Below are 228466 nucleotides of genomic sequence, written 5' to 3' on the forward strand. Positions count from 1 at the left end.
CGGGGAGGACGCAGAAAACGGAGATTTTTGCCATCTGCTCGCGCTGCCCCCAAGACTGCCGCAGCATGCAAAGCGGGGCCCCTAGAGCGGAAAAGAACTGCGTTATCGACCGCTCACTCATTGTCTCTTCTCCATTCGTAGGAAATGCGCAGATTTCTCCAAAGACGTTTCGCGTCCGTGAGCGCCAACAGCCAAATAGCTGGGCTTGCTGCGCAAGCTTGAGGAGGAGTTTATAGACGTGGCGTGCGCCAGCCTTTCATTTGGCGACAGCGTTTTTTCATTTCATGACAGCCCATAACCTTCGATCTGACATTGCACATAGCGTTGTTTGAGTCAGTTTTTGCGTGGTGGTCATGCCACTCTCCAGACCTACCAATATGTCGTCAGTGGTTTGCAAATTCGCGGATGGGGTTTGAGAGTACGAAATCCTGACGGACTATCTATATTGGGTCGATTCTGTTGCCCTTCGCGACCGGCAAGAAACCACACAGCGGTCATTGGTTGCCTGGAGGACAGTAGTTAGTCAGCGTTACTCAAGTGGACGGCGACCGGCAACTACCATAAAGAGGAAGACGATCGGCTATAGGGAGAGCGATTCTCCGAAAACCAGCCTTGTTTTACAGTCTATTTCGGGATGTGTTTGGACAGGGTCGCCTTAAGCGCTTCGGTGACAAGAGCAATCAGAATTGGCTGGGAACTCGCCTGCATATCTCTACCAATTTCGGATTGCTGTTCTTTCACTTTTCCCGCTTATTTTGCAATCGGCCAAAACGGTCATCCGTGCGTGTCGTCCAACGACGAAGCAAGTCAGCGCGCTTTGTGCAACATCCATTTATCCCCTCTACGACTGAATCTACGATTGAACAGATAATGATGCGGTCATTTGCGCGTGACACACCGCCAGAATTTCATCGGCCAGCGCCGAGTCGTCAGGACAGGCGCGCGATAACATGATCGCGCCGACCGCGCGCGCCAGCAGGTCGATCATTTTCACCCTCGCCTCACCCGGCGCCGCATCCGGCCCGGTCGGGTATTTTTCGCCGAGCGTTTGCAACGTGCGCTCGATGCCTTCAGCGAATGCCGACTTCAAATCGCCTGACTGACGCGCCGCGTCACCGCACAACGCCGCCATGGTGCAACCCGTGGCGCGCCCGTCGCGATGATCCCTGGACACATACACATCGATGAAATCCTTCACGCTCAATGCTTCGGCGCTGGCCAGTGACTGCGCAAGACTGTTGGCCGAGGCTTCGGCCATCAGGTCAGCCTTCGAACCGAAATGTTTATAGAAACCGCCGTGGGTGAAACCGGCGGCGGCCATCAGGTCGGCCACGCCGACACCGTCAAAACCGCGCTCGCGAAACACGACTGAGGCCGTTTCGACGATGTGCTCCCGATTTGCCTGGGCCTGGGCCTTGGACACTCGCATGTTCGATACCTCGCTACCGCTGGAAATTCATCACCTGATGATACATAGATGTTGACCATAATCAAAACCATTGACAGTTTAGATTTCGATCATCATCCTAAATGCCAGCCATTTGAAATTCACCAACGGGCACGGAACACACACCCATGAGCGACCAGAATCTGTTTACCCCTTACACGCTTGGCGCCCTGACGCTGTCGAACCGCGTGGTTCTCGCTCCACTGACGCGCAATCGCGCAGGCAAAGGCTTTGTGCCGAGTGAATTTGCTGCTGCCTATTACAGCCAGCGGGCCAGCGCGGGTTTGCTGATTTCCGAAGCCTCGCAGATATCCCAGCAGGGACAGGGCTATCAGGACACCCCGGGCATTTACACGCAGTCGCAGATAGAGGGATGGCGCAAGGTGACCGATGCCGTGCACGCCAAGGGCGGGAGAATTTTCCTGCAGCTGTGGCATGTGGGCCGTGTTTCCCACGTGGATCTGCAACAGCAAGGCGCGGCGCCGGTAGCCCCTTCCGCGCTTCGTCCCGCGACCAAGGTGTTCGTCAACAATCGCTTCGAGGACGTTTCCGAGCCGCGAGCGCTGGAGACTGACGAACTGCCGGGCATCGTCAACGATTTCCGCCAAGCGGCGGCAAACGCCATTGCGGCAGGCTTCAACGGCGTGGAAATCCACGGTGCAAACGGCTATTTGCTGGATCAGTTCATTAAGGACGGCGCCAACCTGCGTACTGATGCCTACGGCGGCTCGATCGCAAACCGTGCGCGTCTGCTGCTGGAAGTGACGGCTGCCGTGGCCGCCGAGATTGGTGCTGATCGCACGGGCATTCGCCTTTCGCCTGTCTCTCCGGCCAATGGTGTATCGAGCAGTGATCCACAGGCTCAGTTCGATTACATCGTCGATCAACTCAATGCTCTGGACATCGTTTATCTGCACGTCGTCGAAGGCGCGACCGGTGGGCCACGCGACGTGGCGCCCTTTGATTTCGACGCCTTGCGCCAACGCTTCAAGAACACCTACATCGCCAACAACGGCTATGACCTGGACCTGGCCACGGCACGCCTTACGCATGACAAGGCCGACCTGATCGCCTTTGGCCGCCCTTTTATCGGCAACCCTGATCTGGTGGAGCGGCTCAAGAACGGTGCGCCACTGTCCGCCTTCGACCCCTCCACGCTCTACGGCGGCGGTGCGGCGGGATACATCGACTACCCGACGCTTGCCGAATCAAGCGCTGCCGCGAACCAGGCACAAGCTGATCGGGCCTGATTTCGATCGTGCATCCATCCCCATTCATGTTCCCGAAAAAAGAGCTGACATCATGACGACTCACCCTACCGTTCTCATCACTGGCGCTTCCACCGGCATCGGCGCGGTTTACGCCGAGCGTTTCGCCCAACGCGGGCATGATCTGGTGTTGGTCGCCCGCGACCACTCGCGCCTGGAAACGCTCGCCGCAAAGTTGCGTGGCGAACACAACGTCGCCATTGAAGTGCTTCAGGCCGACCTGACTCAACTCAGCGACCTGCACACCGTCGAAGCGCGCCTGCGGGATGACGGGCGCATCGGCATCCTCGTCAACAATGCCGGCGCCGCACAGTCCGGCAACTTTATCGAGCAGAGCACCGACAGCGTTGCGCAACTGGTGGCCCTCAACACCACTGCGCTGGTGCGGCTCGCCAGCGCCATCGCGCCACGCCTGGCCAAAGCAGGTGAAGGCGCCATCATCAACATCGGTTCGGTGGTGGGTCTGGCGCCTGAGTTTGGCATGTCGGTCTATGGGGCGACCAAGGCGTTTGTGCTGTTCCTGTCCCAAGGCCTAAGCCTGGAACTTTCGCCTCAGGGTGTTTATGTGCAAGCCGTACTGCCCGCTGCTACCCGCACGGAGATTTGGGACCGCGCCGGTATCGACATCAACACCTTGAGCGAAATCATGGAAGTGGGTGATCTGGTCGATGCCGCACTGGTTGGCTTCGACCGTCGCGAACCGGTGACCATTCCTCCGCTGCATGAAGGCGAGCGCTGGGATGCCCTGCAAACCGCACGTCAGGGTCTTTTGTCGCAGATCAGGCAGTCCGCCGTGGCGCAACGCTATTTGACTCAAGCCTGACCCATGTCGAGCAGGTCGGCCTCGCCCCGCAATCGGACGGAATAAACATGACTGTTTTGGCTAGAAGCAATCATCCAGGTTCGCAGTCGTTATTTATCAACGCGGCGAACCAGTCGGTTCTGGTAGGCGGGATCCCCTTCGCCTATCGTGACCTGGGACCCAGGACGGAGGTCCCGCTGGTCATGTTCAACCATTGGGGGGCAGTGTTGGATAACTTTGACCCCAGGATCATCGACGGTCTGGCAAAAAACCGGCGTGTCATCACCACCGATTACCGCGGTATCGGTGGCTCGGGTGGCGCCGCGCCATTGACCGTCGGTGAAATGGCTGACGATGCAATCGGCCTGATTCGGGCGTTGGGTTTGGACAAGGTTGACCTGCTCGGCTTTTCACTCGGCGGCTTCGTCGCTCAAGACATCGCCCTGAAAGCTCCCGAGCGCGTGCGCAAATTGATCCTCACCGGAACCGGACCGGCTGGCGGCACAGGCATCGACAACGTCGGCTCGGTGACCTGGCCGTTAATGATCAAGGGGCTGCTGACGCTACGAGATCCCAAGTTCTACCTGTTCTTTACCACCGCGGCCAACGGCCAACGTGCCGCGTCCGAGTATTTGCAACGTTTGAAAGAGCGCCGGCAAGACCGGGACAAAGGCCCGACACCCCGCGCGTTTTTACGGCAGTTGAAAGCCATAACTGCGTGGGGCAAGCAGGCGCCGCAAGAACTCGGTCGCCTGCGTATGCCGACGCTGATAGCCAACGGGGACAACGACATCATGGTGCCCACTGTCAACTCGCTTGAGCTGGCAAAGCGAATCCCCAACGCGCAGCTGATCATTTACCAGGACGCTGGGCACGGCAGCATTTTCCAGCACCATACCGATTTCGTGGCCAACGCTTTGGCGTTCCTCGATGCCTGACAGCCTGCACGTCTAATCGCATCAACGTTGTCGGGGCCGCGCCCCATTCTCATTCCACCGACAAGAGCAGCTGCAACATGAAGGCATTTTTTATCGACCGCTACGGCAAGCAGAACGGAACGATTGGCGAAGTGCCCGACCCTGCGGTCGGTGTGCATGACGTTCTGATCCAGGTGCATGCAACGAGCGTGAACCCGTTGGACTCGAAGATCAGAACGGGTGAGTTCAAACTGATCCTGCCCTATACATTCCCATTGGTATTGGGCAATGACCTGGCCGGAGTGGTCGTTCGCACGGGCTCGGCGGTGAAGCGATTCAAGCCAGGACACGAAGTCTATGCACGCCCTCCCGAGGCACGGATCGGGACGTTTGCCGAACTGATCGCCGTGAACGAAAACGCCCTCGCGCTGAAACCCTCGAATCTCGATATGGCCGAAGCGGCGTCCGTCCCCTTGGCCGCCTTGACGGCCTGGCAGGCGCTGGTTGAGACCGCCCAGGTGAAAAAAGGCCAGAAGGTGTTGATTCATGCCGGATCCGGCGGTGTCGGCACGTTTGCCATCCAGCTCGCCAAACACCTCGGCGCCTTCGTTGCGACGACCACCAGTACGGCGAATGTCGAATGGGTGAAAGCACTCGGGGCGGATGTGGTCATCGATTACAAACAGCAGGATTTTGCAAACGAGTTGCGCGACTTCGACGTGGTGTTGAACAGCCTCGGTGCCGATGTACTGGAGAAATCGATCAAGGTTCTCAAGCCTGGCGGACAGCTCATTTCCCTCTCCGGACCACCGACAGCAGAATTTGCCCAAGAGCAAGGCTTGTCCTGGATGCTACGGCAAGTCATGCGCCTGCTGAGCAGCGGTATTCGCAGAAAAGCCCGCAAGCATGGGGTGAGCTATGCATTTTTGTTTATGCGTGCCGACGGGGTACAACTGCAAAGAATCACCTCGCTTATCGAAGCTGGCGTCATCAAACCGGTCATCGATCGTTCCTTCCCTTTTGAATCGACTGCAGAGGCGTTGCGGTACGTCGAGCAGGGCAGATCAAAAGGCAAAGTCACCATAACAATCAAATAAGCGCACTACAAAAAATGTCAGTAGATAACGTGCATGCCACCAAGTATCAGACTCCAGCGCCTGAACCAGAGGAGCAACCACCGCACAACAGGCCCACACAGGAGCAGTTGAAACCAGAAGTCGTGCCTGTAGAAAAGCCGATGATCATTTGGCGTAGCTTGATGCTCGAGCAGTAACGAGAAATGGTTGAAGCCACTCCTCAATCGAAACAATGCTCACATCGCCACAAGCTCGGAGCGAATGGCAAGTTTGCATCAAAAGCGGATGTAGGCCGAACGTCCGCTAAGTGGCCGATTTCTGCCCGCTACGAAGCACAGCTATCGGCCCAAGATCCAAAACGCGGTCAGCACAATGACTTCTGGTAATAGAGCCGGGTATGTCCCGGTGGATAGTCTGCCAGGCGTCCGAATTCGGAGTAACCAAGTTTTCGATAAAACCCGGGAGCCTGAAAGCTGAAGGTCTCCAGCCAGATACCAATGCAGTGTTTTTTCTGCGCAACTTCTTCAGCCATGCGCATTAGCCGTTCTCCGATACCCTGACCACGCATCGACTCGGGAACGCTGATAAGATCGATGAGCAGCCATCGATAAGAGACCTTGCCGTACAGCCCGCCAATAACTTCATTGCTGTCAGCGTCTCGTAGCAACAGAGCAAAAGTTTCATGGGCGTCGTCTCCACCGTTGGCCAGGTTATGGGCCAGCAATGGGGTCAAAATTCCTAACCGCTCTGCTTCAGAGGCATTTTCCGAAAGGTGAACTTCTACAGACATGGCGCTCTCCCTGAGCAATGAGTAACTGGCTCAACAAGGTATCCCATTCAGTGAATACAACAAGTCATCCGTTTTATTGATGGCCTGAATGACTCCTTTTGGCCGATTCTGTTGAAAAAGTAGCTCCCCCGTCTGGCCTGCGGCAAAATTCTCGCATACCCTCGGCCAGAATCGGCTCCCAACGATCAATACAAGAAGTAGCCGTTGCGCAGGTCATGTCCCCTTGCCAACCAGGCACCGTGCGGCTACTGTCGACTTTATGAATCAGTTACGCATTGCCTCGACCACCACTACCACGACCGCCCGAGGCGGGTCGTGAGAGGTGTCGTGAACCAATAACGCACGAACTTCAAAGGCCCGCCAGCGATGGATAGGGCCTTTTCTTTTGCCCTTGTGTCGTTGGTCCAAACGCAAGGAAAAGCACTATGCATGCACTGTTGATTCTCGATATGCAGGTTGGATTGTTTCATGGCCCGGATAAACCATGGGATGGCGAAGCGCTGCTGAATACTTTGAACAGCCTGTTGAGCAAAGCCCGCAGGGCAGGCGCGCCTATTTTTCTTGCTCGCCACGTAGGTCCGCCCGGCTCGCCTATCGAACCTGGAAGCCCGTTGACGCAACTGGTGCAGGAACTGTTACTGGAAGGCGACGAGGTGATCTTCGAAAAAAGCCGACCCAACGCTTTCTACATGACTGATCTGGCCGATCGGTTAAAAGCTTGTGGATCTCAGGGCGTGGTTATTGCCGGAATGAAGACCCAGTATTGTGTCGACAGTACCTGTCGCGCTGCACGCGATCTTGGATTCGATGCGGTGCTGATCGCCGATGGTCATACCTGCGCCGACACTCCTGCGTTGAAGGCCGAAAATATCGTCGCTCATCACAACGCAACCCTGGCCGGCCCATTCTGTCGTGTAGTGCATGCTGAGGACTGGCGTTTCTAACCGGCATTGATAGATCGGCTCAAGACTGGGTCGATCTCCACTTTGGGTCGATTGCAGCCCTTTGCGACCGGTTGAATCCACCACCCAAAGCAGCCCTTGATGTATGTTTGTTGTCGCCATATGTTATTGGCATTCATGGAGGATTCTGACTGATGGCACGCGTGGGATTGATACTGACACCCGGTTTTGCGGACTGGGAATATGCTTTGATTGCTGGAACTGCGTCCCCGTTTTACGGGATCGACGTCAGGTTTTTCGCTCCTGCTACGGGGCAGTTCCGCTCGCAGGGTGGATTGGCTGTAACGGTTGATAGCAGTTTGCAACAATGTCTGGACTGGAAACCGGACGTTGTTGTCGTCATTGGAGGAATGGTCTGGGAACGTGCAGAAGCACCGGATATTCGAGACTTTCTTCATGCTAGTCGTTCAAGTGGAGCGACAATTGCCGGTATCTGTGGGGGAACGCTGGCACTTGCGAGGGCCGGGCTTCTCGACACGGTTCCTCATACCTCGAACAGCGCTGACTTCTTACAACAGAATGCCGTAGGTTATGAGGGGCGCACGCTTTATCGAAGCAGTCCAGTGGCTGTGGTTGCAGACCGCATCATAACTGCTCCAGGCCCTGCACCCGTTAGCTTCACCTGCGCAGTGTTCGAAGGTGCCGGGCTATCTTCAGAGATCATTTCTCAGTTCAGGTCAATGTTGGCAGCGGAACATCGGTGACCGCTTGGTCCTACAAAACAGCCGATCAGGTGATGTGTTCGAGTGGCCGCTCATGGCTGATAGCGGAACGTTCATGACTGACCGCTTGCGGCCCGAACGCTGACACGTGAAACGAGATGAATCTGCCCTTTGCAGCAAACACTCCCCCACAAAAAAGCCCACTGACCGTCTCCGATCCAGTGGGCTTTGCGATTACGCTTCTACTTACAAAGCCATATCCGTCGCAGCATTAGCCTTCGGCGCCTTGGCAGGAGCAGCCGGAGCAGCAGCCGGAGCCGCCACCTGACCAATCGCCGGCGGCGGAGTCAGCTCCAGCACCTTGGAGGTGTAAGCCCACTCTTCAGCCACTTTCGCAGGGTTGCTGTTCAGCTGAGTGCCATAGCTCGGCACGATCTGGTGCAGCTTTTCCTGCCAGGCTGGCGAGGCAACCTTGTCCTTGAACACTTTCTGCAGCACGGTCAGCATGATCGGTGCGGCAGTCGATGCGCCTGGCGATGCGCCCAGCAGACCAGCGATGGAGCCATCGGCAGAGGCAACAATCTCGGTACCCAACTTCAGCACGCCACCAGCGGCTTCATCACGCTTGATGATTTGCACGCGTTGGCCGGCTTGCCACAGGCGCCAGTCTTCGGCTTTGGCGTTCGGGAAGTACTCTTTCAGGGCGTTGAGGCGGTCTTCATCAGACAGCATCAGTTGGCCTGCAAGGTACTCGACCAGCGGGTATTCCTTGATGCCGACCTTGGTCATTGGCCACACGTTGTGTGTGGTGGTGGTGGTCAGCAGGTCCAGGTACGAGCCTTCTTTGAGGAACTTGGTGCTGAAGGTCGCGAATGGGCCAAACAGGATGACGCGCTTGCCGTCCAGGACACGGGTGTCCAGGTGCGGAACCGACATGGGTGGTGCGCCAACGGAGGCTTTGCCGTAGGCCTTGGCCAGGTGTTGTTCGGCGATGGTCGGGTTTTCGGTCACGAGGAACGAGCCGCCAACCGGGAAGCCTGCGTACTCCTTGGCTTCAGGAATGCCGGACTTCTGCAGCAGGTGCAGTGCACCGCCGCCCGCGCCGATGAAGACGAACTTGGCGTCGGTTTCGGTTTTGGTGCCGTCTTTCAGGTTTTTGTAGCTGACGCGCCAGCTGCCGTCTTCGTTCTTGGTGATGTCTTGCACTTCGCTAGACAGTTTCAAGTCGAACTTTGGCGTGGTTTGCAGGTGTGCGACGAACTGGCGGGTGATCTCGCCGAAGTTGACGTCGGTACCGAGCGGGCTCCAGGTGGCCGCGACTTTCTGGTTCGGGTCACGCCCTTCCATCATCAGCGGAACCCACTTCTTGATGACAGCCGGGTCTTCGGAGTACTGCATGCCGGCGAACAGCGGGCTCGCTTGCAGGGCTTCGTAGCGCTTCTTCAGGAACTTGATGTTGTCATCGCCCCACACAAAGCTCATGTGCGGAGTGGAGTTGATGAACGAACGCGGGTTCTTCAGCACGCCTTGCTGAACTTGCCAGGCCCAGAACTGACGGGAGATCTGGAAGGCTTCGTTGATTTCAACGGCTTTCGGGATCTGGACGTTGCCCTTGTCGTCTTCCGGGGTGTAGTTCAACTCGGCCAGGGCGGAGTGACCGGTACCGGCGTTGTTCCAGCCGTTGGAGCTTTCCTGGGCGACGCCGTCGAGGCGCTCGACCATTTCCATCGACAGACCAGGTTCCAGCTCATTGAGCCAGACACCCAGCGTTGCACTCATGATGCCGCCGCCAATGAGCAGCACATCGACTTTCTTTGCCTCTTCCGCGTAGGCGGACGTGATCCCCATCGACAAAGCCAGCCCCAGCAGGGCCGTGTTCAGTTTCTTAAACATCTGTAGCACCTATGATAAACGCCATCCGCCCTCAATCCTCAACATGAGCAACCCAAGAGTACGGGTACGCAGGCAGCGTGCCGTGGGTTCCTGCATCTACAAGGATTTGAAGGTGGGCACACAAGGCCGACGTGTCTCCATCGACCTCAGTTATATGTCCCTCGTGCACTGACTTTTTATCATTATTGGCTCAGTTACTTGAGCGACATTGATTCTGTCGGACGTCTGTGGACGTACGAACCGAATAAGTCAAACCAAGTTAATGCGACAGAATATCACGCCTCGGCCAGCCTGCGCGCCCGAAAGGACTCAACAGTCTAGTCGGGACGAGGTCCGCTCACGGCGTCTTTGCTCAAACGATCAAGCACAAACGCCTTGGCGTTGCGCGTCATCTGGTCGAGATGCCGGTCGCGCTGCTTCTCTGCATCGATCATCGCCCGCTTGCCGTGTTTGTGCAGCAGATACGTATGTATCTGCCGCACCTCCAGAGAACTGTAGATAGATGTGACATCCAGTAAGCCCATCAAGCCTTCGGTGCCGTGATCACGGGTGTTCATCAGCACCTGAGTGCCGCGCACGCCCAGCACCTGGAAGCCCATCGACTCGAACCAGGGCACTTTGGCGACCGTGCAGGTGAGTTCGGCATGCGGGTAGCGGCCGAGCATGTCTTGCAGCATCGCCCGGGCGACGCCCCGCCGCCGGTGGCTGGCCTGCACCGCCATGTACGCCACGCCGCACGCCTCGGGGTCGTCCTTGACCGGCAGGTACAGCAGAAAGCCGATGACCTGCTCAGGGTCTTCATCATCCGTGGCGACGATCAGTTCGACCGCAATGCCTTTGGCGCCGCTGAGCGCTTCGAGGTAGAGATGAACCTCGTAGCCCACCGCGTATTGATAGACGTTGTACAACGGGTTGCTCGGCGCGATGCCCACCATGCTGATGTCGGTCAGGTTGTCGACGACCATCTGCAGAATCTGGCTGTTGATGGGCTCTGGGCATGGGGTGGCAAAGTGGGTGAGCTGGGGCATTGCGTTTTAGACTCCGGGTTAAGCCCGCTATTGTCACAGATCGAGCCCTCGCAGGAAAATCAACGCTCGGGCGCGACGATGCGAAAGCGGATGTTGATGTCGTTGGAGACAACATTGTCCGCCCACTCCCCTTCCCCGATCTTGAAGTCCCTGCGTTTCACGATGATGTCGCCATCGAAGATGCCGATGGCCTTCTCCGGCTTCAGCAATACCTTGACCTGCAACTCACGCGTCATGCCCCTGAGCGTGAGGTTGCCGGTGATCAAGTAGCGATGGTCGCCCAGCGCTTTTACCCCGGTTGATTCAAAGGTCGCCACCGGATACTCCGCCGTGTTGAACCAGGCAGGCTTTTGCAGCTCGCTGTTGGCATCGCTGCCCCCGGCGTCGATGCTGGCAAGGTCGATGGTCATCTTGGCGTGGGCCGCGGTGGGGTTCGCCGTGTCGAAATCGATTGTGGCGTCGAATTTGCCGAAGGTGCCATATGCCCTGGAGCCGAACTGGTTATAGGTGAAAGAGATCTTGCTGGCGGTGGTGTTCACCTGGGTGTATTCGACGGCGTGGGCGCAGGGCAAGGTGCCGACCAGGAGAATGGCGAGCAATGCGGCGAAACGCGGGAATCGAGGGGGCATGGGATTCTCCGGTTGAAGCGCCTTGGGATTCAATCACCGCACAGGTGTGTCAGTGGACTTAAGCAAATATTCGATGTTTATTCCAGTGGAGCAGTGCCCCTGCGCCTCAAAACCCCAGCCCTACAGCCTTTGGACTCGCAGGAAAGCCCCATGCGCCTAAAGTTGTGTTCTTGGCCGCCGACTCCCTTTTGTTAATCCCTCTTGCGAAGGACCGTAAAGTAATGAACCTGCAGCGTAAAATTGATGAGGTTTTCGCGGGAAAAGCCTTCGAACGGCCGCTGTTCTATTCCTGCCCGGGAGGTTTGCGATTTAGCCTTTCCGAAAAGGGAACTGCCATTGAACAGTTTCTTCTCGCGCTTCAAAAAGCACGATGCATTTGCGAGGACATTTTCCCTGACGAAGGATCGCTCGTTGTGTGTCTTCGTGTTCGCTCCGGGACAAATCCTTTTGCACTCCGACCTGTTTTAGCAGAGCTTCGGGCCGCGGGCATCAGAATTCCCTCGAATCATTCCCGATGGCATAACCTCCTTCATCCGGACGATTGGTTTGATGAAAGTGAAGAAGAGTATTGGGTAAATGTCGCCTTTCATGCCCCTTTGTCGCTACTTCAGAATTTTCTATGGTGTGCATTGGCGAGGGACTTCGGAGACATTCGGCCCCGCCCGTTTTGTGACATCTACTTTTTCAACCTGAGCCTGCAGGTTATGGCATTTCCCTACGATGATCGCGGCATGGATGTCGTCGGTCCGAATAGGACTCCCTTGGCGCAGCTGTATCAGAAACATCAGCGTTATTTGTTAGCCCATGATCGGCCAGTGATGGATGAGACATTCCGCGTTTAGAATCTCATCGTTGATAACGCTGATCAACATCATCAATCAGACCGACTTGAACCCGAAAGCGCTGACAACAATCCCTAAACGGTCCTTTACCCACCGCGCCATTACTGGATAATGCCAAGCTGGCACCATCAGGCCCTGACCTTGATTTTTTCAAGGTTTTTATTGCTACAGCCTGACAGTCGCCTTCAAGGATGGACGATCGACTACGGAACAAGGAGTCAGCACTGTGATGTCACCGCAAGATTCAGCAATACCGCTTACCCGCACTCAGAAATTCACTTCATTGATCACCCGCGGCATGGCAGGCCTCGGCGTCGTGCTGGGCGCCATGTGGGCGTTGATCACCTATGCCGTGCCAGACCCTAGCGTGTTCGGTTTCAGCTTTATCAGCTGGAAAAACGTGGTGTTGCTGGTGAGTACTTTTTTGTTTCTGGGGGCCGTTTCAATCGGCTGGCAGATTCGTAACTTCACGCCGATGCTCCGCGGCACATTGCAGTTTCTCATGGTTGCCGGCTTGTCTTTTGGCTTCTTCATCTTGGGCACCGAATACTCCAAGCCCTCTTTCGAGTTCGCCAAACTGCAAGCCAGGATCGTCGAAAACGAAGGCAACAACCTGCTCGGCAAACGCATGGAAGTGCTGGATAACGTACGCATAGAACTGGAGGGCTGCGAAAATATCGGCCGCTTGCCCACTTGCACATTTGAACTGACCAATCTGAACGTGGACCGCAGCTTTCGCTTCGACGACGGCACCCGACTATTCGACGAGTCTGGTGGCCCTCTCAAGTTCGAGTCGATCCGGGTAGGCCAGGTCGAGGACAACGCCTGGCTACGCTTCCCGCTGATTCGCAATGTACCGACACGGGTTACGCTGATCTTCCAGCAGAGCAACAGCAAGCTGAGCAAAACACCTGCGATCAAGTTAGTGTTTCGGGATGGGAATGATGAGGCGCTTACCGTTAAATTCAGTGAGATTGTAATGCGCTAGTTGTTGGAATAAAGGCACTCTACTGACCACTGGAAAGCCCTCGACGTTGAAGACTTTCCGGGTTTCAAACGGTAGCATCACCCACCCGAGGGATCAGACGATCGGGTGAGCTTGGTAGATCTTGCTGACGATGGCCCGAGAAGAGGGAGTGTCAGTCGACATTGATGTTGCTTGGCACTGCGCCTTCGCGGGCAAGCCCGCTCCCACAGGTATTGCGCTTGGCTGACTGGCATTAGCGCCGTCCCCCTGCTGATCAGTGCGGCGCAGGCACATACTCTTCGGTAATAACGAGACTATGTGTAAGCCCCAATCATCCACTTCACTTTTTCCAGCGCCTCCCTCAATGCACCCATCTCCACGGAGCCCAGTGCCAGACGAAACGCATGCGGGACGTTGGCCGAAGTGGCGAACGGTTCGGCGGTGGAAACCGAGACGTTTTCGCGCATCAACGCCATGGCGATCTGGTCCGCCCTTGCGTCTTCCGACAATGGCAGCCAAAGAAAATACGACGAGGGATGGCGAATGCAGCGCAGCCCCGCCAGTACCTCGCCGGCCACGACTTGCCTTGCTTGCGCGTCGCGACGCTTTTCGGCTTCCAGTTGCATGACGGTGCCATCGTCGAGCCAGGCAGTGGCGATTGCCGTCATCACGCCCGGGGTATTCCAGGTGGTCGCTTTGATCGTGCGCTCCAGCGCGGGCACGTGTTGAAGGGGGGCGACGACGAAGCCGACGCGCAGTCCGGTGGCCACGCTCTTGGAGAGGCCTGATACGTACACCGTTCTCTCAGGGGCGAGGTCCGCCAGTGGTGCGGGAGGATTTTCCGCGAGGAAGGCGTAAGCGGCGTCCTCAATGATCAGCAGCCCATGCCGACGCGCAATCGTCACCAGGTATTCCCGTTGATCGGCACTCATCACCCATCCCAGCGGGTTGTGCAGGGTCGGCATCGTGTACACGGCCCGCACGCGCCTGTGCCGGCACAGGCTTTCCAGCGCCTCCAGATCAGGGCCGTGATCGAGCACCGGAATGGGCACGATTTCAAGGTGCAGTGAGTCGGCCAGGGCCTTGAATCCTGAATAGGTCAAGGCGTCCGACGCAATCACGTCACCGGGTTGCAACAGCGCCATCATCGTCACGGCCAGCCCCTGCTGGGCACCGGTGACGATCAGCACCTGGTCCGCCTCAACCGCCAGGCCTCGGACGCGCAGATGGCGCGCCACAGAGGCACGTTCATGCAGGCGCCCCGCGTGTGGCTGATAGCGCAGCAGCGATTCCAGATCGCCGGCCGATGCGAGCTGGCGCAGGGCATTTCGTAGCAGTTCTGCCTGCCCGGGAAGCGCCGGATAGTTGAAGTTCAGGTCCGTCATGCCAGCGGCAACGCTATGCTGGTCGATACTCTGGCCCGGTGACCACGACGTTTCCCTGACGAAAGTCCCCCGCCCCATCTCTCCGCTGACCAGGCCCATGGCTTCCAGCTCCGCGTAAACGCGGCTAGCCGTCACCAGCGCCAGGCCTTCCGTTGCCGCCAACTGACGGTGGGTCGGCAAGCGCGTGCCCGGCAACAGTCGTCCTGAGCGGATGTCCGCGGCAAATTCATCCACCAGTGATTTGTAGCGTGAACGAGGCATGCGCAAGTGTATCCATGACAATATTTTGATTGTATTGAGTTTCGTCCATAGGATGCCTCCCATGCAACCGGCATAAAGGGAGTCCTCAATGGAACGCACATCGAATCTGCAAACCCACACCACGGAAAAGACCGCGAGCGGCTGGCTCAACGGGTTCATCGGCGTGCTCATTTTCAGCGGCTCGCTGCCCGCGACACGGGTAGCCGTTCTGGAGTTTGACCCGGTCTTTTTGACGGTTGCCCGAGCCAGTATCGCTGCCCTTCTGGCGCTGTGCATGCTGTTGCTCTTCAACGAAAAACGACCGGCCAAGAGTCAGCTTCTCTCCCTGGCAATCGTGGCCTTGGGCGTTGTATTGGGGTTTCCACTGCTGACGGCGCTGGCACTGCAATATGTGACGTCTGCGCATTCCATCGTCTTCGTTGGCCTATTGCCCCTCGCCACGGCAGCCTTCGGCGTCTGGCGCGGTGGCGAGCGTCCCCGGCCGGTCTTCTGGTTCTTCTCAGTGTTGGGAAGCCTGCTGGTGGTAGGTTTTGCCGTTTCCCAAGGCCTGACCGCCTCTCCTGCGGGGGACATTCTGATGTTGCTGGCCATCCTCGCCTGCGGATTGGGCTATGCAGAAGGCGCAAAGCTTTCAAGAACACTGGGCGGCTGGCAGGTGATTTCCTGGGCCCTGGTGCTGTCGCTTCCCGTCATGGTGCCGCTGACCTGGTTCCTGACCCCGCCTTCGCTCTCGGGAATCACCCCGACCGCATGGATCAGCCTGGCTTATGTCTCGCTGTTCAGCATGTTTCTCGGCTTCGTGTTCTGGTATCGCGGGCTGGCCCAGGGCGGGATTGCCGCCGTCGGTCAGCTTCAGCTGCTACAGCCGTTTTTTGGCCTGGCGCTGGCGGCCACGCTGCTGCATGAGCAGGTCAGCCTTGGCATGTTGGGTGTGACCGTTGCGGTGATCCTTTGCGTGGTCGGTGCGCGCAAGTTCTCGAAATAGACGGCTCGCCGTCAGAAACCGACTGTTGGTCGGTCTGGCGGCTGCAGGAATACTAACCTTTTAAGGTAAGGCCTGAATTTGTCGTGGTGGACCGGCCTCCGAGACGTTCCCGGCCCACCGCAGTGCTCGATAGGAGGAATGAAAAATGGCCAATTTCGAGAAGAAAATGCCGGTGCAGACCGACGACGAAAAAACCGATCAGCAACCGACGGTGGCAGACCCTTGGCGGCCCCTGGAAAAACTGCGCCAGCAGGTCGATCACCTGTTCGAAGACTTCAATCGTGGCTCGGGGTTGACCCCTTTCCGGCGTGGGCTGTTCGATGTCGAACCGTTCTGGAGTCGGGAATTTATCGGCCGCAGCCTGCCTGCGGTAGACATTACCGAGAAGGATGAAAGCTTCGAAATCACCGCCGAACTGCCGGGCATGGATCAGGAAAATATCGACATCAAATTGTCCAATGGCAACCTGATCATCAAGGGTGAAAAGAAAGAGGACAAGGAAGAAAAAAGAAAGGGCTATCACTTGTCAGAGCGTCACTATGGCTCCTTCCAGCGGGCATTCAGCCTGCCTAAAGGTGTCGATGCCGACAAGATCGAAGCGAACTTCAGTAAAGGTGTGCTGAGCATTTCGCTGCCGAAGAAGCCCGAAGCCATGAACGCGGACAAAAAGGTGCAAATCAAATCAAGCTGAATCGCCCTTCGCGCGACAGAAAGCCCCTTGCCGGGAAACCGGTCAGGGGCTTTTTTTGTGGTCGCGACGGCGCCAGGCAGAACCTGTCAGTCGACCCGGGGCAATGGCTTGACGATCGTCAGACTGGAGGGCGACCGGTTCAACACACTTTCGGCCGTACTGCCGATGAACATATCGATCCCGCGATGGTAGGTTGTCCCCAGTACTACCATGTCGAAGGCATGTCGTTGTACAAAATGTGCGATCACCTCAGAGGGAATCCCAGGCAGTAGATGTTGCTGTTGTTTCTCGATTCCGTAGCGCTCGGCAAGCACCTCAAAGGCCTCCAGCTGAGCATCGATGACCGCGTCTCTCAAACTGCCATCCAGTGTCGCTGTCGGCACGTTCACCTCAGACTCCCCCAACTCCGACCAGCCGTCGACATTGAGCAGGTGCAAGGTGGCGCCGCAGGATTCAGCCAACGTCGAGGCCAGGTCGAGAATCCGGTCATTAAGCCCTTGGGTCAGCGCCTCCAGATGGGACAGGTCAACGGTGGCGAGTATGCTCAACGGGTTTGCATTTGCGGCATCGGTGACCAGGTGCAAAGGGGCCGGACAGTTGCGCAGCAACTGCCAGTCCAGAGGCCGGTGAAAGACGCGATCGAGTGCCGACACGCGATGTGTGTCCTTGATCACCAGGTCCGCATGGAAGTCATTCACGTACTCAAGCAGATGCGCCAGGCTCGGTCTGGCCCAGACCACTTCAGTGGTCACCTGCAACCCTTCGTATCGTTGAAACCGGGCTTGCTGCTCCAGCCAGTGACGATGCACCTGCAAGTAACCTTCCCGCGCCTGAGCCATTGCGTCGTGGTCAAACAGGCCGGCCACCGCCAGTGCCTGGACATGATCGAAAGCGACGATGTGCAACATTGCACCGGTTGCACAGGCCAGGGCTCGCGCCCGATCGAAAGCCGGGGTGCGGACCATTTCGGTCGGGGCAATCAATAGCAGACGTTGAATTTTCACCACTACTCTCCTTGCAACATCGGCAATTGTATCGCGCGGGCCAACATGGTGGCCCGGTCGAACGCTGGAGTACGAGTCATGGCGGAAGGAGCGATCAACAGTAAACGCTGTGTCTGCGACATAGGGCACCTCGGCGCACGGCCATCTCGATGCAGTGGGTAGAACCACAGAGTGAGCGCTTCAGAACCGGGGGATTTGATCTTTGTCAGCTATAGGGTCGACCGTTCTTCTGAATCGTCAGTTTGCTGGAAACAAACCCGAAAGCGGCTCTACAACGCCCCCCACCACACGTCGGGGCGCATGCTGCATCACTCGCCAGGTTGATAAAGATCAATCCCGTTCCTCCCGTCAGTGACAGGATAAAAAACAGGGCATCGGTGCCCAAACGCATGGGTGCCATGGAGCACAGGTGTTTCCGCAGTTTTTGACAGGAGCTTTGTCATGTCTGAGCAATTACGCTTCATGCTGGTCGTCTCGCCGCTCATGGAAAACAGCCCCGCGTTCGATCGGGCCGCCGCGTTGGCCAAGGCCGCGGGCGCGGCCCTGCACATCGTCGCCTTCGATTACCTGGAAGGTTTGGCAACGGCCAGCCTGGTCAATGAACAAGTGCAGGAGCAGATGCGGCTCGGGTATGTCGAGCGCCATCGCCAGTGGCTCGAAGAACAGGCCCGTCCCTTGCGTAAAATCGGTGTGCCTGTCACCACTGAAGTGGTTTGGGTAGAAAGACCGTTGCAGGAAATCCTCGTTCACCTCAAAGAACAGCCGATGGCAGTCCTGATCAAGGCTCTGGAGTACGAGTCGCTGCTGTCACGGATCATGTTCACGCCCCTGGATATTCATCTGCTGCGCGAATGCCCGGTTCCGCTGCATTTTGTCAGCCATGTGCAGCACGCGTTGCCACGCAAGATCGTCGCCGCGGTCGACCCCTTCCACAGCAATACTCAGTACAAGGATTTCAACGACAGGATTCTGCGCGAGGCGTCAAAGCTGGCCAGTACCTGCAACGCCGAGCTCGATGTTATCTATGCCCATGACCTGTCATCGATCAGCGCGGACGAGTTCGATTTCGACAACGCCTCGACGTTTTTCTCTTCAGGCAAAGCCAAGACACTGTTCGATGCACAGGGCGATGCCTTCCGCGAATTGGCCGAGCGCAACGGTATTGCGCCGGAGCAACAGCACATGATCATGGGCAACCCGGCCAAGGTCCTTACCCATTACGCCGATGCGTACAACGTCGATGTGATTGTCATGGGCCGGGTCGGCCATCGTGGCATAGGTCGACTGGTGGGCAGCACCGTGGAGCATCTGCTGTACAAAATGCCGTGCAGTGTATGGGTGGTTTCACCTGAAGATCTGTAGAGGGACGCTGCGACAGCGCTCGGACACTCCTGTCGGGCGCTGAGCCGCGCCATGAAACTCAGGACAATTTTTGGCACAGGTCCTGTTCTCGCCACGGGCTTCTCAAACGCAACACAAGTTTGCGCAACTCACTGAACCAGAAAACAGTGCTGGCCATTGCAACACAAAGCCCCCACTGACCCAGCGTCAATGCACTCGTGTTGAAAGCCTTGTTGAGTGGTGACCAGTGCACTACGGCAATCTGCAAGGTCATCGCCAGGGCAATTGCACCCCAGAGCCACTGGTTGGCGAATAATCCGATGAATGCACTGGCTGATTCCGAGCGAGCACTCAGTGCATTGAACAGTTGCGCCAATACAAGCACCGTAAAACAGGCAGTACGGGCCTGAACCAGCGACTCATTACCCGGTATCAGGCCACCAGGCAGCATCCAGTCGACCGTCAGCAAACTCGCCAACGCCATCACCAGACCGACCTGGAACACGCCGCTCCACATGCTTGTGTCGATGATTCGATCCGTTGGCTTGCGCGGGCTGCGTGTCATCACATCCTCACTGTGCGGATCAAGCCCCATCGCGATGGCAGGCGCCGCATCAGTGATCAGGTTGATCCACAGAATCTGCGTGGCCAGCAGCGGCAGGATGATCCCGCCCTTCTCATCCACCAACCCAATGACGCCGGCACCGATGACGGCAAGAAAGACCGTTAGAACTTCCCCCATATTGGAAGACAGCAAGTAACGAAGAAACTTGCGGATATTGTCCAGAATCCCGCGCCCTTCGCGAACAGCCAGCACGATGGTCGCGAAGTTATCATCAGCCAGAATCATTTTTCCCGCCTGCTTGGTCACCTCCGTTCCGGTGATGCCCATGGCAATGCCGATATCGGCTGACTTCAGTGCCGGTGCATCATTCACACCATCCCCGGTCATCGCCACCACATGCCCCTGCGCCTGAAGCGCATCGACAATCCTCAGCTTATGCGAGGGCGCCACGCGTGCATAAACAGATGTCGATTTGACCGCCTCGGCCAAGGCCGCATCGTCCAGTTCATCCAGGTCTGCCCCGGTCAATGCCCCTCCACCGGCCTGGATGATGCCCAGATCCTCGGCGATGCGCGCAGCCGTTCGCGGATGGTCGCCAGTGATCATGATGATGCGGATGCCTGCCCGATGGACCTCGGCAATGGCTGGCGCGACTTCTTCACGCGGTGGATCACTGATGCCAACCGTCCCGATGAAAACCAGCCCTTTCTCAAGGGGTTGACCGGCCGTGACATCCTCCTCGGGTGACAAGGGACGGTACGCCACGGAAAGCGTGCGCAAGGCCGCACCCGACAACTCATTCACATCAGCCACGGCTTTGGCACGCAGCTCGTCGGTGAGTGGCACGACATCCATGCCGACCTGAACGTGTGTGCAATGTTGAAGAAGCACATCCGGCGCGCCCTTGCTGATCAGCAGTCGCTCATCGTTGCGCTCATGATCGATGACCAGTACCGACATCATTTTTCGATCAGAGGTAAAGGGTATTTCCGCCACGCGCTCGAAGCGTTCCCTGCTGCGTGCCGGGGCATCAAGCTTGCGCTCCGCCACCAGAAAGGCGCCCTCGGTCGGATCGCCTTGAATCACCCAGGTGCCCTCTTCCTGCTGCGCAAGCGCGGCATTGCCAGCCAGGCTTCCGCCACGCAGTAACAGCACATTTTCGATGTGCACCGGGCCGCCGCTCATGGGCAGGTCCTGGTGATGAATCTGACCCTGCGGGGCGTAACCGACACCGCTGACCACCCCTTTGCCTGATGCCGTCATGGTTTGCTGGATGGTCATTTCAGAACGGGTCAGCGTGCCGGTCTTGTCGGTGCAGATGACCGATGCGGATCCCAGGGTCTCTACCGAAGAGAGTCGCTTGATGATGGCTTTGTTGCGGGCCATCCGCAGCATGCCGAATGCGAGCACCAGTGATAAAACCGCAGGCAGCCCCTCCGGCACAGCGGCTACCGCCAGAGACACACCCAGCAGAAGCACCCGCAGCACATCGTCGACCGTGTGAACATCAGTGAGCATCAGCACTGCCGCAACGACAACCGCAGCGATCAGCAGAACAGCAATGCCGAGCATCCGCCCTATGGCGCGCACTTCCTTTTGCAGAGGCGTCACCTCTTCGGGCGTGACATCCAGCAGATGAGCGATCGCCCCGACTTCAGTCGCCATGCCAACGGCAGTGACGATGCCGAGCCCCGAACCCTGGGCGATGGCTGTGCCTTTGAACACCATATTGGAGCGTTCTGCCAAAGGGGCTTCGGTGCTTGAACACGTTGTGTTTTTCGAGACCGCTTCACTCTCTCCGGTCAGCGATGCTTCCAGGACCCGCAAGGCATTGGCCTGAATAAGACGAGCATCGGCGCCCACCGAATCACCTTCGGATAACACCAGCAGATCGCCGACTACCAGTTGCTCACTGGGGATACGCGTCAAGGCTCCATCGCGGATGATGGAGGACGAGGTTTGGGTCAGTTTGGCCAGCGCCGCAACAGCTCGCTGTGAGCGGGTTTCCTGGAAAAACCCGAGGAACGCATTAGCCAGCACAATCAGGGTGATGACCAACGCATCGACAGGCCAATCGCGACTATCGCTCAGCAACCAGATGGCCAAGGTGATGGCCACTGCGACGAGCAGCAGATACACCAGCGGATCCTGAAACTGCGCCAGTAGATAATGCCAGGCGGGTTTGACCGGTTGAACCCGTAACTCATTGGGCCCGTCTCGGTTCAGACGGGCCTGGGCTTGAGCAGTGGACAAGCCCAGGCCGATGTCAGTGTCCAGCTCACGGGCAATCATCCCCACGTCTTCAAGGTGAGGGTGAGCGATAGCGTGGCTGCCAGACTCAACTGTCTTGCTCATCTTTTCCCCGGCCCTTTGCCGGAAAACCGGCCAAGGGGTTTATTGTCAGAGTGATGAGCTTGAGGGCTGATCGAGGGGGGTTAATTCAACACTGTCGCGGTACTCCGGCACCGAAACCGACCAGCCCAGTTCCAGACTGATACGCCGGCGCAGTACATCCGAGGCATTCGGTTCCCCGTGCACCACATAGGTGTGTTTCGGCGGCCGTTTGAACCCGCGCAACCACTGCATGATTTCATCCGCATCGGCATGCGCGGACAGGGTTTGCATCGGTACCACTTCGGCCCGGATCGGCACGTCTTGGCCATGGATACGCACCGATGGCGCACCGGCGATGATCTGCGCACCACGGGTACCGCCCGCCTGGAAGCCCGGCACCAGCAGCGTATTCAACGGGTTGGGTGCCAGTGCCTTGAGGTGATGAAGTACGCGCCCACCGGTGGCCATGCCACTGGCGGCGATGATCACCGCCGGGGTGCGTTGCTGGTCCAGTTCGATAGAGTCTCGGGTCGAGCGCACGAAATGCGCGACATGGCACATGCCTTCACATTCCTGCGGTGACAACCGGTGCTCGCTGCGAAAACGCTGGTACAGGCGCGTGACGTCGGTGGCCATGGGGCTGTTGAGGTAGATCGGCAGGTCCGGGATCGCCCGCTTCTGGACAAGCCTGTACAGGTAATACATCAGCAATTGTGCACGTCCGACTGCAAACGATGGCACCAGCGTGATGCCGTGGCGCAAAGCGGTGCGGGTGATGACCTGCGCCAGTTGCTCCTCCGGGGATTCAACAGGGTGCTGTCGGTCGCCGTAGGTCGATTCCACCAGCAGGTAATCGGTCTGCTCGATGATTTCCGGGGCAAACATCAATGGATCGTTCGGCCGCCCCAGGTCCCCGGAACACACCAGCGTCATGCCATCGGCCACCACTTCCACCGTGGCGGCGCCCAGTATGTGTCCGGCGCAGCGCAACAGGATGCTCATGCCCGGAACAATCGCGACCCGGTGGTGCAACTCCACCGGATGCAACAGTTTCAGCGCCTGCTCGGCGTCTTGCTCGGTATAAAGCGGCAGCGCCGGAGTGTGTTTGGAGAAACCATGGCGATTGGCAAACTCGGCCTCTTCTTCCTGCAAACGGCCACTGTCACGCAACAGGATTTTCACCAGTTCGCAGGTCGCGGGGGTGGCATACACCGGCCCGCGATAACCATTGCGCACCAGCACCGGTAAATAGCCACTGTGATCCAGATGGGCATGGGTCAGCACAATGGCGTCGAGGTCGCGAACCGGTACATGGAAGCGGTCCCAGTTGTGCAGACGCAGTTGTTTATAGCCTTGGAATAAACCACAGTCGATCAGCACATGGTGGTCGTGATGTTCCAGCAGGTACTTGCTGCCGGTCACCGTGCCCGCCGCACCGAGAAATGTCATTCGCATCGTCATTTCCTCAAGCCAGGTAACGCTTTACCCGACGGATAAACGCTTATCCATGGTTTTCCCCTCGGTTCATCGCGGCAGGGAAGTGTCAGGCTGTGATGAACAGTATCTGGCGTTATCGCCGCGGGGCTCTGATTTTTGTCAACTAATGGCCGGCGAGTGATAGCCGGACGCACTCACAGAAGCCTTGTTGATTTAGCTCAATGTCTTGATGTCGTTCCAGTGTAGAAAAAACTGATCGGGCCAGGCTTGCGTCCGTTGTAATCCACGCATCAGACAGAGGGCATCACCATGAGCGACTTGAGTTTGCGTCAACATATTCTGGAAGAGCTTGAATTCCAGCCTGATATCGATGCTGCCAACATCGGTGTGACCGTGGACAACGGCGTCGTCACGCTCTCCGGGCACGTCAAGAGCTACATGCAGAAAATCAACGCAGAACGCGCGGTAAAAAGCATCAAAGGAGTACGCGCGCTGGCCGAAGAAATTCAGGTCAGGCCGGAGAAAAACGCTGGCACGGCGGATGACACCATCGCAGCCCGGGCCTTGAACATCATCGCGTGGAGCTCCGACGTTCCCGAGGACGACATCGAAATCACGGTGCAGAACGGCTGGGTCACCCTTGAAGGCGAAGTGGACTGGCAATACCAGAAAGAAACCGTGGAGCGGGCCGTGCACAAATTGTCGGGAGTGGTCGGCATCGACAACCTGCTGACCCTTCGTGCACGGGTGAATGCGGTCGATGTCCAGCAACGTATCGAAGAAGCCCTCAAACGCAATGCCGAAGTCGATGCCAAGGAGATCCACGTCAAGGTCGAAGGCGACGTCGTGAAGCTTGAAGGCAGGGTTCATTTGTGGCGCGAACGCAAGATCGCGGAACGTGCAGCCTGGTCGGTGCCCGGTGTAAAGCAGGTTGAAGATCATTTGCTGCTCGCCTGAGTCAATGATCTGGGGAAATCGTGGATCGCACCGGCCGCGTTTCACTGGAGGTGCATGATGTTCGCGGTCACATTGATCAATACGCTGGTGGTGATCGTCGCAGTGGTGATCCACTACGAATGCCTGTTACGCCTCAATGACTGGTTGCCGAGGCTTAAACTCTGGAGCCGCTTCAGGATTGTCGTCGGGGTGTTCGGTGCGCTGCTGGCCCATGCCATAGAGGTGTGGTGCTTCGCGCTGGTCTATTACCTGATGGTGCGCTCCGGAGAATGGGGCAGCCTGATTGGCAACTTCGATGGTTCACTGATGGACTGCGTGTACTTTTCATTCACCACGTACACGACAATCGGTTTCGGCGATATTGCACCGGTGGGCAACCTCAAGTACCTGACGGGTCTGGAGGCCCTGACCGGTCTGGTACTCATCACCTGGACGGCATCCTTTCTGTTTATCGAAATGCAGAAGTACTGGAAGCGCAAATAACCCGCCGCCCTTCCCTTGCACGGATCGACTGAGACCGGCTTTTCATTAGCGTCTGTCGAGATAACGGAACAGTTCCTCCTCCTGGTCAAAGTGCAGTTGCACAAGGGTATCCAGACGAATCAACTGGTGCTGAATCTCATCGGCGCAAGCCGTTGCAGGGTCGGCACTGAAGTCAGCGCTCATGCGCGCCAGCACATGGATAAGGCGAAAGATCTCTCGATGGGCATGGCTCAATGCCGACAAGGGGTCCTCACCCTGCATGCTTCTTGTCAGCAGCGGGTACAGGTTTTTTTCATCTTCGCGTTCATGGAGGGCCAGTGAGGCTTGCAGCTTATCCACCAGTTCAGCCAAGTCGGCCTGTGCTTGCTCAAGTGGACGCAGGGCAAAGTCGTTGGCCATCTTATGCAGATCGCTCAGCACCGTGGAAAGCTGATCGTGTTCATCCTGCAGGCGATCGATATGCTCCCCGGCAAGCTGTTGGTGCAGACCTCGCGATGGCATCAATGCACGCAGGGCATTGATAATGATCACCACGTCGATGCCTTCCTGCACAATGGCGCCGATAAGCGGCGGCAGGTAACCGAAGGCCGCCACAACCATGGCCAGCACGGACATTCCCATGCCGACCAACACGCCTTGGCGGGCGATGTGACGGGTCCGGCGGGCAATGTCCAGCGCCTCTACCAGACGATCCAGGCGATCCACCAGCAGCACAACCCCCGCGGCTTGCGCAGAGGCCGTGGCACCGCTGGCCCCCATCGCCACACCGACATGGGCCGCCGCCAGTGCGGGGGCATCGTTGATGCCATCGCCCACCATCAGTGTGCTGGCGCGCAGGCAGCCTTCCTGGACCGCACGCACTTTATCTTCAGGAGTCAACCCGGCACGCAGCTCGTCAATACCGGCAGACAGCGCAATCATCTCGGCGGTTTCCAGGCGATCACCCGTGAGCATGACGATTCGCTCGATGCCTCTGTTGCGCAGTCGACGCAGGGTTAGCGGGGTTTCCCGACGCAGGTTGTCCGAGAAAATCAGCAGACCGGCGAGAGCCCCATCCACTTCAATGAAACTGCCACTGCACGCCAGGTAGTCCATGTGGCGCAGCATGGTTGTGGCCCAGCCAGGCACAGGCATGTCTTTATGAACGAACGACAAGGTGCCGAAGCGCACTCGCAGGCCATCGATCAGCCCGCTAAGACCGGCGCCCGGAGTCTCCTCAACGTCCTGCGGCAGGCTGAGCGGCAATCCACGCTGATAGGCCGCTGTGACAATGGCCTGGGAAATCGGGTGCGTCGAGGCCTGCGCCAGCGAAGCGGCCAGGCCAAGCAGGCGCTGCGGATCGAACGCTCCGTTGGTTTCAATCGACTGCAGACGGGCATGGCCGCTGGTCAGCGTGCCGGTCTTGTCGAGAAACACCTGCTTGACCCCGGCCAGCGCTTCCAGGGTCACGCCGTCCTTGATCAGGATCCCGCGCCGCGCCGCCCTGGAGATACCTGACATGATCGCGATCGGCACCGCCAGAATCAAAGGGCAAGGTGTGGCCACCACCAAAACCGCCAGCGCTCGCAAAGAATCTCCACTCATGTGCCAGGCGATCCCGGCAATCAGCAATGTCAGAGGAATGAAGAGCAATGCATAACGGTCGGCCAGACGCACGAAAGGCGCGCGCGAGCGTCGTGCGGCTTCGGCCAGGCGCACCACCCCGGCATAGGTGCTCTGCGCTGCCGTTCGCGTGGCTGTCAGGAGAATGGGCGCACCGACATTGGTCACGCCACTGGGCAGTTGCTCCCCTGCCTGGCGGGTGACCGGCAGTGACTCACCGCTGAGCGCCGATTCGTCCAGAATGGCTGTAGAACTGAGTAGACAGCCATCGACCGGTACCACCTCCCCCAAGCGCACAAGCAGTGTCTGCTGCGGTTGGATCTGCTCAACCGGTATCTGCCGTAAATCGCCACTTTCTTGCAGCCAGGCAAAGCGTGGCGCCCGGTCTACCAGCGCACGCAGCTCGCGTTCGGCGCGTTGTTTGGTAAAAAACTCCAGGATGCGACCTGACGCCAGCATCAAGGCAATCACCGCCGCCACCAGCGTCTGTTCAAAAAACAACGCCGCTGCAATCGACAGCAGTGCAATCAGATCTACACCGGCCTCGCGTCGGGCCAGGCGCCTGGCAATCTCGACGAGCAATACCAGGGCCATCACCAGACTGCCTGCGGCCCAGCAAATCGACGCCCAGTCAGACTTCCCGACGACCTGTGCAATGCCCCCGACCAGCAGGGTCAGGGTGGTGAGCAGCAATAGAGCCGGATCCAGCCACTTACCGAGCATTGATGTGAGTTCCTGCACGCGACATGAATGGATAGAGCTTAGGACTCGAATGCCCGGCATGTTCGCAATGCGTCATCGGTATTGATCAGTATCGGCTTGATTATTTCGGTGGGTGGCGCCCTGCTCGCCTGGACGCTGCTAGCGACCGAATCGGTGTTTACCCCGGCCAGGGAAAACGTCATGCCGGGGCGCTCGCCGTGGAGAACAGCCAGGGTGTGCCGGCCAATGCGCTGTGGATCACCAATGGCTGCATTCAACTTTTCCTGCTGCTGACGCTGTATTCACCTTTCCATTTGGCGTATGACAAGCATCAGACAGTGGTGGTCGACGCTGGACGACTACCGTGCAAGTACCGCTCGAACCAGTCGCCAGCCAGCCTGGCGACTGTTTCAAGCGCGCCTGTTTCTTCAAAAAGATGCGTAGCGCCCGGCACGACTTCCAGACGTTTCTCACACCGCAAGGCATGACTGCTTTGCACATTCAGATTGATCACCACCGGATCTTGCTCACCGACAATCTGCAGGGTCGCAGCCTTCACGCGGGCCAGCGCCGCACCCGCAAGGTCGGTCCGCCCTCCTCGGCTCACCACGGCATGCACCACGTCCGCACGCTCGGCCGCTGCCATTAGCGCCGCAGCGGCACCGGTACTGGCGCCGAACAATCCGATCCGAAGCTGTTGCAGTTCGGCATCCTGGCCAATCCAGTCGATCACCTTCACCAACCGCCCGCAAAGCAGTGCGATATCGAAACGCAGCTCCCGGGTCTGATTGTCCAGGCGTTGCTCCGGTTCCGTGAGCAGGTCGAACAGTAATGTGCCCAGCCCTCGCCGGGCCAGCGACTCGGCAACTTGTTGATTACGCGGGCTTGAACGACTACTGCCGCTGCCATGGACGAAGACCACCAGGCCGACAGCGTTCTTGGGCAGACGCAGGTCGGCAGACAGCGCCACGTCCCCCAGGTCCAGCTTTCGATAGCGAGCCTCAATCATTTCAATCCTCCTGACCGGGAACACTCCCGCCGGATTCTCTGTGCCAGGCCCGTTGCAAAAGATCGATGACTTCATCGTCCGAGGTCTGGGAAAAGTTCATGTACCAATAACCGATCGACATCATCCACTCAGGAATCAGCGGGCAGATCACCTCATCGACTTCGCTATACAGGGCCTCTAGCGTATCAAGCGGTGCCACCGGCACCGCAACGACGATGCGCGACGGTGATTGCAGGCGCACCGCGTGTATCGCCGCCATCATCGAGGCGCCGGTCGCCAGGCCGTCGTCGACCAGAATCGCCACCTGATCCTTGAGTTGCACCGGCGCCCGCGTCCCGCGGTAGGCACGCTCGCGACGCACCAGCTCCTGCGTTTCCCGTGCAACCACGTTATCGAGTGTGCGTTGATCGATACGGTTCGCCCGCAGCGCCTCTTCATTGACGATTTGTATGCCGCCACTGGCAATCGCGCCCATGGCGAACTCCTCATGGAATGGCACCCCCAGCTTGCGGACCAGCATCAGGTCGAGGCGCACCTCCAGGGCCGTGGCAATTTCATAGGCAACCGGCACGCCGCCACGGGGCAAGGCGAGAACGATGACATCGGGTCGATGAGCGTATTTGAGCAACGGTTCTACCAGTCTTCGACCGGCATCAACCCGGTCGCGCAAGAGGGTTTGCGATGAGGGACTCCGAATCACTTGAAACCTCCCCGGCGATCACGCCTGTCGGTTCGTATCACACCGCCCTGACTTCTCCAGACCGTGGGCAGCCGTCGCGTCCTCACTGAATCAAGCATCATCCTTAGTTTAGATTCCGCTCCTGAAATCTCCTTGTTGTTGATTTATATCAAGTCCCCGCGCAAGGCTGTCCAGTGGTCCTCCCAAGGCGCATGCTCTACATAGCCCTTACGCTATGATTCACCCATCGAGCTTTCGACGGGAGACTGCCATGCCTACTCTGCCTGCGGGTCAGCGGTTGCGCTTGTACGACAGCGATGAACTCGATTCGGTGCTGCAGGCGATGGCGCGCCAGGCCGCAACACTGTTGCCGCCCGCTCAAGCGGCATTGGTCGGCATCCAGCGCCGTGGTGAGCCTCTGGCACAGCGTTTACGACAACATCTGTCGCGTCAGACCGGCCAGCCAGAACTGCCTCTCTACCCACTGAAGGTCAAGCGCTATGCCGATGACCTCAAGGTGCTGCATGCACACACTGCACTGACCGAGAACCCGCTTCTCAACACGCTGGACCTTGCCAATACCACCCTGCTGGTTGTCGATGATGTGCTGTTTGAAGGCCATTCGCTCCTGCGCACCTGCGCGTACCTGGCGCAACTCGGTGCTCGTCGGGTCTACACGGCAGTACTGGTCGACCGGCATGTCTGCCAGCAGCCGATCCATGCCGATATTGTCGGCGTGCACCTGCAAGTGGCCGCCCATGACATCGTCGAATGCAACGTGCCCCCCTACGAAATGGAGTTTTGCATTGAAGTGCTGCGTCATGGCGCCGCCCGCTGACTCGCTTTCCAGTCAATTGAGCGTAGTCGGCAAGGTCCGCCCCTAGACTGCCAGAACGCTGCAAGGCACCTGATAAAGGATATGTTCGGTCGTGATCTCCCTGGCGTTGATAAATATCAAATACCTGCGCCAGGCAGGCTACCCGCATAAACCTGCCTGGTAAGCGATAGCAGTTTGTGCGCGTCGATGCTTCTAGTCGTCACGCGTCCAGCTGACGCTCAGCCCGTACTCATTATCGTTGTACTGATAATCGGAGTGTCCTTTGAAAGCCGCTTCAAGTGCATGACCCAGACGGTTCGCGAGATGGATACCGGTGGTGGTCACAATCAGCGCATCCTCTGAGTCGGTCAGGCTGATGAGGCGCTCCAGGGCATGTTCCGCTTTTTCCTGTTCCTCGGTATTTTTGATCAGGTTGACGATTTCATTCAGATGCTCAAGCAAGAAGCTGCCCGATAGCGTCAGCGTACCGGCAGGCCTGTTGTCATTGGTACGCCGACAGGCAGGGCAGATCATCGATTGCGCGTCATGAATCACCGTGTTTTCAGGAATCTTCCAGGTCCAGTTACCCGCTTGATAAGCGGCTCCACACTCCGAACAGATGGCAGAACCTTCGACTCGCGGCAAACAATACGGATCATGCGCCGGGGTTTTGAACAGGTTGTTTTTTTGACTCTGCTGATACTTGTCCATGGTCTTTTCCTCACAAATGACTTGGATAAAAATCCCACGCGAAGCCGTGCTTTCAAATCGCCCCCTTGCAGTGGCGCGCATTGAAAACACCGTGAACCTCAAGACTTAATTTGGACCCGGTTCCTTGCTGCACAGGTTGATAATTGTCAATTCGGGCCAACAACCGACAGTCGGTCACCCCGCTATTGCCAGGGTCCGCATGGCGTAGCGCTTCACCCGCGAGGGAGAAGCTGAAGCAGGCTATCTTTAGTAAAGGGGTCGGTCGCTGGCCTGCAGCAACAGGGTGTCGCTTTTCAATGACTTTTCATCCCCTGGGCGTGGAACAACCCTGACCGCGCGGTGGCGGCCCGTTATAAACGACCCTGCGTTCCCACTCTGAGCCAAGGCCATGAAAAAGAACGACCAGTGGAATCTGTCCTACTTCGCGATCGCTTTTATCGTGCTGAGCCTCGCACAGATTTTCTTCGGCGAGCGCCAGGCGGTGCAGCCCCTCCCGTACAGCCAATTCCTGCAACTGTTGAACGAGCAAAAAGTCAGTGATTTGCGGGTCGACAAAGACCAGATCAGCGGCAAGTTGCAAGAGCCCATCGACGGACGCGAGCGGTTCTCCACCGTGCGGGTCGACCCGGCGCTGGCGACCGAACTCTCTCAATCGGGCGTCGGTTTTACCGGAACCACCGAAAACACCTTTTTGAACAGCCTGTTGGGCTGGTTGTTGCCGTTTGTCCTGATCATGGTGTTCTGGAATTTCCTGTTTCGCGGGATGGCGGACAAACAAGGCCTTGGCGGGCTGATGAATGTCGGTAAGTCCCGGGCCAAGGTGTTTGTCGAACGCGACACCGGGGTCACCTTCGCCGATGTCGCGGGCATCGATGAAGCCAAGGCCGAGCTGGTGGAAATCGTCTCGTTTCTCAAGGACAAGGAGCGATACGCACGCCTGGGCGCGCACATTCCCAAAGGCACCTTGCTGGTCGGCCCGCCAGGCACCGGCAAGACCCTGGTGGCCAAAGCCATCGCCGGGGAAGCCGGTGTGCCGTTTTTCTCGATCTCCGGCTCCGAGTTCGTCGAGATGTTCGTCGGGGTCGGTGCGGCACGGGTCCGCGACCTGTTCGAGCAGGCCAGGCAGGCGGCGCCCTGCATCATCTTCATCGATGAACTCGACGCATTGGGCAAGATGCGCGGCGTCGGTACGCTGGGCGGCAATGACGAAAAAGAACAGACCCTCAACCAGTTACTGGCCGAACTGGATGGCTTCGATCCCCGTGAGGGCGTGGTGTTGCTGGCCGCGACCAACCGGCCTGAGGTCCTCGACCCGGCGTTGTTGCGGGCCGGGCGCTTCGACCGGCAGATTCTGATCGACCGCCCCGACCGCAAAGGTCGGGAGGCAATCCTCAAGGTTCATATGCAGAAAATCACCGTGGAGCCAGGGCTTGATGGCGCACGTATCGCCGAGATCACCACCGGTTTCACCGGCGCCGACCTGGCCAATCTGGTTAACGAAGCGGCCATCGTCGCCACTCGACGCGGTGCCGAAGCGGTCAGCCTGAACGATTTCACCGCGGCCGTAGAGCGGCTCATCGCGGGGCTCGAACGCAAGAGCAGCCTGCTCGATCCCGACGAGCGCCGAGTAGTGGCCTATCACGAAATGGGGCATGCTCTGGCCGCCAGCACACTGCCGGCGATGGATCCGGTGCATAAAGTGTCGATCGTGCCCCGCGCCATCGGCTCGCTCGGCTATACCCTGCAACGACCGACCGAGGATCACTTCCTGATCAGTTGCCAGACCCTCAAGGACCGGATTGTCGTGCTGATGGCCGGGCGCGCCGCCGAGGACCTTGTCTATGGCCAGATCTCCACCGGGGCCGCCGATGATCTGGGCCGCGCGACTGATATCGCCCGCCAATTGATCACCCGGTTCGGCATGAGCGCCGAACTCGGACAATCGGTGCTGGAGCGGCAAAACGCAACGTACCTGGGAGACCGCATGGCCACGGTGGGCGAGAAGGATTATTCGGAACAGACCGCCCGGGAAATCGACCTGGGTATTCGCGCCCTGCTCGATGAAGCCTACCAACGGGCCAAGGCATTGCTGCAGAGTCGCCGGGCCGACCTGGATGAGGGGGCCCGCCTGTTGCTGGAAAAGGAAACCCTCACCCCCGAGGAATTCCCGCCGCTGATGCCACTCAAGCCTGCCCCGGCATTACCGAAACTGTGATAACCATCAAGCCCGGTTATCCGGCGCCGGTGTCCATTGCCACTGCATCACTTCGGGCATGTCTTGCCCGTGTTCGATGAGGTAAAGCTTGTGTTTCTCCATTGTCGCCCAGTAGCGCGCCCGGGCGGTCTGGAGCTGATCATGCAGCCGGGGCACGCGCTCGATGACATCCAGTGCCAGCTGATACCGATCCAGGTTGTTGAGCACCGCCATGTCGAACGGTGTGGTGGTCGCCCCCTCGTCCTTGAAGCCGCGAACATGAAAATTTTCGTGATTGGTGCGCTTGTACAGCAGTCGGTGGATCAGCGCGGGATAGCCGTGGAAGGCGAAAATCACGGGCCGGTCGACGGTGAACAGTTCATCGAATGCGTTGTCCGCCAAACCATGGGGATGGTGGTACGACGGTTGCAGGACCATCAGATCGACGACATTGATCACCCTCACCCGCAAATCCGGCACGTATTCGCGCAGCAAAGTGACCGCGGCCAGGGTTTCAAGGGTCGGAACGTCGCCGGCACAGGCCATGACCACGTCTGGATCGCTATCATCCTGGCAGGCCCAGTCCCACCGTCCGATACCGACCTGGCAATGACGAATCGCCGCATCGATATTCAACCATTGCCATTCCGGTTGCTTGCCGGCCACGATCACGTTGACGTAATTGCGGCTTCTGAGGCAATGATCGGCCACCGACAAGAGGCAATTGGCGTCGGGCGGCAGATAGATCCGGACCACGTCCGCGGTTTTGTTCGCCACCAGATCAATGAACCCCGGATCCTGGTGGGAGAAGCCGTTATGGTCCTGGCGCCAGACGTGGGATGTGAGCAAATAGTTGAGCGAGGCAATGGGTTTGCGCCATGGCACTTCAGCGGCGGTTTTCAGCCATTTGGCATGCTGGTTGAACATCGAGTCGACGATGTGGATGAACGCCTCGTAACAGGAAAAAAGCCCATGCCGGCCCGTCAGCAAATAACCTTCGAGCCAGCCTTCGCACACCTGCTCGCTCAGAATCTCCATCACCCGGCCATCGGCTGCCAGATTGACGTCGTCGACGCCCAGTGGCTCCATCCATGCCTTGGCGCTGACTTCATACACCGCGTCCAGCCGGTTCGAGGCGGTTTCGTCCGGACCGAACAGACGAAAATTGCTCGACGTCAGATTGTCTTTCATCACGTCTCGCAAAAACGCTCCCAGCACCCGTGTGGCTTCTGCGCGCAGACCACCGGGAACCTCGATGTTCACCGCATAATCGGTGAACCGCGGCAGCTCCAGCGGTCGTAACAGCAGCCCACCGTTGGCGTGGGGATTGGCACTCATTCGCCGGTGGCCGGTCGGCGCCAGGGCGGCGATTTCGGGCAGCAAGGTGCCATTGGCGTCAAACAGCTCATCAGGGCGGTAGCTGTAGAGCCATTCCTCCAATTGCCGCAAGTGCGTGTGTTGCTGGAAATCGGCCAGCGGGACTTGATGTGCGCGCCAGGTGCCTTCGACCCGACGACCATCGACGAATTTCGGTCCCGTCCAGCCCTTGGGCGTGCGTAATACCAGCATCGGCCACAAGGGCCGTTCCGGTGGGCGGGTTTGCGGCCGTTGGCGCGCGATCCGTTGAATTTCACGAATCTCCAGCACCATGGTGTCCAGCGTCTTGGCCAGGGCCTGATGAACCTCTGCCGGGTCATCCCCTTCGACGAAATACGGATCGTAGCCATAGCCATACATCAACGCCGATAGCTCCTCCTCGCTGATGCTGGAGAGCACGGTCGGGTTGGCGATTTTGTACCCGTTCAGATGCAAAATCGGCAGCACCGCCCCGTCACGCGCCGGGTTGAGAAACTTGTTGGAGTGCCAACTGGCCGCCAACGTCCCGGTTTCGGCCTCGCCGTCGCCAATGACACACGCCACCATCAAATCCGGGTTATCGAACGCGGCGCCGTAGGCATGGGCCAGGCTATAGCCCAGCTCGCCTCCTTCATGGATCGACCCCGGAATCTGCGCTGAAACATGGCTGGAAATGCCGTAGGGCCAGGAAAACTGCCGAAACAGTCGGGTCAGACCGTTGGTGTTGCACCCCACCGACGGGTTGAATTCGGTGTACGTCCCTTCCATGTAGGTCTGGGCCACGACCGCCGGGCCGCCATGCCCGGGGCCGGCGATGAAGATCATGTTCAGGTCGTGGGTCGTGATCAGGTGGTTGAGGTGCGTATAGATCAGGTTCAACCCCGGCGTCGTGCCCCAATGCCCCAGTAGCCGTGGCTTTACATGCGCCAGCGTCAGCGGCTCCTTCATCAGCGGGTTGTCCTTGAGGTAGATCTGCCCGACCGCCAGATAGTTGGAGGCCCGCCAGTAGGCATCCAGCCCTTCCAGTTGCTCGGCACTCAAAAAATCGCTCATGACGTTCTCCGCAAGGGGCTCGGTATACCGATAAACATGCGCCAATTCTGGGAGTCTGCAACGCGCAAGACTTGATTTACATCAAGTCTTGCGCCAGCCGCCCCGTCTCGACGAGGACGAGCCTTTTCCCGCTCGTCGATTGCCCCCGTAAACACCCGATTGAAGTTGCGATCCAAACTATCCTTTACCCACTATCAGGGGGCTACAAGCAATGCCCGAAACCCGGCCCTACCCACATCATTATCTGAAGGCCGCGTGCTCCAACTGCAGCGTCCTGGAGTTATGCCTGCCGATCGGCTTGACCGGCCAGGAGGTCGAGCGGCTGGATACCCTGATCGTTCAGCGGGTAAAGGTTAAAAAAGGTGCCGCCCTGTACCGGGCCGGTGATCCGTTGCGCTCGCTGTATGCGGTACGCATTGGTGCATTCAAGACCAGCATGCTGTCGGTCGATGGCCGCGAGCAGGTGACCGGTTTTCAGATACCCGGCGAGATGCTCGGTCTGGACGCCATCAGCGACGATCGGCACGCCTGCAGCGCCTTTGCCCTGGAAGACAGCGAAGTCTGCCCCCTGCACTACGCACAACTGGAGAAACTCGCCCAGGAGTTGCCCTCACTGCAACACAACATGAACAAGCTCCTGAGCCGGGAGATCGTGCGTGATCACAGCATGCTCATGATGATGGGTAACATGAACTCCGATGAACGCCTGGCAGCCTTCCTGCTGAACCTGTCGCAACGGCTGAGCATTCGCGGGTACTCGTCCAGAGACTTCGTGCTGAAGATGCGCCGTGAAGAGATCGGCTCGTATCTGGGCCTGCGCCTGGAAACCATCTGTCGGGGCATCGCTCATCTACGGGATCAGGGGTTGGTCGAGATTTCCGGGCGTAATGTCAAAGTCCTGAATCTGGAGGGGCTCAAGCAATTGGTCGTCGGCTGTCACCAGCAGTCGCCCCCCTGACGCCCCAGGTGCATCGGCTTTTGGAGAATCGTCATGCGCGCGATGGTTTTGCATGCCCCCGGCCAGCCGCTGCAACGGGAGGAGCGTGCCATCCCGATACCCGACGCACGCCAACTGTTAATCAAAGTCCTGGCCTGTGGCGTGTGCCGCACCGACCTGCATCTGGTGGATGGTGAATTGCCGCAAGCAGTGCTGCCGCGGGTGCCGGGCCACGAAATCGTCGGTGAAGTGACGGCGGTGGGTACCAACGTCGCGCCCGACTGGGTCGGTAAGCGCGTGGGCGTTCCCTGGCTCGGCTGGACGTGCGGTGAGTGCACATTCTGCCGCTCGGGCCGGGAGAACCTCTGCGATCGCGCCCGGTTCACCGGCTGTCACCTGGATGGCGGTTATGCCGAGTACACCGTTGCCGACGCCCATTTCTGTTTTCCCATCCCGGACGCGCTCTCGGCCGCCGAAGCCGCACCGCTGCTGTGTGCCGGGCTGATCGGTTTTCGCGCCTTGCAAATGGCCAAAGGGGCGCGTCATCTGGGTCTTTATGGCTTCGGCGCGGCGGCGCATCTGGCGATTCAGGTGGCACGGGGCCGGGGGCAGCAGGTGTATGCCTTCACCCGACCGGGCGACAGCGAGGGCCAGGCCTATGCCCGAACCCTGGGCGCCGAATGGGCAGGTCCCTCGGATCAACCGCCGCCGCACCCGCTCGACGCCAGCCTGATCTTCGCCCCCGTCGGTGCGCTGGTGCCACTGGCGCTGGAGGCCACCGTCAAGGGTGGCTGTGTGATTTGCGCGGGCATCCACATGAGCGACATTCCCAGCTTCCCTTATCGATTGCTGTGGGGCGAACGCAGCATCCGTTCAGTGGCAAACCTGACTCGCGAGGACGGCACGGCGTTTTTTGCAGAGCTGCGTCATACGCCCGTGCACAGCAATGTCACCTGTTTCGCCCTGGACGATGCCAATCAGGCACTGGCCAGCCTGCGGGCCGGTCAGGTCAAAGGCGCGATTGTGCTCATCCCCTGACACGCGATCCCGGCTGCTTGACCGCCAGAATACTGCCCGGCACCGAGTAAAGCGCTCGTTCCGTGTTGCTGCCGATCAACCGATCGAACCCCACCCGATGCACCGTGCCCATTACAACGACATCGGCCAGATACTCCTCGACAAACTCACTCAGCACCGGCGCCGGCAGGCCCATGATGAAATGCCGGCGCTCCGGTGGCACGCCATAGCGATCGGCCAGGCTCACAAACGCCTGGTGCAGGGATTGCCGCAGCTCCTCCATGAAGTCCACGTTCCACCCGCCGCTGACCAAGGGCGCATCGCCATTGAAAGCCGGCGACAAGTCATACGCGTACAGCAGATGCAGCGGTGCATCGCATTGCAGGGCCAGTGCATTCGCCGATTGAATGATGGTGTCGTTGAGGCCACTGATTTGCGTCGAGGGGTCGAACGGGTCCACTGCCGCCACGATCCGGTGCGGCAAAGCGTGACGGGCCTGATTGACCAGATGCACCGGCACTTGGCATTCGCGCAGCAGGTGGCAATCCAGAGGGGTGACAAACACGCGCTTGAGCAGCGGCTCCAGCGTAACGTCCTTGATCAGCAGGTCGGGCTTGAGATCTTCGACGCACCTAAGGATGTCCAGCAATGGATGAGTGGTAAAGACCACTTCCACGCTCACTTTCAGTCCCTCACCGCTGAGGCGCTGAATTTCTTCCGCCATCCAGCGGCGATAGCGGCGCAAATAGCGCTGGTACTCCGCCTCATCGGTTTTTTCTTCCCACAAATGGATGATCGGGGCCGGTTCTATGAACGCCCGCACATCCAGAATCGCCCCGCTGACCTTGGCGAGGGCAACGGCGCGCTGCAAGGCCGGGGATTGGTACAGGGTTCGGTCGGCGATCAGCAACACCCGTTGATATTGACCCATCACACACCTCGATTCGGTGCCGGTCCAAAGCGCCGGTATGTTCCCAGACTGCGCTCGTTACCCCCTGCCTCGGTTGATTTACATCAGATGCAAGCGTTTGAGCCTGCCTGTCACGAGTGTCTGATCCAGATCAGATTCAAGCGCCGCCAGCGGCGTAAAAAGAAATGAACCGCGTGGTTCGTTGCGACGCGCGAGCCTTTCAACCCGGATGGAGAATTGCACCATGCTCACTGTTAAAGACCACAATGACCGAGCGGCCGCCGCCTACGCTGCCGTCTCCGGACAGTACTGGATTGAAGCGCTCAGGGACGGGCGCCATGTGCTGATCCGGCCACTGACAGAAAAAGACCGCGAACGTGAATATGCTTTTATCAAGCAGCTGTCCCCGGAGTCGCGGCACATGCGCTTTCTGGCGCAAGTCAATGAGCCCGGCACGGCCATGCTCGACCAGTTGATGGATGTCGACGGCAAGAAGCGGTTGGCTTACATCGCCCTGATCCATGACAACGGCAAACTGATTGAAATCGGTGTCAGCCGCTATGCCGCCACCGCCGACACCGAGTGTGAATGTGCCGTGACGGTTGCCGATGAGTACCAGCATCTGGGCTTGGGCACCACGCTGATGGAGCATTTGATCAAGGCCGCGCGCAAGAATGGTTTTCGTCAGATGTATTCCGTCGACGCCGCCAGCAATGCTCCCATGCGCGATTTGGCCAAAGCCTTGGGCTTTGAGACCCGTCACGATCCCGATGACAGTCGTCAGGTCATTCATAGCCTCGATCTGTAAAAAAAACGCCCCTCGGCGTGATTGGATCCGCCGAGGGGTGTTTCAACACTCAGGGCTCTAACAACGAGTGCCGACCCGCCGTTCGGTGTTTTTTTCAACGGTATCCGCCAACAACGCTAGGCTTACAAACAATGTGGTGATCATCGCCATTTTGCAGGGAGCGCAAAAATGGAAATCATTAACCGTTGGCAAGACCTCTCCCTCAGGATGGCCCAGGGAGGAATGCCGCAATGAAGCTTTCCAATCATTACAAATGGACTGCCTTGGGCGCCATTGCGCTGACTCTTTTCAGCGTACTGATATTTTTGCTGATCAAATCCTTCTCGTACGACACGTCGACCTACTTCGAGTCGCGCGACTTCGTTCGCCAACTCAAGCAGTTCGATGCCAACTGGAACGTGAAGGTGCTGAGAGCAAAAATCGGCATGAACAACAACCTGCTTCTGGTGGCGCACCCTGAAGCAGAGCAGCGATGGGAGCAGCTCGACAACCTCAACGCTACCAGCCCGCTCTCGGCCCTTTGGCAATCCCGACGCCAGGGTTATCTGGATGCGGTGGAAAACAAAACCCGCCTGGTTGAGCAATTCAAACAGCACAACACGGTGCTGCGAACTTCACTGGATGCCCTGCCTGAGCTGGAAGATGACATTCAGGCGCTGCGGGAAGATTCCAATGACAAACAGCCGGTGGTGCATCCTGCTGCGGCCTCACTGGTGTTCGATGTTACGTTGGAAACCCTTGAATACGCCCTCTATGTCTCAAGCGAAAGGGCTGAAGAAATCTCCGAACATCTGAAAAATCTAAATGAATATATCGATCAACTGCCGCTGGAACAGCGCCCGCCTTTCACTGCCTTTGTAGGCGCTGTGAACGCCATCGTTCGAGAGCAGCCCATCGTCAATGATCTGCTCGATCGCATCAGTGTGATTCCGGTCGCACAGCAACTGGACAGCATCAACGAATTATTGAACGAGACACAACGGCGCACCGGCGCGACAGACCGCCAATATCACCTTTATCTCGGAATATGCGCCGGCATCATGGCGCTGCTGTTGTTGTATCTGGCCGGCCGCCTGATTCGCAGTTATGCCCTGATCAACAAAATGAACAATGAGTTGCAAACGGCAAACGAGCGACTGGAACAACGCGTCGAGGAACGCACCCGCGAGTTGATCGAAGCCGAGCGCGAACTGGTCGATGCCGCGCGAATGGCCGGCATGGCGGAGATCGCGACCAATGTGCTGCACAACGTCGGTAATGTGCTGAACAGCGTAAACGTCTCGGCAGATGTGATCACCCGCAAATTGGCGGTCAGCAAAACCCTGGGCCTGGGTAAAGCGGTAAACATGATGAACGAGCATGCCGAAGACCTGGGGCAGTTCATGACCTTCGATGAAAAAGGCAAACTGCTTCGCGGTTACCTCAATCAACTGGTCGACTCCATCGCGACCGAGCAATCGAGCATCGTTGACGAACTGTCACAACTCACCAAAAGCATCGATCACATCAAGGACATCGTTTCCACGCAACAAGCCTATGCCGGTGCCGCCAGGCTGGTCGAGCCGTTGAACGTCGTCGATCTGTTCGAGGATGCGTTACGCATGAATTCCGGCGCGTTAAGCCGGCACCATGTCGTCGTCACCAAGGACTACCAGGACACGCCGGTGATCATCGGCGACAAACACCGACTGCTGTTGATCCTGATCAACCTGATCAGCAATGCCAAATATGCAATGTCCAAGGTCAGCGACCGTCAGCGCCATATGACGCTGGGCGTCAAGATTGTCGATAACACAACGCTGCGCCTCAGCGTAGAGGATCAGGGCGAAGGGATCGCTGCCGAAAACATCACCCGCATCTTCAATCACGGCTTCACCACGCGCAAGGAAGGTCATGGTTTTGGCCTGCACAGTTGCGCGCTCGCGGCGGTAGAGATGAACGGGCACCTTCGCGTGCATAGCGATGGACCGGGCCACGGAGCGGTTTTCACCTTGGAGATACCGCTGGAAACGGCGCATGCATTGCCGACCGCTGGAATGTCTGTCAGTTAAGTCGCAAAACCTGTGGGAGCGGGCTTGCCCGCGAAGAAGGCGGCACAGTCAACATTGATGTCGTCTGACACACCGCTTTCGCGGGCAAGCCCGCTCCCACAGGTTCTGCGTTTTACTTACTGGTATTAATCATCCCGCCATCCCGCCAACGGGCCTACCCCACCAAGGCCATCAACTGTTGACGCTGCGCATCCGTGAGCATCGGGCCAAAACCGGCACCGGCGTTTTCCGCCATGTAGCGCGGGTTGCTGGTGCCGGGGATGACACAGGTTACCGCCGGATGAGCCAGCAGGAACTTGAGCGCCAATTGCGCCCAGCTAATGACCCCCACTTGCGCGGCCCATCCCGGCAGCGGTTTGCCTTTCAAACGCGCGAGCAAACCGCCGCCGCCGAAAGGTCGGTTGCAGATCACCGCCACACCGCGCTCACGGCACAGCGGCAGGATTCGCTTCTCGACACCGCGGTCGTCCAGGGCATAGTTGATCTGCAAAAAGTCCATCGGCTCGGCTTTCAATACCGCTTCCACCTCGTCATACGCCGACGCGGTGTAATGGGTGATGCCGATGTAGCGGATGCGCCCTTCTGCCTTCCATTGGCGCAGGGTGGGCAGGTGGGTTTTCCAGTCCAGCAGGTTGTGAATCTGCATCAGATCGATACGGTCGGTCTGCAACAGCTTGAACGACTGTTCCATCTGCGCGATGCCTTCTTCGCGCCCCTGGGTCCAGACCTTGGTGGCCAGAAACGCAGGCGAACGAGGCCGATGGATCGACAGCAATTCACCGGTCGTCTGCTCGGCGCGACCATACATCGGCGAGCTGTCAATCACCGTCCCGCCCTTCTCGAACAACGCGATGAGCACGGCGGGCAATTGCTTGTAGGCGGCGTCGGAAGGCGCGACATCAAAGCCGCGATAGGTGCCCAACCCGACCATGGGTAACGGCTCGTTGCTGGAAGGAATGGCTCGGGTCAGCATGTTCTTGCCTCCTGTTTCCGTCGACGGCGCCGATGCGGCATAGGCTGGATCGAAGGTGAAGACCGCCGAAACACCGGCAGCCAGCGTGAGTAGTCTTCTACGCGTGAAGACAGCAGGATCGGTCATGGAATTCCCCCTGGCTGTTCATTCATGGTCGCCCTTTGCTCTTGTCGTCTGGCCAGCCACAGACATAACCAGCCCCACAGCCCGGCAAAGGGCACAATCACCACCGCCACCAGCCCAAACCCCGCACCCAGTGCCGTCAACCCGGCGGAGAGCCAGCCACTGGCGGCATCGCCGCCGCGATACACCAGGGTTTCGATCACATTCTTGGCCTTGTACTTTTCCTCACGGCTCACCACCGTCCACAGCACTTCTCGCGCCGGGCGCACGATGGCGAACTCGACGGCGCGGCGCAGCCCTTGCGCCAGCGCGACGGTTGCCGGCACGGGCGCCAGGGCCATGGCGCTAAACGCCACAATCGTCGCCAACGGCAACGCCACCAACGCCCCGCCGATACCAATCAGACGGATCAATGGCGCGGTCAGCAGCAGTTGAAACAGTAACGTCAGCGCCGACACGATCAAATCGACGATGGCGAAGAATTGCGTCCTGCTGGCCACATCAGCATAGCTGCCAGCCACAATCCGTCCCTGTTCGAAATACAGCAACGTTGCGGCACTGGTGTGCAACAACATGAACAGCACCAGCCCCATCAGATAACGCGAGCGCAGGATCAGTGTGATCCCGGCCAGCATGCTACCGCCCATGCGCCGCTCATCCAGCCAGCGACTGCCAGACTGCGACGCTGTGCGCGACAACAACGCCCGATAGCAACGCACCGCACATTCCAGCAGCACGGCCGCCGCGACGGTCAACGCCATCGGCCCAAGATTTGTGGCCATGGTCGCGGCCAGTAACGGCCCGATGAACGTGCCCAGGGTGCCCGCCGCCGCAATAAAGCCGAACAGCCGCCGCCCTTGCTCGCTGGAAAAGCGGTCGACCAGCACGCTCCAGAAAATCGAAACGATGAACAGGTTGTAGATGCTGATCCAGACGAAAAACACCCGCCCTACTGTCACCGCCGCAATGCGCTGAGCGATCAACACGCCAAACACCAGCATCGACAAGGCAATCAAGCGGTAGATCAACGGCACGAAGCGCATGGCAGGCAGCCGCGAAACCAGCGCGCCGAACAGCGGCACCATCACCAGCATCACCACGAAAGTGGCGGTGAACAGCCACTGCAACTTGTCGGCACCGCCTTCAAGGCCCAAGGCATCGCGCAAGGGTCGCACCAGGTAATAACTGGCGAGCACGCAGAAATGGAAGGCAAAACCCAACATCAGGGCCGTTCGTTCGGACGGCAGAACCTTGACCCATTTCAGCGCGTCGCTGGCCGTCATGGGACGGCGCCCGGATACAAGCGTCGAATTTTGGACATCGGTGCGCTCCCCGTACCACAACTATCGATGTACTACACTCTGACAGCGCTCAAGCGATAGCCGTCGTCAGGCCAGAGCAGTCCATGTCGTCCACTAAACTTAGCCGAATGTCGCGCACCCTGATGTCTCTCTTCGCATTCGTTGCCGTTGCGTATCTGGTGCTCTGCGCGGCGCTGTTCGTCTTTCAGCGCGCCCTGATCTACTTCCCGCAACCACGCGCCATCGACTCACCCGAAACACTGCTGACGCTGCAAGTCGCCGATGCGCAAGTGCTGGTGACCGTCAGGCCGCACGACGGCCCGAAAGCGTTGATCTACTTTGGTGGCAATGCCGAGGACGTTTCTCGCAACCTGCCCGATTTTTCCCAGGCCTTTGCGGATCATGCGATCTACTTGCTGCATTACCGAGGCTACGGTGGCAGTTCCGGGTCGCCGTCCGAGGAGGCGATTCAACAAGATGCCATGACCTTGTTTGACATGGTTTACAACACCCATCCCTCCATCGCCGTGGTCGGGCGCAGCCTGGGTTCGGGCGTCGCCGTGCGCCTCGCCAGCCAACGCCCGGCTTCGCGGCTGATCCTGATCACACCCTACAACAGCCTTGAAGACCTCGCCGCCCGCCAGTTCCGCTGGTTCCCGGTGAAGTGGCTGCTTCAGGACAGGTTCGAATCCTGGAGATACGCCGCTCACATCACTGTACCGACGCTGTTGATTGCCGCCGAGCACGACGAAGTCATACCGCGCTCAAGCACGGACGAGCTCTACACCCATTTCGCCAAGGGCGTGGCCACGCTGCAGGTGATACCGGGCACGGGCCACAATTCGATATCCGAAAGCCCGCAGTATCTCCAGCTGCTGGGTTCAGCGTTGTGAGTCAGGTATAGGCCAACAGTCGGCCGCACAGCACCACGGTGACCCATAACCCCATCGAAAGCACTGCCTGCACTTTGGCCATTGCAGGTGCCGCAATGCCTGTATTCCATTGGGCGACTGAACGGTAAACACCTACGTGAAAAAGGGCTGCGTTGAGGCCCGCCGTCGCGATCAGGCACAGCTTTAAAATGAAAATATTGTTGGTGGCGAAGTCATGGGGATGGGCTGTAAACATCATCAGGCCAGCCGGTACGATCAATATCAGGGCAGCGACGGACCATCTCAGCAGATGGCGAGCCAGCGCCGTCACCGGGATATCTTTGGACAGGCCAAGCACCCGCAGATCGAACATAAAAACCGAGCCGACCAGCACCACGAAGCCAATGATATGAACCACCTCGACTATCGGGTAAAGCCACAACTCACTGCGCATGGCCAGCCCGAGTCGCGAGTCATCCAGCCAGTCCAGCCAACTCTGCGGACCTGTCCCCGCGCCGGTACTTGTGGTGTCCATCAGCGCAGCTCGGTGGTTTTATCGCCGATGGTGATGCGCTCTGCTCGCAGTTCATCGGGTTTGTTTCGATTCGGATAACCGACCACGGTCGCCGTCGTACCGACACTCAGCATGTCCTTGGACAGCCCACGATTCTCCATGCGCGAGGGTGGTGCCAGAACGATGTTCCACGTCTTGTCGGCTGTTTTGAGCCGCAAGAGCCCGTGCGGATGGGAATAACCGGATTCCTCGATGGTTCCGTTCAGCTGCATGGACTTGCTGGAATCGTATTCACTCCAGCCGTGATGAGCGAACGCCGCAGTGGCCACCAGTAGCGATGACAGTCCGATGCTTCTGAGCAAGACTTTCATGATGCGGTTCTCCTGTTTTATCTGGAGCTGCTGGGGCTACGACAACGGTGGTTGGCAGGTTTCTCCTATGTCGAGACGAAAGCGTAGGCTAATCGTCGGAAAGGAAAAACACTGGACGAGACTCAACCTCCCACCGCCGCCATGTGCGCCTTCAAAAACCCGATAAACGCCGTCACCTTGGGCGACGGCAAATGCTCCCGAGCCGTTACCGCATTCAGGTCCTGTGGCGGCCCGATCCATTCCGGCAGCACCCGGCGCAGTCTTCCCGCATCTACATCGGCCTGCATGCTTTGATCCATGCCCAGGCTCAACCCTTCGCCGGCACACAATGCATCTTTTAGCAGAGCGGGATCGTTGGCGATGATGGTCGGCTCAACCCGATAACTGCGCATTTTGGCGCCAGCCTTGCGCAACGGCCAAACGTAACCCACATCGCGACGAGCCTGATGCAGCACCAATGTGCGGTGTTGAAGCAGTTCGTCCGGCGTCGCCGGCAAGCCATGGCGCTCGATGTACTCAGGCGCAGCGTAGATGCCCGTGGCGTAACTCGCCAGGCGGCGGGCGACCAGACTGGAATCCGGCAAGGCGCCGAGGCGCAGCGCCACATCAACCTCCTCGCCGACCAGATCCAACGGCACGTGGGACGCCAGAATCTCCAGTCTGATGTGTGGGTACGCCTGACGAAAACCGGCCACCAACGGTGAAAACCAACTGACCCCGAATGAGTACGGCACCGTCACCCGCAGCCAGCCGCGCGGATCATCGCGCAGTTGATGCACTGCCAGCTCGGCGTGTTCCAGGGTGGTGGCGATGTCCTTGCACTGGTCAAAGTAAACCGCCCCCGCCTCGGTCAGGCTCAACTGGCGCGTGGTACGGCGCAACAACTGCACACCGATGGCCTGTTCCAACTCGCGAACGCGGCGGCTGACGGTCGTCTTCGGAATCTGCAAGGCGTGGGCCGCGGCGGTGAAACTGCCCAACCTAACCACGCGCACAAACACCAGCGTGTCATTCAAGTCCCGGATCATTCGAGCCACCTGCGAGGGAAAATCAAGATGGCTCAATTGTGCCACTGACGGCACATTTCATACCGCTTTTATGGGCTAATCAGCGCCGCGGGCGGCACCTATCATCGGGGCTCTCAACTGGAGAACTCCCATGAATCTGAACGAATATGTAACCTGCGACGGTATCGGCCTCGCGCAATTGGTGGCGACTGGCGAAGTCACGTCGGCTGAACTGGCAGAGCTGGCCATAGCCGCCGTGCAGCAGGTCAACCCGCAAATCAACGCGGTCATTGAACACTGGTCGCCCACTGTCACCGAGGGCACGGGGCCGCTGGCCGGGGTGCCCTTCCTGATCAAGGACCTGGCGATTACCTCGGCCGGCCGCCGCGTTGAGCTGGGCAGTCGATTGGCCCAAGGCCTGGTGGCCGAGTCGGATTCGTACCTGATGCAACGCTTCAACGCCGCGGGCCTCGCCACCCTGGGGCGCACCACCACCCCGGAAATGGCCTTTAGCACCGAGACCGAATCCGTGCTCCAGGGCCCGACCCGCAACCCGTGGGACACTCGGCTGTCGGCCGGCGGATCGAGCGGTGGTTCGGGTGCCGCGGTCGCTGCCGGTATCGTGCCGATTGCCCATGCCACTGACGCAGCGGGTTCGATCCGCGTACCGGCATCTTACAACGGGCTGGTCGGGCTGAAACCGACGCGCGGCAGAGCCTCGAACGGCCCGGCGCTCGATGAGGTGTTTGCCGGTTTCGGCGTACAACTCGGTCTGTCGAGAACCGTGCGCGACAGCGCGGCGTTGATGGACATCGTCCAGGGCTATGCGCCGGGCGATCCTTACTACACCGCCGCACCGGCCGAAGGTTTTCTGGCGCAGGTGGGACGCGATCCAGGACGATTGCGCATCGGCCTGCTCGACACACCGTGGAACGGCGCCGCACTGGATCCCGAGATTGCCGAGGCCACCTTGGCCGTGGCCCGCGAACTGGAAGCGCTCGGTCATCGCGTGGAACGAGTGACCGCACCACTCGGTACGTCGTGGGATTCATTCGTCCAGGCCAACGCCCACATCTGGTGTGCCACCCTCGTGCGCTGGATCGACGGGCTCGCCGCCGCCACTTCAAGGCCCATCGACCTGAGCACCCTGGAGCCCGCCACCCTCGCCTGTTACGCGTACGGCCTACAGGCCCGCGCCGTGGAGTTCGCCGGCGCGCTGGAAGTGCGCAACCTCATTGCCCGCAGCGTGGCCGGTTGGTTCGACGACTTCGACGTACTGCTGACGCCGACCCTGCCGCGCCTGCCCCACGCCCTCGACACCTACAGCCGTGGAGCGCAAACCATGGACGGTTTGCAATGGACTGCGCGGGTCTTCGAGCACTCACCGTTCACACCGGTGTTCAATGTGGCGGGGACGCCGGCGATGTCGTTGCCGCTGGTCATGTCCCGCCAGCAAGGTTTGCCCATCGGCCTGCAATTTGCCGCGCGATTCGGGGCTGAGGAGGTGTTGTTACGGTTGGCCGGGCAATTGGAGCAGGCGCTGCCGTGGCATGAGCGCAAGCCGCGGATTTGGGTCGGGGATAACTGAGTCAATGCCCCGACAACAGTGCTTGTTCAGCGGTCTCACTTCGGTTTTTGTGCTGGGAGGGCTGGCCTCATCGCGGGCAAGCCCGCTCCCACAGTGATCGGTGTCGTTCACAAATCTTTTGGTCAAAGCAGATACCTGTGGGAGCGGGCTTGCCCGCGATGAGGCCCGCACGAACCCCCTCAAACATAACTGCTGGTTTATTTGCTACTCACGGATAACTAAACCCCTTAACCAACGTCAACTCCCCCACCGCCCGCATCGGCACCAGGAACGTTTCCATCTTCTCGTTCGGCGTCCCCTCCTCCGTAATCACCGTGATCTGCGCAGTAGTCAGAGCCTGCTGTGCCTCTTCCTGCCCCTCCTCATCACTGCGATACCCGCCACCGTAGTAGTTCACGTACACCAGGTATTGCCCCTTGATCGGCGCTGGCATGGCGAAGATTTCCGGGCCGTAGCCGGTGGTGACGTCGACGTCGAGTGCGCCGCCGTTGGCTGCAACGCGGTCGCCGTACCAGATGTGGCCGCCGTCAGGCGTGACAAGGTGCAGGTCGAGGTCGGTGCCGTCGCTGTCCCAGGCCAGCAGCACTCGCAACTTGGCCGGGGTGGCGCCACCGCTGGCATTGAGGAACTGCGTGCGATGGCGTTGTTGACCATCGGGGCTGCGGACTTCAACGCTGTTGCTGCCGTTGGGGAATGAGAACGGGCGGTCGAAGCGGCCGGCGGGGTCGAGCTTCAGCGGCATGCTGACACCGTTGACGATCAGCTTGCCGGGCTCATTGCCCTTGGGCGTGGATTTGATTTGGCCGGTAATGCGAGCGGTATTGGCCTGCCCCACCGGTGTGTTGACCGAGGACGCCGGGTAATTAACCGTCTGACGAAAGTTTTCGCCTTCGCCTTCGGGCGCGCCTGTGCGCCAGCCGCCGACGGGCGTGTCGAGTTTGACCGCGCTGTCGGTGGCGAACGTGGTCGGCCATACGCAAAAGGAACAAAGGAACAGGAGGACCTGTGGGTAACGGAGTTTCATGGCCTAATCCAGCAAGAGGTGGCGGGCGAGCCCTTCGATGTAGGTTTCATCCTGGCCGTTGGGGTGTGCTTCGAAGGCCAGGTGCAGGTATTCGTGGGTCAGGTCGAGGCGGTCTTGCAGCGACAGCACGCCGCGCACGTAAATGCGCTGGCGTTCGCGATCGACAAAAGGACGGCCGAAAGCCAGGCGGCAGACGGCGAAGGTGTTGACTTCGTTGTAACCAACTTCGCTTTCCAGCCGTGGTCGCCAGCCGCGGCGTTGTTTTTGCAGCCAGTCTTGCGCGGCGGGCAATGCATCGCAGGAAGCCACTGGATTGTCCCAGCGGCTGAGGCTCGCGCGCGGGTAAGCGTGCAGCAGGATGGCGTCATAGCGTTGACCGGCATTGGCCTGTTCGACGGCTTGCAGCCAGGAGAGCTTGTCCGGCCCCGGTTGGTCGGAGTGATAGGTGACGTCGCTGCCGGCAAGGACCAGGTCGCTGGTCCACGCGGCGATGTTGCGTGATTCGGTCGCGGCCGGGCGTGGGGCGACGCGCTGTCGGCTGCTGCTGTCGTCGATGCTCAGACAGTCGCCGTTGCGGGTGGCGTTTTGCAGCAGGTAGGTGCGGATCGCGACGCTCAGGGCTTTGGCGGCTTCGGCAGGTTCGGGTCTGGCTTCGCGCTGCAGGACGCGGGCGACGTACTCTTCGCGATCCAGGCGGGCGACGAGTTTGTCCTTGAGCAAGAACAACTCGCCGTCGCTATGGATATCGAGTTGATTGCCGTTGGCGAACTCGACGCGATAGTCGCCTTGCAAAGGCCCGGGCGCTAACACGCGATCCCCCGCCAGCACGCGTTTCAGCGGATAACGCGCGAACAGGCCGACCTCAACGCACTTCCCCGCCTCGGCAGGCCATGACGAAGGCAACACCGTCGCCAGTGCCTGACCGTAATTGCGCAAGACCATTTGACTGGTGCCGCGCCCACCGGCCCAGATCGGCGTGCCGTCTGCCGTCCAGCCAGCGAACCCGCCCTGGCGCGACGAAGGATCCTGATCCCCCAACCAGCTCCAGGTTTTCACCCGCAACCGGCCGCCAAGCTCACCGACGACATTGCCATCAGCCGCATTCAGCACCACATCAAGCAACACTTGCCGCGCCTGATCCTGCGCCGGCATCCCGGCCAAGACCTTCAGCAACTCAGACACCGAAACCCGGGTCTGCGGTTGCAACGACGGCAAGTCCAGCAACCACTTCGGCGCTTGTCTCGCCTGCCAATACTCGCGCCATTCAGCGCCAGCAATGCCCAGGCGCGCAGGCTCAAAGTACAACCCGCAAGACTTCACCAACGCCTGATCGCGCTCAATCCTGCCGCCCGCGGTGCAGCAATAGACTTCTTCCTTCGATTGCCCGCGACACGCATAAGCCGGTTCACGCGCGCCGGTGTCCACCAGCCAGCCGTAGACAAACAGCTTCCACAAGCTGCCCAGAGGGGTTTGCAGATCAGCAGGCAATGGCTCACGCGAGATCACCTGAGTGCGGTTCAACGAAAGCAATTCATCCTTGAAGCCCAGTCGCAACGGCTCGTCCTGCGCTGTCGCCAGCGCAGGGATCAAACACAACAGCCACACCCAGACCAAACGACGGGTCATGTCAGTGGACCGTGACCTGACCGAGTGCCGGTTTCTGTTCCAGAGCCTGATGCTGTGGCGCATAGACCTGGGTGAAACGCACCGGCGGCAGGTTGAACTGACCCTTTTGCGAGAAACGCACCAGATGACGCAGGCGCAATTCACCGCTCAAGGCATCCACCGGGATCGCGTAAGCCATTTGCCCCGGTTCGAAACGGGCCTTCTCCAGCGCGGTCGGCTCGGTGCCGGCCTTGCCCATCAGCTTGATGCCCCACGTGGTACGCTCGACGTCCGCACCCGGTGGCAGCGGCACTTCGAGCATGCCGTAGCGCAGCGGTTTCGCAGCCTTGCTGGTGATGATCACTTCGTCCAGGTACAGGCTGTCGCTGGACAACGGTTTGGTCCCGACCGCTTCGAGTTTGAACTCGAACGCTTCATCACCCGGCACCAGACGCGACAGACGACGGGTGATGGTCACGGCCATCGGGCTCAACGGCGGTTGCTTGCTCTGGAAGCTCAACGCAGCGCGAAGCGGGCGCTCTTGCTCCCCAGTCAGCGACAACACTGTCGGCACGGGCGCAGCACCCTGCCACGTCCAATACATCTCACCGGTATCACCATACTTTTTCTTCCAGCCTTCACCCGGTGCCAGTGCGATGGTGGGCGAGGCCTGTTCGATGCTGCGTTGCAGCCAGGTCAGCGCCAAGGCGCGTTCCAGGGTCGATTGCTGTGGCAACAGGCGTTGCAACAGCGCTTGAGCGTGAGCCTGATCGAAGGCTTGCAGCGACAGGTTCAACGCTTCGACAAACGGCTGGGAGCTAGCGGCCACTTGTTGTTGCGCTGCGTCCAGTTGACGATTGAACGCCTCCGGCAGATTGACCTTGGCCTGACGCGCCAAAGAGGCAGTCAACAGCCGAGCACTGGCCAGCCCCAACGCCGAATCCGGATCGCTCATGACCAGGCTCTCTTCGCCGTCGTCCATCACGCTCGCCCCATGACCTTCGCCGGCTTTCACCAGGTCATCGATCAAACCGCTGAGCAGCGTGTTCACCGGCAATTGCATCTGCTTGGCAAACGACAGAATCAACGCCCGCTGCAACAGCGGCGTGTTCTGCGACTGCTTCGCGTACACCTCCAGCACCCGCTGCCAATGCTCCGGCGGCAGGCTCAGTTCCAGCGCTTTGCTGGCGTGCCAGTCGGCGTAATAGGCATAGGCGGTGAGGAACGCATCCGGCTCACCGTCAAAGCCCCACCAGGTGAAGCTCGCCGACGGGCCGGCCATTTGCACCAGCCGCAGACGGCTGTTCTGCATGATCAAGCGCAAGCGATCGCGGATCTGCGGGTTCGACGATAAGGTCGGATAAGCGATGCTCAATGGCAGCAAACGACTGGCGGTCTGTTCGACGCCGCCGTACGGATAGCTCAGCAGATCATCGAGGGCCGAACGAAACAGCGCTTGCGGGCTGTCATCCAGACGCAGGCGAATATCCGTGGCGTCCGCCGGCAAGGTCAGCGGCGTATCACCGCTGGCCACGTCCAGGCTTTGGCTTTGCGTTACCTGCCAGCCTTCGCCGGTCGCGGTCAGGCGCACGGCCAGGGCATCAGCGGTTTTGCCGTCCTGCACCAGTTCGGCAGTCCACTCGCCATTGGCCACTGTGAACGCCGGCAATGCGATGTAGTTGATGCCGTTGTTCAACGTGACCGGCACCCGTTGCTCGGCGCCCGCGTAATGAATCACCAGCTCAGCCTTGACCGGTTTCTCGGCCTGGCTGAAAGCGAACACACCGAGATCCGGTTTGTCGCTGTTGCGGAATTTGGTCGGGCCGCTCCACTTCAGGTACAGCGGTTTTTCCGAGCGCACGAACTGCTTCTTCTGCCCGACCTGGCCGTCATCGGCGATGGCCCGGGCGGTGATGCGCCAGCGGGTCAGCGAGTCCGGCATTTTGAAGGTAAAGCGGGTTTTACCATTCTCATCGGTGATCAATTCAGGCTGCCACGCGGCGGTGTCGACGTCTTCGCGACGCGGCCGCTCCAGCACTTTCACGCCACGCTCGCTGCGGTTGGCTTTGCCCGGCGCGCCTGGGCTGCCCGGCAATGCCACGTCGTAGCTGATGAACGACAAACTGGCGCTGGTGCGCACGTTGTTGCGGCGTGGGTGATAGAAGAACTGGTCGATGGTCGGCGCGACTTCCGGTTGCAGGGCGTAGACCATCTCGTCCACGACACTGACCGTCAGGTGCGCCGGAATGGCTTTGCCGGCGAACTGCGTAGCGAGATCGACGGTAACCGTATCCCCTGGTTGATACGCCTCTTTGTCGGTGGTGATCGCCACATCGATTTGCGGCGCGATCACCTTGATCCCGGCGTTCTGGAAGCTGTACTGACCGCCCTTGGTGTAGAGCACAGAGAAGGTCAGGTTCGGCGCGAAGGTGTCCTTCACCAGGATGCGCGCGCGATATTGGGTGTCGCTGAGTTTTTCCATCTTCAGCCAGTCGCTGCCCTTGGACAGCAGCGCCGTGGCCTCGACCTTGTCGCGTTCCAGCGACAACAGCGCATCGATAATCGGCTCGGGGAAAGTGATCAACGCGAGGGCTTCGTCGCCGGCCTTGTACTCGGGTTTATCAAGGACGATTTCCACGGTGCCGGGCACGGCTTTGACGCCGTCACCGGTGACCGAATGACCGGTCGCGCCAAGCACGCGGCCGTGATCATCTTTCAACGTCAGGTTGTAAGTGCCCGGACGGTCGAAGGCCAGGGTGAAGCCTTTATCTTTGGCGGTGAGTTTACCTTCGCCAGTGGTTTGATCTTCAAGTCGCACCCAGCTGTAGCTGCTCGGGTTGACCGCTTTGCTCTGCTCGCTGCCACCTTCGTTGGCATAGCTGAAGGCAACCTTGCCGCCCACCGCGCTGAACCGTTGCGGCGCGCTCAGGCGGAAGCTGGCGGCACCGCGATCGATGAGGATTTCCTTGGTGGTCTTGACCCGGTACGCCGCGCCATCGCTGGCGAACACGGTGAGCATGTAGCGGCTCGGTTTCTCGGCGGCGGGCAGGTCGAGGCTGGCGTTGCCCTTGGAATCGGTGGTCAGTTCGGCGCTGGTCAGCTCCACCGGGAATTGCCCGAGGTATTGCAGCTCGTTATCGACCATCGACAGTTGCTGGGCGCGCAGGCTCAGGCTCAACTTGGCGTTGGCCACTGGTTTGCCGTCCGGGTACAACAGCACCAGACTGCCTTTCACCGGTTCGCCGGTGCGGTAATCCTGCTTGGCCAGGTTCAGGGAAATTTCGAAGTGCGGCTTGATGTATTCAGCGACACGGAAGGCGCTGCTGTAGGCCTGATCCTTGTAGCTGAAACGCAGCTCATAGCCGCCAGCCACGGCGTTGTCCGGCAACTGGAAACGGCCCTGAGTACCGGCCTTGGAATCAAGCTTCAGCGCCAACGATTGCAGCGCCGTGCCCGTGGCATCGAGCACAGTCACATTCACGTCGCCAGCAGTCGGTGCCACAGAATCCCGGGCGTTCTTGAACTCGCGGCCGACGATTTTCAGCGACACCCAATCCCCCGGCCGATACAGCGGCCGGTCGGTGAACGCATAGAGTTTGGTGTCGTAGATTTCGCTGTCGTAGTAGAAGTTCTCGGAGACGAACACCCCGCCCTCTTCGTCTTCGCCAATCACGAACGAACGCTCGGGGCTGACGTGTTTCAGACGCAGCAAACCGTCGGCGTCAGTCGCGCCACTGCTCATCACGCCCAGGCCGTCGGTCCACAGCACATTGACCTTGGGCACCGAACTGCCTTCGTGTTTGCGCGCGGCCCACACCAGCAATTCATCGCCAGCAATCTTGCTCACGGCCACGGTGTTGGAGACGAAAACCATGGTGGTCGCGCGGTATTTACCGATCAGCGCTTCCACCAGATACAGGCCCGGCTTCAGGTTGCCCAACGGGATGTACACGTTGCCCGGCGAGACACTGACGAACTCGCTGGAAGAACCGGCCAGGTTAACCCCTGGAGGCGGCTGGATCGGTTTGGCTTGCCACAGCGGATAACGGAATTGGCTGACCACCGGCAGGCCCGGAATCAGGGCGAATTGCGGCTGTGCGTCGTAAGGCGTTGGCGCGGCGATGGCGGTGCCCATCTTCAGTTCCGGCACTTCCTCGGTGACTTGTTTACGCGATTCGTAGGAAAACGCCCGCTGCATCACCCGACGGGATTTGCGGTACCAGTTGTCCCACAGGTACGCGAGGGTGTTCGACAGGCCCTCGCCCTTGAACTGGCCATCGCTGACCACGCGGTGCAGGTTCTTCTGGCGCTTGAGGAAATCCAGCGGCTTGTCGATGCGATACACACGAATGTCCGCGCCGCCGTAAGGCTCCATGCGGAACCGGCGGTAATCGCGGCCCGGCGCTTCGAGGCGAACCATCGCCTGTTCGTCGCTGGCGAAACTGCTGTCGGCCAGCAGGAAAAAACTTTCACCGGCCACCGGCGTATAGCCGCTTGGCTCGACGGTGTCTTCGGCGTTGACCGTGGCTAAAGGCGCCAGAAGGGCCAGCAGCAATGGAATTCGAGAGCAAATGCGCAGCATGCGGGCACCGATCATTGGGAGAGGAAGTTCAGTCGATAGACGCCGATGAAGTTGGGGTTGGCTGCGTCGGGTATCCATCGGGTGTCCTTCCATGTCATGAGTTGTTGCAGGCTTGCGGAGCGCATGCCGTTGTCATTGGGGGTGGTAGTGCCGGTGTGATAGGCGATGAAGCGGCCCATCCAGATCATCAGGTGCTGGTCGTCGCCTTGATCGAAAAACATCAAGTCGCCGGGCCGGGCCTGGGCCAGATCGCGGCCGACCAGATGACTGTTGAACTGAATCAGTTTGATCGCGTTGACGTAGGGCCCGACCTTGCCGCCGCCCTGCTGCCATTGCTGGGCAAGGCTGCGTTGGGCGTCGCTCAGTTGCAGTTCCGGCGGCAGGTAGCGATTGGACAGGCCATTGCTGCGCAGCCATTTATCGTCATGGACTTTCAGCGCTTCGTTGGCGGCAAACCGCACCAGCCCGGCGCAGTCCTGCTGATACCAGCGCGGGCTCGGGCCTTGGGTCAGTTGTTCCTGGGCGATGCGCACGAACCAGGCGCGGAATACCTGGGATTGCTGCGGGTCGAGCGCTGCGGCTTCGCTGGCAAAGGTGCGGGTCCCCAGCAGCAACGCCAGCAGGCCGAGGCCTCGGATAAGTGCTGTCACAGGGCTTTCCACTCCAGCGGCAGCCATTGCCAGTGGCCGTCGGGCTCGCTGCCTTTGGGCAAGGTCAGGGCATATTTGCCATAGCCGCCGAGGGTGCGCAGTTTCGGGATCAGGTAGGTTTGCGCGGCGTTGTAGAACACCGGCTCCATGTCTTGCGGCAGGCTGTCGAGGGTTTCCTGTTGCATCAGTTGCGCCATGGAGTCCGGGCCGAAATAGATCGGCATCAGCAGGTCTTTCGGCACGACGTCAGCCATGGGCGGGAAGCGTTTGTCGAGGGTGCCGAGGGCTTTGTCGACCAGTTTGTCGTCAAGGGAGAACAGCAGCGTCGAACCGTGGCGAGCCAGGCTGACGCGCATAAAGGCTTTGCCGGTGATCGCGTCCGGTTGCTCGGCATCCTTGGCTTTATAGGGGCCGAAATTGGAGCTGACCTGGCGCTGCCACTGATGGGTCTGGCCTTCCTGTTTCTCGACCACCGGGAACGCGTGCTCGGCGACGTTGCCTTCATAGGCGCCGACCATCGAGCCGAACAGGTTGCCCAGGTCGCCGTCGAGTTTGGCGCTGTCATCGTCATTCAGGCTGGCCACCAGCAGCGGCGTGTACAGCCGCGAATCGGCGTACCAGCACAGTCCGGCGGCACCGGCCATGTGTTCGGTCAGGGCTTGGGCCACGGCGTCGTCGGCGCCGAGTTTCACCAACAGCGGTTTCTGTTGCTCGGCGGCCAGCGGCAAGGTCACGCAGGCGCTGGCGCCCATCGGCATGGCTTGCCAGATCGGTTTGAAGTCGAAGTCTGGCTGGTTTTCCAGTTCGTCCATGGCGAGGAAGCTGTGCCAGCCCTTGTCGTCCATGTCGAAACGCAGGCCGGCGAAATTCGGGATGAAGCGCTGGTAACCCATGGCCAGGACGCTGGAGTTGACCGAGAGGCGTTGCTTCACCTCGGGCGCTCGGGGTTGCAGGCCGAAGGCTTCAGGGAACAGTTTCTGGCCGCCGAGCAGTGCTTCCAGCGATTCGGTCGAGACCATGCCGGGTTCGTCGACTGGACCGTGGCCGGCGTCATAAAGCTTGGCCGGATTGGACAGCACCACCAGTTTGTCGCCATGAGAGGCGAACAGCAGCGCTTTGCTGTTGTTGTAGGTGAGTTGATAAAGCGGCACCACATCGCCGGCGACCTTGATTTCAGCCAGCTTGCTCAGCTGCGTATCACCCAGCGCCACTTTCGCCAGCGGCTCCAGCACCTTGGCCAGCCCGCCGCGATCCATCACCAACAGGAAATCCTTGAGACGCCCATCCGCCCCGCGCCACAGCGCCACGTCCGCCGGTTGATCGAACAGCTGCTCGATCAGGCTGTCCTGCAATTTCAGGTCATGTTCATAAATGATCCGCCGCAGACTGCCGATCAAACCGAGGCGGTCGGCGTGGGCCTGGTAATAGAAGACGAAATCTTCGGTCAGGGTTTCCTTGAGAAACGGCACCGCCAGCAGATCCTTGGGCAACTGGCTCAGGGAGTGGGTTTCGAGCAAACCGTCCGGCCGGCTCATACCCAGTTTGTCACTGGCCAGTTCCGCAGGCGGAGCCTTGGGTTTGTTCAGGAACCACCCCAACCCGCCCGCCACGCCGGCCACCAGGCACAGCCCGATGACCAGCGCCGGCCAGCGACGGGAAGTGTTGGCGGCTGGCGAAACGCCCGGGGAAACAGTGTTATCACTCATGTTCACAAACCCAATTCATCCGTGGTGCGGGATGTTTAATAGTTGAAAGTCTTGACCAGCAGCAGGTCGCCGATCGCTCGCAAAGGCACGATGAAGGTCTCGCGTTTTTCGTCGACGGTGTTTTCGTTGAGCACCAGATTGATTTGCGAGGTGATCACCTCGTTCTGGTTGCTGGTCTCATCGAAGTTATAGCCGCCGCTGCCGAAGTTGCCCCAATAGTTCACGTAAACCAGATAAGTGCCATGCATCGGCGCGGTCATGGTGAACATTTCCGGGCCGGGGCCATCGACCCCGTCCGGGTCCAGGCCGCCGCCATTGCTCATCGCCGGGCGAGCCCAGAACGCATGCTGGCCGTCGGGGGTAATGATGTGCAGGTCGAGTTCAGCCTTGGGATCGTCCCAACCCAGCACCACGCGAATGCGCGCCGGCGTGCGCAGGTTGTTGGCTTCGTAGAATTGAACGCGCTTGAGCGACTTGCCCTCGGAACTGCGCACTTCGACGCTGTTGGACCCCGCGCCGAACGCATATGGCCGGGCAAAACGCCCTTGGTCGTCGGTGTACAGATTCAGGGGATTGCCGTTGACCGCCAGGCTATGGGGCGGACGGAGCGTGCCGAGGGCTTTGAGCTGGCCTTCGATCATCGTGCGATTGCGCTGCACGCCCCGGTCGATGGGAGGCGTGGGATAGGCGACTCGAGGATTTTCACTACGGTCCAGCAGGCCGTGATAGCGCCAGCCGCCCACCGGTTCCGACAACTCGGCCGTGGGCTCGGCCCATGCCACCTGGGCGCAGACCAGCGTGATCAGCAGTGAAAGAACACAACGCATGTAACGCCTCCTGCCATGCATAACGAAGTCTTGCGCCCGATCCTCGGCGCGTTATTAATCTTACTGCTGGATACTGAAAAGCTGTTTGAGTCGCCTCAAACACACCGTCATGTTTCAAAACATGACGGGATACAAAGGCTGGCAATATAACATTCCCGCCAATCTGTTTTTCCGGTCTTTTTGTGCGCATCTCTGCATTTTTTCAAGTTGACCCGATCGTCGTCTGAGCGAACCACCTATCGGACAACACGAAGCAATTCCATTGCGGGTCTTTAATGGTTGCAGGATTCAACGTCAGCCCCTCGATCTGTCCGGGACTGACATCCCATCGGGAGACTCGTCATGAAAATCGTCGTCATTGGCGGTACCGGGCTGATCGGCAAACACCTGTGCAAAAACCTGCAAGACCTGGGGCATGAAACCCTGGCCGCATCACCCAGCACCGGCGTCAACGTCCTCACCGGCGAAGGACTGCAAACCGCCTTGCAAGGCGCCGACGTGGTGGTCGACGTGGCCAACTCGCCCTCCTTCGAAGACGCTGCCGTTCTCGAGTTCTTCGAAACCAGCGGGCGTAACCTGCTCGCCGCCGAGAAAACCGCCGGCGTCAAACACCATATCGCCCTGTCGGTGGTGGGCACCGAGCGCATGCTCGACAGCGGTTACTTCCGCGCGAAGATGGCGCAGGAAACACTCATCAAGGACTCAGGCATCCCCTACACAATCCTGCGGGCCACGCAGTTCTTCGAATTCATCGGGGCGATTTCGCACTCGGGCGTTCAGGACGGCGACACCGTCCGCCTGACCTCCGCCGAGCTACAACCGATTGCCGCCGTCGATGTCGCGACGGCATTGGCAAAGGTCGCCGTGCAAGCGCCGAGCAATAAGACATTGGAGGTCGCAGGCCCTGAGCGCTGGCCGCTGGTGGAATTCGTGCGCCTGTTTTTGCAACACACCAACGACCCGCGCCAGGCCCACGCGGACGACACGGTCCCCTACTTCGGCGCGCCCATCGATGACCACTCCCTCACGCCAGGAGAGCACCCCATCATCGGGCCGACGCGTTTCGAGAACTGGCTCAAGAGCAGCGTTTGATACGCAAATGGGTAATTGCACAGACTTGCCCACCCATTTGCATTCGACCTGACCAGTCATTTGCATCGGAATTGACCATCACGCTTCGTGACCATGACCGGCAGAGAACGGCCAGAAGCGGGCATTCGATTTCGCTATTCACCAATCTCCCGAGCGTGCGAAATTACCAGTCCTTCAATTTCTCTCAAAGGCAGGCTCATGACCTCCACCCTGGCAGTCTCGGATATTTTAGGTCCATGGAGTGGGGATGCCCCCACAGGACTAATTCAGCGTTGCAGGGAGGCATGGGACACACCTCTAGAGAGTTTGAATGATCTTATGGTCGCTACTTTTTTGAATCAGAACATCGCGACCAAACACCTGCTCATTGAGGCGAAGCGCCGCATGAAAGATCAGGAACGAGATGAAACCGAGTACTTCGACGGCCAGCTTCTCGAAGCTATCGAGCGCTTGCAATCCGGGGAGTAATTCATCCCGACGGTTTGTTGCGTTCGACACGGACTATCTATATTGGGTCGCTTTCTGTCTCACGGGACTGGCAGAGAACGGCCAGAAGTGGACACCTGGAATGCCCTGACCTTTACATCGCCTTGGAAAAGGTCGCATAGGCCAACCCAAAACGTACCTTGAGCAAACGCGGCTAGGCGCGTTCACGCCGTTATAGTCGACTCTATTGCCGACCGTACTTCCAGGAACCTTTTCCCAGTGTCTGACATGCCGACCCACTTCGCTTATGCAAAACGCTTCAACACCGTACTCGCCTACATTGATGCCCATCTCGAAGGTGACCTGTCGGTGAAGACGTTGAGCCATGTGGCGAACTTTTCGGTGTTTCACTTCCATCGACAATTCACCGCGTTCGCAGGAGTGCCTGTCTCACGTTATGTGCAACTGATGCGGCTACGACGCGCGGCACATCGCCTGGCCGCCCTCGCTGATCACTCGGTACTGGACGCCGCACTCGGTGCCGGCTTTGAAAGTCCCGAGGCATTTTGCAGGGCGTTCAGGCGGGCGTTCGGTATGACGCCGAGTGCGTTCAGGAAGGAACCGAACTGGCAGGTCTGGAATGCGGTATTCGCAATCCCTCACTTTTCCAGGACTATCATCATGCAAGTACGAATCGTGGAATTCCCTGAAATCAGGGTGGCAGCGCTTGAGCACTGCGGACCAGCCGCGCTCGTCAATGAGAGCGTGCGCAAGTTCATCGAGTGGCGCATGCAGAGCGGACAGTCGCCGGTGGCATCGAGTCGCACCTTTGGCATTCCCTATGGCAACCCCGATACGACACCTCCACAAGCATTCCGCTTCGCAATTTGCGGCGAGATTCACGAGGCGGTGGCGCCGAATGAGTTCGGCGTGCACGAGATCGTCATTCCTGGCGGTCGCTGCGTCGTGGTGCGACACGCGGGTTCACCGGATCACATCGGCGAAACGATCTATCCGATTTACCGCGATTGGCTTCCCTCCAGTGGAGAGGAACTTCGTGACCAGCCGCTGTTCTTTCATTACCTGAGCGTCTATCCCGAGACACCGCAGGATCAATGGCATACTGATGTGTATGTTCCGCTGCAATAGCGGAGCAAGCAGCTTTCGACCTTGAGCTGACGTTGACGAGTGTCCGCTCCGGGTCGAAAGTAGCCGGTGACAGCTTCATCAATTGACCACACCCCAATCAACCTATTGCAGGTTCCAATTGGGGGCACTGTCGCTGCTATGCTTGAGCTTTCTCGAAAAGAATCGACACCATGCCAAGCGATTATTCACTGTCGGATGTACTGGAAAGGCTGTTCGAAAATCAGCAGGCCTTAGAGGCGGCCATTATGGAGTTGACCCTGCTGATTGAGGAGCAAGGGGCACGGAAGTGGGCGGAAATGTCCGTGGTGCACTGTGGACCATGGGTGAAAACGCCGGTCATATCAAACAAGGCCTGGCTCGATTGGAGAAATTGGACATCGGCTAGGTGCAACACCTTTGCCAAGGCTGCCTGAATCCGACTCCAAAGTGCCTATGGGCGCATCGTTCGAGGGTTCTGACGACGATCAGACGCTTGATACCAAAAAGAGGCGGAGAATTGATTCTGGCAAGCGATGAGCAGACATTTTTTTGCGATTTACTCTGATACGCTGCTGAAGCACTCGTTTACAGGAGTTGTTCGCATGTTTGGCAAGTTAATTTCGACGGGTTTCAGTTTGGCCACCTTGCCCGCCCGCCTGACTTTTCGCAGCGTCCGCGCCTTGGCCATGACGCCTACCGAAGCCAGCCGCCTGCTGGCGGACATGCGTCAGGCATCGGATCAGGCGGTGCAGGAACTCCAGGGGCTGTTGGCCAACGTCGATGCGGACATGACCCACAAAACGGCGCACCTCAGTGCTGCCGACAAGCGCTTGGCAGCCGAACTGGCCCTGCACGCCGCCGAACAACACCTGAACATGGCCGCGATCAACATTCTGCGGGCCGTCTGGCTGACGCTTCACTCGACGCCGAACTTGCCGCCAAGCGAGCTTGATAAGCGGCTTGAACAGAGACGTAACGACTAACAGACCGTCCGGCGGATCGGTCGATCCGAGCGAGAAATGGGAGCTCAGCAGTAAGCGCTGATCAGGGTGCGAACTCGCCAAATGCCTCAGCTATCGCAGCCTTGTCTCCGGACTCCGCAGCCTCTATCAGAGGTTTGAGCTCACGGTGCACTTCATCCCAGAATTCATTTTCTACCTCGTCGCGAAGCAGGCTCGCCTTAAAGGGGAGCTGTCGGTCTGATAGGTAATCACATGGCCACACTTGCAACCCAGTTTGCTCATTTGCGGTTCATCACCCTGGCGTTCGATCACTTCGTGAAATGGCGGATAACTCTTTGGCAAAACTTTCGACTTGGGCAGGAGAATTCACTCAGCCCTCAGGCTTTCATCAGCCTGTAAAAGTCCTCCAGCGCCTCGCGAAATTCCGCCAGGGAAAAACTGATCGGGCGATTCTCGGCGTCCCATCGAGTGGTAATACCGACTTCCAGGCCGCTGGACACGCTCAACCCAAAACGGCGCCAGTGCAGAGTATCTCCGTCAATCACCTGTTCGGTCATCAGCACAAAGCAATCGAAGTCCATGTCATCGCCGCAGACCAGCAGCGGAACCGGCGTCGATGTGCCGTCTTCTGCAGGCGCGAAACGCCGTTGGGCGAGCGCGTCTTCTTCCTCGTCCAACAACCACATCAATGAAAGACCGTTCAGGTCTAGATCGGGGTATTCGAGGTGACTGTTTAGCCACTCCTCGATAGGTACATCGTCGATAAACAGCCAGGCACAGCGGCTACGGCTAAACTTCGCTTGATGGTAAGCGGCATGGATGCGGTGATGCATAGGAAGTCCATTCAACGATAGAGGGCCAAGGGATCGGTGGGAAAACGCTCGAGTCCGCGTGAGTCGCCGAACAGGTTATCGCCAGGTTCAACGCTTGCTGAAGGGCAACCGCGCGATAAACGGCTCGTGCCAATAGCGGACGTCAAACCTTGGCATTTATCGTTTACGTCTCGTAGCTAGCCGATGCGGGAAGTGTTCCAATTACGGAATTTCCGAAAATGATTGAAAGGTAATCAGCAATGCCAGATGCGACCGATGAAGCATTCTATGATCGTGCAGACGCGCATATAAACCTGTCGAACAAGCAGCTTAGGGAGTTCGGAGACCTTGGCAAGGTAAGCGCGTCGATGATGTTTGGCACCACTCGATTCAATGCTTGGGTGAGCGCTCGCAACTTCAAATCAGGCGAGAAAATGGCGCAGGCTCGCGAAGCGATGTTGAAGTATTTTTGTGAGCAGTACCGGATGATGCTCGAGGATAATCTCGACGACCATATCAACAACTTCAGCAAGTACATGACTGCGAAAGACGCCTGATTGATCTTGGTTGCTCTCGGTGATTGACTGTTTTTGATCGTTGGCAGTCGATCTCGATGCACCGCTATCGACCAGAAGCACGCCGACCGCAAGTTATCTTAATCGAAGGAGTGTTTTTAGTGAGCGGCCATAACCACGATTTTAGAACCGACTTCATAGAGGCGCTCAAGGAAATCACCGCGCTGATGTCCATTGCATACGAACAAACCGGCCCAGTACCGGATGACCATGCGTTAGCTCAGGCAGGTTTAGAGAATGGTGGTGAAATCGTACTGGATTATGTCGATCACAACGAGGCTGGAATAGCGTTCGAACACCTGCTTTACATGATTAATGAGCCACCACTCATTGTTTCTGAAAAATGCACAAAGATATTGGCCCGAATCGCAAAGACTCTGGAGATGCCGTTTACAGGGGACGAACGCAGCCGCCTATGAAGGGCAGCTTTTGGCCGTTTTCTGCCTGTCACGACCGACCGAAATCGACCCATAGCTGACCTTCGCGGAGGGCAGCTGACGACCCGGACCTGCCTCACAGTTTGCCAAATAACGGATGCTCAATGGACAACGGGTATCACCCATATCGGGTTCAGGTTTCCATTGCCATGGACCTTGCTCTACCCCGTGTAGTACTTGTCCCAGAGCTTGTTCCGGAATCGCTTGTCCGGATCGAATTGCGCCTTGAGTGCGAACAGGCGTGGCGCGTCGGGGTAGGCACGTGAGAACTGCTCCCGCGTCGCATGCAGCTGATAGGGCAGATAATAGGTACCGCCAAGCGACAGTGCGGCGTCGATAAGTTCGCGTGTCCACGTGCCGACTTCCTCGCGGTCAACCACGGAAACGTGTTGCCAGTAATAGAGTACGAAGGAAAACACTTCTTCGCGTGCCCAAGACAGAAACGAATCGGGGTCGCCCTGAGTGTGCCGGATGGAGATATTAACGGCGTCAACGCGGTGCGCCTGTAGGATGGCGGCCATTTGCTTTACGAACGCATTGAACTGTGCCACCGGCACAAAATATTCCTGCAACGCGTAAGTACTGTTTCGGGTTGCGATAGGGCCAAGTGAGGCGACATCCGCACTGGCCTCGTAATTGCGCCGCACAACCGGGTGGTTGAGGTAGCGCAGTGGATCGATCACATCCTTGCGAATCAGCGGGCCGCCGGGAAGCTTGGCCACACTCCACATGAGGGTCTGGTTTAATTTGTACGATTGACCCGGCGCGACCAGCCTTTCTGCGACTGTCAGCTCTTTGTCCGAGGCGCGCCAGGTGACGGAAGTGGCCTGGTCAAAGTAAGGGGGGCCAGATCGGCGTTGTGCAGGATAGTCTGTTTGTTCCCGCGGACTTGGTCATTGAAAAAAATCGGGTAATCGGCAGCTGACATGCAGTGTATCTGACGTTCCATCGTGACGTTGGACGCAAGGTCCAGTTCGACCTCAGTGATCACCCCCAGCGCACCATAGCCACCGATGGCAGCGTGGAACAAGTCGGCATTTTCGGTGCGGGACGCTTCTACTACCGAACCGTTGGCGAGCACCAGTTGCAGAGAACGCACAGAGTTGATTACCGGGCCAGCGCCGACATAGCGCCCATGAGCATTGACCGATAGCGATCCGCCGACGGTGAAGTTGGCATAGCTCTGCATGATTTTTATCGAGAGATCGTGCGGGTCTATGACCGACTGCAGGTCACGCCACCGCATCCCTGTTTGCACGCGTATGACCCTGCTCTCAGGCGAGTAACGGACTACCTGATTGAACTGACGCATGTCGAGGTGCAGGCTGTCTTCGGTGGCAATCTGTCCACCCATGCTATAGCGGCCACCACCGATACTGACCGGGCCTGACCACATAGCAAGCGCCTGTTGAATTTCGTCGGTGGTGCGCGGTGCGAACAGGCGATTAACCCAAATCGGATTGAGCAGCGTCACATCGTTAACCAAGACGCCCGATGGTGCCGCCCATAACGACCAAGGTGAAAGCACACTGACTGCAATCCCGGCCATGCCAGCCTGGAGTAGATTGCGCCGAGTGAGAATATGCGACGACTCTGAAGTGGAGTGCGGTTGCGTATTGCCGATCATATTGCGTTCCCTCGCTGTAAATCGAAAATAACGCGCACATTCGGACTTCGAAGCAGACTCGCTGAATTGACGGTACACCGTTGCTACGGAAGTCGTCCGAAATACCACAGAAAGTGGAAATTCGACCCGGGAGCCTGACGCTTTTGCTTTGCCATCATCTTGTCCACTGCCCGCTTTTGGCCGATTGTGTTGAAAAAGTCGGTCCTTCCAGACCGCCCGCGTACTGACTGCTGAAAACGCTTTTTTGCTCGCAGCTACGCGAAATCTGAGCCCGGAATCCTCTGTTCAAAGTAAAGATTTCAATCTCAAGCGCGTACTTTTCTGCCGTGGAATCCATGGCCGACTTTTTCAATAGAATCGGCCGTTTACTGCCTGTTGCGAAGCGCTTCTTTCGATCAGTTGCAGTCGCATAGGTGGCAGCCTGTCTAATCACGCAAGGCCTGATGCCCAAACGCTTTCACTTTTTCGAACGAAACTGATGTCACAAGGGGGCGGCGCATTCACTGTTTCAAACCGGGCTATCCGAACTAAACGCACTTCTGTTCCGTTGCGCCCCCCTAAAACAGAAATTCAGACAACCTCAATTCGTACTGCTCCATTGCTCCCCGATTAAGCACCAGTGTCGCGTCGCGGCACTACGCCAAGGGCTTCTCTGGCCACGAATATCTCCTTGCCGGTGACAAAGACTCGGTACCGAGGATCATGTTCACCACCGTAGGGAATTTGATCGGACCAGCTAAGTACCCCTAGCTCTCTGAGCTCGTGGTCCAGGGCCACGGCGTTGCCTTTGGACTTAAAGAAGCCAACACAGTGGTCATGACGCATTGCCATGATGTATTGAAAGAAGAAGTCGCATGCTTGGGACTCACTGTCTGAGATATAGATTGGCTGTAAATCTTGACCTCGTTCCGTATAACAAACCTGCCACTGCGCGCCCCTGCGGCTCAGATAAAAGGCGTCGGACGCCCCTCCACGGGAGCCGATGGCATACTTGGACGGGTTGCATCCTTCTTCTAACAGGCGCTTTGCGAGCTCGATTGAATTCATTGCGTCCAAGAGATTGTCCTCGGTGCCGGCAAATGTGAGGGCGAAAAGGCAGGGTTTAATTGCACCTTCGTCGGGTAACTGCCGCACACTCCTGCGCCGCCATCCCCTAAGTGTAAGGACCTGTAATCGAAAAGTAACCGGCCAGCAAAATCACCTACCCGACCCCAGCGATAAGGGCGATGTTCTCCACTTAAAAATACGCAAACACACTCGTCCTTAACGACCGGGCGAGGAAGGTTTGTTCCCCGGTCCCTTGCAACTGAACAGAAGCCGTAACAGAAACGGAACGTTTAGAACTAGTGTTCGTGCACTTCCGAAAGAAACGCTGGGTTAATCAGCACGTTAGATGCTGAACTGAATTGCCTCTGATTTCGTTGACGCGGACTGTCCGCTTCTGACCGACTGCTGTCTTTTGCGAAGGGCAGCTTTTGGCCGAGGCTGTGTAAAAACGTTTTTGATCGTAATAGGTGGCTGGATTCGACAAAAAAATTGCGCTCCTACGCAAATTTCAGGTCTGCTGAGTTGCCGAGTGCCAGCAATCCTAGAGCTCCACTTTGTTGTTCGCGGACTGCGTCAAAAACTCGGTGATCAGTGACGTAACCTGCTGTTGGATTACCTCGCGCGGGCGAGCATTGTCGCCATCCCCGCAAATGATGCCATCGCCAGGAATGTCCTCTTCGAGCAATGCCACTGCACCTGGTTTGCAAATCGGCAAGAAGCTGAAATGGCTGGCGTCACTGATCTCGACATAGCGGCTGGACGCTTGGGGCAGGCGTGTGGCCAGGTTGGCGGACTCCAACTGAGCAGGCAGTTCCACCGATGGTGCGCCGGCAGCGATAACTAGCACCGGCACCGGCAGTGCCGCAAGGCTCTCATCGGTCATCCCGCGCGAGAGTCCCAGGTCCAAAGAAACCACAGCGGTGACGCGTTGATCGCGCAAATCGCCGGCCAGACCAGCCTTTAATGCCGGAGTACTCTCAGGGTTGATCTTTTGATAATTGGTGCAACTGGATAACTGCGGATGGAGTTTGCAGTCACGGGCAAACAGGGCCGGGTCGAAACGAGCACCGGCGATCTCCATTGCAGTCCAGCCGCCGAGTGAATGGCCCACTACAGCAATTTGACGCTTTGCGACCACGCCAAATTTTTCAGGTTGAGTGGTGACCGCCTCAATGGCCCGATGCAGGTCAATGGGCCGCTGCCATAACTGCGCCGCCGCTTGCGGGCTGCGATCATGGGTCGTGGTGCCGGGGTGGTTGACCGCTGCAACAATGTAACCCTTATGGGCCAATGCACTCGCCAACCAGTTCTGATTGTTCCAATTGCCTCTGAATCCATGGGAGAGCACCACCAATGGGTGCTCTCCAGCAGAGGGTAGCGCGTTGCGAACCGCAGAAGCACCGACAAACACCACATCGTCGCCGATCAACTGTGGGGTGACGGTCGTTGTACTGGGATACCAGACGACCATCTCCAGCGGACGCTCATTGTGTGGGTCCGACAGGGTGGAGGATTGGAAGCCGACAGAGTTGACGTCAGCGAGAACGCTGGTCGTCAGACAGGTTAAAAGCAGGGCGCCGAGAGCTGTTTTCAATGGGGTTTGTCTTCCTTGATTTAGATAGGGCTTCAGAACCTGAAACCCACCGATAGCGTGCATCACATCTCGCAAGTTATAGAGATCCAGCGCCGTGAGCAGGTGAATCTGCACCGACATTAAAGCCGATACTCCGACTGACATGCATAGTTTTCGTTATCTGCATTGACCGGTCAGCAGCCGGGCTTTCGGGCAAGTCTGAAGGGCCGCGACGGCCAGCAATCGACCAAAGCTGACGGTCGACCAAGCAAGCTCAGAGCCAAAGATGCATTCCCAATAGGAATGTATTGCATAAAATTAATGAATTTTTATTATCAGCCTGTATGACCTAACTTGATTCAAGGACATGGAGAAGCGCCTTGAAATCATTACCGCTCAACTCAGCTGAAAAATTTGATACCCATCGGGCCAATGAGTACGGAAGACAGAGTCGTATCGCATTAGCAGGCTATGACGCCTGCCACGATCTTGTTGCGTGCATGCTAGCGGCAAGCCTCGGCGATACAAGTTCGGCGAAAGTACTGGTGGTTGGCGCTGGCGGCACTGCGCAGGAAATTGTTGCGATGGCAACGCTGGAGCCTGCCTGGCGCTTCACTGCGGTTGATCCATCCGCGCCCATGCTGGAGGCTGCGAAGCACCAGTTGGAGGCCAACGACTTGCTTGAAAGAACGGACCTGCATCTTGGGCATGTTGAAGACCTGGCAGCAGGCCCGTCCTACGACGCAGCCACCTTGATCGGTGTCCTGCATCATCTCGAAGGTGATGATGCCAAGCACCAGCTTTTACGTTCCATTCGGGCTCGTCTGAAACCCGATGCGCCACTGATTGTCGCGGGAAATCAGTACGCGTATGCCAGCCAACCGCTATTGCTGGCTGCCTGGGGCCAACGGTGGCGGCAGGACGGAGCCAGCCCGGATGAAGTGAAGGTCAAGCAGGGAAAAATCCTCCAGGGCGCTGACCCGCCACATTCTGAGGCGGCGGTTCAAAAACTGTTGAACGATGCCGGGTTCGGGGACGCTACGCGTTTCTTCAGCAGCCTGTTCTGGGGTGCCTGGTTGACGTGCAAAAGGGTTTGAAGGTGGACGCGACAGGCCGCAAATGGGCCAGAGTGTGTAAAAACGCTCTGACCTCATCGTCTTGAATAATCGACGTTCGTTGGCTGAGCGATCGCACGGTCAATACTGCGGGCCGCATCGGTCGCGACCTGGAACACGTCAATGCTGTTTTTTGCCACGTCAGAGATGAAGGCATCGTTATTGAAACGCCCGTCAGCCTTGGCTCCAGAGGTCATCGGCTTGGGCACGTAGGCGGTGATACCTGCATCGTGACAAGCGAGGATTTGTTCGCTTTTGAAGTAACCTCGGTCAGCCACTACCGACAACGTATCTGACGCCATCACCTCGCGGGCTTGCTTGGCCACCGAGCTGAGTTGATCGCGGTCGGAGCCGACATTGGTCACCTCATGTGCAACGATCAAATGGTGCTGGGTATCGACCGCTGTCTGCACGTTGTAGCCGACGATTCCCGTGCCACGCGTCATCATGGAACGGGTGTCTGGATCGGTCAGTGAGACCTGTTTATCCGGTGATTCATTGAGCTGGATTTCGATCGCCTGAAGCTCTTTCATTTGAGTTTTGAGCTTGGCGATTTTCTCTTCCAGCCGAACGGCACTGGGCTCGGTAGCTGTTGGTTCTTGCCGATCGGCAGCATCGAGTGCCGCCAGGTAACGGCTGATGCTCGATTCAATTTCTTCCATTCACCGTTTCAGTTTGGCGCTGGTGAAATTGCGGTCACGATTGTTGACCGCTTTGAATTTACTGCCATCGATGGCAACCAGATTTTCTCCAAACAATCCCAACTGCTGGCAGAGCACGACGAACTGGCGACAAACGCCTCGGATGGCCTTGCTGTTGTCTTTTCGGAAGTTGGCAATGGTCTTGAAATCGGCATCAAACGCCCGGTCAGCCACATCAGCTCAATGTTGCGTTGGGCTTCTCGTTCCAGCCGTCGGCTCGACTGAATGCGGTTGAGATAGCCGTAGATATAGATCTTCAGCAGGATCGCCGGGTGATAAGCAGGACGGCCTGTGTCAGCGGGAATAGCGCCGTCAAAACCCAGTTTGATCAGGTCGAGTTCGTCGACAAAAACATCAACTACGCGCACTGGGTTGGTATCGCTGACGTAGTCGTCGAGGCTCTCGGGAAACAATGTGCCTTGGCCGCGATGCTCACCTTGAATAAAGCGCTTCATGGGCGATCCTTGCGATGAAATCCTCGGAAATCATAGCAAGGGTTTTCGGGCTGGATAGATACTCAATCGTAGACTTATTGAACCAGTTGCCGGACCCCTAGAGACAAAATCAAACCACCGCATAATCGATCAATAGCTTTTTTCCTCCTTCGATACGCTGAAGCGATCTCAGGTTGCGAAAGAGCGATTGCGACCACTCCATACCAAGTCATCGAAACCACCACTACGACTGCCAGCATCGATAAAAACGTGCTTGGTGAAACGTGGGTGGGGGCTGCCGCTGAGAAAATAGCGGCATAGAATGCCATGGATTTAGGGTTGCCAATGTTCGTAACGACCCCCTGAATGAATGACTGCCGAAAGTTTCCAACGACAGCATTATTACAGGGGGAAAGCGCGCTCTTCCCGGCCTTGAGAAGCAGTCGGAATCCAAACCACATCAGATAGGCTGCCCCCAGAACTTTTACGATCAGCGCCGCCCAAGGGAACGCAGCAAATACAACGCCGATACCTGCGATTGCACAGGTGGCCCAGAATAAATTGATCAATACGATGCCTGCTACCAAGGCCAAAGCTTCTGACCGCGTAGCAGCTACCGCTTTGTGGACTACTGCAACGAAATTTGGCACTGGAATAACGACACCGGCCAGGTAAACCAAAAAGACTGTCAAAACGGCGGGACCATCGATCATGTGCATTCCTTTGCGAGTATTGTGGCCGGGGACGGTCATCATTCAGTTCAAGGCCGCCCGCGGCTTCAACGTACAACGAAATAAAAATTTGATACAGGGCTTTGAGCGTAGTTGTGTTTTTACACACTCTGGGCCGATTGCTGCCCGCTACGAAGCACAGCTATTGGCCCAAGATCCAAAACGCGGTCAGCACAACGACTTCTGGTAATAGAGCCGGATATGTCCCGGTGGATAGTCTGCCAGGCGTCCGAATTCGGAGTAACCAAGTTTTCGATAAAACCCGGGAGCCTGAAAGCTGAAGGTCTCCAGCCAGATACCAATGCAGTGTTTTTTCTGCGCAACTTCTTCAGCCATGCGCATTAGCCGTTCTCCGATACCCTGACCACGCATCGACTCGGGAACGCTGATAAGATCGATGAGCAGCCATCGATAAGAGACCTTGCCGTACAGCCCGCCAATAACTTCATTGCTGTCAGCGTCTCGTAGCAACAGAGCAAAAGTTTCATAGGCGTCGTCTCCACCGTTGGCCAGGTTATGGGCCAGCAATGGGGTCAAAATTCCTATTCGCTCTGCTTCAGAGGCATTTTCCGAAAGCTGAATTTCTACAGACATGGCGCTCTCCCTGAGCAAAACGAAGGCCTAAACCAACCGCTCAATCTTCTGATGCTGCCAGACCATTTTGTAATACAGCGTCTGCAACATCAGCATGCCCAGATAGGCCACCGGAAACGCCATCCACACACCTTGCAGCCCAAAGCGCGCATCCAGCAGATACGCCACCGGCAACTGCACCCCAACTACGCAAACGATCGAAACCGCCACCGGCACCAACACCGTGCCGCTGGCGCGCATGATGCCGCCGACAATCGCCTGAAAGCCAAACACCAGCAGACTCCAAAGCATGATGTGCAACAGGTGTTCGGCCATCGCCCGGGTGGAATCATCCGTGAGGAACAACCCCAGCAACCAGTGCGACAACAGGTAACCCAACACCACCAAACCACCAGTCAGGCACACGTTGATCAACAGCCCCGTGCGCAAAATCGGCCCCATGCGCTCGATGCGCCCTGCCCCAATCGCCTGCGCACCGAGAATCGACGCCGTGATCGCAATCGACAGCGCCGGGAACTGCACGTAATTGACGATCTGCGTCACCGCCCCGTACGCCGCTGTCGCCTGGGAACCGTGCTGATTCACCAGCGCCAGAATCACCAGCTCCGACAACGACAGCACCACCATCTGCAACCCGGTCGGCAGCCCGATGCGCAACACCTTGCCGAGGATGTCCATGTCCAGCCGCATCGACGCAAACATCTCCCGATCCGGCGCCAACGGATGCCCCTTGCTAATCAACCGCCACGCCAGCCACCCCATCGCCGCCAAGTTACCCGCCAACCCCGCCCACGCCGCACTCTGAATCCCCATCGGCGGCAGCCCCAACCACCCGAGAATCAACGCCGGCGTCAGCGCCAGCCCGACACACGTCGACACCACCAGCGCCAACAACGGCGACACCGTATCGCTCACCCCACGCAGCAACTGCGTGAACAACACAAACACCAACAGCGACGGCAAGATCCACATCATCACATGCGCATACGCCACAGCATCGTCCAGCACATCCACCGGCGTGCCCAAACCCTGCAACGCCGGCCGGGCAAACACACTGCCCAACACCGCCGCCGCCAACCCGATCATCGCCCCCAACAGCAACGTCGAACCGGCGATAGCCTTCACCAAATGCAACTCGCGAGCGCCCCAGGCCTGACCGATCAACACCCCGGCGCCGGCACCGAGTCCGATGACCAGGGCGATGAAGAAGAACACCACGGGGAACATGCCTGATACTGCCGCGAGAGCTTGGGTGCCGAGCATCTGGCCGATGTAGATGCTGTTGATCGTGCCGGACATGGACTGGAGGAAATTGGAGAGGACCATGGGGGCGAGGAACAGGAGGTAGGTTTGCCAGAGGGGGTGGTGGGTGGTGGGGGTTTGCATTGAGGTTCCGTCTCGGGTGGGGGCTGGCGTTTGGGAAATTCTACGCTACGGAACTGAGAACAACGCGCTTCTATTTTGCGGATTTGGGGAGCATGAATATTGTTTACTTTCGGCAAGCAGCGGCCACTGGAACGTCGTTTGTAGTGGATCGAGCCCTGGATTGCGCAAATATGCAGTCAGCAATTGACTTCACCTAGCGAGACCGCCCTATCTGTTTTTTCCAATGTGGCGGAGGTTAATCTGACCATGGTGCAAGTGGATGCAAACCTGATTACTGGCAAACATTCCACAGTGTTTTCGTTGATGCGCAACTGTTGAATGGGTTCGACGCTCTCCTGAGTCCCGACTTTTTTGACTACGCCAAGTCCGCAGTAATATTGGTCGCTGGTGAAGATGAGGCACCACTTAACTTGTTGTCCCGCTCGTTCCTGTAACATGCCAGCCCCACCACCACGAGCTTTGAAAATGGATTCTCACTCGATTCTGACGTTTACACTGGTCGCCGCGATTGCCATTGCCAGCCCTGGGCCTGCGACCTTGATGGCGATCAACAATAGCCTGGCCCATGGGCAGCGCAGCGCCATATGGTCATCGCTCGGCAACGCCAGTGGCCTGTTCTGCCTGTCGTCCGCTGCCATGCTGGGGCTGGGGGCGCTGCTTGCCAGTTCCGAATGGCTGTTCAACGCGGTGAAGTTCATCGGTGCCGGTTATTTGTTCTACCTGGGCATCAGACAATTGTTCAAAAAGGGTCCGATGCTCCCGGACGGGATTCAGGACGACTTGAAGGAAAGCCGGCCGACTCGTTCCAAACTGTACAAAGCGGCCTTCCTGACGGCGGTGACCAACCCCAAGGCGACGATGTTCTTCACCGCGTTGTTCCCGCAGTTCATCGATCAGAGTGCAGCATTGCTGCCGCAATTTCTGATCCTCACCTCGATCTTCATGGCATTGTCGGTGTCGTCCCTGAGCCTCTATGCCGCGCTCGCCTCGCGGGCCAAGGGTGTGCTGACCCGGCCTGCGCTGTCCCGCTGGGTCAGCCGGGTGGTGGGGTCGACATTCATCGGTTTCGGTGCTGCTATCCTGACCATGCGGCGGCAGGCGGCGTAAGGGAGCCGGGCCTGTAACTCCGGTAACAGGGAAGGCTGATAGGGCGTAAGCGTGTGCCCTGCCCATTGAGCCGCGCCGACTGGATCAAACTCATGATCGCAGCCGCACGTTTGCCACTGCGTTTACGCGTAGCCAGCACATGCTTGTTCGATCCAGACGGCTTTGCTTACGTTCGTCGGCACACTCAGCATGCGAAGGCCAGGTGTTTCATCGGGGTTCTCTGTTCATTCGTGTGTGGCGCGCACCAAATCCGGAAGCCTTTTTCAGTATTCCCGAGCGATAATCGGGCACGCCTGCGCCGCATTAAAACTGATTTAAATCAGAGTTTAGTGTGAAAAAATTGCAAATTGCAGGCGTTGGAGGGTGATTTGCGCCACAAAATAGAAGCCATTTTGAAAATCCTGGTGAATTTTATGATTTTCGGTAAGTATCATCGTTTGGACTATAAGCGCCTCGCGATACTTGATCTCAATTAAAACCAAGTAAACTGCGCGTGCTATTCGATACAGGGTTGTCGCTAAAGGCCGAGGCGGAACAGGGGCAAACTGCACAGGATTTAGAATGAGCTGAAACTAAACTATTTAGGTTTTCGAAATACCGCGACAGTGGTGATCAACACCAGAACAAGGCCCGAACGTAGCAAAATGATAGTGAGGGGTAGACGACGCCATCTCCCATAGATTAGAGTGTTGTCGTATCAGAGAGCATTGCTGCCATGGAGGCACTTGTGTGTATACGTCTTAACTCCCGCCAAAAAACCTTACTCCGTTCTGCTCATGCGTCTAGGTGCCAGACACTATTGCGCACGATATCTAATTAAAAACAAGCCTCTTGGTTCGACTATCTAAATACTCGACCGCAAACATAGACTTTTAAGCACCACGACCAATGGAGCAGTTCATTGCTTGTTGCTGCTCGCAATTTCAACCTATGACGTTGTACGTTATAGCGAGGCTAAACCATGCCTTCTACCAACAATGATTTATCTATAAAACAAAACACCCAGTCTCTAAAAAATTTTTGGGCCGACACCTTCGCGCTAAATACGTTTTGCTACTTAATCTCCATACCTATCGAACTAGGTTTTGCGCAGATGACACTTAGCACACACCTAAGTGCTAGACTCGTAGGGCTTTTCATTATCACCAGCACTGCTCGCCCCTTCGGTATATGGCGCGACTTTGTCTTTAAAAAATTCAAGATTTCCGACAGGGACAAAGGTATAAAACCTTACCTTGTCGACACCTTGGCCTATCTTTCGTTCGAGCTACCACTCTACATAATAAACATGAGCATAAGCGGTGCAACCTTAATGCAAGCCATCAAGGCCGCCTTGATATTTTGTATTATTGCAGGTTTTGTTGGCAGGCCTTACGGAATCTATAGAGCACTCATTAGAAAAAAACTATTTAACCTGAACTGAGAACACAAAATGGACATTGACTCAATAGTTCACACCATCACCTCAGAGAAAAACCTAAGAGAAAACATTGTAATCGATTGCGGTCACACGACCATATTCTCATCTCACGACGGCTATTCATTTGGAATACAAGGAGAACCTAGTCCGACGGAGATTCTCACATTCGAACTGGGGATTGCATTACATGACGCCTTAAAGCGTCACAACAAAAACGTATCCATAAACCTGTACCTTTCTGACCTTATAGGCATCAAAGGTGGGAATGATGAACGGCGGAAAATCACTCAAGACATCCAACACCGTGAGAAAGCCGCTTATATCCCCAGTGCCTATCAAAAAATACTTGCCGCAAGTGAAATACCTTTAGAAAAAGTAGCAATTCATTTGCAATCCAAAGGCAACGATCACTTCCGGAAAATCATCCGTCGGACTCGCTCCGGAATTGAACAACTCAAGTCAACCAGTCAAAACTACATCCACGAGGTATTCAATAAAACAAACGCACTATTCCTCTCTACCGAAGATCAGGGTCTATTCTCATTGACCACTCCCTACCTGTTCGACACACACGATGAGGACTCCTATTTTGGAGGTTCATGGTGGAAGAACAACGAGAACCAGATTAAACAGAACGACCTGGAAAGCTGCCCTTTGGCCCGTTTGAAAAAGAACCCGGTGATCAATCTCTACGAAACAGGAGGACGAGTTCTTTGCCCTGCGACCTACGGTGGCTTGCTTTGTCAATTTGACAACTCCGTGGATCATATCGCTATTTACGCAAGAGCAGATGACGAGTTCATTGGAGAGAAGGTGTATCGCGGTGTTATATCGGCAAACTTACTGATCGAAAACTTTTCCAGAAATTGCGCGCAGATCATCATCAACAAAGAAGAGCTGGCCGAGTACACTTTCATTGAAAAAAATCTGATTGGCCGCTCAAGCACAGACAGCATAGAGTTTACGAACCAGATACAAGATATGCTGCACAACAACAACATGGAAATAATATAAGGACATACATGATCTATCTTGACAGCGCTGCCTCTGCATTACCTTTTGAAGATGCTGTGACTTTCTCCCCTGAACCTGGAAACCCATCAAGCGATCACTCTGCTGGCTATGCAGCTAACGCAGTGCTTGAAAAAACCAGATCGCTGCTGAGCGCGATGTTCGGAGGGCGGTCAAGCGAGTATCATTTCTGCTCAGGCGCCACCGAGGCTGCCAACTTAATTATTCAAGGAAGATGCCATTTTCTTAAGACGGCCAATTCGACAAGAAACGAAATAATTGTCAGCGCCATTGAACACCCTGCCATATTCAATACCGTAAAACACATGCGACAGTCCGGCTTTATCGTCCATATTGTTCCAGTTGATCATCGAGGAATTATAGAGACTTCTTTCATATATGATTTGCTCAATGAACATACTTCAATGGTATTAGTCATGGGCGTCAACAATGAAACTGGAGCACGCCAACCTATCGACGATATCGCTAAAAAGGTAAAAACCATAGATCCGGACATCTCCTTCATTTGTGACGGTGTACAGACACTGACCAAAGTCTCCTCCCCCGACTTAACGTATATCGATGCCCTTATTGGTTCTGGCCACAAACTCGGAGCGGCAATGGGGGTCGGTTTTTTTTATTTGAATCATCGTTTTCGACTCTCCCCTTTGATATTTGGAGGGGAGCAGGAGGCTGGCGTCAGGCCAGGAACGGAAAACATCTACGGCATAGAGTCTTTATATAGAGCTCTCGTACATCACCAAAAAAACGCTGACCACTACCATAATCACGTTCGCGCCTTGAGCCTGCTCCTTCAAAAGACGCTTGAGCAGTCAAACATCTCATTTTCGATCAATACCCAGGATGGAGAGACTTCGGGTTACATACTCTCTATTTGCTTTAACGGTATCGATGCCAGCAGGGCGATCAAGTTTCTCTCGCAAATAGGTATTTGCGTCTCGAAAGGCTCAGCTTGTAGCAGTGTGTCTCCTACACCTTCCCGGGTGTTAAGCGCCATGAAGCTCAGTCACGCCCAAATGAGCTCCACCCTACGAGTCTCTTTTAGTCCGCTAAACGTCAAGGAGGACGTTCTCACTTTTTGTGCAGCAATGAGTGAATTGCATTCATATAACGTCGAAACCTCAGCTTTAGAGCAACAAAGCCAGATGTAAGCCTCATCGCTGAAAAAAGCAGTACGATGAATACACTCTGCGTTCATCGTACCGCTGCCTTAATTATGGAATTCCCAACCTTGCAACCGCCAAAATCATCACAGACCACGTTTGAGGGCGCAGCCACAGGGGTGGAATAAATCCGAGAATCATCTGGCCGTAAGCGTTCCGGGAACACACCTTCCGAACTCCAGCATTAAGGACGATGGTGTCCGCGTATTTTTAAGCGGACGCGATAGCCCTTAACGTCAGGATTTCCATGCGCCAACGAAGCTCTTACCCGAAACCGTTCAAAGCCCAAGTCGTTCAGGAATGCCTGCAACCCGGCGCGACCCTCTCCAGCGTTGCCATCGCCCATGGCATCAATGCCAATGTCATTCGCAAATGGCTGCCGCTTTACCGGGATCAGTCAGCGGCAGCGCTGCCTGCATTTGTTCCGTTGAAGGCTGCGCCTAAACGGCCGACTGAGGCACTGGCGATCATTGAGATACCCGTTGGCGAACTATCAATCACGGTCAAATGGCCAACTTCCGATCCTGAGGGATGCGCACGCTTTGTTCGTGAGCTTGCCAAATGATCCCCATCGACGCCATCTGGCTCGCCACCGAGCCCATGGATATGCGCGCCGGCACAGAGACCGCGTTGGCCAGGGTGATCACGGTGTTCGGTGCGGCGAAGCCGCACTGTGCTTATCTCTTCGCCAATCGCCGAGCCAACCGGATGAAAGTTTTAGTGCATGACGGAGTGGGCATTTGGCTTGCGGCACGACGATTAAACCAAGGAAAGTTTCACTGGCCTGGCATCCATCGCGGATCGGAAGTCGAACTCGATAACGAGCAACTTCAAGCCTTGGTGCTGGGTTTACCGTGGCAGCGAGTCGGCGCGGGCGGCTCGATCACACTGCTGTAGCACCTGCCATTAGCCTATCGGTTTATCGCCGCTGGCCGCCTGCTCTGGCACAATCAGCAGCATGACTTCCTCGCCCAATCTCGATCAAATGACACCTGAACAGCTGCGTGCCTTGGCCGAACAGGCCTTGCAGTTGCTGTCCCAGGTCGATTCGATGGGTCAGAAAATCCACCGCCTTGAAACGGTCAACGAGCAACTCGCTCATGAGATCGCCATCCTCAAACGGCACAAGTTCGCCAAGCGCAGCGAACAGCTAAGCCCTGACCAAGGTAGCTTGCTCGACGACCTGCTCGACACTGATATCGCGGCTATCGAGACCGAGTTGAAAGCGGTCAATCCGCCACCTGCACCGACCGAGCTACGTCAGAAACCCAAGCGTGCGCCGCTGCCACCGCAGTTTCCACGTACTGTGATCCGTCACGAGCCAGAAAACACCCAGTGCGTCTGCGGCTGCCAACTTCAGCGCATTGGCGAAGACGTCAGCGAAAAGCTCGATTACACACCCGGCGTATTCACCGTGAGCAGCATGTGCGTGGAAAATGGGCCTGCCGTCAGTGCGAAACACTGATCCAGGTACCAGTACCGGCCCAAGTAATCGACAAAGGCATCCCGACCGCAGGCCTGCTGGCTCATGTGATGGTGGCGAAGTTCGCTGACCACTTGCCGCTGTACCGGCAGGAGAAAATCTTTGGCCGCGCCGGCCTGATGATCGCTCGCTCGACGCTGGCACAGTGGGTTGGACAAACCGGCGTGCAGCTTCAGCCTTTGGTCGATGCGCTGCGCGAAGCGGTGCTGGCCGAGGGCGTAATCCACGCCGATGAGACCCCGATTCAAATGCTGGCGCCGGGTGAGAGGAAAACTCACCGCGCGTATGTTTGGGCCTACAGCACCACGCCGTTTTCGGCGCTCAAGGCCGTGGTTTACGACTTCAGTCCAAGCCGTGCCGGTGAGCATGCGCGTAACTTCCTCTGCTCTTGGAATGGCAAGCTGGTGTGCGACGATTTTGCAGGCTACAAAGCCGGTTTTGAGAAAGGCATGACTGAGATTGGCTGCATGGCTCACGCACGCCGGAAGTTTTTCGATCTGCACGTGGCGAACAAAAGCCAGTTGGCCGAACAGGCGCTGCACTCGATTGGCGGCTTGTACGAAGTTGAACGCCTGGCACGAGACATGAGCAATGAGGATCGTTGGCGAATACGCCAGGAAAAGGCAGCACCGATAATCAAAACGCTGCATGACTGGATGTTGGCCCAGCGTGATCTGGTGCCCAACGGATCGGCAACAGCCAAAGCCCTGAATTACAGCCTTAAACGCTGGGTAGCGCTGACGCGCTACCTGGACGACGGGGCTGTGCCCATTGACAACAACCAGGTCGAGAACCAGATCCGGCCGTGGGCACTTGGACGCTCAAACTGGTTGTTTGCCGGATCACTGCGCAGCGGTAAACGCGCGGCGGCGATCATGAGTTTGATCCAGTCGGCGCGGCTCCACGGGCATGATCCGTATGCTTATTTGAGGGACGTCCTCACGCGCCTGCCGACGCAGCGGGCGAGTGAAATCGGTAACCTTTTGCCGCATCAATGGGTGCCGGCCTAACTTACACAAGGTAAGTTGGGTGGACGCATACCCTAATCTCATCGGAGCGCCTCATGTTCAGCCATGTCACAATCGGCACCAACGACCTCGCCAGCGCCACAAACTTCTATGGGCGGCTACTTACACCGCTAGGCATCACGTTGCTTGCCCTCAAGCACAATCCTGAACGCGTTCTATTCACCCAAAGCACGACTGACTCAGGTACGGCGTTCTGCATCTATAGCCCTCTAAATGGCGAACGCGCGACACCAGGTAACGGGTCGATGGTTGCGTTCGAAGCCCAAACGCGGGCGCAGGTTGATGACTTCTACGCGATCGCTATGGCTAACGGGGCATCAGACGAAGGCGCACCAGGGCTGCGTCCTCAGTACTCTCCGGATTATTACGGTGCTTACATCAGAGACCCCGACGGCAACAAGATATGTTGCGTATGTCACAGCGCTGACTGACCTTCGACTTCTGGTTGCCGACTCAGCGGGTTCTGAGTCACGCAAGGTGACTTGGGCAGACGCTTACGTTATGAGCATATTGGAGTCAAGATATAAAAATCTGAACGTATCCAAAAGTGCTGCCTGACAACGGGCAGTCGCGTAAGAAAAAGTAAGATGCCTTGGGCAGGTGGCTACTCCGTAGACTTGTTTAAAGGACGTCCTCAAGCGCCCGCGGACGCAGCGGGCGAGTGATATGGTGACTACTGCTGCTACAAAGGTGGCGACCGGCTTAGCTACGCAAGACGGGATGCCCGGACGCATACGCTCTAGCGTCTCTGTACGAGCTAAACAGCCGGAGAGTGACGGGGAGTACGATGACAATTCAGACACCAGACGACACCGGTAACGAGAAGTGCAATCGCCGCAATTTCATATGAGTCGGGCAGCCGATGCTCCCATAGAAATCCAAAAACGAGCGCCGCTAACGTCTCAATCACCAGTACTTGTCCGCTTAGCGCCAAAGGTAGAAGTCGGCTCGCCTGATTCCAGCACGCGCCACCCACTACAGAAGATAAAAGGGCTACTCCACCAGCTACCAAGAAAAAATGAAGCCATTCGGAGTTGCCATGCGTTCCGGCCTGCAAGCCCAGGACAGGTGCCGCCAAAAGCATTGACTGAGCGCCAGTCATGCCCCCCGTCAGCAGTGCCCAGTCATGCGAGGAAACGCTGGCTACCTGAGCCAACCGCCGAGCGTTGCTTACTGCGTACCAACTCCACGTCACTAAAGCGCCGGCTGCGCATAAAATCCCGGCGATATTTGTAAGCGTATCGGGCCTGTCGCTATTGATCAGTGCATGCCAACTGATAAGCACTACTCCACCCACAGCGCAGCACAGCGAAGGGACGAGCTTGTGCAATGAAACGGCGTTGACGTCATGACGACCTGCCAAGGTAACGAAGACCGGGATGAGTCCGACAATCAGGGAAGTTGTGGCGATGCCAACCAACTGCACACCGGTGCCCACCAGCGCGTAGTAGATGAGATTCCCTATCAGGCTGAGCCAGAAGAGTGATTTCCAGTCAGCCATAGTCAGATTGGCGCAAACGCCCCTCCAGCGCGGCATAAGCAAGGCCGCCGAGATCGCCCCATAGCAGAGAAATCTCAAGACGGCGAATTGCAGGCCGCTCAGCCCAGGGGTTAGCTGGGGGCCAAGGAAGATCACCCCCCAACACAGGCCCGCGCAAACTCCGTAGGCGATGCCCTTCAACAATGATCGATCAGCAAACATTTCACCCGCTCTCCAAAGCGTAATGGTGAAGTCTGGAGTAACTGATCCGGGGAGTATTGTCGGAAACTGTGGAATTTTTTACCCGGACTGTTTTTGCGCTTTACGATAAGCCGCCGGGGTCGTAGCGCTCACACGCTGCATGGTACGGGTCAGCGATGCTTGGTCGGAAAAACCTGCACGCAAGGCAATCTCAGATATTGGTGATGAGGTTCCACGCAACCATCGTTGAGCTTCTTGTATGCGTAACTTGGTCAACCAAGCTTGAGGACTCATCTCGAACAATAGCCGGAATCGCTGGTGCAGCTGACTCATGCTCATTTTCGCTACTTTAGCCATGGCCTCATTGCTCCAGTTCGCTCCAGGATCCGCCCAAAGACAAGCGATCAACTGCTCCATGGGGTCTGAAAAGCAGGAGATGTCCGGATTTAGGGACGACAAAAGCAGAGGCCCCAATTGGGATGCCGCGATGGATAGTTGCGCGTTACCTATTAGCTCGGCGAACTCGATAAGCCGACGTGTTGCAGGGGGAATAGGCACATATATTCTCCGAGCTAGACGCCCGATTTGGAGTGTTTCTAAGATCGTAGGTGCACAGTCCAGAACTAAAAAACGGCTGTCGACGTCACTGTGCTGCGAGTGCACAGAGCCAGGTTTCACAAGCGCTGCTAATGACTGATCAATGCAGCCGCCGCGACCGTTTACGTCAATTTCCATTTCGCCACGAATCGGCAGTACCAATTGAGCATGCTCGTGGTGGTGATGAGGGCTTTCCCTCTCATAGCTGCGAACTTCAAGGCTTAGAAACATTACTGCACCTTCCGACCCGTCTGGTTATCCAAAGTTGACGTCACAAAACGCCAGTGTGCACCCACATTAGGTCAGCCTTGTCACTGATTCTAACATCTACAGATCAGACCGTTGGTCGCACAAGCTGTGTTGGCCATACGCTTACATCTGGCCGGCCTCCCCTCCTCACGGAGGTGACGCAAAATACAAGGTGCGAACTTAGATAGTTACTGCTTGGCTTGATCACAGTGTCCATCAGCACCGAACCTTCTCACGCTGATTGTCTACGCCAAGTGCCGGGTGATGTGCCGAACTGGCGTTTGAATGCGCGACTGAACGCAGCTTCGGATTCATAGCCAACTGCAAAGCCGATTTGCGCCACATTACCGCGACCTTCGCGCAGCTGTTGAGCCGCCACGTGCATACGCCAGAGCGTCAGGTATTGCATCGGTGGCTGTCCGACCAATGCCGTGAATCGCTCCGCGAATACCGAGCGCGACATGCCCACTTCAAGCGCCAGGGCTTCTGCAGTCCAGCCCTCGGTTGGACGAGCATGGAGCAGCGCCAGTGCGCGCCCGATATGTGGATCTCGCAAACCCGCCAGCCACCCGCGCCGCTCAGCGGGGAGACTCGCGACGTATTGGCTGACGGCTTCGACGAATAGCAATTCGGAGAGCTTGGCGATGACCGTTGTCGAGCCGAGGCGCCCCGCCGCAATCTCACTGACAGCGAACCGGAATGAGCTTTCAATCCAGGCTCCCGAAGCCGTCGCCCGCAAGTCTAATTTCAATAAGGATGGCAGCGACGAAAGTAACGGACTGAAGGGGGTTTCAGAGCCGAGGAATCCGCACAATAGCTGCGTGACCTCGCCGCCCCCGCCGTACTTGATTCGTGAAATAGCGCCGACTTCCGGCGGCTGAATAACTTCGCCCGCCGGCATGGGTGCAATGCTCAGGTCGCTGCCAAAAGAATGAGCGTCATTGTGAGGAAGCAGAACGAGTTCGCCTGCCCGCACGTCAATGGCGGCACCGCCGTCGACTTGTAATTGCATATGCCCTGCAGCGACAAAATGCGACGCAATGATATGTCGAGGTGCCGCCAGGAACGGTTTGCAATCGTCCGCAGAGATTCGTCCCTTGATGCACCAGGGCGCAGTGAATTCCGACTCGAGAAAAACCCCTCCAGACAGCCGAATCACACGCAACACATCAGAAAACGCATCCAACAATTGCCAGCCCTCCTTTCCGGAGTCCGGAGCATGTAATCAGGCGCACTGGTCATTCATCGCCTGAACTGCGAGGCCTAGATTAGCACCAACGTGGACTCCGTGATCGAGACGATCCCCAGACGTTTCACCGATGGTCATTGGCTCCAACGTTAACCGTAATTGCCCCATTCCAACTCGACCAGGCAGCAGGAGATCGATATGAACACCGTTGCTACCGTGCCCAGCCCAGATTCGGGCAACGCTGACCGTTATGCTCAACTTGTCAGATCATCGAAGAAAGCGGAATGGCAGATCGATCGTGATTTGCTACAGGACCGAAGTTTCGACTTCTCGCGCAAATTCTTGCCCGACGGACTGTCGCGGATCGACCGCCTGACTTTTCTCGACGCGGATGAGGCGCGCCTGCTCAGTCAGATTCAGGGCCGAACCTATGCGTATATCTTTGGCTTGGTCGAGCGTTTTATCAGCGCCAAAATGCTCGATCAAGGTCGGGCCCATGTCTTTGACGATCAACTCGCACTCGAAGCGCTAGTGCGTTTTTCTAACGACGAGATCAAGCACCAGGAGCTGTTCCGGCGCATGGAGACGATGATTAGTTCGCACTTGCCAGCGGGGTATCGTCAAGTTGCCGATCCAAACGATGTGGCGCGCTCGGTTCTTGCGGCCAGCACTTGGTCGGTGCTGGCGTTGACCTGTCATATCGAGCTGTTTGTTCAGGCGCACTACGTGCAAAGCATCGCCCCGCGTGAGGAGTTGTGCCCACTGTTCAAGGATGTTTTCAAATTTCACTGGAAGGATGAGAGCCGGCACGTCGTACTCGATGAACTGGAGTGGAAGGCGGAGCACGCGAAACTCTCGCCAGCCGAGCGCGACCAGGCAGTGAATGATCTGATCGCATTGGTGGCGGCCGTCGATGCAATCCTGCAGGCACAATCGGCATCCGATGCCGACTACTTTATTCGCAATGTTTCACGGTCATTCAGTGTCGATGAGACAGCGCAAATCAAAGCCTCCGTGCTGAGCGCCTACCGCTGGCAATACATAATCTCGGGCGTGGAGCATCCACACTTTGGCCGGCTGCTTACGCGCATGACAACACCCGCACAGATGTCCACGATTCAGACCGCACTGGCGCCAATCATGAGCAATTGATCGACAAGGGGCGGCCGACCGTACGTCGGCCGCGCGGCTGTGGGATGACGTGTTGAAAACGATTTATCGAGGCTGGCAGCCATGACAATACCGATGTGGATGTTGCTTGGATTTGCGGCCAATGAAATTGCCGAGCTACTGCCACCTAGGTGGCAGCCAGCATGATGACCAATGGGATCTAAGCCGGGATCGTTGATCCAAGGTGCAAAACGGTCGCGGGACCCGCCCTGAAGGTGGGACTGTACGCGTCAGCTGCAATCATATGAGGAGTAATGTCATGAGCTTCCAGAGCTGATTTCGACGCCCATCGCTCAATCAAAACAAATTGGTCTTCGTCGTCGGTGACCCTATGAAGGTCGTATTGCAGACACCCTTCTTCATTTCTAACAAGTGGGGCAAGTTTTTCAAATACATCAACTTGCTCTTGTCCTCGTCCCGCCTGTGTAGAAATCAAAATTACCAGCTTCACTTCACTAGACATAAACATGCTCCATGCTGGTGTTCAGAAATTTGATTGCACATTGCTGTAGGCCATCAGTGTGATGGTCATGGCAGGAAAGCATGATTTCGCCTCATGCAGCAAGCTAGAGCGGACGGTTACTCGCCCTTAGCCTTGTAAGAAGGGAGGTGTGTTCGCCCGTCGCTGGCCGCTATTGCTGCCGCATAACTGGCAACCGCCTAGACTGGGTTAACTCACTAACCGAAGGACATAAAATGCTCATTGTCTTCAGCGGCCTTCCGGGTACCGGAAAGACGACTATCGCAAGTGACCTTGCCACCAGAACAAGTGCTGTGTATCTGCGGATCGATACGATTGAGCAGGCTATCCGAAATTCCGGTGCTCTGGCACAAGACGTGGGGCGGAGCGGTTACATGGTCGCTAATGAGCTTGCTCTAAGCAATCTTCGTTTTGGCAGCACGGTCATAGTCGACTGCGTTAACCCAGTAATCGAAAGCCGAAAGGCGTGGAGCGAAATCGCCACACGCTCTGGTGCTCCATTAGTGAATATCCAGGTGGTTTGCTCTGATAAACATGAACACCGGAGACGGGTAGAAACCAGGAAGATTGATATTCCTGGGCTGACGCCACCAACCTGGCAGTCTGTATTGGATCATGAATATGAGGCGTGGGATAACGCCCCGTTTAATATAGACACAGCCCTGACATCTCCAGCGGAGGCAGTGGCAATGATCACCAAACGATTTTTATCCGGGGAGTAGCACCCGCTAAAGCCCAACGTGGCAAGGTGTGATCAACCGACGCGCCGCCACCCACTGATGCGGCAGCAGTTGCCCTATCTCACTCGCTCGCTGTGTCGGCAGGCGTGTGGAGCGAATCACAGCCGGACTGAATTGGTGAGCGCTACGTCCCGAATAGGGTCATTCCAAGCGATGGGTGAGAGTAGGAACACTACGATAAGGAAAGCTACCTGGGACAGGTAGAACGGCTCCAGCCACTGTTGCTTCAACGCGACGTAAAAAGTGTTATGGATTACGTCGACCAAAATAATCGCTGCCGTAAGCACGATTCCGGCTCTTGGCTTGATGAATAGTAGTAATGCTGCAAGCGGGTCAAAAAACGTAAGCGCCCCCCAGAAAATACGGCTGGCCAAGTAAGTGCCAGGCCCGTATCCGTAGTCCCAGAACAGTCCATGCGAAACGTCTGCACGGATGTGATTAGCGGTTGCAATCAAAAGGCAGCATGCGAACAAAATTCTGACGGCGAATGACAATTTTGCGGCTATACAGAGCCATGATCTCAGCCCTGAAAGATAAGTCTTAAAGTCGTCAGCTTTCATAATCACCGGGGCTCAGCGAAGCTGAAATCTTAGCCCCGCGACGCCAATATACTGATCCTATTTTTGGCTGAGTGCCGCTATCGATACTCCCGAAGCAACGAAGGTGAGTCCTGCCCCTACGTTCAGGCCATTTACCAGTCGTGGCCTCTGACGCAAAAATCGGGACAGTGCAGTGGCAAATACGCCCATAAGTGCGAACCCCACTGCCGTCAGTGCGGCGAACCATATGCCGTACACCAGCATCTGCACGCTCACTGAGCCGCGTTGTGGGTCGACGAACTGAGGGATGAACGCAAGAACGAAAAACCCGGGCTTCGGATTGAGTGCTGCCGAGAGTAATCCCGTGAGGAAAATGCTCGGCAGTGATTGCCGAGTCGTTGGCTGGAAGCTAATCAGGCTACGAGAGCGTAGGACTTTTATGCCAAGCCAAAGTAGATAACCGGCGCCAATGAGCTTGACGACCCAGAAGGCAACTGCAGACGTCTGCATAAGCAAAGTCAGTCCGAGTGAAGCAGTTGCCACATGAAAGAGAATTCCCGCCCCGGATGCCATGCCCGATACGATAGCGGCTATCCTGCCCTGACTGAGTCCTCGGCCTACGGCCAGCAGATTGTCCGGGCCTGGTGCGAGTACCAATAGCAAGCACGCGGCAGTATAGGTAAGCCAGATATTGATCGGAAACACGGCATTCTCCTTAAGCTTCACCGAGGCATCCATCCTCACGTAGCGCCAGACTGTGCCCGTACCAGATTGCAAAGTCAAAGCCACTGAATTTGAGAAGATCTATTTACCCTTCACCCATTTCGGGGCGTCCCCCCAAGAGGGAACCTTCGACACTTTCTATGGAAAGCGTTTCCAGCAGCACCTGCTCCAAAATGACAAAAAAACACTTGATGTGAGCCTGCTTCAACGCCTGTGGCCGGGTCACCAGAAAGACCTCCATATCTGGAAGCTGGATCTCCGGGAACACCTCGATCAGGTCCTTCGCCAGAATACGCGGCAGCACTGCCACGCCCATACCTCGCCTCACCGATTCGAGCTGAGCCGCGAACGAACTCACGCTGATCTGCGTGCGTTCCAGACCCGCGGCCTTTGCCACACACAGTTGCGGCAACATATCCAGCGGAGGTAGCAAGGCAATATTGACCGCAGTGGCCGGGGTCACTTCTGGAAACCGCTTCAGATAACTTGCATCGGCGAAGACTCCGTAAGCGAGCCTGCCGAGGGGTCGATAAATCAGCGACGGCTCGCCCAGATGAACTGTGCGTACGGCAATGTCTGCGGCGCCGCGGACGATCTTGTGAAAGTCGGCTGTTATCAGCAACTCCACCGAGCATCGCGGGTGCGCTGAGGTGAAGCGACTCGCTGCCTCCAGCACGCAAGACGAGAACCCCTCTCCTGCACTGACCACGACAGTGCCAGATAACTCTGTGTGTGGCTCGGACATGCCCGTAACGGTTTGACGCCTCAAGCCCGCTTCCGCAGCCAGGGCAACGTCCACGAGGGATTGGCCTCGCGGGGTTAACCAGCATCCTTCAACGCCCCGCTCCACGAGTGGCTCGCCCAGTGCCCTTTCAAGTTGGGTCAGCCGTCGCGACACAGTAGACGCAGCGATCCCCAGCAATTGGCCGGCCTGAAGAAAGCTGCCGCGTCGCGAGACTGCCAACAGCAGGCGAAGATCGTCCCAGTTTGCTTGCAAAGCCATGCTTCATATCTTCCCTGATGTGCAAATGTGCAAAGCCATTATGCAGCAGTCGCTGTTTTTCGGCAGAGGCGTCAACGGTATATCTACACGCCCTCGAAACGAATGGAACGGACTGAATGACTACTGGCCCCAACGACTTTGCGGAACGCGCCGCCAGCGCCTTCAATCGCCGTGATGTGGAAGCGATGCTTACGCTGGTTTGCGAAGACTTCATCTACTTCGATGGGATGGGGATGCAAACCGGTCGCGAATCCATGCGCAAACGAGAAATCGCATTACTCGAAGCCTTCCCCGATGCCCAGCTGACCTTCAGCCCATTTGCCGTCAGTGACGATCGTTTGGCACTGACCGCCTTCCTGACCGGCACCTTCACCGCACCATTAGTGATGCCGGACCGGGTGATTCCACCCCATGGCCGCCATATTGCCGTGTACTACGCCGCACACTTCACCTTCAAAGACGGGCTGGCCATCCGTGAAGAGGCCTTCTTCGACAGTGCGGTGTTGATGTCATTTTTTAGCCGATCAGCGTGAGGGTTGACCTATGCACAGCACATTCGTCACTGGCGCGACCGGCCTGTTGGGCAACAACCTGGTGCGAGAATTGGTCGCTGGTGGCTGCACGGTCAAAGCCCTGGTTCGTTCAAGAGCCAAAGGTGAACAACAGTTCAAGCATTTGCAGGGTGTGGAACTGATCGTTGGGGACATGGCCGATGTCGACGCGTTCGCAGCGTCGCTGCAAGGCTGCGATACGGTGTTTCACACCGCCGCGTTCTTTCGCGACAACTACAAGGGCGGCAGCCACTGGAAGGAACTCGAAAAGATTAACGTGGAGGGTACGCGACGCCTGCTTGCCCAGGCCTACAACGCTGATATCCGACGTTTCATCCATACCTCTTCCATCGCCGTGCTCGACGGCGCACCCGGCACGTCAATCGATGAAACTTGCCTGCGGGCCGACGCCGACGCGGATGACTACTACCGGAGCAAGATCCTCGCCGACCGTGTCGTCTTGTCGTTCCTGGAACGCCATCCCGAGATGCATGCCTGCATGATCTTGCCTGGCTGGATGTGGGGCCCTGCCGATATTGGCCCGACCTCCTCCGGACAGCTGGTTAACGATGTCGTGCGCGGCAAATTGCCCGGACTGATCCCCGGTAGTTTCTCCGTTGTCGATGCCCGCGATGTGGCATTGGCGCAGATAGCCGCAGCCAGACATGGACGGCGCGGTGAGCGCTACCTCGCGGCGGGCCGGCATATGACGATGCGTGAATTGGTGCCTGTTCTGGGACGCATAGCGGGTGTCAAGACACCCGTTCGACAACTACCGCTGCCCTTTCTATACGCCTTGGCGTCGGTGCAGGAGATTTATGCGCGTGTCACCGGCAAACCCATTCTGCTGAGCATGGCCACACTGCGCCTGTTGATACGAGAGAAGGACCGCACCTGTTTCAACCACAGCAAGAGTGAACAAGAGCTTGGTCTGAGTTTCCGGGCGTTGGAGCTGACACTCAGTGACACCGTGGCGTGGTACCGCGATCACGGTTGGTTTGAAAAACGCACATCCGTCATGGTCGACGACTGACTTTCGCAGATAAGATGACCGTCGAGTTCCACATTCACCGCATACCAGGACAAGGACGTAAACATTCTGTGAGCAGGAAAATAATCCTGATGCGGCATGGCCAGCCAAAGTTGGTCGCAACCGACAAAATGTCAGCGCTCGATATGAAAGAGTGGATCGAACACTACAACCGGTCCGAAATCACCAGCCAGCCCGTCCCGGATGCCAGCATGCAACTTGCCGCAACCGCCACGGTGATTGTCTCAAGCAACTCGCCTCGTGCGCTGACTTCCGTCCAGGCTCTTGGCCTGAAACCCGCCCTCGTCGACGTACTTTTCTGTGAAGCACAACTGCCTTATGGTCACTGGAAACTGCCACGACTATCGCCGTTTACCTGGGCATTTATCCTTCGTGTTTTATGGTTGTGCGGTTACTCACGCAGCGTCGAATCCGTCGCCACTGCGAAGATGCGCGCCAGCACGGCGGCTCAACGACTTCAGTCCCTTGCTGCCAGCGAAGGACCGGTTCTGCTGCTCGGTCATGGCTTTATGAATCGAATGATCGCCAAACAACTGGTGGCAGATGGATGGACTCGGCAAAAACGTAACGGCAACCAGTATTGGAGTGCGACGGTGTATCAATATGGCGGTGTTTGAGAGTTACTTCACGACTGCTACGCGTCGCGGTAATGCACCAATATCCCTTCCGAAGTCCCCCGATCTTTTTCAGCAAATGGAGTCACTTACATGGAAGTCATCAATCCATTACAACCCGCAGAGTGTGAAGGCATGGAGGACATCCGACGCGAAATCGATGCCCTTGATCACGCCGTTATCAAGCTGTTGGGCAAGCGTTTTCAGTACGTGCTGGCTGCCTCGAAGTTCAAGACCTCGGCGACTTCGGTGCGTGCGCCGGAGCGTTTCAAGGCGATGCTGGCGACACGTCGCGAGTGGGCCGAGGCCGAGGGCTTGAGCCCGGATGCCATCGAGAAGATGTACAGCGACCTGGTGAACCACTTCATTGCCGAAGAGATGAAACACTGGGCGGCTCATCAACCCGAAAACTGATCCATTGCGCAACGACCAAGTAGTTCTACCAGAAAGGGAAGCGACCTTATGAGCCCCGTCAGAATTCGTACCCTACAAAGTACTGACGCTGAGGCGTTGTTGGCATTTGAAATGGACAATCGCGAGTGGTTCGAGCGTTTCATTGACGCGCGCGATGCTGCTTTTTACACGGTGCAGGGCGTCACCGACCACATTGCGGCTTATTTATCTGGTTTTACCGCAGGAACCTGGCACCCATTTGTCCTCGAAGAGGCTGGCGGAACTATTGTTGGACGCGCGAACCTGAAAGGCATCGACATGTCCGAGCGGTCGGCAGAAGTTGGCTATCGGATTGCTCAAAGCGCTTGCGGACGGGGACTGGCAACGCTGGCGGTGAGGCATTTGATTCAGGAGGCGCAGTTGCATTGGAATCTTAAACAACTGGTTGCCAACGTATACGCTGGAAATATGGGTTCGGCAAAAGTACTCGAGGGGTGTGGCTTTTTGATCGAACCTCTATCCCGGCAAGAAACGACAGAGCATGAATATCGATTTGATCTTTCGATTTAGATGATTGAAAAACGGGCGCCTTGTCAGGTGTCCGTTTTTTTTACAGTTGGTCATCGCAGTTTCTGACAACGAACCCGGCTGATACACAGAGGTCAAAGCAGGTGATGACGTCGCCAATGATCAAAGGCCTCATTCAAGGGCGAAGTCAGTAGCTCACATATTTTAGGGTGCGCCGGATAGTTTCAGCAGGCTCGGATTGTTCCGAGGGGCAAGTGCTGACTGCTGCTCATATCCAATGCTCCCGTATCGGAGTACTAACATGACTCAGTCAATGCGGTTCTTCCTATCGATCGTCCTTGCGACACTGGCATCGGCCAGCTTCTTGAACACTGCTAGTGCGGCAACTGCCGAGGATCTGGATGTCGACTCTCGGCAAGCGTTGCAAACTCTGTACAAGTCCACACCATTTGCTGAAAGCATTTCGCACAACGCCAAAGCGATTCTTGTCTTCCCGAAAATCATCAAGGCGGGCCTTGTGTTCGGCGGCAGCTATGGTGAAGGCGTGTTGTTGAAGGACAAGAAAGTAGAGAATTATTACAACTCCGTAACCGGGTCCTGGGGGCTGCAAGCAGGCGCCCAGTCGTATGGCTATGCGGTTTTCCTGATGACCGACAAAGCCGTGGACTACATACGCAAATCCAAGGGTTGGGAAGTCGGCGTAGGACCCACCGTTGTAATGGTTGATGAAGGGGTGGCGAAGAATCTGTCCAGCACGACCGTGAAGGACGATGCCTACGCGTTCATTTTCGACCAGCAGGGGTTGATGGCCGGGATCAGCATCGAAGGAACCAAGATTTCGCTGATCAAGCGCTAAAACCGGCCGTTTGGCGCATGGATGCGCCAATCCATAAATGCGCCCTCTTGAAGCCATGCGGGGTCCAGTTGCTGATTCAAGCGACCTGCCCAGTCAACGACCTACACCAGCACGGTTAACCAGGCCGACACCAGCAGCAAACAAGCCAGTGCAGTGTTCATGCGTTTGAATGCCTGCGGCGAACCAAAAGCCCGGGCACTGCCCACGCCGAGCAACGCCCACAGGGTCATGCACGGTACGGAGACCAACAAAAATATCAGCGACAACACCATCAGCCGCAGGGTCTTGTCACCGCCACCGACAAATACGCTCACTACCGCCACCGCCATCATCCAGACCTTGGGGTTGACCAATTGCAGGGTGGCGGCACCGAACACGCTGACACCTTCGTCGCGCGAGGTGGTCGGGGCCAGGGACGGCGGTGCGCTTTGAAAGATCTGCCAGGCGAGCCAACTCAACCAGAGCACCCCGGCCCACGCCATTGCCTGCTGTACACGCGCAAACCGCAGCAGCGTTTCGCCCACGCCGAGCCCGACCGCAAACACAATCAGCGCCGCCGCCCCGCAGGCAGCAAAAATGATGGGCAGTGTGGCCCCCAGCCCCCGCCGCGAACTGTGGCTCAACACCAGAATATTGGTCGGCCCCGGGGTAATCGAGGCAACGAACGCAAACAGCAGGAAAGGCAGCAACGATTCCATGGCATGGACCCCTTGATCAGATAGGAAACCATGGTCGCGGATCAGCGAAATTCAGTCTGGAAGGTTTGAGCAGCGCTTGCGGTAATCCGCGGGTGTGAGCTGGTAAGCACGGCGGAACCAGCGCCCCATATGGCTTTGATCGGCGAACCCGAGGGCACTGGCCACCTGTGCCGGCGACTCGCCCCGCGCCAGCAGCTGTCGCGCCTTGGCCAGGCGCAGCTGGATCAAATAAGCATGAGGCGCCAGCCCAAAGGCTGCCTTGAAGGCCCGCGTCAGACGAAAGCGATCAACACCACAGGCTTTGGCCAGATCATCCAGCCCAATGTCTTCATAGACATGGGCATGCAAATAGTCACGCGCCACCTGGGCCACCCACGGCAGGCGCGGATCAAAAGCCTGACGCTTGCGCCAATCAAGGTGGCCAGTGAGCGCCCCCAACAAGGTGTCGATGGCGCTCTGGCGCACAATGCGCAAATCGCCCTCATGGAGCGCGTGGAAGGCTTGAAAAATGGCAGTGGCCAGGCGCGGATCCTGGCTCAGGGTGTCGGCAAAACCCGGCTGACTGTTGGCCGGCGCATGCTCGAACAACGCGTGCAACTCCCGCTCCAGCCAATGCGGATCGAGGTAGAGCATGGAATAGGTAAACCCCTCCTCGGTCGGCGCGTGCCCATCGTGGATTTCCCCCGGTTCCAGCATGAATACCTTGCCCGGCGTACTGAGGTGGCGAACGCGCCGGCAATTGAACTGCTGCACGCCCTGCTCGGTGATCCCAACCAAAAAACTGTCATGCCAATGCGGATCGTAGGCATGCCCCTGAAAATGGGCACGAATCGATTCAATCCCGGTATCGGCGTCCTGGGACAGCTCAATCCAGTTGCGTCTATCCACGGAAGGCTCCATTGGTTCAGCGTTTATCTGTGCGGACGACTAAATTACCGCGCAATGGAAATGACGTTTAGAAGATTTGTGCAGGCTCCTCGGCAAATGCATCCTTGATGAATGCCTCCAGCTCTTTCTCTTCAAGCAGCTCAATAGAAAAATGCCCAAAGCGTTTCGGTAACCAAATTATGCGTGTCCCACTTGGCGATTGCAGATTATCGCGGGACAGTGGTTTTCCGTTCTCATTTTCCGGCTGGACTCCTGCATCGATCAATTCGTCGTACGCTGCCTCAATGTCTGGTGTGGAATAGCAGTGACGATAGATCGTGCCTTCGCCGTTGGAGTCCATCAGCGCCTTGAGATTTCCGGTAAACGGTTGCACTAACATAAGGCGCTCCGTTCCAAACATGACGATCGCATAGCGCACATGCAAACCGTCGCGCTGCCAATCAAGTGTCTTTGAGATCCTGGCGCTGAAAACTCGGGCGTAATACCTGCACGCTTCTTCAAGGTCTTCGACGAGAACATCCACGTGGCTGAATTTTAGTTTCAATGGCCTCACCCTTTTCAGACATACAAAAAATACGGTGCTCAAACCGCCTATATGCCGTCGGATGCTTCTCGGTTATCCAAGTGCATATGCGTAAACCTGTCTTAGCGACCTATCACTCGCTCGCGGCGGTTGGCTCAAGGGTGACGGTCATCTCGCCGAAGATGGCTTGGTAAGCCTCCTGGCACGAACTCTCTGCAGTCAGCACCGCGTCGTCAATGAGCTGCGCGCCCGCGGGGGTTAAGCACGCATAACCAACGCGGGCATCGCGGGGGTCGCTTTGGCGAGATACCCAACCTATTTTTTCCAAAGGCAGAAGGGACTTGGTTACGGCTGACGCGGTTAAACCCATGCACTCTGCCAAATCTGCACGACGAAGCCTGCCGCCGTGGGCTTGCTTAAGATGATGCAGAATCATGAAGTCGCTAAAGCTCAACCCATGCACGGCGGAGAGCTTGGCGTCGATACGCCGAGTGGCGGCAGTGTATGCCCGGGATATGCGGATATAGCGTTCAAGTGTTGAGGGCGAAGTACCTTCTGCACCCGGTGTGTGGTCAGACATTGCAACACTCCTTCAGTTCGGATAGGGATGGGTGTTCAAAGCGTGCATCCATGGCCTCGAACATTTGGGCCGTTATTTCGAACGAATAGCCCGCGCCTTTTTCCAGGTTTCGTTTCAGTACGCGCTCACGGCGTAGCGGCTTATCGGCATTTACGAAGTGGCTAAGCACCTCATAGCCCGCGTTGTGGGCCTGCAGTCGGATTTGAGTGCGGTCTGCTTTCGTCATAAAGCCTTGATCCAGCACCACGTCCTTGCCCGACGCTAGAACCTGCACGCACGTTTCCCATATTTGCGCCTCGCAACGTCTAACACGGGGAAGTACCCATTCCAGGCTAAGGGGCTGAGGCAGATCTGGGCCGTATAGACGCTGCATCCATTCATCAATCGAGAAGCTGACAGCGTTTAGCTGGGCCGTTATCTGCCGAGCTAGTGTCGACTTACCGGCCCCGAGAGGGCCGAAAATAATGTGTACGGCGTTCATCTGTCACCTTGTTTCCAGATACTTTACCTGTACAGTATCTGGACATCAGACTGGCGTTGTCAATCCACAACGTTTTGAAAAAACTGCTTTCCTGCAAAGTGGTTAGTGAACAGTGATTCGACCAGACGCCGCCCGACACCTTAGATGATTGGCACCTTTGAGATCGGCGCAATGTGTAGCAAGGACCATAAAGGCCGCTTTGGCCATTAGCAGCCATTCGGCTTGCTCCACTGCTGGCTACGTGGCTCGTGCGGTTTGAATTAGATTCATCAAACATGTTCCCGCCTGGTGGCTAATCCCGATCTATGGGCCAATGGATACTTGCCTCCATCAACGGCTCAACGAGATCGTCACCATGCAACTTTCTTTCCGAAAGCTCCTAACCCTCGGTGCGATGCTGATCGCCATCCAAGGAATGACTCAAAACGCGACTGCTTCTCCTGAGCAGCAGTCGTCCGCTTCAATCTTGCCTGAGCTGATTAACCCCAGCCAATTTAAATGGCAGAAGACCATTCCACAGTTAGGAAAAAGATCCCCAGAGTACGCCATTCTTCATGAGGATAAGGCGACCGGCCTGACTACGTTGATGTTCCGTACGCCTGTGGCAGTGCACATCAAACCCCACACCCATCAACGCGCAGAAACCCATGTGGTCATGGTAGGTGGTACACATGTCTTCGAATCCGAAGGGGTGCACTACAAGATCGAAAACGGAGGCTTCTTTCGCGCTCCTGGTGGAGTCGTGCACGAAGCTTGGTTACCAGCTGGGTCACAAACATTCAACATCTTGGAAAGCGGTTGGGTCGTGGATTGGTTGAACGGTGGCCCATCGGCTGAAGACATTGATCAGTACCCGCCTAAAGTCCAGTAACTCCGAAAAGGAGAAAAGACGATGCATGGATCCTTGGTAATCATCGCCCGCGCGCGGGCTAAGGAAGGCTTTGAGGAACAGATGATCAATGCTCAAAAAGCGTTGGTCTCCGTGACTCGCGAGGAGCCAGGCTGCCTTAGCTATGAGCTTTTTGTGTCCAATGAGGAGCCTGGTCTGGTGACGTTTTTCGAGCGATGGGAGTCAGTTCAAGCTTGGCACAAGCACATGCAGGGCGAAGCTGTAAGCACGTTTCGTAATACCGCTGGACACTGCATTCAAGAGTTCGAGCTTGACGAAATGCACCAAGTGGCCTGAATCGGGTTCGTAAAAATTAGCTAACAGGGACGAGGTTTCACGGAAAAAAGACAGAGACCGCAGCTAAGACTGCGGTCTTTGTTTTTAGCGAAGCGAACTCAACAACGGCCCGATTCGTTCCACCAGAAAATCAATAAAAACTCTCACCCGTTGCGGCATGTAGCGTTGATTATTGAAGATCGCGGTGATGTCCTCAGTGTCTCCCGCATTAAAATCAGCGAGCAATTCGACCAGCCTGCCCGCTTTCACATCCTCAGCGATATGAAACATTCCAAGCCGACTAATCCCTAATCCATTGATCGTCATCTGGCGCATGGTTTCGCCATTGTTGGTCAGCATATCGCCGCGCACCGCCAGGTATTGCGTTTGTTGGTTCAGCTTGAAAGGCCACTCATCACGAGATCGGCGGAAGTTGAAATTGAAACAGCGATGATTCTCCAGCTCATCCGGCGTTTTCGGCGCACCATGGCGAGCCAAATACTCGGGTGACGCCACGACTGCACGGCGGCTGCTTCCCAATATGCGTGCGCGAAAACTGGCGTCATCCAGCGGCCCCATACGTATCGCTACATCAATGCGCTCACGCTTCAGATCTACCAAGGCGTCTGTCAGTGAAAGATCGAGTGTGATGTCGGGATACAGGAGGTTGAAATCACTAATTATTGGCAGGAGCTGATGCGTGCCGAAAGGCACCGAAGTATTGATTCGCAAGAGGCCGCTGGGCACGGCTGTCGAGCCGACCGCGTCGTGCTCTGCCTCTTCGATGTCGTTGAGTATACGGACGCAGCTATCGTAGAAGCGGCCCCCCTCGCCACTGATTACTAACTGTCGTGTGGAGCGCTCAAAAAGAAGCACGCCTAACCGCACTTCGAGTCGGGTAATGAGCTTGCTTACTGCTGACGGCGTCAGGTTCAGTAGCTTTCCTGCCCCTGAGAAACTGCCGGTCTCGACGACCTTGGTGAATACCTGCATTTCTCCGCTTCGACTGTCCATGACCACCTAACATGTGAATTTTATTCTTCAATGATATTCCATTGCGTGCGCTAATCAATGCACCCCATGCTCCGCATACTTATCTCCAGCGGATTGATCCGCCCCTCAATCTCAACATTGGAGAATAGTATGAACCTTGGTCTAGAAGGCAAAACCGCGCTGGTAAGCGCCTCTACAGCTGGTATCGGCCTGGCTATTGCTACGCAGTTGCTGGAAGACGGCGCTCGCGTAATTATTAACGGACGAAGCGAGGCTGGCGTGGCGCAGCGCGTCATTGAGCTGAACAAGCGCTTTGGTGAAGGGCGCGCTCTGCCGCTGGTGGCAGATGTCAGTCAGGCGGGTGGTGAGGCGGCGGCTGCCGCTGCTTATCCGCAGATCGATATCCTAATTAACAATATGGGCACCTATGAGCTGAGCGACTTCTTCAGCACAAGTGATGAAGACTGGCAGCGCATGTTTGAGACTAACGTCTGGAGTGGCGTGCGGTTGGCCCGTACCTACATGAAAGGCATGCTTGAGCGCGGCCATGGTCGGGTGATTTTCATCTCCAGCGAAGTAGCACTGACGCCAATGGCGTCGATGGCCCATTACAGCGCGAGCAAGGCCACGCAATTGTCGATCTCACGCAGCTTGGCGGAGCTGACCAAGGGCACCTCGGTGACCGTCAACGCAGTCCTGCCAGGGCCTACCGAGACAGAAAGCCTCAAAGGCTTCATCGAGTCTGTGAACCCTGGACTGACGTACGCTGACGCGGAAAAGAAGTTCATGACGGAGAACCGTCCCTCCTCGCTGATCTTCCGGCTGGCCAAACCTGCTGAAGTCGCAAACGTTGTAGCGTTCCTGTCGAGCGAACGTGCGGCTGTAATCAATGGTGCAGCGATTCGGGCTGAAGGCGGGACTGTTCAGACTATCGCCTGATTAATTAGCTGTGGTGGGTGGTTTGCAAATGATAAAGCGTTAGCGCACGTCTTCGAAACAAGCTTTCCTGCCCTGCTCAGATTGATGTGGCCCTGCGTGTGCTCGGCCACGCTCGGAATGGATGAAATATTGATGAAGACTCATAAGCATATTTTGTTAGCCGCTTTAATAGGGAGCGTAAGCGTAGGCGCAAATGCGGCCAACGTATTGATCGTACTCTCCGACGAGAACCACTTGGAATTGCGTGATAACAAATCATTTCCCACTGGCTTCTATCTCAACGAGCTGATGGAGCCCACCAAGGCTTTGCTGGATGCGGGCCATGAGGTGACATTCGCGACACCGAACGGACTTGCTCCAACTCTTGACCGAAGCTCTGCGGTTCCCGATTACTTTAATGGTGATCCACAACGTCTGAAGGAGTACGAGTCTTTACTCGATAAGCTGCTTTTGACATCGCCAACTCGCTCACCGGTGATAAGTTTGGCGCGTGTGGAGCAGATTGGATATTCGCACTTTGATGCTCTCTACGTGCCAGGGGGGCATGCACCTATGCAGGATCTAATATCTGATCCCGCTCTAGGCCGATTGCTACGTGCTTTTCATGCTGCTGGAAAAACCACCGCACTGGTGTGTCATGGCCCGATAGCCCTGTTGTCTGCACTAGATCAACCTCAAAGACTTATCGAATTGCTGGAAGCGGGCAAAAAAGCTCCCAAACCGTCTGTTTGGATCTATGCGGGGTACCGCATGACTGTCATCAGTAACGAAGAGGAAGAAAAAGCAAAGGGATTTTTAGGAGGCGGCCAAATGAAATTTTACCCTCAAGCGGCACTGGAGCTTGCTGGTGGGAGTTACCAGAGCAACACATCGCCTTGGGCTCCGAATGTCGTAATTGACCGCGAGCTTATAACAGGTCAGAACCCTGCATCTGCGGCAGGGGTGGGCCGAGCAATCCTCGAACGTCTCAAGAAATAACCTAAAGGGCTTCGGAATTATGCAGCGTACCTTTTTGATCACAGGGGCTAGCAAGGGGATTGGTCGTGCCATCTCCGAGCAACTCGCATCGGCTGGGCACCGAGTAGTAGGTATCGCTCGACGGGTAGAGGACAGTGGTTTTCCTGGGGAATTGATCGCCGCCGACCTGAGAGATTGCGATAGCACCGTCCAGACCCTTGAAGGGTTGAAGGCCCGCTATACCTTCGACGGTCTTGTTAACAACGTGGGCCTCGTTAAACCTCAAGGAATCGCGGAGGTCGACCTAACCAGCTTTGAGGACGTTATGAAGCTCAACCTGTATCCAGCGCTGCTGGCAACACAGGCTCTTCTTCCAGATATGTCCGCCAGGCGCTGGGGCAGAATAGTGAACATCTCCAGCCTAACGGTTCTCGGAGTGCGCCAGCGCACATCCTACGCCGCCGCAAAAGCCGCTTTGATCAGTTTTACACGTGGTTGGGCGTTGGAGCTCGCCCAAAGTGGTATTACCGTTAATGCTATTGCGCCAGGCCCGGTCGACACAGATCTTTTCCGAAGCGGAAATCCCGAAGGCAGCCCTGGCGAGGCCGCCTACGTTGCGGCAGTGCCTATGGGACGTCTTGGTCAACCGCATGAGATCGCTGCCGCAGCAACTTTCTTGCTTAATGAACACAGCTCTTTTATTACTGGGCAGACGCTCTACGTTGATGGTGGTGCTTCAATCGGCAGGAGCGTGATCTAGCAGAAGTAGAGGGTTGTACTCCGTCCGAATGGAGCGGCGAAGCGATTTTGAATGAAAGGGCCGCGCTGGCAGTCACGAACGGCGGCTATTGGCCGAGGGTGTGTAAAAACGTTTTTGAGTGCGACAGGTACTCAAAACCGGATTGGAAATCGCGCTTCTACGCGAAATCCACATCTGCTGACGTGTCGATAAATTTCAGATTTAACGTAGATGCGCTTACTTCAATTTTGGCGAAGCGTTTTTACACACTCTGGGCCGGTAACAGCCCCTCGTGACAGGCAGCAATCAACCAGATTCTGTTGAAAAAGTCGGATTTTCAGATCACCTGAACTCAGGCACGACCACCACCGAAGAACCAACTCACCACTTTGAGTGGTTTCTCGGCCCTTCGTTGACCTTTGCTGCGTTGTTATTGGGTTAGTTTGAGGTTTTTGGCTTAGTGCAGGCGCACCTATCCCGTGACCGGTGGACCTTGAGAGGTAAATTTGGCCAGCCGGCGCAGGTTCTGCACCGCAGCGGCCAGCGTGAACTCATCGGTCGCACCGCTCATGCCACGTAGTCGCAAGCGATCCAGTTTCAGGGTGCGTTTGAGGTGGGCAAACAACATTTCGACCTTTTTACGCTCGTGGCGAGAGCGCACGTACTCCGGCGTCGCTGCGATGCGCCGAGCCACATCACGAGCGGCTTCATGGACGCTGCGAGCGATCTTGCGAAACGCAGTGTTGGGGAAACACTTGGCCTTCATCGGACAGACTACGCAGTCGACCTGTCGGGATCGGAAGATGATGGTGTTGGCTTTTGTGACGTGCGAACGCTCGTTCTTGAAGGCTCGCCATTCGCTGCGTAATACGTTGCCGGCTGGGCAGCTGTATTCCTCAGCCTCTTCATTCCAGAGGAAATCGTTACTCGAAAAGCTGTCGTTCTTGCGCTCGGTTTTGTCCCACACCGGCACATGCGGTTCGATGTCTTTTTCCTCCACCATCCAGGCCAGCATCGGCGCGGTGCCGTAAGCGGTGTCGCCAATGAGGCGCTCTGGCTTGATGTCGAACTGCGCTTCGACCCGATCGATCATCGTCTTGGTGCTCTCGACTTCTGCGGTTCGATGAGCCGGTGTGGGTTCCACATCCATGATCACGCCGTGCTCGGTATCGATCAGATAATTCGTGGAGTAAGCGTAGAACGCTGGGCCACCTGGAGCTGCGGTCCAGCGGGCTTGAGGATCCGTCAGCGACAGGCGCTTCGGTAGCGTTTCGGCCAGAGCCTCTTCATCGAGGGCTTCAAGGTACTCACGCACGGCGCGGGTACTCAGGGCCGGATCGCTCCAGTTGACCTGTTCATCACCCGGTACGCCGCGCTGCCGGCTCGCATCCGCTTTGATGATACTGGCGTCCACGGCAAAGCCTTCGCCTTTGACCAGGCCAGCATCCATGCAACGACGCAGCACCTCGTTGAACAACCAGTGAAACAGATCGCTGTCCCGAAAACGGCCGTGTCGATTTTTGGAAAAGGTCGAGTGGTTGGGGACTTCATCTTCAAGGCTCAACCGGCAGAACCAGCGATACGCCAGGTTCAAATGGGCCTCTTCGCACAACCGCCGCTCTGAGCGAATGCCGTAGCAATAGCCCACGATCAGCATGCGAATCATCAGTTCGGGATCAATCGACGGACGTCCAATCGGGCTGTAGAAATCGGCGAGGTAATGGCGCAGGTCACTCAGATCGAGACACTGATCAATGCTGCGCAGAAGGTGATTGGCTGGGATGTGATCTTCAAGATTGAACGAGTAAAACAATCGATCCTGCCCACTCGATAACTGTCCCATCATGCTGCGTACTCTCTCGCTGGCCGATGGAGTGATTTTGCCGTAGACGACACAGGGGCGCCATTCTTAGCAAAGTCGACCCAAAGCAGACCATGGCAAGTGGTTATCAGATAGAGAGGGTTCCGCAGTTTTATCCGACTCTTGACTGGTCATTCCCAGCCCAGTTTCCTGTAGGAAGTCTTGTCTTGTTCGGGAAAGTCCGTCAGGTACTCGCCCCACTGCATGTGCGCATAATATTTAGTCATCGCTTCGAAATGACTTTCAGCCTCAACCTCCCAAACAAGCTTCGCTTCCGAATGCATAAGCGCACGCGCACCATCACCTTCAGCACCGGCTAGACAAAAGGTCTGACAGCCATCAGGTTCCTGCCAAAGTTCATGATTCATATTCGAGGTTCTGTTTTTTAAGGTCGTTATGGTGCCCGAAACTCTGATGGAACGGCCGTTATGGATCGGCTCTGTAGAAGAGACTGAATCCGAACGCCGACTTTTTCAACAGAATCAACCACAAAGCAGTCGTTGGAAAGACTAGTGGAAAACAGGTGGTGTACTGCTACCCTCCTTACCATAGCCAGGCGTGCCGTCAATCCAGTCGCGTTCCCCCTCGATAGATCTCGCGCTTACCGCGACTGGAAACGCGACATGGCATGTCACCTGATAGTTTTCGGGGGGTCTAAAGCCCGCGACGGCTCGCAAAGAGCTTTGAAGAAGGCTCCATCGAGAGAGTCGATTGCGGCATCAATTGCCCGGGAATGTATAGAGGTTCGGTTCATGCGGATGACTAAAATGTGCATATCCATGCACACGTAAATTCGCCGTCGCTACCCTTCAGTAAGTCCCTTCCCGCACCCACCGTCTGACCTCAGCCTGTATGGCATAAGCCGGCGCCTCCACAGCATTGAAGTCTTGTGTATACCGCTGGGCAAATCCTTCTACCCCCCATTCCTGATACTGCTGCACATGTTTTAGTTCGTGAGCCCAGAGCGCGATGTTCTGTTCTGCGGTTTGAGCGTCCCGGAAGAGGATGATGTCGATCAGTGTCACGGCGCCGACATCGGGGTTTTGCAGCATGGCAGTGGCAGCGTTGAATTGACCGTCGTCGCTGACTTTGTAGCGCGCGGTATCGAGGACGCTGGGGTCGTACCAGCGCAGCAGATGCTGACCGCCGTGATCCCGTCTTCTGGCTCGATCGCCGCCAGGCCATTGGCCAGGCATACGGTGCGTTCGGCCGAGCGCAATGGCGTCAATGCCACCTCGCCGGCCACCGCCGCCGCGATGGCGCCACGGCGCATCAACGCCACCGGCAGGTAGCCGTGATCCGAGCCGATACCGGCCAGGCGCGCACCTGCTGGTACATGCGCCGCGACGCGTTCGGGGCGCATGGACAATGCCTGTTCGTTCAACTGCAGTTCCTATTCAACACGAAAGTCCGGCACCTTTTGCATTGGTGCGGGCGGCCCATCATGCTAGGAGAGAGGCAGGGTAAAGTGCCGGCATTGGCTCATGCCCCTCTTATGGTTCGTTCGGAAACTCGATGTAAGCGATGACTTTGCCGAACGGCGCGCTTGACATACCTATCGGCATATTCACACCTGGGTACCCTGCTATCGGTGTGTTGATGATAGAAACCTGCTCCCCCGGGGCTCGGTTATCCGCAGCGATCAGCAAAAAGTAGGTGCCATCGGCGGGGGCGACGCCGGACCATTCAATTGCCAGAGCATTGGGGCCGACCAAATTATCAGCCACGATATTACCTTGAGCATCGAGCACCACTGCTTTGGGTTTCAGAGCACTTTTCGCAAACCCCATGCACATGTTGTTGCACATTGAGCTGACATTGATCACGTAGGTCTGGCCCTTGAGCAAACGGAAGTTGAACAGTCGGTAGTTGCCTTGCTGCGTCTCCATGACAATGCGTGGCTCTGCTGGGCTGATCTCCCATCGCACCGGAAACAGGCCACGATTGATCGGCAGTGGAGTGGCCGTTGACTGGCGAATGGCTTCCTGGAATGAATGAGCGATTGGTGTATTGCTGGACTGGACCTGATCTGTGTATTGGCGTTGCGAATTGCTTGAGCAGCCAGTCAGGGACAAGACAACAACAAGTGGTAGTAAGCATTTGAGCATTGGGGGGTCGTCCATTGAGTATTACAGGCGGGAGCCGTTAGCCGAATTTAAAATGGCAAACAGTCATTGTCGGCGGCTCTGGCTGAAGCTTGAACGTAAGTAGGTAGAATCGTTGCCCCGTCCGCCGGGGAGAGAACAGAGAAGTCTTTTTTGAGGTTCGCCCTCTCCCCCCTCCCTAAAGTTTTTGATTGTTAAGCCGATTTCAGATGGGCTCGATACTCAGATACCGACGAAAGACCGTCCATGAGTTCCCCACACAAACTCGGAATACAGTTTCCTCGATATTTCTTGGCCTCCGACTACCACGGGACACTGTCTCGGCCACGCCGCAAATAACGTCAAAACTTCAATTACCCTACAAAGTACGCGCCCGCTATCGCGATGAATTCCGGGGGTGCCAAGGAGCTGTTTGCAGTGAATGTTCTATTTCGCCTGGCGGGCGCCGCCATCGCTGTGACCCTGACGGGTTGTGCCCTGCAAGGCAACGGGATGGCCGATTACTATAAGCGCGAGGCTGTCGCGCGCGAGGCGCAAAATCGAGCCATCGCGACCCGAGTACAATCCCGGCCGCTGCCGTTGGATAGCACTTTCAGACTCGCCCAAACTGCCTTAGTGATGGTTGACGTACCGGCTGAAGGCACCGAGCCAGCCACCCAGGCCCGGCTTTTCGCGGCCTGCGATTCGTTGACATTAGCCATGGATTATCGAGATGCAAAGAGGTGGAGCAGCCCTTATGTTCTGCCAGCAGACACGGCGCGGGACATCGCTCAGCAGATGTGCCACACGGTCCGAGACAGCGCTTGGAAGCAGCTTCCCGGTGAGAGCGAAGACCTCTTGTTATTGGACCCGGGAACCCTGGCCATCGAGAACTCCCGACGTTCGATCTGGGCGGGCATCGACTTTGGGCGCACCCGTCTGGACGAAAGCGAAGGGAAGCCCTACGGCCGCCAGTTCGAGCGTGTCGAGGTGGACTGTTCTATCCGCCAAGCCAGCACCCGCCTGGCTTATCGTTTAGGCGATCAGGTCTTGCTGCCGCCGCCTGTTCAGCCAATTGACAGTGCATTGGACAAAGAGCAACGTGCCCGGCTAATTGGCGTTGTGTGCGCCGAGCCCGCCAACCTGGCGAAACTCGCCACGCCAGTCACTCGTCAAAAATTACCGCCGGACATGCGTACACCGGTGCTACCGGCGACATTGTTCGCACAGGTCAGCGCCCTGCCTCAAGGACAAGCGACCCACACGCTCAGCCATTTGCAGTTCACGTACAACGCTAGCTCCCCGCTCGTGCCGCGCGCCGTGGTCAACGACCACCCAATGGACTTGTATCTGCAACCGGGCCCGGCCCGCGGCATATGGCGCGAGCAAGCGACGGGGGCACTGGGCAGCCAGCGTGTGAGCCTGCGCTGGCGCGGGATGATCGAACTTGCCGCGACAAGCAGCACTGAACTCGCGGGCAAAACCAATCAGCAAAGCACCCTCACGAACATCGACTTGGATGGCGATTGGCAAAAACTCAAACCCGGGAGTGCTATCGCCTACAGCAAACATTTCACTCAGAGCAATGGCAAACCATTCGTGCAGAAATTTGAGTGTTCGGTAGGTGAATCCCTTCCTGCCACACAAACAGTCGCCTCACTGCAAGGCATGGCCCGCAAGGTTACTTGCGTCACCAATAACGCCCTGAAGACAAGTAATACATACCTCTACCTAGAGGCCTATGACCTGTTCGTGGAAACCGCCGATACTTCAACGCTCATAGTCCAGATCAACACGCTCAGGGCGGCGGAATAACGTATAAAGATGATTGCGGTGATGACGGACAGGCCTATTCATACACAAATAAAAAAGCAGCTCTCGGGAGCTGCTTTTCGATCCTACTCCCCTTTTATGCTTATGGGGTTTCAGGTCTGGATGATCTTTCCGCTTTTCGGGCGTGACTCTCTGCCTCTTGTCCGGAGTGCCATCTTCGTTTGTTCTTTTAGGGCCAGGTTTGATACTCATGGTCGATTTCCTTTATCGCTTGGGTTGTTAAATCCTGCTTTGTAACTAGCCCGATTTTTTACAGCTGCCAACAGGGAGCGGACAAGGGTTGCGTAGTCACAGGGTAGGCATTCGGTAGTAAATCGCCGAGTTGGTCACGCCTCAGAAGCCCAGTTTTCGGGGCTTTCGTCGAGCAGTTTGAATCGGCTCTGAGCTTTTTGACATCTACGAGATATCCCCATTTGGCCGATTACTGCCTGTCGCGAAGGTCAGTAATCGGCCGATTGTGTTGAAAAAGTCGGCCATGGTTTGCGCATCCAAAAAGTACGCGTCCGAGATTGAAATCTTTACTTTTGGCAGAGGCTTCCGGACTCGGATTTCACGTAGCCGCGTGCGAAAAAGGCGTTTTCATCAGTCAATGATCAGGCAGTTTGGGCAGACCGACTTTTTCAACAGAATCGGCCAAGAGCGGACGTTCGATCCACGCCTGAAAGTCCGATCTGTGAAAGCTAGCCTCTAAGGGCACGCATTATTTCCTGGACCACCGGCTTCGTGTATTTCTCACTGGGCTCAGTCTCCGGTGGGTCGTTACTGCGGATCCATTCACCTTGATCGAACGCTTGGTAAAGCGAGAAAGCGGGCTGAGGCATATCCTCAGTCATACCCACTTCAACCACGGCATTTATGATCCCATTCATTACACCGTCGCAAAAATCATAGATCAAAGATCCCTGTAGATACCCCTCCGCAACCGCGACGGACAGCTCGTTCAGCACATCTTGCGGTGCAATACCGAACTTGTCGCAAGTGGAGGCAAGATCACTCAGCGTTAAACCGTATGCTTCGGCTTTCACCGAAAGCTCCTTGAGTTCGTTCTTTGGTAACACCCTGATCATGAGCTTCTTCCGGTTAGGTTCGAAGGTAGTGCTTGCTTCACTCATAAAACTTTTCGACCAACAGAATGGCCGCACAGCGCTGCCACACGCTCAATACCATGCTGCAATACGGCGTCATGCTTTCGACCAAGGCTGTCGCCAAAACCACGGATCACCTCCAACAACGACTTCACCCGCAGCGGCAGATTCCCGGCCGGGTAAACCGCGTGCATCTGCGGGCTTTCACCGCCGCTGGAGGTCAGTTTGTACTCGGGACAGACCCGCAGCAGGCGCCCCGCTTCCACTTCGGGCTCTGCAATCCAGTCCGCCAGTCGGGCGATCCCGACGCCCGCCAGCGCCGCCTGGAACACCGCCAAACCGGAGCTGAAACGAAATTTTGGATGAACCCGGAAGCTGATGGCCCGCTCTTCACTGCGAAAATTCCACTCCTTGAGAATCCGCGGCGCCGTATGCAGGATCAGCGAGTGCGCCTCCAGCGCCTCGATGGAGTCGGGTATCCCGCGCCGCTCCAGATACCCGGGGCTGGCATACAGGTAACGTGAATAATTCCAGAGCGGATAGCCGATCAGGTCACTGGATTGCGCAAACGCGCCGCGAATCGAGAAGTCCAGCTTGCTCTTGGCCGGGTCAATGAGTTCATCGGTAAAAATCACATCAACGTTCACGTCTGGATAACGCTCGCTGTACTGCGCGATCAACCGGGGCAATACCCCGTGTCCGAGAAACTCGGGGGCGGAAAAGCGGATCCAGCCATAGGCCAGGCCGCTGAGGCCGGCCAGGTCTTCATCCGCCTCACGTTGCAGATCCAGCATTTTGTAAGCGTGAGGCATCAAGCGCTCACCCGCTTCGGTCAAGCTCACGGCATTGGACGAGCGATTGAACAACTTGACCCCGACGCTTTCCTCCAGGGCTTGAACGGCACGGGTCAGCGCGCTGGGGGAGCGCCCCAGAGTACGTGCCGCCGCGACGAAGCTGCGCTTGCGAGCCACCGTTGCGAAGGCTTCAAGTTCCCCCAACATATCCAATGCCATGCGCCACCTCGTTGCACTTTTCACAACGTGGTATTGCAACACATTAAAAGCCCTTCCGTTAACCTTCCTGCTCAAGGACGCAGGCAAGCCGATGCGATGAAACACGTAGAAGCCGCCGGACGCTCACCCACCCTTCAACGTCAGAGCCTGATTTCATGGTCGATATTGTCATCCTTTGCGTGTTCGCCTTCGCCGCCGGCCTGATCGATGCGGCGGTGGGCGGTGGTGGACTGATCCAGATACCCGCGTTGTTCAACGTGCTGCCCACGGCACAACCGGCGGCGCTGCTGGGTACCAACAAGGTCGCGGCAGCCTGCGGCACCGCATTCGCGGCCCGGTCCTTCGTGCGCAAGGTGGTGATCGACTGGGGTCTGGTGATCCCCGCCGCCTGTTCGGCCTTTGTCATGGCCTTCTTCGGAGCGGCCACGGTGTCGTCCGTCCCCCAGTCGATGATCCGGCCGGCGGTGCTGGTATTGATCGTGCTGATGGCGATCTACACCTTCTGGAAAAAAGACTTCGGCGCCCTGCACAAACCCATGCGCATCGGTACCAAGGAAAAATTGCTGGCGATCGTCATCGGCGGTGCCATCGGCTTCTACGATGGACTGTTCGGTCCCGGCACTGGCAGTTTCCTGATCTTCCTGTTTATCCGCTGCTTCGCCTTCGACTTCCTTCATGCATCGGCGTCGGCCAAGCTGGTGAACATCGCGACCAACGTAGCGGCGCTGATATTCTTCATTCCGACGGGTAACGTGCTCTACCTGATCGCAATCCCCATGGCGGCATTCAACATCCTCGGCGCGCTGACCGGCACGTGGCTGGCGGTTCATAAAGGCGTGCCCTTTGTCCGGACTCTGTTCCTGGTGTTGCTGGTGATCCTGATCAGCAAGCTGTCCTACGACCTGTTCGTGTAAACCTGAAGGAAAACTACATGCATCCCGCGATCTGTAGCAGCTGGCGAAGCCTGCTGCTACAAGTGCGTCACGCCTTAAACGGCTTAACTGACTGGCATTGTGCTTTGTCGTTGAGACGTGTGCGCTCATGGCGCCGGTTTGCCCGGCATGGACGCGGTACTTGCCCACGACCTTTCAACCATTGCTGGCATCGATAGTCACCATCACGTCAATGAAGTTCTCATAAAAAATCCTCGGCGTAACATCCGCTCCATACCCAACCAATAACACCCCGGAGCACACCATCATGAAACGCCAAATCATCCTCAGTATCGCTTTCTCGGTTTTTGCAGTTAACGCTTTTGCCGCGTCTTCTACTCACCCGGTTGTCGCTGAAGGCGGCTCGGATCGTCTGATCGAGAATCGCGTCGCTGAAGGTGGTTCGGATCGTCTGATCGAGAATCGCGTCGCTGAAGGCGGCTCGGACCGTCTGATCGAGAACCGCGTTGCTGAAGGCGGTTCGGATCGTCTGATCGAGAACCGCGTCGCTGAAGGCGGCTCGGATCGTCTGATCGAGAACCGCGTCGCTGAAGGCGGCTCGGATCGTCTGATCGAGAACCGTGTCGCTGAAGGCGGCTCGGACCGTCTGATCGAGAACCGCGTTGCTGAAGGCGGTTCGGACCGTCTGATCGAGAACCGCGTTGCTGAAGGCGGTTCGGATCGTCTGATCGAGAACCGCGTCGCTGAAGGCGGCTCGGACCGTCTGATCGAGAACCGCGTTGCTGAAGGCGGCTCGGATCGTCTGATTCAGAATCGTGCGGCATGAATGGGTGGCTTTATCGCAATACTCAACCAAAAAACCCGGCCTCATCAGCCGGGTTTTTTCATGCGTTTTTAGTGCCCGACGGGATCATCAAAGATGGTCAGCGCTGGTACTCGAGCATCGCTGACGGGTCTTCACAGTGACATTCTTTTTGATCCAAATAACAATTCTTTTTACAGCAGCGTTTTGCCTATAACAGTCATTTAGTGTTTGGACATAAGGCCATGAAGAACGCCCAACCTTAATCCCGGTTCGGAAGGACTCATGTGCGAGATGCCGAATACCTTGAACGCCGCCAGCATGAGCACCAGGCCACCGGGCAAGATATTCAGCCTATGGGGTGGCAAGCCCGCCAATTTGAGTTGTTTAACATGCCCCACTTCCAGCAGACGCAACGATAAGCGCAACAGGCCGCCGTAGGTGATACCGCTTTGACCATTGTCATTCAAGCCATTGGCCTTGAGCACTTTGGCCAGCATCCGTGCAGTACCTGAAGAGCCAATAGTCTGCTGCCAACCCAGCGCGCGATAACGACGGGTAACTTTTTCAAACTGCAGAGTGGCCACGCGCTCGGCCTCCAGGAGCGCCTTCGTCGATATACAGCCGCCCTGAAAATAACGCGCGCCAAAAGTGCCGCTGCCAATGGCAATGCTCTCGGTCAAGAGAGGCTGAGTGCCCCGCCCCAGAATCAATTCAGTAGAACCGCCGCCGATATCCACGACCAGGCGCATACTTTCTGTACTGGGTATCGTATGGGCAACACCGGCGTACACCAGTTGCGCCTCTTCATGCCCAGAGATGACATCTATACGAAAACCCAGGTGCCGCTCCGCGCTGGCCAGAAACAGTTGGGCATTATCGGCTTCGCGGACGGCACTGGTCGCCACTGCCCGCACGCGACCGGCCTCAAAGCCGCGCAGTTTTTTGCCAAATCGCGCGAGCGCTTGCCATCCCCGATCCAGCGCCAACTCGTCCAGCGCCCCTCCCTGAAATCCTTCCGCCAAACGGACAGGCTCTCGCAAGGTTTTCACTTCCTGGATCATGAACCCCTGATTGCGCCTGACCGACTGGCCGATCATCATGCGAAACGCATTGGACCCCAAATCAATGGCCGCAAACAGGGAGGCGTCTCCTTTCATAGGGGGATTCCTGGCAAATGCATCAGCCCGCAGACGGCGTTCCGTCTGAGCGCTCAAGACGGTTTGCGAGGAGCTTGCCATTCGTTCGATGACACCGTGATGACACCCTCTAACCTTTTCGAAAGAACAGACACCGGGCAAATCTGCCTGGGTAACCGTGATTTGCCACTCAATAAACACGACAAGGAATGCCCGCTTATGAAATTTGGCTACATGATCATCTACGTCCCGGACGTTGTTGCCTCACTCCAGTTCTTTTCGTCAGCCTTCGGGCTTGGCGTGCGCTTCCTCCATGAATCCAACACCTACGGCGAACTCGAAACAGGGGAAACCGCACTGGCATTCGCCGCCGATGAACTGGCCGCGAAGAACTTCAGTACGGGGCATGTCTCGGCACATTCTTCCCCCAAACCACTTGGAATCGAAGTAGGCCTGGTGACCGATGACGTTCCGGCGGCGCATGCCAGAGCGTTGAAGGCGGGAGCCAGCGAAATTTCTGCACCAAGCGCCAAGCCCTGGGGACAAATCATCTCCTACGTTCGATGCCCTGACGGAACGTTGGTAGAACTCTGCACACCGGTACAGCAATAATCGGGGATCGGTGAGTCGGCATCGCCTCTATAGGCGATGCTGGCGAGTCCCTCTTTGAACGTCCAAAGCCGCGCTGCATAAAGCTGCCTTCGTCACAGAACGGCATGACTTCAGCCAACAAACCCTACCCCTTCGCCTCGCCGCCGATTCATCAAGAACGACCGTCCGTAACTCTGCCCCGGCAGCCTCGAACCCTTCGCTATTCTTAACCACACACCACCGCTGGCACGGCTGAACGCCCGGCTTGCGGCATCATCGTCAGGAGTAAGGATCCGGGTAAGGAGCGCGCCACCTCAACAGAGTATCGAATAATGAAAATGCTACTGATGGTCGAGTTTCCCCATGAGCCTTTCAACGCGCTTGTCAGGTCGGGGAAAGTCGGCGAAATCATGAACCGCGTGCTGGAAACCATTAAGCCGGAGGCGACTTATTTCACTGAGCAGGATGGAATGCGAAGTGGGATTTTTCTGATCGATGTAGAAGACCCTTCCGAGATTCCCGGCTATGCGGAACCCTTCTTTCTCAACTTCCAGGCCAACTGCAAATTCCGAGTGGTCATGAGTGCGCAGAACCTGCAAGACGCGGGTCTGGAGGAGCTCGGAAAAGCCTGGGGGTGAGGTGCGATCAATGAGTGAGAAACCTGTGGCGAGCGAGCTTGCGCCCGCTTGAGTGCATAACGCGCTCACAAAAATCGGCAGTTGCTGTCGGATTTTTGGGGCCGCTACGCAGCCCAGCGCGAGCAAGCTCGCTCGCCACAAGCGTGCTCGCCACAATGGCAGAGCCTGTCGCTTACTGAACGGTTTTCAGCTTGATCACATCACCGGAGATTGTGGTGGTGTAACCGGTCAGAGCCCAAGCCCAGAACCAGTTTTCCTGCACTTGGGTGTTGATCATCGCGTCGCCGCCACGGGCTTTGATCGCAGCGTTCTGAGCGCGGATGAAACGGTTGTTCTGCTGGATCGGGATGAGGCCGAACAGCAGGAGGCCAGTGGCGGTCGCTTCACTGTGGCCGACAACGGTGTACTGGTTGCTGTCGTACTGCTGAGTCTTCATCGGGGTGCCGGTGCAACCCGCCAGAACCAGACCGAACACGGCTACGGCAACTACTTTGCTGAGGTAATTCACTGAGTCACTCCATTAGAAATACCCGGGATCCATCTCTCGGGCGGCACATACTTTAACGGATGAAGTGGCTCATTGATATCACCTGTACAGACTTTATGCGGTATCCAAAAACGGGTTGATAAGACACCGATTACTGCGGCTGAAATGTCTGAAGGTAGGCCAAAAGGTTTTCGATCTTCTGCGGATCGCTCAGGCCCCAGAAAATCATCCGGGTTCCGGGGACTACTTCTTTTGGCGCTTCGATGTAGGCGGTCAGTGTTTCGCGAGTCCAGATGAGGCCTGATGATTTCATCGCGGATGAGTATTGGTAGTCCGTCGTGCTTCCCGCAGGGCGTCCGAAGATGGCATTGAGTTGCGGACCAAAAGAGCCCCGCGCCGAAGTCCCTACCTGATGACAGCCGCCGCAGATACGGTTAAACAGTTTCTGACCGGCTTCAGCATCCCCCGCCGCTTCGGCTTGCATGCTGAATAACCCGGTAGTGAGCATCAAGGCGAAAGTAAGTACGGCGGCATTTTTCATGTGGTGCTCCCAATCAGGTGTTGCTGACAGCAAAAACGGGCGGCTATTTCATCATGACTGGCTGCTACACCGAAGCCTTGAAGTTAATCTATAACCCTCTTCGTCCCTTTAACGTCGTTGCAGGAGAGCCAGAATGAAACCCGTCGAACCCTTTTATCGGGACGCCGGCAAGGGCCCGGGCATTGTCTGCTTTCATGCCAATGCGAGTCACTCGGTGCAGTGGCGTGGACTGCAAGATCACCTGGCCGCACAGTTTCGGGTCCTGGCGCTCGATTCGTTTGGCGCCGGCAAGAGCCCGGCGTGGCCCACCGATCGAATCGTCACCCTCAGTGAAGAAGCGCGCTTCGCCGAACCGGTACTCGCCCGCGCTGGCGAGCCACTCATTCTGGTCGGTCATTCTTATGGCGGGGCGGTGGCGTTGATCGCGGCGTTGCAGAACCCCGGCCGGGTGCGCGCCCTGGCTTTGTATGAGCCCACCTTGTTTGCCCTGCTCGACGCCGAATCGCCCCCACCCAATGAGGCAGATGCCATTCGTGAAGTCGTCGCAAACGCCGGGCTGGCACTTGAGGCGGGTAACCTGAACGCAGCGGCCCGGCACTTCATTGACTACTGGATGGGTGCCGGCGCTTGGGAGCAAACCCCGGAACAACGCAAGCCTTCCATCGCCGCCGCGGTGGCCAATGTACAGGGCTGGGCTCACGCGTTGTTGAACGAACCGACACCATTACAGGCGTTCCGCTCGCTCAACCTGCCGGTGCTTTTCATGGTCGGCAAGGATTCGCCGGCATCCTCACGGGCGGTGGCGCGGCTGCTGACCGGCGCACTGCCGAACGTTGAAGTGGTGGAACTCGAGGGGCTCGGTCATATGGGGCCCATTACGCATCCTGAGGTCGTCAATCAGGTCATCGTGCAATTTATTGAGCGCAATTGACCTGACTTCACACCGCTACGGTGCAGGACGTTGCAGTTTGACCCACTCCTGCACCGTAGGCCGCTGCCATTGACGCTGGGCGTATTCCACCAGCGCGCAGGGCACGGCGTCATCGTTGAGTATCAGCCGGTTGAGCATCAAGGCCAGATCCACATCGGCGATCGACCATTGCCCGAACAAATACTCGCGGCCGTCAGCCAGTAGCGCTTGTGCAGCATCAATCAGCTTGCGCGTGGCCGATTCGGCAGCGGGCGACAAGGGCGCTGATTTGAGGCCATAAAACACCACCAGTGTGGAACGTTCCTGCCGGATGGGCAGCAGGTCACTGCGCAGCCACGCCTGGATTTGTCGTGCCTTCGCGCGCTGCCTCAATTCTTGCGGGTAAATCGGCGTCTGAGGAAAAACGTCTTCCAGGTATTCAGTGATCGCCGACGATTCAGACAAGGCAAAATCGCCATGCACCAGCGTCGGTACGCGCTGGGTCAGCGAGAGGCTGGCATAGTCTTCTGCCTGGTTTTCGAACGCGTCGAGGTCCAGCGGGCTCAGTTCGAATTCGATGCCCTTTTCGCGAAGGGCCACGAAAACCGACATGGCATAGGGGCTGGTGAATTGAGCATCAACGTACAGGCGCAGGCGGGAATCATTCACGAGGACATCTCCATAGGGTGAGCAGACACGCTACGAGATCCAATGCCATAAAGAAAATGCATGATTTTTATGGGGGCATTCCTGAGCGGAATACGGGGTTGGCGGGCAATCGCTGAAATGACTGCCCCAGCGCATGAATGATCCAATTGCGCTTTTCACCTGAAAAAAGTCATTTGTGCACCTATCTCGCTCGCAGTCCCCGCCCTAAAGTGCACCGATCTACTCAACCCTCGGCATCCTTATGAATCTCTGGTTTCGACTGTTCCTGATGCTGTTTCGTCGCCCATGGCGCAAGCCGGTTGATGGGCTGGCCACTACCATCATCCGCATGCGCGTCTGGCCGCTCGATCTTGACCTCAACCGGCACGTCACCAATGGCCGTTATTTCACTATGGCCGACATAGGCCGCATGGACTTCGTCCTGCGCAGCGGTGCCTATCGAGTGGCTCTGCGCCATAGAGCTGTGCCGATCGTTGGGGATACCTGGGGCAAGTTTCGGCGGGAGCTGAAGCTGTTCGAATCGTTTGAGATTCATACCCGCATACTCGGCTGGGACGATAAGTGGAGCTTTATGGAACACCGCTTCGTGAGCAAAGGACGGGTAGTTGGCGTCGTCATCATGCGGGGCCTGTTCCGCGCGGCCAAAGGCACGGTCGCACCTGCCGAGTTTGTCCGGGAGCTGGGATTGGCTGAACAGTCACCCGAGATGGCGCCGTGGCTGACAACCTGGTCGCAAAGCTGCGACGATATGAGCCGCCAACTCCGAGAGGAAGAAGGCCTGGCGCCTAAGCTTCATCCTGTCTCCGAACCCTGACCAGGCGGCCAAATAGAAGCTAATATTCCCCTGAATCCCTCTGCCAAGGACTGCAACCATGAGCCGGCTCGAGCTACTGACCAAATGGAATCGCATGATTGTCCGGTTGCAGATTGAACACGAAATCAGTGCCCGGGATTTCGAGAAATTCAGCTGGAAACTGGGCATCCCCTGCGTGGTGCTGTCGGCGATCGTCAGCGCCAGCGTCTTTGGCTCGATCAGTGATTCCTCGCCCGTGTGGCTCCAATACGTAGCCGGTGTCCTGTCACTCCTGACCCTGGTGTTGAGTTCGGTTCAGACCTTCCTGAACTTTGACACCCGGGCTGCAGGGCACAAAGACACCGCCGAGAAACTCGGGGCGATATCGCGTGAGATTCAGGACGAAATCGCCAGTGGCAAGGACGAGGCTATCCTGGGCCCAATCGTTTTTGACATCCGCAAGCGCATTGATTCGATTCTGCTTGATGCGCCGACCTTGCCCAAGTCGACGATAAGGAGACTGGGGGATGTTCGCGTCTCCACAGAGCCACCGCCAGCGGGGCAAGACACCGTCCCGGCTTGATCAACGGCCAGACCTGGCCCGCAGCATCGTGAAAGGAGGCGTTTGCCATGCAACTCATCACGTTGAAAATCGACAAGCCAGAAGCGACGAACTTCATTTTGGGCCAGACGCATTTCATCAAGTCCGTCGAGGATATTCATGAAGCGTTGGTCAACGCCGTGCCAGGTATCCAGTTTGGCGTGGCCTTTTGTGAAGCCTCCGGCAAATGCCTGGTGCGATGGTCTGGCACCGATACCGCCATGATCGAGCTTGCGCAAAAAAACGCGCAAGCCATTGCCGCGGGCCATAGCTTCATCATTTTCCTGGGCGACGGTTTCTATCCGCTAAACGTGTTGAACACCGTCAAAATGGTGCCAGAGGTGTGCCGTATTTTTTGTGCAACGGCCAATCCCACCGAGGTGATTCTCGCTGAGACGGAACAGGGACGCGGGATTCTGGGCGTGGTGGATGGCTTCTGTGCCAAAGACATTGAAGGTGATGAAGACATTCTGTGGCGCAAGAACTTGTTGCGGCAGATCGGCTACAAGTTGTGATTTGAGTCTGGTTTTGAGTCAGTGAGAAGCCTGTGGCGAGGGAGCTTGCTCCCGCTTGAGTGCGTAGCACTCACAAAAATCGGCAATAGTTGTCAGATTTTTTGGGGCCGCTGCGCAGCCCAACGCGAGCAAGCTCGCTCGCCACAAAGGCATGTATGACTGATGGGCGCTTAAGTGAACAACATTACAAGGCCTTGCACCTCACCTGCCCGAATTCTGCACCAGTTGCTCAACAAAAAACTCCACATGCCCTCTCGGATGAGTGGGCAACGGCCAGCTATCGACATTGTGAGCCAGGGCCTGGAAGGCTTGAGCGCATTTGGAACGGGGAAAGGCTTCAAACACCGCACGCCCCTTCTGCACGGCTTTGTGCGCACATTCATCGTTGGGTATCGCGCCGACGTATTGCAGCGAGACATCGAGGAACATGTCGGTAATCTTTTCCAGCTTGGCAAACAGATTGCGGCCTTCCGACGGACTGCCTGTCATGTTGACCAACACCCGAAAACGGTGCAGACCGTAGTTCAGGTTGAGCAGCTTGATCAGCCCGTAGGCGCCGCTGATCGAGGTGGGTTCATCGCACACGACCACCATCACTTCCTGCGCCGCGCGGATGAAGTTGACCACTGAGCCACCAATACCGGCGGCGGTATCGATCACCAGCACATCCAGCTTGTCGCCAATATCGCTAAAGGACTGGATCAGTGCACGGTATTGCGCCGGTTCCAGATGAATCATGCTCTGCAAGCCCGAAGAGGCCGGGGCAACACGAATGCCTCCAGGCCCAGGCAACAGCGCCTCGGACAGTTCGCAACGCCCTTCAATGACATCGGCCAGCGTGTAGCGCGGCGTCAGCCCCAACAGAATATCGATATTCGCCAGGCCCAGATCGGCGTCCAGCAATACGACACGCCGCCCCATTTTGGCCAGCGCCAACGAAAGGTTAACCGCCACCGTTGTCTTGCCCACGCCACCTTTACCGCCAGTTACAGCGATAACCTGCACGCAATGCACATCATCCATTTTGTCTTCCTTCCTTGCGCATCGTGTGCCAGTACGTCATGGCCACCGTCCAGATGCCGCAAGAATAGCTGAAAAGCGCGAAATAGCCGCGTTGTCTTCCGACGAGAGGCACTTCGCCACCTGCCATCGAACCTTTTCAACGAAAACGCCGCTAATGGGTTGATTCAGAGAATGACACTGCGCTGCTAAATGCTTGCTTATAGAGGCGGCTGAACTGGTGCCAGACTCTCAGGCGCCCTGCTCACCCCCCAGATGATGAAACGACCAAGACGTCTAAATCCAGACGTCATTGATTGCGGTTCTTTCTCCCTCCTGATCGCCGGTATTCAGCACGCCACGCGGCTCGATCAGTAACATCTTCACCTCTCGCCCGGCGTAAGGCTTGTGTTCGACGCCCTTGGGGACAACGTACATTTCTCCCTGCCTAACCACGACGGCCCCCTCTCGAAGATCAATGCGAAGCTCGCCTTCAAGGACGATGAAGGTTTCATCGGTGTCGGCATGGGAATGCCAGACAAAATCGCCTTCGATTTTCACCACCTTGAACTGGTAGTCGTTCATTTCGGCAATGACTTTGGGCGCCCATTGCTCACTGAACAAAGCAAATTTCTCGGCAAAGTTAATCGCGGTGCAGGTTGTCACGCCGGGTTGGGAATGCATTTGAGTCGCCCTCACTAGACACGTTATAGAGGTCTGACTTTAGGAGAGGATCAGCACGGCGTATTGCATGATCGTGCAAGTCGAGCGCCCTTAAACAAGGCCCAGCCTTTTCATCCATCGACCGGGTGAGACGCCGTAGGTCTGGGTGAACTGACGCGTCATGTGGCTTTGATCGAAAAAGCCTGCGCAGACGGCCGCCTCTGCCATCGAGTAGCCGCCGAACATCAGTGCTCTAGCCAGATCGAGACGTCGTTGAGTCATGTATCGATAGGGGCTAGTACCGTACAGCGCACGAAAATCACGGCTCAGGCTCCAGCGGTCTCGACCACTGGCCTGCGCTAACTCCTCCAGGGTAATGACTCGATCCAGCGACTCATGAATCAGCGCACGCGCGCGTTCGGCCGCTGCGAAATCAAACGACTTGCGCCGCCCGCGTTGCCCCGAGTTCACATCCAGCGCCTGCGCGAGATCGTAAATGGCATCGTCTTCTTCCAGGGGCTCGATGCAAGCGTCGAGGTTTTGCAGTAGCACCTGGGTCGCGGCATAAAGCCGTGGGTCGTTGGAGATACCACCCTCGATGAAGGGCAAGGGCTTGCCGCCTAATACTTGCTGAATCAAAGCAGGTTCGATGTAGATCATCCGATAATGAAAACCCGCTTCGGTGCCGGCTTCACCGTCATGCACCTCGTCTGGATGCAAAACGATGGTTTTCCCGGGCAGGCTGTGACGTTTGGTGTTGCGGTACTGGAAGCTTTGTACACCCGACAGCGTTCGTCCGATGGCATACGTATCGTGGCGATGCGGCGTAAACCCATGGCCGCCAAAAAAGGCTTCGATACGCTCCATCTTCAACGGTTGAGCCGAGCGCTTTACCCAATCCTTGTCACCCCTGGCTTTCGTCATGTCCCTGTACCACCTGAATGATGTCAGTACGGTACCAGTCAGCGTGTCCGATGTCCCCCGCGGACTGACCCGTGCATGCCTGAATCGGCCCCCACGACGGCGCCGCTAAATTTGTCTCTTCCCCTCGTGAACCAGTCTTCAGACCCGCAGTCTTAGCCGTGCCGTAAAAGAAGCTCACCCAACGAAGCGCTCCTACGGTCATTGCTCGTTCCTGTCCCCTTATCGTCGTCATCTCATCAGAGCTGTCCGTTCATGCGCCTAACCGTCCGCCGCTGTCGCTTTATCTCGCTGTGCCTGATGCCTTTGCTCCCGCTACTCGCCAGCCCCGCCCACGCCAGTGGGGAGCGGCAACTGGTGGAGGTCATCAACGACTACCGCGCCGATCCCGATCGCTGCGCGGGGCGTACGGTCAAGCCGTTGCGGCCGCTGTCGCTGAAATCGAATCTGGCCTTGCCGGTCGGCTATGGCGGCGGTTTGCGCAGTGCCTTGAAGGCCAACGGCTATCAAGCGGTGACGGTGCGCACTCTTCGCGTGGTCGGCGCGCAAGATGCCGATGAGGCGTTTGACATGCTTGAGAGCGACTATTGCGGGGCGCTGCTCGATACTCAGTTCGCCGACATCGGCGTCACTCGCTCCCGTAGCGAATGGCAGGTGGTACTGGCGCAACCGGTGCTCGACGGACGTGCCGGTGATTCGCGAGCAGCGGGCAAGGCGTTGCTGGCACAGGTCAACGCGGCACGGGCCAAGCCGCGCATGTGCGGGCGTCAACGCTTTGCCGCCGCACGGCCACTTTCCTGGAATCCCGCTTTGGGTGCCGCCGCGCAAGGCCACAGCAAGGCAATGGCCTACGGCAATTACTTCGCCCACCGGGATCCTGATGGTGATATGCCATTGGATCGGGCCAAAGCCGCCGGCTATCGAGGCCGGCAGATCGGCGAAAACATCGCCGCCGGGCAAAGTTCACCGAACAAAGCGATGGCCAGCTGGCTGGCCAGCCCCGGGCACTGCGCCAACCTGATGAACCCGATGTTTACCCAGGTCGGCGCAGCCTATGCCGCCGATTCGCGCAGCGATAAAGGTGTTTATTGGACGATGTTGTTTGGTGCGCCTTGAATCAGGCGCGTTCCATAACCCCAAAAATGCCAGTCGGTTAATCGCAAGCCCACTCCCACAAATGGATTGGCGACGTACACAAATTTTGCGAACGACACCGACCACTGTGGGAGCGGGCTTGCCCGCGAAGACGGCGGCACAATCAACATTGATGTCGCCTGACCCACCGCCATCGCGGGCAAGCCCGCTCCCACAGGTTCCGCCGGTATTCGGGCATTATTCAAATACTCGACGGCGCTGCCACGCTTTGCCGCCCTTTGAAGGCCAGCGAAAAACAGAAAAATATCGCCAGCGCAAAACCTGCCGGGAACAGCCAGATGCTTTTCCAGTCATGGCTGTCAGCCGACGCATAGTGATCGGTGACCGCCCCGGCCACCCAAAAGCCAATCAGCATGCCCACGCCGTACGTCGCGAGGGTGATCAAGCCTTGCGCGGAGCTTCTGAAACGCTCCGAGGCTTTGGCATCGGTGTAGATCTGCCCCGAAACAAAGAAGAAGTCGTAGCAGATGCCGTGCAAGGCGATGCCGGTGAACAACATGAAAGCGAGGTCCCCGTTGTTGCCGTAGGCGAACAGCAGGTAGCGCAACGCCCACGCCAGCATCCCCACCAACAGCGCGATCTTTATGCCGAAACGCTGGATGAACAGCGGCAGGAGCAACATGAACAGCACTTCCGAGACTTGCCCGATCGCCATCTTGGCGGTTGGATTGGTCACGCCGATTTCCGCCAGGAACGGGTTGGCATTCTGGTAATAAAACGCCAATGGAATGCAGATCAGAATAGAGGCGATGAAGAACACCAGGTAACTGCGGTCCTTCAACAAACCCAAGGCGTCTAGCCCCAGTATTTGCTTCAAGCCGACACTGCCTGGTTCAGGTTTGAGCGGCGCGGTGCGCGGCAGGCTGAAGCTGTAGATGCCAAGCACGAAGGAGGCAATGGCCGACATCAGAAACGTGTTGCGCAAGCCACCGGATGAGATCGCTTGTTGCGAATCCCAGGCAAACACAAAGCTGATCACCACGCCCGCCACAATCCAGCCAATGGTGCCCCACACTCTGATCCGCGAGAACTCCAGGGCCGGGTCGCGCATCTGCCGGAACGCCACCGAATTCACCAACGCCAGCGTCGGCATGTAGATCATCATGTAAGCCAGCACAAACGGGTAAAACCCACTGAAGTCAGGCGCTCGATAGAGTTGCAACAGCAGCACCGCGCCGATCAGATGCAACACCGCAAGAATGCGCTCGGCATTGAAGTAGCGGTCGGCAATCAAACCGATCACAAAGGGCGCGATGATCGCCCCCCAGGACTGCGTCGAGAACGCCATGCCGATCTGCCCGCCACTGGCCCCCAGGTTACTGGAGAGGAAGGTGCCGAGGGTCACGAACCATCCGCCCCAGATAAAGAACTGCAGGAACATCATTACGCTTAATCGCGCAGTCATCGTGGTCATATCAGTCACCGTCTTATTGTTTTTCTTTTTTGGGAGAAAGGGGCAAACAGGTTTTCAGGCGTCGGGCAAACCCAATAGCCGTCGATTGAAACGCTCGTCGGACGCCACGCTGGCGAAATCGTCAAACGCCTTTCGGGTTTTGCTGATCATGTGCTGGCGGATGAAGGCCGCGCCTTCTGCGGCGCCCTGCTCCGAATCCTTCAGGCAACACTCCCATTCCAGAACCGCCCAGCCGGCAAAGTCGTACTGCGTCAATTTGCTGAAAATCGATTTGAAATCGATCTGCCCATCGCCCAAAGAACGGAAGCGGCCCGGCCGATCGACCCAACCTTGATAACCGCCGTAGACACCCGAACGGGCATCGGGCCGGAACTCGGCGTCCTTGACGTGGAACATGCGGATGCGCTCATGGTAGCGATCGATGAAGCCCAGATAGTCCATTTGCTGAAGCAGCAGATGGCTCGGGTCGTAGAGGATCGCGGCGCGCGGATGGTGATCGACGGCCTCAAGGAAACGCTCGAACGAGGCGCCGTCGTGCAGGTCTTCGCCGGGATGGATCTCGTAGCAGAGGTCGACACCGGCCTCTTCGAAACAATCGAGGATCGGCAACCAGCGCCTGGCCAGTTCGGCAAACCCCTGTTCGACCAGACCGCTCGGGCGTTGCGGCCACGGGTAGACGTAAGGCCAGAGCAACGCACCGGAAAACGTCGCGTGCGCCTTCAACCCCAAGCGCTGGCTGGCGCGCGCGGCGAGCTTCAGCTGATCGATGGCCCACTCGGTGCGGGCCTGAGGCTGACCGCGTAAATGCTCGGGGGCAAAGTCATCGAACAACGTATCGAACGCCGGATGCACCGCCACCAATTGGCCCTGCAGATGCGTCGACAGTTCGCTGATTTCGACACCTGCCTGGGCGCAGACGGCTTTCAACTCATCACAGTAATCCTGGCTGTCGGCGGCGCGCGCCAGGTCGATGTATTGCGTGCCCAGGGTCGGCAATTGAATGGCTTTGTAACCCTGCGCTGCGGCCCAGCGGGCAATGTTGGCGAGCGTGTCGAAGGGCGCTTCGGCGGACATGAACTGCGCGAGGAAAATACCCGGGCCGCGCAGGCCTGCCGGTGTTGGGGAGGTGTGGTTCACGGGAGGTTTCTCCGGATTCATGGGTTGCAGACCAGTTCGGTCCACTTCGCGTCGCCGCGATGATTGGCGACCACCGCCTCGATGAACGCCATGCCACGCAACCCGACCTCGATACCCGGCACGCCCGGGGCATCATTGCCTTCGATGTTGCTGCGGATCGCGGTGGCGAAATCGCCATAGAGATTGGCCATGGCCTCGAGATAACCTTCGGGATGCCCGGCGGGCAAACGCATGCGCTGGCTGGCGGCCTCGCACAACCAGGGCTGGCCGACACCGGAACGAAGGATGCTCAACGGTTGATCGAGGGAGCGATGGATCAGGCTCGCGGGCTCTTCCTGACGCCACTCCAGCCCGCCCTTGTCGCCATAGACGCGGATCTTCAACGGGTTCTCTTCGCCGGCGCAGACCTGGCTGGCGATCAACACCCCGCTGGCCCCGGCGGCCATCTTGAATAGCATCGCCGCGTCATCGTCCAGTTGCCGCCCGGCAATGTGCGAACCCAAGGTTGCGCACACCTGTTCGATGGGTTGGTCCGCGACGAATTCGGCCAGTGAAAAGGCATGGGTGCCGATGTCGCCAATGCAGCCGCCCAACCCGGACTGCTCGGGCTGATCGCGCCAACTCGCCTGCTTGTTGCCCTGCCCGGCCACATCCCGGCTCAGCCAGCCCTGTGGGTACTCGACGATGACCTTGCGCACTGCGCCGATCACGCCGGTACGCACCATCTTGCGCGCCTGCCAGACCATCGGATATCCCAGATACGTGTGGGCGAGTCCATAGAGACGATCGCTGCTTTTCACCACCGCCTTGAGCGCCAGCAGCTCGGACAGATTCAGTGCCGCGGGCTTTTCGCTGAACACATGAAAACCCGCATTCAGTGCCTGGCTGGCAATCGGCGCGTGCAAGTGATTGGGCGTGACGATAACCAACAGTTCCATGCGCTGGTCGGCAGGCAGTGCGCGCTCGCGGTCCAGCATCTGTTGCCAGTCGCTGTAGCAGCGTGAGGCGGACAATCCCAGCGCGGCGCCGGTATCCTGATTGTTGCGGGCGTCTCGGCTGAATGCACCGCACACCAGTTCAAAACGACCATCGAGGCCGGCAGCCTGGCGGTGGGCTTTGCCGATGAAGGCACCCTCGCCGCCCCCGACAAACCCCATTCTTATTTTTGCCGTTGCAACATTCATCGCGAATTTTCTCTTGTTCGGGGCGGATTAGTGCTTCAGGTTTGACTATGATGTAACCGGTTACATCATGCCGGAAATTTAGGCTCAGTTACTTCCAGTGTCAAACCCGGGATTAAAAATGAAGCTCATTTCAGCGCACGGCCGGACTGCGGTAAGCTCGCCGGCCACGTTTACATCTGCCGGTTCTATAACGAGGTCGTCTTGTCCAATATTCGTGAAGTAGCCCGGCTGGCCGGCGTCTCGGTGGCCACCGTGTCCAGAACGCTGAAGTCGCCCGAGCGTGTACTCCCCGACACCCGGGACAAGGTCAACGCAGCCGTGGAACAGGCCGGCTACCGGCCGAACCTCATGGCCGTGCAATTTCGTTCGCGCAGAACCGGCAACCTGGTGATTCTGGTCCCGGCCATCGCCAACACGTTTTTCGCACGGGTGATCAGCGGTGCCCAACAGGCGGCGCAGGCGGCCGGATACCGCCTGCTGCTGTGCGACACCCAGGGCCGCGAGGAAATCGAACGGGAATTTGCCGCGCTGGCGTACGCCCACCAAGCCGACGGCGTGATTCAGTTGCGCGCCTACGACCCTTTTGAATCGCCCTTCCCCCATGGCGAATCACCGCCCTTGGTCAATGCCTGCGAGGTGATTCAAGGCGGGCGGCATCCGACCATCAGCCTCGACAACCGGGCGGCGGCCAAGGCCATGACGGAGCATCTGATCGATCTGGGTCATCGCCGGATCGGCCTGATCAAAGGCCCGAAAAGCAGCCCGCTCACACGCGACCGAGTGGCCGGTTATCAAGATGCATTACTCCAGGCCGGTATCGAGCCTGATCCGCAATTGATCTGCCACGGGGACTTCACATTGCAGGCCGGTTTTGATGGTGCGGGAATGCTGCTGGAATTGCCCGACCGTCCGACCGCATTCTTTTGCGAGAACGATGAAATGGCGATCGGTGCGTTGAAGCGCATCAAGCAACAGGGTTTGCGGGTACCCGACGATATTTCGTTGGTCGGCTTCGATGACATTCCGTTCGCGGCCTACTGTGATCCCGCGTTGACGACCATTGCGCAACCTGCCGAAATCTTTGGCCAAAAGGCCGTTGAAATGCTGATCGCCCTCATCGAAAAAAAGCCCATCCCGGACCGCCATGTGGTGCTGCCGTTCACATTAACCGTGCGTAACAGTACGACCGCCCGGAAGGGATGAGGGAGAAATCATGGACATCAAAACCGACCTGCAACGCATCGCACTCCAGGAAGAAACCCTGAAGTTTGAGCGCTTCGACAAAGCGACGGCCTGGGACTTGGGCACCCGTTTGAAAAGCGCCTGCGAGGAGCAAGGCGTGTCCGCCACGATTGAGATCAGGCTGGCGCGGGACACGGTGTTTTTTTATTCGATGCCGGGTACCTCTGCCAGCAATGCCGACTGGGCACGACGCAAGCGAAATGTCGTGGAACTGATGGAACTCAGCTCCTACCGCGTCGGCCGGTCCTTTGCGCTTCAGGGCGACTCACTCGAAGGTTTGATGGGGTTGCCCCTGCGTGATTACGCCGATCATGGCGGCAGCTTCCCGATATCGGTCAAAGGCGTGGGGTGCGTTGGCGCCGTCACTGTTTCAGGGCTGCCCCAGCGTGAGGATCATGCTTTGGTGGTTCAGGTATTGGCCCAAATGTGTGGGGTCGACCCGAGCGAACTTGCGCTTGAGGACGAGTAGCCCCGCCGCACGCGGGTTGTGGGAGCGGGCTTGCTCTAGTGCCAGTCAGTTAAGAGATAGAACAAGCGATGAGTAACCTGTGGCGAGGGAGCTTGCTCCCGCTGGGTCGCGAAGCGGCCCCCCCTTATCCCCAAAAAGAGGAGGACTGCTTCGCAGTCCAACGGGAGCAAGCTCCCTCGCCACAAGTTCAGTATCACGCTTAACTGACTGGACGGATCGGTTACTTCGGTTGCGCCACCGTGCGCAAATAAGGTTTCAGCGTTTTGAAGCCATCCGGATATTTCTTCCTGGCGTCCTCGTCGGAGACCGAAGTGGGAATAATCACATCCTCGCCCGGGCGCCAGTTCACTGGGGTGGCGACGGTGTGCTTGGCGTTCAATTGCAGAGAATCAAGCAGACGCAGCACTTCATCGAAGTTGCGCCCGGCACTCATCGGGTAGATCAGCATCGCCTTGACCTTTTTGTCCGGGCCGATAATGAACACTGACCGCACCGTAGCGTTGTCCACGGCAGTCCGTGCGCCGCCACTGGCATTCGGATGAATCATGTCGTAGAGCTTCGCCACCACCAGGTTCTCGTCACCGATCATCGGATAGTTGACCGCATGCCCCTGGGTCTCTTCGATGTCTTTGGCCCAGGTCTGGTGATTACTGACAGGGTCGACGCTGAGCCCGACGATCTTGGTGTTGCGTTTATCGAACTCCGGCTTGAGCCCTGCCATGTAGCCGAGCTCAGTAGTGCACACCGGGGTGAAATCCTTGGGGTGCGAAAACAGAATCGCCCACTTGTCGCCGATCCACTCGTGGAAATGCAGCGGGCCTTCGGTGCTTTCGACGGTAAAGTCCGGTGCTTCGTCGCCAATACGGATTGCCATGTTCGTTCTCCTTACTGTTGAGTCGTAGGGAAGCCGCTGGCTGCTGCTCCAACGGCATTCAGGATCTGCGTTGAACCTGTCAACGCGGATCAGTATAGGAGACGCTTGAACACACGAGCTTAGAAGGCCTTGCTGGCACTGGCGACCACGGTGGCCGTGCACAGATCGCCATAGCCGTACCAGCTCGCACATTCGCTTTTCGACAGGTCGGTATCGATGTAACTGAGGCCCCAGGTCACACCCACGAAATCACGGGTCAGTTTGGCCTCCCACTCGGTGTAGGCATCGCGACTTTCACCGTTGGCGGACCAGAAAGCCGGGTCTTTGACATCGTTGCGCCCCACGCGCAGGTCCAGGCCGATCTCGGCCGGCAATTCGATTTTGTAGCTGAGGTAGGTGTAGAGGGTGTCCTGGTCCTCGCCAAAGAAGTTCGGCGTATCGTTTGAGTAGTTGGCGCCGAGTTTCACGCCATAAACATCAAGGATGGCGTAGACCTCACTCATGTTGAATTGGCCTTCCTTTGGATAGTCGTACTTGAGGTACCCCAGATCCAGACTGATTGCTTCGCTCGCCTGCCAGTAGTAGCCCGCGTAGTACTCGAGTTCCTGCCGGGTTTTGTAGGGGCTGCCGAAATCGACATTCGAGGTCCAGGCGCCAATGTACAAGCCGCTGCTGTGCACCAGCGTGGCGCCGGCCTGAACCGCCGGATCCCCCAGGGTTTGCGAAATGCCACGCGAACGGTAGTCACTGAAAACGCCCAGAGTCATGTCCAGGCTGAAATTATCGTCAAGCGTCAGTGCCTGGCTGGTCAGGGGAGCCAATGCGAGGCTGGCAACGGTCAATGCTGAGCGTACGTTCATACAAGTCTCTTATTTTTATGGATCAGCGGGTGATGTCGGGCACGGCGTTGCCCGGCCCCTCGCCATGCGAGGAGCAGGAGCATTTATTTTTGGGTGCTGCCGGCAAGCGGTCAGTGGTCAGGACGCGGGCGCGTAAACCTGCTTGCCAGCGAAGAAAGTCTTCAAGACCTTGGTGTTGAACAGTTCGTCGTCGCTGACCTTGAACACATCGCGGTCGAGGATGATCAAGTCGGCCTGTTTGCCGGGCGCCAGCGAACCAATCTGTTGCTCCAGCCGCAGGGCTTTGGCGGCATTGAGGGTGTAGGCGTAGAACATGGTCTGGCGATCAATGCTTTCTTTGGCATTCAACACACCCAGCGGCCCTTTGCGCGTGCTGGCCTGGGCGATGGCATTCCACGGATTGGGGCTGGACACCGGCCAGTCACTGCCACCGGCGATGACCGCACCGGCGTTATGCAGGGACCTGGCGGGATACTGGTAACCGTAAGCGAACGCGCTGATATACGGTTTGACTAACTCCACCGTGTAAGACTCGCCGGTAGCCCACAGCAGCTGCATGGAAGCGATCACGCCAAGTTGCTTGAAGCGCGGGAACTCCTTGGGATTGACCAGTTGCAGGTGCGTGATGCTGTGGGCCATCGGTGTCGGGTTGAGTTTGCGCGCGTATTCAAAACCATTGAGTGACTCACGTACGGCACGGTCGCCGACCGCATGCGTATGCACAATCCAGTCACGCTTCTCCGCCGCGACCACCAATTCACCAAAGTGCGCCGGGTCGATCAGCAGCTGACCGTTTTTATGGCTGTTGCTGAAGGGAACGATCACCGCGGCCGTCTGCCCTGGAAACTCCAGGACGCCGTCAGCGAAGACCTTGATGCCAGGGAAGCTCAGGTTGGGCACGCCCTCGAATTTCTTCATCACCTTGGCCAGCACTTCCAGATCGGCCGGCCGGCTTTTTGGGTTGGCCAGCAGCAGCGCCGCGACGTGGGCATTGAGCTCGCCCTTCTGCGCCAGTTCGCGGTAAAGCGGTAGAACACCGTAACTCTGCTCGGTGGCCTGGAAATCGAACAGCGAATCACCACTTCCGGCATTCGCTGCCGCGTCCATCCAGGCGGTAACGCCATATTGATTATTGACCTTCACCGCCTCGCGGGCGGCCTTGAGCATGACCTCGTTGCCGGGCGCGGGGATCTGACTGCGTATCTTGTCCCAGCGCGACTCGGCAAAATAACCATTGGGAGAGAAGTCCGCTTCGTGCCCTACGAAACTGCGATCCTGTTCCGACAGACCTTTTACCAATGCCGCGTCGATCTTCAGGCGCTTGAGCATCGCGTTGTTGGCCCAACCGGTATGCCCGTCAATTCCGCTGAGGACCACCGGTTGGTCCGCCCAGCGTCCCTGATTGAAGCGCTGACCGAGCTCGCGGCTTTTCTCCCAATAGGCCGAACTCACCCCGGCAATGCTGATCACGTCACCGGCCCGTGCACGCCCCGCTTCATCCTGCTCGATCACCCATTGCTCAAGTTCCGGCAACGGCTTTACTTCATCCAGCAGGTTGGCCCCCTGGCTGTTGAAGGCCGCGACGACCGGGTGGCTATGGGTATCAATCATTCCAGGCATCAGTACTTTGCCCGCCAGATCGATTCGTTGCGTCTGGGCATCGGCCAGGGCGTTGATCTCGGCATTGCTGCCCACTTGAAGAATCTTGCCGTCTTGCACCGCCACGGCCTGAACCAGTGCTTGACCGGGTTCGGCGGTAAAGACCTTGCCGTTGAACAGCACAAGATCAGCGGCGGCCATAGCCTGCACCGAGGAAAGGGCCAGGGCTGCGGTCAACAGGTTGGGAATGAATAGTCGCATCGGAACACTCTCTTGTTTTTATCGGGCGATTCGGGATGTGGACGCTTGTGACAATGCCTGTGGATCAAGTCCAACGAACGGCGCCTTGGCCCCGCTCAGGCAGTGGCCCGAACAGACGGCCGCAAGCCTCTGACATGCAGGCCTACCCTATAGGGCGCAAACGTCGGATGGACCTCTACAAATGAGGAGGGGTGAGGCAATTAAATGACAGGCGTCCGATCTGGTGGGCGGCGGACCCTATGGAAGCGGGCTTGCTCGCGAAGACGGCGGCACAATCAACATAGACCGAAGAGGCTTGTTTAAAAGACCTGAAAGTTACTTCCTGAAAGCTACAAAACCTTGCGCCGTTGCCTACGGCTGCACCAGAATCCGCTGGCTTGTGCGGCTATGGGGCGGGCTATATCGTTTCCCTGTCACTGAAAAACAGTGATCGGGTTTGGTAGCCCGCCCTGTAACAGCCGTATGGCAACACCTTATGCCGTCTCTTTTTTGGGACTCTGCTTTTATGGTGGTCATGCGTGGGGCTCCTTTGTGAGCGCCGGGTTTCCTGTTGCAGCCGGTCTACCAACCCGCGTATGGCCGCCACTCTTCGTTTGGTAGCGAGGGTGATGGCTCCTTAAAATCTGCAACAAGGAGTTTTCATCTATGTTCAAAGTCACACCCAATCCGCCGGACGCCGATCCGATCTCCCCATACGAACCCGATTCAAAGAAGCTCAACGAGGCCGCCAAACGCGCCCTCGACTTCCACTTCCCGTCGAATGCCGACATCAAAGCCACCGCGCGTACACCCAGCACTATGTTTTCTGTGGACCCACAGGCCACAGCCGAAACCCTGGCGGTTTTTTTGGTCGAGACGCTGGCCTCGGTCGATGTGATGGTCCATCAGTTGGTGGATCATCTGGAGGGTGAGTCGCGCTACGCCCTGCTGGGCATTTCGAACAGCATCATGGTGGCGGAGATCACGGCGAACCGGGTGCTGGATAAAATTGCTACGCCTTAGAACTGTGAGCTCCATTCCTCTGTAGGAGCGAGGCTGTTCACTTAAGCGAGACGCTTCAGTAATGCTTACCTTTGTGGCGAGCGAGCTTGCTCGCGCTGGGCTGCGTAGCGGCCCCAAAATCTGATAACAATCGCCGATTTTTGTGAGTGCTACGCACTCAAGCGGGAGCAAGCTCCCTCGCCACAGGTTTCTCACTGACTCAAGACGTTCTTAAGTGAACAGCATTGCGCTCCTACAAGGGGCGCGGCGCATCCGCAAGCGAGGTCGCTGAACGCAGCACCGACCCCAGTTCCACCTTGCTCTTCACCCCCAGTTGCAGGTAGCAGTTACGCAGATAGGTGCGCACTGTCGCGGGACTCAACTCCAGGATTTTGGCAATTTCCTTGTAGGAATGGCCGGCGGCAAACAGCATCGCTGCCGTTCGCTCGCGTGGTGCCAGCATCGCCCCGCGCGACTGGGTTTCGAGCGACAGGATGACGTGCTCGGCGTTGGGGCTCAGTGTCAGGGCGCAGCGGCCCAGGCGCATGACGCAGGGTGCCTTTTGCAGTTGCGCGATCACCTGCGCGGGAAGCATTGAACCGCTCCAGCCGGGTAGCTCACGTTCAATGGCTGCACACAGCGTTGCTCCCACGTACAGCAAGCTGCCGTCCATGCGCGCGACACCAAAGTCAGACGCGCCGTTGCCCGTGTCGAAGCGGATCATGTCCTGCACCTGGAATCGCCACAGCTGCAACAGATGGTCGCAGAAGGCCGAAAACAGATCGGCCTCGTTGTCGTTGAAAGCCCAGGCATCCCTGCCTCGGTAGAGGCAGACGAAAAACATCAAGCCGCTTTCGGGTAACTCGAAGGTGATGCACATCAGGTAGTAGAGGTCGTGGCGCCGAGCGAAGGCGTTCACTTCTTCATTGGGGTCGGTGAAGCCGCTGTCGCGCACAACCTCACCGGGTCGACTCATGGTGTCATCGGAGAATTTGTCGTTGCGCGCACAGGTGTGCCACTCGGCGGTAAACGACTCGGGCAGATTGATTCGCCCGTGCATCCAGTTTCTGGTCGAAACATCGACGCCCGGCGCAGACATCTCGCCCCACCAGGCCGAAGCGAAGGGCACCAGTTGGCTGAACGCCTGCAGGCCGTCGGTGATGAAGCGGGAGGCACCGCGATCTCGGGCAAGACGCCCCAGGTGCAAGATGCAAAGGTTGAACGCTTGCAGCGTTGCCATTGACGCCTTGGCGCCGACCTCATCACCCTCCCCCATGTTCTGATCCTGTTCGCTGCATGGCGTATTATTTTTTTGACCATGCCACAGGCACAGCGAATGCGTCCAGCCCCTGGCACGCAAGCTCCCCCGCCGTGGGGTTGGCGCTGTTTCAGAGTTTGATTTCGCTGGCCGGCATGACGTCAATCCGCGCCACGGAGCCGGTCAGGTGCGCCAGATCCTTGTTGTGTTCGGCGATGATGTCTTCAGCGCTCATCGTGCCGTTGTCGATGGTGGAATGAGCGTTGGCCACCAGCACGACGTCGTAGCCCAATTGATGCGCCTGGCGAACGGTGGCGTTGATGCAGTAGTCGGTTTGCAGGCCGCAGATGATCAGGCGGTCGGCGTCCAGCTCTTGCAGCTGTTCATGCAAGTGGGTCTGGTAGAACGAATCCGGGGTGGTTTTGCGCACGCGCAGGTCTTGGGGTGAAGTTTTCAGACCCTCGGCCAGTTGCCAGCCTTCGCCGCCGAATTGCAGCAGATCGCCCTCTTCTTCGTGCTGGATCAGGATGACCGGGATGTTGGCGGCCCGGGCTTTAGTGCTGAGGTCGTTGATGGTGCCGATGACGCGCTGGATGTCGAAGCATTCATACTCGCCGGTGCACAGCGCGCGTTGGACATCGATGATCAGGAGTGCGGTGCTCATGGCTTCCTTCCTTAGATAGGTCGGTAGAACGATGGAATTCAACTCCCTTTTTAACCTGTAGCAACTGTCGAGCTTGCGAGGCTGCGTTCGAGCCCCTGTCGGAGCTGCCGAAGGCGGCGATCTTTTGATCTTGCTTTCGCTGACATCAAAGGCAAAAGATCGCAGCCTTCGGCAGCTCCTACGGGGATCGGGGCCACCCGGGAGTTCAGGTGGCCGGTGATCGCCTGTTTCAGTAACCGAGTGACAACCCGGTATTACGCCGTGGATCGTTCGCGCCATAGAAGCGGTTCTTGCCCACTGGCTTGCCTTCCAGCGAAGGCGCACCAACCAGAATAGCTGCGATATGGTTGGGGTCCTGCGGCCCGGCAAATTTGTGCCCCCAACTTTCGAGCATCTTCTTGGTGTCCGGGCTGGTGGCGAAGTTCTCCAGGTTGGTTTCTTCCGGCAGCCATTGCTGGTGGAAACGCGGCGCATCTACTGCTTCCTGGATGTTCATGCCGTAGTCGATCACGTTGAGGATGGTCAACAGGGTTGCGGTGATGATGCGGCTGCCACCGGGAGTGCCGACGACCATGACGACTTTGCCGTCCTTGGTGACGATGGTCGGGCTCATGGACGACAGCGGCGCTTTGCCTGGGGCGATGGCGTTGGCTTCGCCCTGCACCAGACCGTACATGTTCGGCACGCCGATTTTCGAGGTGAAGTCGTCCATTTCATCGTTGAGGATGACCCCGGTTTTGCTCGCCATGACGCCGGCGCCGAACCAGTCGTTGAGGGTGTAGGTCACCGACACCGCATTGCCCCATTTGTCGACGATCGAGTAATGGGTGGTGTTGCTGCCTTCGTGAGGCGCTACGCCGGGTTTGATCTCGCGGGACACGCCGGCCTTCTGCGGATCGATAACTTCGCGGATTTTGGTCGCGTAGTTTTTATCCAGCAGATGGGCGATCGGATTTTTCACGAAGTCCGGGTCGCCAAGGTAGCTGTTGCGGTCCACATACGCGTGACGCATCGCTTCGATCTGGTAGTGCATCGCCTGAGCCGAGCGGAAACCCAGGTCTTTCATCGGGTAGCCGTCGAGGATGTTCATGATCTCGCAGATCACCACGCCACCGGAGCTTGGCGGTGGCGCCGAGACCACGTGATAGCCACGGTAATCGCACTCGATCGGCGCCAGTTCGCGGGTCTGGTACTTGTCGAGGTCAGCCTGGGTGATGATGCCCTTGTTGGCCTGACTGGAAGTGACGATGGCGTCGGCCACCCAGCCTTTATAGAAACCGTCGGCGCCCTTCTCGGAAATTTCCCGCAGGGTTTTGCTCAAGTCTTTTTGTACGAGTTTCTGGCCCACCTGCATCGGCTCGCCATTGCTCAGGAAAATCGAGCCCGAGTCGCGCATGTCTTTCTTGAATACATCGGTGGCGTACTCCAGCAAATCGACATCGCCCTGCTCCAGCACAAAACCGTCTTCGGCAAGCTTGATGGCCGGGGCGATCACTTCCTTGCGGGGTTTGGTACCGTATTTCTTCAGGGCCAGTTCCATGCCCGAGACGGTGCCCGGCACGCCAACAGCAAGATGGCCGCGAGTGCTCAGGTCCGGAACGACGTTGCCCGCTTTGTCGAGGTACATGTCAGGGGTCGCGGCCAGCGGGGCTTTTTCACGGAAGTCGAGGAAGGTCTTGCGCCCGTCCGCCAATTGAATGGTCATGAAACCACCGCCGCCCAGGTTGCCCGCCGCGGGGTACACCACCGCCAGCGCATAACCCACCGCAACAGCGGCGTCGACGGCGTTGCCGCCATTTTTGAGCACATCGACGCCGACGTGGCTGGCCAGATGCTGGGCGGTGACGACCATGCCGTTTTCGGCCGCGACCGGGGCAACGGAGGCCGCGTGGGCCGTCAGGCAACTCAGCGCCAATGTGGTCGCCATGAGCGTTTTGGCAAAAGGTTCGAACTTCATGAGTCGGTCTCTTTTTGTTTTTAGGCTCTGTACTAAAACAGAGGGAACGGTTCAAAAGCAGAGGCAAGTATGGTCGGGATTGCGTATTGCGCCTCCCCGACGAGGCAGTATGCTGGGCCCCCTGTTCAGCACTTTTGCGGAGTCCGCCGGCATGTCCTACACCTTCACCACCCTGGCGTCTCCGGTCGGCGAATTGAAACTGGTGGCGAAAGGCGCACGACTGGCGGCCATCCTCTGGGAAAACGACAAACCAGGCCGGGTAAGGCTGGGGCCGATGACGCAAGCAACAGACAACCCGATCCTGGTGCGCACCGCACAGCAGTTGCAGGAATACTTTGCTGGCACGCGTAACCGTTTCGAGCTGGAACTGGACTTTGCCGGGACGGAATTTCAGCAGAAGGTATGGCAGGCGTTACTGACCATTCCGTTTGGCGAAACGCGCAGCTACAGCGAGATTGCCCGGCAAATCGGCAATCCCAGTGCGGTTCGCGCGGTGGGGGCGGCTAATGGCAAGAATCCGATTTCGATTATCGCGCCCTGTCATCGGGTGATTGGTGCGTCGGGAAAACTGACGGGGTTTGCCGGTGGGCTTGAGGCGAAGGAGCGGTTGCTGACGCTGGAGGGCTGCGAATGGTCAGGGACCGGCAAGATGGATGATTTGTTTCTGAGCTAATGAGCCCTTGTGGCGAGGGAGCTTGCTCCCGCTCCAGTGCGTAGCGCTGGCAAAATCTTCGACAAGGGGCGTTTCACGCCCAGCGCGAGCAAGCTCGCTCGCCACAAAACGCACAGTTTCAAAAAGACAGGGTACATCTCACAGGAATTACCTAAATCGCTGCCCGTAATTCCCGTGGCGACAGGCCATAGTGTGAGCGAAAGCGCACTGCAAAACGTGAGGCCGAGGCATAGCCGCTGGCACCGGCAATTTCACCGATGGGGCGAGACGTGGTTTGCAACCATTGCAGCGCCGTCGCCAGCCGAACGTTTTCCAGAATATTCCTGAAACTGCTCCCCTCATTGGCCAGTTGGCGACGCAACGTCGACTCCCCAAGGTTCAGGTGTTGTGCCACGTGCGCAACAGTCCAGTCTCTTTCCGGGCTGCTCATTACCAGTTGCTGCACCCGTTCGCACAGTGGATCGTTACGATCCATCAGCAGCGGCCCGGCCTGGCCGCCGAGGCACAGGCTCAGGAGAACCGCTTCCCCATAATGGGTGCGCAATGCATCCGGCGCGTTTGCATTGATGGAGGCCAATAACTGATCCCATGCCTGTGTCGTATGCCGATCCAGAGGAACACATAGGTCTGTCTTCTGGGCACGGCGATGGCTGATGATCTGCTGGCCATAGCGGCTGCTGAAATTACGCAGTGTCGAACCGGGAAAGGTCACCACATCGGCAATGTAGTGACCGTGAAGGCCGGGGAAATTCGAGATGCCAAGCTCACGCCCGGCCGGCATCAGAATCAGATGTTGCGGCCCTGCACGCATCTGCCGGTCATCCCATTGCAGCAGTTTTTCCCCCTGTCGCACTCGACACAAGGCGGTAGCGAATATCGGCACCCGTTGCAATGTATGGGGCTGTCGCGCCCGTATGACACACGCATCGATAATGTTTTCCCGGTGCTGTATGCCGACACAAGGGCGCATTGTTCTTAACGTCCGTAAGTTGAAGTAATGGTCGCTTTGGCCAAGGCGTTGGCATTGAGCATATAGCCCACCAAGGCGCCACTGGCCTGGTTGTCGAGGGGTAGCTTATCGACTTTCAGCGCCCATACGGTGAATTGATAGCGATGCGGCTTATCCCCTACAGGAGGGCAAGCTCCGCCAAATCCCGGTTGGCCATAATCGGTTCGCCCTTGTACTGCACCGGCAGGCAGGTTCGAGCCGACCCCTCTTGGCAAACTGCTGGTTGAAGCGGGTAAGTTGACCACCGTCCAATGCCACCAGCCGCTGCCGGTCGGGGCATCGGGATCGTAGACCGTGATCGCGTAACTTTTAGTCCCCGCCGGGGCGTTGCTCCAGGAAAGCTCGGGCGAAGTATTGCCCCCTTCGCAACCGAACCCCTGGAATACCTCGCGGCTGGTCAATGGGCGGTTTTCAGCAATATCCTGGCTCTTCAGCGAGAAGTCGGCAGCGTGTCCAGTGAGCACGACGCCCATGGACAATGCGGATAGGATTATTCTGATGTTCATCGTGACCTCATCTGAGTGCTGGCGTGAGGCACGAGTTTAGAGAGCGCAAAGGCTGGTTACTGTGCCGAAATGCTCGACCATTGTGCCTGAACGCTCTCTCGATTCAGAAGCCAATCCAATCCTGCTCAAACCGCTCCGAAGATGTTTTTCATCGCCGCATACTGCAGCAGCATGATGGTCTTGGCATCGCAGATCTCCCCGCGATAGAACGCCGCCAGCGCGTCGTCGAACGTCCACTCCAACACTTCCAGTTCTTCGGTTTCTTCCTCCAGCCCGCCGCCATCACTGACCTTCGAAGAGGCGTCGTACTCGGCCATGAAGAAATGCAGCTTTTCAGTCACCGAACCGGGGCTCATGTAGGCTTCGAAAACCTTCTGCACATGGTGGACGCGATAGCCGGTTTCCTCCTCGGCCTCAGCACGAATGCGCTCTTCAGGCGCAACGCCTTCCAGCAGCCCCGCTGCCACTTCAATCAACAAACCATCGTGGCCGTTGACGAACACCGGCAGCCTGAACTGGCGGGTCAGTACGACGGTTTTCTTCTCACGGTTGAACAGCAAAATCGCCGCGCCATTGCCCCGGTCGTAGACTTCGCGAGTCTGACGCTGCCAGTCGCCGTTGTTGCGCAAGTAATCGAAAGTGATTTTCTTCAGCAGATACCAGTCGTGGGACAGCACCTGGGACTCGATGATGTTGACCCGCTCGGCTGTGTTCGACATGACAATCCATCCTTATGTTCGTCAGAAAGCGTCCATGTTAGGCGAAAACAGAAAAGCCCGGCGACTGCCGTAATGGCGCTCCCAAGAGAATCTTGAGTCAGAGAAACCTGTGGCGAGGGAGCTTGCTCCCGCTGGGCTGCGTAGCGGCCCCAAAAATCTGACAACCATTGCGATTTTTGTGAGCGCTACGCACTCAAGCGGGAGCAAGGTATCCGTCCGGTCAACACACCTTCCTGACCTTCAGCCAATCTGCTCGAACCGCCGCCTGGTCACGAACAGCCCCGCGCCCACCGGCACGGCAAGGACCGACATCAATCCCAAGTCAAAGCCCAGCAACTGGGTCTGGCTCACTGCAACGCAGCCGATTGCGCCTGCCACCACCAGCGTCACCCCTAGCCACTTGCGCAGCGGGTACGGCTTAAGAAACCGATCAAGTAGAAAGGCCAGCACCACAACGATGACCGTCTGGGTAATTTCAGACATGTGCAGCCCCACTCAGGTCTTGATGATCAGGGATTCGGAAGAGCGCTGTGGGCCAATCCCACCATTGACCTGCGCCTGGATGCTGACGATTACGTCGCCAGCATGGTAGGTGGGCAGAGCGTCATTGACGTACGAGCGCACACCCGCCGTTACAACAGTACCTGCGGCGACACTGCCTGCAGGTCCGGCTAAACCGCCCACAGTACCGGCAGCGCCACCGAAGGCGGAGGCGGCCAGGTTGGCGATCTTGGTGCGTTGGGCATTGAGGACATCGCCCTGTTGCCGGGTCAGCGGCTTGGAGATGCCGATCATCATCACGCACGGCAGGCTCTTGGCCTGCATCTTGTCGTACACCTCGACGACCTTGCTGTTGACCTCATAGTGGGCGCTTTTCGCCTCGCCAAAATACAGCTCGCGCAGGCGTCCGCGTTCGCTGTCGGTGAGGGTGATCTGCGAGACGTTGAAGACGATCCCGTGAGTGCCCATGTATTGGAAAGTCCCTTCCAACTTCATCGCGCGCATCCTTTCGAGGCAAAGATGGCGATTCTCTACAAGGAGCGCATTGGATTCAAATCATTTCACCTTGCCGGCAAGGTGTGTTGGCTCCCTCGCCACAAGTTCTTACTGACTCAAGACTCTCTTGAGTGAACCGCATTGCGGCGCTTTCATCCTCAGGAAAGTTGCGCCTTGTATTCTTTCTGATACTGCCCGGCGAGGGTTTCTTTCTGTTGCTCGTCGAGCAACTTGCCGGCCATCTGGAAGAACTTCTGCTCCTCCTCTTTGAGATGGTGATGGACCTTCTCCGAGAGCTTTTTCGCCGTTGCCAACCAGGATGGACTGGACATTTCGGTTGCATCCAGCGCTTCCATCATCTCGTCCATTTCGTGATGTTCGGAGATGGCGTGGCGGCTAAGATCCACGCCGTTGTCGAACGCCATCAGCGGCATGTAGAAATGGCGTTCTTCAGCGGTTTCGTGGGCCTGAAGTTCGGATTTGAGCCGTTTGTAAGCCTCGACCCGTTCCGGGGTGTCGCCCTGGGTTTGAATCAGCGCATCGGCATAGCGGCGCTGACGGTCGTGGCTTTCGCGCAAGGCTTCAAAGATATTCACGGGCGGTCCTCAATGGCTGCGTTCAACAACGATGCTGTTCAGGCTAGACATTCCTGGAGCCCCGGGGGTTCCTTCGGTTGCGGGGATAGAACAATCGCCACATCCGGGATAGGCTCCGTGTTCACTGCCATAAGGATGTGTAGCCTATGACCCTGCGAATCGAATTGTCGAAAACTGCCTCCCAGGAAGAACGCGAGGCGATCCTCACACCGCTGCGCGCTTACAACGCCTCAAAGGCCGGGGCCACGGTGTCGGAGCAGATTGCTTTGCTGGTACGCAATGACAGCGACGAGATTCTCGGCGGGCTTTATGGCCGAGTGTTTTACCGGTGGTTTTTCATTGAATTGTTGTCGGTGCCGGAGCTGGCCCGGGGACAAGGGATGGGCTCGAAGCTGATGCAGATGGCCGAAGACCTGGCGCGGGAGAAGGAATGCGTGGGGATCTGGCTGGACACCTTCGACTTCCAGGCGCCGGAGTTTTACAAGAAACATGGCTATAGCGAGTTGGGGCACATTGCCGATTACCCGCCGGGCCATAAGCGCTTCTTTTTTCAGAAGCGTTTGATAAACGACGCCTGATCCTGTGGAAGCAGCCCATTGATGTGATCAACACCGGACCATTGTGGGAGCGAGCCTGCTCGCGATAGCGGTATGTCATTCAACAATGGCGTCTTCTGACCCGCCGCTATCGCGAGCAGGCTCGCTCCCACAGAGGAGGTGCGTAGCCATCAACTCAGAGACAGGTCGCCAACGCCGCCAATCGGCGTTTGGCGACAAAATCGTCATGCTGCGCGTAGTAGCTCAACGCTGTACCCGAAGCGTCGGTGCTCACGTCCACGAAGGACTCGGCCGAACGGGTATACACCGTCGAGCCACCCTTCTTGCCCGGCTGCAAATAAGCGCCCGCATCGACGCCGAACACTGCTTCGTCCTGCCAGGCAAACTGTACGCATTGGGCGACGATTTTTTCCGGTTTGTCCGAGGTCAGGGTTTTGTACGGGGTTTTGGTGCGGGCGTCATTCATCGCCGATCCGGCGCAGCCCGCCAGCAAGGTTGCGGCCAGCGCCATCATCAGAATTCGCATTGCATTCGCTCATCAGGAAAAAGCGGACTGTATCACCGCAGCGCAGCGCATCGTTCTGCTTTACTTCATTTATACCGCGACACCGCGCAACGATTCGCGCACCCTGTCGCGCCATTAACGCCGCATCGCCCATTTTTTTCCGGGCGCATTTTTCTGGAAAGGTCATGACACCCAACGCCGAATACTACAAACCGACCGCTGAATACGCCGACAAGCTGATCAGCCAGATCGGTCAGACGCCTTCCTGGATCGCCAAGCGAATTGGCGTCACCGACAAGCGGATTCGTTACATTCTCGATGGCGAAAGAACCGTCAAAGGTGAAACCACGCCGATCCAGATGACCTACCCCGAGCAATTTGCTCTGGAGTGTCTGGCCGCGGCTGCCAAGGCGAGCAAAAAGCAGTCTTCCAAGGAGTGACCATGGCGGCAACCGAACAGCAACACGAGCAGGCGCTGAAAAAGTTTCTCGATGAGCGTCCTGAGCTGCGCGTCGAACTGGACAACCTGAATCCACTGTTGGCCCAGGCCAAGGGCGTGACAGTGGCGCAGTACCGCGACGAGCGTTTGCATGAAGCGTTCGAAGCCGAGGCTGAGCGCCTGGGTTTGTTTGCCTGGGAGCTGACACTGCAACTGACGGCCGCCACGCCTGAGGACTACCAGGCCCAACGCCTGGAGGTGCACAAGGAAGTCGCGGAGATGGCCGGCATGGACTGGCTGGAGTATTGCGAGTTATATGGGCTAACCAAATAATCATCGCTGCTCAAGGAAGTCCTCTTCAATGCTGCCTTCTCCGTCAGGCACCCGGGCCACGCCGGGGCATCTGCATACCCATAAATGGCGCGGACGCATCGGCCTGGCGCTGGTCGCCGGTTTGTCGGTGCTCGCCGGCATGACCGATGCCATCGGCTTCATGGCCAGCGGCGACTTCGTGTCCTTCATGAGCGGCAACACCACACGCCTTGCCGTAGCGATCAGCGATGGCGATCTCGGGCTGACCCTGCGTCTGCTGATTCTCGTGGCCACGTTCGTCATCGGTAATGCCTTGGGCATTGTCGTCAGCCGGTTCGGTGGCCGACGGGCGCTGCCATTGATGCTGTGCATCGCCACGTTGCTGTGCGGCGCCGCAGCCTGGCCCTATGACAGGCAACTGCCGGCGCTGCTGGCGACGATCATTGCCATGGGCATGCTCAATGCCGCCGTGGAAGAGGTGAATGGACTGCCGGTCGGGCTGACCTATGTCACTGGCGCGTTGTCGCGGTTTGGTCGTGGGCTGGGGCGGTGGATGCTTGGCGAGCGGCGAAATGGCTGGCGGGTGCAGCTGGTCCCATGGACCGGGATGTTTGCCGGCGCGGTGATTGGGGCTTTACTGGAGCATCATCTGGGGCTCAAGGCCTTGTTTGTCAGTGGCCTGCTGGCCGGGGCGCTGGGGTTGCTGTCGTTGAAGATTCCGCGACGTTGGCAGTTGGGTTATATGCCGCGCTGAATCTTGTATTGACTGTTCGGGCCTCATCGCGGGCAAGCCCGCTCCCACAGGTTTTGCGGTGAAGCTAGAATCTTCGGCATCACACAAATCCCTGTGGGAGCGGGCTTGCCCGCGATGAGGCCCGCACAGACAACATCGATTTAGCCGCCCCGGCGATAAAGCTTTATCATGGCCGCAGTTTCGCTGATCGAGCCCATCATGAAATTCGCCATTGCGCTGTTTTCCGCCGCCCATGCACCCTCCTCGCGCCGCGCCTTGCTGTTCGCCCAGGCCGCGCTGGCCGGCGGGCATGAGATTGTCCGGCTGTTTTTCTATCAGGATGGCGTCTATAACGCGTCCGCCAGCGTGGTCACGCCTCAGGACGAGCAGGATTTGCCCAAGCAATGGCGCAACTTTGTCAGCGAGCATCAACTCGATGGCGTGGTCTGCATCGCCGCCGCCCTGCGCCGTGGGGTGTTGAACGAGGAAGAAGCCCAGCGCTATCAGCGTGAAGCGGTAGCGGTGGGTGCGCCGTGGGAATTGTCCGGTCTCGGCCAGTTGCATGACGCGGTGCAGGACGCTGACCGTTTGATCTGTTTCGGAGGCAAATGAGATGGCTAAATCCTTGCTGATTATCAGCCGTCAGGCGCCGTGGTCCGGGCCGAATGCGCGTGAGGCACTGGACATCGTGCTGGCCGGCGGTGCCTTCGATCTGCCGATCGGCCTGCTGTTTCTCGATGACGGCGTGTTCCAGCTCGCCAATAAACAGAACGCCAAGGCCCTGCAACAGAAAGACCTGAGCGCCAACCTGCAAGCCTTGCCGATGTTTGGCGTCGAAGACCTGTTCGTCTGCGGTGAAAGCGCCGCGACACGTGGTCTGGATCCCGAAAACCTGTCGCTTGAAGAAGCCCAGGTGTTGGCTGCCCAGGAAATCACTGCCCTTATTGATCGTTACGACCAGGTGATCACCCTCTGATGTCGACTTTGCATGTGTTGTCTCATTCCCCTTTCGGCGATGACCGCCTGAACAGTTGCCTGCGCGTGATCGGCGCCAACGATGCGCTTTTGCTGAGTGGCGATGCGGCCTATGCCTTGCAGCCAGGCACCGCACCATTCAGCGCGCTGCACGCCCGCGGCCTGAAGTTGTTCGTACTGGCCGAAGATGCTCAAGCACGGGCGTTGCAAATCCCGGACTGGGCCGAGGCCATCGACTACCCGGCCTTCGTCGAACTGTCGATTCACTACGACAAGGTCAACAGTTGGCTATGAGATCCCTGACGGTCGGCGCCCGCGCCATTGAACTGGACAAGGACGGTTTCCTGGTCGAACTGAGTGACTGGTCTGCCGAGGTGGCCGCCGCCCTCGCCGCGGCCGAAGACATCGAGTTGAGCCCGGAACACTGGGAGATCCTCGAACTGCTGCGCAGTTTCTACGACGAATTCCAGCTGTCCCCGGCGACCCGCCCGCTGATCAAGTACACCGCATTGAAACTCGGCCCCGACAAAGGCAACAGCCTGCACCTGAACCGACTGTTCAAAGGCACCCCTGCCAAACTCGCCGCGAAACTGGCGGGCCTGCCCAAACCGACGAATTGCTTATGACCGACTATCCAGCACTGACCCTCGAAACGCCCGCCGAGCACCCGTTCGCCCAGTTCGTGCGGATTCTTGGCAAGGGCAAACGCGGAGCCCGCAACCTGACTCGCGAAGAAGCCCGCGAGGCCATGGGCCTGTTGCTCGACGACAAGGTCGAGGACACCCAGCTCGGCGCCTTCCTGATGCTGTTGCGGCACAAGGAAGAAAGCGCCGAGGAAATGGCCGGGTTCGCCGAAGCCGTGCGTGAACGCCTGAATCCGCCAGCGCTGGCGGTTGATCTGGACTGGCCGACGTATGCCGGCAAGAAGCGTCACTTGCCGTGGTACCTGCTGGCGGCCAAGTGCCTGGCGCAGAACGGCGTGCGCATCTTCATGCATGGCGGCGGCGCGCACACGGCCGGACGGCTGTACAGCGAACAACTGCTCGAGACGCTGAACATTCCACTGTGCCGCAACTGGCAGCAGGTCGGCGCAGCGCTCGATCAGGGCGGTCTGGCGTTCATGCCATTGGTGGACTGGGCGCCGCAGCTTCAGCGGATGATCGACCTGCGCAACACCTTGGGCCTGCGCTCGCCGATCCATTCCCTGGCGCGGATTCTCAACCCTCTGGGCGCTCGCTGCGGTCTGCAAAGCATTTTCCACCCCGGCTATCAGGCCGTACATCGCGAGGCCAGCGGTTTGCTCGGCGACACTGCCATCGTCATCAAGGGCGATGGCGGTGAAATCGAGATCAATCCGGACGCCGACAGTCACCTATATGGCACCACCGGCGGCGAAAGCTGGGATGAAGAATGGCCACAGCTGTCGACCCAGCGCCACGTCAAACCGGCCAGCCTCGATCCCGAGCATTTGAAAGCGCTGTGGCGTGGCGACGTGGTCGATAGCTACCCGCAAATGGCACTGATCTCGACCATGGCCCTGGCGTTGCGCGGCCTCGGCCAGCCCCGCGAGCAAGCGTTCGAAACCGCCCAGCAGTATTGGGATGCCCGGGATCGATCGATTTAACCGATCATAAACGCCCAACCTTTGCGCTTTTTGTTCGAACCTATGCGCATAGACTCCTCTCCAACGCTTATTGGTTGAGGAGTTTTGAACATGGGTTTGTTAGTCGAAGGCCGCTGGCAGGATCAGTGGTATGAAAGCAAGGACGGCACGTTCCAGCGTGAACAGGCACAACGTCGCAACTGGCTGACCGCCGACGGCAAGCCAGGCCCCACCGGCATCGGTGGTTTTGCCGCCGAGGCGGGTCGCTATCATCTCTACGTCTCCCTCGCCTGCCCGTGGGCCCATCGCACGCTGATTCTGCGTAAGCTCAAAGGCCTGGAAAGCCTGATCGATGTGTCGGTGGTGAGTTTTCTGATGCTGGAGAACGGCTGGACCTTCGACAAGGCTCACGGCTCGACTGGCGACAAGCTTGGCGATCTGAAATTTCTGCACCAGCGCTACACCACCGATACCGCCGACTACACCGGCCGTGTCACGGTCCCGGTGCTCTGGGACAAACAGACAAATCACATCGTCAACAATGAGTCGGCGGAGATCATCCGCATGTTCAACAGCGCGTTCGATGAGTTGACCGGCAACGACCTGGATTTCTACCCGGCGCCATTGCGGGCCGAGATCGATGCGCTGAACGAGCGGATTTATCCGGCAGTGAACAACGGCGTGTATCGCGCCGGGTTTGCCACTTCGCAGCAGGCTTATGAAGAAGCGTTCGATGAATTGTTTGCTGAGCTGGATCGGCTGGAGCAATTGCTGGGCGCGAATCGGTACCTGACGGGCGAATACCTGACGGAAGCGGATATTCGGCTGTTCACTACGATGATTCGTTTTGATGCGGTGTACTTCGGGCACTTCAAGTGCAACCTGCGACGGATTGCCGATTATCCGAATCTGTCGAATTGGCTACGGGAGATTTATCAGTGGCCGGGGATAGCCGAGACGGTGAGTTTTGAGCACATCAAGAATCACTACTACGGCAGCCACAAAACCATCAATCCGACCGGGATCGTGCCTAAAGGGCCGGCGCAGGACTTCACTGCGGCTCATGATCGGGCGCGGTTGAAGGGGAAAGGGGTTTGGCGTAAAGCTGAGTTCTGATCTGAAGCAAGGGTGGTTTTGAGGGCCTCATCGCGGGCAAGCCCGCTCCCACAGGGATTTGTGTGATGCCAAAGATTGCAGCTTCACCAAATAACCTGTGGGAGCGGGCTTGCCCGCGATGAGGGCGACGCGATCACTAGACCTGCGCCTGAGCCCCTTCAAACCACGCCAGTTTCTCGCGCAGTTGCACCACTTCCCCGACGATCACCAGCGTCGGCGCATGTACTTCATGCTCCGCCACCAGCCGTGGAAGATCGGCCAGGGTGCCGGTAAACACCCGCTGATTGACCGTAGTGCCCTGCTGGATCAACGCCGCCGGGGTATCGGCCGCGCGACCGTGCTTGATCAACTGCTCGCAGATGATCGGCAGACCCACCAGCCCCATGTAAAACACCAGGGTTTGCGCCGGCGCGACCAGGTCGGCCCACGGCAAATCGGTGGAACCGTCCTTGAGGTGCCCGGTGACAAACCGCACCGACTGCGCGTAATCGCGGTGAGTCAGCGGAATCCCGGCATAGGCCGCGCAACCACTGGCTGCGGTAATGCCCGGGACGACCTGGAACGGAATGCCATGGGCCGCCAGCTCTTCGATCTCTTCGCCACCGCGCCCGAAAATGAACGGATCGCCGCCCTTCAAGCGCACCACGCGCTTGCCGGCCTTGGCCAAGTCCACCAGATGCTGGTTGATCTGTTCCTGAGGCACGGCGTGATCGGCGCGGCGCTTGCCGACGTAGACCCGCTCGGCATCGCGACGGCACAAATCCAGAATCGCCGGCGCCACCAAACGGTCATACAGCACCACATCGGCTTGCTGCATCAGACGCAAGGCGCGGAAGGTCAACAGGTCGGGGTCACCCGGCCCGGCGCCCACGAGATAGACCTCGCCGGTAGCGACAGGTGCTTCGCCATTGATTTTCGCCAGCATCAAGCGCTCGGCCTCGGCGCCCTGCCCGGCCAGTTGCCGGTCGGCAATCGGGCCCTGGAATACATCCTCCCAGAACGCCCGGCGCTGCTGCACATCCGGAAACAGACCTTTGACCTGAGTACGGAAACGCGCCGCCAGCCCGGCCAGTTGGCCATAGGTGGAAGGAATCCAGGTTTCCAGCTTGGCGCGAATCAACCGCGCCAGCACCGGTGCATCGCCGCCGCTGGACACCGCAATGATCAGCGGAGAACGGTCGACGATCGCCGGGAAGATCACGCTGCACAGGGCCGGCGCGTCCACCACGTTGACCGGTACGCAACGCCGATGAGCATCAGCGGAAACTTGCGCGTTCAGCGGTTCGTCGTCGGTGGCGGCGATGATCAGCCCGCAACCGTCCAGATCCGTTTCTGCGTAGCCACGCACCAGGCACTCGCCACCGCTGCCGACCACCAGCTCGCGCAGTTGCGGTTCGATTTGCGGTGCAACCACCCGCAGCAGCGCACCGGCTTCGGCCAGCAGGCGGGATTTGCGCAAGGCAATCTCCCCTCCGCCGACGACCAATACACGACTGCCGCGAAGGTTATGAAACAGCGGCAGATAGTCCATTTAGCCGATGACCTCAAGGCCACCCATGTACGGCTTGAGCACTTCAGGTACACGGATCGAACCGTCGGCCTGCTGGTAGTTCTCGAGCACCGCCACCAGGGTACGGCCGACCGCCAGGCCGGAACCGTTCAGGGTGTGAACCAGCTCAGGCTTGCCGGTTTCCGGGTTGCGGAAACGCGCTTGCATGCGGCGGGCCTGGAAATCGCCGCAGTTGGAGCACGACGAAATTTCGCGGTATTTGTCCTGGCTTGGAATCCACACTTCCAGGTCGTAGGTCTTGACCGCGCTGAAGCCCATGTCGCCCGTGCACAGCGCCAGGGTGCGATAGGGCAGTTCCAGCAGTTGCAGGACTTTTTCGGCGTTGGCAGTCAGGCCTTCCAGCGCTTGCATCGAGGTCGATGGCTCGACGATCTGCACCATCTCGACCTTGTCGAACTGGTGCTGACGGATCATGCCGCGCGTGTCGCGACCCGATGCACCGGCCTCGCTGCGGAAGCACGGTGTGTGTGCCACGAATTTGATCGGTAGCAGTTTCGAATCGACGATCTCGCCAGCGACGATGTTGGTCAGCGACACTTCAGCGGTCGGGATCAGGTACAGATCGGCTTCGCCATCGCGGCTGATCTTGAACAGGTCTTCTTCGAATTTCGGCAGCTGACCGGTGCCCTGCAACGCAGGCGCCTGCACCAGGTACGGGGTGTAGGCCTCTTCGTAACCGTGTTCGTTAATGTGCAGGTTGATCATGAACTGCGCCAGCGCACGGTGCAGACGGGCGATCGGGCCACGCAGCAGGGCGAAACGGGCGCCGGACAGCTTGGCGGCGGTTTCGAAGTCCAGCCAGCCGAACTTCTCACCCAGGGCCACATGGTCCTGAACCGGGAAATCGAAGGCCTTCGGCGTGCCCCAGCGGCGCACTTCAACGTTGCCTCCTTCGTCATCGCCGACCGGCACCGATTCGTGCGGCAGGTTCGGGATGCCCAGCAGGATCGAATCCAGCTCGGTCTGGATCGCGTCCAGCTCGAGTTTACCGGTGCTCAACTCCCCCGCCATGCGCTCGACGTCCGCCATCAACGGCGCGATGTCTTCGCCGCGCTGCTTGGCCTGACCGATGGACTTGGAGCGCGCGTTACGTTCAGCCTGCAGAGCTTCGGTGCGGGTCTGGACGGTCTTGCGCTGTTCTTCCAGCGCTTCGATGCGCGCAACATCCAGGGCAAAGCCACGGGATGCCAGGCGGTCCGCTACGTCCTGAAGGTTGCTACGTAACAGTTTGGAATCGAGCATGTCGGTTTCTCGTTATCAAAGTTTGGTCAAGGACAGGCCAGCCCAGGTGGCGAGCAGCCCGCCGAATACGCTGATGACCGCATAGCCCAGGGCCAGCGGCACTTGCCCGGTTTCCAGCAAGCGCACCGTATCCAGTGAAAAGGATGAAAAAGTCGTCAGCCCCCCGAGGAAGCCGACCATCAACCCGGCGCGCACCGCAAACGGTACCTCCGGGCGAATCAAAAACAGACCGTATAGAACGCCGATCAGCAAACAGCCCACGATATTAACGGCCAGCGTCGCGGTATAGAAGTGCCGCGGCCAATTCGCGTTGATCCAGTTACCGGTGGCGAAGCGCAATAGCGTGCCGGCGACACCGCCGACAGAAACGGCAACGATCAATGGAATCACTTTTTTCTCCGCTGTCGGGGGCTCAGACGATCAAGCTGCGCCAGGTGGTTCAGCTTTTCGCCGATCTTCAGCTCCAGGCCGCGGGGCACTGGTTGATAAAACCGTTGCGGTTCGAGCTCGTCCGGGAAGTAGTCTTCGCCAGCGGCATAGGCATCCGGTTCATCGTGGGCGTAACGATATTCGTCGCCATAACCCAATTGCTTCATCAATTTGGTCGGCGCATTGCGCAGGTGCAGCGGCACTTCGAGGGAACCATGTTCGGTGGCGCTGCGCATCGCGGCTTTGAAGCCCATGTACACCGCATTGCTTTTCGGCGCGCAGGCCAGATACGTAATGGCCTGGGCCACTGCCAACTCACCTTCGGGGCTGCCGAGCCGCTCCTGCACCTCCCACGCCGCCAGGCACAGGCTCAGGGCGCGTGGGTCGGCATTACCGATGTCTTCGCTGGCCATACGCACCACACGCCGAGCCAGGTACAGCGGGTCGCAACCGCCGTCGATCATCCGCGCGAACCAGTACAGCGCGCCATCGGGATTGGAGCCGCGCACCGACTTATGCAGCGCGGAGATCTGGTCGTAGAAGGCTTCGCCGCCCTTGTCGAAGCGCCGACGGGTGTCACCGAGCAGACTTTGCAGCAGGTCGACGCCGATTTCGCTGTTGTCTTCGGCCAGGTCCGAGGCGTTTTCCAGCAGGTTGAGCAGACGTCGGCCATCGCCATCGGCCGCGGATAACAGCATCCGGAAACCTTCATCGCTGAGCGTCAGTTGCCGCTTGCCCAACCCACGCTCTTCGGTCAATGCGCGATGCACCAGCTTGCGCAGGGCCGCTTCGTCGAGGCTTTTGAGCACATAGACGCGAGCCCGGGACAGCAGCGCGTTATTGAGTTCGAACGAGGGGTTTTCGGTGGTCGCGCCGATGAAAATCAGCGTGCCATCTTCAACGTACGGCAGGAACGCATCCTGCTGGGACTTGTTGAAGCGGTGTACTTCGTCGACAAACAGGATGGTGCGTTTACCGTATTGCCCGGCCTGCTGCTTGGCGACTTCCACCGCCTGGCGGATTTCCTTCACGCCGGCCAGCACCGCCGAAACCGTTTCGAAGTGCGCATCGGAGACTTCCGCGAGCAGCCGCGCCAACGTGGTTTTACCCACCCCCGGCGGCCCCCAGAAAATCATCGAATGCAGGGCACCCTGCTCCAGCGCTTCACGCAAAGGCTTGCCGCGAGCGAGCAGGTGTTCCTGACCGACGTACTCATCCAGATTGGTCGCACGCAGGCGTGCGGCCAAGGGCTGAGCAATCGGGGCGCTGCGAAACAGGTCCATCACTACTTATGAAACCTCACTGGGTCCTGATGCCGATCAGTCAAGGATTGAACAGCGCGATACCTGTGGGAGCGGGCTTGCCCGCGATAGCGTCGGATCAGTCGACATTGATATTGAATGTAATACCGCCGTCGCGGGCAAGCCCGCTCCCACAGGTTCTATGTTCTGCTCTTTATTCCTGAATCACGTCGGCACCCTTGGGGATGTCGAACTTGAATTTGGACGCCGGAATCGGCTCGTTGGCCTTCACGCCAGTAAACAGGATATTGGTACGCTGGCCGACGCTATCAATCAGTTGCATGTCATTGACCAGACCGTTGCGGAACGACAGACGCAGGCTGTCGAACAGGGTGTCTTTGGTTTTCGGCTTCAGGGTGAAGTCGATCACGCCGCCGGCTTCCTTGGCGCTGATGTCGAAGCTCTGGCTGATCTTGGACACGTCACCGGACAACAACAGTGCCGGAGTCTGGGTCAGACGCTGGTCGAGGGTCTTGATGGTGACCTGCTCCAGGTCCGGGTCCCACAGGGAAACCTTCTTACCGTCGGACACCATCAGTTGCTCTTGCGGCGCGTCGGTGTGCCAGTAGAACAGGCCCGGGCGCTGCAAGGACATTTGACCGGCGGTTTCCTGCAACTGGGTGCCGCTGCCATCAAGAGTCAGCTGGGAGAAACGCGCGGTCAGGGTCTGGGATTTTTCCAGCAGTTGAGTCAGACGCGCCACGTCCTTGTCATCGGCGTGGGCCGAGAGCGTGGTCAAAGCCAGTACCGGCAGCAGCAACATGCGGATAAGACGCATGGGAGTCCTCATAAACATTCGTGGGAGTGCGGGCGGCGCCTCAAGACACCGCCCCTTTCAAAACCGGATCAGTCGCGCACCGGGCCAGGGGCCAGGACTTCACGCGAACCGTTGGTGTTCATGGATGTCACGACCCCGGCCATTTCCATGGCTTCGATCATGCGCGCCGCGCGGTTGTAGCCGATTTTCAGCTTGCGCTGAACCGCAGAGATGGACGCACGACGGCTTTCCAGGACGAACTGCACCGCTTCATCGTAGAGCGCATCGGTTTCGGCATCATCGTCACCGCCACCGCCGCCGTTTTCAAAGCCGCTACCGGGCTCTTCGACACCGGCGAGGATGTCGTCGTTGTATTCCGGCGCACCGCGCAGTTTCCAGGCTTCAACCACCCGGTGAACCTCGTCATCGGACACGAACGCGCCGTGAACACGAATCGGCAGACTGGTGCCCGGCGGCATGTACAACATATCACCGTGGCCCAGCAGTTGTTCGGCGCCGCCCTGGTCGATGATGGTCCGCGAATCGATCTTGCTCGATACCTGGAACGCCATACGGGTCGGAATGTTCGCCTTGATCAGACCGGTGATCACGTCCACCGACGGACGCTGGGTCGCGAGGATCAAGTGGATGCCGGCCGCACGGGCCTTCTGGGCGATACGGGCGATCAGCTCTTCAACCTTCTTGCCGACGATCATCATCATGTCGGCGAATTCGTCGACGACCACGACGATGGTCGGCAGTTTTTGCAGCAACGGTGCTTCGTCGTGGATGCTTTCGCGCTTGTACAACGGATCGCTCAACGGCTCGCCGGCGTCCTGGGCTTCCTTGACCTTGGCGTTGAAGCCCGACAGGTTACGCACGCCCATCTTCGCCATCAGTTTGTAACGCCGCTCCATTTCGGCGACGCTCCAGCGCAAGGCGTTGGCGGCGTCCTTCATGTCGGTCACCACCGGGCACAGCAGGTGCGGAATGCCTTCGTAGATCGACAGCTCAAGCATTTTCGGGTCGATCATGATCAGCTTGGCGTCTTCCGGGCCGGACTTGAACAGGATCGACAGGATCATCGCGTTCACCCCCACCGACTTACCGGAACCGGTCGTACCGGCCACCAGCAAGTGCGGCATTTTCGCCAGGTCGGTGATGACCGGCTTGCCGCCGATATCATGCCCCAGGGCCAGGGTGACCGGGGACTTGAAGTTATCGTATTCGGGAGTCGACAAGACCTCGGAGAACCGCACGATCTGCCGGTCTTCGTTAGGGATCTCGATACCGACCGTGGTCTTGCCCGGAATCACTTCCACGACACGCACGCTGGTCACGGCCAGGGAACGGGCCAGGTCTTTCGCCAGGTTGGAGATGCGGCTGACTTTGACGCCGGCTGCTGGCTGGATTTCGTAACGGGTAATGACCGGGCCCGGGTGAATCGAATCCACCGAAACTTCGACGCCGAATTCCTTGAGCTTGATTTCCAGCAAGTGGCCGACGGCCGCCAGGGATTCGGGCGAATAATTGAGTTGTTTCTTTTCCGCGGGGTCGAGAATCGAGATCGGTGGCAAGGTGCCTTCCACGGCGCTGTCGACGAACAACGGCGCCTGTTTCTCTTTTTCCACGCGCTTGCTGGGAGCTGCCGGTTTGGGCGGAGCCGGGGCAATCACCGGAGGTACCTGCTTCTCGCGCTCGGACATGTGCTTGCTCAGGGCTTGCTCACGCTCGAGCAGGCGCTCCTTGACCTTGGCCTGCTCGCGCTTGTCGGTGACGGTCGGCGCGACCACGTCATGCACGCGATCATCGACTTCACGCAGCTGGGCAACCAGTTGCTTGCGTTCGACACGGGCCGCCCACCAGCGATTGGCCGCGCCCTGAAACAGTTCGAACAGATCAAGGGTGATCTTGCCGGTGACGTCCATCACCTTGAACCACGACAGGTCGGTGAACACTGTCAGGCCGAACAGGAACAGCGCGATGAACAACAGCGTGCTGCCCTGGATGTTCAGCGCGTTCCGGGCCAGATCGCCGAGACTTTCGCCCAAAGCGCCGCCCGCGCCGGCCGGTAGACCGGTCGCCGCATGGAAATGGATGTGGGCCAGCGCTGCACCCGACAGCACCAGAAACACCAGGCCGATCAGGCGCCAGGAGAACAACCAGCCGCTCCACTGCCACGGCTCATGGCGCTGACGGAAGATCTGATACGCCTTGATCGCCAGCAGCAACGGGAAAATGTAGGCAAAGTAACCCAGGACCATGAACAGGATGTCGGCGCTGTAAGAGCCGGCCGGCCCGCCGAAGTTCTGCACATCGTCGATCTTGCTGTTATGGCTCCAGCCCGGATCGTCTTTGCCATAGGTCAACAAAGCCATCATCAGGAACAGGCACAAGGCGCCGATGGCGATCAATGCACCTTCCTTGAGCCGGTAGTGCAATTGCTGGCGCCAGAGCGGGACGACTGTTTTAGGTGCTGCGGTGGATTTCTTCAAAACGCTTCTTTTCCTGCGCCCATGGCGCGTCCATCTGTTGAATGACTATAAAAACTGCCCAATCCAGGCAGGTAAAAAAGTTAACAGGCGCAACTGAGACTACTTTTAACACTGCGCCCCGGTTTTTCGAAATACGGCACGCACCGCTTTTTTGATACAAACACTGTTACAAGCGAGCATTGTACGGGTTTGTTCACCCGATGCCATGCTTGAGACCCTTGGGTGCAGCATAGCCAACAGCACAGTACGCGCGGTCCAATTTGAGCATGCATTCTCTTTTGTGACAAAGGCTTATGAGGTGTTTTTATGACTGAAGCGAAGCATTCCCGCCTGATCATTCTGGGTTCCGGCCCCGCCGGTTACAGCGCAGCCGTTTATGCCGCTCGCGCCAACCTCAAACCCGTTGTCATCACCGGCATACAGGCAGGTGGCCAGCTGACCACCACCGTCGAAGTCGACAACTGGCCCGGCGACGTCGAAGGCCTGACCGGCCCGGTACTGATGGAACGCATGCAAAAACACGCCGAACGCTTCGACACAGAGATCGTTTACGACCACATCCATACGGCCAAGTTGCAACAGCGCCCGTTCGAGCTCATCGGCGATAGCGGCACCTACACCTGCGATGCGCTGATTATCGCCACCGGCGCTTCGGCCCAATACCTGGGGCTGCCATCGGAAGAAGCCTTTGCCGGCAAAGGGGTTTCGGCCTGCGCCACCTGTGATGGCTTTTTTTACCGCAACCAAGTGGTCGCGGTGGTCGGCGGAGGTAACACGGCCGTGGAAGAAGCGCTGTACTTGTCGAATATCGCCAAGGAAGTCCACCTGATTCACCGTCGCGACAAACTGCGCTCGGAGAAGATCCTCCAGGACAAGCTCTTCGAAAAAGCCGCCAATGGCAATATCCGCCTGCACTGGAACCAGAATCTGGACGAAGTACTGGGCGATGCCAGCGGCGTGACCGGTGCCCGCCTGCGGCACAGCCATACGGGCGAAACCAATGACTTGCCGCTGGCCGGCGTATTCATCGCCATTGGCCACAAGCCCAATACCGATCTGTTCCAGGGCCAGCTGAAAATGCGCGACGGTTATCTGCTGGTCAAGGGTGGCAGCGAAGGTGATGCCACCGCCACGGACATTGCAGGCGTGTTCGCCGCCGGTGACGTGGCCGATCATATTTACCGCCAGGCGGTGACGTCCGCCGGGGCCGGCTGCATGGCCGCGCTGGATGCCGAGAAGTATCTCGATGACATCCCCACCGTTTGACGGTTAACCTCCTCAAGGCGGGCTCAACGGCCCGCTACCGCCCTCCCCTTCTGCAAGCCCGGATGCCATGCTGACTTGGTTACAACGCAACACCCTGACCTTCCCGCCGCTGGAAAAAGCCATGCGCGACCCCAACGGGCTGCTGGCCGCGGGCGGCGATCTGTCCGCCGATCGCCTGATACAAGCCTATCGTCATGGCTGCTTTCCGTGGTTCTCGGAGGGCCAGCCGATTCTCTGGTGGTCGCCGGACCCGCGCACGGTACTGTTTCCCGACGAACTGCATATCTCCCGTAGTTTGAACAAACTGCTGCGCCAACAACGCTATCAAGTGACCTTCGATCGGGATTTTGCCGCGGTCATCCGCGCCTGCGCCGCACCGCGCGAGTACGCTGACGGCACCTGGATCACCCAAGCGATGCAGGATGCCTATGTCGAACTGCACAGGCGTGGTTACGCCCATTCGGTGGAAGTCTGGGACGATGGCGCGCTGGTCGGCGGGCTCTACGGCCTGGCTATGGGGCAGTTGTTTTTTGGCGAGTCGATGTTCAGCCGCGCCGACAACGCTTCCAAATATGGCTTCGCCACCCTGGTGCGACACCTGAAAGACTCAGGTTTTGTGCTGATCGACTGCCAGATGCCTACCGATCATCTGCACAGCCTGGGTGCCCGAGCGATTCCCCGCCGCGAATTTGCCGGCTACCTTGCGCGGCACCTGGATCAACCCGGCCGTGCCACTTGGGTTTGCTGAGCGACATTGGCGCGTGTGGCTTACACTTAATGCGGGGAAACTCATTGAGAGCGCCCCCTAATCAAAAGCTTATCCCGAGGGTTGATCATGACCGAGTTGGCGCGTTTGAAGTTTTATGCCACTCAGCCCCACTCTTGCAGCTATCTGCCCGAGGAACAGGCCACGACGCTGTTCCTCGACCCTAGTCAGCCCATGGATGTGCATGTCTACGCAGATCTGTCGGAAATGGGCTTTCGTCGTAGTGGCGATCATCTCTACCGGCCTCATTGCCAGCATTGCAATGCGTGCGTACCGGCGCGCATTCCTGTGGCGCAATTTACCCCCAACCGTCAGCAAAAACGCATTCTCAAACGCAATGCCGACTTGCAGGTGCGTCCGGCCAGACCAAAGTTCAGCGAAGAGTACTTCGACCTGTATCAGCGCTACATTGAACAACGTCATGCCGACGGCGATATGTATCCGCCGAGCCGCGACCAGTTTTCGACCTTCCTGGTACGTGATCTGCCATTCTCCCGTTTCTACGAATTTCGTCTCGAAGGCCGCCTGCTGGCCGTGGCCGTCACTGACTTGCTGCCCAACGGCCTGTCGGCGGTCTACACCTTCTATGAACCCGCGGAGGAGCGTCGTAGCCTGGGGCGCTATGCAATCCTCTGGCAAATCGGCGAAGCCCGACGCCTGGGGCTGGAAGCCGTCTATCTTGGCTACTGGATCAAAAACTGCAAAAAAATGAGCTACAAGACCCAATATCGCCCTATCGAACTGCTGATTAATCAACGTTGGGTCATCCTGAGCTAGTGCCCTGTCTCGCAAATACTGTTCCTTTTTGACGGCGTCTGTTGTCATCATGCTGCGTTGCCGCTCCTTGCCATAGCGAGCTATGACTCGTCGCGGCGCCTTGCCTGACGACAACAGCCACTCGCCAAAAGAGGAACGTATTTGTGAGACAGGACACTAACCCCTTGGCTTAAACCCCATTTTTCGGGCACAATGCACGCCGCTTTTGCCTGGCGCAGTTGCACCGGGCCATTCATTGGACACCGAGGGCTTTACTGCATGTCGAAAGAAGACAGCTTCGAAATGGAAGGCACTGTCGTCGACACCCTGCCCAACACCATGTTTCGTGTGGAGTTGGAAAATGGGCACGTCGTAACCGCGCATATCTCCGGCAAGATGCGCAAGAACTACATCCGTATTCTTACCGGCGACAAAGTGCGCGTCGAGCTGACGCCCTATGACTTGAGCAAAGGGCGCATCACCTACCGCGCTCGCTAATCAAGTCAATACAAAACGCCCGGCTATGCCGGGCGTTTTTGTTTGCCTGTGATTTAACAAGCACCTTAAATCCAATGTGGGAGCGAGTTTGCTCGCGAATGCGGTTTCACATTCAACATTGATGCAAGCTGACCCACCGCTTTCGCGAGCAAGCCCGCTCCCACAGGGACTTATGTATTTCTCGAGGCAGCAAAAAGGCGCCAATCGGCGCCTTTTTGCTTTGCTGCGGTTTAACGTCAGGCCATTTCAGCCGTAGTCTCGAACTCGAAGGTCAGCTCGCCGTCCTTGAGGTCGATGTGTACCACACCACCATGGTCGGCCAGTTCGCCAAAGAGGATCTCTTCGGCCAGTGGACGCTTGATCTTGTCCTGAATCAAACGCGCCATTGGACGAGCGCCCATTGCCGTGTCGTAGCCACTCGCTGCCAGCCAGCCACGCGCTGCGTCCGTCACTTCCAGCTGCACGCGCTTGTCTTCCAGCTGCGCCTGAAGTTCGGTAAGGAACTTGTCCACCACGCTTTTGATGACCTCATGGCTGAGGCGACCAAACTGGATAATGGTGTCCAGACGGTTACGGAATTCCGGCGTGAAGCTCTTCTTGATCACTTCCATCGCATCGGACGAGTGGTCCTGATAGGTGAAACCGATCGAAGCACGCGCCGCAGTTTCGGCACCGGCGTTGGTCGTCATGATGACGATCACGTTACGGAAGTCCGCCTTGCGCCCGTTGTTATCGGTCAGCGTACCGTGGTCCATGACCTGCAACAGCAGGTTGAAGACTTCCGGATGCGCCTTCTCGATTTCATCGAGCAACAGCACGCAGTGAGGCTGCTTGGTGATGGCTTCGGTCAGCAAACCGCCCTGATCGAATCCGACATAGCCTGGAGGCGCACCGATCAGTCGCGATACGGTGTGGCGCTCCATGTACTCAGACATGTCGAAGCGAACCAGCTCGACCCCCAACGCCTTGGCCAGTTGCCGCGCGGCCTCGGTTTTACCAACACCGGTCGGCCCTGCGAACAGGAACGAACCGACTGGCTTGTCAGGCGACTTGAGGCCGGCACGGGACAGTTTGATCGCAGTCGACAGCGAGTCGATCGCCGCATCCTGGCCAAATACCGTGAGTTTCAAGTCACGCTCAAGGTTACGCAGCAGCTCTTTGTCGGAACTGGTGACGTGTTTTGGCGGAATTCGCGCGATTTTCGCAACGATGTCCTCGACCTGAGGCACTTCGATGCGTTTCACGCGTTTCTCGATCGGCTGCAGACGCTGGTAGGCGCCCGCCTCGTCGATGACGTCGATCGCCTTGTCCGGCATGTGCCGGTCATTGATGTAACGCGAGGCCAGTTCCGCAGCGGCGCGCAGGGCTTCATCGCTGTATTCGATGTTGTGGTGCGCTTCAAAACGGCCTTTCAGGCCACGCAGGATGCCAATGGTGTCTTCCACCGAAGGTTCCGACACATCGACCTTCTGGAAGCGCCGAGCCAGGGCACGGTCCTTCTCGAAGATCCCACGGAATTCCTGGAACGTGGTCGAACCGATGCAGCGAATGTCGCCCGAAGACAGCAATGGCTTGAGCAGGTTCGACGCATCCATGACGCCACCGGACGCAGCGCCCGCACCGATGATGGTGTGGATCTCGTCGATGAACAGAATCGCCTGCGGACGTTTTTTCAGCTCATTGAGCAACGCCTTGAAGCGCTTCTCGAAATCGCCGCGGTATTTGGTCCCGGCCAGCAAAGCCCCCAGATCGAGGGAATACACCACGCTGTTGGCCAGCAGATCCGGCACCTGGTTGTCGACAATGCGTTTGGCCAGGCCTTCGGCAATCGCGGTTTTACCCACGCCTGCCTCGCCCACCAGCAGCGGGTTGTTTTTGCGGCGACGCGCGAGGATCTGCGCGACGCGCTCGACTTCCAGCTCACGGCCTACCAACGGATCGATACGACCCTGGCGCGCAAGTTCGTTGAGGTTGCTGGCATAAGCATCCAGAGGATTGCCTGAAGAAGAAGACTCACCGCCCTCGTCGTCCTGCATATCTTGTTCACCTTCAGAGTGATCGCCATGCCCTGGCACTTTGGAAATGCCATGGGCGATGTAGTTGACGACATCGATGCGCGCAACGCTCTGCTGCTTCAGCAGAAACACTGCCTGACTCTCTTGCTCACTGAAGATTGCGACCAGCACGTTAGCGCCAGTCACTTCGCGTTTGCCCGAGCTCTGTACATGAAAGACAGCACGTTGCAGTACACGCTGGAAGCCCAGGGTTGGCTGGGTTTCACGATCCTCGTCATGAAGCGGGATCAATGGCGTGGTGGAGTCGATGAACTCCTGCAGATCATGCTTGAGTTTGTCGAGGTTTGCGCCGCAGGCACGCAAAACGGTGGCGGCAGCCTCATTATCCAATAGGGCCAGCAGAAGGTGCTCGACAGTCATGAATTCATGACGCTTCGAGCGAGCCTCCTTGAAGGCAAGATTGAGGGTGACTTCGAGCTCGCGGTTTAACATAGCTTCACCTCATACCCAAGTGGTCGGCGATTAACCGTCCTTCTCGATTTCACAGAGTAGCGGATGCTGGCTTTCCCTGGCGTACTGGTTGACCTGCATGGCCTTGGTCTCCGCGATGTCGCGGGTAAACACTCCACATACTGCCCGTCCTTCTGTATGGACGGCCAGCATGACCTTGGTCGCCAGCTCGCGATTCAGGTTAAAAAACACCTCGAGCACTTCGACGACGAAATCCATCGGTGTGTAGTCATCGTTGAACAAAACCACCTTGTACATCGGTGGCGCCTGTAGAGCAGGCTTAGCCTCCTGAACAGCAATGCCTGCGGAATCGTCGTCGTGTAAATCAGGGCGATCCTGATTGAATGTTAGTCGAATCTGGCTGATTGCATGCATGGAAAGAAAGGTTCGTCAGTTGTGCAAATACAGTGGTGGGGGCTGTTATGAACGTTTTCAACTCCGACTGCCCGGTCACCTTGACTATCGGAAAATCGGTGTTACAAACAATAGAGCCCACAGTGGGTAAAAAAGGTCCGCGGAGTCAATCCTATTTGCAAGATAGACTGCGGATTAACTGGATGATACTCCAGTGATGGAGTCTGTTGCAGAGGGATATGGGTATGGCTGTCGGTAAGGTGAAATGGTTCAACAATGCCAAGGGGTTCGGTTTCATTAACACCGACGCCAGAGAAGGTCGCGACGAGGATGGCAAGGACATCGATTTCTTTGCCCACTATTCGGCTATTGAAATGGACGGATACAAAACCCTCAAGGCTGGGCAAATTGTTAGCTTTGAGATCATCCAGGGCCCCAAAGGACTGCATGCAGTAAAGATCACATCTGCCACCTCTCCGAACGAACAGAGCGCCACTGCCACCCGGCAAGAAACAGTGTCGAGCTGACGCAGCTCATCCAGTCATAAAAAAACCGCCCGAAGGCGGTTTTTTTTGTCAGCTGGTTTACATGTGCGAGATCAACGCATCACCAAACGCGGAAGACGACAGCAGTTTCGCGCCCTCCATCAGACGTTCGAAGTCATAGGTCACGGTTTTCGCGGAGATCGCGCCGTTGGTGCCTTTGATGATCAGGTCGGCCGCTTCGGTCCAGCCCATGTGACGCAGCATCATCTCGGCGGACAGGATCAACGAACCCGGGTTGACCTGGTCCTTGCCGGCGTACTTCGGCGCAGTACCGTGGGTGGCTTCGAACATGGCCACGGTGTCGGACAGGTTGGCACCCGGCGCGATACCGATACCGCCCACTTCGGCCGCCAGGGCGTCGGAGAGGTAGTCGCCGTTGAGGTTCAGGGTCGCGATGACATCGTATTCAGCCGGGCGCAGCAGGATCTGCTGGAGCATGGCATCGGCGATGGCGTCCTTGACGATGACGTTCTTGCCGGTTTTCGGGTTCTTGAACTGCATCCACGGACCGCCGTCGAGCAGGGTCGCGCCGAATTCTTCAGCGGCCACTTCGTAGGCCCATTCCTTGAAGGCACCTTCGGTGAACTTCATGATGTTGCCTTTGTGCACGATGGTCAGCGAGTCACGGTCGTTGTCGACCACATACTGCAGAGCCTTGCGCGCCAGACGCTTGGTGCCTTCCAGGGACACCGGCTTGATGCCGATACCGCAGTTTTCGTCGAAACGGATCTTGGTGACGCCCATTTCTTCTTTAAGGAACTTGATGACCTTGGTCGCTTCCGGCGAACCGGCTTTCCATTCGATACCGGCATAAATGTCTTCCGAGTTTTCACGGAAGATGGTCATGTCGACATCGCCTGGCTTCTTGACCGGGCTCGGTACGCCTTCGAACCAGCGCACTGGGCGCAGGCACACATACAGGTCGAGTTGCTGACGCAGGGCCACGTTCAGCGAACGGATGCCGCCGCCGACCGGGGTGGTCAGAGGCCCCTTGATGGAAACCACGTAATCCTTGACCGCGTCCAGGGTTTCCTGAGGCAGCCAGGTGTCCTGATCGTAAACCTGAGTCGCTTTCTCCCCGGCGTAGACTTCCATCCAGGAAATTTTGCGCTCGCCGCCGTAAGCTTTCTTAACAGCAGCATCGACAACCTTGATCATGACCGGGCTGATATCAACGCCAATACCATCGCCTTCGATGAAGGGGATGATCGGGTTGTTAGGAACATTGAGAGAATGGTCTGCGTTGACGGTGATTTTGTCGCCGACGGCTGGAACCTGAATCTTCTTGTATCCCATGCTGTACTCCATTGTTTGGATTGAACATCTGGCTGCGTTCGAGCGTACCCCAGTTAAATCGGCGCGCAAACCCTATGTTCCGCCCATCTGCCGCAAAGCTGCACAGTTCGCGACGTACAAGCCTGAAAGCAAAGGGAAAAGCGCCAAACTCAAGCACGGCGAACGACTCTACGCGTCACACTCGCCTGCGACCTTTAGACCAATGGACGAAAAACGTTGCATATGAACCATCGGCAGATTGCCAGCTACCTATGTATAATGCCGCCGCTGACCACAGAGTCACGACGGCCGACCGCTCTACCCCAAGACTTTGGGCCCGAATAAGCTGGATTGTTACCGCAGTCCACCCGCTTGACGCTCGACTGATGCACCCAACATCACCGCGAAGAAACCTCGACATTCGGTTCATGGATGACTTTGAACGAACGCGCTTACCCGGCGCCCCTCGAGTTTCTGCGCACGCTTAGCAAAGAAGAGAGAGTTAATCCGAATATGCCCACCCGCTCGAAGATCATCTATACCTTCACCGACGAAGCCCCAGCCCTCGCCACCTATTCACTGTTGCCTATCGTAGAGGCTTTCACCGCCTCGGCTGATATCGCCGTTGAAACCCGCGATATCTCTCTTGCAGGGCGCATTCTGGCCAGCTTCCCCGAGCAATTGGGTGACAAAGCCGTAGCCGACCACCTCGCCGAACTGGGCGACCTGGCCGTTACACCTGAAGCCAACATCATCAAGCTACCGAACATCAGCGCTTCGGTTCCGCAACTGCAGGCCGCGATCAAAGAGCTGCAAGCCCAGGGCTTCGCACTGCCGGACTACCCGGAAACCGTGACCAGCGATGCCGACAAGCTCGCCAAGTCGCGTTACGACAAGATCAAAGGCAGCGCCGTAAACCCGGTTCTGCGCGAAGGCAACTCCGATCGTCGTGCACCGCTGTCGGTCAAGAACTACGCGCGCAAGCACCCGCACAAAATGGGCGCATGGGCCAAAGACTCCAAGTCCCACGTCGCTCACATGAGCACCGGCGATTTCTACGGCAGCGAAAAAGCCGCCCTGATCGACGCCGCTGACGCCGTCAAAATCGAACTGATTGCTCAAGACGGCACCACCACCGTCCTGAAAGAAAAAACCACCGTGCAAGCCGGTGAGATCCTCGATTGCGCCGTTCTGAGCAAAAAAGCGCTGCGCAGCTTCATCGCAGCCGAGATCGAAGACGCCAAAGCCAAAGGCGTGTTGCTGTCGGTTCACCTGAAAGCCACCATGATGAAGGTCTCCGACCCGATCATGTTCGGCCAGATCGTTGCCGAGTTCTATAAAGACGCCCTGGCCAAGCACGCTGACGTGCTGGCACAGATCGGCTTCAACCTGAACAACGGCATCGGCGACCTGTATGCTCGTATCAAGGCTTTGCCTGCCGAGCAACAAGCGCAGATCGAAGCGGACATCCAGGCGGTCTACGCCGTTCGCCCATCGTTGGCCATGGTCAACTCCGACAAAGGCATCACTAACCTGCACGTGCCGAGCGACGTTATCGTCGACGCCTCGATGCCAGCGATGATCCGTGACTCCGGCAAAATGTGGGGCACCGACGGTCAGCTGCACGACACCAAGGCTGTGATCCCGGATCGTTGCTACGCCACCATCTACCAGGCAGTGATCGAAGACTGCAAGCTGCACGGCGCCTTTGATCCAACCACCATGGGCAGCGTGCCAAACGTTGGCCTGATGGCGAAGAAAGCCGAAGAGTACGGCTCCCACGACAAGACCTTCCAGATCAAGGCAAACGGCGTGGTTCGGGTTTCCGACAGCGCTGGCCGCACCCTGCTGGAACAGTCGGTTGAAGCCGGCGACATCTTCCGCATGTGCCAGACCAAAGACGCGCCGATCCAGGACTGGGTCAAACTGGCCGTCAACCGTGCCCGTGCAAGCGCAACTCCGGCGATTTTCTGGCTGGACCCAATGCGCGCCCACGACGGCGTAGTGATCGAGAAAGTTCAGGCTTACCTGAAGGATCACGATACTTCCGGCCTGGACATCCACATCATGTCGCCTGTCGACGCGATGAAGTTCACCCTGGACCGCACCCGTGAAGGCAAGGACACCATTTCGGTGACCGGCAACGTATTGCGCGACTACCTGACTGACCTGTTCCCGATCATGGAACTGGGCACCAGCGCCAAGATGCTGTCGATCGTTCCGCTGATGAACGGCGGTGGTCTGTTTGAAACCGGCGCCGGCGGTTCGGCACCGAAGCACGTTCAACAGCTGCTGGAAGAAAACTTCCTGCGCTGGGATTCCCTGGGCGAGTTCCTGGCCCTGGCTGCTTCCCTCGAGCATCTGGGTGTTACCTACAACAACCCTAAAGCGCTGGTGCTGGCCAAGACCCTGGATCAGGCCACTGGCCAGTTCCTGGACAACAACAAGTCGCCATCGCGCAAAGTCGGCAACATCGACAACCGCGGCAGCCACTTCTACCTGGCGCTGTACTGGGCACAAGCCCTGGCCGCCCAGACCGAAGACACTGCACTGCAAGCGCAGTTCGGCGAACTGGCCAAAACCCTGACCGAGAACGAAGCGACCATCGTCGCCGAGCTCAACGCCGTCCAGGGCAAGCCAGTGGACATCGGCGGTTACTACCACGCCAATGCCGAGCTGATCAGCAAGGCCATGCGCCCGAGCAGCACCTTCAACGCCGCGATCGCTGCGCTGGTTTAAGGTTGTAAGGGAACATCACAAACCCCGGCCTCGTGCCGGGGTTTGTGTTTGTGGCGTTCATACATATTTATCTGTCAGAACCCGCCCCTGTGGGAGCTGGCTTGCCTGCGATAGCGGCTTATCATTCAACATTGATGTCGACTGACCCACCGCCATCGCAGGCAAGCCAGCTCCCACAGGATCGAGTTTCAACATTCAAATTGAGGAAGTCTTATGGATTGGCTACCCCACATCACCGTCGCCACCATCGTCGAAGACAATGGTCGCTTCCTGATGGTCGAAGAACTCAAGCACGGACAAACGGTGCTCAACCAGCCCGCCGGCCATCTGGACCCGGACGAAACCCTGATCGAAGCCGCCGTGCGCGAAACCCTCGAGGAAACCGGCTGGGACGTCGAGCCGACCGGCGTGGTGGGCATTTATCTCTATACCGCTCCGAGCAACGGCGTGACTTATCAGCGGGTCTGCTTCACCGCAAAACCGCTCAAACACCACCCCGACTATCAGTTGGATGACGGTATCGTCGGCGCAAAATGGCTGACGCGTGACGAACTGCTGCAACAGCGCGCAAACTGGCGCAGTGAGCTGATCATCCGCTGTATCGATGATTATCTGGACGGTAAACACTTCAGCCTCGAGCTGATCCGCCCTTCTCTTTAGCCTTGCGGGCTTCAGCCTGCTAGAATCGCGTCCTTTTTCAAGACACTCATTGAATCCCTATGCGTGATCCAGCCCCTTCTGACACACAAAAGAAGCGCGTCATTGTCGGCATGTCCGGCGGCGTGGACTCTTCCGTTTCCGCTCTCCTGCTGATCGAGCAGGGTTATGAGGTGGAAGGCCTGTTCATGAAGAACTGGGAAGAAGACGATGGAACGGAATACTGCACCGCCATGGATGACCTGGCGGACGCTCAGGCCGTGTGCGACAAGATTGGCATCAAGCTGCACACCGCCAACTTCGCCGCCGAGTACTGGGACAACGTGTTCGAGCATTTCCTGGCCGAGTACAAGGCCGGTCGCACGCCGAACCCGGACATCCTCTGCAACCGTGAAATCAAGTTCAAGGCGTTCCTCGACTACGCCATGATGCTCGGCGCCGACCTGATCGCCACCGGCCACTACGTGCGCCGCCGTGACATCGATGGCCGCACCGAATTGCTCAAGGGCCTGGATCCGAACAAGGACCAGAGCTACTTCCTGCACGCTGTCGGCGGCGAACAGATCGCCAAGACCCTGTTCCCGGTCGGCGAGCTGGAAAAACCCGAAGTGCGCGCGATTGCCGAGAAACACGACCTGGCCACCGCGAAGAAAAAGGATTCCACCGGGATCTGCTTTATCGGCGAACGCCGCTTCAGCGACTTCCTCAAGCAATACCTGCCGGCCCAGCCGGGCGAGATAAAGACCACCGAAGGTGAAGTCATCGGCCGTCACCACGGCTTGATGTATCACACCATCGGCCAGCGCCAGGGCCTGGGCATCGGCGGCCTGAAGGACGCCGGTGACGAGCCGTGGTATGTGCTGATCAAGGACCTGGAACACAACGAGCTGATCGTGGGCCAAGGCAATGATCACCCTTATCTGTTCTCCCGCGCCCTGCTCGCCTCGGACATCTATTGGGTCAACCCGATCGATTTGACCGAGCCGCGCAAGCTGACCGCCAAGGTGCGCTATCGTCAGAGCGACCAGCCTTGCACGCTGGAGAAGACCGCCAACGGCTACCGCGCGACCTTCGATGACCCGCAACGCGCGGTCACCCCAGGCCAATCCGTGGTGTTCTACGACGGTGAAATCTGCCTCGGCGGCGGCGTGATCGAAGTGGCCGAACCTTGGACCAGCAAGGGTCAGCGTTCATGAGCCCGACTCAGGAGCAACTGACGGCCCTGGGCGGTGTGTTTCTCGCCGCCGTGCTGGTCGACAAGATCGCCAAGAGCGGCCAGACCAACGAAGCCGGCCTGACCTGCATGCTCGGCAGCCTGTTGATTCGCGACCCCAAGGACACGCTGGAAGTCTATGGCGGTGACGACATCAATCTGCGTGAAGGCTACCGCGCATTGATCGGTGCCCTGGAGCGCGATCCCAGCACCCTCCAGCGCGAACCGCTACGCTACGCCCTGGCGATGCTGGGGCTGGAGCGTCAGTTGGCCAAGCGCGACGACATGCTGGAAGTGATCGGCAAGCGTTTGCCGCAGATTCAGTCCCAGGTCGAACACTTCGGCCCGGCTCACGAAAACGTGATCGCCGCCTGCGGTGCGCTGTATCAGGACACCCTGAGCACCCTGCGCCAACGGATTCAAGTGCATGGCGACATGCGCAACCTGCAGCAACCGAGCAATGCCTCGAAGATCCGCGCGCTGTTGCTGGCCGGCATTCGATCAGCGCGCCTGTGGCGGCAGCTGGGCGGTCATCGCTGGCAGTTGGTGATCAGCCGGCGCAAATTGCTTAAAGAGCTTTACCCGCTGATGCGCAGCAGCTGAACCGCGCCCGCAATACCGTTTTGTAGTCAGTAACGCGTAATACGCCGGTCAGTTGGCAACGGACCGGCGGATTTTTTCATGTATGATACGCGCCCCATTTCGTTGCCCGACTGTCCGAGAACACCCCATGCAGCTCTCTTCGCTCACTGCGGTTTCCCCTGTTGACGGCCGCTACGCCGGCAAAACCCAGGCCCTGCGCCCGATTTTCAGCGAATACGGCCTGATCCGTGCTCGCGTTCTGGTTGAAGTGCGCTGGCTCCAGCGCCTGGCCGCTCACCCTGCCATCAGCGAAGTGCCGGCGTTCTCCGCCGAAGCCAACGCGGTGTTGAACACCCTGGCGGAAAACTTCTCTCTGGAGCACGCCGAGCGTGTCAAAGAGATCGAGCGCACCACCAACCACGACGTCAAAGCCATTGAGTACCTGCTCAAAGAGCAAGCGGCCAAGCTGCCGGAACTGGCTGCCGTCAGCGAATTCATCCACTTTGCCTGCACCAGCGAGGACATCAACAACCTGTCCCACGCCCTGATGCTGCGCGAAGGCCGTGATGACGTGATGCTGCCGCTTATGCGCCAGACCGCCGAAGCCATCCGTGAACTGGCGATCCGCTTCGCTGACGTACCGATGCTGTCGCGCACCCACGGCCAACCGGCTTCGCCGACCACCCTGGGCAAAGAGCTGGCGAACGTGGTTTACCGTCTGGAGCGTCAGATCGCTCAAGTCGCCGCCGTTCCGCTGCTGGGCAAAATCAACGGCGCTGTCGGCAACTACAACGCTCACCTGTCGGCCTACCCTGAGATCGACTGGGAAGCCAACGCCCGCGCCTTCATCGAAGACGAGCTGGGCCTGGGCTTCAACCCGTACACCACGCAGATCGAACCGCACGACTACATCGCCGAGCTGTTCGACGCGATCGCGCGCTTCAACACCATCCTGATCGACTTCGACCGCGATATCTGGGGCTACATCTCCCTGGGTTATTTCAAACAGCGCACCATCGCTGGCGAAATCGGTTCCTCGACCATGCCGCACAAGGTCAACCCGATTGACTTCGAAAACTCCGAAGGCAACCTGGGCATCGCCAACGCACTGTTCCAGCACCTGGCGAGCAAGCTGCCGATCTCGCGCTGGCAGCGCGACCTGACCGACTCCACCGTACTGCGCAACCTCGGTGTCGGCTTCGCCCACAGCGTGATTGCCTACGAAGCCAGCCTCAAAGGCATCAGCAAGCTGGAGCTCAACCAGCAGAAGATTGCTGCTGACCTGGACGCGTGCTGGGAAGTATTGGCCGAGCCGATCCAGACTGTGATGCGCCGCTACAACATCGAAAACCCGTACGAGAAATTGAAAGAGCTGACTCGCGGCAAGGGCATCAGCCCTGAAGCGCTGCAGACCTTCATCGACGGCCTGGACATGCCTGCGCAAGCCAAGGCCGAGCTGAAACTGCTCACCCCGGCCAACTACATCGGCAACGCTGTAGCGCAAGCCAAACGCATCTGATCGACCGCTTTACCCGTTTGAGACGCCCGGCAGCGCCGGGCGTTTTTATTCCCGTCTGAAAAGTGCTTTTTTTCAATAGGTTACACATGAATCCTGATATTCCTCTTCAACTTCTGGGCGGCATCACGGCGCGCGAATTCCTGCGTGACTACTGGCAGAAAAAACCCCTGCTGATCCGTCAGGCGATCCCTGATTTCGAAAGTCCGATCGACGCCGACGAACTGGCCGGCCTTGCGCTGGAAGAAGAAGTCGAATCGCGCCTGGTGATCGAGAACGGCGAGCGCCCTTGGGAATTGCGCCGTGGTCCGTTCGCCGAAGACGAATTCAGCAAACTGCCGGAACGTGACTGGACCCTGCTGGTTCAAGCGGTCGACCAGTTCGTGCCGGAGGTCGCTGAGCTGCTGGAGAACTTCCGCTTCCTGCCGAGCTGGCGCGTCGACGATGTGATGATCAGCTTCGCCGCCCCGGGTGGCAGTGTTGGCCCGCACTTCGACAACTATGATGTGTTCCTGCTGCAGGGTCACGGCAAGCGCAACTGGAAAATCGGCCAGATGTGCGATTCCGAGAGCAAGCTGCTGCAACACGCCGACTTGCGCATCCTCGCTGATTTCGACGCCACCGACGAATGGGTGCTGGAACCGGGCGACATGCTCTACTTGCCGCCGCGTCTGGCTCACTGCGGTGTGGCCGTTGACAACTGCCTGACTTACTCGGTCGGTTTCCGCGCACCAAGCGCCTCTGAAGTGCTGACCCACTTCACCGATTTCCTCAGCCAGTTCCTGTCGGACGAAGAGCGTTACACCGACGCCGACGCCCTGCCGGCGGTCGATCCTCATCAGATCCAGCACGACGCCCTCGATCGCCTGAAAAGCTTGCTGGCCGAGCATATGAGTGACGAGCGCTTGCTGCTGACCTGGTTCGGCCAGTTCATGACCGAGCCGCGCTACCCGGAACTGGTGGTGGGCCCGGAAGAGGTCGAAGAAGAGGACCTGCTCGCCAGCCTCGAGCAAGGCGCGATCCTGATCCGCAACCCGAGCGCGCGCCTGGCCTGGTCTGAAGTCGATGATGATCTTTTGCTGTTCGCCAGCGGCCAGAGCCGTTACCTGCCGGGCAAACTGCGCGAGCTGCTGAAAATGATCTGCGCCGCCGACTCCCTGCATACCGACAACCTTGGCGAGTGGCTGAACGACGAAGACGGTCGCGGCCTGCTGTGCGAATTGGTCAAGCAAGGCAGCCTGGGGTTTGCTGATGAATAAAATTCACGTACGTGTCGCAGACTGGCAAAAGGACAACGCCGAGATCCGGCGCATTCGTGAGACGGTGTTCATCGCCGAGCAATCCGTTCCGCCTGAGCTGGAATGGGATGCTGATGACGCAACGGCAGTCCACTTTCTGGCCTTTGAAGGCGACTTCCCGATCGGCACCGCTCGGCTGTTGCCAGATGGTCACATCGGTCGGGTATCGGTACTGAAGGACTGGCGCGGCTTGAAAGTCGGCGATGCGCTGATGCAAGCGGTGATCGGTGAAGCCGAGAAGCGCGGGCTGAAGCAGCAGATGCTGAGCGCGCAAGTGCAGGCCACGGCGTTCTATGAGCGCTTGGGTTTCAGCATGGTCAGTGAGGAGTTCCTGGAAGCCGGGATTCCGCATGTGGACATGGTGCGGCATTCGGTTTGAGACCGAGGTGAAGCCTTCGCGGGCAAGCCTCGCTCCTACAGGTATTCGCGTACCGTAGGAGCGAGGCTTGCCCGCGAAGAGGCCCTGAAGAAGACCCCAAAACGCCCCGCCATCAACCGATGCCGGGGCGTTTTGCTGTCTACGATTCAACTTGCCCCACCACGGGCCGACAAACTGGCAATATCAAGACTTTAAAGGCCGGAGATAACGGATATGTCCCTACGCACCCTGCTCACAACGCTGCTGCTGACCTGCAGTTTTTCGGTCATGGCCGCCACCGAGATCGTGCCCCTGAACTATCGCACCAGCGCCGACCTGCTGCCGGTGGCGCAGAATTTCATCGGCAAGGACGGCCAGGTCAGCGCCTATGGCAATCAGCTCATCGTCAACGCAGAACAGCGCAAGATCGACGAACTTAAGGCCTTGGTCAGCCAACTCGATGTGGCCGCCAAGCGCTTGCTGATCACCGTCGACACCAGCGAAAACAACTTCCAGGGTGATCAGGGTTATTCGGTGAACGGTGCCAAGCCGAGCCAGACTCGCATCATCAACCGCAGCACCGACAGCCGCGACGGCGGTATCCAGCAGGTTCAGGCCAGCGAAGGCACACCCGCGCTGATCCAGGTCGGCCAGAGCGTGCCGCTCACCAGCACCCAGACCGACAGCTATGGCGACCTGCGCAGCCAGACCGAATACCGCAACGTCACCCAAGGCTTCTACGTGACTGCTAGCGTCACCGGCGACATCGTTCATCTGGCAATCAGTACCAACCGTGACCGGATGAGCCAGGAACGTCCCGATGTAGTGAACGTGCAAAGTACCGACACAACTGTCAGCGGTCGATTGGGCGAGTGGATCACCCTGGCCGGCGTGAATCGCCAGACTCAAGCTGACAAACAGGGCCTGACCCGCAGCTACTCTACGCAGGGCCGAGATGACATGACCCTGCGGGTGAAAGTCGACACACTGGACTAAAGCACCAAAAACTGACTGATTAGTCGTATTAGACTAAAGATGTAGTGCTTGAAAAAAAGCACTACAAAACGTTTGACGAGCCAAAAAAGCAAAGGCATGATGGCCTCGCTCCCGCTAATCAGAGGCCCTGGCAAGGGCTTTCGAGTCGCTGTTCGCACCTACCCCGCGAGCCGATTCGTGTCTGTACCGCCCACAAGGTGTGTTTGACGAGGTTGCCGACTGGAACGAAGTTGTCCCGAGGGACGGAAGCGTAATTAGGTAACCCGGCTCCACACTGAAGTTCGCACCAAGGCCCACGACGCCCGAATGCGCCCGACAGTTCGCCCTTACCTGCTCACTTTCCCCTCGAGCCCATCGTTCATCCCGTCGCATCCCCCGCCGAACCCGACTTGACCGCCTAAGCTTCTGGTCAGCGAGCAGCCTTTTACGCCCCTTTAAAATGCGTTATCTGGCTGGAGCAGGAATTTCCACCAAGAACGACTTTTTATCAAAGACGCGACGAGGTTTATCTCCATGGCACTGACACGCGAACAGCAAATTGCAGCCCTCGAAAAAGATTGGGCTGAAAACCCGCGCTGGAAAGGCGTGACACGCAATTACTCCGCTGCTGACGTCGTCCGTCTGCGTGGCTCGGTTCAACCTGAGCACACCTTTGCAAAAATGGGCGCCGAGAAGCTTTGGAACCTGGTCACCCAGGGTGCCAAGCCGTCCTTCCGTCCTGAGAAAGATTTCGTCAACTGCATGGGCGCCCTGACCGGCGGCCAGGCTGTGCAACAAGTCAAGGCCGGTATCCAGGCGATCTACCTGTCGGGCTGGCAAGTAGCTGCGGACAACAACTCCGCCGAATCGATGTACCCGGATCAGTCGCTGTACCCGGTGGATTCGGTTCCGACCGTGGTCAAGCGCATCAACAACTCGTTCCGTCGCGCCGACCAGATCCAGTGGAAAGCCGGCAAGAACCCGGGCGACGAAGGCTACATCGACTACTTCGCGCCGATCGTGGCTGACGCTGAAGCCGGTTTCGGTGGCGTACTGAACGCTTACGAGTTGATGAAGAGCATGATCGAAGCAGGCGCCGCCGGCGTTCACTTCGAAGACCAACTGGCTTCCGTGAAAAAATGCGGCCACATGGGCGGCAAGGTACTGGTTCCTACCCAGGAAGCGGTGCAGAAGCTGACCGCTGCTCGTCTGGCAGCTGACGTTGCCGGTACACCGACCATCATCCTGGCTCGTACCGACGCCAACGCAGCCGACTTGCTGACTTCCGATTGCGACCCGTATGACCAGCCATTCGTGACTGGCGAACGCACCCAGGAAGGCTTCTACAAAGTACGCGCCGGTCTCGACCAGGCCATCGCTCGCGGCCTGGCCTACGCACCGTTCGCCGACCTGATCTGGTGCGAAACCGCCAAGCCGGATCTGGAAGAAGCACGTCGCTTCGCTGAAGCGATCAAAAAGGAATACCCGGACCAACTGCTGTCGTACAACTGCTCGCCTTCCTTCAACTGGAAGAAAAACCTGGACGACGCGACCATCGCCAAGTTCCAGCGCGAACTGTCCGCCATGGGTTACAAGCACCAGTTCATCACCCTGGCCGGCATTCACAACATGTGGCACAGCATGTTCAACCTGGCGCACGACTACGCCCGCAACGACATGACTGCCTACGTGAAGCTGCAAGAGCAAGAGTTCGCTGACGCCGCCAAGGGTTACACCTTCGTGGCTCACCAGCAAGAAGTGGGCACCGGCTACTTCGACGACATGACCACCGTGATCCAGGGTGGCACGTCCTCGGTGACCGCGCTGACCGGCTCGACCGAAGAAGAACAGTTCCACTGATCTGCTTCATCTGAGTAAACGGCCGTTGCGGACCGAATAAAAGCTAACCGCAGCGCTGCACATCTGACGCCCCGACTGGTTCGGGGCGTTTTTTTGCCTGCGTTTTTTTGACCACTGCAAAACCCTGTGGGAGCTGGGCTTGCCCGCGATGGCGGCCTGTCAGTCAGCATCTACTGCGTCTGATACACCGTCATCGCGGGCAAGCCCGGCTCCCACAGGGAACGGGTCAACCCACAAAATTTTGCGAAACACATTGATCCAGAGCAGTTTCACGCCCCGGAAAATCAGGTAAAACGACCGTGCTCGCTACTTGCAGTAACGCGCATATAAGACAACTTCCCAGCCACTCACCCGTTAAACAGTTTGAAAACTGCGACAAATAATATTGATTATCATTTAGCGGCAAGTATGTTCGTTACATTCCCTACAAAACATATTTGACAAAACCCCCGCTAATGCCCGAGCGGCATGGGCTACAGGGCTTTGGAGGCACGCTATGTCCTTATTCTTGTAAATAATTTCGCTATCTGAATTTTACTTGCTCGGTGTTTAGCCATAAAATCACCGCGATTGATTGCTGCGACATATCGTCACTGCTTTGTTTCTTTTCAAGCTCAGAGACCTTTGCTCTCTGTTAAGGATTTCCAGCATGCCCGAAGCGACCGGACTCATGGCCCACAACTGGGGCTTTGCCATTTTCCTTCTGGGTGTCGGCGGCCTTTGCGCCTTCATGCTCGGCGTCTCCAGCCTCCTCGGGTCAAAAGCCTGGGGCCGCAGCAAAAACGAACCGTTCGAGTCCGGCATGCTACCTACAGGTGGCGCCCGCTTGCGGCTCTCAGCCAAATTCTATCTGGTCGCGATGCTCTTCGTGATCTTCGATATCGAAGCCCTTTTTCTCTTTGCCTGGTCTGTGTCCGTCCGCGAAAGCGGCTGGACCGGATTCGTCGAAGCTCTCGTTTTCATAGCAATTCTGTTGGCAGGTCTTGTCTACCTATTCCGAGTGGGTGCCCTTGACTGGGCTCCGGAAGCTCGGCGCAAGCGGCAAGCGAAGCTGAAACAATGAGGCTTTGGCAATGCAATACAATCTCACCAGGATCGACCCCGATGCTCCTAACGAGCAGTATCCGATTGGCAAACGGGAAACCGTTTCCGATCCGTTAGAAGATCAAGTCCACAAAAACATTTTCATGGGCAAGCTCGAAGACGTGCTCAACGGCACGATCAACTGGGGGCGCAAGAACTCCCTGTGGCCGTATAACTTCGGTCTTTCGTGCTGCTACGTGGAAATGACCACCGCCTTCACGGCGCCCCACGACATCGCGCGCTTTGGCGCCGAGGTTATCCGGGCATCGCCGCGTCAGGCGGATTTCATGGTTATCGCCGGTACCTGCTTCATCAAGATGGCGCCGATCATTCAGCGTCTCTACGAGCAAATGCTCGAGCCTAAATGGGTCATCTCCATGGGTTCGTGCGCCAACTCCGGTGGCATGTACGACATCTACTCCGTCGTTCAAGGGGTGGACAAGTTCCTGCCCGTGGACGTCTACGTGCCTGGCTGCCCGCCCCGCCCTGAAGCTTTTCTGCAAGGCTTGATGCTGTTGCAGGAGTCGATTGGCCAGGAGCGTCGTCCACTTTCCTGGGTCGTTGGTGATCAAGGCGTCTATCGCGCCGAGATGCCTTCCGAAAAGGAAAAACGCCGCGAACAGCGTATTCAGGTAACCAACCTGCGCAGCCCCGACGAAGTCTGATCCAGATCTGTTCTTACAAAGAAACGAGAAACTGGCTTCATTCTTTACGTTGACCGAAAGCGATAAATAACCATGACTACAGGCAGTGCTCTGTACATCCCGCCTTACAAGGCAGACGACCAGGATGTGGTCGTCGAACTGAACAATCGTTTTGGCCCGGAGGCGTTCACCGCCCAGCCGACCCGCACCGGCATGCCGGTGCTTTGGGTTGCCCGCGCCAAACTCGTCGAAGTCCTGACCTTCCTGCGCAACCTGCCCAAGCCGTACGTCATGCTCTATGACCTGCACGGCGTGGACGAGCGTCTGCGCACCAAGCGTCAAGGGCTGCCAAGCGGCGCCGACTTCACTGTGTTCTATCACTTGATGTCGATCGAACGTAATAGTGACGTAATGATCAAGGTCGCCTTGTCCGAGAGCGACCTCAGCGTGCCGACCGTTACCGGTCTGTGGCCGAACGCCAACTGGTACGAGCGTGAAGTGTGGGACATGTACGGCATCAACTTTGCCGGTCACCCGCACCTGACCCGCATCATGATGCCGCCGACCTGGGAAGGTCACCCGTTGCGCAAGGACTTCCCGGCCCGCGCCACCGAGTTCGACCCGTTCAGCCTGACCCTGGCCAAGCAACAGCTTGAGGAAGAAGCCGCACGCTTCAAGCCTGAAGACTGGGGTATGAAGCGTTCCGGTGCGAACGAGGACTACATGTTCCTCAACTTAGGTCCCAACCACCCTTCGGCGCACGGTGCGTTCCGCATCATTCTGCAGCTGGACGGTGAAGAGATCGTCGACTGCGTGCCGGACGTCGGTTACCACCACCGTGGTGCCGAGAAGATGGCCGAGCGTCAGTCCTGGCACAGCTTCATTCCGTACACCGACCGTATCGACTACCTCGGCGGCGTGATGAACAACCTGCCGTACGTGCTTTCGGTCGAGAAGCTGGCCGGCATCAAGGTGCCCGAGAAGGTCGACGTCATCCGCATCATGATGGCCGAGTTCTTCCGGATCACCAGCCACCTGCTGTTCCTGGGGACTTACATCCAGGACGTCGGCGCCATGACCCCGGTGTTCTTCACCTTCACCGACCGCCAGAAGGCGTACACGGTGATCGAAGCCATCACCGGCTTCCGTCTGCACCCGGCCTGGTACCGCATCGGTGGCGTCGCTCACGACTTGCCGCGCGGCTGGGAAAAACTGGTCAAGGATTTCGTCGAGTGGATGCCAAAGCGTCTGGACGAATACCAGAAAGCCGCACTGGACAACAGCATCCTGCGTGGCCGGACCATCGGCGTCGCCGCCTACAACACCAAAGAAGCCCTGGAATGGGGCGTCACCGGTGCCGGCCTGCGTTCCACCGGTTGCGATTTCGACCTGCGTAAGGCTCGCCCTTACTCCGGCTACGAAAACTTCGAATTCGAAATCCCGCTGGCGGCCAATGGCGATGCCTACGACCGTTGCATCGTTCGCGTCGAAGAAATGCGCCAGAGCCTCAAGATCATCGAGCAGTGCATGCGCAACATGCCGGAAGGCCCGTACAAGGCGGATCACCCGCTGACCACGCCGCCACCCAAAGAGCGCACGTTGCAACACATCGAGACCCTGATCACGCACTTCCTGCAAGTTTCGTGGGGCCCGGTCATGCCGGCCAACGAATCCTTCCAGATGATCGAAGCGACCAAGGGCATCAACAGTTATTACCTGACGAGCGATGGCGGCACCATGAGCTACCGCACCCGGATTCGTACTCCAAGCTTCCCGCACCTGCAGCAGATCCCTTCGGTGATCAAAGGCAGCATGGTCGCGGACTTGATCGCGTACCTGGGTAGTATCGATTTCGTTATGGCCGACGTGGACCGTTAAGCATGAACAGCACGCTTATCCTGACAGACCGTTTCGCCCTGAGCGAAACCGAGCGCTCGGCCATCGAGCATGAGCTGCATCACTACGAAGACCCGCGCGCGGCGTCGATCGAAGCCCTGAAGATCGTCCAGAAGGAACGTGGCTGGGTGCCTGACGGCGCGCTCTACGCCATCGGCGAGATCCTCGGCATCCCGGCCAGCGACGTTGAAGGCGTGGCGACGTTCTACAGCCAGATCTTCCGTCAGCCTGTGGGCCGTCACATCATTCGCGTCTGCGACAGCATGGTCTGCTACATCGGCGGCCACGAGTCGGTGGTCAGCGAAATCCAGAGCAAGCTGGGCATCGGCCTGGGTCAAACCACCGCCGACGGTCGTTTCACCCTGCTGCCGGTCTGCTGCCTCGGCAACTGCGACAAGGCGCCGGCGTTGATGATCGACGACGACACGTTCGGTGATGTGCAGCCTGCCGGTGTTGCCAAATTGCTCGAGGGCTACGTATGACCCTGACTTCCTTCGGTCCAGCCAACCGCATCAAGCGTTCGGCCGAGACTCACCCGCTCACCTGGCGTCTGCGTGACGACGGCGAAGCCGTATGGCTCGACGAGTACCAGGCCAAGAACGGTTACGCCGCTGCGCGCAAGGCCTTCGCCGACATGGCCCAGGACGACATCGTCCAGACCGTGAAAGACTCCGGCCTCAAAGGCCGCGGCGGTGCAGGCTTCCCCACGGGCGTGAAGTGGGGCCTGATGCCCAAGGACGAATCCATCAACATCCGCTACCTGCTGTGCAACGCGGATGAGATGGAGCCGAACACCTGGAAAGACCGCATGCTGATGGAGCAACTGCCCCATCTGCTGATCGAAGGCATGCTGATCAGTGCTCGCGCGCTGAAAACCTACCGTGGCTACATCTTCCTGCGTGGCGAATACACCACCGCCGCCAAGCACCTCAACCGTGCCGTGGAAGAAGCCAAGGCAGCAGGCCTGCTGGGTAAAAACATCCTGGGCAGCGGCTTCGATTTCGAGCTGTTCGTCCACACCGGCGCCGGGCGTTACATCTGCGGTGAAGAAACCGCATTGATCAACTCCCTCGAAGGCCGCCGCGCCAACCCGCGCTCCAAGCCACCCTTCCCTGCCGCCGTGGGCGTGTGGGGCAAGCCGACTTGCGTGAACAACGTTGAAACCCTGTGCAACGTGCCGGCGATCATTGCCGACGGCGTGGACTGGTACAAATCGTTGGCCCGCGAAGGCAGCGAAGACATGGGTACCAAGCTCATGGGCTTCTCCGGCAAGGTCAAGAACCCTGGCCTGTGGGAATTGCCGTTCGGCGTCACCGGTCGCGAGTTGTTCGAAGACTACGCCGGCGGCATGCGCGACGGTTACAAGCTCAAGTGTTGGCAGCCAGGCGGCGCCGGTACCGGTTTCCTGTTGCCAGAACACCTGGACGCACAAATGTATGCCGGCGGCATCGCCAAAGTGGGCACCCGTATGGGTACCGGCCTGGCCATGGCGGTGGACGACAGCGTCAACATGGTGTCGTTGCTGCGCAACATGGAAGAGTTCTTCTCCCGCGAATCCTGCGGCTTCTGCACCCCATGCCGTGATGGTCTGCCGTGGAGCGTCAAGCTGCTGCGCGCGATCGAGAACGGTGAAGGGCAAGCCGGCGATATCGAGACCCTGCTGGGTCTGGTCGGTTTCCTCGGCCCGGGCAAGACCTTCTGTGCACACGCACCGGGTGCCGTGGAGCCGTTGGGCAGCGCCATCAAATACTTCCGTCCAGAGTTCGAAGCCGGCATCGCGCCTACCAGCGCCGTCGTCCCGCCTCTGGCAAGGCCGATCGTAGTCGGCGCGTAAACGCTTAAAAAAGGCGAAGGGTCCGTGCCTTTCGCCTTCTCGTGTGATGACGCCGTAAACGGCTGTGTTGATTCACGCGAATAACAAGATTCCATTAGCCACGCCCGCTGACACCGGGCCAACGAAGAACTTTGAACCATGGCCACTATCCACGTAGACGGCAAAGAGCTCGAAGTCGATGGGGCAGACAACCTGTTACAGGCGTGTCTGTCGCTAGGCCTCGATATCCCTTATTTCTGCTGGCACCCAGCCCTTGGCAGCGTTGGCGCTTGCCGCCAATGCGCGGTCAAGCAGTACACCGACGAGAACGACAAGCGTGGTCGGATCGTCATGTCCTGCATGACCCCCGCCACCGACGGCAGCTGGATCTCCATCGACGACGAAGAAGCGAAAGTGTTTCGCGCCAGCGTCGTCGAATGGCTGATGACCAACCACCCTCACGACTGCCCGGTCTGTGAGGAAGGCGGTCACTGCCACCTGCAAGACATGACCGTGATGACCGGCCACAACGAGCGCCGCTATCGCTTCACCAAGCGTACTCACCAGAACCAGCAACTGGGCCCGTTCATTTCCCACGAAATGAACCGCTGCATCGCTTGCTATCGCTGCGTGCGCTTCTATAAAGACTATGCCGGCGGCACCGACCTCGGTGTATTCGGCGCCCACGACAACGTGTACTTCGGGCGCGTTGAAGACGGCACCCTCGAAAGCGAGTTCTCCGGCAACCTCACCGAGGTCTGCCCGACCGGTGTGTTCACCGACAAGACTCACTCCGAGCGCTACAACCGTAAGTGGGACATGCAGTTCTCGCCGAGCATCTGCCATGGCTGCTCCAGCGGTTGCAACATTTCCCCGGGCGAGCGTTACGGCGAACTGCGTCGCATCGAAAACCGTTTCAACGGTTCGGTGAACCAGTACTTCCTGTGCGACCGTGGCCGTTTCGGCTATGGCTACGTCAACCGCGAAGACCGCCCGCGTCAGCCACTGCTGGCCAACGGCGCCAAGCTGAGCCTGGACGAAGCACTGGATAAAGCCGCTGACCTGCTGCGCGGTCGCAACATCGTCGGTATCGGTTCACCGCGCGCCAGCCTCGAAAGCAACTACGCGTTGCTGGAACTGGTCGGCGCCGAGCACTTCTACTCCGGTATCGAAGCCGCTGAACTTGAGCGCATTCGGCTGGTTGTGCAGGTGCTCAAAGACAGCCCGCTGCCGATCCCGAACATGCGCGACATCGAAGATCACGATGCGATTTTCGTCCTCGGTGAAGACCTGACCCAGACTGCCGCGCGCATGGCCCTGGCCCTGCGTCAATCGGTCAAGGGCAAAGCCGAAGACATGGCCGACGCCATGCGCGTTCAGCCATGGCTCGATGCCGCAGTGAAGAACATCGGTCAGCACGCGCTGAACCCGCTGTTCATCGCCAGCCTGGCTGAAACCAAGCTCGACGACGTGGCTGAAGAATGCGTTCACGCCGCTCCAGACGACCTGGCCCGCATCGGTTTCGCCGTGGCTCACGCCCTCGATGCCAGCGCGCCGGCCGTTGAAGGCCTGGACGCTGAAGCCCTTGAACTGGCTCAGCGCATCGCCAACGCCCTGCTCGCTGCCAAGCGTCCGTTGATCATTGCCGGTACCTCGCTGGGTTCCAAGGCGCTGATCGAAGCTGCAGCGAACATCGCCAAGGCCCTGAAGCTGCGCGAGAAGAACGGTTCCATCAGCCTGATCGTGCCAGAGGCCAACAGCCTCGGCCTGGCCATGCTCGGTGGTGACTCGGTCGACGCAGCCCTGCAAGCGGTGATCGACGGCAAGGCGGACGCCATCGTCGTGCTGGAAAACGATCTGTACACCCGTACCGACAAAGCTAAGGTCGATGCTGCCCTGAACGCCGCGAAAGTGGTAATCGTGGCGGACCATCAGAAGACCGCCACCAGCGATCGCGCGCACCTGGTGCTGCCAGCTGCCAGCTTCGCTGAAGGCGACGGTACGCTGGTCAGCCAGGAAGGCCGCGCCCAGCGTTTCTTCCAGGTCTTCGACCCGACTTACCTCGACGCAAGCATTCTGGTTCACGAAGGCTGGCGCTGGCTGCATGCCCTGCGTTCGACCCTGCTGAACCAGCCGATCGACTGGACCCAACTGGATCACGTCACCGCTGCCGTTGCTGCGAGCAAACCGCAACTGGCGCGCATCGTCGATGCCGCACCGTCCGCCGCGTTCCGCATCAAAGGCCTGAAACTGGCTCGCGAACCGCTGCGTTACAGTGGCCGGACCGCCATGCGCGCCGACATCAGCGTGCACGAACCGCGTACTTCCCAGGACAACGACACCGCGTTCTCGTTCTCCATGGAAGGTTACTCGGGCTCGGTCGAACCGCGTCAGCAAGTACCATTCGCCTGGTCTCCGGGCTGGAACTCGCCGCAAGCCTGGAACAAGTTCCAGGACGAAGTCGGTGGTCACATCCGTGCTGGCGACCCGGGCACTCGCCTGATCGAAAGCACCGGTGATTCGCTGAACTGGTTCGCCAGTGTTCCGCGCGCGTTCAACCCGGCTCCGGGCACCTGGCAGGTCGTGCCGTTCTTCCACCTGTTCGGCAGCGAAGAGAACTCTTCCAAAGCCGCGCCGGTTCAAGAGCGCATTCCAGCCCCTTACCTGTCGCTGGCCAAGTCCGAAGCCGATCGCCTGGGTGTCAATGACGGTGCCCTGCTGAGCCTGAACGTGGCCGGCCAGACCTTGCGTCTGCCGCTGCGTATCAACGAAGAGCTGGGCGCCGGTCTGGTCGCATTGCCGGCCGGTATTGCCGGTATTCCGCCAGCGATCTTCGGCAAATCCGTTGACGGTCTGCAGGAGGCAGCGCTATGACCTTGTTCACTCCTGAAGTGATCGACGTAATCATCGCGGTCCTCAAGGCCATCGTGATCCTGCTCGCCGTGGTGGTGTGCGGCGCGCTGCTGAGCTGGGTCGAGCGTCGTCTGCTCGCCCTCTGGCAGGACCGCTACGGTCCGAACCGTGTCGGCCCGTTCGGCGCGTTCCAGATCGCCGCCGACATGATCAAGATGTTCTTCAAGGAAGACTGGACCCCGCCGTTCGCCGACAAAGTAATCTTCACGTTGGCGCCGGTCGTGGCCATGAGCGCCTTGCTGATTGCCTTCGCGATCATCCCGATCACCCCGACCTGGGGCGTGGCGGATATCAACATCGGCATCCTGTTCTTCTTCGCCATGGCCGGTCTGTCGGTCTACGCGGTGCTGTTCGCCGGCTGGTCGAGCAACAACAAGTTCGCCCTGTTGGGCAGCTTGCGGGCCTCGGCGCAAACCGTGTCGTACGAAGTGTTCATGGGCCTGTCGCTGATGGGCATCGTGATCCAGGTTGGCTCGTTCAACATGCGCGACATCGTTGAATACCAGGCGCAGAACCTGTGGTTCGTCATTCCGCAGATCTTCGGTTTCCTGACCTTCTTCATCGCTGGCGTCGCCGTGACTCACCGTCACCCGTTCGACCAGCCGGAAGCGGAACAGGAACTGGCCGACGGTTACCACATTGAATACGCCGGCATGAAATGGGGCATGTTCTTTGTCGGTGAGTACATCGGCATCGTGCTGATTTCGGCGCTGCTGGTGACGTTGTTCTTCGGTGGCTGGCACGGTCCGTTCGGCATTCTGCCGCAGATCCCGTTCATCTGGTTCGCACTGAAAACCGCGTTCTTCATCATGTTCTTCATCCTGCTGCGCGCCTCGATTCCGCGCCCACGGTATGACCAAGTGATGGATTTCAGCTGGAAGTTCTGCCTGCCGCTGACCCTCGTCAACATGCTGGTGACCGCTGCGGTCGTGTTGCTCAACACGCCCGCCGTCGCGGCTCAGTGAGGATAGAGAATCATGAAGTACATTTTTGACATCGTGCATGGCTTCTTCACCCAGCTTCGCAGCCTGGTGATGATCTTCGGCCACGCCTTCCGCAAGCGCGACACGCTGCAATACCCGGAAGAGGCGGTGTACCTGCCGCCGCGCTTCCGTGGTCGTATCGTGCTGACCCGCGACCCCGACGGCGAAGAACGTTGTGTAGCCTGCAACCTGTGCGCCGTGGCGTGCCCGGTCGGTTGCATCTCGCTGCAGAAAGCTGAAACCGAAGACGGTCGCTGGTACCCGGACTTCTTCCGCATCAACTTCTCGCGCTGCATTTTCTGCGGCCTCTGCGAGGAAGCCTGCCCGACCACCGCGATCCAGCTGACACCGGATTTCGAGATGGCCGAGTTCAAACGTCAGGACCTGGTGTACGAGAAAGAAGATCTTTTGATCTCCGGCCCCGGCAAAAACCCTGATTACAACTTCTATCGTGTTGCAGGTATGGCGATTGCCGGTAAGCCTAAAGGCGCCGCGCAGAATGAAGCCCAGCCGATCAACGTGAAGAGCTTGCTGCCTTAAGGAAGAAAGATGGAATTCGCTTTCTATTTCGCATCGGGTATCGCTGTTGTGTCCACGCTTCGCGTGATCACCAACACCAACCCCGTGCACGCCCTGCTCTACCTGATCATTTCGCTGATCGCCGTGGCCATGACGTTCTTCGCCCTCGGCGCACCGTTTGCCGGTGTACTGGAAGTGATCGCCTACGCTGGCGCCATCATGGTGCTGTTCGTGTTCGTGGTGATGATGCTGAACCTGGGCCCGGCCTCGGTTCAGCAAGAGCGTGTCTGGCTCAAGCCCGGTATCTGGCTGGGCCCCGTCGCCCTCGGCACCCTGCTGCTGGTTGAACTGCTGTATGTGCTGTTCAGCGATGCCAGCGGTCAGGCCATCGGCCACACCACCGTAGACGCCAAGGCCGTGGGCATCAGCCTGTTCGGTCCGTATCTGCTGGTGGTCGAACTCGCCTCGATGCTGCTGCTCGCCGCAGCGGTTACGGCATTCCACTTGGGCCGCAACGAAGCCAAGGAGCAATGACGATGCCTGCTATCCCTTTGGAGCATGGTCTGGCGGTCGCTGGCATCCTGTTCTGCCTCGGTCTGGTCGGCCTGATGGTCCGGCGCAACATTCTCTTCGTGCTGATGAGCCTGGAGGTCATGATGAATGCCTCCGCGTTGGCGTTCATCGTTGCCGGTAGCCGCTGGGGTCAACCGGATGGACAGATCATGTTCATCCTGGTGATCAGCCTGGCAGCCGCCGAGGCCAGTATTGGCCTGGCGATTCTGTTGCAGCTGTATCGCCGCTTCCACACTCTCGATATCGACGCTGCCAGCGAGATGCGCGGATGAACCTTCTCTATCTGACTTTCGTATTCCCTCTCATTGGTTTCCTGCTGCTGTCGTTCTCCCGTGGACGCCTCTCGGAAAACCTTTCGGCGCTGATCGGCGTCGGCTCCATTGGCCTGTCGGCAATCGTCACGGCCTACATCATCTGGCAGTTCAACGTTGCGCCACCTGAAGGCGGTCACTACACCCAAGTGTTGTGGCAATGGATGGCGGTGGAAGGCTTCACGCCTAACTTCGCCCTGTACCTGGATGGTCTGTCCCTGACCATGCTCGGTGTGGTGGTCGGCGTTGGCTTCCTGATCCACCTGTTCGCGTCCTGGTACATGCGCGGTGAAGCCGGTTACTCGCGCTTCTTCGCCTACACCAACCTGTTTATCGCCAGCATGCTGTTCCTGGTCCTGGCCGATAACCTGCTGTTCGTGTACTTCGGCTGGGAAGGCGTGGGTCTGTGCTCGTACCTGTTGATCGGTTTCTACTACAGCAACCGCAACAACGGTAACGCGGCACTCAAAGCCTTCATCGTGACCCGCGTCGGCGACGTGTTCATGGCCATCGGCCTGTTCATCCTGTTCCAACAGTTGGGCACGCTGAACATTCAGGAGCTGCTGGTCAAGGCGCCTGAGCACTTCAAGGCCGGTGACTTCTGGATCGTTCTGGCGACCCTGATGCTGCTGGGCGGCGCTGTCGGTAAATCCGCGCAATTGCCGCTGCAAACCTGGCTGGCGGATGCGATGGCCGGCCCGACTCCGGTTTCGGCACTGATCCACGCCGCGACCATGGTGACCGCCGGTGTCTACCTGATTGCCCGTACCCACGGCCTGTTCGCACTGGCGCCGGATATCCTGCACCTGGTAGGTGTCGTGGGTGGCGTGACGCTGGTGCTGGCAGGTTTTGCCGCACTGGTGCAGACCGACATCAAACGTATCCTCGCCTACTCGACCATGAGCCAGATCGGCTACATGTTCCTGGCCCTAGGCGTAGGTGCGTGGGACGGCGCGATCTTCCACCTGATGACCCACGCCTTCTTCAAGGCGCTGCTGTTCCTTGCATCCGGTTCGGTGATCGTTGCCTGCCACCACGAGCAGAACATCTTCAAGATGGGCGGCCTGTGGAAGAAGCTGCCACTGGCCTACGCCAGCTTCATCGTCGGCGGCGCGGCCCTGGCGGCCTTGCCGCTGGTGACCGCGGGCTTCTACTCCAAGGATGAAATCCTTTGGGAAGCGTTCGCCAGCGGTAACGAGGGTCTGCTTTATGCCGGTCTGGTCGGCGCCTTCATGACCTCGCTGTACACCTTCCGCCTGATCTTCATCGCGTTCCACGGTGAAGCGAAGACCGAAGCGCATGCCGGTCACGGCATTGCTCACTGGCTGCCACTGTCGGTGCTGATCGTACTGTCGACGTTCGTCGGCGCGATGATCGTTCCGCCGCTGCACGGTGTACTGCCACAAAGCGTCGGTCATGCCGGCGGCGAAGCCAAGCACAGTCTGGAAATCGCCTCGGGTGCCATCGCCCTGGCTGGTATCCTGCTGGCCGCGCTGCTGTTCCTCGGCAAGCGCCGCTTCGTCACCGCCATCGCCAACAGCGGCGTCGGCCGCTTCCTTTCGGCCTGGTGGTTCGCTGCCTGGGGCTTCGACTGGATCTACGACAAACTGTTCGTCAAGCCTTACCTTGCGATCAGCCACATTCTGCGCAAAGACCCGCTCGACCAGACCATCGGTCTGATCCCGCGTATGGCCAAAGGCGGTCACACCGCCCTGAGCCGCACCGAGACCGGTCAATTGCGTTGGTATGCCGCCTCGATGGCTGCTGGTGCCGTGCTGGTAATCGGCGCCGTCGTGCTGGTAGCGGTCTGATATGAACCTTGCGAACTTGCGAAAGGAAACGAGCCCGTCATGATTCTGCCCTGGCTAATCCTGATCCCCTTCATCGGCGGCCTGCTGTGCTGGATGGGTGAGCGCTTCGGCGCCACCCTCCCCCGCTGGATTGCGCTGATCACCATGTCCCTGCTGCTCTCCCTCGGCCTCTGGCTGTGGGCCAACGGTGACTATTCATTTGCACCGGCGCCTGGCGCCGATCCGACCTGGGCGATTGAGTTCAAGCACGTCTGGATCCAGCGCTTCGGCATCAACGTGCACCTGGCCCTCGACGGCCTGTCGCTGTTGATGATCCTGCTGACCGGCCTGCTGGGTGTCCTCTCGGTACTCTGCTCGTGGAAAGAGATCCAGCGTCATGTGGGCTTCTTCCACCTGAACCTGATGTGGATCCTGGGCGGTGTCGTTGGCGTGTTCCTCGCCCTCGACCTGTTCATGTTCTTCTTCTTCTGGGAAATGATGCTGGTGCCGATGTACTTCCTCATCGCGCTCTGGGGTCACAGTTCTTCGGACGGCAAGAAAACCCGGATCTACGCGGCGACCAAGTTCTTCATCTTCACTCAGGCTTCCGGCCTGATCATGTTGGTGGCGATCCTGGGCCTGGTACTGGTCAACTTCAACGACACTGGCGTGATTACCTTCAACTACGCCGATCTGTTGAAAACCAAGATGTCGACGACCACCGAGTACATCCTGATGCTCGGCTTCTTCATCGCCTTCGCGGTCAAGCTGCCAGTCGTACCGTTCCACTCCTGGTTGCCTGACGCTCACGCCCAGGCGCCGACCGCGGGTTCCGTGGACCTGGCCGGTATCTTGTTGAAGACTGCGGCGTATGGCCTGCTGCGTTTCGCCCTGCCGCTGTTCCCGAATGCCTCGGCCGAGTTCGCGCCGTTCGCCATGACCCTGGGTCTGATCGGGATCTTCTACGGTGCCTTCCTGGCTTTCGCACAAACCGACATCAAGCGTCTGATCGCCTTCTCGTCCGTTTCCCACATGGGCTTCGTGTTGATCGGCATCTACTCCGGCAGCCAACTGGCGCTGCAGGGCGCAGTGATGCAGATGCTGGCGCACGGTCTGTCGGCCGCGGCACTCTTTATCCTCTCCGGTCAGCTGTACGAGCGTACCCACACCCGCGATATGCGTGAGATGGGTGGCCTGTGGTCGAAGATTGCCTACCTGCCGGCCCTCAGCCTGTTCTTCGCCGCCGCGTCCCTGGGCTTGCCGGCGACCGGTAACTTTGTCGGTGAGTTCCTGATCCTGATCGGCACCTTCGCCAGCGCGCCATGGGTCACCGTGATCGCCACATCCGGCCTGGTGTTCGGTTCGGTCTACTCGCTGATCATGGTCCACCGTGCCTTCTTCGGCCCGTCGAAATCGGACGCGGTGCTGCATGGCATGGACGGTCGCGAACTGATCATGGTGGTTGGGCTTGCGGCGCTGCTGATTTACATCGGCGTGTACCCGCAACCGTTCCTCGATACCTCTGCCGCGACGATGCATGGCGTGCAGCAGTGGCTCGGCACCGCCTTCACTCAACTCGCTTCGGCCCGGTAAGAGCGCTATGGAATTCACGACTCAACACTTTATCGCGCTTGCGCCGTTGTTGATCACCAGCGCCACGATCATCGTGGTGATGCTGGCTATCGCATGGCGCCGCAACCACTCTCAGACCTTCCTGCTGTCGGTGGCAGGTCTGAACCTGGCTCTGCTGTCGATCCTGCCAGCCCTGAAAGTCGCGCCACTGGCCGTGACGCCATTGCTGCAGATCGACACCTTCGCTTGCCTGTACATGGCGCTGATCCTGGTCGCCACCCTCGCCTGTGTGACCCTCGCCCACGCCTACCTCGGCGATGGCGGTTCGGGTTACCCGGGCAACCGTGAAGAACTTTACCTGCTGATCCTGATGTCCGCCGCCGGTGGCCTGGTCTTGGTCAGCGCGCAGCACCTGGCTGGCTTGTTCGTCGGTCTGGAGCTGCTCTCGGTACCGGTTTACGGTCTGGTGGCGTATGCCTTCTTCAACAAACGTTCGCTGGAAGCCGGCATCAAGTACATGGTGCTGTCGGCTGCCGGTTCCGCGTTCCTGTTGTTCGGCATGGCCCTGCTCTACGCCGACGCCGGCAGCCTGAGCTTCAACGGCATCGGTCAGGCCCTGGCGGCCACTGGCCTGCCAAGTTCGCTGGCTCAAATGGGCCTGGGCATGATGCTGATCGGCCTGGCGTTCAAACTGTCGCTGGTACCGTTCCACCTCTGGACCCCGGACGTTTACGAAGGTGCTCCGGCACCAGTGGCAGCGTTCCTGGCCACCGCGTCGAAAGTCGCTGTGTTCGCGGTGATGGTGCGTCTGTTCCAGATCTCCCCAGCGGCGAGCAGTGGCGTGCTGAGCGATGTACTGACCATCATCGCCATCGCGTCGATCCTGTTCGGTAACCTGCTGGCACTGACCCAGAGCAACCTCAAGCGTCTGCTGGGTTACTCGTCCATCGCCCACTTCGGCTACCTGCTGATCGCCCTGGTGGCGAGCAAAGGCCTGGCCGTGGAAGCCATCGGCGTGTACCTGGTCACCTACGTGATCACCAGCCTCGGTGCGTTCGGTGTGATCACCCTGATGTCCTCGCCGTACAACGGCCGTGACGCGGATGCCCTGTACGAATACCGCGGCCTGTTCTGGCGCCGTCCGTACCTGACCGCCGTCCTGACCGTGATGATGCTGTCCCTGGCCGGTATCCCGCTGACCGCGGGCTTCATCGGCAAGTTCTACATCATCGCCACCGGTGTCGAATCGCAGCAATGGTGGCTGGTCGGCTCCCTGGTACTGGGCAGCGCCATCGGCGTCTTCTACTACCTGCGTGTGATGGTCACCCTGTACTTGATGGAACCGAACCTGCGTCGCCACGACGCGCAACTGCACTGGGAACAACGTGCAGGCGGCGTGATGCTGCTGGCGATTGCCGTACTGGCGTTCTTCCTCGGCCTGTACCCACAGCCGCTGCTGAACCTGGTTCAGCAATCGGGGTTGGCGGGTTGATCGCTTAGGCGTACTCGGCAGAAAACAGAAACGGCACCTTCGGGTGCCGTTTTTGCGTTTGTTAACCCGAGCCAGCACCGGCAGAGCATCTGGTGGAAGAACACGCCTTCACCCTGCCCAAACCAGCAGAGTCCGGCTTCCACATCGTCCAGACACCCATGACCCTCGAAGCACTGGAACGCTCGCTTTTCGAAATCACACCCAGCGATGTGCTGCGCCGCGAGTTCCGCTCGCTCAATCGCCATCTCGGTGAACGGGTAAAGCCAGGGCAAATGGTTATCTTCAGCGACTCGCGCAACTACATGTGCGGGCGCGAAGAGGCACAGATGATGGCAGCAGCGGAGAAAGTGAATGAAGCGCTGAAGGATCTGACGGATGAAGAGGCTTCATTCATGGTTGAGCGCCATGAGGTGATTGAGCCATTTTTGCCATCTCAGCGGAAAACTCTTCGGGGTACTTGCCTAAAACCAGCGAATAGTTTTGCCAGTCCTTTCAATAAAAAACGCGGCCCTTCTAGCGCCGCGTTTTTTTGCTTCTTTAAGAACCGTCGTCGCGACTACTCACCCGGTTCAACGTTATCCAACGCCTGATTCACCGCCAGCTCCCCCAGCATGACCACTTGCGCAATACCCAGCAGGGTCTTGCGGTGGGTGCCTTCCAGCAAAGCGGCGAAGTCACCGAGCATGACCGTAGCCGAGGACAATGACTCGCTGGCATTGGCCAGCAGGGATTCGGTATCGGCTTTGGGATTGGCGAAAAACATCCGGTTGGGGGTGTAGGGCTTGGCCATGATGTGGGCTACGGGGTTGAGGTAGTAATCGAGGGCGCGTTCGGCGGCTTCGTGGAGTTTTTTGGTGTCGATGGAGGCGTAGGGGGATGTAGGGTCGGTGTCCGTAGCTGTGTTTGCTTCGGGAGGGTTGGGTGTTGGCTTTTTCATGGTGTATCTCCGGTCTAGCAGTGGAGCTGGCCCATTCGGTTTCCGAACGAAGGGGTGGCAGCTGTACGCAGGTTGGAAACCCGGGGAACGGAGAACCCGGTTGACCCGAAGGTCTCCCGCGCACAGACATCGCCATCACCCCGTCGAATGCAATCAACTTGATCAAGTTCATATTCCGCACCTTCGAAATCCGACTCATAAAAAAGCCCGGCATCGACGCTCGATGACGGGCTAGTTCAAGTGCGACACGCTTACAAGTCTTTGGTCTTGTCGTCCTTCTTTTCATTCAACACGACGGGGTCACGCGCCTGTTCTTTGGCGACAAACTTCTCCACCGAGCGGTCATTGGCCGCCATCATTTTTTCAAAGGCTCTATCGCCGCCGCCTTCAGCCAAAACAACAGAAGACATCACCAACGCCGCTGCAAACGCACTCAGTTGTGCAAGTTTCATGTTTGATTCCTCGTTTAATTAACTAACGAGGTCAAGGTAACAATCCGAACCTTTCGTGACGGTGGCGTGGAGATTACATATCCGTTATGTAGCTGCCACTCTGTTGAATCAGGGCAAAGAATTAATGTGGGAGCGAGCCTGGCTGCTGATACTGCCGGCGTTGTATCAGCTCGCCCATCGACGCGACGAAGACGCAGCTTCAACCAAGTAGATGATCCCCTTGTGGGAGCGAGCCTGCTCGCGATAGCGATCTGTCAGTCGGCAATGATGCTGACTGATCCACCGCCATCGCCCACCAGGTCGCCAGTTTCCGGGTTTTTCAGCAGCTCCAGTTGAAAGCTGCGAAACAGTTCGTCGTCCAGGTAGTCACTTCGATGCTTTTGAAATGCGGGTAATTCTCTGCCGCATCTGTTCGACCGCTTTTACCGGGTCGACAGCAGCCGCTCCCACTCGCAAGGCAGCACCGGACTGGGCCTGGCCATCGTCCGTTCGATCATGAGCCTGCATCAGGGGGTGGCGCAGGTTAAAAGCTTGCCCGGGACGGTGACGGTGTTTCGATTGGGGTTTCCCGCCCCCGAGGAATAAATGTCGCCGCCCCATTGGTTGCCCAGCACACAGATTTAGCAATTTTGGGTTAACCCGGCCTGCCTTTCCCGGTCTCATCCCCCCTTTCCAGAATCGTCTCGCGGGTGAATCAGCCGCGTCCTACATCCCGATCCCACCTTCGACTTTAATGTAATGACTTGACCGAATTGGCAGGAACAGAAGCCTTGACCTATTCGATTCTTGTGATAGAAATATACGCAGGTAACGTACAGAACATGGATGCTCTTTTTATCGAATTACCCGCATTTCAAAAACACAGAAATGACTATCTGGACGACGAACTGTTTCGCAGCTTTCAACTAGAGCTGCTGAAAAACCCGGAAACTGGCGACTTGGTGGAAGGTATGGGCGGGTTGCGAAAGGTCCGTTTCTCCGACCAGCGACGCGGTAAAGGCAAGCGCAGTGGACTAAGGGTGATTTATTACTGGTGGTCGGGTTTTGATCAATTCTGGCTGTTCACCATATATAGCAAAAACGAGCAATACGACTTGTCGCCTTCCCAGAAGAAACTTTTCAGACAAACTCTAGATAGCGAAATCAACACGAGATCCCACTATGAAACGTGACATTTTTGCCGAACTGATGGAAGGCCTTGAAGCCTTGGCCGACGAGCGCCAAGGCAAGGTCACGCTGCGAACCCACAAGGTCAAACTGCCAAAACTGGTGCCAATCACTGCCGAGGAAGTGGTAGCCATACGCCAACAGCTCAACCTTTCCCGTTCGGTGTTCGCGATGTATTTGCGTACGAATACCCGGACGCTGGAGAACTGGGAACAAGGACGGGCGAAACCTAATGCTCAGGCGACCACCCTTATCCGGCTGGTTGAGCGCTTTCCGGAGACGGTTGAACAACTGGCGGCGCTGACCTGAAGTGTTTGCGGCGTACTCAATGACGCCATCGCGAGCAGGCTCCCACAGGGGACTACGTTCTGTCAGAAAGAATGCGGTTCAATGTGGGAGCGAGCCTGCTCGCGATGGCGGTGGCACAGAGACAAATAAAAACGGCACCTTACGGTGCCGTTCGCATTACACAGTACAGACGCTTACTTACGCGCCGCCTCCCACGATTTCAGCAGTTCGGCATAGCTCACGGTTTCGCCTTTAGGCTTCTCGTTCGCCAGTTTCGCTTTCGGCGCACCCGGCTGATCGAACCAGTACTGCGCATCCCGCTCAGGATTCATTTTCGGCCCGCAGGTCGGTTGTACCTTGGAGCGTTCCAGACGGGTCATGATCGCATCCTGATCCTTGGCCAGACCGTCCAGTGCCTGTTGTGGCGTTTTCTCGCCACTGGCCGCTTCCGCGATGTGGCTCCACCACAGTTGTGCCAAACGAGGATAGTCCGGCACGTTGGTCCCGGTCGGGGTCCATTGCACGCGGGCCGGGCTGCGATAGAACTCCACCAGGCCACCGAGTTTCGGTGCCAGGTCGGTCATGGCTTGCGAGTTGATGTCCGACTCGCGAATCGGCGTCAGGCCGACGATGGTTTTCTTCAGGGATACGGTTTTCGAGGTCACGAACTGCGCGTACAGCCAGGCCGCGAGTTTTTGCTTTTCAGGCGTGGACTTGAGGAAGGTCCAGGAACCGGCGTCCTGATAACCGAGCTTCATGCCCTCCTCCCAGTACGGACCTTTCGGCGAGGGTGCCATGCGCCATTTCGGCGTGCCGTCGGCGTTCATCACCGGCAAGCCCGGTTTGGTCATGTCGGCGGTAAACGCGGTATACCAGAAGATCTGCTGGGCGATATTGCCCTGGGACGGCACCGGCCCGGATTCGGAGAAGGTCATGCCCGCCGCCTCCGGTGGCGCGTATTTTTTCATCCAGTCAACGTACTTGGTGGTCGCATACACCGCCGCCGGGCCGTTGGTATCGCCGCCGCGGGTCACGCTGGAGCCGACCGGATGACAATCCTCGACGCGGATACCCCACTCGTCCACCGGCAAACCGTTGGGTATGCCTTTATCGCCAGCACCCGCCATGGAGAACCAGGCATCGGTGAAGCGCCAGCCGAGGGACGGGTCTTTCTTGCCGTAGTCCATGTGGCCGTAGACGCGTTTGCCGTCAATTTCCTTGACGTCTTCGCTGAAGAATTTGGCAATGTCTTCATAGGCCGACCAGTTCACCGGTACGCCCAGTTCATAACCGTATTTTTCTTTGAATTTCGCTTTCAGATCCGCACGCTCGAACCAGTCGGCGCGAAACCAGTAGAGGTTGGCGAACTGCTGGTCGGGCAGTTGATAGACCTTGCCATCCGGCGCGGTGGTGAACGAGATACCGATGAAGTCTTTGATGTCCAGGGTCGGTGAGGTGTAAGCCTTGCCTTCGTTGGCCATCAGGTCGGTGATCGATTCGGTCTTGCCGTAGCGAAAGTGCGTACCGATCAGGTCCGAGTCGTTGACCCAGCCGTCATAGATGTTCTTGTCCGATTGCATCTGGGTCTGCAGCTTTTCCACCACGTCGCCTTCTTGCAGCAAGTCGTGGGTCAACTTGATCCCGGTGATCTCGGTAAAGGCCTTGGCCAGCGTTTTGGATTCATATTCGTGGGTCGCGATGGTTTCCGAAACCACCTTGATGCTCATCCCGCGAAACGGCTCGGACGCTTTGATAAACCACTTCAGCTCTTCGAGCTGCTGGGCTTCGGTCAGGGTGGACGGTTTGAACTCGCTGCCAATCCATTTCTTGGCGGCGTCTTCATAGGCATCGGCCCAGGCCGCAGCGCTCAACCCGCTGAGTGCCAGCATGGCTGCCAATGAAACGCTATGTCGCAGCTTATTGTTTTTGTCGAACATAGAGACCTCCTGTTTAGGTTTCGGGACATGCATGCCGATCGATTTCGACTAGCCCCAACGCATCACAGCCAACAGCCACACCAGGGACAACGCGAACGCTACCCAGATGCTCCAGTCGGTGACGCCGATTACCAGCAAATGCAGGTAGGCGCTGCCGAGAAGACCGATGAACAGCCGATCACCACGGGTAGTGGCAATCGGCAAAAAACCACGCCGAGGGATACTCGGCGAACGCAATTCCCAGGTCGTCATGCCCGTCAGGATCAAGGCTATGACGCTGAAGAACGCCGCCGTGGGGCCCGTCCAACTCATCCATTCCATCATCAGTTCCTCATACCCGGCCCAGGGCAAAGCCCTTGGCCACGTGGTTGCGAACAAACCAGATCACCAACATGCCCGGCAGAATCGTCAACACCCCCGCTGCCGCCAGCACGCCCCAGTCGATGCCGGACGCCGAGACCGTGCGGGTCATCACCGCCGCGATGGGTTTGGCGTTCACTGAGGTCAGGGTTCGCGCCAGCAACAGCTCGACCCAGGAAAACATGAAGCAGAAAAACGCCGTGACGCCGATCCCGGAGCCGATCAACGGGACGAAGATCTTCACGAAGAACTTGGGGAAACTGTAGCCGTCGATGTAGGCGGTTTCGTCAATTTCCTTGGGAACGCCGGACATGAAGCCTTCAAGAATCCACACCGCCAACGGCACGTTGAACAGGCAGTGAGCCAGCGCAACCGCGATGTGGGTGTCGAACAGCCCGATCGAGGAATACAACTGGAAGAATGGCAGCAGGAAAACTGCCGGTGGCGCCATGCGGTTAGTCAGCAGCCAGAAAAACAGGTGCTTGTCACCGAGGAAACGATAGCGTGAAAACGCATACGCCGCCGGCAGCGCCACGCTCAGGGAAATCACCGTGTTCAGGCTCACGTAGTACAGCGAGTTGAGATAACCGGTGTACCAGCTCGGGTCAGTGAAGATCACCTTGTAGTTGGCGAAGGTGAAATCCTGGGGAAACAGCGTCAGACCGCCGAGGATTTCGGTGTTGCTCTTGAAGGACATGTTCAGCAGCCAGTAGATCGGCACCAGCAGGAACAGGATGTAGATCAGCAGCGGAATCAGCTTTCTCTTGCTCATGGCGGGCCTCACCGATTGGCGTCAGAGTGAGTCATGGCGGTGTAGAACAGCCACGACACCAACAGGATGATCAGGAAGTACACCAGTGAGAAAGCTGCCGCCGGGCCGAGGTCGAATTGCCCTACGGCCATTTGGGTCAGCGTCTGACTCAAGAAGGTCGTGGCATTCCCCGGACCGCCCCCCGTCAGTACGAACGGCTCGGTGTAGATCATGAAGCTGTCCATGAACCGCAGCATCACCGCGATCAGCAGCACGCTCTTGAGCTTGGGCAACTGGATGTGTCGGAAAACCGCCCAGGCCGACGCTCGATCAATCCGCGCAGCCTGGTAATACACGTCCGGAATCGCCCGCAAACCGGAGAAACACAGCAGCGCAACCAGCGACGTCCAGTGCCAGACGTCCATCACCAACACCGTGACCCAGGCGTCCATGGTGTTGGATGCATAGTTGTAGCTGATACCCATGGCATTGAGGCTCGAACCGAGCAAACCGATGTCGGCCCGGCCGAAAATCTGCCAGATGGTGCCAACCACGTTCCACGGAATCAGCAGCGGAATCGCCAGAATTATCAGCACAACCGACGACCAACGGCCCTTGGTCGGCATGGTCAGGGCGATGGCGATGCCCAATGGAATTTCGATCAATAACACGCAACCGGAGTAGATGAACTGGCGCAGCAGCGAGTCATGCAGCCGAGGGTCGAGCAGCACTTGCTTGTACCAGTCGGCACCGACGAAGTAGCGGCTGGACTGGTCGAAGATGTCCTGCACCGAGTAGTTGACCACGGTCATCATCGGGATCACCGCACTGAATGCCACCAGCAGAAACACTGGCAACACCAGCCACCACGCCTTGTTGTTCTGCACCTTGTTCATGGCAGCACCTCCAGCAGGTAATCATCGGCATAGACCATCAGCCATTGCGCCGGAAAACTGATGTACGCCGTGCCTTCAGGCACTGGTTTGTCTTCGGCCAGGCGTACTTTCAGCGGCGCGCCGTCGAGGTTCAGGGTCATGATCTTGTAGGTGCCCAGGTCTTCGACGTGTAGGACCTGTGCCTGCATCGCGTCATCACAGGGTTCGTCCCACACATGAACGAACTCCGGACGAATGCCGACCTTCAGGATTTTCCATTCGGACTCGGCGATTTGTTTCTGCATCGCGTCGGACAACGGCAAGTGAGTCCCGGCAAAACCGACACCGCCGGCTTGAGGCTGGACCTCGATCAGGTTCATCCCCGGGCTGCCGATGAAATAGCCGACAAAGGTGTGGCTCGGCCGCTCGAACAATTCCCGTGGCGTGCCGAACTGCACGATCTGGCCGCCATACATCACGGCGATCTTGTCAGCGAAGGTCGAAGCTTCGAGCTGATCGTGGGTGACGTAGACCATGGTGATATTGAACTGCTCGTGAATCTGCTTGAGCTTGCGCCGCAGCTTCCACTTCAGGTGCGGGTCGATCACCGTCAGCGGTTCATCGAAGAGAATCGCCGACACGTCATCGCGCACCAGCCCACGGCCCATGGAGACTTTCTGTTTTTCATCGGCAGTAAGGTTGCGCGCCTTTTTGTACAGCAGTGCCTGGAGATCGAGGACTTCAGCGATTTCCTGCACCTTGGTGTGAATTTTCGCTTCTGCCATGCCCTGATTGCGCAATGGAAAGGCCAGGTTATCGAACACCGTCATGGTGTCGTAGACCACCGGAAACTGGAAAACCTGGGCGATGTTGCGCTTTTCCGGGGTCAGTTCGTTGACCACTTTACTGTCGAACAGCACCTGGCCCTGGGACGGGCTGAGTAACCCGGAAATGATGTTGAGCAAAGTCGACTTGCCACACCCCGAAGGCCCGAGCAGCGCATAAGCACCGCCCTGCTCCCAAACGTGGTCCATCTCGCGGATTGCGTAATCCTCAGGGCCAGTCGGCGTCGAGGTGTAGCTGTGGGCAAGGTTCTGCAAACGGATTTCGGCCATCAGGCAACCCTCGCAATGCGCCGACCGGGCGCCTGAACCAGCCGCCCCTGCATATCGAACACAAACAGTTTATGGGTCGGGATATAGATGCGAATCGGCGCGTCGACGTCGTATTCGTGAACACCCGGCAAATGCAGCACCAGCAGGAAATACTCGTTGCGCACGTGCAGGAAGGTTTCCGAACCGCTGATCTCGGCCACCTCGACGGTCACCGCCAGTTCCAGGTCATCGTCATTGCTCGGCACCAGCGAAATGTGGCTGGGGCGCACGCCAAAACGGAACTCGCCCTCGCCCACCGGCCGCAGATCGACGTTCAACGGAAAGTGCACAAAATTGGCGAAACTGACTTCGTTGCCGGCAATGCGCCCCGGCATCAGGTTGATCGGCGGTTCGGAGAACAACTCCGCCGCCAGCACGGTTTGCGGCTGGTGATACACCTCGGAGGACTTGCCGCTCTGAATCACCCGACCTTCGTGAAGAATCGTGGTGGTACCGCCCAGCGCCAGGGCTTCGTTGGGTTCCGTGGTGGCGTAAATTGCGATGGTGTGCCGGGCCTTGAACAGCTCGCGCATTTCCTGGCGCAGTTCTTCGCGCAGCTTGTAGTCGAGGTTGACCAGCGGCTCGTCGAACAGAATCAGCTCGGCATCCTTGACCAACGCCCGGGCCATGGCGGTGCGCTGTTGCTGGCCGCCGGAGAGTTCCAAAGGATAACGCTGGAGGAATTTCTCGATGCGCAGCATCTTCGCAGTGTCCAGCACTTTGCTCTGGATCAACTCGTTGGAAACGCCGGACTGGCGCAGCGGCGAAGCGATGTTCTCGAACACCGTCATGGTCGGGTAATTGATGAACTGCTGATAAACCATCGACACATTGCGCAAACGCACCGGGCGCTGGGTGACATCGACACCGTTCATCAGGATGCGGCCGCTGTCGGGCTTGTCCAGACCGGCCATCAGGCGCATGAGGCTGGTTTTGCCGGACAGCGTGCGACCGAGCAAAACGTTGAACGATCCGGGTTCGAAGTTAAGGCACGCATCATCGATCCAGGTTTGACCCTCGACGGTACGGCTGACGTGCTCCAGGATTAGTGACATGGCTCGGCCTTTTTATTATTGGAGTCAAGCGACCGGAGCACTACAGCGACATTCGTGCCAGAAATTCCAAGCGGTTGATCTGGCTTGGAAATCCTTCAAATGGAGGAAAAACCGCGTTCGTAGCTGAACAGAAATGAACAACCGCGACTGAACAATTGAACAATCCGGCGGTTGACAATGAACAATAGTGAACAACACTCTACGGACGCTTTGTCTTGCCTGCAGATGCGCAAAGTCGCAGAACCTGTGGGAGCGAGCCTGCTCGCGATAGCGGTGGATCAGTCAGCATTGAAGTCGACTGACCGATCGCTATCGCGAGCAGGCTCGCTCCCACAGGGAACTACTTATAACAACAATAAAAGCTTGCTCAGAGATCGACCGCCATGGCCGCACCTGCCCCGCCGCTCTCCCACGACGCCATCATCCAGGACTCCTGGTCCCGCTGCCGCGCGTTCGGGCTCGATCATCAGAGCGCACCAGCGTTCGATCAACTGCCGGCCGATGGCATCGCCCAGTTGCTGGAGAGCCAGCATTCACTGGTGCAGACCACCCATCAGGAAGTCCTGCCGTATTACGAGAACATCCTCAGCAACTCCAATTGCCTGATCATGCTCGCCGATAATCAGGGCCAGGTGCTGACGTCCTGGGGTACCCAGCGTTTCATTGAGCCGAGCCTGGCTCGCGGTTTCAGCGCCGGCGCCAGCTGGATGGAACGTTGCAGCGGGACCAATGCGATCGGCACTGCGCTAGCCTGCGAACAGGCCGTGCACATCGAACACGATGAACATTTTCTCAAGGCCAACCGCTTCATGACCGGCTCCGCCGCGCCGATTTTCGATGCCGAGCGCAAAGTGATCGCGGTGCTGGATGTGTCCAGCGACAGCTACCTGCCGCCGTCCCACACCCTGGGCATGGTCAAGATGATGAGCCAGACCGTGGAGAACCGGCTGATACTCAACCTGTTCCATGGCCAGCATTTCCAGCTGACCTTCAACACTGGGCTGAATAACCTCGACAGCCAATGGGCCGGGTTGCTGATCTTCGACGAAACCGGTCAGGTGCTGTCGGCCAATCGCCGGGCCGATAATCTGCTAGGCATCAGCCTGTCGCGGGTCAGCGTCGAAAGCCTGTTCAAAGTCTCTTTGCTGGAACTGCTGAACCAGCCGGACGGCCTGCCGTTTGCCCTGCAAGCCTCGGGGCGCAACCGTTTCCAGTGCCTGTTGAAACGACCGAAACAGGCGCCGATTCGGGCTCGTCTGTTTTCTGAACCTGAGCGTGCTGAACCCTCGGCGTCAGCGCCCGCCGTGATCAGCCTCAACACCCTGCATTTTGGCGACAGCCGCGTGGAAAAAGCCGTGCGCCAGGCCGAGCGTTTGCTGGAAAAAGACATTCCGCTGTTAATTCACGGGGAAACCGGCGTCGGCAAGGAAGTCTTCGTCAAAGCCCTGCATCAGGCCAGTTCACGCAGCAAACAGCCGTTCATTGCCGTCAACTGTGCAGCGATCCCCGCCGAACTGGTGGAATCCGAGCTGTTTGGCTATGAGAAAGGTGCGTTCACCGGCGCCAATCAGAAAGGCAGCATCGGGCTGATCCGCAAGGCGGACAAAGGCACACTGTTCCTCGATGAAATCGGCGACATGCCGCTACCGACCCAGGCCCGGCTGTTGCGGGTATTGCAAGAGCGTTGCGTGCAACCGGTGGGCAGCAGCGAGTTGTTCCCGGTGGACATTCGGATCATTTCAGCGACCAACCGCTCGTTGCGCGAACAGGTTCAGTTGGGGCGGTTTCGTGAGGATTTGTATTACCGGATCGGCGGTTTGACCCTTGAACTGCCGCCGCTACGGGAACGCAGCGATAAGGAAGCGTTGTTCAAACGGCTGTGGGAACAGCACCGCGAACCGAGCCAATGGGCGGGCTTGAGCCGTGAAGTGATGGAGCTGTTCAGCCGTCATCCGTGGCCGGGGAATTTGCGTCAGGTCAGCAGCGTGATGCAAGTAGCGCTGGCCATGGCCGAGGAACAACCGGTGCGGCCGGAGCATTTGCCGGATGATTTCTTTGTCGATCTGGAGATGGAGCCGGTGGATTCACCGGAGCCGGTAGCGGTCGACCTCAATGATGCCGAGGCATTGAATCGGCAGTTGCAGGCGGCTGGGGGGAATATTTCGCACCTGGCGCGGCGCTTGGGGGTTAGCCGCAACACCCTCTACAAGCGATTGCGCCAGGTTGAGTGACAAAGACCCCACGGGTTGTGTTCGGCTTGAGACCATCCGGGCAAGCCCGCTCCCACAGGGATTTGTGTCGTACACAAAATCGGAATCCACCTCGGCCATTGTGGGAGCGGGCTTGCCCGCGAAGACGTCAGCCCAGACACCGCCGCACTTGCGCAATGCACATAAACAAAAACCCGCACAAGGCGGGTTTTGTTTTGTAGCAAACGCAGCAATCAGTCAGCCAATCGCCAGGTCGTCCCGCCCTTGCCGTCTTCCAGTACCACGCCCATGGCGGTGAGCTGGTCGCGGATGCGGTCGGATTCGGCCCAGTCCTTGTTGGCACGAGCCGTCAAACGAGCCTGGATCAGTGCATCAACCTCAGCCGCATCGACCCGCCCTTCGGCACCGGCCTGCAGGAAGTCATCGGCTTCGAGTTGCAACACACCCAACACGCTGGCCAATTCCTTCAAGCGTGCCGCCAGACCAGCCGCCGCATCAAGATCGCTCTCGCGCAGACGGTTGATCTCGCGCACCATCTCGAACAGTACCGCACAGGCTTCCGGCGTGCCAAAGTCGTCGTTCATCACCTGAGTGAAACGCTCGACGAAGGCTTCGCCACCCGCCGGTGCCACGTTCGGCAGGCCTTTCAACGCGTGGTAGAAACGCTCGAGCGCGCCTTTGGCGTCCTTGAGGTTGTCTTCCGAATAGTTGATCGCGCTGCGGTAGTGGCTGGACACCAGCAGGTAACGCACGACTTCCGGGTGGTACTTTTCCAGCACGTCGCGAATGGTGAAGAAGTTGTTCAAGGACTTGGACATCTTCTCGCCATTGATGCGAATCATGCCGCAATGCATCCACGCGTTGGCGTAGGTCTTGCCGGTGGCCGCTTCGCTCTGGGCGATTTCGTTTTCATGGTGCGGGAACTCGAGGTCGCTGCCGCCGCCATGAATGTCGAAGGTTTCACCCAGGCAGCAGGTCGACATCACCGAGCACTCGATGTGCCAGCCCGGACGCCCGGCGCCCCATGGCGATTCCCAACTCGGCTCGCCCGGCTTGGCGGCTTTCCACAGCACGAAGTCCAGCGGATCCTGCTTGGACTCGTCGACTTCGATCCGTGCGCCGATGCGCAGGTCTTCGATCTTCTTGCGCGACAGCTTGCCGTAGCCCATGAACTTGGCGACGCGGTAGTACACGTCGCCATTGCCCGGTGCGTAGGCGTAGCCCTTGTCGATCAAGGTCTGGATCATCGCGTGCATGCCCGGGATATGGTCGGTGGCACGCGGTTCCATGTCCGGCTTCTTGATATTCAGGCGCGCTTCATCTTCGTGCATCGCCGCGATCATGCGCTCGGTCAAAGCTTCGAACGACTCGCCGTTCTCGTTGGCCCGATTGATGATCTTGTCGTCGATGTCGGTGATGTTGCGCACGTAGGTCAGGTCGTAACCGCTGAACCGCAACCAGCGGGTCACCAGGTCGAACGCGACCATGCTGCGGCCATGGCCCAGGTGGCAGTAGTCGTACACGGTCATCCCGCAGACGTACATGCGCACCTTGTTGCCATCCAGCGGCTTGAAGACTTCTTTGCTCTTGGTGAGCGTGTTGTAGATCGTAAGCACTTTATGTTGTTCCTTGAATCACTGGCCCCACGAATCACGCAAGGTCACGGTACGGTTGAACACCGGAGCGCCCGGTTTCGAGTCCTTGATATCCGCGACGAAGTAACCTTCGCGCTCGAACTGGAAACGGTCTTCCGGCTGTGCATTGCCCAGCGAAGGCTCGGCACGACAACCAGTGAGAACTTGCAGCGAGTCAGGGTTGATGTTGTCCAGGAAACTGGCGCTGTCTTCGGCCTTCTCAGGGTTGGCCGAACGGAACAGGCGATCATACAGACGCACTTCGCACTCGACGCTGGCGGCGGCCGGCACCCAGTGCACCACCCCTTTGACCTTGCGGCCTTCCGGGTTCTTGCCCAAGGTTTCCGGATCGTAGGAGCAACGCAGTTCGACGATGTTGCCATCGGCGTCCTTGATCGCTTCGTCGGCACGGATCACGTAGCTGCCGCGCAGACGCACTTCGCCGTTTGGCTCCAGGCGCTTGTAGCCCTTCGGCGGCTCTTCCATGAAGTCTTCACGGTCGATGTAGAGCTCACGGGCGAACGGCAGAACGCGCACGCCCATGTCTTCTTTCGGGTGGCACGCCAATTCGAGGTTTTCGACCTGGCCTTCCGGGTAGTTGGTGATCACGACTTTCAGCGGACGCAATACGCACATGGCGCGTGGGGCGCTGTGGTCGAGGTCGTCACGGATGCTGAATTCGAGCATGCCAAAGTCGACCACGCCGTCGGAACGGTTGGTGCCGATCATTTCGCAGAAGTTGCGGATCGATTTGGGCGTGTAGCCACGGCGACGGAAACCCGACAGCGTGGACATGCGCGGATCGTCCCAACCGTGAACGTGCTTTTCATCAACCAGTTGCTTGAGCTTGCGCTTGCTGGTGATGGTGTAGTTCAGGTTCAGGCGGCTGAATTCGTACTGACGCGGTTTCGCCGGTACTGGCAGGTTCTCGAGGAACCATTCGTACAGCGGACGATGGCTTTCGAACTCCAGGGTGCAGATCGAGTGGGTGATGCCTTCGATGGCGTCCGACTGACCGTGGGTGAAGTCGTAGTTCGGGTAGATGCACCACTTGTCGCCGGTCTGGTGGTGATGGGCATGACGGATGCGATACATGATCGGGTCGCGCAGGTTCATGTTCGGCGAGGCCATGTCGATCTTGGCCCGCAGCACGCGTGCGCCGTCCTTGAATTCGCCGGCCTTCATGCGGGCGAACAGGTCGAGGTTTTCTTCAACCGAGCGGTCACGGAACGGGCTGTTCTTGCCCGGTTCGGTCAGGCTGCCACGGTATTCCTTGGCTTGCTCGGGGGTCAGGTCGTCGACGTAGGCCTTGCCGGCCTTGATCAGTTCTACCGCCCAGTCGTGCAACTGGTCGAAATACTGCGAGGCATAGCGCACTTCACCGGACCATTCGAAGCCCAGCCATTTGACGTCGCTTTCGATCGCGTCGATGTATTCCTGGTCTTCCTTGGCCGGGTTGGTGTCGTCGAAACGCAGGTGCGTGACGCCGCCGAATTCCTGGGCCAGACCGAAGTTCACACAGATCGACTTGGCGTGACCGATGTGCAGGTAGCCGTTGGGCTCAGGCGGGAAACGGGTGACGATCTGCGTGTGCTTACCCGAGTCCAGGTCCGCCTGGATGATCGGGCGCAGGAAATTGACCGGCACGGCAGGGCCGGTCTTGGAATTCGAGGTAGGGTCGACAGTGGGCTTGCTCATAGGATCCTTGAACGTACAAGTGCGCGGCCAGTTGGCCAAATCAAAGCGGCTGTTATAAATCAAAGGGGCTTATCATAGCCGATGCTGTCAAGTGGCTGACAGAGCAGGCCGGCAATCGGCTGCATTTAATCGGCCGGCAATGAAAAACAGCCTCGAAATTCGCGCCCGGCACGCTAAACTGCGTGCCTTGGCCGACACTGGCCGGACTGGTTGAGGGCTGTAGAGCCCCGAAACCCACGAATTCATAGAAAAAAGAGTACCGATCATGACCCAAGTCAAACTGTCCACCAACTTCGGCGACATCGTCCTGGAACTGAACGCTGAGAAAGCCCCGATCACCGTGGCCAACTTCATCGAATACGTCAAAGCCGGTCACTACGAAAACACCGTTTTCCACCGTGTCATCGGCAACTTCATGATCCAGGGCGGCGGTTTCGAGCCAGGCATGAAAGAAAAGAAAGACAAGCGCCCAAGCATCCAGAACGAAGCCGACAACGGCCTGCCGAACGTGAAGTACAGCGTGGCCATGGCCCGCACCATGGAGCCGCATTCGGCTTCCGCCCAGTTCTTCATCAACGTGGCTGACAACAGCTTCCTGAACCACAGCGCCAAGACCGTTCAGGGTTGGGGCTACGCTGTATTCGCCAAAGTAGTCGAAGGCACCGACGTGGTCGACAAGATCAAAGGCGTGGCCACGACTTCCAAAGCCGGCCACCAGGACGTACCCGCAGAAGACGTGATCATCGAGAAAGCCGAGATCATTGAGTGATACTGCTGATTTCAGACTTGCATCTGGAAGAGGAGCGCCCGGACATTACCCGGGCGTTTCTGGATTTGCTCGCTAGACGTGCCCGCTCGGCGAGTGCGTTGTACATTCTGGGCGACTTTTTCGAGGCGTGGATTGGCGACGATGCCATGACGCCGTTCCAGCGTTCCATCTGCCAGGCCCTGCGCGACCTCAGCGACAGCGGCACGGCCATTTATCTGATGCACGGCAATCGCGACTTCATGCTTGGCCAGGCTTTCTGCAAACAGGCCGGCTGCACGTTGTTGAAAGACCCGAGTGTCGTGCAGTTTTACGACGAGCCCGTGCTGTTGATGCATGGCGACAGCCTCTGCACCCGCGACGTCGGCTATATGAAGCTGCGACGTTACCTGCGCAACCCGATCACCCTGTTTATCCTGCGGCACCTGCCCTTGCGCACACGCCAGAAACTGGCGCACAAGCTGCGCAGTGAAAGCCGTGCGCAGGTGCGGATGAAGGCCAATGACATTGTTGATGTCACACCGGAAGAAGTGCCGCGGGTCATGCAGCACTATGGCGTGAAGACCTTGATCCACGGGCATACCCATCGCCCGGCCATCCACAAGTTGCAGATTGGCGAGCAGGCGGCCAAGCGTATTGTGTTGGGGGATTGGGACCGTCAGGGCTGGGCGTTGCAGGTGGATGAGAATGGGTTTGCGCTGGCGCCGTTTGATTTCACCCCGCCGCCACAACTGGCCGCACCCGCAAACTAACGGCCGAACAAAAGAACCTGTGGGAGCGGGCTTGCCCGCGATGACGGTGGATCATTCAACAACGTTGTTGAATGATCTTCCGCTATCGCGGGCAAGCCCGCTCCCACAGGGGTTTGTGTTTATCTCAATGACCGGAAGCAGCAGGCCCCGCCTTCGCCGCAAACGGCGGTTTCGCCAGCCACACCAGCAGAATCAACCCCATGAACGCCCACCCCAGCAACGTGAAGTAATCCACGGTGGAGAGCATGTACGCCTGGCTGGTCAGCACATGATCCAGTTGCGCGTAAGCCGGGTTACCCGCCCCGCCGAGCGTGTTCAACGCCTCCCGGGTCGCCGGCTCATACGTGGTGATGCTTTCACTCAAATATGCATGGTGTTGATCGGCCCGGCGAATCCAGATCCAGGTGGTCAACGATGCCGCAAAACTACCGCCCAGGGTCCGCAGGAAGGTCGCAAGTCCTGCGCCGTCGGCAATCTGGCTCGGCGGCAAGTCCGACATCAAAATGCTCAGGGTCGGCATGAAGAACAGCGCCACGCCAATGCCCATGAACAGCTGCACCAGCGCGATGTGCTGGAAGTCCACTTCGTTGGTAAACCCGGCGCGCATGAAGCAACTCAAACCGATGCAGAGGAACGCGCCACCGGCCAATAGTCGGAGGTCGAAACTGTGCGCGTACTTGCCGACAAACGGCGACAGCAGCACCGGCAAAATACCGATCGGCGCCACCGCCAATCCGGCCCAGGTGGCGGTGTAGCCCATTTGGGTTTGCAGCCATTGTGGCAGGATCAGGTTGATACCGAAGAACCCGGCATAACCGCCCACCAGCACGATGGTGCCGATACGAAAGTTGCGGTAAGCGAACAACCGCAGGTTGACCACCGGGTGTTTGTCGGTCATTTCCCAAATCACGAACACCGCCAGCGCAATCACTGAAATAGCCGCGCCGACGATGATGAAGTTCGATTCGAACCAGTCCAGATCATTGCCCTTGTCGAGGATCACCTGCAATGCGCCGACACCGACGATCAAGGTGATCAAACCGACGTAATCCATTGGCTGGTAACTGGTCACCACCGGACGCGTCTTGAGTTGCTGGCGCACCACCATCACCGCAAAAATCCCGATTGGCACGTTGATAAAGAAAATCCACGGCCAGCTGTAGCTGTCGGTGATCCATCCGCCGAGGATCGGCCCTGCAATCGGCGCCACCACCGTGACCATCGCCAGCAACGCCAGGGCCATGCCTCGCCTGGCGGGTGGATAGACTGCGATCAACAGCGTCTGGGTCATCGGGTACAAGGGACCTGCCACCAGGCCTTGAAGCACCCGAAAGCCGATCAGCTCCGGCATCGAGGTTGAGATGCCACAGAGAAACGAGGCCAGCACGAACAGGATCGTCGCCCAGAGAAACAGCTTCACCTCGCCGAAACGCCGGCTGAGCCAACCGGTCAGCGGCAGCGCAATGGCGTTGCTCACGGCAAACGAGGTGATGACCCAGGTGCCCTGCTCCGAACTCACGCCCAGGTTGCCGGAAATCGTCGGCAAGGCCACGTTGGCGATGGTGGTGTCGAGCACCTGCATGAAGGTCGCCAGCGACAGGCCGATGGTGCTGAGCAGCAGGCTGGGCGGCGTGAAAGACGCGTTATTGCTCATCGCAAATCCTTTGAAACCTGATTGGCACGGCGCCTATTACTGACGCAGCTGACCTTATGGGAGTGAGCCTTTGTGGCGAGGGAGCTTGCTCCCTCGCCACAAAGGCTCGCTCCCACAGGGTCGGTGTGATGACCAATCAACGGTGCGCGGTTTTACTGACCGCGGCGCTGTTGTCATGGATCAGCTGGGTGATCATCGCGTCGGCCTCGGCCAACTGACGGTCGTAGATGCCGGTGCTGAACGAAGCCTTTTGCGGCGACTGTTGGGCCAGCACCGGACCGCTCTGGTCGCGCAGGTTCACATCGACCTGAGTCGACAGGCCGACCCGCAACGGGTGCTTGGCCAGCTCTTCGGCGTTGATGTGAATCCGCACCGGCACCCGCTGGACGATCTTGATCCAGTTACCGGTGGCGTTCTGCGCCGGCAGCAAGGCAAACGCGCTGCCAGTCCCGGCGCCGAGGCTGTCGATGGTGCCGCTGTATTTGACGTCGCTGCCGTAGAGGTCGGCCTCGATGTCGACCGGCTGACCGATGCGCATGTCACGCAGCTGGGTTTCCTTGAAGTTGGCGTCGATCCACAGCTGATCCAACGGGATCACTGCCATCAGCGCGGTGCCCGGCTGGACCCGCTGGCCCAGTTGCACGCTGCGTTTGGCAACGTAACCGGTGACCGGCGCGATCAAGGTGCTACGGGCATGGGTCAGGTACGCCTGACGCAATTGCGCGGCGGCGGACATCACGTCCGGGTGCGACGACACCACGGTGTCATCGACCAGCGCGCTGGTGGTCATGAGCTGTTGTTTGGCGTTGGCCAAGGCGTTTTGCGCCGAGGTCAGGTCATCGCGGGCATGGGATAGTTCTTCCTGGGAAATCGCCCCGCCAGCAGCGAGGTTTTTCCGGCGATTGAAGTTGTCCTGGGCCTTTTGCACTTCGGCCTGTTGCGCATTGACCTGGGCTTTCATGCCGTCGACATTGCTGTACAAACCGCGCACCTGGCGCACGGTGCGAGCCAGATTGGCCTGGGCACTTTGCAGACCGACTTCGGCGTCGTTCGGGTCAAAGTTGATCAGCACCTGGCCTTCGTGGACCAGGTCGCCATCGTCGGCACCGATGCTGACCACGGTGCCAGTGACCAGCGGGGTGATTTCCACCACGTTGCCGTTCACATAGGCGTCGTCGGTGCTTTCGTTCCAGCGACCGTAAAATTCTTGATAACCCCAGACGCCGAGCCCGGCGAGGATCACCACGATGGTCAGTGCAAACAGCATCACTTTGCGCTTGCGTGGATTGCTCGTGTCTTGAGCGTTGTCAGGGGCTTGGGATGTATCGACAGTGGCCATGACGGGTACCTTGAATTAGTTGTGCTGCGTGGCTGGGGTTGCGTTGGCTGCGGTCAGGGTTTCGCCCTGGAAGCCGCCGCCCAGCGCTTGCATCAGTTGAATCGACAGGTCGATCTGCTCGGCATTCAGGTTGGCCAGTTGACGCTGGGCCTGGAGCAATTGCTGCTCGATGCTGAGCACATCCAGGTAATTACCGATACCGGAACCGTAGCGCTGGACCACGGTGTTGTAAGAATCCTGGGCAATGTCGGTGGCGTGCTGCTGGGCGCCGATTTGCCGGCCGATATCGCGCAACTGGTTGATGGTGTCGCTGACATCGCCCAGGGCTTTCACCAGACTTTTGTTGTACTGCGCCACCGCGAGGTCGTAATCGGCATCGCGGGAATCGAGGTCGGCCCGCAAACGGCCACCGTCGAAAATCGGCACCGAGATCGTCGGCGCGACATTGAAGAAGCGACTGGCGGAACCGAACATCGCATCGCCCAGCAATGATTCGACACCGGCCGCCGCGCTCAGGTTGAGGTTGGGGTAAAACTGAGTCTTGCCCGCCGCGATGTTTTTGCTCGCGGCTTCAACCCGCCAGCGTGCCGCCACCAGGTCCGGGCGACGACCGAGCAACTCTGCCGGTAGCACCGACGGCAACGCCACGGCGCTGGCTTGGAGAACTTTCGGTCGGGCGATTTCATTGCCGCGATCCGGGCCTTTGCCCAACAGCACCGCCAAGGCGATTTTCGCGCTTTGCAGACGTTTCTCGGCGTCGATCAGGCTGGCTTCGGCGCTGGCTTCCAGGCTTTCGGTCTGCTGGAACTGGTACTGGCTGTCGATCCCCGAGCTCAGGCGACGCTGGCTGAGGTCGAGCATTTGTTGGGTGCGCTTGAGGTCTTCGCTGGCCAGGTCATGGATGATGTGCGCCTGCCCCAGATCGCTGTAGGCGCGGGCGACATCGGCGGACAAGGTCAGCTGCGCAGCCTGCTGATCGACTTCGGCGGCACGGGCCTGGCCCAATGCGGCTTCCCAGGCAGCGCGCTGGCCGCCCCATAGGTCGAAGTTGTAATTGAAACTGGCACCGAGATTACGCACGGTGGAATAGGTGCCGCCCTGCCCGCTCGGGTCCTGATCGCGGGCCAGACGCGAACGGCTGACGCCGGCACTGGCATCGAGAGTCGGCATCCGCGCGGCGTCGGCGGCATAGGCAGCGGCGCTGGCCTGATGGGCGCGGGCGTCGGCGATTTGCATGTCGGGGCTGTCGTGCAAGGCTTCGCGGATCAGACCGTCGAGTTGCGGATCGCCGAGGCTTTTCCACCAGTCGCTTTTCGGCCACGCCGCGGGCGACAGCGTCACGCCGTTGAGGGATTGCCCGGCCTTTAGATTTTTCGCATCGAGGCTGACGCCTTCGGTGGTCAGGCCGCTGTAGCTGGCGCAGCCGGCGAGGCTCATGGCCAACAGCACCAGGCTCAGGCCGCTACGCAGGCTTTTACTGTTCATGGCCACCTACCCGCAGCAGGGTGATCGAGTCACCCGCGGCTACCAGAATTTTCTTCAGGATCTGTTCCAGGGTTTTCAATTCTTCCGGGGTGATGGCGCCGGCCAGTTCATTCATGGCGTCGGCGCCGATCTGCGGCAACTGATCGGTCAGTTGCTGGCCCTGTTCGGTCAGCACCAGCTGAACCTGACGCCGGTCTGCCTCGGAGCGTTGGCGGGCGAGGAAACCTTTCTGTTCCAGACGATCGAGCATGCGGGTCATCGAACCGCTGTCCAGCGACAGGTGACGGCACAGCTCGGCCGGGGTATCGACACCGAACTGGGCCATGATGATCAGCACTTTGAACTGCGCGGCGGTGATGCCGTGGGGCTCCATGTGCGTGTCGATGATCCGGTCCTTGAGCAGCGCGGCGCGCCCGAGCAAAAGGCCGAGATGACAATGCTGGAAATTTTCTGGAGTGAAATGCTTCATCTGACCACCGATTAGCTGCCTAGGCAGAGAATGTATGTCGAGATGTTACTGCCTAGGCAGAGAATGTCAACGCAATAGTTAGGAGGCTTTGTATTTGATGGATAAATGGCAATGGATTCTGCGGTGAATGCTCTGACGCCATCGCGGGCAAGCCCGCTCCCACAGGTTCAGCGAAATCCTTGTGGGAGCGGGCTTGCCCGCGATTGGGGGCGACGCGGTATCTGAAAGAAAACGCGGTTCTAGAAATCCCGCTTGTAGAAGATGTCCAGCGAACTGGCCACGCCGCTGGCGGCTTCGAGGTAGACCTTTTTGCTCAGTTTGTAGCGCAAGGCAATGGTGTTGGCCGGTTCGAATACGCCTACGCCATAACGCAGGCTGAGCTTTTCCGAAATATTGCCGCTGGCCACCACGGCGGTGTTGGCGCCGCTGCCTTGGGTATCGAGCTGGAAGTCTTGAATGCCCAAGTCCTTGGCCAAGCCGCTGGTCACCCCAGAGCTGCCCATCAAGCCCAACCCGAGGGCGGCTTGGGCAAGCATGTTGTTGTCTTCACCGGTAGTGCTCAACGGACGCCCCAGCACCAGATAGGACAATGCCTGCTCCTGACTCATCGCCGGTTCGGAAAAGATCTGCGTAGTCGGCTGCTCGGCGCTGCCACTCAGGCGAATGCCGGCGATGACATCATCGGTCTGGCGAATCGCTTCGATGTCCAGATACGGCTGATCGATGGGACCGGCAAACAACAGGCGCGCCCGGCGCACCGTCAGTCGCTGACCGTAAGCGCGGTAACGTCCGTCGTTGAGCCACAGCTCGCCACGGGTGTCCATGTTGTCGCCGATGTGCACCTGACCTTGCAGGTTGGCGGTCAGGCCGAACCCGGCAAAGCTGAGTTTGTCCTGCCCCACCACCACATCGATGTCCATCGCCATGGCCATCGGCGGTTTGCCCTCTTCGGTCTGCTGACCGACGATCACCGTGTCATCGGAGACCTTGACCGTGGACGGCGGCAGCTCGCGCACGGTGATTTCGCCCTTGGGCACCAGCACTTTGCCGACGATTGCCAGTCTGTCGTCCTTCATGGAGATCTTCAGGTCCGGCGCGACTTCCAGCGCGGCGTAGGGCTCGACGGTGACCGGCAACTGCGAGCCCTTGAGCGCCAGATCCACCATCAGCGCCTGGCCCCAGGCGATGTTGCCATTGAGGCTGCCCTGCCCTGTCTTGCCGCTTTTCCAGCCGCCGTTCAGTTGCACGGTTTCGCCGGCAATCACGGCTTGAAGTTGCAAGGCTTCGAGCGCCATCGGCAACTCAGGCCCGGAGATTTCACCGTCGCGCAGCTCAAGGTTGCCATTGACCAGCGGCGCCAGCAGTCCGCCGGACAATGTGCCGCTGCCGCTCAAATGCCCGGTGAGTTTCTCGACCATCGGCACAAACGGCCGCGCCACCGACAAGTCCAGGCCACTGAGGCGGAATGAACCGGTCAGCGGTTTGTTCTTCGGCAGCGGGTTGATTTGCGCCTGAACCATCAGCTCACCGAGCTTGCCGCCGACAAAGTTGAGGTCGGTGTCGATGCGTTTTGGCGTGAGTTTGCTGGTGAGTTTCAGGGTCTGGTACGGGAAGTCCAGCCATTGCTCCTTCTCACGCATACGCAACGTGCCGCCACTGGCGTCGATGCTGACCAGACCGTTCGGACCGCTGGCCGGCAAGTCCAGTTGCAGGTCGGCGTTGAGCTTGCCCTGCCAGGCGAAATCCTTCGGCAACCACTGCGCGAGGCTGTCGATGGGGAACTGTTTGAGGTGATAACGCAGCTTCGGCTCGGGCATCAAACGCTGATCTTCGCCGCACAGGCTGGCCGGGCCGGACATCCAGCAATGGGCGCCGAAGTTGATTTTGCCGTCCGCCAATCGCTCAAGCTTCGCCGGATTTTGCAGTTTCCAGTCCTGACCACCGGCCTGAATAAGCCCACTGGCCAGACGCCCGCGCCAATTGCCCTTGTCCAACGCGCCGTCGAAACCGAGCGCCAGCTTCAGCTTTGGTCCTTGCAGGTCGAGGGCGAGTTTCTGGTTTTTGATGTCACCCTGACCGCTGGCGGTCAATGTGCCCAGTGACGTGTCGCCGGTCTGAATGCTGCTGCCCTTGAGGTCGATCTTCGCCCGCTGGGCGCTGTCGAGGGTGGCGTCCAGATTGAGGCTTTGCAGGCGATTGTCTTCGAAGGCCAGTTGCGTGCCTTGCAGACCGAGCTTGCCTTGTGGCGCTTTGAGCGTACCGGCGACATCGACCCGGCCATTGAGCTGACCGCGCAGTTGCGGCCAGAGCTGGGCCAGACGCGGCAGCTTGATGTCGATCCGGCCGGCGAGTTTCTGTTGCAGGCTGCCCTGACCGTTGATGCTGTTGTCACCAAGGCGAATCTGCAACGCGCTGAGGTTCCATTGCTCGCCGCCGCCATCGGCCTTGGCTTGCAACACCGCCGGTTGCCCGCGCAGCTTGCCTTTCAGATCCAGGTCGGCGGTCAGGCTAAGCGTTTCGTTCTTCATCTCACCTTTGCTACGCAATGGCCCAGCCAAGGTGCCAGGTAACTCCGCGAGCCAGTACGCAGGGTTGATTGCCGAGAGGTCCAGCGCCGTATCCCAGGCGATACCGTCGGCAAACTGCAGATTCAGGTGCCCTTCGGCCTTGCCCTGCCCGGCTTCGAGTTTGAATTGCGGCAGGTGGATTTTGCTCAGATCACCGCTGAACGGGCTGTTCAGGCTGAACGCCCCGGCCGGGCCATCCAGTGCGGCTTTGAAGTTACCAATGTAGTTGCCGTCGGTGTAGGAGACTTCACCGTTGAAACTGCGCAGCGCCACTTGTGGCTCGTCGATCAGCGGATAGAGACGGTGCCACGGGAAATCCAGCCAGTCGATTTTCGCTTCAGCACTCAGGCCTTTGCTCCAGTCCACTTGCCCGATGAGCTTGAGGCTCTGTTTGTCGTTGGCCGTCAGGTCAAGGCCGGCGATTTGCGCGCCCTTGGCGTCGACCTTGCCTTGCAGCAACAGCGCAACCGGGCCTTGCTCTGCGGGCAATGTGGCTTTGCCGAGCAACTGGTAGCCGTTTTTCAGGTCGCCGTCGCCGGTGAGTTCCAGTTGATTGAGTTGCAGGGTGTCCGGTAGATCGGCGCTGGCCTTGAAGCCGTCAGCGGTGATGCGCACTTTGGCCGGCAAGTTTTCCGCCAGCGGTTGCAGCTCGCCAGTGAGTTGGCCGTTCAGGTAGCCGCTGCTGTCGGCTTTCAGGTTCAGGGTTTTCAGCAGATCGCCGTCGACCTTCAAGGCCAGTGCCCATGGTTCGGTACCCGGCGACGGTAAAGTCAGTTTGCCTTCAGCGGTCAGCGGCCAGTTGCCGCTGGGTTGCAGCAGGCCGGACAGGTTCAGGCTCAGTTCATCACGCTGCAAATGCACCGAGTCGATCTGCAAACCCTTCTCGGTCCAGTGCGCTGCCAGTTGCAGCCCCTTGAGTTCTTCACTGCCGTTGAACAGCAGGCGGCCGATTTTGACGTCGCCCAATTCGATGGCCAGCGGCAATTTCAAGTCCGGCAGACTGATCGGCCCGCTGCTTTCCTCTTCCACGCCCGGCGGGAATTGCAGGCTGACCTGCTCCGCCTGCAATTGCTCGATGCACAACGTCATGCGCATCAGGCACAGCGGCGACCAGGCGAAAATCGCTTTGTCCAGATCGACCCGGCTGCTGTCCTGCTGCCACTCCAGATGATCGGCGCTCCACTGCCCACCCAAACGGCCCTGGAAATTCTCCATGGTCAAACCCGGCACAAACCCGAGCGCCCAGCGACTGCCCGTCGGAGTGCCCAGCACGGTGACCAGTGTCAGCACAATCAGCATCAGCAGTGCCGGAATTGCCAGCAGCGTTATTTTCAAACCACGCTTCACAGCTCAGGCCCCATGGAAAAGTGCAGTCGAATGCCGCCGTCGTCGTCCATCGCGTGGGCCAGGTCAAGGCGAATCGGCCCCACCGGCGAAACCCAGCGTACGCCGATACCGACACCTGTCTTGAGGTTCGGCAGTTCGAGTGTGTTGAAGGAGTTGCCCTGGTCGATGAAGGTAGCGACCCGCCATTTTTCGGCGATGGAGTATTGATACTCGACGCTACCGGCCACCATGTAGCGGCCACCGATACGGTCGCCATCGGAGTTTTCCGGAGACAGGCTCTGGTAGTCGTAACCGCGCACGCTCTGATCGCCACCGGCGAAGAAGCGCAAGGACGGCGGCACCGATTTGTAGCCGTTGGTGGCGCTGCCGCCGACCTGCACCCGACCGAGCAAGCGGTGTTTGTCGAACACCGTGGTCAAGCCTTTGACCAGCGCCGTGCCGTAGAGCAAGTTGGTGTCCGAACCCAATCCTTCCTTGGCGACTTTGGTTTCGAATTGCAGGCGATAACCGTTGTGCGGGTCGATGCGGTTGTCACTTTTCAGGTACGAATAGCTCACGCCAGGCATCAGCAAGGTGCTAAGCCCCGAATCGTCACCGAGTTGGTATTCCTCGCGCTGCCATTTGAGTGATACCACCCGCTGCCAGCCGCTGGGCAACTTGCTGTGCCATTCGGGGCCGAGGGTCAGCAGTTTGCTGAGGGTATCGGTGCCAGCGATTTCTTCATATTGATAACCACCGGCAAAACGCAGTTTGTCGGTCAATGGTGGGTCCAGCGGAACGTCGTAAAACAGCCCGACGTTCTGCCGTGGCGCCGAAATCTCGGCCTCCCAGCCATAGCTGTGCCCCTGAGGATTAACCCAATGCCGCGTCCAGTTGGCTTTGACCCGTGGACCGACGTCGGTGGAAAAGCCCAGACCGAGGCCCATGGTCCGAGGCTTGCGGGTTTCCAGTTTGACCGCCACCGGGATCACATCGTCCTTGGACGCGGTCGGCGCCGCGTCGACCCGCACGCCCTCGAAATAACCGCTCGATTGCAGCGCCTGATTGAGTTCGGCGATCAGTTCGGAGTCATAGGGCGCACCGGCCTTGAACGGCACCATGCGTTGCAGCAGGTCTTCGTCGAACGGCGTGTCGCCTTCAAAACTGACTTTGCCCAGCGCATAGCGTGGGCCGCTGTCGTAGATCAATTCGATGTCGGCGACACCGGCACGCGGGTCCACCAACAGTTTCTGGCGGGTGAAGCGCCCACTGAAAAAGCCATAGCGCGAGGCCTGGTTCTGGATCAGCCGCTTGGCGTCTTCGTAACGGCCATGGTTCAGCACCGAGCCGGGTTCGAGCAGATCGCTTTTCGGTACTCGAAAGGACTTGAACGAGGCCGCCGGGCCGTCGATGCGCACCGTGACGTTGCGCAAATGGATCGGCTCACCGGGGTCGATGTTCAGCACCAGGCGCGGCGTCTTGCCGCCCTTCACGTCGCTGTCGATTTGCGGCTGGTAATAACCCAAGGCCTGGGCGGCCTTGCGCGCCTGTTCTTCGGCGCCGCGACTGAAGCGCAGCAAGGCTTCCTCATCGCGATCGCCGAGGCTACCGATATAGCCTTCTATATTGGCCTTCAGTTCATCGTTGGACGGTTTGATCCGCACATCCAATTCACTTTGCGCCAGCGCCGCGCAGCTGGAGATCAGAATCAGCACGCCACTGGTAAATCTTCCGGAAAACTTCATAGCGCGGATGCTATCACGAGCCTGGGGGCCTGATAGAGCCTGACCTGCCGCGAAAGTTCTACTGTTATGCCGTTGCCGTTTGTAACACCTGCGGATTCGCGTGGAAAAACACGTGTTCAAGAATCGGGCCTACTGCTACTTCGCCGATTTCCTCATAGCCCTGGCGCTTATAGAACTCCAGATAACGAGGATTCCCGGTGTCGAGGATCACACCCTGCGAGTGCTCATCGACCGCGCACCAGTTATGGACCGCTTGCAGCAATTGTTCGCCGAAGTGCTTGCCCTGGAATTGCGGATGAACCCCCAGCAGCGGCAGGACATGCACCGAGTCAGACGGCACGCACGCCATCACGGCGGCGTGGTAATCGAGGTAGCGGCGGGTGCAGCGAAACCCGGTGCTGAGCACCATCCGCAGGCGCCAGGCCCAGCTTTCGGTGATGCCCAGGCGGCGTTGTGGTGGTGCGATCAGGGCGATGCCGATCAAGCGGTCATTCACTAGCAGGCCGATGGCCGGCAAATCCTGCAAAAAGTGCTGTTTGACCAGTTCGCGCACCGTGGCCCGTACTCGCTGTTCATAGCCGGGACGTTCGGCTTCGAACAGGTAGCCGAACGTCGGCTCGTGCCGGTACGCCTGATACAACAAGGAGCGTGCTTCGCGGGAATAGCCGCTGTCGAGCATGTGAATATCGGCGATGGCGGTCGAGGTTTCGGGCATAACGGCGGATCTCCCTGGGCGCGGCTCAGAAGGCCGCGTTCTTATTGGTACGAGCCTTTGGGTGGCTTCACAGTTCCCCAGACAAGGTATAGACCAAGCCGGGATCTTCATCGAATGGGCTGATGCCTTCGCGGGCAAGCCACGCTCCCACAGTTTCAGTGGCGTTCACAGATTTTGTGTACGACACGGATACTGTGGGGGGCTTGCCCACGAAGAGGCCCGATCTGCCAACACATCTCTGACAGAACACAACGAATCGCCTCACCCCAAGGCTGGCCCCATTCCTACATGTCAGCTAGCATCGCATTTTTGCCAGGACTGCCGACCATGAAGATCGTCTCCTTCAACATCAACGGGCTGCGCGCTCGCCCGCATCAGCTGGCGGCGCTGATTGAAAAGCATCAACCGGACGTGATCGGACTGCAGGAAACCAAGGTCCACGATGACCAGTTCCCCCTGGCCGAGGTTCAGGCACTGGGTTATCACGTGCATTTCCATGGGCAAAAAGGCCATTACGGCGTGGCCCTGCTCTCGCGCCAGGAACCGATTGCCTTGTACAAAGGTTTCACCACTGACGAAGAAGACGCCCAGCGACGCTTCATCTGGGGCACTTTCGCCGACGCCAATGGCGTGCCGGTGACCATCATGAACGGCTATTTCCCACAGGGCGAAAGCCGCGATCACCCCACCAAATTCCCGGCCAAGGAACGTTTCTACAGCGATTTGCAGCAATTGCTGGAAAGCCAGTTCAGCAACGACCAGCCGATTGTGGTGATGGGCGATGTGAACATTTCCCCGGAAGACTGCGACATCGGCATCGGCCCGGACAACATGAAACGCTGGCTGAAAACCGGCAAATGCAGCTTCCTGCCCGAAGAACGCGAATGGATGGCCCGCCTGAAGAATTGGGGCCTGGTGGACAGCTTCCGTCACCTGAACCCAGACGTTGCCGACCGTTTCAGCTGGTTCGACTACCGCAGCCGCGGTTTTGAAGATGAACCCAAGCGCGGGCTGCGGATTGACTTGATCATGGCCTCCCATGGATTGTTGCCGCGAGTGAAGGATGCCGGCGTGGATTACGATTTGCGCGCAATGGAAAAGCCCTCCGATCACGCACCGATCTGGCTTGAGTTGAGCTAAGAAGCAAAAGATCGCAGCCTTCGGCAGCTCCTACAGAATGTACGCCACCCCAGTGTAGGAGCTGCCGAAGGCTGCGATCTTTTGATCTGTCATCGTTCAGCAACCTTACTGACTTATTCTCCCGGCACTTTCCCAGGCTTATAAGGTGCCGGCATGACGCTGCGCGTGTTGTTTGTGTCGATGCTCGCCGCCCTGCTGCCGTTAACGGTGTCGGCCGGCGATTTGCCGACGCCCGAACGTGGCCCGGTGTTGCGCATCCAGGGCTCCAACACCATTGGCGCAGCATTGGGCCCGGCGCTGGTCGAGGGCTTGATGCGTGAACAGGGCCTGCTCAAGGTTCATCGCGAAGCCCCGGACAAAGCCAACGAACAACGCATCGTCGGCGAAACCGTTCAGGGACGCCGAGTCGAGGTGGAGGTCGCGGCCCATGGTTCCAGCACCGGGTTCAGAGCCCTGAGAATCGCCTCTGCCGATCTCGCGGCTTCGTCGCGCCCGATCAAGGACAACGAACGGCTGGATCTTGAGCCGCTGGGCGACCTGAAAAGCCCGATTGCCGAGCAAGTTATCGCCATCGACGGGCTGGCAATCATCCTTCATCCGCACAATCCGCTGAAGCAACTCAACACCGAACAACTGGCGCGAATCTTCAGCGGCGAAGCGAAAACCTGGGAAGCACTCGGCAGCACCGGCGGGACGATTCATCTCTATGCGCGGGATGATCAATCAGGCACCTATGACACGTTCAAGGAACTGGTCCTCAGCCCGCGTGGGAAAACCCTGAGCGGCAACGCGAAACGCTTCGAATCCAGCGAGCAATTGTCCGACGCCGTCAGTCTGGACCCGCAAGGCATTGGCTTCATCGGTTTGCCTTATGTGCGCCAGGCCAAAGCCGTGGCCATTGTCGATGGCGACTCCCAGGCCATGCTGCCGGTCAATAGCCTGATCGCGACGGAAGATTACCCGCTGTCCCGTCGGCTGTTCTTTTACCTGCCGCCGAATGGGAAAAATCCCTGGGCCAAGGCCTTGGTGAAGTTCGCGCAAAGCAGCAAAGGCCAGGCGATCGTCGCGGCCAATGGCTTTATCGCGCAGACCGTTCAGGCCATGGCCGTCACGCCGAATGCGCTGATGCCTGAGGATTATCAGGCACTCAGTCGCCATGCCCAGCGGCTGACGGTGAATTTCCGTTTCGAAGAAGGCAGCGCGACGCTGGACAACAAGGCCCGACAAGACCTGTCGCGGGTACTCGACTATATAAAGCAGCACGACAAAACCAATCGGCAGGTGACGCTAGTGGGGTTTGGCGACGCCAAGAGCGACCCGGCGCGGGCCGATCTGCTGTCGAAACTGCGGGCCATGGCGGTGCGGCGAGAGCTGGTGAAAAGCGGCGTGGTGTTTCGCGAGATTCGAGGTTTCGGCGCCGAGATGCCGGTAGCGACCAACAGCGGGGATGAGGGGCGGATCAAGAATCGGCGGGTTGAGGTTTGGGTGTATTGAATCTGATGTTGATGGGTTGAATGGGCCGACGCCATCGCGGGCAAGCCCGCTCCCACAGTGTCCGTGTCGTACACAAAGTCTATGAACACCACTGTAACTGTGGGAGCGGGCTTGCCCGCGATGAACGATGACGCGGTGCCTGTCAGTGCCCGCTGCGCGAAGCCAGGCGACCCAGTACATCTGAAACAACCGGATTGCCGTATTTCAGGGCCGCTTCGCGCCCCAGCGGGAGCAAGCTCCCTCGCCACAAAAGCCCACCCGTCTTATTGACCGCTACGCATCATTTCCTTCGGCACATATTTACCGATCTCGAACTTGCCGATCGCCGCGCGGTGCACTTCGTCCGGGCCGTCGGCCAGGCGTAGGGTGCGTTGCATGGCATACATGTAGGCCAGCGGGAAATCGTTGGAAACCCCTGCCCCGCCATGGATCTGGATCGCCCGGTCGATCACCCGCAATGCCACGTTCGGCGCGACGACTTTGATCTGCGCGATTTCGCTCTTCGCCACCTTGTTGCCGACGGTGTCCATCATGTATGCCGCTTTCAACGTCAGCAGGCGCGCCATGTCGATCTCCATCCGCGAGTCGGCGATTTTGTCGATGTTACCGCCCAGACGCGCCAGGGGTTTGCCGAACGCAGTGCGGTTGACCGCACGTTTGCACATCAGCTCCAACGCACGCTCGGCCATGCCGATCGAACGCATGCAGTGGTGAATCCGGCCCGGGCCGAGGCGACCTTGGGCAATTTCGAAGCCGCGCCCTTCGCCCAGCAGGACGTTTTCATACGGCACCCGGACGTTTTCGAACAGTACTTCGGCGTGGCCGTGAGGCGCATCGTCGTAACCGAACACCGGCAGCGGACGCACAATCTTCACGCCTGGGGTATCCACCGGCACCAGAATCATCGAGTGCTGCGCATGGCGCGGTGCATCCGGGTTGCTCAGGCCCATGAAGATCAGGATCTTGCAGCGTGGATCACAGGCCCCTGAGGTCCACCACTTCTTGCCGTTGATCACCCACTCATCGCCATCACGCACAGCGCGGGCGGCCATGTTGGTGGCATCTGACGAGGCCACGTCCGGCTCGGTCATGGCGAACGCCGAGCGAATCTCGCCGCGCAACAGCGGTTCGAGCCAGCGTTGCTTCTGTTCTTCATTGGCGTAACGCACCAGCACTTCCATGTTGCCGGTGTCCGGCGCAGAGCAGTTGAACGGCTCAGGGCCCAGCAGCGAGCGGCCCATGATTTCCGCCAATGGCGCATATTCGAGGTTGGTCAGGCCGGCGCCGAGTTCGGATTCAGGCAGAAACAAATTCCACAGGCCTTCAGCTTTGGCCTTGAGTTTGAGTTCTTCCATGATCGCTGTCGGCTGCCAGCGATCGCCCTCGGCGACCTGGCGTTCGAACACCGCTTCAGCGGGATAAACGTAGGTGTCCATGAACGCGGTCACGCGCTCACGCAGTTCTTGCACTTTGGGCGAATAAGCGAAATCCATGGGCAGCTACCTTCTAAAGGGAGGTTGTTCAGGTCATGCAATCGATGCTAGAACAGCGTTGATAATTTACCTAGCCTATTCTCGGCGTGTATTAACATTCATCACCGATATATGATCGACTGATCGAGCCACCTTCCTAATAACAAGAGCAGAGAGCGCAGCGCAATGAATCTGAGCAAGGTCGACCTCAACCTTTTCATCGTCTTCGACGCGATCTACACCGAAGCCAACCTGACGCGCGCAGGGCAGATTGTCGGCATCACTCAACCAGCCGTCTCGAACGCTCTGGCCCGCCTGCGCGAGACCTTCAACGATCCGCTTTTCGTGCGTACCGCCCAAGGCATGGTGCCCACACCGATGGCGCAGAACATCATCGGCCCCGTGCGCAACGCCCTCTCCTTGCTGCGGGTGTCGGTGCAGGAAAGCCGCATCTTCAACCCGTTGCAGGCGGTCAAGACTTACCGCATCAGCATGACCGACCTCACTGAAGCGGTGATCCTGCCGCCGCTGTTCCAGCGCCTGCGACGCCTGGCGCCGACGGTGATCATCGAAAGCTTCCTGTCCAAACGTCGCGAGACCACCAAGGAACTGGCCGCCGGTCGTCTCGATTTTGCGGTGGACGCGCCGCTCAACACCGACCCGCAGGTGCGTCACGTCAAGTTGATGGAGGACCGTTACGTGTGCGCCATGCGCAAGGGCCATCCGTTGGCGGGCAAAGAGAAATTCACCCTCGACGATTATCTGTCCCTGACCCACATCCATATCTCCAGCCGGCGCAGCGGTCTGGGTTATGTCGATCTGGCCTTGGGCAAAATGGGCATCCAGCGCAAGATTGCCCTGCGCTCCCAGCATTACTTGATGGCGTCCCAGGTGTTACAGCAGACCGACATGGTCATGACCGTGCCGGAACGCTTCGCCCGTCGCCATGACTTGTACGCGGTGAACCTGCCGGTCAAAGAAGTTCCGCCAGTGGAAACTCACCTTTACTGGCACGAAAGCACCGACCAGGACCCGGCCAACCGCTGGATGCGCGAGCAAATGATCGAGTTGTGCCAACAGGTTACGGCCCATGAGAAGAAGCTCGATAAGGTGTAAGGCTTTGGACCGCATCATCGTTCTTCGCGGGCAAGTCGGATCGCCGCACCGCTCGCTCCCACAGGTTTGGTGTCGATCATTTATTCGTGGCTCGACGCGAACCTTGTAGGAGCGAGGCTTGCCCGCGAAGAGGCCGTCAGCAGCACCATAAATTCATGCCCCTTGACGTAAACGTCAACCTGCCATTAGCTTAGCGCCATGACCTTTTTCGAGCGCTTCCATGAGCAGCCAGACCTATAGCATTTCCGACCTCGCCCGCGAGCTCGACATCACCACACGGGCCATTCGCTTCTATGAAGAGCAAGGCCTGCTCAGCCCCGAGCGCCGCGGCCAGGAACGCATTTATTCGCCCCGTGACAAGGTAAGCCTGAAGCTTATTCTGCGGGGCAAGCGCATTGGTTTTTCCCTGGCCGAATGCCGCGAGCTGATCGAGCTCTATGACCCCTCCAGCGGTAACACCAAGCAATTGCACAGCATGCTGGCGAAAATCGCCGAACGTCGGGAACAACTCGAACAGCAATTGCTGGACATCGAACAGATGAAACTGGAACTCGATACGGCCGAAGAGCGCTGCACCCAGGCCTTGGAGCAAACGATCAAGAGCCAGCAGGCGGTCCAGTAGATCTACACAGTTCCCTGTGGGAGCGGGCTTGCCCGCGATGAGGGCATGACATTCAACATTGATGCTGACTGACACACCGCCATCGCGGGCAAGTCCGCTCCCACAGGGTTTTCCCAGCATTCAGACAATCAGCACAGGTCCATTGCCATGTCCCTACCCACCCACGTACGCCTGGTCGAAGTCGGCCCCCGCGACGGTCTGCAAAACGAAGCCCAGCCCATCAGCGTTGCAGACAAGGTGCAACTGGTCGACGCGCTGACCGCCGCCGGCCTGGGCTATATAGAAGTCGGCAGTTTCGTCTCGCCCAAATGGGTGCCGCAAATGGCCGGCTCCGCCGAGGTCTTCGCGCAGATCCAGCGCAAGCCGGGCGTGACCTATGGCGCCCTCGCCCCCAACCTGCGGGGTTTTGAAGACGCCATCGCCGCCGGGGTCAAGGAAGTCGCGGTGTTCGCCGCAGCGTCCGAATCGTTTTCCCAGCGCAACATCAATTGCTCGATCAGCGAGAGCCTCGAGCGCTTCGTGCCGATCATGGACGCCGCAAAACAACATGGCGTCAGCGTGCGCGGTTACGTGTCCTGCGTGCTGGGCTGCCCTTACGAAGGGGACATCGCACCGGAACAAGTCGCCCGGGTTGCTCGTGAGCTCTATGCGATGGGCTGCTACGAGGTTTCGCTGGGAGACACCATCGGCACCGGCACCGCTGGCGCGACCCGCAAGATGTTCGAAGTGGTATCGGCCGATGTACCACGTGAAAAACTGGCCGGGCACTTTCATGATACTTACGGCCAGGCCATGGCCAACATCTACGCCAGCCTGCTGGAAGGCATCGCGGTGTTCGACAGTTCCATCGCCGGCCTCGGCGGCTGCCCATACGCCAAGGGCGCCAGCGGTAATGTCGCGACCGAAGACGTGGTTTACCTGCTCAACGGTCTGGGTATTGAAACCGGAATCGACCTGGACGCCTTGATTCGAGCCGGCCAACAGATTTGCGCGGTGCTGGGGCGCCCTACCGGTTCGCGCGTGGCCAAGGCCCGCAGCGCGCAGTGACAGTGACAGTGACAGTGTGAATGTGTCCGGGTGTTACCGCGTGTTCTGAAACGTGGGCGGAAACGAGTAACACGGAAACAAATTGTCGGGTTTGGGTTGGATGAAAAACCCTACGAAAAACTCAAAGCATTGATTTTAAAGGGCTTTAAAAAGTTGGCACGGCTTCTGCTATCTCTATGGCATAACAAGAATAAAAACTGCAAACCAATAAAAATAAGACGTAACGACTCTGACATAACAAGAACAACACGGCAGAGACGCAGCTAACAGATTTTTTTGGAGAGGATGTGCTTTTCAGGGTGCTTTTCGAAGTAACCCGCAACCGGGCAGAGAACAATAAAACTACCTTCAGGTAGCTCCCGAACTGGTTGGATCGCTTAGCGAAAAAGTAGATCAGCGCTCAAAAAAATACGTTTGCTCTTGATCCCGGATGGGGATCGACAAAAACAGCGGTAAAGGGCCACGGTTGCCAAAAACAACAACAGACCGCCCCTCAATAATAAAAAAAGAGCACGTACGACAAAATTAAAGGGGAGCTTCGGCTCCCCTTTGTGCTTTCTGCCCCTTGTATACCCCCCTGCGCAACACCCTCTGACTGCCCCGCTCGTCGAAACTGTCATAAATGGCAGGTCAAATCAAAACCCGGATCTCCTATAACTCGCCTTCCCTTCGGGGATTGCAGGGACGCTCATGATCCATGCCATGAAGGTCTGGAGCTGTTCCGTTGGCCACCGCTGTTCGTCAACGTCTCTGGAATGAGTACACGTCCCTTTACTGGATAAAAGGAGACGAACATGATCACGTTGAAAACCTTCAAGCTGCCCGCCAAGGTAACGGGCAGCATCACCGATATCACGTTGGGAGAACAACTGATCCGCGCCTGGCGAACAGATGGCATTTTCCAGATCAAGACCCGTGTCGAACAGGATCGCAAGACGCAAGCGGCAATAGCCGTCAGCAAGCGCTTTTTCAAGAAACCTCAAACCTTCAAAAGCGGTTGCATCAACGATTCAGCCTACAGCGGCTATATCGCTTCCGGCGAGGAAATCACTGCCGGCCAGGCGGATTACTCGGAGATTTTCACCATTTGCAAAGACTTGCCCGAGAGCGATCCGCGCGTCCAGAAGGGCTGGCCTTGCCATGGTCCGGTGCCATGGCCCGATAGCGTTTATCACAAACGCATGAAAGCGTTCATGGACGAGCTCGGCGCAGCAGGCGAGAAACTACTCAAGCTCACGGCGCTGGGCATGAACCTGCCAATCAGCACCTTCACCGACCTGACACGCGATGGCTGGCACCACATGCGCGTATTACGCTTCCCGACCGAAACGCCCAAATCGTCCCGAGGCATTGGTGCACACACGGACTATGGCCTGCTGGTCATCGCGGCCCAGGACGACGTCGGCGGTCTGTACATTCGCCCACCGGTCGAGGGCGAGAGGCGCAACCGCAACTGGCTGCCGGAAGAAAGTTCGGCAGGCTTGTTCGAACACGAGGAACCCTGGACTTTCGTGACACCCACGCCAAGGGTGTGGACGGTGTTCCCTGGCGACATCATGCAGTTCATGACCAATGGCTACCTGCTTTCCACCCCACACAAGGTCAAGCTCAATACTCATGAACGCTTCGCCTGCGCGTACTTCCACGAACCGGGTTTCGAAGCTTCTGCCCGACCGTTGTTCGAACCAGGCAGCCAAGAGCGCATTCATTACGGCGAGCACTTCACCCATATGTTCATGCGCTGCTACCCGGATCGAATCACCACCCGACGCATCCACGAGCAAAATCGCCTCGCGCGGCTGGAAGAACTGAAAGCGCGCGACAAGTGAGCTCCGCAATTTTCAACCCACTCATAGGCTGAGCGTGCCCTGGTCGGTATTGCCGGTCAGGGCATTCAAACCTCGTGGCGATCCGTTGAGGCCAGTTCCTCGATGCTGATCTCACGCATCCGGAACTTCTGGATCTTGCCGGTCACCGTCATCGGAAACTCCTCGACGAACTTGAAGTAACGCGGTGTCTTGAAGTGTGCGATGCGCTCCTTGCACCAGGCTTGCAGTTCCTGCTCGGTGGCGCTGTGACCGGGGTGGAATTTGATCCAGGCGACGATCTCTTCACCATAACGGGAACAAGGAACGCCGATCACCTGCACGTCGGCTACCGCCGGGTGGGTGAAGAAGAACTCTTCCAGTTCCCTTGGGTAAATATTCTCACCGCCGCGGATGATCATGTCTTTGTTACGCCCGGCGATGCACACGTAGCCTTCGTCGTTCATGCTCGCCAGATCGCCGGTGTGCATCCAGCCCGCCTCATCGATAGCCTCGGCGGTGCCTTGCGGGTTATTCCAGTAGCCGAGCATCACGCTGTAGCCCCGAGTACACAGCTCTCCGATAGTGCCGCGCGGTACCAGGTTGCCCGCCTCATCGATGATTTTGCTTTCCAGTTGCGGCTGGGTTCGGCCAACGGTGGTGACACGCAATTCCAGGTCGTCTGACGGACCGGTCTGCAAAGACACGGGGCTGGTTTCCGTCATGCCGTAGGCAATCTGCACTTCGCTCATGTGCATTTCATTGATAACCCGGCGCATCACCTCGATCGGACAGGTCGCCCCGGCCATGATCCCGGTGCGCAGGCTCGACAAATCAAACTCGGCTCGCTTGGGCTGATCGAGCATGGCGATGAACATGGTTGGCACGCCGTAAAGCGCGGTGGCTTTCTCTTCGTCGACGGTGCTCAGCGTCAGCAATGGATCAAAGGCGTCGTTGGGGTAAATCATGGTGCTGGCGTGGGTGACACAGCCAAGGTTGCCCATGACCATGCCGAAGCAGTGGTACAGCGGCACCGGAATCACCAGCCGATCATTGGCCGTCAGCCCGAGGCTTTCACCGACCATGTAACCGTTGTTGAGAATGTTGTAGTGGCTGAGGGTCGCGCCCTTGGGGAAACCGGTGGTGCCGGAGGTGTACTGGATGTTTACCGCTTGATCGAAATGCAGACTGTCCTGGCGTTCGCGCAATTGCTCGATTGACACGCTGGCCGCCAGATCGGTCAGCTGCGACCACGGCAGGAAACCCGATGGCGGTTGCGTATCCAGGCTGATCACCCCGCGCAGTTCCGGCAGGCGTTCGCTCTGCAACTGGCCGATGGATTGCTCCGCCAGTTCCGGAACCAATCCTTGCAACATGCCGTGATAGTCGGAGGTCTTGAAGGCCCCGGCACAGACCAGCCATTGGCAACCGGACTGCTTCAACACGTATTCGAGTTCGGAACTGCGGTAAGCCGGATTGATGTTGACCAGGATCACGCCGATTTTCGCGCTGGCGAACTGGCTGATGCACCACTGGGCACAGTTCGGCGCCCAGATGCCGAGCCGGTCACCGGCCTGCAAGCCCAACGCCAAAAATGCTCTGGCGTGCAGGTCGACGGTCTCTGACAGTTGCTGCCAGGTGTAGCGCAACTGCTGATGGCGCACGACCAGCGCCTCCCCGTTCGGGTATTGCGCGACCGTATTATCGAACGCCTGCCCGATGGTCATCGCCAGCAAGGCTTTGTCCTGGGAACCACGGGTATAGCTGCGCTGCGGGCTTGCACTGGGTTGATCCATGACGACCCCTATTGTCTTTATTGTAGGAGCGAGGCTTGTGTGGCGAGGGAGCTTGCTCGCGCTCGGCTGCGCAGCAGTCGTGAAATCAGCTATCGGGGGATGCCTGACACACCTCGGATGCTGACTTTGCGACCGCTTCACGCTCGAACGGGAGCAAGCTCCCTCGCCACAGAGTGCGACGCTGGTCTTTCAGAACTGGCTCTACTCTCGCTCAAGTTGACGTTAACGTAAAGGGTCATTGACAGCCATTCGACACAGGCTTACGTTAACGTAAAGGTGAGAGCCGAATCACTGCCCTCCCCACCCTACAAAAAAGCCAAAAGGTGCCCCATGAGCTACCCATCCCTGAACTTTGCCCTCGGTGAAACCATCGACATGCTGCGCGATCAGGTTCAGTCCTTCGTCGCCAAAGAGATCGCCCCGCGCGCCGCTCAGATCGACATCGACAACCTGTTCCCCGCCGACCTGTGGCGCAAATTCGGCGACATGGGCCTGCTGGGTATCACCGTGCCGGAAGAGTACGGCGGTGCGGGCCTGGGTTACCTGGCGCACGTCGTCGCCATGGAAGAAATCAGCCGTGGTTCGGCCTCGGTCGCCCTGTCCTACGGCGCCCACTCCAACCTCTGCGTCAACCAGATCAACCGCAACGGCACTCACGAACAGAAAAGCAAATACCTGCCGAAACTGATCAGCGGCGAGCACATCGGTGCCCTGGCCATGAGCGAACCGAATGCCGGTTCCGACGTGGTGTCGATGAAACTGCGCGCCGACAAACGTGGCGACCACTACGTACTCAACGGCAGCAAAACCTGGATCACCAACGGCCCTGACGCCAACACCTACGTGATCTACGCCAAGACCGACCTGGAAAAAGGGCCGCACGGCATCACCGCGTTCATCGTCGAGCGTGATTCCAAAGGCTTCAGCCGTAGCAACAAGTTCGACAAGCTCGGCATGCGCGGTTCGAACACCTGTGAGCTGTTTTTTGATGACGTGGAAGTGCCGGAAGAAAACATCCTCGGCGTGCTCAACGGCGGCGTGAAAGTGTTGATGAGCGGCCTCGACTACGAGCGCGTGGTGCTCTCGGGTGGTCCAACCGGGATCATGCAGGCCTGCATGGACCTGATCGTTCCGTACATCCACGACCGCAAGCAGTTCGGCCAGAGCATTGGCGAATTCCAGCTGATCCAGGGCAAAGTCGCCGACATGTACACCCAACTCAATGCCAGCCGCGCCTACCTCTATGCGGTGGCCCAGGCCTGCGAGCGCGGCGAAACCGCGCGCAAGGACGCCGCCGGAGTCATCCTCTACAGCGCCGAATGCGCGACCCGAATGGCCCTGGACGCGATCCAGATTCTCGGCGGTAACGGCTACATCAACGAATTCCCCGCCGGTCGTCTGCTGCGTGACGCCAAGCTGTATGAAATCGGTGCCGGCACCAGTGAGATCCGTCGCATGCTCATCGGTCGTGAACTGTTCAACGAAACCCGCTAAACGGAGCTGCACATGGCTATCCTGCATACCCAGCTCAACCCCCGTTCGGCGGAGTTCGCGGCCAATAGCGCGGCGATGCTCAAGCAGGTCGACGCCCTGCACACCCTGCTCGCGCAAGTGCAGCAAGGTGGCGGCCCGAAGGCTCAGGAGCGGCATACATCGCGGGGCAAACTGCTGCCCCGTGAGCGGATCAATCGCCTGCTCGATCCCGGCTCGCCATTTCTCGAAATCAGCCAACTGGCGGCCTACGCGGTGTACGGCGAAGACGTTCCCGCCGCTGGCGTGATTGCCGGAATCGGCCGTGTGGAAGGCGTCGAATGCATGATCGTCGCCAACGATGCCACCGTGAAAGGCGGTTCATACTACCCGCTGACGGTGAAAAAACACCTGCGCGCGCAAACCATCGCCCAGCAAAATCGCCTGCCCTGCATCTATCTGGTGGACTCCGGCGGCGCCAACTTGCCGCGTCAGGATGAAGTGTTTCCGGACCGCGAACACTTCGGGCGGATCTTCTTCAACCAGGCCAACATGAGCGCCATGGGCATTCCGCAGATTGCGGTGGTCATGGGCTCGTGCACCGCCGGTGGCGCTTATGTACCCGCGATGGCCGACGAGGCGATCATGGTTCGTCAGCAGGCAACGATTTTCCTTGCCGGCCCACCGCTGGTGAAAGCCGCGACGGGTGAAGTGGTCAGCGCCGAAGACCTCGGTGGGGCCGATGTGCACTGCAAGATTTCCGGGGTTGCCGACCACTACGCCGAAAGCGATGAGCACGCCCTCGCCTTGGCCCGGCGCAGCGTCGCCAACCTCAATTGGCGCAAGCTCGGTGAACTGCAACAACGCACGCCGATCGCGCCGCTGTACAGCAGCGACGAGTTGTATGGCGTGGTGTCGGCGGACGCCAAGCAACCCTTCGACGTGCGCGAAGTGATCGCCCGGCTGGTGGACGGCTCGGTGTTCGATGAGTTCAAGGCATTGTTCGGCACTACGTTGGTCTGCGGCTTTGCCCACCTGCACGGTTACCCGATCGCGATCCTCGCCAACAACGGCATCCTGTTCGCCGAAGCCGCGCAAAAAGGCGCGCACTTCATCGAACTGGCCTGCCAGCGCGGCATCCCGTTGCTGTTCCTGCAAAACATCACCGGTTTCATGGTCGGTCAGAAATACGAAGCCGGCGGCATCGCCAAGCACGGCGCGAAACTGGTGACCGCCGTGGCCTGCGCGAAGGTGCCGAAATTCACCGTGATCATCGGCGGCAGTTTCGGGGCCGGTAACTACGGTATGTGCGGTCGGGCTTACGATCCGCGCTTCCTGTGGATGTGGCCGAACGCACGGATCGGCGTGATGGGAGCCGAACAGGCGGCAGGCGTGCTGGTGCAGGTCAAGCGTGAGCAGGCCGAGCGCAGTGGTCATCGCTTCAGCGCCGAGCAGGAAGCCGAGATCAAGCAACCGATCCTCGATCAGTACGAAGAACAGGGTCACCCCTACTACTCCAGCGCCCGGCTGTGGGACGACGGCGTCATCGACCCGGCGCAGACCCGCGACGTGTTGGCCCTGGCCTTGTCGGCGTCGCTGAACGCGCCAATCGAACCGAGCCGCTTCGGCGTGTTCCGGATGTGATCGGGAGAAAATCATGAGCGACTTCAACACCCTCGAACTGCTGACCGATCCGCGGGGTTTTGCGACCTTGTGGCTCAGCCGTGAAGAAAAAAACAACGCCTTCAACGCCGAAATGATCCGCGAACTGATCCTCGCGCTGGACAAAGTGTCGAGCGATGCCAGCCTGCGTTTTCTGTTGATCCGCGGACGCGGCAAGCATTTCAGCGCCGG

At 58.2% G+C, this 228466-nt stretch carries 218 protein-coding genes and 7 pseudogenes (1 of these 225 only partly in view); 117 read left to right on the forward strand and 108 right to left on the reverse strand.

Going from position 1 to position 228466, the window contains the following annotated elements; translation table 11 throughout:
• Nucleotides 1–853: 853 nt before the first annotated feature.
• Nucleotides 854–1429, reverse strand: coding sequence for a TetR/AcrR family transcriptional regulator (locus AB7M26_RS23805; RefSeq protein WP_123494052.1), 576 nt, complete (start codon nt 1427–1429; stop codon nt 854–856).
• A 146-nt stretch (nt 1430–1575) separates the two neighbouring features.
• On the opposite strand from AB7M26_RS23805, the gene AB7M26_RS23810 reads away from it, so the two are divergent.
• The 4 genes from AB7M26_RS23810 (at nt 1576) to AB7M26_RS23825 (ending at nt 5531) form a co-directional block, all read left to right on the forward strand.
• Nucleotides 1576–2697: an alkene reductase gene (locus AB7M26_RS23810; protein WP_123494050.1), complete on the forward strand. Its 1122-nt coding sequence runs from the start codon at nt 1576–1578 to the stop codon at nt 2695–2697.
• A 52-nt stretch (nt 2698–2749) separates the two neighbouring features.
• The gene (locus AB7M26_RS23815) at nt 2750–3538 is read left to right on the forward strand and encodes an SDR family NAD(P)-dependent oxidoreductase (protein ID WP_123494049.1); all 789 of its coding nucleotides are present in this window, start codon (nt 2750–2752) and stop codon (nt 3536–3538) included.
• A 47-nt stretch (nt 3539–3585) separates the two neighbouring features.
• The gene (locus AB7M26_RS23820; protein ID WP_123494047.1) at nt 3586–4455 is read left to right on the forward strand and encodes an alpha/beta fold hydrolase; all 870 of its coding nucleotides are present in this window, start codon (nt 3586–3588) and stop codon (nt 4453–4455) included.
• A gap of 77 nt (nt 4456–4532) precedes the next feature.
• Nucleotides 4533–5531: an NADP-dependent oxidoreductase gene (locus AB7M26_RS23825; RefSeq protein WP_123494045.1), complete on the forward strand. Its 999-nt coding sequence runs from the start codon at nt 4533–4535 to the stop codon at nt 5529–5531.
• Nucleotides 5532–5874: 343 nt separating this feature from the next.
• On the opposite strand, the gene AB7M26_RS23830 is transcribed toward AB7M26_RS23825, so the two are convergent.
• A complete protein-coding gene (locus AB7M26_RS23830; protein WP_123494043.1) occupies nt 5875–6300 on the reverse strand; it encodes a GNAT family N-acetyltransferase in 426 nt (141 codons plus the stop codon).
• 425 nt (nt 6301–6725) lie between these two features.
• On the opposite strand from AB7M26_RS23830, the gene AB7M26_RS23835 reads away from it, so the two are divergent.
• Nucleotides 6726–7244, forward strand: coding sequence for an isochorismatase family protein (locus AB7M26_RS23835; RefSeq protein ID WP_123494041.1), 519 nt, complete (start codon nt 6726–6728; stop codon nt 7242–7244).
• Between the two features lie 152 nt (nt 7245–7396).
• Nucleotides 7397–7966 (forward strand): DJ-1/PfpI family protein, encoded by a 570-nt coding sequence (locus tag AB7M26_RS23840; protein ID WP_123494039.1) that lies wholly within the window; start codon nt 7397–7399, stop codon nt 7964–7966.
• Nucleotides 7967–8170: 204 nt separating this feature from the next.
• Here the strand turns inward: AB7M26_RS23840 and mqo are convergent, their stop codons facing one another.
• The 3 genes from mqo to AB7M26_RS23855 all read right to left on the reverse strand — a co-directional run bounded on the left by mqo (nt 8171) and on the right by AB7M26_RS23855 (nt 11474).
• On the reverse strand, nt 8171–9817 hold the full coding sequence (mqo, locus tag AB7M26_RS23845) for a malate dehydrogenase (quinone) (protein ID WP_123494037.1): 1647 nt from the start codon (nt 9815–9817) through the stop codon (nt 8171–8173).
• 317 nt (nt 9818–10134) lie between these two features.
• The gene (locus tag AB7M26_RS23850) at nt 10135–10845 is read right to left on the reverse strand and encodes a GNAT family N-acetyltransferase (protein WP_123494035.1); all 711 of its coding nucleotides are present in this window, start codon (nt 10843–10845) and stop codon (nt 10135–10137) included.
• A 59-nt stretch (nt 10846–10904) separates the two neighbouring features.
• Nucleotides 10905–11474, reverse strand: coding sequence for a YceI family protein (locus AB7M26_RS23855; protein WP_123494033.1), 570 nt, complete (start codon nt 11472–11474; stop codon nt 10905–10907).
• 221 nt (nt 11475–11695) lie between these two features.
• On the opposite strand from AB7M26_RS23855, the gene AB7M26_RS23860 reads away from it, so the two are divergent.
• Both AB7M26_RS23860 and AB7M26_RS23865 read left to right on the forward strand, forming a co-directional pair.
• Nucleotides 11696–12316, forward strand: coding sequence for a DUF3885 domain-containing protein (locus AB7M26_RS23860; RefSeq protein ID WP_123494368.1), 621 nt, complete (start codon nt 11696–11698; stop codon nt 12314–12316).
• A gap of 229 nt (nt 12317–12545) precedes the next feature.
• Nucleotides 12546–13304, forward strand: coding sequence for a hypothetical protein (locus AB7M26_RS23865; RefSeq protein WP_259698655.1), 759 nt, complete (start codon nt 12546–12548; stop codon nt 13302–13304).
• Between the two features lie 293 nt (nt 13305–13597).
• On the opposite strand, the gene AB7M26_RS23870 is transcribed toward AB7M26_RS23865, so the two are convergent.
• Nucleotides 13598–14929, reverse strand: a complete 1332-nt coding sequence (locus tag AB7M26_RS23870) for an aminotransferase-like domain-containing protein (RefSeq protein WP_123494029.1) — start codon at nt 14927–14929, stop codon at nt 13598–13600.
• Nucleotides 14930–15017: 88 nt separating this feature from the next.
• On the opposite strand from AB7M26_RS23870, the gene AB7M26_RS23875 reads away from it, so the two are divergent.
• The gene (locus tag AB7M26_RS23875; protein WP_123494027.1) at nt 15018–15914 is read left to right on the forward strand and encodes a DMT family transporter; all 897 of its coding nucleotides are present in this window, start codon (nt 15018–15020) and stop codon (nt 15912–15914) included.
• Between the two features lie 145 nt (nt 15915–16059).
• Entirely contained in the window at nt 16060–16605 is a 546-nt protein-coding gene (locus AB7M26_RS23880) for an Hsp20/alpha crystallin family protein (RefSeq protein ID WP_123494025.1), read from the forward strand.
• 86 nt (nt 16606–16691) lie between these two features.
• On the opposite strand, the gene AB7M26_RS23885 is transcribed toward AB7M26_RS23880, so the two are convergent.
• The gene (locus AB7M26_RS23885) at nt 16692–17609 is read right to left on the reverse strand and encodes a universal stress protein (protein ID WP_123494023.1); all 918 of its coding nucleotides are present in this window, start codon (nt 17607–17609) and stop codon (nt 16692–16694) included.
• Between the two features lie 441 nt (nt 17610–18050).
• Between AB7M26_RS23885 and AB7M26_RS23890 the strand changes: the two genes are divergently transcribed.
• Nucleotides 18051–18971 (forward strand): universal stress protein, encoded by a 921-nt coding sequence (locus tag AB7M26_RS23890; protein WP_123494021.1) that lies wholly within the window; start codon nt 18051–18053, stop codon nt 18969–18971.
• A gap of 58 nt (nt 18972–19029) precedes the next feature.
• Here the strand turns inward: AB7M26_RS23890 and AB7M26_RS23895 are convergent, their stop codons facing one another.
• Complete coding sequence (locus AB7M26_RS23895) at nt 19030–21870, reverse strand: cation-translocating P-type ATPase (protein WP_429386455.1); 2841 nt, start codon at nt 21868–21870, stop codon at nt 19030–19032.
• 45 nt (nt 21871–21915) lie between these two features.
• Nucleotides 21916–23304, reverse strand: coding sequence for an MBL fold metallo-hydrolase RNA specificity domain-containing protein (locus tag AB7M26_RS23900; protein ID WP_123494017.1), 1389 nt, complete (start codon nt 23302–23304; stop codon nt 21916–21918).
• Nucleotides 23305–23595: 291 nt separating this feature from the next.
• Here AB7M26_RS23900 and AB7M26_RS23905 point away from each other — a divergent pair, with 291 nt between their 5' ends.
• Complete coding sequence (locus AB7M26_RS23905; protein ID WP_123494015.1) at nt 23596–24243, forward strand: BON domain-containing protein; 648 nt, start codon at nt 23596–23598, stop codon at nt 24241–24243.
• A 57-nt stretch (nt 24244–24300) separates the two neighbouring features.
• Nucleotides 24301–24726, forward strand: coding sequence for a potassium channel family protein (locus AB7M26_RS23910; RefSeq protein WP_123494013.1), 426 nt, complete (start codon nt 24301–24303; stop codon nt 24724–24726).
• Between the two features lie 45 nt (nt 24727–24771).
• On the opposite strand, the gene AB7M26_RS23915 is transcribed toward AB7M26_RS23910, so the two are convergent.
• From AB7M26_RS23915 to AB7M26_RS23930, 4 genes are read right to left on the reverse strand one after another with little or no spacing between them, the layout of a single operon-like run.
• A complete protein-coding gene (locus tag AB7M26_RS23915) occupies nt 24772–27051 on the reverse strand; it encodes a heavy metal translocating P-type ATPase (protein WP_123494011.1) in 2280 nt (759 codons plus the stop codon).
• Between the two features lie 38 nt (nt 27052–27089).
• Entirely contained in the window at nt 27090–27308 is a 219-nt protein-coding gene (locus AB7M26_RS23920; protein WP_221178752.1) for a hypothetical protein, read from the reverse strand.
• Nucleotides 27309–27361: 53 nt separating this feature from the next.
• On the reverse strand, nt 27362–28039 hold the full coding sequence (locus AB7M26_RS23925; RefSeq protein ID WP_123494009.1) for a dienelactone hydrolase family protein: 678 nt from the start codon (nt 28037–28039) through the stop codon (nt 27362–27364).
• 1 nt (nt 28040) lies between these two features.
• Complete coding sequence (locus tag AB7M26_RS23930) at nt 28041–28736, reverse strand: phosphoribosyltransferase (RefSeq protein WP_123494367.1); 696 nt, start codon at nt 28734–28736, stop codon at nt 28041–28043.
• Between the two features lie 253 nt (nt 28737–28989).
• Here AB7M26_RS23930 and AB7M26_RS23935 point away from each other — a divergent pair, with 253 nt between their 5' ends.
• The gene (locus AB7M26_RS23935; RefSeq protein WP_123494007.1) at nt 28990–29556 is read left to right on the forward strand and encodes a phosphoribosyltransferase family protein; all 567 of its coding nucleotides are present in this window, start codon (nt 28990–28992) and stop codon (nt 29554–29556) included.
• 192 nt (nt 29557–29748) lie between these two features.
• Here the strand turns inward: AB7M26_RS23935 and AB7M26_RS23940 are convergent, their stop codons facing one another.
• Nucleotides 29749–30246 carry a BCAM0308 family protein gene (locus tag AB7M26_RS23940; RefSeq protein ID WP_123494005.1) on the reverse strand — a complete coding sequence of 166 codons (498 nt, stop codon included), beginning with the start codon at nt 30244–30246 and terminating at the stop codon, nt 29749–29751.
• 388 nt (nt 30247–30634) lie between these two features.
• Here AB7M26_RS23940 and ftsH point away from each other — a divergent pair, with 388 nt between their 5' ends.
• Nucleotides 30635–32461, forward strand: coding sequence for an ATP-dependent zinc metalloprotease FtsH (gene ftsH / locus AB7M26_RS23945; protein WP_123494003.1), 1827 nt, complete (start codon nt 30635–30637; stop codon nt 32459–32461).
• Nucleotides 32462–32467: 6 nt separating this feature from the next.
• Here ftsH and AB7M26_RS23950 read toward each other — a convergent pair whose 3' ends face one another.
• On the reverse strand, nt 32468–34849 hold the full coding sequence (locus AB7M26_RS23950) for a phosphoketolase family protein (protein ID WP_429386463.1): 2382 nt from the start codon (nt 34847–34849) through the stop codon (nt 32468–32470).
• 211 nt (nt 34850–35060) lie between these two features.
• Between AB7M26_RS23950 and fnr the strand changes: the two genes are divergently transcribed.
• Together fnr and AB7M26_RS23960 are read left to right on the forward strand one after the other, a co-directional pair.
• Nucleotides 35061–35807, forward strand: a complete 747-nt coding sequence (gene fnr, locus AB7M26_RS23955; RefSeq protein WP_429386466.1) for a fumarate/nitrate reduction transcriptional regulator Fnr — start codon at nt 35061–35063, stop codon at nt 35805–35807.
• 33 nt (nt 35808–35840) lie between these two features.
• Nucleotides 35841–36824: a zinc-dependent alcohol dehydrogenase family protein gene (locus tag AB7M26_RS23960; protein ID WP_429386469.1), complete on the forward strand. Its 984-nt coding sequence runs from the start codon at nt 35841–35843 to the stop codon at nt 36822–36824.
• Here AB7M26_RS23960 and AB7M26_RS23965 read toward each other — a convergent pair.
• Nucleotides 36814–37734, reverse strand: coding sequence for a universal stress protein (locus AB7M26_RS23965; RefSeq protein WP_429386472.1), 921 nt, complete (start codon nt 37732–37734; stop codon nt 36814–36816). The genes AB7M26_RS23960 and AB7M26_RS23965 overlap by 11 nt on opposite strands.
• A 223-nt stretch (nt 37735–37957) precedes the next feature.
• On the opposite strand from AB7M26_RS23965, the gene AB7M26_RS23970 reads away from it, so the two are divergent.
• Nucleotides 37958–38521 (forward strand): GNAT family N-acetyltransferase, encoded by a 564-nt coding sequence (locus AB7M26_RS23970; RefSeq protein ID WP_429386475.1) that lies wholly within the window; start codon nt 37958–37960, stop codon nt 38519–38521.
• A 230-nt stretch (nt 38522–38751) separates the two neighbouring features.
• On the forward strand, nt 38752–40572 hold the full coding sequence (locus AB7M26_RS23975; RefSeq protein WP_123493994.1) for a DAHL domain-containing protein: 1821 nt from the start codon (nt 38752–38754) through the stop codon (nt 40570–40572).
• A 154-nt stretch (nt 40573–40726) separates the two neighbouring features.
• Here AB7M26_RS23975 and AB7M26_RS23980 read toward each other — a convergent pair whose 3' ends face one another.
• Nucleotides 40727–41545 (reverse strand): aldo/keto reductase, encoded by an 819-nt coding sequence (locus AB7M26_RS23980; protein WP_123493992.1) that lies wholly within the window; start codon nt 41543–41545, stop codon nt 40727–40729.
• Between the two features lie 122 nt (nt 41546–41667).
• Entirely contained in the window at nt 41668–42951 is a 1284-nt protein-coding gene (locus AB7M26_RS23985; RefSeq protein ID WP_123493990.1) for an NTP/NDP exchange transporter, read from the reverse strand.
• A gap of 122 nt (nt 42952–43073) precedes the next feature.
• Here AB7M26_RS23985 and AB7M26_RS23990 point away from each other — a divergent pair, with 122 nt between their 5' ends.
• Complete coding sequence (locus AB7M26_RS23990) at nt 43074–43862, forward strand: alpha/beta hydrolase (RefSeq protein WP_429386479.1); 789 nt, start codon at nt 43074–43076, stop codon at nt 43860–43862.
• Nucleotide 43863: 1 nt separating this feature from the next.
• Here the strand turns inward: AB7M26_RS23990 and AB7M26_RS23995 are convergent, their stop codons facing one another.
• The 3 genes from AB7M26_RS23995 to AB7M26_RS24005 all read right to left on the reverse strand — a co-directional run bounded on the left by AB7M26_RS23995 (nt 43864) and on the right by AB7M26_RS24005 (nt 45754).
• Entirely contained in the window at nt 43864–44376 is a 513-nt protein-coding gene (locus tag AB7M26_RS23995; RefSeq protein WP_429386482.1) for a DUF6644 family protein, read from the reverse strand.
• Nucleotides 44376–44726 (reverse strand): DUF6152 family protein, encoded by a 351-nt coding sequence (locus tag AB7M26_RS24000; RefSeq protein ID WP_123493984.1) that lies wholly within the window; start codon nt 44724–44726, stop codon nt 44376–44378. Before AB7M26_RS24000 ends, AB7M26_RS23995 begins: the two co-directional genes overlap by 1 nt.
• Before the next feature lie 122 nt (nt 44727–44848).
• Nucleotides 44849–45754 (reverse strand): LysR family transcriptional regulator, encoded by a 906-nt coding sequence (locus tag AB7M26_RS24005; protein WP_123493982.1) that lies wholly within the window; start codon nt 45752–45754, stop codon nt 44849–44851.
• A gap of 130 nt (nt 45755–45884) precedes the next feature.
• Here AB7M26_RS24005 and AB7M26_RS24010 point away from each other — a divergent pair, with 130 nt between their 5' ends.
• A complete protein-coding gene (locus AB7M26_RS24010) occupies nt 45885–47321 on the forward strand; it encodes an amidase (RefSeq protein ID WP_429386485.1) in 1437 nt (478 codons plus the stop codon).
• Between the two features lie 208 nt (nt 47322–47529).
• Here AB7M26_RS24010 and AB7M26_RS24015 read toward each other — a convergent pair whose 3' ends face one another.
• The 6 genes from AB7M26_RS24015 to AB7M26_RS24040 are packed head-to-tail and all read right to left on the reverse strand — an operon-like array spanning nt 47530 to nt 57715.
• On the reverse strand, nt 47530–48345 hold the full coding sequence (locus AB7M26_RS24015; protein ID WP_429386487.1) for a YfaP family protein: 816 nt from the start codon (nt 48343–48345) through the stop codon (nt 47530–47532).
• A gap of 3 nt (nt 48346–48348) precedes the next feature.
• A complete protein-coding gene (locus tag AB7M26_RS24020; RefSeq protein ID WP_429386489.1) occupies nt 48349–49971 on the reverse strand; it encodes a DUF2300 domain-containing protein in 1623 nt (540 codons plus the stop codon).
• 1 nt (nt 49972) lies between these two features.
• Nucleotides 49973–54547 carry an alpha-2-macroglobulin family protein gene (locus AB7M26_RS24025; RefSeq protein WP_123493974.1) on the reverse strand — a complete coding sequence of 1525 codons (4575 nt, stop codon included), beginning with the start codon at nt 54545–54547 and terminating at the stop codon, nt 49973–49975.
• Entirely contained in the window at nt 54544–55209 is a 666-nt protein-coding gene (locus AB7M26_RS24030; protein ID WP_429386492.1) for a DUF1175 domain-containing protein, read from the reverse strand. Before AB7M26_RS24030 ends, AB7M26_RS24025 begins: the two co-directional genes overlap by 4 nt.
• The gene (locus AB7M26_RS24035) at nt 55179–56888 is read right to left on the reverse strand and encodes a DUF2138 domain-containing protein (RefSeq protein ID WP_123493972.1); all 1710 of its coding nucleotides are present in this window, start codon (nt 56886–56888) and stop codon (nt 55179–55181) included. Before AB7M26_RS24035 ends, AB7M26_RS24030 begins: the two co-directional genes overlap by 31 nt.
• 35 nt (nt 56889–56923) lie before the next feature.
• Nucleotides 56924–57715 (reverse strand): YfaP family protein, encoded by a 792-nt coding sequence (locus tag AB7M26_RS24040; protein ID WP_008008415.1) that lies wholly within the window; start codon nt 57713–57715, stop codon nt 56924–56926.
• 342 nt (nt 57716–58057) lie between these two features.
• Here AB7M26_RS24040 and AB7M26_RS24045 point away from each other — a divergent pair, with 342 nt between their 5' ends.
• The 5 genes and pseudogenes from AB7M26_RS24045 (at nt 58058) to AB7M26_RS24065 (ending at nt 61344) form a co-directional block, all read left to right on the forward strand.
• On the forward strand, nt 58058–58807 hold the full coding sequence (locus tag AB7M26_RS24045; RefSeq protein ID WP_429386496.1) for an SDR family oxidoreductase: 750 nt from the start codon (nt 58058–58060) through the stop codon (nt 58805–58807).
• A 198-nt stretch (nt 58808–59005) separates the two neighbouring features.
• On the forward strand, nt 59006–59275 hold the full coding sequence (locus AB7M26_RS24050) for a hypothetical protein (RefSeq protein ID WP_007985568.1): 270 nt from the start codon (nt 59006–59008) through the stop codon (nt 59273–59275).
• Nucleotides 59276–59512: 237 nt separating this feature from the next.
• On the forward strand, nt 59513–60382 hold the full coding sequence (locus AB7M26_RS24055) for an AraC family transcriptional regulator (RefSeq protein WP_123493969.1): 870 nt from the start codon (nt 59513–59515) through the stop codon (nt 60380–60382).
• Nucleotides 60383–60552: 170 nt separating this feature from the next.
• A pseudogene (locus AB7M26_RS24060) lies at nt 60553–60767 on the forward strand (hypothetical protein).
• Nucleotides 60768–60963: 196 nt separating this feature from the next.
• Entirely contained in the window at nt 60964–61344 is a 381-nt protein-coding gene (locus tag AB7M26_RS24065) for a hypothetical protein (protein ID WP_429386499.1), read from the forward strand.
• Nucleotides 61345–61700: 356 nt separating this feature from the next.
• On the opposite strand, the gene AB7M26_RS24070 is transcribed toward AB7M26_RS24065, so the two are convergent.
• Nucleotides 61701–62156, reverse strand: coding sequence for a hypothetical protein (locus AB7M26_RS24070; protein WP_123493965.1), 456 nt, complete (start codon nt 62154–62156; stop codon nt 61701–61703).
• Nucleotides 62157–62395: 239 nt separating this feature from the next.
• On the opposite strand from AB7M26_RS24070, the gene AB7M26_RS24075 reads away from it, so the two are divergent.
• Nucleotides 62396–62692 (forward strand): DUF3144 domain-containing protein, encoded by a 297-nt coding sequence (locus AB7M26_RS24075; RefSeq protein ID WP_123493963.1) that lies wholly within the window; start codon nt 62396–62398, stop codon nt 62690–62692.
• A 119-nt stretch (nt 62693–62811) separates the two neighbouring features.
• The gene (locus AB7M26_RS24080) at nt 62812–63129 is read left to right on the forward strand and encodes a hypothetical protein (RefSeq protein WP_123493961.1); all 318 of its coding nucleotides are present in this window, start codon (nt 62812–62814) and stop codon (nt 63127–63129) included.
• A 179-nt stretch (nt 63130–63308) separates the two neighbouring features.
• Here the strand turns inward: AB7M26_RS24080 and AB7M26_RS24085 are convergent, their stop codons facing one another.
• The 4 genes from AB7M26_RS24085 to AB7M26_RS24100 form a co-directional block, all read right to left on the reverse strand.
• Nucleotides 63309–63869 (reverse strand): FAD-binding oxidoreductase, encoded by a 561-nt coding sequence (locus AB7M26_RS24085; RefSeq protein WP_259698654.1) that lies wholly within the window; start codon nt 63867–63869, stop codon nt 63309–63311.
• A gap of 65 nt (nt 63870–63934) precedes the next feature.
• A complete protein-coding gene (locus AB7M26_RS24090; RefSeq protein ID WP_259698653.1) occupies nt 63935–64774 on the reverse strand; it encodes an FAD-binding oxidoreductase in 840 nt (279 codons plus the stop codon).
• 609 nt (nt 64775–65383) lie between these two features.
• Nucleotides 65384–65908 carry an SPOR domain-containing protein gene (locus AB7M26_RS24095; RefSeq protein WP_123493959.1) on the reverse strand — a complete coding sequence of 175 codons (525 nt, stop codon included), beginning with the start codon at nt 65906–65908 and terminating at the stop codon, nt 65384–65386.
• 454 nt (nt 65909–66362) lie between these two features.
• Nucleotides 66363–67415 (reverse strand): alpha/beta hydrolase family protein, encoded by a 1053-nt coding sequence (locus tag AB7M26_RS24100; RefSeq protein WP_123494364.1) that lies wholly within the window; start codon nt 67413–67415, stop codon nt 66363–66365.
• Between the two features lie 359 nt (nt 67416–67774).
• Here AB7M26_RS24100 and AB7M26_RS24105 point away from each other — a divergent pair, with 359 nt between their 5' ends.
• Nucleotides 67775–68491 (forward strand): class I SAM-dependent methyltransferase, encoded by a 717-nt coding sequence (locus AB7M26_RS24105; RefSeq protein ID WP_123493957.1) that lies wholly within the window; start codon nt 67775–67777, stop codon nt 68489–68491.
• A 146-nt stretch (nt 68492–68637) separates the two neighbouring features.
• On the opposite strand, the pseudogene AB7M26_RS24110 reads toward AB7M26_RS24105, so the two are convergent.
• The 4 genes and pseudogenes from AB7M26_RS24110 to AB7M26_RS24125 form a co-directional block, all read right to left on the reverse strand.
• Nucleotides 68638–69665, reverse strand: a pseudogene (locus AB7M26_RS24110) (IS1182 family transposase); the annotation flags it as partial.
• A 74-nt stretch (nt 69666–69739) separates the two neighbouring features.
• A complete protein-coding gene (locus tag AB7M26_RS24115; RefSeq protein ID WP_123493955.1) occupies nt 69740–70357 on the reverse strand; it encodes a LysE family translocator in 618 nt (205 codons plus the stop codon).
• 186 nt (nt 70358–70543) lie between these two features.
• Nucleotides 70544–70969 carry a GNAT family N-acetyltransferase gene (locus tag AB7M26_RS24120; protein WP_123493953.1) on the reverse strand — a complete coding sequence of 142 codons (426 nt, stop codon included), beginning with the start codon at nt 70967–70969 and terminating at the stop codon, nt 70544–70546.
• A gap of 27 nt (nt 70970–70996) precedes the next feature.
• Nucleotides 70997–72355, reverse strand: a complete 1359-nt coding sequence (locus AB7M26_RS24125) for an MATE family efflux transporter (RefSeq protein WP_123493951.1) — start codon at nt 72353–72355, stop codon at nt 70997–70999.
• A 465-nt stretch (nt 72356–72820) separates the two neighbouring features.
• Here AB7M26_RS24125 and AB7M26_RS24130 point away from each other — a divergent pair, with 465 nt between their 5' ends.
• From AB7M26_RS24130 to AB7M26_RS24165, 8 genes and pseudogenes are all read left to right on the forward strand, one after another.
• Complete coding sequence (locus AB7M26_RS24130; RefSeq protein ID WP_052964729.1) at nt 72821–73462, forward strand: LysE family translocator; 642 nt, start codon at nt 72821–72823, stop codon at nt 73460–73462.
• Between the two features lie 961 nt (nt 73463–74423).
• Nucleotides 74424–74885, forward strand: a complete 462-nt coding sequence (alaE, locus tag AB7M26_RS24135) for an L-alanine exporter AlaE (protein ID WP_123493947.1) — start codon at nt 74424–74426, stop codon at nt 74883–74885.
• 9 nt (nt 74886–74894) lie between these two features.
• Nucleotides 74895–75896 (forward strand): hypothetical protein, encoded by a 1002-nt coding sequence (locus AB7M26_RS24140; RefSeq protein WP_123493945.1) that lies wholly within the window; start codon nt 74895–74897, stop codon nt 75894–75896.
• Between the two features lie 8 nt (nt 75897–75904).
• Nucleotides 75905–77065, forward strand: coding sequence for a cysteine desulfurase family protein (locus AB7M26_RS24145; protein WP_123493943.1), 1161 nt, complete (start codon nt 75905–75907; stop codon nt 77063–77065).
• A gap of 259 nt (nt 77066–77324) precedes the next feature.
• The gene (gene tnpA, locus AB7M26_RS24150; RefSeq protein WP_123493941.1) at nt 77325–77642 is read left to right on the forward strand and encodes an IS66-like element accessory protein TnpA; all 318 of its coding nucleotides are present in this window, start codon (nt 77325–77327) and stop codon (nt 77640–77642) included.
• On the forward strand, nt 77639–77974 hold the full coding sequence (gene tnpB, locus AB7M26_RS24155) for an IS66 family insertion sequence element accessory protein TnpB (RefSeq protein WP_148050114.1): 336 nt from the start codon (nt 77639–77641) through the stop codon (nt 77972–77974). Before tnpA ends, tnpB begins: the two co-directional genes overlap by 4 nt.
• Nucleotides 77975–78035: 61 nt before the next feature.
• A pseudogene (gene tnpC / locus AB7M26_RS24160) lies at nt 78036–79570 on the forward strand (IS66 family transposase).
• Between the two features lie 53 nt (nt 79571–79623).
• A complete protein-coding gene (locus AB7M26_RS24165) occupies nt 79624–80019 on the forward strand; it encodes a VOC family protein (RefSeq protein ID WP_123493939.1) in 396 nt (131 codons plus the stop codon).
• 326 nt (nt 80020–80345) lie between these two features.
• On the opposite strand, the gene AB7M26_RS24170 is transcribed toward AB7M26_RS24165, so the two are convergent.
• The 3 genes from AB7M26_RS24170 to AB7M26_RS24180 form a co-directional block, all read right to left on the reverse strand.
• Nucleotides 80346–81290, reverse strand: a complete 945-nt coding sequence (locus tag AB7M26_RS24170) for a DMT family transporter (RefSeq protein WP_123493937.1) — start codon at nt 81288–81290, stop codon at nt 80346–80348.
• Between the two features lie 78 nt (nt 81291–81368).
• Nucleotides 81369–82097, reverse strand: coding sequence for a helix-turn-helix transcriptional regulator (locus AB7M26_RS24175; protein WP_123493935.1), 729 nt, complete (start codon nt 82095–82097; stop codon nt 81369–81371).
• 250 nt (nt 82098–82347) lie between these two features.
• Nucleotides 82348–83304, reverse strand: coding sequence for an AraC family transcriptional regulator (locus tag AB7M26_RS24180; RefSeq protein WP_123493933.1), 957 nt, complete (start codon nt 83302–83304; stop codon nt 82348–82350).
• Between the two features lie 198 nt (nt 83305–83502).
• Here AB7M26_RS24180 and AB7M26_RS24185 point away from each other — a divergent pair, with 198 nt between their 5' ends.
• Nucleotides 83503–84456, forward strand: coding sequence for a diiron oxygenase (locus AB7M26_RS24185; protein WP_123493931.1), 954 nt, complete (start codon nt 83503–83505; stop codon nt 84454–84456).
• Between the two features lie 178 nt (nt 84457–84634).
• Here the strand turns inward: AB7M26_RS24185 and AB7M26_RS24190 are convergent, their stop codons facing one another.
• Entirely contained in the window at nt 84635–84937 is a 303-nt protein-coding gene (locus tag AB7M26_RS24190) for a putative quinol monooxygenase (RefSeq protein WP_123493929.1), read from the reverse strand.
• A 233-nt stretch (nt 84938–85170) separates the two neighbouring features.
• On the opposite strand from AB7M26_RS24190, the gene AB7M26_RS24195 reads away from it, so the two are divergent.
• Nucleotides 85171–85677, forward strand: coding sequence for an AAA family ATPase (locus tag AB7M26_RS24195; RefSeq protein WP_123493927.1), 507 nt, complete (start codon nt 85171–85173; stop codon nt 85675–85677).
• A 635-nt stretch (nt 85678–86312) separates the two neighbouring features.
• Here AB7M26_RS24195 and AB7M26_RS24200 read toward each other — a convergent pair.
• The gene (locus AB7M26_RS24200) at nt 86313–86939 is read right to left on the reverse strand and encodes a LysE family translocator (protein WP_218394514.1); all 627 of its coding nucleotides are present in this window, start codon (nt 86937–86939) and stop codon (nt 86313–86315) included.
• A 103-nt stretch (nt 86940–87042) separates the two neighbouring features.
• Nucleotides 87043–87960 carry a LysR family transcriptional regulator gene (locus tag AB7M26_RS24205; protein ID WP_123493923.1) on the reverse strand — a complete coding sequence of 306 codons (918 nt, stop codon included), beginning with the start codon at nt 87958–87960 and terminating at the stop codon, nt 87043–87045.
• Between the two features lie 116 nt (nt 87961–88076).
• Here AB7M26_RS24205 and AB7M26_RS24210 point away from each other — a divergent pair, with 116 nt between their 5' ends.
• The 6 genes from AB7M26_RS24210 to AB7M26_RS24235 all read left to right on the forward strand — a co-directional run bounded on the left by AB7M26_RS24210 (nt 88077) and on the right by AB7M26_RS24235 (nt 91953).
• Nucleotides 88077–88493: an ester cyclase gene (locus AB7M26_RS24210; protein ID WP_123493921.1), complete on the forward strand. Its 417-nt coding sequence runs from the start codon at nt 88077–88079 to the stop codon at nt 88491–88493.
• A gap of 10 nt (nt 88494–88503) precedes the next feature.
• Nucleotides 88504–89544 (forward strand): SDR family oxidoreductase, encoded by a 1041-nt coding sequence (locus tag AB7M26_RS24215; protein ID WP_123493919.1) that lies wholly within the window; start codon nt 88504–88506, stop codon nt 89542–89544.
• 89 nt (nt 89545–89633) lie between these two features.
• Nucleotides 89634–90179, forward strand: a complete 546-nt coding sequence (locus AB7M26_RS24220) for a histidine phosphatase family protein (protein ID WP_123493917.1) — start codon at nt 89634–89636, stop codon at nt 90177–90179.
• A 90-nt stretch (nt 90180–90269) separates the two neighbouring features.
• Nucleotides 90270–90590, forward strand: a complete 321-nt coding sequence (locus AB7M26_RS24225; RefSeq protein WP_123493915.1) for an isochorismate lyase — start codon at nt 90270–90272, stop codon at nt 90588–90590.
• Nucleotides 90591–90638: 48 nt separating this feature from the next.
• Complete coding sequence (locus tag AB7M26_RS24230) at nt 90639–91139, forward strand: GNAT family N-acetyltransferase (protein WP_123493913.1); 501 nt, start codon at nt 90639–90641, stop codon at nt 91137–91139.
• 259 nt (nt 91140–91398) lie between these two features.
• Nucleotides 91399–91953: a lipid-binding SYLF domain-containing protein gene (locus AB7M26_RS24235; RefSeq protein WP_008074049.1), complete on the forward strand. Its 555-nt coding sequence runs from the start codon at nt 91399–91401 to the stop codon at nt 91951–91953.
• 101 nt (nt 91954–92054) lie between these two features.
• Here AB7M26_RS24235 and AB7M26_RS24240 read toward each other — a convergent pair whose 3' ends face one another.
• From AB7M26_RS24240 to AB7M26_RS24260, 5 genes are all read right to left on the reverse strand, one after another.
• Nucleotides 92055–92651 carry a LysE family translocator gene (locus AB7M26_RS24240; protein WP_123493911.1) on the reverse strand — a complete coding sequence of 199 codons (597 nt, stop codon included), beginning with the start codon at nt 92649–92651 and terminating at the stop codon, nt 92055–92057.
• 51 nt (nt 92652–92702) lie between these two features.
• Nucleotides 92703–93539 carry an AraC family transcriptional regulator gene (locus tag AB7M26_RS24245; RefSeq protein ID WP_123493909.1) on the reverse strand — a complete coding sequence of 279 codons (837 nt, stop codon included), beginning with the start codon at nt 93537–93539 and terminating at the stop codon, nt 92703–92705.
• Between the two features lie 67 nt (nt 93540–93606).
• Entirely contained in the window at nt 93607–94083 is a 477-nt protein-coding gene (locus AB7M26_RS24250; RefSeq protein WP_032830569.1) for a VOC family protein, read from the reverse strand.
• Nucleotides 94084–94195: 112 nt separating this feature from the next.
• On the reverse strand, nt 94196–94642 hold the full coding sequence (locus AB7M26_RS24255; protein WP_123493907.1) for a MarR family winged helix-turn-helix transcriptional regulator: 447 nt from the start codon (nt 94640–94642) through the stop codon (nt 94196–94198).
• The gene (locus AB7M26_RS24260) at nt 94635–95123 is read right to left on the reverse strand and encodes an AAA family ATPase (RefSeq protein ID WP_123493905.1); all 489 of its coding nucleotides are present in this window, start codon (nt 95121–95123) and stop codon (nt 94635–94637) included. The genes AB7M26_RS24255 and AB7M26_RS24260 overlap by 8 nt, the downstream gene beginning before the upstream one ends.
• A gap of 355 nt (nt 95124–95478) precedes the next feature.
• On the opposite strand from AB7M26_RS24260, the gene AB7M26_RS24265 reads away from it, so the two are divergent.
• Both AB7M26_RS24265 and AB7M26_RS24270 read left to right on the forward strand, forming a co-directional pair.
• Nucleotides 95479–95994, forward strand: a complete 516-nt coding sequence (locus tag AB7M26_RS24265; protein ID WP_123493903.1) for a cupin domain-containing protein — start codon at nt 95479–95481, stop codon at nt 95992–95994.
• 21 nt (nt 95995–96015) lie between these two features.
• A complete protein-coding gene (locus AB7M26_RS24270; protein ID WP_123493901.1) occupies nt 96016–96309 on the forward strand; it encodes a putative quinol monooxygenase in 294 nt (97 codons plus the stop codon).
• An 84-nt stretch (nt 96310–96393) separates the two neighbouring features.
• On the opposite strand, the gene AB7M26_RS24275 is transcribed toward AB7M26_RS24270, so the two are convergent.
• Nucleotides 96394–97302, reverse strand: coding sequence for a LysR family transcriptional regulator (locus AB7M26_RS24275; protein ID WP_123493899.1), 909 nt, complete (start codon nt 97300–97302; stop codon nt 96394–96396).
• A gap of 129 nt (nt 97303–97431) precedes the next feature.
• On the opposite strand from AB7M26_RS24275, the gene AB7M26_RS24280 reads away from it, so the two are divergent.
• From AB7M26_RS24280 to AB7M26_RS24290, 3 genes are all read left to right on the forward strand, one after another.
• Complete coding sequence (locus tag AB7M26_RS24280; RefSeq protein ID WP_123493897.1) at nt 97432–98220, forward strand: SDR family NAD(P)-dependent oxidoreductase; 789 nt, start codon at nt 97432–97434, stop codon at nt 98218–98220.
• Between the two features lie 132 nt (nt 98221–98352).
• Complete coding sequence (locus tag AB7M26_RS24285; RefSeq protein WP_123493895.1) at nt 98353–99198, forward strand: type 1 glutamine amidotransferase domain-containing protein; 846 nt, start codon at nt 98353–98355, stop codon at nt 99196–99198.
• A gap of 16 nt (nt 99199–99214) precedes the next feature.
• Nucleotides 99215–99937, forward strand: a complete 723-nt coding sequence (locus tag AB7M26_RS24290) for an SDR family oxidoreductase (RefSeq protein ID WP_123493893.1) — start codon at nt 99215–99217, stop codon at nt 99935–99937.
• Between the two features lie 451 nt (nt 99938–100388).
• Here AB7M26_RS24290 and AB7M26_RS24295 read toward each other — a convergent pair whose 3' ends face one another.
• The 5 genes and pseudogenes from AB7M26_RS24295 to AB7M26_RS24315 all read right to left on the reverse strand — a co-directional run bounded on the left by AB7M26_RS24295 (nt 100389) and on the right by AB7M26_RS24315 (nt 103885).
• A complete protein-coding gene (locus AB7M26_RS24295) occupies nt 100389–101762 on the reverse strand; it encodes a transposase (RefSeq protein ID WP_123493891.1) in 1374 nt (457 codons plus the stop codon).
• Between the two features lie 146 nt (nt 101763–101908).
• Nucleotides 101909–102145 carry a hypothetical protein gene (locus AB7M26_RS24300; protein WP_048381736.1) on the reverse strand — a complete coding sequence of 79 codons (237 nt, stop codon included), beginning with the start codon at nt 102143–102145 and terminating at the stop codon, nt 101909–101911.
• A 441-nt stretch (nt 102146–102586) separates the two neighbouring features.
• Nucleotides 102587–102928: pseudogene (locus tag AB7M26_RS24305) on the reverse strand (eCIS core domain-containing protein); the annotation flags it as partial.
• Nucleotides 102901–103161: pseudogene (locus tag AB7M26_RS24310) on the reverse strand (tRNA (adenine(22)-N(1))-methyltransferase TrmK); the annotation flags it as partial. The pseudogenes AB7M26_RS24305 and AB7M26_RS24310, both read right to left, overlap by 28 nt.
• A 109-nt stretch (nt 103162–103270) precedes the next feature.
• Nucleotides 103271–103885, reverse strand: a complete 615-nt coding sequence (locus AB7M26_RS24315; protein ID WP_123493889.1) for a hypothetical protein — start codon at nt 103883–103885, stop codon at nt 103271–103273.
• 414 nt (nt 103886–104299) lie between these two features.
• Between AB7M26_RS24315 and AB7M26_RS24320 the strand changes: the two genes are divergently transcribed.
• A complete protein-coding gene (locus AB7M26_RS24320; RefSeq protein WP_429386526.1) occupies nt 104300–105676 on the forward strand; it encodes a hypothetical protein in 1377 nt (458 codons plus the stop codon).
• A gap of 698 nt (nt 105677–106374) precedes the next feature.
• Here the strand turns inward: AB7M26_RS24320 and AB7M26_RS24325 are convergent.
• Entirely contained in the window at nt 106375–106806 is a 432-nt protein-coding gene (locus AB7M26_RS24325; RefSeq protein WP_123493882.1) for a hypothetical protein, read from the reverse strand.
• Nucleotides 106803–107792, reverse strand: coding sequence for a LysR family transcriptional regulator (locus AB7M26_RS24330; protein WP_123493880.1), 990 nt, complete (start codon nt 107790–107792; stop codon nt 106803–106805). Before AB7M26_RS24330 ends, AB7M26_RS24325 begins: the two co-directional genes overlap by 4 nt.
• 155 nt (nt 107793–107947) lie before the next feature.
• On the opposite strand from AB7M26_RS24330, the gene AB7M26_RS24335 reads away from it, so the two are divergent.
• On the forward strand, nt 107948–108706 hold the full coding sequence (locus AB7M26_RS24335) for a sulfite exporter TauE/SafE family protein (RefSeq protein ID WP_123493878.1): 759 nt from the start codon (nt 107948–107950) through the stop codon (nt 108704–108706).
• Between the two features lie 286 nt (nt 108707–108992).
• A complete protein-coding gene (locus tag AB7M26_RS24340) occupies nt 108993–109511 on the forward strand; it encodes a phage infection protein (protein WP_123493876.1) in 519 nt (172 codons plus the stop codon).
• A gap of 200 nt (nt 109512–109711) precedes the next feature.
• Here AB7M26_RS24340 and AB7M26_RS24345 read toward each other — a convergent pair whose 3' ends face one another.
• Nucleotides 109712–110647: a Ppx/GppA phosphatase family protein gene (locus tag AB7M26_RS24345; RefSeq protein WP_429377067.1), complete on the reverse strand. Its 936-nt coding sequence runs from the start codon at nt 110645–110647 to the stop codon at nt 109712–109714.
• Nucleotides 110648–110845: 198 nt separating this feature from the next.
• Between AB7M26_RS24345 and AB7M26_RS24350 the strand changes: the two genes are divergently transcribed.
• Both AB7M26_RS24350 and AB7M26_RS24355 read left to right on the forward strand, forming a co-directional pair.
• Nucleotides 110846–111238, forward strand: coding sequence for a VOC family protein (locus tag AB7M26_RS24350; RefSeq protein ID WP_123493872.1), 393 nt, complete (start codon nt 110846–110848; stop codon nt 111236–111238).
• Nucleotides 111239–111549: 311 nt separating this feature from the next.
• Entirely contained in the window at nt 111550–111855 is a 306-nt protein-coding gene (locus AB7M26_RS24355; RefSeq protein ID WP_123493870.1) for a panthothenate synthetase, read from the forward strand.
• Nucleotides 111856–112027: 172 nt separating this feature from the next.
• On the opposite strand, the gene AB7M26_RS24360 is transcribed toward AB7M26_RS24355, so the two are convergent.
• Both AB7M26_RS24360 and AB7M26_RS24365 read right to left on the reverse strand, forming a co-directional pair.
• The gene (locus tag AB7M26_RS24360) at nt 112028–112363 is read right to left on the reverse strand and encodes a hypothetical protein (RefSeq protein WP_123493868.1); all 336 of its coding nucleotides are present in this window, start codon (nt 112361–112363) and stop codon (nt 112028–112030) included.
• Nucleotides 112364–112493: 130 nt separating this feature from the next.
• Entirely contained in the window at nt 112494–112883 is a 390-nt protein-coding gene (locus tag AB7M26_RS24365; protein ID WP_123493866.1) for a c-type cytochrome, read from the reverse strand.
• 133 nt (nt 112884–113016) lie between these two features.
• Between AB7M26_RS24365 and AB7M26_RS24370 the strand changes: the two genes are divergently transcribed.
• Complete coding sequence (locus AB7M26_RS24370) at nt 113017–113814, forward strand: alpha/beta fold hydrolase (RefSeq protein ID WP_123493864.1); 798 nt, start codon at nt 113017–113019, stop codon at nt 113812–113814.
• A 15-nt stretch (nt 113815–113829) separates the two neighbouring features.
• Here AB7M26_RS24370 and yfcF read toward each other — a convergent pair whose 3' ends face one another.
• Nucleotides 113830–114462: a glutathione transferase gene (yfcF, locus tag AB7M26_RS24375; RefSeq protein ID WP_123493863.1), complete on the reverse strand. Its 633-nt coding sequence runs from the start codon at nt 114460–114462 to the stop codon at nt 113830–113832.
• A gap of 241 nt (nt 114463–114703) precedes the next feature.
• Here yfcF and AB7M26_RS24380 point away from each other — a divergent pair, with 241 nt between their 5' ends.
• From AB7M26_RS24380 to AB7M26_RS24390, 3 genes are read left to right on the forward strand one after another with little or no spacing between them, the layout of a single operon-like run.
• On the forward strand, nt 114704–115276 hold the full coding sequence (locus AB7M26_RS24380) for a thioesterase family protein (protein ID WP_123493861.1): 573 nt from the start codon (nt 114704–114706) through the stop codon (nt 115274–115276).
• 58 nt (nt 115277–115334) lie between these two features.
• Complete coding sequence (locus AB7M26_RS24385) at nt 115335–115838, forward strand: SLATT domain-containing protein (protein ID WP_123493859.1); 504 nt, start codon at nt 115335–115337, stop codon at nt 115836–115838.
• Between the two features lie 47 nt (nt 115839–115885).
• Entirely contained in the window at nt 115886–116371 is a 486-nt protein-coding gene (locus AB7M26_RS24390; RefSeq protein ID WP_123493857.1) for an adenosine-specific kinase, read from the forward strand.
• Between the two features lie 201 nt (nt 116372–116572).
• Here the strand turns inward: AB7M26_RS24390 and AB7M26_RS24395 are convergent, their stop codons facing one another.
• From AB7M26_RS24395 to AB7M26_RS24405, 3 genes are all read right to left on the reverse strand, one after another.
• Nucleotides 116573–117394 carry a MinD/ParA family protein gene (locus AB7M26_RS24395; RefSeq protein ID WP_123493855.1) on the reverse strand — a complete coding sequence of 274 codons (822 nt, stop codon included), beginning with the start codon at nt 117392–117394 and terminating at the stop codon, nt 116573–116575.
• A 273-nt stretch (nt 117395–117667) separates the two neighbouring features.
• Nucleotides 117668–118054 (reverse strand): cupin domain-containing protein, encoded by a 387-nt coding sequence (locus AB7M26_RS24400; protein WP_123493853.1) that lies wholly within the window; start codon nt 118052–118054, stop codon nt 117668–117670.
• A 90-nt stretch (nt 118055–118144) separates the two neighbouring features.
• Nucleotides 118145–118957 carry an AraC family transcriptional regulator gene (locus tag AB7M26_RS24405; RefSeq protein ID WP_123493851.1) on the reverse strand — a complete coding sequence of 271 codons (813 nt, stop codon included), beginning with the start codon at nt 118955–118957 and terminating at the stop codon, nt 118145–118147.
• A 252-nt stretch (nt 118958–119209) separates the two neighbouring features.
• Between AB7M26_RS24405 and AB7M26_RS24410 the strand changes: the two genes are divergently transcribed.
• The gene (locus AB7M26_RS24410) at nt 119210–120070 is read left to right on the forward strand and encodes a CAP domain-containing protein (RefSeq protein ID WP_123493847.1); all 861 of its coding nucleotides are present in this window, start codon (nt 119210–119212) and stop codon (nt 120068–120070) included.
• 220 nt (nt 120071–120290) lie between these two features.
• Here AB7M26_RS24410 and AB7M26_RS24415 read toward each other — a convergent pair whose 3' ends face one another.
• The 3 genes from AB7M26_RS24415 to AB7M26_RS24425 are packed head-to-tail and all read right to left on the reverse strand — an operon-like array spanning nt 120291 to nt 123844.
• Nucleotides 120291–121523 carry a nucleoside permease gene (locus AB7M26_RS24415; protein ID WP_123493845.1) on the reverse strand — a complete coding sequence of 411 codons (1233 nt, stop codon included), beginning with the start codon at nt 121521–121523 and terminating at the stop codon, nt 120291–120293.
• A gap of 54 nt (nt 121524–121577) precedes the next feature.
• A complete protein-coding gene (locus AB7M26_RS24420; RefSeq protein ID WP_123493843.1) occupies nt 121578–122681 on the reverse strand; it encodes a sugar phosphate isomerase/epimerase family protein in 1104 nt (367 codons plus the stop codon).
• A complete protein-coding gene (locus AB7M26_RS24425) occupies nt 122678–123844 on the reverse strand; it encodes a Gfo/Idh/MocA family protein (RefSeq protein WP_429386540.1) in 1167 nt (388 codons plus the stop codon). Before AB7M26_RS24425 ends, AB7M26_RS24420 begins: the two co-directional genes overlap by 4 nt.
• A 201-nt stretch (nt 123845–124045) precedes the next feature.
• Here AB7M26_RS24425 and AB7M26_RS24430 point away from each other — a divergent pair, with 201 nt between their 5' ends.
• Nucleotides 124046–125047, forward strand: coding sequence for a LacI family DNA-binding transcriptional regulator (locus AB7M26_RS24430; RefSeq protein WP_123493839.1), 1002 nt, complete (start codon nt 124046–124048; stop codon nt 125045–125047).
• Between the two features lie 10 nt (nt 125048–125057).
• The gene (locus tag AB7M26_RS24435; RefSeq protein ID WP_123493837.1) at nt 125058–125555 is read left to right on the forward strand and encodes a heme-degrading domain-containing protein; all 498 of its coding nucleotides are present in this window, start codon (nt 125058–125060) and stop codon (nt 125553–125555) included.
• Nucleotides 125556–125775: 220 nt separating this feature from the next.
• Here AB7M26_RS24435 and AB7M26_RS24440 read toward each other — a convergent pair whose 3' ends face one another.
• The 3 genes from AB7M26_RS24440 to AB7M26_RS24450 form a co-directional block, all read right to left on the reverse strand.
• Nucleotides 125776–126429, reverse strand: a complete 654-nt coding sequence (locus AB7M26_RS24440; protein ID WP_007904854.1) for a peroxiredoxin — start codon at nt 126427–126429, stop codon at nt 125776–125778.
• A 119-nt stretch (nt 126430–126548) separates the two neighbouring features.
• Nucleotides 126549–127289 carry a TorF family putative porin gene (locus AB7M26_RS24445; RefSeq protein WP_123493835.1) on the reverse strand — a complete coding sequence of 247 codons (741 nt, stop codon included), beginning with the start codon at nt 127287–127289 and terminating at the stop codon, nt 126549–126551.
• Between the two features lie 117 nt (nt 127290–127406).
• The gene (locus AB7M26_RS24450) at nt 127407–129149 is read right to left on the reverse strand and encodes an amidohydrolase (protein WP_123493833.1); all 1743 of its coding nucleotides are present in this window, start codon (nt 129147–129149) and stop codon (nt 127407–127409) included.
• Between the two features lie 645 nt (nt 129150–129794).
• On the opposite strand from AB7M26_RS24450, the gene AB7M26_RS24455 reads away from it, so the two are divergent.
• Complete coding sequence (locus AB7M26_RS24455; protein WP_123493831.1) at nt 129795–130151, forward strand: DUF6124 family protein; 357 nt, start codon at nt 129795–129797, stop codon at nt 130149–130151.
• Nucleotides 130152–130383: 232 nt separating this feature from the next.
• On the opposite strand, the gene AB7M26_RS24460 is transcribed toward AB7M26_RS24455, so the two are convergent.
• The 3 genes from AB7M26_RS24460 to ggt all read right to left on the reverse strand — a co-directional run bounded on the left by AB7M26_RS24460 (nt 130384) and on the right by ggt (nt 134009).
• Complete coding sequence (locus AB7M26_RS24460; protein WP_123493829.1) at nt 130384–131406, reverse strand: helix-turn-helix transcriptional regulator; 1023 nt, start codon at nt 131404–131406, stop codon at nt 130384–130386.
• A gap of 112 nt (nt 131407–131518) precedes the next feature.
• Entirely contained in the window at nt 131519–132052 is a 534-nt protein-coding gene (locus AB7M26_RS24465; RefSeq protein WP_123493827.1) for a cysteine hydrolase family protein, read from the reverse strand.
• 229 nt (nt 132053–132281) lie between these two features.
• Nucleotides 132282–134009, reverse strand: a complete 1728-nt coding sequence (gene ggt / locus AB7M26_RS24470; RefSeq protein ID WP_123493825.1) for a gamma-glutamyltransferase — start codon at nt 134007–134009, stop codon at nt 132282–132284.
• A gap of 151 nt (nt 134010–134160) precedes the next feature.
• Here ggt and AB7M26_RS24475 point away from each other — a divergent pair, with 151 nt between their 5' ends.
• On the forward strand, nt 134161–134682 hold the full coding sequence (locus AB7M26_RS24475; RefSeq protein WP_123494362.1) for a methylated-DNA--[protein]-cysteine S-methyltransferase: 522 nt from the start codon (nt 134161–134163) through the stop codon (nt 134680–134682).
• Between the two features lie 151 nt (nt 134683–134833).
• On the opposite strand, the gene AB7M26_RS24480 is transcribed toward AB7M26_RS24475, so the two are convergent.
• The 6 genes from AB7M26_RS24480 to AB7M26_RS24505 form a co-directional block, all read right to left on the reverse strand.
• Nucleotides 134834–135652, reverse strand: coding sequence for a helix-turn-helix transcriptional regulator (locus AB7M26_RS24480; RefSeq protein ID WP_123493823.1), 819 nt, complete (start codon nt 135650–135652; stop codon nt 134834–134836).
• A 5-nt stretch (nt 135653–135657) separates the two neighbouring features.
• Entirely contained in the window at nt 135658–136197 is a 540-nt protein-coding gene (locus AB7M26_RS24485) for a kinase inhibitor (RefSeq protein WP_008008535.1), read from the reverse strand.
• Between the two features lie 125 nt (nt 136198–136322).
• Nucleotides 136323–136916 carry an NUDIX domain-containing protein gene (locus AB7M26_RS24490; RefSeq protein WP_123493821.1) on the reverse strand — a complete coding sequence of 198 codons (594 nt, stop codon included), beginning with the start codon at nt 136914–136916 and terminating at the stop codon, nt 136323–136325.
• A gap of 240 nt (nt 136917–137156) precedes the next feature.
• Nucleotides 137157–137399, reverse strand: a complete 243-nt coding sequence (locus AB7M26_RS24495) for a hypothetical protein (protein WP_123493819.1) — start codon at nt 137397–137399, stop codon at nt 137157–137159.
• A 12-nt stretch (nt 137400–137411) separates the two neighbouring features.
• A complete protein-coding gene (locus tag AB7M26_RS24500) occupies nt 137412–137912 on the reverse strand; it encodes a hypothetical protein (RefSeq protein WP_123493817.1) in 501 nt (166 codons plus the stop codon).
• A 158-nt stretch (nt 137913–138070) separates the two neighbouring features.
• Nucleotides 138071–138508, reverse strand: a complete 438-nt coding sequence (locus tag AB7M26_RS24505) for a hemerythrin domain-containing protein (RefSeq protein ID WP_123493815.1) — start codon at nt 138506–138508, stop codon at nt 138071–138073.
• A 146-nt stretch (nt 138509–138654) separates the two neighbouring features.
• Here AB7M26_RS24505 and AB7M26_RS24510 point away from each other — a divergent pair, with 146 nt between their 5' ends.
• A complete protein-coding gene (locus AB7M26_RS24510) occupies nt 138655–139086 on the forward strand; it encodes a GNAT family N-acetyltransferase (RefSeq protein WP_123493813.1) in 432 nt (143 codons plus the stop codon).
• Between the two features lie 154 nt (nt 139087–139240).
• Here the strand turns inward: AB7M26_RS24510 and AB7M26_RS24515 are convergent, their stop codons facing one another.
• Both AB7M26_RS24515 and AB7M26_RS24520 read right to left on the reverse strand, forming a co-directional pair.
• On the reverse strand, nt 139241–139591 hold the full coding sequence (locus AB7M26_RS24515; RefSeq protein WP_123493811.1) for a hypothetical protein: 351 nt from the start codon (nt 139589–139591) through the stop codon (nt 139241–139243).
• Nucleotides 139524–139757, reverse strand: a complete 234-nt coding sequence (locus tag AB7M26_RS24520; RefSeq protein WP_185022022.1) for a hypothetical protein — start codon at nt 139755–139757, stop codon at nt 139524–139526. Before AB7M26_RS24520 ends, AB7M26_RS24515 begins: the two co-directional genes overlap by 68 nt.
• On the opposite strand from AB7M26_RS24520, the gene AB7M26_RS24525 reads away from it, so the two are divergent.
• From AB7M26_RS24525 to AB7M26_RS24565, 9 genes are all read left to right on the forward strand, one after another.
• A complete protein-coding gene (locus AB7M26_RS24525) occupies nt 139756–140010 on the forward strand; it encodes a hypothetical protein (protein ID WP_008008546.1) in 255 nt (84 codons plus the stop codon). The genes AB7M26_RS24520 and AB7M26_RS24525 overlap by 2 nt on opposite strands.
• Before the next feature lie 2 nt (nt 140011–140012).
• Complete coding sequence (locus tag AB7M26_RS24530; protein WP_008008547.1) at nt 140013–140342, forward strand: DUF6388 family protein; 330 nt, start codon at nt 140013–140015, stop codon at nt 140340–140342.
• A gap of 28 nt (nt 140343–140370) precedes the next feature.
• Nucleotides 140371–141075 (forward strand): YoaK family protein, encoded by a 705-nt coding sequence (locus AB7M26_RS24535; RefSeq protein WP_123493809.1) that lies wholly within the window; start codon nt 140371–140373, stop codon nt 141073–141075.
• Nucleotides 141076–141273: 198 nt separating this feature from the next.
• Nucleotides 141274–141666 carry a sulfurtransferase complex subunit TusD gene (gene tusD, locus AB7M26_RS24540; RefSeq protein WP_123494360.1) on the forward strand — a complete coding sequence of 131 codons (393 nt, stop codon included), beginning with the start codon at nt 141274–141276 and terminating at the stop codon, nt 141664–141666.
• Nucleotide 141667: 1 nt separating this feature from the next.
• Nucleotides 141668–142030, forward strand: a complete 363-nt coding sequence (gene tusC, locus AB7M26_RS24545; protein ID WP_123493807.1) for a sulfurtransferase complex subunit TusC — start codon at nt 141668–141670, stop codon at nt 142028–142030.
• Complete coding sequence (gene tusB, locus AB7M26_RS24550; protein WP_123493805.1) at nt 142030–142323, forward strand: sulfurtransferase complex subunit TusB; 294 nt, start codon at nt 142030–142032, stop codon at nt 142321–142323. Before tusC ends, tusB begins: the two co-directional genes overlap by 1 nt.
• Complete coding sequence (locus AB7M26_RS24555; protein ID WP_123493803.1) at nt 142320–142655, forward strand: TusE/DsrC/DsvC family sulfur relay protein; 336 nt, start codon at nt 142320–142322, stop codon at nt 142653–142655. The genes tusB and AB7M26_RS24555 overlap by 4 nt, the downstream gene beginning before the upstream one ends.
• A complete protein-coding gene (locus AB7M26_RS24560) occupies nt 142652–143653 on the forward strand; it encodes a glycosyl transferase family protein (RefSeq protein WP_123493801.1) in 1002 nt (333 codons plus the stop codon). Before AB7M26_RS24555 ends, AB7M26_RS24560 begins: the two co-directional genes overlap by 4 nt.
• A 90-nt stretch (nt 143654–143743) precedes the next feature.
• A complete protein-coding gene (locus AB7M26_RS24565; RefSeq protein WP_123493800.1) occupies nt 143744–144748 on the forward strand; it encodes a glutathione S-transferase family protein in 1005 nt (334 codons plus the stop codon).
• 136 nt (nt 144749–144884) lie between these two features.
• Here the strand turns inward: AB7M26_RS24565 and cysG are convergent, their stop codons facing one another.
• The 6 genes from cysG to AB7M26_RS24595 all read right to left on the reverse strand — a co-directional run bounded on the left by cysG (nt 144885) and on the right by AB7M26_RS24595 (nt 152542).
• Entirely contained in the window at nt 144885–146279 is a 1395-nt protein-coding gene (gene cysG / locus AB7M26_RS24570; protein ID WP_123493798.1) for a siroheme synthase CysG, read from the reverse strand.
• Nucleotides 146280–147560 (reverse strand): serine--tRNA ligase, encoded by a 1281-nt coding sequence (gene serS / locus AB7M26_RS24575; protein ID WP_123493796.1) that lies wholly within the window; start codon nt 147558–147560, stop codon nt 146280–146282.
• A 15-nt stretch (nt 147561–147575) separates the two neighbouring features.
• Entirely contained in the window at nt 147576–147950 is a 375-nt protein-coding gene (gene crcB, locus AB7M26_RS24580) for a fluoride efflux transporter CrcB (protein ID WP_008008558.1), read from the reverse strand.
• A complete protein-coding gene (locus tag AB7M26_RS24585; RefSeq protein WP_123493794.1) occupies nt 147947–149272 on the reverse strand; it encodes a replication-associated recombination protein A in 1326 nt (441 codons plus the stop codon). Before AB7M26_RS24585 ends, crcB begins: the two co-directional genes overlap by 4 nt.
• A 172-nt stretch (nt 149273–149444) precedes the next feature.
• Nucleotides 149445–150068, reverse strand: a complete 624-nt coding sequence (gene lolA / locus AB7M26_RS24590) for an outer membrane lipoprotein chaperone LolA (RefSeq protein WP_007904916.1) — start codon at nt 150066–150068, stop codon at nt 149445–149447.
• Nucleotides 150069–150136: 68 nt separating this feature from the next.
• Nucleotides 150137–152542: a DNA translocase FtsK gene (locus AB7M26_RS24595; RefSeq protein WP_123493792.1), complete on the reverse strand. Its 2406-nt coding sequence runs from the start codon at nt 152540–152542 to the stop codon at nt 150137–150139.
• 306 nt (nt 152543–152848) lie between these two features.
• Between AB7M26_RS24595 and trxB the strand changes: the two genes are divergently transcribed.
• The 4 genes from trxB to infA all read left to right on the forward strand — a co-directional run bounded on the left by trxB (nt 152849) and on the right by infA (nt 155828).
• The gene (trxB, locus tag AB7M26_RS24600) at nt 152849–153808 is read left to right on the forward strand and encodes a thioredoxin-disulfide reductase (RefSeq protein ID WP_123493790.1); all 960 of its coding nucleotides are present in this window, start codon (nt 152849–152851) and stop codon (nt 153806–153808) included.
• 67 nt (nt 153809–153875) lie between these two features.
• Complete coding sequence (gene aat / locus AB7M26_RS24605; RefSeq protein ID WP_123493788.1) at nt 153876–154556, forward strand: leucyl/phenylalanyl-tRNA--protein transferase; 681 nt, start codon at nt 153876–153878, stop codon at nt 154554–154556.
• Nucleotides 154557–154643: 87 nt separating this feature from the next.
• Entirely contained in the window at nt 154644–155351 is a 708-nt protein-coding gene (locus tag AB7M26_RS24610) for an arginyltransferase (protein ID WP_123493785.1), read from the forward strand.
• A 258-nt stretch (nt 155352–155609) separates the two neighbouring features.
• The gene (infA, locus tag AB7M26_RS24615) at nt 155610–155828 is read left to right on the forward strand and encodes a translation initiation factor IF-1 (protein ID WP_002553999.1); all 219 of its coding nucleotides are present in this window, start codon (nt 155610–155612) and stop codon (nt 155826–155828) included.
• 236 nt (nt 155829–156064) lie between these two features.
• Here infA and clpA read toward each other — a convergent pair whose 3' ends face one another.
• Together clpA and clpS are read right to left on the reverse strand one after the other, a co-directional pair.
• Nucleotides 156065–158335, reverse strand: coding sequence for an ATP-dependent Clp protease ATP-binding subunit ClpA (gene clpA / locus AB7M26_RS24620; protein WP_007905018.1), 2271 nt, complete (start codon nt 158333–158335; stop codon nt 156065–156067).
• Between the two features lie 30 nt (nt 158336–158365).
• Nucleotides 158366–158728, reverse strand: coding sequence for an ATP-dependent Clp protease adapter ClpS (gene clpS, locus AB7M26_RS24625; RefSeq protein ID WP_015094394.1), 363 nt, complete (start codon nt 158726–158728; stop codon nt 158366–158368).
• Nucleotides 158729–158952: 224 nt separating this feature from the next.
• On the opposite strand from clpS, the gene AB7M26_RS24630 reads away from it, so the two are divergent.
• The gene (locus tag AB7M26_RS24630) at nt 158953–159234 is read left to right on the forward strand and encodes a cold shock domain-containing protein (RefSeq protein WP_123494359.1); all 282 of its coding nucleotides are present in this window, start codon (nt 158953–158955) and stop codon (nt 159232–159234) included.
• A gap of 57 nt (nt 159235–159291) precedes the next feature.
• Here the strand turns inward: AB7M26_RS24630 and icd are convergent, their stop codons facing one another.
• Nucleotides 159292–160548, reverse strand: a complete 1257-nt coding sequence (gene icd, locus AB7M26_RS24635; RefSeq protein WP_123358348.1) for an NADP-dependent isocitrate dehydrogenase — start codon at nt 160546–160548, stop codon at nt 159292–159294.
• Nucleotides 160549–161040: 492 nt separating this feature from the next.
• On the opposite strand from icd, the gene AB7M26_RS24640 reads away from it, so the two are divergent.
• The 23 genes from AB7M26_RS24640 (at nt 161041) to AB7M26_RS24750 (ending at nt 187904) form a co-directional block, all read left to right on the forward strand.
• On the forward strand, nt 161041–163266 hold the full coding sequence (locus AB7M26_RS24640) for an NADP-dependent isocitrate dehydrogenase (protein ID WP_123493783.1): 2226 nt from the start codon (nt 161041–161043) through the stop codon (nt 163264–163266).
• Between the two features lie 213 nt (nt 163267–163479).
• On the forward strand, nt 163480–163926 hold the full coding sequence (locus AB7M26_RS24645; RefSeq protein WP_008014882.1) for an NUDIX hydrolase: 447 nt from the start codon (nt 163480–163482) through the stop codon (nt 163924–163926).
• A gap of 59 nt (nt 163927–163985) precedes the next feature.
• Complete coding sequence (gene mnmA / locus AB7M26_RS24650) at nt 163986–165119, forward strand: tRNA 2-thiouridine(34) synthase MnmA (RefSeq protein WP_123493781.1); 1134 nt, start codon at nt 163986–163988, stop codon at nt 165117–165119.
• Entirely contained in the window at nt 165116–165739 is a 624-nt protein-coding gene (hflD, locus tag AB7M26_RS24655; RefSeq protein ID WP_008068314.1) for a high frequency lysogenization protein HflD, read from the forward strand. The genes mnmA and hflD overlap by 4 nt, the downstream gene beginning before the upstream one ends.
• Before the next feature lie 127 nt (nt 165740–165866).
• Nucleotides 165867–167237 carry an adenylosuccinate lyase gene (purB, locus tag AB7M26_RS24660; RefSeq protein ID WP_123493780.1) on the forward strand — a complete coding sequence of 457 codons (1371 nt, stop codon included), beginning with the start codon at nt 165867–165869 and terminating at the stop codon, nt 167235–167237.
• Between the two features lie 86 nt (nt 167238–167323).
• Complete coding sequence (locus AB7M26_RS24665; protein WP_123493778.1) at nt 167324–168493, forward strand: ribosomal protein uL16 3-hydroxylase; 1170 nt, start codon at nt 167324–167326, stop codon at nt 168491–168493.
• Nucleotides 168486–168911, forward strand: a complete 426-nt coding sequence (locus tag AB7M26_RS24670) for a GNAT family N-acetyltransferase (RefSeq protein ID WP_123493776.1) — start codon at nt 168486–168488, stop codon at nt 168909–168911. Before AB7M26_RS24665 ends, AB7M26_RS24670 begins: the two co-directional genes overlap by 8 nt.
• Nucleotides 168912–169124: 213 nt before the next feature.
• Nucleotides 169125–169886, forward strand: a complete 762-nt coding sequence (locus AB7M26_RS24675; RefSeq protein ID WP_123493774.1) for a secretin N-terminal domain-containing protein — start codon at nt 169125–169127, stop codon at nt 169884–169886.
• A gap of 513 nt (nt 169887–170399) precedes the next feature.
• Nucleotides 170400–171725, forward strand: coding sequence for an isocitrate lyase (gene aceA, locus AB7M26_RS24680; protein ID WP_095631551.1), 1326 nt, complete (start codon nt 170400–170402; stop codon nt 171723–171725).
• A gap of 649 nt (nt 171726–172374) precedes the next feature.
• Complete coding sequence (locus AB7M26_RS24685; protein WP_007905050.1) at nt 172375–172788, forward strand: NADH-quinone oxidoreductase subunit A; 414 nt, start codon at nt 172375–172377, stop codon at nt 172786–172788.
• Nucleotides 172789–172798: 10 nt separating this feature from the next.
• Nucleotides 172799–173473 (forward strand): NuoB/complex I 20 kDa subunit family protein, encoded by a 675-nt coding sequence (locus AB7M26_RS24690; protein WP_007905053.1) that lies wholly within the window; start codon nt 172799–172801, stop codon nt 173471–173473.
• 72 nt (nt 173474–173545) lie between these two features.
• Entirely contained in the window at nt 173546–175330 is a 1785-nt protein-coding gene (gene nuoC, locus AB7M26_RS24695; protein WP_008014895.1) for an NADH-quinone oxidoreductase subunit C/D, read from the forward strand.
• A 2-nt stretch (nt 175331–175332) separates the two neighbouring features.
• Nucleotides 175333–175830 (forward strand): NADH-quinone oxidoreductase subunit NuoE, encoded by a 498-nt coding sequence (gene nuoE / locus AB7M26_RS24700; RefSeq protein WP_007905058.1) that lies wholly within the window; start codon nt 175333–175335, stop codon nt 175828–175830.
• On the forward strand, nt 175827–177182 hold the full coding sequence (nuoF, locus tag AB7M26_RS24705; RefSeq protein ID WP_008068294.1) for an NADH-quinone oxidoreductase subunit NuoF: 1356 nt from the start codon (nt 175827–175829) through the stop codon (nt 177180–177182). The genes nuoE and nuoF overlap by 4 nt, the downstream gene beginning before the upstream one ends.
• A 138-nt stretch (nt 177183–177320) precedes the next feature.
• Entirely contained in the window at nt 177321–180035 is a 2715-nt protein-coding gene (gene nuoG / locus AB7M26_RS24710) for an NADH-quinone oxidoreductase subunit NuoG (protein ID WP_123493772.1), read from the forward strand.
• Nucleotides 180032–181039, forward strand: coding sequence for an NADH-quinone oxidoreductase subunit NuoH (nuoH, locus tag AB7M26_RS24715; protein ID WP_007905066.1), 1008 nt, complete (start codon nt 180032–180034; stop codon nt 181037–181039). The genes nuoG and nuoH overlap by 4 nt, the downstream gene beginning before the upstream one ends.
• Before the next feature lie 12 nt (nt 181040–181051).
• Nucleotides 181052–181597, forward strand: coding sequence for an NADH-quinone oxidoreductase subunit NuoI (nuoI, locus tag AB7M26_RS24720; RefSeq protein ID WP_008014903.1), 546 nt, complete (start codon nt 181052–181054; stop codon nt 181595–181597).
• 9 nt (nt 181598–181606) lie between these two features.
• A complete protein-coding gene (gene nuoJ / locus AB7M26_RS24725; RefSeq protein ID WP_007905076.1) occupies nt 181607–182110 on the forward strand; it encodes an NADH-quinone oxidoreductase subunit J in 504 nt (167 codons plus the stop codon).
• Nucleotides 182111–182112: 2 nt separating this feature from the next.
• Entirely contained in the window at nt 182113–182421 is a 309-nt protein-coding gene (nuoK, locus tag AB7M26_RS24730) for an NADH-quinone oxidoreductase subunit NuoK (RefSeq protein WP_007905077.1), read from the forward strand.
• Nucleotides 182418–184271 (forward strand): NADH-quinone oxidoreductase subunit L, encoded by a 1854-nt coding sequence (gene nuoL, locus AB7M26_RS24735; protein ID WP_123493770.1) that lies wholly within the window; start codon nt 182418–182420, stop codon nt 184269–184271. The genes nuoK and nuoL overlap by 4 nt, the downstream gene beginning before the upstream one ends.
• A 39-nt stretch (nt 184272–184310) precedes the next feature.
• Nucleotides 184311–185843, forward strand: a complete 1533-nt coding sequence (gene nuoM, locus AB7M26_RS24740; protein ID WP_123493768.1) for an NADH-quinone oxidoreductase subunit M — start codon at nt 184311–184313, stop codon at nt 185841–185843.
• Between the two features lie 7 nt (nt 185844–185850).
• Nucleotides 185851–187314, forward strand: coding sequence for an NADH-quinone oxidoreductase subunit NuoN (gene nuoN, locus AB7M26_RS24745; RefSeq protein WP_123493766.1), 1464 nt, complete (start codon nt 185851–185853; stop codon nt 187312–187314).
• Between the two features lie 92 nt (nt 187315–187406).
• Nucleotides 187407–187904: a hypothetical protein gene (locus AB7M26_RS24750; RefSeq protein WP_123493764.1), complete on the forward strand. Its 498-nt coding sequence runs from the start codon at nt 187407–187409 to the stop codon at nt 187902–187904.
• Here AB7M26_RS24750 and AB7M26_RS24755 read toward each other — a convergent pair.
• From AB7M26_RS24755 to AB7M26_RS24765, 3 genes and pseudogenes are all read right to left on the reverse strand, one after another.
• Nucleotides 187871–188251 (reverse strand): DUF6124 family protein, encoded by a 381-nt coding sequence (locus AB7M26_RS24755; RefSeq protein ID WP_007896129.1) that lies wholly within the window; start codon nt 188249–188251, stop codon nt 187871–187873. The two genes, AB7M26_RS24750 and AB7M26_RS24755, sit on opposite strands and share 34 nt — an antisense overlap.
• Nucleotides 188252–188502: 251 nt before the next feature.
• Nucleotides 188503–188703 (reverse strand): co-regulatory protein PtrA N-terminal domain-containing protein, encoded by a 201-nt coding sequence (locus AB7M26_RS24760; protein ID WP_008014333.1) that lies wholly within the window; start codon nt 188701–188703, stop codon nt 188503–188505.
• A gap of 278 nt (nt 188704–188981) precedes the next feature.
• Nucleotides 188982–189065, reverse strand: a pseudogene (locus AB7M26_RS24765) (toxin); the annotation flags it as partial.
• 37 nt (nt 189066–189102) lie between these two features.
• On the opposite strand from AB7M26_RS24765, the pseudogene AB7M26_RS24770 reads away from it, so the two are divergent.
• The 3 genes and pseudogenes from AB7M26_RS24770 to AB7M26_RS24780 form a co-directional block, all read left to right on the forward strand.
• A pseudogene (locus AB7M26_RS24770) lies at nt 189103–189288 on the forward strand (ATP-binding protein); the annotation flags it as partial.
• Nucleotides 189289–189524: 236 nt separating this feature from the next.
• Nucleotides 189525–189875, forward strand: coding sequence for a type II toxin-antitoxin system RelE/ParE family toxin (locus tag AB7M26_RS24775; RefSeq protein WP_123496675.1), 351 nt, complete (start codon nt 189525–189527; stop codon nt 189873–189875).
• Nucleotides 189865–190179: a helix-turn-helix domain-containing protein gene (locus tag AB7M26_RS24780; RefSeq protein WP_007896134.1), complete on the forward strand. Its 315-nt coding sequence runs from the start codon at nt 189865–189867 to the stop codon at nt 190177–190179. The genes AB7M26_RS24775 and AB7M26_RS24780 overlap by 11 nt, the downstream gene beginning before the upstream one ends.
• Nucleotides 190180–190352: 173 nt before the next feature.
• Here AB7M26_RS24780 and AB7M26_RS24785 read toward each other — a convergent pair whose 3' ends face one another.
• Genes AB7M26_RS24785 through AB7M26_RS24810 form a run of 6 tightly spaced genes read right to left on the reverse strand, consistent with a single transcriptional unit; the run spans nt 190353 to nt 196290 of the window.
• A complete protein-coding gene (locus AB7M26_RS24785; protein ID WP_123496647.1) occupies nt 190353–192095 on the reverse strand; it encodes an ABC transporter substrate-binding protein in 1743 nt (580 codons plus the stop codon).
• A gap of 48 nt (nt 192096–192143) precedes the next feature.
• Nucleotides 192144–192416: a DUF2160 domain-containing protein gene (locus AB7M26_RS24790; RefSeq protein WP_032830117.1), complete on the reverse strand. Its 273-nt coding sequence runs from the start codon at nt 192414–192416 to the stop codon at nt 192144–192146.
• A gap of 10 nt (nt 192417–192426) precedes the next feature.
• Nucleotides 192427–193227 (reverse strand): carbohydrate ABC transporter permease, encoded by an 801-nt coding sequence (locus AB7M26_RS24795; protein WP_007896138.1) that lies wholly within the window; start codon nt 193225–193227, stop codon nt 192427–192429.
• Nucleotides 193228–193235: 8 nt separating this feature from the next.
• On the reverse strand, nt 193236–194102 hold the full coding sequence (locus AB7M26_RS24800) for a carbohydrate ABC transporter permease (protein WP_123496645.1): 867 nt from the start codon (nt 194100–194102) through the stop codon (nt 193236–193238).
• The gene (locus tag AB7M26_RS24805) at nt 194099–195196 is read right to left on the reverse strand and encodes an ABC transporter ATP-binding protein (RefSeq protein WP_123496642.1); all 1098 of its coding nucleotides are present in this window, start codon (nt 195194–195196) and stop codon (nt 194099–194101) included. The genes AB7M26_RS24800 and AB7M26_RS24805 overlap by 4 nt, the downstream gene beginning before the upstream one ends.
• Entirely contained in the window at nt 195196–196290 is a 1095-nt protein-coding gene (locus AB7M26_RS24810) for an ABC transporter ATP-binding protein (RefSeq protein WP_123496641.1), read from the reverse strand. Before AB7M26_RS24810 ends, AB7M26_RS24805 begins: the two co-directional genes overlap by 1 nt.
• Before the next feature lie 383 nt (nt 196291–196673).
• Here AB7M26_RS24810 and AB7M26_RS24815 point away from each other — a divergent pair, with 383 nt between their 5' ends.
• Nucleotides 196674–198521, forward strand: a complete 1848-nt coding sequence (locus tag AB7M26_RS24815; RefSeq protein WP_123496639.1) for a sigma-54-dependent Fis family transcriptional regulator — start codon at nt 196674–196676, stop codon at nt 198519–198521.
• 212 nt (nt 198522–198733) lie between these two features.
• Here the strand turns inward: AB7M26_RS24815 and cysS are convergent, their stop codons facing one another.
• Complete coding sequence (cysS, locus tag AB7M26_RS24820) at nt 198734–200116, reverse strand: cysteine--tRNA ligase (protein WP_123496637.1); 1383 nt, start codon at nt 200114–200116, stop codon at nt 198734–198736.
• A gap of 18 nt (nt 200117–200134) precedes the next feature.
• Entirely contained in the window at nt 200135–201832 is a 1698-nt protein-coding gene (locus AB7M26_RS24825) for a glutamine--tRNA ligase/YqeY domain fusion protein (RefSeq protein ID WP_008068272.1), read from the reverse strand.
• 265 nt (nt 201833–202097) lie between these two features.
• Between AB7M26_RS24825 and AB7M26_RS24830 the strand changes: the two genes are divergently transcribed.
• Nucleotides 202098–202601: a peptidylprolyl isomerase gene (locus AB7M26_RS24830; RefSeq protein WP_123496635.1), complete on the forward strand. Its 504-nt coding sequence runs from the start codon at nt 202098–202100 to the stop codon at nt 202599–202601.
• Nucleotides 202598–203350 carry a UDP-2,3-diacylglucosamine diphosphatase gene (lpxH, locus tag AB7M26_RS24835; RefSeq protein WP_123496633.1) on the forward strand — a complete coding sequence of 251 codons (753 nt, stop codon included), beginning with the start codon at nt 202598–202600 and terminating at the stop codon, nt 203348–203350. The genes AB7M26_RS24830 and lpxH overlap by 4 nt, the downstream gene beginning before the upstream one ends.
• Nucleotides 203351–203474: 124 nt before the next feature.
• Here the strand turns inward: lpxH and AB7M26_RS24840 are convergent, their stop codons facing one another.
• From AB7M26_RS24840 to AB7M26_RS24870, 7 genes are all read right to left on the reverse strand, one after another.
• Nucleotides 203475–205004 carry a DHA2 family efflux MFS transporter permease subunit gene (locus tag AB7M26_RS24840; RefSeq protein WP_123496631.1) on the reverse strand — a complete coding sequence of 510 codons (1530 nt, stop codon included), beginning with the start codon at nt 205002–205004 and terminating at the stop codon, nt 203475–203477.
• Between the two features lie 136 nt (nt 205005–205140).
• Nucleotides 205141–206343 (reverse strand): HlyD family secretion protein, encoded by a 1203-nt coding sequence (locus AB7M26_RS24845; RefSeq protein ID WP_123496629.1) that lies wholly within the window; start codon nt 206341–206343, stop codon nt 205141–205143.
• 15 nt (nt 206344–206358) lie between these two features.
• Nucleotides 206359–207828: an efflux transporter outer membrane subunit gene (locus AB7M26_RS24850; RefSeq protein ID WP_123496627.1), complete on the reverse strand. Its 1470-nt coding sequence runs from the start codon at nt 207826–207828 to the stop codon at nt 206359–206361.
• Nucleotides 207818–208297 (reverse strand): MarR family winged helix-turn-helix transcriptional regulator, encoded by a 480-nt coding sequence (locus tag AB7M26_RS24855; RefSeq protein ID WP_123496625.1) that lies wholly within the window; start codon nt 208295–208297, stop codon nt 207818–207820. Before AB7M26_RS24855 ends, AB7M26_RS24850 begins: the two co-directional genes overlap by 11 nt.
• Nucleotides 208298–208536: 239 nt before the next feature.
• A complete protein-coding gene (locus AB7M26_RS24860) occupies nt 208537–212211 on the reverse strand; it encodes a translocation/assembly module TamB domain-containing protein (protein WP_123496623.1) in 3675 nt (1224 codons plus the stop codon).
• Entirely contained in the window at nt 212208–213935 is a 1728-nt protein-coding gene (locus AB7M26_RS24865; RefSeq protein WP_123496622.1) for an autotransporter assembly complex protein TamA, read from the reverse strand. The genes AB7M26_RS24860 and AB7M26_RS24865 overlap by 4 nt, the downstream gene beginning before the upstream one ends.
• A gap of 64 nt (nt 213936–213999) precedes the next feature.
• Nucleotides 214000–214650 (reverse strand): GNAT family N-acetyltransferase, encoded by a 651-nt coding sequence (locus AB7M26_RS24870; protein ID WP_123496620.1) that lies wholly within the window; start codon nt 214648–214650, stop codon nt 214000–214002.
• Between the two features lie 327 nt (nt 214651–214977).
• Between AB7M26_RS24870 and xthA the strand changes: the two genes are divergently transcribed.
• Both xthA and AB7M26_RS24880 read left to right on the forward strand, forming a co-directional pair.
• Entirely contained in the window at nt 214978–215790 is an 813-nt protein-coding gene (gene xthA / locus AB7M26_RS24875) for an exodeoxyribonuclease III (RefSeq protein WP_123496618.1), read from the forward strand.
• Nucleotides 215791–215943: 153 nt separating this feature from the next.
• Nucleotides 215944–217284, forward strand: coding sequence for a substrate-binding domain-containing protein (locus tag AB7M26_RS24880; protein ID WP_123496616.1), 1341 nt, complete (start codon nt 215944–215946; stop codon nt 217282–217284).
• A 263-nt stretch (nt 217285–217547) separates the two neighbouring features.
• On the opposite strand, the gene AB7M26_RS24885 is transcribed toward AB7M26_RS24880, so the two are convergent.
• On the reverse strand, nt 217548–218777 hold the full coding sequence (locus AB7M26_RS24885) for an acyl-CoA dehydrogenase (RefSeq protein ID WP_030130892.1): 1230 nt from the start codon (nt 218775–218777) through the stop codon (nt 217548–217550).
• Between the two features lie 165 nt (nt 218778–218942).
• On the opposite strand from AB7M26_RS24885, the gene AB7M26_RS24890 reads away from it, so the two are divergent.
• The 4 genes from AB7M26_RS24890 (at nt 218943) to AB7M26_RS24905 (ending at nt 223370) form a co-directional block, all read left to right on the forward strand.
• The gene (locus AB7M26_RS24890; RefSeq protein ID WP_007904083.1) at nt 218943–219872 is read left to right on the forward strand and encodes a LysR family transcriptional regulator; all 930 of its coding nucleotides are present in this window, start codon (nt 218943–218945) and stop codon (nt 219870–219872) included.
• 220 nt (nt 219873–220092) lie between these two features.
• Nucleotides 220093–220494 carry a MerR family transcriptional regulator gene (locus tag AB7M26_RS24895; protein WP_008068244.1) on the forward strand — a complete coding sequence of 134 codons (402 nt, stop codon included), beginning with the start codon at nt 220093–220095 and terminating at the stop codon, nt 220492–220494.
• A 147-nt stretch (nt 220495–220641) separates the two neighbouring features.
• Nucleotides 220642–221541, forward strand: a complete 900-nt coding sequence (locus AB7M26_RS24900) for a hydroxymethylglutaryl-CoA lyase (protein ID WP_048396882.1) — start codon at nt 220642–220644, stop codon at nt 221539–221541.
• A gap of 794 nt (nt 221542–222335) precedes the next feature.
• Nucleotides 222336–223370, forward strand: a complete 1035-nt coding sequence (locus AB7M26_RS24905) for a 2-oxoglutarate and iron-dependent oxygenase domain-containing protein (RefSeq protein WP_123496614.1) — start codon at nt 222336–222338, stop codon at nt 223368–223370.
• Between the two features lie 65 nt (nt 223371–223435).
• Here AB7M26_RS24905 and AB7M26_RS24910 read toward each other — a convergent pair whose 3' ends face one another.
• Nucleotides 223436–225142 carry an AMP-binding protein gene (locus AB7M26_RS24910; RefSeq protein WP_123496612.1) on the reverse strand — a complete coding sequence of 569 codons (1707 nt, stop codon included), beginning with the start codon at nt 225140–225142 and terminating at the stop codon, nt 223436–223438.
• Between the two features lie 330 nt (nt 225143–225472).
• Here AB7M26_RS24910 and AB7M26_RS24915 point away from each other — a divergent pair, with 330 nt between their 5' ends.
• The 3 genes in view from AB7M26_RS24915 to AB7M26_RS24925 are tightly spaced (at most 13 nt apart) and all read left to right on the forward strand, a layout consistent with a single transcriptional unit that may run on beyond the window.
• Nucleotides 225473–226636, forward strand: coding sequence for an isovaleryl-CoA dehydrogenase (locus AB7M26_RS24915; protein WP_007904074.1), 1164 nt, complete (start codon nt 225473–225475; stop codon nt 226634–226636).
• A 12-nt stretch (nt 226637–226648) separates the two neighbouring features.
• Entirely contained in the window at nt 226649–228256 is a 1608-nt protein-coding gene (locus AB7M26_RS24920) for a carboxyl transferase domain-containing protein (RefSeq protein WP_123496606.1), read from the forward strand.
• A 13-nt stretch (nt 228257–228269) separates the two neighbouring features.
• Nucleotides 228270–228466 carry the 5' portion of a gamma-carboxygeranoyl-CoA hydratase gene (locus AB7M26_RS24925; protein ID WP_123496604.1) on the forward strand. The gene runs 619 nt beyond the window's last position, so the window shows 197 of its 816 coding nt (coding positions 1–197); the start codon lies at nt 228270–228272; the stop codon falls past the right edge of the window.

The organism is Pseudomonas sp. F-14 TE3482 (genome assembly GCF_053629455.1).

Coding starts and splice junctions, on each gene's coding strand:
- AB7M26_RS24565 (WP_123493800.1), top strand. CDS start 143,744: ATGGGTTTGTTAGTCGAAGGCCGCTGGCAGGATCAGTGGTATGAAAGC.
- AB7M26_RS23950 (WP_429386463.1), bottom strand. CDS start 34,849: ATGAGCGATTTTTTGAGTGCCGAGCAACTGGAAGGGCTGGATGCCTAC.
- AB7M26_RS24665 (WP_123493778.1), top strand. CDS start 167,324: ATGAATCCTGATATTCCTCTTCAACTTCTGGGCGGCATCACGGCGCGC.
- AB7M26_RS24775 (WP_123496675.1), top strand. CDS start 189,525: ATGGATGCTCTTTTTATCGAATTACCCGCATTTCAAAAACACAGAAAT.
- tusD (WP_123494360.1), top strand. CDS start 141,274: ATGAAATTCGCCATTGCGCTGTTTTCCGCCGCCCATGCACCCTCCTCG.
- AB7M26_RS24340 (WP_123493876.1), top strand. CDS start 108,993: ATGAAACGCCAAATCATCCTCAGTATCGCTTTCTCGGTTTTTGCAGTT.
- AB7M26_RS24145 (WP_123493943.1), top strand. CDS start 75,905: ATGATCTATCTTGACAGCGCTGCCTCTGCATTACCTTTTGAAGATGCT.
- AB7M26_RS24030 (WP_429386492.1), bottom strand. CDS start 55,209: ATGGCTGCCGCTGGAGTGGAAAGCCCTGTGACAGCACTTATCCGAGGC.
- AB7M26_RS24295 (WP_123493891.1), bottom strand. CDS start 101,762: ATGATGGGACAGTTATCGAGTGGGCAGGATCGATTGTTTTACTCGTTC.
- AB7M26_RS24000 (WP_123493984.1), bottom strand. CDS start 44,726: ATGAAAGTCTTGCTCAGAAGCATCGGACTGTCATCGCTACTGGTGGCC.
- AB7M26_RS24585 (WP_123493794.1), bottom strand. CDS start 149,272: ATGGACCTGTTTCGCAGCGCCCCGATTGCTCAGCCCTTGGCCGCACGC.
- AB7M26_RS23960 (WP_429386469.1), top strand. CDS start 35,841: ATGCGCGCGATGGTTTTGCATGCCCCCGGCCAGCCGCTGCAACGGGAG.
- AB7M26_RS24285 (WP_123493895.1), top strand. CDS start 98,353: ATGAAGACTCATAAGCATATTTTGTTAGCCGCTTTAATAGGGAGCGTA.
- AB7M26_RS24015 (WP_429386487.1), bottom strand. CDS start 48,345: ATGAAACTCCGTTACCCACAGGTCCTCCTGTTCCTTTGTTCCTTTTGC.
- AB7M26_RS23915 (WP_123494011.1), bottom strand. CDS start 27,051: ATGCTCGGTAAGTGGCTGGATCCGGCTCTATTGCTGCTCACCACCCTG.
- AB7M26_RS23910 (WP_123494013.1), top strand. CDS start 24,301: ATGTTCGCGGTCACATTGATCAATACGCTGGTGGTGATCGTCGCAGTG.
- AB7M26_RS24255 (WP_123493907.1), bottom strand. CDS start 94,642: ATGTCTGACCACACACCGGGTGCAGAAGGTACTTCGCCCTCAACACTT.
- nuoK (WP_007905077.1), top strand. CDS start 182,113: ATGCCTGCTATCCCTTTGGAGCATGGTCTGGCGGTCGCTGGCATCCTG.
- AB7M26_RS24370 (WP_123493864.1), top strand. CDS start 113,017: ATGAAACCCGTCGAACCCTTTTATCGGGACGCCGGCAAGGGCCCGGGC.
- AB7M26_RS24225 (WP_123493915.1), top strand. CDS start 90,270: ATGGAAGTCATCAATCCATTACAACCCGCAGAGTGTGAAGGCATGGAG.
- AB7M26_RS23995 (WP_429386482.1), bottom strand. CDS start 44,376: ATGGACACCACAAGTACCGGCGCGGGGACAGGTCCGCAGAGTTGGCTG.
- AB7M26_RS24415 (WP_123493845.1), bottom strand. CDS start 121,523: ATGACCACGATGACTGCGCGATTAAGCGTAATGATGTTCCTGCAGTTC.
- AB7M26_RS24115 (WP_123493955.1), bottom strand. CDS start 70,357: ATGATCGATGGTCCCGCCGTTTTGACAGTCTTTTTGGTTTACCTGGCC.
- AB7M26_RS24235 (WP_008074049.1), top strand. CDS start 91,399: ATGACTCAGTCAATGCGGTTCTTCCTATCGATCGTCCTTGCGACACTG.
- AB7M26_RS24895 (WP_008068244.1), top strand. CDS start 220,093: ATGAGCAGCCAGACCTATAGCATTTCCGACCTCGCCCGCGAGCTCGAC.
- alaE (WP_123493947.1), top strand. CDS start 74,424: ATGCCTTCTACCAACAATGATTTATCTATAAAACAAAACACCCAGTCT.
- nuoF (WP_008068294.1), top strand. CDS start 175,827: ATGACCCTGACTTCCTTCGGTCCAGCCAACCGCATCAAGCGTTCGGCC.
- AB7M26_RS23810 (WP_123494050.1), top strand. CDS start 1,576: ATGAGCGACCAGAATCTGTTTACCCCTTACACGCTTGGCGCCCTGACG.
- nuoI (WP_008014903.1), top strand. CDS start 181,052: ATGAAGTACATTTTTGACATCGTGCATGGCTTCTTCACCCAGCTTCGC.
- AB7M26_RS24025 (WP_123493974.1), bottom strand. CDS start 54,547: ATGATCGGTGCCCGCATGCTGCGCATTTGCTCTCGAATTCCATTGCTG.
- AB7M26_RS23830 (WP_123494043.1), bottom strand. CDS start 6,300: ATGTCTGTAGAAGTTCACCTTTCGGAAAATGCCTCTGAAGCAGAGCGG.
- AB7M26_RS24880 (WP_123496616.1), top strand. CDS start 215,944: ATGACGCTGCGCGTGTTGTTTGTGTCGATGCTCGCCGCCCTGCTGCCG.
- AB7M26_RS24075 (WP_123493963.1), top strand. CDS start 62,396: ATGCCAGATGCGACCGATGAAGCATTCTATGATCGTGCAGACGCGCAT.
- AB7M26_RS24300 (WP_048381736.1), bottom strand. CDS start 102,145: ATGAATCATGAACTTTGGCAGGAACCTGATGGCTGTCAGACCTTTTGT.
- tnpA (WP_123493941.1), top strand. CDS start 77,325: ATGCGCCAACGAAGCTCTTACCCGAAACCGTTCAAAGCCCAAGTCGTT.
- AB7M26_RS23880 (WP_123494025.1), top strand. CDS start 16,060: ATGGCCAATTTCGAGAAGAAAATGCCGGTGCAGACCGACGACGAAAAA.
- nuoC (WP_008014895.1), top strand. CDS start 173,546: ATGACTACAGGCAGTGCTCTGTACATCCCGCCTTACAAGGCAGACGAC.
- aat (WP_123493788.1), top strand. CDS start 153,876: ATGCTGACTTGGTTACAACGCAACACCCTGACCTTCCCGCCGCTGGAA.
- AB7M26_RS24330 (WP_123493880.1), bottom strand. CDS start 107,792: ATGGCATTGGATATGTTGGGGGAACTTGAAGCCTTCGCAACGGTGGCT.
- AB7M26_RS23905 (WP_123494015.1), top strand. CDS start 23,596: ATGAGCGACTTGAGTTTGCGTCAACATATTCTGGAAGAGCTTGAATTC.
- AB7M26_RS24780 (WP_007896134.1), top strand. CDS start 189,865: ATGAAACGTGACATTTTTGCCGAACTGATGGAAGGCCTTGAAGCCTTG.
- AB7M26_RS23835 (WP_123494041.1), top strand. CDS start 6,726: ATGCATGCACTGTTGATTCTCGATATGCAGGTTGGATTGTTTCATGGC.
- AB7M26_RS24065 (WP_429386499.1), top strand. CDS start 60,964: ATGTTTGGCAAGTTAATTTCGACGGGTTTCAGTTTGGCCACCTTGCCC.
- serS (WP_123493796.1), bottom strand. CDS start 147,560: ATGCTCGATTCCAAACTGTTACGTAGCAACCTTCAGGACGTAGCGGAC.
- AB7M26_RS23865 (WP_259698655.1), top strand. CDS start 12,546: ATGTCACCGCAAGATTCAGCAATACCGCTTACCCGCACTCAGAAATTC.
- mnmA (WP_123493781.1), top strand. CDS start 163,986: ATGCGTGATCCAGCCCCTTCTGACACACAAAAGAAGCGCGTCATTGTC.
- AB7M26_RS24020 (WP_429386489.1), bottom strand. CDS start 49,971: ATGACCCGTCGTTTGGTCTGGGTGTGGCTGTTGTGTTTGATCCCTGCG.
- AB7M26_RS23875 (WP_123494027.1), top strand. CDS start 15,018: ATGGAACGCACATCGAATCTGCAAACCCACACCACGGAAAAGACCGCG.
- AB7M26_RS23985 (WP_123493990.1), bottom strand. CDS start 42,951: ATGACGGCCAGCGACGCGCTGAAATGGGTCAAGGTTCTGCCGTCCGAA.
- AB7M26_RS24685 (WP_007905050.1), top strand. CDS start 172,375: ATGCCCGAAGCGACCGGACTCATGGCCCACAACTGGGGCTTTGCCATT.
- AB7M26_RS24500 (WP_123493817.1), bottom strand. CDS start 137,912: ATGAAGTTGGAAGGGACTTTCCAATACATGGGCACTCACGGGATCGTC.
- AB7M26_RS23850 (WP_123494035.1), bottom strand. CDS start 10,845: ATGCCCCAGCTCACCCACTTTGCCACCCCATGCCCAGAGCCCATCAAC.
- AB7M26_RS24855 (WP_123496625.1), bottom strand. CDS start 208,297: ATGAAGCATTTCACTCCAGAAAATTTCCAGCATTGTCATCTCGGCCTT.
- AB7M26_RS24345 (WP_429377067.1), bottom strand. CDS start 110,647: ATGAAAGGAGACGCCTCCCTGTTTGCGGCCATTGATTTGGGGTCCAAT.
- nuoM (WP_123493768.1), top strand. CDS start 184,311: ATGATTCTGCCCTGGCTAATCCTGATCCCCTTCATCGGCGGCCTGCTG.
- tusB (WP_123493805.1), top strand. CDS start 142,030: ATGTCGACTTTGCATGTGTTGTCTCATTCCCCTTTCGGCGATGACCGC.
- AB7M26_RS24390 (WP_123493857.1), top strand. CDS start 115,886: ATGCAACTCATCACGTTGAAAATCGACAAGCCAGAAGCGACGAACTTC.
- AB7M26_RS24140 (WP_123493945.1), top strand. CDS start 74,895: ATGGACATTGACTCAATAGTTCACACCATCACCTCAGAGAAAAACCTA.
- AB7M26_RS24870 (WP_123496620.1), bottom strand. CDS start 214,650: ATGCCCGAAACCTCGACCGCCATCGCCGATATTCACATGCTCGACAGC.
- AB7M26_RS24220 (WP_123493917.1), top strand. CDS start 89,634: ATGCGGCATGGCCAGCCAAAGTTGGTCGCAACCGACAAAATGTCAGCG.
- AB7M26_RS23990 (WP_429386479.1), top strand. CDS start 43,074: ATGTCGTCCACTAAACTTAGCCGAATGTCGCGCACCCTGATGTCTCTC.
- AB7M26_RS24815 (WP_123496639.1), top strand. CDS start 196,674: ATGGCCGCACCTGCCCCGCCGCTCTCCCACGACGCCATCATCCAGGAC.
- AB7M26_RS24335 (WP_123493878.1), top strand. CDS start 107,948: ATGGTCGATATTGTCATCCTTTGCGTGTTCGCCTTCGCCGCCGGCCTG.
- nuoG (WP_123493772.1), top strand. CDS start 177,321: ATGGCCACTATCCACGTAGACGGCAAAGAGCTCGAAGTCGATGGGGCA.
- nuoN (WP_123493766.1), top strand. CDS start 185,851: ATGGAATTCACGACTCAACACTTTATCGCGCTTGCGCCGTTGTTGATC.
- nuoL (WP_123493770.1), top strand. CDS start 182,418: ATGAACCTTCTCTATCTGACTTTCGTATTCCCTCTCATTGGTTTCCTG.
- ggt (WP_123493825.1), bottom strand. CDS start 134,009: ATGAAGTTCGAACCTTTTGCCAAAACGCTCATGGCGACCACATTGGCG.
- AB7M26_RS24040 (WP_008008415.1), bottom strand. CDS start 57,715: ATGCGTTGTGTTCTTTCACTGCTGATCACGCTGGTCTGCGCCCAGGTG.
- AB7M26_RS24070 (WP_123493965.1), bottom strand. CDS start 62,156: ATGCATCACCGCATCCATGCCGCTTACCATCAAGCGAAGTTTAGCCGT.
- AB7M26_RS23855 (WP_123494033.1), bottom strand. CDS start 11,474: ATGCCCCCTCGATTCCCGCGTTTCGCCGCATTGCTCGCCATTCTCCTG.
- AB7M26_RS24240 (WP_123493911.1), bottom strand. CDS start 92,651: ATGGAATCGTTGCTGCCTTTCCTGCTGTTTGCGTTCGTTGCCTCGATT.
- AB7M26_RS24675 (WP_123493774.1), top strand. CDS start 169,125: ATGTCCCTACGCACCCTGCTCACAACGCTGCTGCTGACCTGCAGTTTT.
- AB7M26_RS23815 (WP_123494049.1), top strand. CDS start 2,750: ATGACGACTCACCCTACCGTTCTCATCACTGGCGCTTCCACCGGCATC.
- AB7M26_RS24325 (WP_123493882.1), bottom strand. CDS start 106,806: ATGAGTGAAGCAAGCACTACCTTCGAACCTAACCGGAAGAAGCTCATG.
- icd (WP_123358348.1), bottom strand. CDS start 160,548: ATGGGATACAAGAAGATTCAGGTTCCAGCCGTCGGCGACAAAATCACC.
- AB7M26_RS24120 (WP_123493953.1), bottom strand. CDS start 70,969: ATGTCTGTAGAAATTCAGCTTTCGGAAAATGCCTCTGAAGCAGAGCGA.
- AB7M26_RS23925 (WP_123494009.1), bottom strand. CDS start 28,039: ATGATTGAGGCTCGCTATCGAAAGCTGGACCTGGGGGACGTGGCGCTG.
- AB7M26_RS23970 (WP_429386475.1), top strand. CDS start 37,958: ATGCTCACTGTTAAAGACCACAATGACCGAGCGGCCGCCGCCTACGCT.
- AB7M26_RS24865 (WP_123496622.1), bottom strand. CDS start 213,935: ATGAAGTTTTCCGGAAGATTTACCAGTGGCGTGCTGATTCTGATCTCC.
- AB7M26_RS24670 (WP_123493776.1), top strand. CDS start 168,486: ATGAATAAAATTCACGTACGTGTCGCAGACTGGCAAAAGGACAACGCC.
- AB7M26_RS24610 (WP_123493785.1), top strand. CDS start 154,644: ATGACCGAGTTGGCGCGTTTGAAGTTTTATGCCACTCAGCCCCACTCT.
- AB7M26_RS23900 (WP_123494017.1), bottom strand. CDS start 23,304: ATGCGAATGACATTTCTCGGTGCGGCGGGCACGGTGACCGGCAGCAAG.
- AB7M26_RS24410 (WP_123493847.1), top strand. CDS start 119,210: ATGCGCCTAACCGTCCGCCGCTGTCGCTTTATCTCGCTGTGCCTGATG.
- AB7M26_RS24885 (WP_030130892.1), bottom strand. CDS start 218,777: ATGGATTTCGCTTATTCGCCCAAAGTGCAAGAACTGCGTGAGCGCGTG.
- AB7M26_RS24035 (WP_123493972.1), bottom strand. CDS start 56,888: ATGAGTGATAACACTGTTTCCCCGGGCGTTTCGCCAGCCGCCAACACT.
- AB7M26_RS23825 (WP_123494045.1), top strand. CDS start 4,533: ATGAAGGCATTTTTTATCGACCGCTACGGCAAGCAGAACGGAACGATT.
- AB7M26_RS24485 (WP_008008535.1), bottom strand. CDS start 136,197: ATGAACATCAGAATAATCCTATCCGCATTGTCCATGGGCGTCGTGCTC.
- AB7M26_RS23820 (WP_123494047.1), top strand. CDS start 3,586: ATGACTGTTTTGGCTAGAAGCAATCATCCAGGTTCGCAGTCGTTATTT.
- hflD (WP_008068314.1), top strand. CDS start 165,116: ATGAGCCCGACTCAGGAGCAACTGACGGCCCTGGGCGGTGTGTTTCTC.
- AB7M26_RS24905 (WP_123496614.1), top strand. CDS start 222,336: ATGATCACGTTGAAAACCTTCAAGCTGCCCGCCAAGGTAACGGGCAGC.
- AB7M26_RS24845 (WP_123496629.1), bottom strand. CDS start 206,343: ATGGCCACTGTCGATACATCCCAAGCCCCTGACAACGCTCAAGACACG.
- AB7M26_RS24210 (WP_123493921.1), top strand. CDS start 88,077: ATGACTACTGGCCCCAACGACTTTGCGGAACGCGCCGCCAGCGCCTTC.
- AB7M26_RS24520 (WP_185022022.1), bottom strand. CDS start 139,757: ATGACCTTTCCAGAAAAATGCGCCCGGAAAAAAATGGGCGATGCGGCG.
- AB7M26_RS23980 (WP_123493992.1), bottom strand. CDS start 41,545: ATGCTGACCCGAGCCATTCCTTCCAGCAACGAGCCGTTACCCATGGTC.
- AB7M26_RS24165 (WP_123493939.1), top strand. CDS start 79,624: ATGTTCAGCCATGTCACAATCGGCACCAACGACCTCGCCAGCGCCACA.
- AB7M26_RS24385 (WP_123493859.1), top strand. CDS start 115,335: ATGAGCCGGCTCGAGCTACTGACCAAATGGAATCGCATGATTGTCCGG.
- lolA (WP_007904916.1), bottom strand. CDS start 150,068: ATGCGTCTTATCCGCATGTTGCTGCTGCCGGTACTGGCTTTGACCACG.
- AB7M26_RS24205 (WP_123493923.1), bottom strand. CDS start 87,960: ATGGCTTTGCAAGCAAACTGGGACGATCTTCGCCTGCTGTTGGCAGTC.
- AB7M26_RS24435 (WP_123493837.1), top strand. CDS start 125,058: ATGGACATCAAAACCGACCTGCAACGCATCGCACTCCAGGAAGAAACC.
- AB7M26_RS24355 (WP_123493870.1), top strand. CDS start 111,550: ATGAAAATGCTACTGATGGTCGAGTTTCCCCATGAGCCTTTCAACGCG.
- AB7M26_RS24535 (WP_123493809.1), top strand. CDS start 140,371: ATGCTGCCTTCTCCGTCAGGCACCCGGGCCACGCCGGGGCATCTGCAT.
- nuoJ (WP_007905076.1), top strand. CDS start 181,607: ATGGAATTCGCTTTCTATTTCGCATCGGGTATCGCTGTTGTGTCCACG.
- AB7M26_RS24790 (WP_032830117.1), bottom strand. CDS start 192,416: ATGGAATGGATGAGTTGGACGGGCCCCACGGCGGCGTTCTTCAGCGTC.
- AB7M26_RS24640 (WP_123493783.1), top strand. CDS start 161,041: ATGCCCACCCGCTCGAAGATCATCTATACCTTCACCGACGAAGCCCCA.
- AB7M26_RS24270 (WP_123493901.1), top strand. CDS start 96,016: ATGCATGGATCCTTGGTAATCATCGCCCGCGCGCGGGCTAAGGAAGGC.
- AB7M26_RS24645 (WP_008014882.1), top strand. CDS start 163,480: ATGGATTGGCTACCCCACATCACCGTCGCCACCATCGTCGAAGACAAT.
- AB7M26_RS24890 (WP_007904083.1), top strand. CDS start 218,943: ATGAATCTGAGCAAGGTCGACCTCAACCTTTTCATCGTCTTCGACGCG.
- AB7M26_RS24045 (WP_429386496.1), top strand. CDS start 58,058: ATGAAAATCGTCGTCATTGGCGGTACCGGGCTGATCGGCAAACACCTG.
- AB7M26_RS23860 (WP_123494368.1), top strand. CDS start 11,696: ATGAACCTGCAGCGTAAAATTGATGAGGTTTTCGCGGGAAAAGCCTTC.
- clpS (WP_015094394.1), bottom strand. CDS start 158,728: ATGCATGCAATCAGCCAGATTCGACTAACATTCAATCAGGATCGCCCT.
- AB7M26_RS24630 (WP_123494359.1), top strand. CDS start 158,953: ATGGCTGTCGGTAAGGTGAAATGGTTCAACAATGCCAAGGGGTTCGGT.
- AB7M26_RS24190 (WP_123493929.1), bottom strand. CDS start 84,937: ATGTCTAGTGAAGTGAAGCTGGTAATTTTGATTTCTACACAGGCGGGA.
- AB7M26_RS23890 (WP_123494021.1), top strand. CDS start 18,051: ATGTCTGAGCAATTACGCTTCATGCTGGTCGTCTCGCCGCTCATGGAA.
- AB7M26_RS24915 (WP_007904074.1), top strand. CDS start 225,473: ATGAGCTACCCATCCCTGAACTTTGCCCTCGGTGAAACCATCGACATG.
- AB7M26_RS24530 (WP_008008547.1), top strand. CDS start 140,013: ATGGCGGCAACCGAACAGCAACACGAGCAGGCGCTGAAAAAGTTTCTC.
- AB7M26_RS24800 (WP_123496645.1), bottom strand. CDS start 194,102: ATGAACAAGGTGCAGAACAACAAGGCGTGGTGGCTGGTGTTGCCAGTG.
- AB7M26_RS24810 (WP_123496641.1), bottom strand. CDS start 196,290: ATGTCACTAATCCTGGAGCACGTCAGCCGTACCGTCGAGGGTCAAACC.
- AB7M26_RS24525 (WP_008008546.1), top strand. CDS start 139,756: ATGACACCCAACGCCGAATACTACAAACCGACCGCTGAATACGCCGAC.
- AB7M26_RS23935 (WP_123494007.1), top strand. CDS start 28,990: ATGCCTACTCTGCCTGCGGGTCAGCGGTTGCGCTTGTACGACAGCGAT.
- AB7M26_RS24825 (WP_008068272.1), bottom strand. CDS start 201,832: ATGAGCAAGCCCACTGTCGACCCTACCTCGAATTCCAAGACCGGCCCT.
- AB7M26_RS24400 (WP_123493853.1), bottom strand. CDS start 118,054: ATGCATTCCCAACCCGGCGTGACAACCTGCACCGCGATTAACTTTGCC.
- AB7M26_RS24475 (WP_123494362.1), top strand. CDS start 134,161: ATGTCCTACACCTTCACCACCCTGGCGTCTCCGGTCGGCGAATTGAAA.
- AB7M26_RS24380 (WP_123493861.1), top strand. CDS start 114,704: ATGAATCTCTGGTTTCGACTGTTCCTGATGCTGTTTCGTCGCCCATGG.
- AB7M26_RS24510 (WP_123493813.1), top strand. CDS start 138,655: ATGACCCTGCGAATCGAATTGTCGAAAACTGCCTCCCAGGAAGAACGC.
- cysG (WP_123493798.1), bottom strand. CDS start 146,279: ATGGACTATCTGCCGCTGTTTCATAACCTTCGCGGCAGTCGTGTATTG.
- AB7M26_RS24350 (WP_123493872.1), top strand. CDS start 110,846: ATGAAATTTGGCTACATGATCATCTACGTCCCGGACGTTGTTGCCTCA.
- AB7M26_RS24560 (WP_123493801.1), top strand. CDS start 142,652: ATGACCGACTATCCAGCACTGACCCTCGAAACGCCCGCCGAGCACCCG.
- AB7M26_RS24795 (WP_007896138.1), bottom strand. CDS start 193,227: ATGAGCAAGAGAAAGCTGATTCCGCTGCTGATCTACATCCTGTTCCTG.
- AB7M26_RS24315 (WP_123493889.1), bottom strand. CDS start 103,885: ATGCTCAAATGCTTACTACCACTTGTTGTTGTCTTGTCCCTGACTGGC.
- AB7M26_RS24425 (WP_429386540.1), bottom strand. CDS start 123,844: ATGAATGTTGCAACGGCAAAAATAAGAATGGGGTTTGTCGGGGGCGGC.
- nuoH (WP_007905066.1), top strand. CDS start 180,032: ATGACCTTGTTCACTCCTGAAGTGATCGACGTAATCATCGCGGTCCTC.
- AB7M26_RS24440 (WP_007904854.1), bottom strand. CDS start 126,429: ATGGCAATCCGTATTGGCGACGAAGCACCGGACTTTACCGTCGAAAGC.
- AB7M26_RS24495 (WP_123493819.1), bottom strand. CDS start 137,399: ATGTCTGAAATTACCCAGACGGTCATCGTTGTGGTGCTGGCCTTTCTA.
- AB7M26_RS24395 (WP_123493855.1), bottom strand. CDS start 117,394: ATGGATGATGTGCATTGCGTGCAGGTTATCGCTGTAACTGGCGGTAAA.
- clpA (WP_007905018.1), bottom strand. CDS start 158,335: ATGTTAAACCGCGAGCTCGAAGTCACCCTCAATCTTGCCTTCAAGGAG.
- AB7M26_RS24465 (WP_123493827.1), bottom strand. CDS start 132,052: ATGAGCACCGCACTCCTGATCATCGATGTCCAACGCGCGCTGTGCACC.
- trxB (WP_123493790.1), top strand. CDS start 152,849: ATGACTGAAGCGAAGCATTCCCGCCTGATCATTCTGGGTTCCGGCCCC.
- AB7M26_RS24805 (WP_123496642.1), bottom strand. CDS start 195,196: ATGGCCGAAATCCGTTTGCAGAACCTTGCCCACAGCTACACCTCGACG.
- AB7M26_RS23895 (WP_429386455.1), bottom strand. CDS start 21,870: ATGAGCAAGACAGTTGAGTCTGGCAGCCACGCTATCGCTCACCCTCAC.
- AB7M26_RS24090 (WP_259698653.1), bottom strand. CDS start 64,774: ATGATCGGCAATACGCAACCGCACTCCACTTCAGAGTCGTCGCATATT.
- AB7M26_RS24170 (WP_123493937.1), bottom strand. CDS start 81,290: ATGTTTGCTGATCGATCATTGTTGAAGGGCATCGCCTACGGAGTTTGC.
- AB7M26_RS24185 (WP_123493931.1), top strand. CDS start 83,503: ATGAACACCGTTGCTACCGTGCCCAGCCCAGATTCGGGCAACGCTGAC.
- AB7M26_RS24445 (WP_123493835.1), bottom strand. CDS start 127,289: ATGAACGTACGCTCAGCATTGACCGTTGCCAGCCTCGCATTGGCTCCC.
- aceA (WP_095631551.1), top strand. CDS start 170,400: ATGGCACTGACACGCGAACAGCAAATTGCAGCCCTCGAAAAAGATTGG.
- xthA (WP_123496618.1), top strand. CDS start 214,978: ATGAAGATCGTCTCCTTCAACATCAACGGGCTGCGCGCTCGCCCGCAT.
- ftsH (WP_123494003.1), top strand. CDS start 30,635: ATGAAAAAGAACGACCAGTGGAATCTGTCCTACTTCGCGATCGCTTTT.
- AB7M26_RS24230 (WP_123493913.1), top strand. CDS start 90,639: ATGAGCCCCGTCAGAATTCGTACCCTACAAAGTACTGACGCTGAGGCG.
- AB7M26_RS24900 (WP_048396882.1), top strand. CDS start 220,642: ATGTCCCTACCCACCCACGTACGCCTGGTCGAAGTCGGCCCCCGCGAC.
- tnpB (WP_148050114.1), top strand. CDS start 77,639: ATGATCCCCATCGACGCCATCTGGCTCGCCACCGAGCCCATGGATATG.
- AB7M26_RS24460 (WP_123493829.1), bottom strand. CDS start 131,406: ATGGGGGAGGGTGATGAGGTCGGCGCCAAGGCGTCAATGGCAACGCTG.
- AB7M26_RS23975 (WP_123493994.1), top strand. CDS start 38,752: ATGAAGCTTTCCAATCATTACAAATGGACTGCCTTGGGCGCCATTGCG.
- AB7M26_RS24280 (WP_123493897.1), top strand. CDS start 97,432: ATGAACCTTGGTCTAGAAGGCAAAACCGCGCTGGTAAGCGCCTCTACA.
- AB7M26_RS24125 (WP_123493951.1), bottom strand. CDS start 72,355: ATGCAAACCCCCACCACCCACCACCCCCTCTGGCAAACCTACCTCCTG.
- AB7M26_RS23940 (WP_123494005.1), bottom strand. CDS start 30,246: ATGGACAAGTATCAGCAGAGTCAAAAAAACAACCTGTTCAAAACCCCG.
- AB7M26_RS24455 (WP_123493831.1), top strand. CDS start 129,795: ATGTTCAAAGTCACACCCAATCCGCCGGACGCCGATCCGATCTCCCCA.
- AB7M26_RS24195 (WP_123493927.1), top strand. CDS start 85,171: ATGCTCATTGTCTTCAGCGGCCTTCCGGGTACCGGAAAGACGACTATC.
- AB7M26_RS24480 (WP_123493823.1), bottom strand. CDS start 135,652: ATGCGCCCTTGTGTCGGCATACAGCACCGGGAAAACATTATCGATGCG.
- nuoE (WP_007905058.1), top strand. CDS start 175,333: ATGAACAGCACGCTTATCCTGACAGACCGTTTCGCCCTGAGCGAAACC.
- AB7M26_RS24215 (WP_123493919.1), top strand. CDS start 88,504: ATGCACAGCACATTCGTCACTGGCGCGACCGGCCTGTTGGGCAACAAC.
- AB7M26_RS24920 (WP_123496606.1), top strand. CDS start 226,649: ATGGCTATCCTGCATACCCAGCTCAACCCCCGTTCGGCGGAGTTCGCG.
- AB7M26_RS24260 (WP_123493905.1), bottom strand. CDS start 95,123: ATGAACGCCGTACACATTATTTTCGGCCCTCTCGGGGCCGGTAAGTCG.
- AB7M26_RS24420 (WP_123493843.1), bottom strand. CDS start 122,681: ATGAATCCGGAGAAACCTCCCGTGAACCACACCTCCCCAACACCGGCA.
- AB7M26_RS24690 (WP_007905053.1), top strand. CDS start 172,799: ATGCAATACAATCTCACCAGGATCGACCCCGATGCTCCTAACGAGCAG.
- AB7M26_RS24275 (WP_123493899.1), bottom strand. CDS start 97,302: ATGGACAGTCGAAGCGGAGAAATGCAGGTATTCACCAAGGTCGTCGAG.
- AB7M26_RS24830 (WP_123496635.1), top strand. CDS start 202,098: ATGACCCAAGTCAAACTGTCCACCAACTTCGGCGACATCGTCCTGGAA.
- AB7M26_RS24365 (WP_123493866.1), bottom strand. CDS start 112,883: ATGAAAAATGCCGCCGTACTTACTTTCGCCTTGATGCTCACTACCGGG.
- fnr (WP_429386466.1), top strand. CDS start 35,061: ATGCCCGAAACCCGGCCCTACCCACATCATTATCTGAAGGCCGCGTGC.
- AB7M26_RS24265 (WP_123493903.1), top strand. CDS start 95,479: ATGCAACTTTCTTTCCGAAAGCTCCTAACCCTCGGTGCGATGCTGATC.
- mqo (WP_123494037.1), bottom strand. CDS start 9,817: ATGTTTAAGAAACTGAACACGGCCCTGCTGGGGCTGGCTTTGTCGATG.
- AB7M26_RS24840 (WP_123496631.1), bottom strand. CDS start 205,004: ATGAGCAATAACGCGTCTTTCACGCCGCCCAGCCTGCTGCTCAGCACC.
- AB7M26_RS24850 (WP_123496627.1), bottom strand. CDS start 207,828: ATGAACAGTAAAAGCCTGCGTAGCGGCCTGAGCCTGGTGCTGTTGGCC.
- AB7M26_RS23870 (WP_123494029.1), bottom strand. CDS start 14,929: ATGCCTCGTTCACGCTACAAATCACTGGTGGATGAATTTGCCGCGGAC.
- AB7M26_RS23840 (WP_123494039.1), top strand. CDS start 7,397: ATGGCACGCGTGGGATTGATACTGACACCCGGTTTTGCGGACTGGGAA.
- AB7M26_RS24130 (WP_052964729.1), top strand. CDS start 72,821: ATGGATTCTCACTCGATTCTGACGTTTACACTGGTCGCCGCGATTGCC.
- AB7M26_RS24405 (WP_123493851.1), bottom strand. CDS start 118,957: ATGACGAAAGCCAGGGGTGACAAGGATTGGGTAAAGCGCTCGGCTCAA.
- purB (WP_123493780.1), top strand. CDS start 165,867: ATGCAGCTCTCTTCGCTCACTGCGGTTTCCCCTGTTGACGGCCGCTAC.
- tusC (WP_123493807.1), top strand. CDS start 141,668: ATGGCTAAATCCTTGCTGATTATCAGCCGTCAGGCGCCGTGGTCCGGG.
- AB7M26_RS24175 (WP_123493935.1), bottom strand. CDS start 82,097: ATGTTTCTAAGCCTTGAAGTTCGCAGCTATGAGAGGGAAAGCCCTCAT.
- AB7M26_RS24760 (WP_008014333.1), bottom strand. CDS start 188,703: ATGAAACTTGCACAACTGAGTGCGTTTGCAGCGGCGTTGGTGATGTCT.
- AB7M26_RS23965 (WP_429386472.1), bottom strand. CDS start 37,734: ATGGGTCAATATCAACGGGTGTTGCTGATCGCCGACCGAACCCTGTAC.
- AB7M26_RS24450 (WP_123493833.1), bottom strand. CDS start 129,149: ATGCGACTATTCATTCCCAACCTGTTGACCGCAGCCCTGGCCCTTTCC.
- AB7M26_RS24910 (WP_123496612.1), bottom strand. CDS start 225,142: ATGGATCAACCCAGTGCAAGCCCGCAGCGCAGCTATACCCGTGGTTCC.
- AB7M26_RS24785 (WP_123496647.1), bottom strand. CDS start 192,095: ATGTTCGACAAAAACAATAAGCTGCGACATAGCGTTTCATTGGCAGCC.
- AB7M26_RS23805 (WP_123494052.1), bottom strand. CDS start 1,429: ATGCGAGTGTCCAAGGCCCAGGCCCAGGCAAATCGGGAGCACATCGTC.
- AB7M26_RS24010 (WP_429386485.1), top strand. CDS start 45,885: ATGAATCTGAACGAATATGTAACCTGCGACGGTATCGGCCTCGCGCAA.
- AB7M26_RS24005 (WP_123493982.1), bottom strand. CDS start 45,754: ATGATCCGGGACTTGAATGACACGCTGGTGTTTGTGCGCGTGGTTAGG.
- AB7M26_RS24755 (WP_007896129.1), bottom strand. CDS start 188,251: ATGAAAAAGCCAACACCCAACCCTCCCGAAGCAAACACAGCTACGGAC.
- infA (WP_002553999.1), top strand. CDS start 155,610: ATGTCGAAAGAAGACAGCTTCGAAATGGAAGGCACTGTCGTCGACACC.
- AB7M26_RS24490 (WP_123493821.1), bottom strand. CDS start 136,916: ATGTCGAACACAGCCGAGCGGGTCAACATCATCGAGTCCCAGGTGCTG.
- AB7M26_RS24050 (WP_007985568.1), top strand. CDS start 59,006: ATGACCTCCACCCTGGCAGTCTCGGATATTTTAGGTCCATGGAGTGGG.
- AB7M26_RS24515 (WP_123493811.1), bottom strand. CDS start 139,591: ATGCGAATTCTGATGATGGCGCTGGCCGCAACCTTGCTGGCGGGCTGC.
- AB7M26_RS24555 (WP_123493803.1), top strand. CDS start 142,320: ATGAGATCCCTGACGGTCGGCGCCCGCGCCATTGAACTGGACAAGGAC.